Origin of the sequence: Flavobacterium movens (genome assembly GCF_039581425.1) — a bacterium.
In the GTDB taxonomy this organism is placed as follows: domain Bacteria; phylum Bacteroidota; class Bacteroidia; order Flavobacteriales; family Flavobacteriaceae; genus Flavobacterium; species Flavobacterium luteolum.
On sequence record NZ_JBCPXY010000003.1, the window covers coordinates 1 to 230,686 of the forward strand.

Sequence of the window (230,686 nt, forward strand, 5' to 3'; positions counted from 1 at the left end):
AGATTTTAGATTTTAGATTTTAGATTTTAGATTTTAGATTTTAGATTTTAGATTTTAGATTTTAGATTTTAGATTTTAGATTTTCTAAAAGTCGCTTTGCTCCTTTTGGAATTTCAAAAAACTTTTATTTCTTAATCTGATCCAAAATATCATTCATCATTTCAATTTGCACTTTTTGAATTTCGATTAATTCTTGTTGCTGATGCATAATTAAATGATCAATTTTATCGTGAATTAATCTAATCTCTAACTCCGATTTCAGATTGATCATAAAATCTTTTTTAGCACGATTACGGTCTTTTTCTTCCTGACGGTTTTGACTCATCATAATTACTGGTGCTTGCAAAGCGGCAACACACGACAATATTAGATTTAAAAGAATAAACGGATACGGATCAAAACCTTTGTTTAGAAAAATATACACATTCGAGATAATCCAAATCGATATAAATACCACAAACGAAATAATAAATGTCCAGCTTCCTCCAAAATCGGCTACTTTATCTGCCACTTTTTGTCCTAAATTTCGAGTTTCTTCCTCCTCTTCTACAATACTTACAATAGATTTATCTTCTTTCAATGAAGAAATAACATTTTTCTCCATTGCAGAAAGTGCTCCAATTTCGGTAGAAAGGTAATTTGAAATATACTTTTGGCGATATAAATTTAATTCATTTATAGAAATGCAATCTTCGGCACTAAAATCTGGAAACTCTTTTTTTATCAATCCCAAAATAGGGTCATGTATTGCCCTTCCGTAAATTTTTTCATTTTCATCAAAAGAAAGTCCAGAAATTGCACTTGTAAATGTTGGCTTATTTTTCATTTTAGTATATTTTGAAAGCTAATTTACGCAATTAACTTCTTAAGAATTGCATAAATAAGAACAGTTTAGAATTTGCTTTTTATCACAAATCAGACTTTGTAAAGAAAATTTCTTTCGTTAAATCGTGATTTTATTTCCAAAAAACGCCTTACTTTTAACGTTCCAAAATTATTCATTCATTTTTACCATTGTGACAAAAGACAATATCATACAAAACATAAGAGCTTTAAAGAGCCACTCTCACATAAATTACGGCATTAAAACCAAAACGGAAGACTTTACAGAAAAGCTTTTTTACACACTTTTTGATTCGAATGCGGCGCTTGACGAAAGCATTGACGAACTAGAGTTTCGTTTCAAAGAAATTGCGGTTTTGGCGTGTAAAAAGCCTCAAAATTTATGCGAATCTATTTGGGACCGTTTTTTAGAAAAGCTACCAGGAGTTTTAGAAAAGCTAAATCAAGATGCCGAATATATTCTTGAGAACGATCCCGCTTCAAATAGCATTGACGAGGTTTATCTGGGTTATCCAGGATTTTACGCCATTGCAATTTATAGATTAAGCCACGAATTATACCATCTCGATTTATTGCTTTTTTCTCGTTTAATGAGCGAATACGCACATAGAATTACAGGAACAGATATTCACGCAGGAGCCGATATTGCTTCACCTTTTTTTATCGATCATGCAACAGGTATCGTAATTGGTGAGACAACTGTTATTAAAAAACATGTAAAAATTTATCAAGGTGTTACGCTCGGTGCATTAAGCGTAAGCAAGGAAATGAAAAATGCAAAAAGACATCCCACAGTTGAGGCAAATGTCTGCATTTATGCCAATGCAACCATTTTGGGCGGAGAAACAGTAATTGGAAAAAACAGTGTTGTTGGAGGAAATGCATGGATCACCAAATCGATTCCAGAAGATTCTATCGTCTTAAACACCACTACCACTGAAGTTAAAATAAAAGAAAAAAAATAAAATGAATTCACATAAATTATTAAACCTTATTGGCAATACTCCGTTAATGGAAACTGTCAATCTAGTTAAAAATAAAAATGTAAAGCTTTTACTGAAACTAGAAGGAAATAATCCTGGGGGAAGCGTAAAAGACAGAGCTGCATACAATATGATTGCTGCCGCTTTGGAAAGAGGCGACATCAAAAAAGGAGATAAATTAATTGAAGCAACAAGTGGAAATACAGGAATTGCCTTAGCCATGATTGCGCAGTTATTTGGCATTGAAATCGAATTGGTTTTACCAGAAGATTCTACCAAAGAACGTACTCAAACGATGCGTGCTTATGGCGCTACTGTTATTCTTACGCCTGCAAGCGAAGGAATTATTGGTTCTAGAGATTATGCCGATAAAAAAGTGGCTCAAGGCGGTTATTTGATGCTGAATCAGTTTGCTAATGATGATAACTGGAAAGCGCACTACAAAACAACCGGTCCCGAAATATGGAATGATACTGATGGAACGGTAACGCATTTCGTTTCTGCTATGGGAACAACCGGGACAATCATAGGAACGTCTACTTATTTAAAAGAAAAAAATTCAAACGTACAGATTATTGGTGCACAGCCAAGCGATGGTTCTCAGATTCCTGGAATCCGTAAATGGCCACAGGAATACTTACCTAAAATATTTGATGCCTCAAAAGTAGATACTGTTATTGATGTAAGCGAAGAAGAAGCTCGTGCCATGACGAAAAGATTAGCTCTTGAAGAAGGCGTTTTTGCAGGAATGAGCAGCGGAGGTTCTGTTGCTGTTGCCTTAAAAATTGCAGAACAATTAGAATCTGGAGTTGTGGTTGCCGTGATCTGCGATCGAGGTGACCGTTATTTGTCTTCGGATTTATTTGATTGAAAAAGGTTCTAAGGTTCTGAGTTGCTAAGGTTCTAAGTTTTTTAAAGAATTATAAATATAAAATCTTAGCATCTCAGAATCTTATAGACTTAGAAGCTACAAAAAAAAACTTAGCTCCTCAGGACCTTAGCAACTTAGAACCTCAAAAGAAAAAAAATGAACTACAGAAAACTAGGAAAAACAAACTTTAATATCTCTGAAATTTCGCTTGGCACTTGGCAGGTTGGCGGAAAATGGGGATCAGGTTTTGATGATAAAACTGCCGACGAACTATTAAATACCGCTATTGATAATGGCGTAAATTTTATTGATACTGCAGATGTTTACGAAAACGGATTGAGCGAAACTGCTGTTGGAAGAGTCGTTCGTTCTCGCTCTGAACGAATTTTTGTTGCCACAAAATGTGGACGCCAGATAAATCCACATGTTAATGAAGGATATACTCCAAAAGTGCTTCAAAAATTTGTTGAAGACAGCTTAAAAAGAACAGGATTAGAAACGCTTGATCTGATTCAATTACATTGTCCTCCAACAGAAGTGTACTATCATCCGGAAATCTTTGAACTTTTTGACCGATTGAAAGATCAGGGAAAAATCCTTAATCTTGGCGTAAGTGTCGAAAAGGTTGAAGAAGCATTAAAAGCTATTGAATATTCGAATGTAACTACGGTTCAAATTATCTTCAATTTGTTTCGCCAGCGCCCTTCTGAACTGTTTTTCTCAGAAGCTAAAAAGAAAGACATTGGAATCATTGCAAGAGTTCCGTTAGCGAGCGGACTTTTAACAGGTAAATTTGATTCAAAAACTACTTTTGAACCTCAGGATCACCGAAACTTTAATCGTAACGGAGAAGCGTTTGATAAAGGAGAAACTTTTTCTGGAATTGATTATGAATTAGGCTTAAAAGCAGTTGAAGAATTAAAAGCTTTATTTCCTGAATCGAAAAACCTTGCTGCAATTGCACTTCAATGGATTTTAAGTTTTAATGAAGTAAGCTGTATTATTCCAGGTGCGTCAAAAACAGAACACGTTTTATCGAATTTATCGGTTTATGACACTCCAAAATTAACCTCAGAACAGATTACAGCAATGAATAAAATCTACAGCAATCTTATTAAACCTTCTGTTCATCAGCTTTGGTAAATACTAATAATACACTTTTAAGATGCTGAAATTACACCAAATTTCAGCATCTTAAAAACACCAAATTAACCCATAATTTTTTTTCACGTTTTCAACGCAACCTTTTCTTTATCAGCACATCTAATAATAAAACTAATCATAAATCATTAACCATGAAAAAACCAAGTTTTATTTTATTTGTTGTTTCGCTCCTCTGCTTTTCCTGCAGTAATGATGATAGCACGACACAAGAAGAAGATACCGCAAAACTAGAAAGTATCTACAACAACATTATTACCTATTCTAAAATCGAAACCGAATCTTGCTCAAATCCTGCAGAATGGGGTTTTGTAAAAATGTTTGACAGCCCATGTTCTGCAACTGGAGGTTATATTCTATATTCTAAAAAAGCAGATAAGTCTGTTCTAGAGAAAAAAATTGAACAGTATAAAGCACAGAAAGCTTACATTAGTAAAAAATGGGGCTTTTATGCAGATGTATCGCCACCTTGCATAGATAATAAAGTTCCAACAGGAGTAAAATGTGTTGACAATAAACCGCAATTATATTTTGATTTTGTTCTCTATTAAAATATTAAAGGCTGTTAAGAATAGAGATCTTAACAGCCTTATTTTTTCTGGAACTTAGATATCAAATTCAATTCTAAACTCCGCACCTTTATTTTTTCCTTCGCTTGATGCGGTTAATAGGCCTTTGTTTCTTTCAATGATTTTTTTACACAAATACAATCCAATTCCTGTAGAACCTTCATTTGCGGTTCCTAGACGGCTCATTTTGGTAAACTTTTTAAACAACTCTTCAATTTGATTTTTATCAAAGCCCATTCCTTTATCTCTTACCGTCACAATTAATTTTGAATTTTCTGAAAAGATTCTAACTTTAATTTCACTATCGAAATAAGAAAACTTAACCGCATTGCTTATCAGATTTACCAGAACTTGAATTAGAAGCCCTTCATCTATTTTTAATTTTGCTTCATTACATTCTACGGCCAAATTCAGCTTTATGTTTTTATCAAACAAGCGCTGTTCTACTTGTTCATTAATAAACGGAATGATATTAGGAAATAAAACCGTTTTAACTTCTTGATTTACTTTTACCACTTCATCTTGTTCTTTAAGCAATTTGATGAAATTTTCAATATATCTAAATTGAAGATCAGTCGATTCGCAAATTAATTCGGCCAAATTTTTAACCGATTCTGATGGATTTTCACTTATAATCAATTGCGCCAAACCTTGCGGATTCCCTGCAAAATTTCTCAAATCATGCGAAAGCATATAGATTAAATCCTGTTTTTCATTGATAAAATTCTCCGCTTCATTAATAGATTCCTGTATATTACACAAAAGCAGTCCTGCTTCATCTGTATAGTCTGTTGGCAAATCAGATAATTTTCTTGAATCTCTGTACTCATCTAATGCTTTTGATGCTATTACAATGGGCTTTATCAGTCTATTTAAAACTAAAAGTGTAATTGCCGTTGCCAGCAATGTCATAATTAAAGAAAAGATAAGAATTGAAGATGGAGAAATACTATGTTCAAAAAATAAAACAAAAAACAAAATTCCGATTAAGGGAATATGAATGCCTATAAAAGCGACAAATAGGAATTTAAATGCATAACTTTTTTTAAGAAAACTGATTTGAGAGAGTTTATGATACAACTTCATAAAAAGAGGAGGATAAGCGCAGGTTAATAGCTATTTTTATTGGGGTAATTATAAAAACAAAATTAACTTTTATGCTCAATTAAACTAATATTTTGAAGAATTTCTAAATTTTTTCAAAAATTAAATTTGTAAAAGTTTTCAAAGGCTTATTTTTGCGCTATGGGAAGAAAAAATACAGACAAAGTTGTCTTTCATCAAATTCAAGTTCTTGATGCTGGTGCAAAAGGCGTTTCAGTAGCCAAAGCACCTGACGGAAAAGTAATCTTTATTCCGAATGTGGTACCTGGAGATGTTGTGGACGTACAGACATTAAAAAAAAGAAAGGCTTACTACGAAGGTAAAGCTGTAAAATTTCACGAATTATCTGAATATAGAGTAGAACCAATCTGCGAACATTTTGGAGTATGCGGAGGCTGCAAATGGCAAAATATGAAATACAGCCAGCAGCTTGCATTTAAACAAAATGAGGTTAAAAATCACTTACAAAGAATAGGAAAAATTGAACTTCCAGAATTTGAAGATATTTTAGGTTCTGAAAAACAGTTCTTTTATAGAAATAAAATGGAATTTTCTTTTTCTAACAGCCGTTGGCTAACAGAAAAAGAAATTGGAAGCACTGAAGATTTAGGAAACAGAAATGCTTTAGGATTCCATATTCCGAAAATGTGGGATAAAATTCTTGATATCAACAAATGTCATCTACAAGAAGATCCTTCAAATGCCATTCGTAACGAAATCAGAGCTTTTGCAAACGAACATAATTTAGCGTTTTTTAATCCGAGAGAACATTCTGGATTATTAAGAACTGTAATGATTCGTACTGTTTCTACAGGCGAAATCATGGTTTTAATTCAGTTTTTTGAAGATGACAAAGAAAACCGAGAGTTGATTCTTGATCATTTATACGAGAAGTTTCCACAAATTACTTCATTGCAATATGTTGTAAACGGAAAACCAAACGACACTATTTACGATCAAGATGTTGTTCTTTACAAAGGAAGAGATTACATCTTAGAAGAAATGGAAGGTTTAAAATTCAGTATTAACGCAAAATCTTTTTACCAGACCAATTCTGACCAAGCTTACGAATTATATAAAATAACCCGAGATTTTGCTGGTCTTACTGGAAACGAGACGGTTTATGACTTGTATACAGGAACAGGAACAATTGCTCAATTCGTTTCTAAAAAAGCCAAAAAAGTAATCGGAGTAGAAAGTGTTCCTGAAGCAATTCTTGATGCTAAAGCCAATGCAGAACGCAATAATATTACAAATTGCGAGTTTTTTGTTGGTGACATGAAAGTGGTATTCAATGAAGCTTTTATTGCACAGCACGGAAAACCAGATGTTATTATTACAGATCCGCCTCGTGACGGCATGCATAAAGATGTAGTGGAGCAAATTTTAAAAATTGCACCAAAAAGAGTTGTTTATGTAAGCTGTAATTCTGCAACGCAGGCACGTGATTTGGCTTTAATGGATGAAAAATACAAAGTAACACGTGTGAGACCTGTAGATATGTTTCCTCAGACACATCATGTTGAAAATGTTGTACTTTTAGAACTTCGATAAAAATAGATGAAAAAACTAATCTCTCTTTTACTGCTCTTTACTTTTGGCTTATCTAGCTGCGAGAAAGATGATGTCTGTGATCCTAATACACCAACTACACCTAGATTGGTGATTACATTCTATGATATTTCCAATCCTACCAAAACCAGAAATGTGAGTAACTTAAAAGTTATTGGTGAAGGAATGGAACAGGGAATTGTTTTTAATGAAAGTCTTGCCGTTAATGATTCATTACGATATGTAACCAATGGAAGCACTGTTATGCTTCCTTTAAAAGTAAACGACAGTACAACAACCTTCAAGTTTATTTCCAATTCATTTAATCCTGCTTCAATCAATACTGATGTGTTAAAATTTAATTATACATCGCAAAATGTATACGTCTCTAGAGCATGTGGATTTAAAACTATATTTCAGTTAAGAAACGTTCTTCCTATTGTTCAAACTGATCCAGACGGTAGTATTTGGATGACCGACGTTGTATTAGAAAACCCTAACATTGAATCTGAAAATGAAACACACATTAAAGTTTATTTCTAGTCTTTCATTATTGTTTTCAATGTTTTTAGGTTACGCTCAGGATGTTCCTGAGATTTCTAAAAATAAAGATACAATAGTGACTAAAAAGCCTCAAACAGAAAAAACTGTAAAGACGGCAAAACCAGAAGTTCAGGAAACCCAAAAAGACAGCGTTGTAAAAACAGATCGCTACGGGCTTCGTGTAGGTGTCGATTTGTACAAACTTACGCGCGGGCTTTATGACAAAGATTATAAAGGAGTCGAATTTGTTGGAGATTGGCGCTTGACAAAAAAATACTATATAGCTGCAGAACTAGGCTACGAGGACAAAACTACCGAGGATGACCGATTAACCTCTTCGGCTAACGGAACGTACATAAAAGCAGGTTTTGATTATAATTTTTATCAAAACTGGTTGGATATGGAAAACTTGATTACGATTGGAATGCGAGGCGGTTTCAGTACTTTTAGCCAAGAACTGATTAATTACAAAATCTATAATCCGAATCCGTATTGGGGAGAATTACCGCCTATAGCAGAAGGTCAAAAATATAACGGCCTTACAGCAACTTGGATCGAGGTTGCAATGGGGTTAAAAGCACAAGTTTTTAGAAATGTATTTGTTGGTTTTGGCGTACAGCTTAAACTTCTGGCAACCAATAAAGAGCCTAATAATTTTGAAAACCTTTATATTCCAGGTTTCAACAGAACTTATGATGGAAGTTTCGGAATTGGTTTCAACTACACGGTTTCTTACTTTATTCCGATTTACAAGAAAAAAACAATGGCGTCTGAAACTGCAAAAAAAGAAGAACCTAAGAAGAAGAAATAGTTCTTTTTTAAGGTGCTAAGGTTCTGAGATACTAAGATACTAAGGCTAAAAAAAGCGGTAAATCAAGTTGATTTACCGCTTTTTTTTTATGTTGTTAAGAAAACTTAGAACCTTAGTAGCTTAGAACCTCAGCACCTAAAACTAAGTTAACCGAAAATTAATCGCTGCTTGTGTATGTATTAAAGTAGTATCAAAAATTGGAACATTTAAGTCGCCTTCTTTTATGACTAGCGGAATTTCGGTACATCCTAAAATGATTCCTTCTGCTCCGTTTTGAATTAATTCATTTGCAATTTCTAAGTAACGCTTTTTCGTTTCTTCTGTTGCAATTCCTCTTCCTAATTCTTCGAAAATGGTGTAATGAATAAAATCTTTATCTTCTTCACTAATCGGAATTATCGTTTCTATTTCTTTCTCAGCTAGTTTATCTTTAAAGAAATCCAATTCCATTGTAAATTTCGTTCCTAGTAGACCAACTTTTTTCAATTGTTTTTATGAATTTCAATCGCTGTTTCTTCTGCAATATGAATAAGAGGAATATCAATAGCTTCTTGTATCCTATCAGCAATTAAATGCATGGTATTGGCGCATAAAAGAATAGCTTCTGCTCCACCCGATTTTAAAACTTCAGCAGCTTTTAAAAGCATATTAAAAGTCGAATCCCAATCGTTAGCATCGTTATTCTTTTTAATATCGGAATAATTAAAAGAGTAGATTAGACATTCCGAGAAATTCAGTCCGCCCAATTTCTCATTAATTCCTTTATTAATCAAAGTATAATAATCAGATGTAGAAACCCAGCTGATTCCGCCGATAAGTCCAATTTTCCTCATATATTTTCCAAATTATCCGATTTCTTTAATTCCTTTTATAAAAAGCCATTTCATAAAAAGCTTTTCACCGTCTTTGGTTCTTACAGCTTGGAATTTAGGTCCAATAATAGTTCCGATTACAAATGCTGTCATCGGAATCCAGATTCCGGTTAATCCTGTGTAAGCAGCAATCAAATATCTAAATGCAAGAAATAAAATGGCAAAAGCTGCCAGTTGGTATAAAAAAGCGCGTAGTTGTAGTTTTGACATGTTTTTTTTTAGAGTTGCTAAGGTTCTGAGATGCTAAGCTGCTAAGTTTTTCTTCTTGCAGCTTATATTCTTAGAAGCTTACTATTTATTTTAAATTATTATTTTTTTTAAGGTTCAGAGTTACAAAGGCTCAAAGTTGCAAAGTTTTTCGAGTTTGCGGTTTCAAAGCTTTTTCTTTGAACTGATAATCAAATTGTATTTTTAATACTCTTTTTCTAGGTTAAAGTTTCAGTTTTATAGATTGCAAAGTATTTCACTTTGTCCCTCTGAACCTTTGCAACTTTGCACCTATTCAGAAACCTGAAATTTCGTTCTCTTACTTCCTTCGTACATTTCGTATTTTACCAAACGTGCTTCAAGGCTTCCGTTAAAAAGTTTAATTTTTCTTGAAGGTTTTAATCCTACGAATTTTAAAGCTTCTAGGTTTGCTGTAATAAACCAAGCATTTGTTCCTGGATAATTCTTCTTTAAGGTATCTCCAATGCTGGCGTAAAATCTTTCCATATGAATATCTAAACGTTCATCATAAGGCGGATTGAAAACAATATGAAGTTTTCCTTCTGTTTCTTTTTCCGTATCAAAGAAATTCTCTTCGTACACTTTAATATAATCCTCTAAATTGGCATTTCTAATATTGTCTTTGGCTTTGCTTACAGCACTTGGAGCTTTATCAAAACCTTTAATTGTATAATGAAACTCTCTTGTTTTTTTCATTAAACTGTCAACAATTGTATCAAACAAATCATTATCCCAATCTTTCCATTTTTCAAAAGCAAATTCTTTTCTGTTAATGTTTGCCGGAATATTGCAGGCAATCATTGCTGCTTCTGCTAAGAAAGTTCCAGAACCGCACATTGGGTCTAGAAAATGGCTTTGTCCATCCCAGCCAGATAGTAAAAGAATTCCAGCTGCTAAAACCTCATTAATCGGAGCAATATTGGTAGCTGTTCTGTAACCACGCTGATGAAGCGAAGCTCCAGAAGTATCCAAAGCCACAGAAACCTGATCTTTATCGATATGAATATTAATACGTAAATCTGGATATTGCTTATCAATACTCGGCCTTTGACCTGTTCTTTCTCTAAATTGATCTACAATCGCATCTTTACATTTCTGCGAAACAAATTCAGAATGATTGAAATAAGTAGAATGCACCGTTGCATCGATCACAAAAGTCTGATTCGCATTTAAAAGCTTAGACCAGTTTAAACCCGAAATACCTTTGTACAACGCTTGTTCATTATTTGCTCTAAAAGAATAAATTGGTTTTAAGACTTTAAGCGCGGTACGCAAAGACAAATTGGCTTTATACATAAAACCTTTATCTCCTTTAAAACTCACCATTCTCACCCCCTTTTCGACATCTTGAGCGCCAAGTGCACGTAATTCTTTTTCTAATATTTCTTCAAAGCCAAAAAAACATTTGGCAATCATTTTAAAATTTTCTTCCATCTTGTCTTTTAAATTAAAAAAAACTAAAAATTTAAAAGATGCATTCCTGCATCTCTTTGCATAATGCAACAATGTATCGCTGCTAAATAGTAATTTTTCGGCAAAAATACACTAAATTTGCCGGACTTTGAATTAATTGAAATAGAATAAATGTCCGAAAAGCATAACGACTCCATCCCAAATCAAGAAGGCGACGATCAAAACTGGTACTCTTCGTGGTTTGACACGCCTTATTATCACATTCTTTACAAGGATCGTAATTATCGTGAAGCTCAGGTTTTCATGGACAATTTAACGCATTACCTTAATTTGCCTGAGAAAGCAAAAGTATTGGATTTAGCGTGCGGAAAAGGCCGTCATTCTATTTATTTAAATCAATTAGGCTACGATGTTTTAGGAGCCGATCTGTCTGAAAACAGCATTACTGAAGCTAGTAAAAATAGCAACGAAACCCTGCATTTTAAAGTGCACGACATGCGCGAACCTTTTGAAGAAAAGTTCGATGCCATTTTCAACCTTTTTACCAGTTTTGGCTACTTCGAAAGTGATGACGATAATCTAACAACTTTAAAAGCAATCAAAGAAAGCTTATCTGAATACGGTTTTGCGGTTATTGATTTTATGAATGTTGCAAACGTAATTGAAAACCTTGTTCCAGAAGAAGTAAAAACGGTTGACGAAATAGATTTTCACATCAAAAGATATGTAGAGGACGGGCATATTTTCAAAGAAATTGATTTTGAAGACCATGGCAGAAAATATCATTTTACAGAAAAAGTAAAAGCACTAACTTTGAAAGACTTTCAGGATTTAATGGACGAGGCTGGAATTTTCCTGCTGGACATTTTTGGAGATTATAAACTCAAAAAATTCCATAAAACCGAAAGCGAAAGATTAATCATGATTTTTAAATAAATTGGTTAATCGTTTAATTGTTGAACCGTTTAATCGCTAAACAAAAAACAATTAATCGATTAAACGAATCAACGATTAAACAAAAATAAAAATGAACTATTTACTACCCTTAATTTCTGTACTTTTAGGATATAGTGTGGCTTTGTTTATAAAACCAGAAAACAAAACCAATTTAAAACTGCTGCTTGCATTCAGCGGTTCTTTTTTATTGTCTTTAACCGTAATGCATCTGCTTCCAGATGTTTACGAATCCCATAACCACAATATCGGAATCTTCATAATGGTCGGGATTTTATTCCAGATCGTTCTCGAATTTTTCTCAAAAGGTGCCGAACACGGACACGTACACGGGCATGCAAAAATGTCTCAGATTCCGTGGCTATTGTTTATCAGTCTTTGCATTCATGCCTTTTTAGAAGGTTTTCCAGTAAGCCATCATCATGGCTTAGCTGTCGGAATTGCTATTCATCATCTGCCAATTGCTGTTATCTTAACAACATTTTTCATTAATGCAGATTTAAACAAAAAAGCCATTTTTGCCTTCATGCTCACATTTGCCATCATGACGCCACTAGGAACTGTAGCATCTGAATATTTACCTTTTTTAAGTAAATATTACACCGAAATAACAGCAATCGTAATCGGTATTTTATTCCACATTTCGTCGACGATTATTTTCGAAAGTAGCGAAGGGCATAAATTTAATATCGCCAAAGTTTCTATGATCGTTCTCGGAATTTTATTGGCATTCTTTTTATAATGTGTCAATTAGAAAATGTGCCAATTAGAAAATTATTATTATCTAATTGGCACATTTTCTAATTATCTAATTTAATTAGCTCTTTTTCTCTCCTCTTGATTTCCAAAATTGCGTTCTTTAACGTTGATTTTTTTATTTCCAAAATTATAAACCACAGACAAACGAATAAATCGGTTACTATTGTTTTGACTGTAAACTTGCTTTATGCCATTTACCACAGAAGTGAAATCTTTTAAGTAAGAAGTATTAAAAATATCATTTGCCAAAAAAGCAATTTGCATTGTTTTATTAAACAAATCCTGCTTAAAACCAATATCAAAACTTGATGTATAACCTATTTTGTATAAACCGCTTTCATAAGGTGGAGTGTAGCTAAAATCAATTTGAAGTTTAGAATTTTTTCCTAAAACAAAAGTATTATTTGTCGAAAAATCTACTTCTAAGCTATTTGAGGGAGTTGCATTGATCTCTTTAATAAATTCTGTTTTTGCGCCTAAAAAATACAAAGAATTTTCACTTGTCCACCAATCTGTAAAAGTTGCCGAATATGATTCTCCAACTCCATAATTCAAACTTTTGAAATAATTATCTCTTGTTACAATTTGTGTATTTGTTGCCGGATTTGAGGTAAACAAAACGCCGTAGCCGTTTGTAATTGAATTGACAAAAACAGTAGTTCGCAATATTTCTTTATAAGAATATCCAAACTCAAAGTTGTCACTAAACGAAGGCTGCAAAAACGGATTCCCTTCTGAATAACTATTACTGCTTATATAAATTCGAAACGGATTCAATAAATCAAAACGTGGTCTATTGATTCTTTTTCCGTAATTTAAGGTAAAAGTATTGCTGTCGTTTTTCTTATAAGATGCAAAAACCGTTGGAAACAATTTCAAATAATTATTAACCGTTTCCTGATTTAAAGTTTCAGAGAAGCCTTTTGTTTGCGTATTTTCCAGTCTCAAACCAATTTGAAAATTCCATTTTTCATTGATTTTTTTATCTCCGTTAACATAAAACGCCTGATTATTTTCCGTATAATTAAATCGGTTTGATTGTAAAGGATCTAATTCTGGAGTTCCCGAAATCGTATTATAATAAAGTACATCACTTACACTGTTTGCAAAACTCATTTTCGCGCCATAAGATAAATTCAGGACTTTAAACGGATGTTCCATATCTGCCTTAAAACTCCAATTATGAATATCTTGGTTTGAGATATTTTGCCCTGACTGATTCACTGTAACAAAAGTTCCATCTGCTAAATAGTCGTTTGCGATAAACTCACGATCAAATTTTGAATTGTAATTAAAGTAATCCACATCAAAAGACAATTTTCGGTTCAGCGAATCCAGTTTTGTTATCAAATGCGCATTATACGTTAAATTTCTCGATGCTCTGTCTGCGTAACTTTTATTAATTGTATAATTTTTTAATTGATTCTCAGTATCATATCTGTCTATCACAATATCCGATTGAAAATCTGGATTATTTCTATCGTTTATAAATTGAAAACCCGCTGTTGTTTTTTCTGAAAAATCATAATCTAAAGCAAATTTCCCTGATAGATTTTCATTTTTCATTTTTGTCGTCGCGCTCATATTTGAAATTCCTTCTTCAAAATATACTTTTGAAATTTCGTCTATATTCATATATCCTGTTTTTCCGTTGACGCTTGCTGAAAGACGAAACTTATTTTTATTATAAAAGAAATTATCTCTTAAAGTATAAATTCCATATTTATTCTGATCGTAAGAAAATGTTGTCGAATTTTTCCACGCATCACGAACTCCTTTTTTCATGATAATATTTATCAATCCTCCAGTCCCATCGGCTTCATATTTTGCTGGCGGATTGCTTATAATTTCAATATTCTTAATGTCTGCTGCAGAAATCGATTTCAAGAAATTATTCAATTCCTCGCCAGTCAATTCAATCAAACGCCCGTCTATCATCACGCGTGAAGTTCCTTTTCCTAAAATGGTAATTACATCATTTTTTACTACAACCCCAGGCGCTGTATTAATGGCGGTTAAAGCATCGCCACCAGTTGTTGTAACATTGTTTTCGAAGTTATAAACTAAGCGATCTGTTTTCTGTTCGATGGTTTTCTTTTTAGACTGAACCACAACTTCAACTAATTTGGTTTCATTTTCTTTGAGAATAATAATTCCTAAATCGGTATTTTTTTCTAGCGAAATCTCTTTTTCATAGTTAGTAAATCCTAAGAGATCGATTTCTATTTTATAAAAGCCGTTTTTAAGTTTTATTTCAAAAGAACCATCTTCTTTAGTTGTAGTTCCATCGATAATTTTTCCTTCTTTATTTAATATTGAAATTTCTGCCCATTCTAAAGCTTTTGTTTCACTAGCTACTTTTCCTTTTAATGTTGATTGTGCTAAACAAAATAAAGGCAATAGTAAAAAGATTAGGAGATTTAATTTTTTCATGATTTCTAATTTTTAACTTGTTCGATTAATTTGAAGCAAAGTTGCTATAGAAAATTTCCCTGTGCGACCGATAAAAAAAAGTCGAACCATTTTCTCAAATAGAAATTGGTTCGACCTTTTTTTGTAATGCGTTCGACTTTTTACAAAACCTTTATTTTTAGCTATTTCTGTACGCTGTCGGTGTTAAATTTGTATATTTTTTGAACGAAGTATTAAAAGATGATTTTGAATTAAATCCTACTTCGTACAAGATTTCTAAAACCGTTAGATCTTTTTTGGAAGGATTTTTAAGAATTTCCATCGCTTTTTGAATACGATATTCATTCACAAAATCAAAAAAATGCTGATCCATATGTTGATTAATCAAAACAGATAAATCTCGAACCGGAATTTCAATTTGATTAGAAAGTTCCTGAATTGTAAGCGACGGATCAAGAAAAGGTTCTTTTTCTGTCATATAGTGTTTCAATGCCAAAATTTGGTTTGTAATTATTTCGTTTTGGCTGTCTTTTGCACCAGTTCTTTCATTCTTTTTCTTAGGAAGAATATCTCTCGCTAATAACAATTTAGAATCGATGCCTCTAAAAAGTTCAGGATAATTGAGCGCTTTTAAAACGAACCAACAAGTGATCGTCAAAACCAAAAACTGCAATATGGTGTGAGACCAAATCAATAAGAAATCAATAGCAGCATATCGCAATATATTTTTCGCTATCGATAGGTAATACAAAACAAAAAGTGCCATTGCGATTTGAAACAGCCATTTAAAAATAGAAGTTCTCGGATTCGTATAATTTTCCTGAAATATTTCTCTGTACTTTTTCAAAACCAAAAAAACGCCTATGCTATAAAAGACTGTTTGTAAACCTAGGATAAGAAACAAATAAAACATTTCTGGCGATTGGTCACGATGGTCATAAAACAGTCTTTTGTTAGCTTCATTTAATAGATAGAGTCTAAACAAGAAAACCACATTTGTTAGAACAAACGGAATTAAATGCAACAAATGTTTTGAACGCAACCTAAAATCAGCAAAACAAACGGATAAGACATAAAGATAGAAAGCTGGTAGTACTAACGCACAAATAGTCCATCTAAAAAATTCGAAATTAAAATGGTCTCTAATGAAGTTCTCATCGATGAAAATACCGCTATTATCAATGGCAAAAAATATCAAATAGCAAGCAAATAGCCTATTTGCAAGTTTGTTTTTTGTTTGCACAGTGAGTAAAAAGAAGGCCAGCAATAAGGAAACAAAAACTGATATTCCGGCCATACCTGTTAAAAAAGTGACTGTATTCATTACTTTTTTGATTAATTAACAAATATAATGTTTTAGTCCTTAAACATAAACTCATTAGAAGTTAGATCAATTTACAATAGCGTTTCGGTAAGCCGTAGGCGTTAAATTTGTATATTTTTTGAAAGAAGTGTTAAATGAAGATTTCGAATTAAAACCTACTTCGTACAATATTTCTAAAACTGTAAACTGATTTTTTGAAGAGTCTTTCAAAATAGTCATCGCCTTCTGAATGCGGTATTCATTCACAAAATCAAAAAAATGCTGGTCCATATGATGATTAATCAAAATAGATAAATCTCGAACAGGCATATTAATTTGATTTGCCAATTCCTGAATTGTAAGTGATGGGTCTAGAAATGGCTCTTTTTCAACCATATAATTTTTTAATGCTGAAATCTGGGCAGAAACAGCTTCATCCTGATCGTTTGTAATTTCGATGGCTTCATTATTTTCTTTAGGAAGAAAGTCTTTAGTTAACGTCAATCTTGAATTAATTCCTCTAAAAAGTTCTGGGTGATTTAATGCTTTCATAACAAACCAGCATATTACGCTTAAAGCCATAATCACCATTAGAACATTTCCCCACAAAAAAGTATCTCTGGAAGCGGTATAGCGCAATAAATTTTTTGAAGCTGTAATAGAATGCATAACTACAAAAACACAATTCATCTGAAAAAGCCATTTGTAGGTAGACGTACTAGGATTCGTATAATTTTCGAGATAAATTCTTTTGTATTTTCTTAAAATCAAGAATATACTCACAATATAAAACCAATACTGAAATTCGATTAGAATTTGAAAAAAGTAAATTTCAAACATTGTACTGTAATGTTCTAAAATAAACTGCTTTTCAGCACCCGATTTCAAATAAATTCTCGGCATTAAAACAAAATTCATCACTATAAATGGAAGTGTATAGATTAAATGCCTCCATTTTAGTCTAAAATCAGAATAACAAACTGCCAAAACATAGAGATAAATCAAAGGCATTTCTAACAAACACACTGTGCTTCTAAACAAATCTATATTTATATATTCTATAGGAAATGAATAATCCATTAAACCGCTAAAATCAATCGCTGACAAAATAATGAAACAAGCAAAAAGTCGGTTAGCCAATTTATTCTCCGTCTTTACAGTAAGTAAAAAAAGTGCCAATAATAACGAAACAAAGACAGCAATACGGGCAACGCTATCTAAAAATCCTAATTTATCCATTTATCTTTTTATATTAAACAAATATAATATTTTAGTTTATGTAACAATGATGAGAAAGAAGCGTCTTTATTCAAAAAAATAAAAGAAAATGAAGATTATAAAGCTTTGAACTTTGCGAGATTGAGATAAAATATATTAATTTTGGCGCGTCTAAATAACTATAAAATGACATTTACAAAAACCACGGAACAAGCATCAAAATATGAACATTTAGAGAAAATGTCTGTTCATGAATTGTTATCTAATATTAATCAAGAAGACAAAACTGTTCCTTATGCTGTCGAAAAAGCTTTGCCACAGATCGAAGTTTTGATTCCACAAATAGTCGACAAATTAAAGTTGGGTGGTAGATTGTTTTATATTGGAGCAGGAACTTCTGGCCGACTTGGTGTTGTTGACGCTTCTGAATGTCCGCCTACATTTGGAGTACCTTTTGATTTAGTAAATGGTATTATAGCTGGTGGAGATACCGCTATCAGACGTGCTGTCGAAAACGCTGAAGACAGCACAACAAATGCCTGGATCGATCTTCAAAATCATAATATCGATTCAAATGATGTTGTAATTGGAATCGCGGCATCTGGCACAACTCCTTATGTAATTAGTGGTTTAGAAGCTTGTAATGAAAATAATATCGTTACAGGATGTATTACATGTAATGCCGGAAGTCCGTTGGCATTGACGGCTCAATTTCCTATTGAAGTTGTTGTTGGACCAGAATTTATTACCGGAAGTTCAAGAATGAAAGCTGGAACTGCTCAAAAACTGGTTTTAAATATGATTTCGACCGCTGCAATGATTCAGCTAGGAAAAGTGAGAGGCAATAAAATGGTGGATATGCAGCTAAGTAATGTCAAACTGGTTGATCGCGGCGTAAAAATGATTATGGACGAAATTCCAGTATCGTATGATGAAGCATCAGAATTATTAAAAAAATACGGCAGCGTGAGAAATGCAGTCGATAATTATAATAAGTAAAAAGTTTTCTGTGAAATGTTGTTTCAAACTGCAATTTGAAACTTGAAACAAAGAAAACTTGAAACAAAAACAAAATGGCAACAAACAGACAATTACTAGGAAAAGGAATTAAATATTTAACAGGTGCTTTGCCTTTAATGTTTCTTGGTCCATCGTTAATTTATAATGCTTTTCAGAATCAAAGCAACAACTGGCACTATCTTGTTTTAGGAATCGGAATTGTAGCTTGTCTAAGTTCTATGGTTTTGATCTTTTTGGGATTGAAAACCATTATGAAAGGTATATTTAATGACTAAATTAGTCTTCTAAAATAAACCTGACAGATTAGAAAGACTGTTAGATCTCATTAAACTTTTAAGCTAAATAAAACATGGAAAGTCTAATTCACATTCAGAAAACATTTGACAAAGTTGTTTATATTGATAAACGAATAAACAATCGTGAGTTTGAAGATTGTGTGTTTAAAAATTGTGATTTTTCCAACAGTAATTTTAGTTCTAATACTTTTCTTGACTGCGAATTCATTGACTGCAATCTCTCTATGACGAGTTTGGCAGGAACAAGTTTAAAAAATGTCACTTTTAAAAATTGTAAACTTCTAGGAATCGCTTTTAACGAATGTGATGATTTCTTATTTCAGGTATATTTTGAAGATTGCGTTTTGGATTATGCGCTTTTTTCGAATAAAAAAATGCCAAAAACCAAATTTATCAATTCTTCTGTGCGTGAAGTAACTTTTATAGGAACTAATTTAACGAGTTCTATTTTTGATAATTGCAATCTTGATGGCGCTATTTTTAACGAAACACAATTGGCTGGAGTTAATTTTAAAACAGCTTATAATTATAAAATCGATCCTGAATTTAATCCGATGAAAAAAGCACAATTTTCTACAGACGGAATTGTTGGATTATTAGACAAATACGATATCAAGATTTTTTAAAACAACGCCTCGAATTACACGAATTAACACGAATTGAGATTTCGATCAATTTGCGATGCAATTAAAACTTGTACTATTTGTGGCAAAAAAAATAGCTATGAAATTATCTGAATCTTATCTAGAAAGTGTCAAAAAACAATTTTTATACTATAAAATGCTTGGAGAAAAAGCTATAGAGCAGCTTGAGCCTTCGCAACTTTTCGTATCGTTTAATGAAGACACCAACAGCATTGCTACCATCATAAAACACATTTCTGGCAACATGCTTTCGCGCTGGACTGACTTTCTAACTTCTGATGGAGAGAAAGAATGGCGAAATCGTGATGCAGAATTTGAAAACGATTTACAATCTAAAGAAGAAGTTTTGGAAGTCTGGAACAAAGGCTGGACTTGTCTAGAAAATGCTTTAGAAAGCTTAAAACCCGAACAGCTTTCAGATATCATTTACATTAGAAACGAAGGTCATACTGTTATTGAAGCTATCAATCGTCAGTTGGCACATTATCCTTATCATGTCGGACAGATTGTTTTTTACGCCAAACAATTGAAAAACAGCGAATGGAATAGCTTATCGATTCCGAAGAATAAATCGGGAAATTATAATGCTGAAAAGTTTGCCAAAGAAAAAGAAATCAAGAACTTTACTGACGATGAATTAAAAAGATTGAAATGATCGAATATTATGCAAATTTTGGCGGAACATGTTGGTGGATCTTAATTAAATTCTGCAAAACAAATTTAACCGAAGAACAGAGTTCTAAAAACAAAAAACGGAATTTACTTTTTATAGCTTTTATAACTCTTGTAATTTTCTTTTTATTCTTTAATTGAAAAAAGGACTTTTGACAACTAAAGCCCTAGCCCCGATGGTAGCGGCATCCTTTTGTGGTGGGGTTCACCACAAAAGATATAGCGGACAGCGGGATTAGCTCCTAAAAAACAACTTATTTAAAATGAAAAAAATACTATTCTTATTCCCTATTCTGACTTTAGTTTCATGTTATAATGCTGAACATAATTGTAAAGATTTTAAAACTGGAAAATTCAAATTTGAAACAGAAGTCAACGGAGAGAAAAAAACGACCTATTTTGAGCGCAAAGACGATATCGAAATCGAAACTTTTGAAGGAAAAACAGATACTGCAACCATTCGCTGGGTAAGTGACTGCGAATATGTGCTGCAGAAAAAGCATCCAAAAAACATGGCTGAAGAAAAAGCAATCAGCATGAAGATTTTAACAACTTCTAAAGATTCTTATACGTTTGAATTTGGCTTGGTTGGTTCTGAAGAGAAACAGCGAGGTACTGTTTATAAAGTTGATTAAATAATAAAGGCTCCAATTTGGAGCTTTTTTTTTGCCACAAAGACACAAAGACGCTAAGAATTTATTTTTTTGTGCATTTGCGTCTTTGTGGCAAATTAAAATAATGTGTTTCTTTTACATTTCTATTATAAATAGTACATTAGAACTCTAATCTAACCAAATGAAAAATACCATTTCGCAACGTGTTGCCGACTTTTTAAAGAATTATCCGCCGTTTAATTTTTTGCATCAGAGAGATTTAGAAAAGCTATCTGAACAGATTTCTATTATTTATAAAGAAAAAGATTCAGTAATTTTTGCAGAAAATGATAAAACACACGATTCTTTTTATGTAGTTCATAAAGGTGCAATCGCTTTGAAAAAAAGCACTAAAAACACCGTTTTAGACATGTGTGACGAAGGCGATATTTTTGGACTTCGTCCGCTTTTGGCACAAGAAAATTACATTATGGAGGCTGTAGCGCATGAAGAAAGTATTCTTTACGCTATTCCTATTGCAGTTTTTAAACCTTACGCCCTTGAAAACAGAAACATTGGTAATTTTTTGATTGAAAGTTACGCTTCAAATACTCGAAATCCGTATTCAGACATTCATAAAGATAAATTATATGGCGATGATCAGTTAAATGAAAACCTGCATTCGAGCAATCATTCTTTTGATTTAGCGCCCATCAAATATTCAAAAAAAATCGTTACCTGCAGTCCGACAACGACTGTTAAGGAAGTGGCTAAGATTATGAACAAAAAGAAAGTTGGCGCTATTCTAATTGTTGATGAAATGCTTCCGATTGGTATTCTAACCGATAAAGACCTTCGAAATAAAATTGTTGCCGGCGATTTTCCAATTACAACAACCGCCGAAACGATAATGACGAAACCTGTTATTACTTACCCAAAAAAAATGACGGTTACCGAGGCACAAATGGCGATGATGAAAAGTAATATCAGTCATTTATGTTTAACTAAAGATGGAACGGTAAATACTAAAGCGGTAGGAATTTTATCGAAACACGATGTTATGGTGGCGCTCGGAAATAATCCCGCAGTTTTGATAAAAGCCTTAAAACGAACAAAAAAAATCAAGGAAATAAAGCCGATTCGCAACCGAATCATGCAACTGCTTCAAGGTTATCTGGATCAAAATATTCCGATGACTTTGATTACCAAAATCATTACAGAATTGAACGAGGCCTGCACTACTCGAGTTATCGAGATCTGTTTGGAAAAAATGAGCAGTCCTCCTCCTGTAAAATTTGCATGGTTGGCGCTTGGAAGCCAAGGACGCGGTGAGCAAATGCTTCACACCGATCAAGATAATGCAATTGTTTACGAAAATGTAAGTGAAGTTTTTAGGGACGAAACTAGAATATATTTCTTAAAGTTTGCTGGTCTTGTCAATAAAGGCCTTTTTGAAATTGGCTACGATTATTGTCCTGCCGATATGATGGCTTCTAGTCCGAAATGGTGCATGAGTCTAGATGAATGGAAAGCTCAGGTGCATCATTGGATTACAAATCCTGGGAAAAATGAAGTTTTACTTTCCTTTATTTTCTTTGACTACAGCAAAACTTATGGAGACTCTGAAATCGTTAACGAATTATCTGATTCTATTTTTGAAAACGTAAAAGCAAATCCGATTTTTTATATGCATTTGGTGAGCGGTGCTTTACAAAGCCCTTCGCCTACTGGTTTCTTCAGACAATTTTTAGTTGAACAAGATGGCGCAAACAAAGATAATTTTGACATCAAACGAAGGGCCTTAATGCCTTTAACCGATGCGGCGCGTGTTTTAATTTTATCTCATTCTGTAAAAGGAATCAGCAATACGGCAGAACGTTTTGAGAAATTGGCTGAACTGGAGCCAAATAATAGAGAATTATATTTGTCTTGTTCTTATTCGTTTAAAGCTTTACTAAAATTTAGAACCAAACAAGGTCTTTTACACCATGATTCGGGTCAGTTTATCGAATTGGAGTCTTTAACCAAAATGGAAAAAATTAAGCTGAAACGTACTTTTAAAACCATCAAAGAACTTCAGGAACTTATTTCAGTACGTTTTAATATCTCAAATCTGGTATAATAATGAGTTTATTCAATTTTTGGAAGAAAGAAGAAAATAATCTATTTGATGAAAATATTACCATCGAAGAAACTCGTTTTGTTGTTTTAGATACCGAAACTACAGGATTTGATTATGATAATGATCGCATTTTATGTATCGGCGCATTGGTTCTTCAAAACGGAATCATTAATGTTCAGGATAGTTTTGAAGTTTATCTAGAACAAGATCATTATGATAAATCGACCGCTCAGATTCATGGCATTTTAAAAGATTTATTGATTAAACGTCCGACCGAGTTAGAGGCTTTACAGCAATTTTTAGATTTTTTAGGAGATTCTATAATCATTGCACATCACACAATTTTTGATGTTACCATGATTAATAAAGCTTTAGAACGAAATGGCCTTCCTTATTTAACCAATAAAACTCTAGATACTGCTTATTTGTACAAAAAGACTTTAATTCAATCGCATTTATTTGAGCGAAAAGATCATTATACCTTAGATGATTTGGCTGACAAATTTGATATTTCAAAAAAAGATCGCCACACTGCTTTGGGTGATGCTTACATCACGGCGATTGCTTTTCTTAAAATTGTAAAAAAGCTAAAAGAGAAAAAAGCAGTCAATCTAAATCAGCTTTTTAAACCGCTTTAAGATTTTTTTAGGAATCTAAAATTTACATTCTAAACTTTTAATTTACTATTTAGTAATACAAGACTTATAAAAGTTAGCAAAAAGGAAAAATACTCATAACATGTATTTTGTTTTTGAAAGATAGCTTTGCTCTAATCAAAAAAAACACAAAAAAACACTTTATGAAAGCTAACTTCTTAAAATCGATTACCTTGCTTGGAATTGCAGGTATTACTGCAATTGGCTGTCAAAATGATGACAAAGATTCAAAAAACGATGTAAACGCAAGCATCGATTTTACTTCACATTCAAAAGTACCTCCTTTTGTTTATGCTCAGACAGGTTTTGAAAACTTAAAAATCAGCACTTTAATTACAAGCGCTGATGTACTTCCAGATTCTCCATCTTTTGTTTATGGCGCACAGCCTGACGGAGCTGGAATAATGAAAGATCCTAAAGGTGATGGATACATTATGATTACTAACCATGAAATTATTCAATCGGTATCAAGAGTATATTTAGACAAAACTTTCAAGCCTGTAAAAGGAGACTATATCGTTGATGGTGTTGGGGGACTTACTCGTTTGTGTTCTGCTACTTTGGCAACTCCAGAAATCCACGGATTTGGGCCAATCTTTTTAACTGCTGGAGAAAGCGGTCAGGAAAGTATGGTTCACGGAATTAATCCTCTTGGATTATCTACTGATAAAGCTAGAACTGACAGAGTGTTGCCAGCTTTAGGAAAAGCGAGTATGGAAAACGCTGTTCCGCTTCCAAAAGAGGCTTATCCAGGAAAAACAGTTATTTTAATTGGAGAAGATCAATCGTACGCAACTTCTCACGTAAGTGCTGGTCAGTTAATTATGTATGTTAGTACAGTTGGCGATTTATCTAACGGAAAATTATACGCTTTAAAAAGAACTGACGGAAATCAAGTTGAAACAACCATCACTTTAAACAATTCATATCCAGTTGAATTTGTTGAAATTCCGAATGCAAAAAACTTAACTGGTGCGGTAATCAATACCACGGTTAATGATTTAAAAGCAATTCGTTTCTCAAGAGTTGAAGACGTAGACTACAGAAAAGGAAGTGCAAGCAACAATAGAGAAATTTACTTTACTGCAACTGGTCAAGCAACAAATAATGCTCCTGTTGAAGGATATACAATGTGGGGAAGAGTTTATAAAGTAAAATTAGATGCAACAAACCCATTAAAAGGAACTTTAGAATTGGCTGTTGAAGGTGACAGTACTCCTGGAACTGGAATTATCAATCCTGATAACTTATGTGTGACTGAAAACTATGTTTACATTCAAGAAGATGGTGATAGTTATTATGCAGATGCAAAACACGATTCTTACATCTGGCAGTACAATATTGCTACAAAACAGAATAAACCATGGTTAAACATGAACCACAAAAGAACAGATACAGCTTGGAATACACTTTATAACCAAACTGGCGAAATGAGATTTGGAAGTTGGGAATTTGGAGCTATGCAAGACATTTCAGATATTATTGGTGTTCCAGATACTTTCACTGTAAATATTCACCCTCATACTTGGCAAAGTGATGCATTTAAAAATGCTGACGGTTCAGGAACTCAAACTAACAAAGAGGGAGGACAAACTGTAATTATTAGAAACGTACAACGCTAATAATTTCTACCAAAATCTATTAACAACCCTTATTTTCTAATAAGGGTTGTTTCTATTACAACTCCACTATGAAATTAAAATATTTTACTTTTCTATTTATACTGCTTTCTTTTTTCTATTCGTGCAAAGAAAGCGAAGCTTCAAAACCAACGGTCAAACAAGAATTACTTGTAGACCTAAATAAACTTAGTAATGAAATTTCACAATTTCAAAAACTTGTAACCAGCAATTCTTCACAAAAAGAAATTGTAGCACAATTTAAAAAGTCACGTCTAGCATACAAAAAAGTCGAATGGGCAATTGAATATTTTATTCCTGAAACTGGTAGATTTATGAACGGTCCTGCTCTTGACGAAATGGAATTGGAAGAAAACAGATCTTTTGAACCCCATGGTTTTCAAGTTATGGAAGAAATGATTTATCCTGAATACAATCCTGAAAGTAAAGAAGATTTAACGAGAGAATTGAATATTTTTCAATCGAATATTAAACAACTCAAAAGCACTTTTGAAGTTATTACCATTAGTGATGATTACGTTTTAGATGCTATGCAGCAGAATGTTTTTAGAGTTATTGCTTTAGGAATAACTGGTTTTGATAGTCCGATTTTGCAATCTTCAATTCCAGAAGCTGGCCAGAGTTTAATCTCAATTCCAGAAACGCTTGAAAAGATTGATGCTGGCAATAAATCAGTATCTGAATTAAAAGAGTTGACCAAAAGTGCACAAAAATACTGCACTGAAAATAATAATTTCAATGCTTTTAATCGTGCTATTTTTATATCTCAATATCTAAATCCGATTTCGAAAAAACTGAAAACTTTTCAGAAAGAAGAAAACATTAAAAATGTAAAGAAAAGCAGTCCGCTAAAACCAACAATTGAAACTTTATTTGATAAAGACGCTTTTGATGTAAATGCTTTTGTGCTTTCTAAAGAATATAATTTTACGAAAGAAAAAGCTATTCTAGGCGAAAAATTGTTTTATGACAAAAGTCTTTCAAAAAACAATGACCGAAGTTGTGCAACTTGTCATAATCCTGAAAAAGCTTTTACTGATGGTTTAAAAACAAACGTTTCACTTACTGGAATGAATTTACCAAGAAACACTCCTACTCTAACCTATGCTTCTTTGCAGAATGCTCAGTTTTGGGATATGCGTCAATTGGATCTAGAAAAACAAAGTGTCGACGTAATTCAGAATAAAGACGAAATGCATGGCTCGATGGAAAATATTCATGCTAAAATTCAGCTGGATAAGGAATATGTAAAACTATTTAAAAAAGCCTATCCAAAAGTATCAAAGCCAGAAGCGTGGCAAATTCAAAATGCTATTGCAAGTTATGTACGCTCCTTAAATGCCTTTGATTCTAGATTTGATGAATACATGAGAGGAAATAAAAACATTCTGAACAATGAAGAAATCGAAGGAATGAACCTTTTTATGGGAAAAGCAAAATGTGCCACTTGCCATTTTACGCCCTTATTTAACGGAACAGTTCCGCCAAGTTATTCCAAAACGGAACACGAAGTTATTGGAACTCCAAATGAACCCTCAGGAAAAACTTTAAGCCCAGATAAAGGCCGTTACATCTACAACCAAATGCCCCAGTTAATTGGTGCTTTTAAAACGCCAACTGTCAGAAATGCTGCGGTTACGGCTCCGTACATGCATAACGGAGTTTTTAAAACCCTAGAAGAAGTGGTTTCTTTTTACAATAAAGGTGGTGGAATTGGTTTAGGCTACGAAGTAGAAAATCAAACACTTCCTTTTGACAAACTGAATTTGACTATAAAAGAAGAAAAGGCTCTAGTTGCTTTTATGAAAACGCTAACGGATAGGAAATACCAGTAAAACCAAAATAAATCCCCAATTAAGCAAAACGCCGAAAAGTAATTTTTCGGCGTTTTTTGTTTTATTCTTCTATGAAAAGACGATAAGGAAATACATTTGATGACCTATTTTTTAAGTTCTTTATAAAACTTTCAGACAAATAATCCCATTCTGTAGCGGATAGATAGTTTCTTTCTGTTGCATCAATTTTTAGATAAATATCTACTGTTCTGCTAAAACCTGCTTTTACAGAAATTTCTTTTCGTGTTCCTTTTTCTATTCTAATATCTGTTACACAGCTTTTAAAATGATTAAATCCAAATGCTTTTATATCTGCAAATGTTACAATTCTGCCACGAGTCAGTAAAGCATTTCGATAAGCTAAAATACGATCTTTATTATTTTGCTTGTTCATACCGCCAACTGTATTGGTAACCAATACTGCCTCTTTACTTACAAACACTAAATCTTCTTTAGATTCTAAAACAGTCCCTGCTTTGATATCATTTCCTTCTTCTGCACAAGTAGACCAATAATGTATTCCAAATGACTTTCCTATAGATTCATCAATTTTTGGTTTAATCATGAGATAAGGATCATTATTTTTAGAAAAACTACTTTCTCTGGCCTGCTGTTCCACAGAAGCTAAAAGCTGATTTATTTCAAGGAATTCCAGCAGGAAAACTTAAAGAAGAAGAAAAGCAAAAACTAAATACTATTGAAGAAGTTTTAGGGCAAAGGGTAATCGGTCAAGATCATTGCATTGAGACTGTTGCTGGATCTATTTTAGAATCACGTTCGGGGCTTAGCAAAGCAGGCCAGCCAATTGCTTCTTTCTTTTTCTTAGGCCCAACAGGAACAGGAAAAACAGAATTGGCCAAGTCATTAGCTGAATTTCTTTTTCAGGATGAAAACGCTATTATTCGTTTTGATATGTCTGAATTTAAAGAAGAGCATTCGGCAGCTTTATTATACGGCGCTCCTCCTGGCTACGTTGGTTACGAAGAAGGTGGGTTATTAGTAAACAAGATTAGACAAAAACCATATTCTATTGTTTTATTTGACGAAATTGAAAAAGCACATCCTTCAGTTTTTGATGTATTTCTTCAAATCATGGACGAAGGAAAACTGCACGATCGATTAGGCAAAGAAGGAGATTTCTCCAATGCCATAATTCTTTTTACGTCAAATATTGGCGCAGATCATATCGTCAATACATTTAATAATGGTGAGATTCCAACTTCTAGTTCTTTAATGGAAATTATGGCAAATTACTTCAGGCCCGAATTTTTAGGGCGATTGACCGAAATCGTACCCTTTGCTCCAATTAATAAAGAAAATGCACTAAAAATATTTGAGATTCACCTTAAAAAAGAATTCATTGATTTATTAAACAATAGTAAAATCACAGTAGAAATTCCTTTTGAAACCAAACTGTATTTGGCTGAAAACGGTTATAATGCTAAATATGGTGCAAGACCTATCAAAAACATCATTAGGACACATTTAAGAAGGCCTCTAGCTAAAAAGATTATCTCTGGAGAAGTTAAAGACAACGACAATATATCAGTAATTATTGAAAACAACGAAGTGAAATGGATTATAGCAGAATCTGTCGTGATTGAGAATTAATTTAACTCTATAAAAAAAACGCTAAGAAATTAATCTTAGCGTTTCTTTTTTTTATTCTAAAACCAAGCCTATTTGGCCGTCGTCATCTAATTCTGTCTCCACAGAATCATCTTCTGGAATTTCTGGTTTTTCAGGAACTTCTTCGACTGGCTCTTCATAAGGAAGCGGATCTAACAAGTTAACCTGCCTTAATTTATCAGTTGTCAATTGATTCCCAAGAGCTTTGAAACCTTTTACGGCTATAAAGTCTTCTACATCAATATGCAAATCGTCTTTTTGAACACCTTTGACTTTGGCAAAAACCAATTGCGCTACTGGACGATAATCCGTAGAAACGATCTCTAGCTGTGAATTTGGGTGGTCTGTAATAAAACTTTCTTCTTTTCCTTCATTTTCTACAAGGAAACGTTTTAAGAAGTAACGTTCTTTTTCACCATCATAATAAATAGCAGAAATTGGTTTTTTAGGTTTCCATTTTTCTAGGACAATCATATCTTCCTCAAAGTGAGTCGATAATTCTGGAATAATAACTTTTAATTTACCGCTTTGGCTGATTACTAAAATTTTATCGCTTGGCTTGAATTCACCTAACAGTTCACCTCTTGCATCAACATTCAAACGTTTTACAGTATCGTCAAACCAAACTTTTCTTGGCAATAAAGTTGAAATTCCTTTTTCTTTTAATTCGATTTTCTTAATTGGATATTTGGTCACCAAATTTCCTTTTGATCCACGGCCTTTAATGGCCAGTTTAGCAAAATCAATGTCGAATTTCAGTTTTTTAATCGTTCCTACCTGACGAAGCAAAATAGTAACTACCTCAGCTTCTCCATTTGGATTGTGTGAAAAATAAACTACTTGCGAACCATTTGTTCCGTTAGTTAAATCGTAAGCTTTATCGCGCGTTACTCCCGTAACATTAAAACGTTTAATATATGACGGTCCAGATTTCCCATCACGATACATCATATTGTAAATAGTACGTTTATCGTTTTTATCGAAAACTGCGGCGTGTATAATGTCTTTTCCAATAAATGTTTTGGCATCTACTTTGGTAATCATTAATGTTCCGTCTCGTAAAAACACGATAACATCATCAATATCAGAACAGTCTCCTACGTATTCGTCTTTCTTTAAACTTGTTCCTACGAAACCTTCTTCACGGTTTACGTAAAGTTTTGTGTTTCTTAAAACTACCTTTGTAGCTTCTACGTTATCAAAAACACGAAGTTCTGTTTGGCGTTCACGACCTTTTCCGTATTTCTCTTTTAATTTGGTGAAGTAGGCAATTGCAAAATCTGTTAAATGTTCCAGATTATGCTCCACTTCTTTCATTTCATCTTCCAACTTAGCGATTAAATCATCAGCTTTATCAGAGTCGAAACGTGTAATACGAATCATCGGGATTTGAGTCAAACGCTGTAAATCATCATCATTGATTTCTCTAACGAATGATTTCTTGAAAGGCTCAAAACGGTCATACAAATATTTGTAAAGTGATTCTCTGTCTCCATAAAGTTTGAAGTCGATATACATTTCTTCACGTATGAATATTTTCTCCAAAGTAGAAAAATGCCACTTATTTTTTAATTCTTCTAATTGAATTTCTAATTCCTGACGAAGCAAATCGACTGTTCTGTGCGTTGAAATTTTCAACATTTCAGAAACCCCAATAAATAATGGCTTGTTATCTTCAATAACGCATCCTAAAGGCGCTACAGAAGTTTCACAGGCTGTAAAAGCAAATAAAGCATCAATTGTTTTATCTGGTGAAACACCTGGGAAAAGATGAATTAAAATCTCAACATCTGCAGCAGTATTGTCTTCAATTTTCTTGATTTTGATTTTACCTTTTTCATTGGCTTTCAAAATACTGTCAATTAAACTCGATGTATTGGTCGAAAACGGAATCTGTGTAATCACCAATGTATTTTTGTCTAATTGCGAAATTTTAGCACGCACACGCACACGTCCGCCACGCATTCCATCATGATAATTTGACACGTCAGCAATACCAGCAGTCATGAAGTCAGGATAAAGCGTAAACGATTTTCCTTTTAAAATCTTGATCGAAGCATCAATCAATTCATTGAAGTTATGAGGCAATACTTTTGTAGAAAGTCCAACTGCAATACCTTCTGCTCCTTGTGCTAAAAGCAATGGGAATTTTACAGGGAGATTGTTTGGTTCTGCACGACGACCATCATACGAAACACCCCAATCGGTAATTTTTGGAGAATATAAAACCTCCAAAGCAAATTTGGATAAACGTGCCTCAATATAACGCGAAGCAGCTGCTCCGTCACCTGTTAAAATATTTCCCCAGTTTCCCTGGCAGTCAATCAATAAATCTTTCTGACCAATCTGCACCATGGCGTCACCAATACTCGCATCTCCATGTGGGTGATACTGCATGGTGTGACCAACAACATTGGCAACTTTGTTATAACGACCATCGTCCAGCTCTTTTAAAGAGTGCATAATACGACGCTGAACAGGTTTAAATCCATCCTCGATAGCAGGAACTGCTCGTTCCAGAATTACATATGAAGCATAATCCAAAAACCAGTCTTTGTACATGCCCGTTACTTTGGTAATAACGTCCTCGCCTTCTTCTTCCTGATTTTCGTAAAAATGCTGTCCTTCGAAATGCTTCGCATCTACATCGATAATCTCATCGTCATCTCCATTTTGATTGTCATCAATATGGTTTTCATCTTGATTATTCTCGTCGTCGTTTGGAATTATGTTATCGTCTTCTTCGTCTTTCATATATTTTGTTCAGTATAAATACTAAAAAATTCTTCTATAATTCTTTCTTTTAAACCTCCTCTAGCTCATCAATCTCAACCTTCAGGTTTTTGATAATAAAATCTTGTCTATCAGGTGTGTTTTTACCCATATAGAAAGACAATAACTGTTCAATTGAAGTATGCTTGTCCATCATAACTGGATCAAGGCGGATTGTATCTCCAATAAAATTCTTGAACTCATCTGGCGAAATCTCTCCCAAACCTTTAAATCGGGTGATTTCTGGTTTTGGTTTTAATTTTTCGATGGCGTCTTTTCTTTCTTCTTCAGAATAACAATAAATCGTTTCTTTTTTGTTTCGAACCCTGAAAAGTGGTGTTTGTAAAATATACAAATGCCCTTCTTTGATTAATTCTGGGAAAAATTGCAAAAAGAAGGTAATTAAAAGCAAGCGAATGTGCATTCCGTCGACATCGGCATCGGTTGCGATTACGATATTATTGTAACGTAATTTTTCTAATCCGTCTTCGATATCAAGTGCTGCCTGCAGTAAATTGAATTCTTCGTTTTCATACACGATTTTCTTTGTCATTCCGTATGAATTCAAAGGTTTACCACGCAAACTGAAAACGGCTTGTGTATTTACGTCACGCGACTTTGTAATCGATCCAGAAGCCGAATCTCCCTCGGTAATAAAAAGCGTACTTTCTAAGTTTCTCGGATTTTTGGTATCAGGAAGATGCGCTCTGCAATCTCTTAATTTTTTATTGTGAAGATTGGCTTTTTTAGCACGATCTGTCGCCAGTTTTCTAATTCCTGATAATTCTTTACGTTCACGTTCTGCTTGAAGAATTTTACGCAATAAAGCCTCAGCAGTTGCTGGATTTTTATGCAGATAATTATCTAATTTGGTTTTGATAAAATCGTTTACGAAAGTACGAACAGAAACTGCTGGTGTTCCATCATCAGAACCCATATCTGTAGAACCTAATTTTGTTTTGGTTTGAGACTCAAAAACCGGTTCCATTACTTTAATACTAATCGCACTTACAATCGATTTACGAACGTCTGATGCTTCGAAATTCTTATTGTAAAATTCACGAATCGTTTTTACAACCGCCTCACGATAAGCGGCTAAGTGCGTTCCTCCTTGTGTTGTATTCTGACCGTTCACAAAAGAGTGATATTCTTCGCTATACTGCGTTTTACTGTGAGTAAGCGCAACCTCAATATCATGTTCTTTTAAGTGGATAATTGGGTATTCTAAATCTTCTTCGCTGATTGTTTCTTCTAATAAATCACGAAGCCCATTTTCTGAATAGTATTTTTCTCCGTTGAAAATAATAGTCAAACCATTGTTTAAGTAACAATAGTTTTTCACCATTTTAATAACGTATTCTAAACGGAATTTATAGTTTTTGAAAATCGTTTCGTCTGGTGTAAAAGTTACTTTTGTTCCCTTACGTTTTGTCGTTTCAACTATATCTTCTTCTGAAACTAAATTTCCTGCAGAAAACTCTGCGGCTTTTTGTTTGTCTTCACGAACAGATTCTACTCTAAAATAATTGGAAAGCGCATTAACTGCTTTTGTTCCGACACCATTCAAACCAACTGATTTCTGGAAAGCTTTAGAATCGTACTTTCCTCCTGTGTTCATTTTCGAAACTACATCGACCACTTTCCCCAACGGAATTCCACGTCCGTAATCACGAACCGAAACCGTTTTATCTTTTATCGTTACCTCAATAGTTTTTCCAGAGCCCATTACAAACTCATCGATACAGTTATCTAAAACCTCTTTTAAAAGAATATAAATACCATCGTCTGGAGAAGAACCGTCTCCCAGTTTTCCGATATACATTCCTGGACGCATACGGATATGTTCTTTCCAATCAAGCGAACGAATATTATCTTCGGTATATTGATTTTGCTCTAGCATATATGAATTTAGGATTTTTTGCTAATGTACCATTTCTTAGCAAAAAATGAAAGCGTATTCTCTTTTTGTTATGAATAATAACAGTTTGAAATCTATTTAAATTGATTTTAAAACAAAATGGGGCGTAAAATTATAAAAAACTGCTTTTTTGTCAAAAAAAATACTATTTGATTCCGAGCACTTCTTTTGCCAGAGCAATCATTTCGGGCGTTCCTGTGTTTTTGTTTTTCTCGTCAGAAAGTTTTACCACTCCTTGCCAATGCACATTATCAGGTTTTGTGTCGGTTAATTTTATAACCATATTCATAGCAGGAAGTCCAACATCGTTAGTGAAATTTGTTCCGATTCCAAATGACATTTTTATTTTGTCTTGACAGAAATCGACAATCTTTTTTACTTTATCGTAATTGAGTGAATCTGAAAAAACAATAACTTTTGATTTTGGATCGATTCCCATTTTATTATAATGAGCAATTACTTTTTGGGCAAACTCAATTGGATCTCCACTATCATGTCGAACACCATCAAAAAGCTTAGAATATTTTTTATCAAATTGGTTGAAAAATATTTCTGTCGTATAAGTATCCGTTAAAGCGATTCCGAGATCACCGCCGTAAACTTTTGTCCAGTTTTCGAGACTTATAAAATTCGCGACCTGAAAACCATATTGCGCGGCATGAAACATAAACCATTCGTGAGCATGCGTCCCTAAAGGCCTTCTATTGTTAACCATTGCAAAATGCACATTACTGGTTCCAATAAAACTGTTTCCTCCGTACGTTCTTAAAGTTTCATTGACTAAATCATGAACATCGTAAGAATGACGTCTTCTTGTACCAAATTCTAAAATCGAAACTCCTAATTTATTGTAATTATCGATTTTCTCTTTTGTTAGTTCTTTTATGGCTTCATCATTTAAACGAATTAAATGATTTGATTTATAAAAAAGCTCCGAAATAAGCGCCATTAAAGGAACTTCCCATAAAATAGTCCTGTACCAATAACCTTCTACTGTTACTGAAATTTCTGAACCTTCCTGACTAATCTCAACCTCAGACGGATCAAAACTATATCCTTGCAGAAAATCTAAATAAGTAGGATCAAGATAAGGACAATAATGGGCTAAATAACTTTTTTCTTCTTTTGTTAAACGAAGCTCAGATAATGCATCAACAGATTTTCGAAGTAAATCTGCAAATCCTTCTGGGAAGACATGTTTACCTCGATTTATAAATCCGTAACGAACTTTTGCTTTTGGAAAAAGTTTAATTACAGCATGCTGCATTGTAAATTTATAGAAATCATTATCTAAGATTGATTTCAGAAAAGTCGCTTCCATAGTGTTCAAATTCGGATCATTCTGGCTAAGATACGCCAATTTCAGAAAAGATGAAAATTGCTGGTTTCTTAATCGATTATTTTGAAGTTATTTTGAAAGAAACAACACTATTACCATCAACAAAAACAGTAATATAATCTCCAATATTGTTATCAATGCCAATTTGGAATTCTAATCCTCCTCGTTTTTCTTTTGGGTTTTGAACTTTTACTGGCTGATTTCTTTTATTTAAATAAAAAACCTGATTGGATTTCGAAACATTTTTAATTTCTACAGTAATCTTATCACCATTTCTAGCTTCGATTATTCCAGAGTCGGGCGATTTAATTTTATAATCTTTTTCGACTGTTGTATTGTAAATTAACGGGCCATTTAGAAAATCGTCTTTACTTAATCTATTACCTAAAAAAGTTCCAGAATCCGGAAAATGTTTGGCAAAGAAATAATCGGGATCTGTATCAAAATAAGCAGGATTAAAATCGTTGACCATTCTGCCTTTACTGCTGTCATAATAGCCTTGTCCCCAAGTGACATCAATTAAGCGCCATTTTTTATCGATCAAAACGATATTCCATGCATGATTGGATGAAGTGGTTTTTCTACCAATATCTCGCACTGAAATCTTAGAATCGCCACGAATAATTTCACATTTAATTCCCATTAAAGAGGCCAAATGCTGATATAGAGCTGTAAAACCTTCACAAACTGCTTTTTTAGATTTAAAAGCTTTCTGAATTAGATTATCATTCAGTTGTTTTATTTTTCGCTGTTTTTCGGCTTCCGAAGAATAACTGAAACCTTGTGTTCTCGGCGGATTCAAATATGCATTGTAATCGTATCTTATATTGAAAGCAATCCAACTGTAAATAGCACGCGCACGATCATAATCGGAATCAAAATCTTTTTCGATTTTGTCAGCTAATTTCTCTGTGCTATCAAAGCTTTTTGGGTATTTTGCAACTATTTTATCAACTTCGCTAATCTTCTGAGAAAAAGCAAAATGAACAGAAATAATGTTTAATAAAAAGAAAATAAGGGCAATCTTTTTTTGTGGCATTTAAAAATTTGATTTAATAATATCTTTCAGTTCCTGATCCAATTCTGGATTAGAGATTTTATTTTCTTGTAAATCAAAATTCGAGCCAAATGCTGGCAATGAGAAACTTCCTTTAATTTCTGCCCCGTAACGAGGGAAAAGATTCTGCGCAATTCCTAAAACAGATGCGCCTCCTCTGCCTCCTGGAGAAGTTGCCAATAATAACATTGGTTTATGCTGAAAAACGTCTTTTTCGATTCGAGAACTCCAATCGAAAACATTTTTGAAAGCAACAGAATAATTCCCGTTATTTTCTGCCATTGAAATAACCAGAATATCAGCTTCTTTAAGTTTATTCAGGAATGCTTGCGCCACATCATGCTGACCTATTTCTTTTTCAAGATCTACACTAAAAACTGGCATTGCAAAATCGTTAAGATCTAAAACTTCAACTTCGGCATTTTCAAACAAACTTGATGCATAAGTAGCTAAACGTTTATTGATTGAGTGCTTACTGTTACTTCCTCCAAAGGCTATTATTTTCATATTTGTGGTATTTGTTTTATCAACCATATAAGTAATATAAGTTCATTTAAATTTACTTTGCCTTTAATTAAGTGAAAACTTAAATTTTCTTATATTACTTATATGGTTTAATATTAATTTTCTATTTCAAAAATCTCTTTTTGTATTTCTACAGAATAATCATTTGGCGAAATACTTCCACCGAAAGCTTTGGCATAAACTTTTGTAAATTCTGCTCCAAAATATAAAATAATAGCCGAATAATATACCCAAACCAAAATTATAATTACAGAACCCGCTGCGCCATAAACACTTGCAACTGTTGAATTTCCTAAGTACAGTCCAATTGCAAATTTACCTATCATAAATAGAATAGCAGTGCAAGAAGCGCCTATAAAAGCATCTTTCCATTTGATAATACCGTCTGGTAAAGTTCGGAATATAATAGCAAAAAGCAATGTGATACTAGCAAAAACAATCACAAGATTTACAACATAAAAAAGGTATATTGTTGTGTCTGGAAAATAAAGTTTTAAACGGGCATTTAAAACGTCGAGTGTAGCATTGAGCATTAAACTGACCAGCATTAAAAATCCAACAGAAACGATCATCGAAAATGACATTAATCTGTTTTGAATAAATTTTTTCAAGCCTTTATTTGGTTTTGCACGAAGTCCCCAGATGTAATTAATTGAACTCTGAATTTCGGCAAAAACTCCTGATGCTCCAATTAAAAGCATCACAACTCCAAATACGGTTACAAAGACATTACTGTCTGATAATTGAACATTTTTGATTGCCTCCTGAATCTGTACAGCAGCATTATTCCCGACCAATCGATTTATCTGACCATATAATTGACCTGTGACTGCCTCTTCCCCAAAAAAGAAGCCACATATGGTAATTATAATAATCAACAAAGGAGGCAAAGCAAAAATGGTATAATAAGATAACGCCGCGCTTAACTTTATCGCATTGTCATCGTTGAATTCTAAAAATGTTGTTTTTAATAAATACCAAGTTTTTGAAAATATAGTGTGCTTTTTCATTTGCTTATTTTTGATATTCACTCAAATTTAAGCATTAATGAAAATGTTGCACTTCTCAGATTTTAGCCGAATTTTATATTTTTCCCATGTTTATTTAGAGACCTTTTTATATTCTTGATCGTATCCTAAATGTTTAATTTTAAAGATTTTTTTGAATTCGCTTCTTGCTGGTTTCATCAAATACGAAATAGAATCAAGTTTTTTTGCTTTTATTTTAGTTACAGAATCAAGTTTTTTCAAATCTTTCAAATCGTACAGATTTTTAAATTTGAGTGTGTTTTTATCAAGTGAAACAAATCGAACCTTCCAAAATATAGAATCTTTTTTACTCAAAATTAATTGCCCATCAATTCGTTTTGCTTTTTCATAAAGAGAAAACCTAAACAGCGTATCGATACTTTTTTGAATTAATTCGATTGAATCGCCTTTTGGTAGCATATCATAAGTATATCTTGTCTCCTTCACCACTAATTTGCCATCAACAATATCGCATTCAGCCTTTAGTGAATCTAATTTAAGCTTATGAATTTTGAACTTCCAAAAATATTCTTCTAGAATTCTATCTTCTTCAATTCTTATAAAAGTTGAATCATTGTTTACATACAATCCTCTAAATTTACTCGGAAAACGATCTAACTCAGAATTATTGTCAGGCTGTGGTTTTTCAAAATAAAAAGTCGCACATCCTTCTACGCATTCTGCTGGTGCGTCTACTTTTTTACAAGAAATGCTTACAGCTAGTATTGCTACAATTAAAACTATCTTTTTCATAGCAGAATCATTTGTAGTGACAGAAAATCCCTTTATCATAAACCGTCCATAAACTTGCTTTTTGGTTAGCTGCTTTTAAAGCATTATTTGCCCAAGTATTGCAAGTATAAAAAAGACTATAACTTCCTTTAGCTTCATAGAAAGCATCTTTTAGCCCGTAGCTGTGACCTTCAATCCATTGTGGATGAATTGGATTGCTAAAACTATTGGAGATATAATTAACTAAATTTTGATAATTCTCTTTAGAAACTAAAATACGTTTACAATCATCACCTTCTCTTAACTGCTTAAAAAATGTAGCATGTACAGCAGATGAACTGATTCCGAAAGCGGCTTTAAAAGCTGTGCTTGCTTTTAAATCTGACCATTCTGGAGTTTCAAGATAAAAGCCCTTATCACCCCAACCAAAAGCAATATAATTCATTAAAGAATCTTTTGATTGAGTTTGATTAAACTGAATTTCGTTTCGCCAGTCTTTGATTTCATTTTTTATCGGAACCACAATATCGGTATGTACTCCGTTTGAAAGAATGTAAATGGGAACGGCATCTTGCTCTTCTACTTTTGCAATATCTGAATTGACTGTGATTTTTGAAATAATTAAAACAGAAGAAATATACAAAGCAAGAAAACTAAAGATTCCAAAAAGTGTCCAGCCTAGGATTTTGAATGATTTTTTTAGCATTTTGATTGGTTGATTTTAGATTAGTAATTGGTTATTTTTTCAGTAACCAATTTTTGAGCCAAAAATTTTTCAGTTGCTAAAATGGGACGCGGATTTTACAGATTCGCTTTCGCGAAAGCGCAGATTTAAACGGATTTTATTTTCATTTTTATACATAAAAAAACTGCTGAATTCATCCAGCAGTTTAGTCTATTCTCTTTGTTCTTTGTTCTTTGTTCTATTATCTCAAGAAAAAAATTAAACGTTAAAACGGAAATGCATTACATCACCATCTTTTACGATATATTCTTTTCCTTCAACTCTGAATTTTCCAGCTTCTTTTGCTTTTGCTTCAGAACCATATTGAACGTAATCATCGTATGAAATCACCTCTGCACGGATAAATCCTTTTTCAAAGTCGGTATGGATAACTCCAGCTGCTTGCGGAGCAGTTGCTCCGATGTTGATTGTCCAAGCACGAACTTCTTTTACACCTGCTGTAAAGTAAGTTTGCTGTTTCAATAGTTTGTAAGCCGCACGAATTAAAACTGATGCTCCTGGCTCTTCTAATCCCATATCTTCTAAGAAAACTTGACGCTCTTCGTAGCTTTCTAATTCCGTGATATCTGCCTCTGCTCCTACTGAAAGTACAATAACTTCAGCCTCCTCATCTTTTACTAATTCACGAACTTGATCTACATATTTATTTCCGTTTACAGCAGAACTTTCGTCAACATTACAAACATATAAAACTGGTTTTGCTGTAATTAATTGGAAAGCTTCCATCAAAACTTCTTCATCGTTGTTTTGAGGAACAATTGTTCTTGCAGATTTTGCCTGCAAAAGAGCTTCTCTAATTCTGTTTAATAAAGCTTCTTCTGCCTGAGCTTCTTTATTTCCTGTTTTTGCAGCACGTTTTACTTTTTCTAAACGCTTTTCAACAGTTTCTAGATCTTTTAACTGCAACTCAATATCGATAGTTTCTTTATCACGAATTGGATTTACGTTTCCGTCAACGTGTACAATATTATCATTGTCAAAACAACGTAAAACGTGAATAATAGCATTACACTCTCTAATGTTTCCTAAAAACTGGTTTCCAAGACCTTCACCTTTACTTGCTCCTTTTACCAAACCTGCAATATCTACGATATCTACAGTTGCCATTTGAACGCGCTCTGGTTTTACCAATTCTTCCAATTTATTGATTCTTGGATCTGGAACGTTTACAACACCAATATTAGGTTCGATAGTACAAAACGGAAAGTTTGCACTCTGCGCTTTTGCATTAGATAAACAATTAAATAATGTTGATTTTCCAACATTTGGCAATCCTACAATTCCTGCTTTCATCTGTTTGTTTCTATTTATTTTAATCGGCCTTTAAATACTCAGACCTGTTATATGCTTTTTGGGTTATTGTCAAAATGAATCGTTTCGGCAATAAAATTTTGCAAATATAAGATTTAATAACTCTTTAGCGAATTAAATATTTACATTAATGCAATTTGATAAAGAGTTCTTTTTCTGCTTGATCGATTAACGTTATTTCTTAAAAAAGAAAATCCCGAACAAATGAAGTTCGGGATTTTTCTTTCCTATTTATTTAATTACAATTTAAACTCTAATGATGCGATGATTGCTTTTTCTTCATCGGTAGCTGTAAAACCAGATATATCCCAGTAATTCGTTAAGATTTTATTCTTTTTATTGAAAAGTGATTTTTCTTTAAAAACGTCACTTTCATTATAAGTAAAATTCTGCTTATTAAAACCTGTCGTGACAAAACTATTTCTCACTTGTATATTTTTAGTTTTATCTTTTAAAACAACATTATAACCAATTTCTTCATTTGAACTCAGTAAATAATAATCGGTTCCATCCCATCTGTAATTTACTTTGACAAACGATTTTGTGATGTTTTTTTCACCTTCTTTAGTCTTCTCTTCCACTTTATCGAGAGTCGCAGGAGTAACAGAAATAGTATATTCTACAATAATCTTTTTTAATGGGTCATAAATGATTTCGAAATTATCAATCGCTTCTTTGGCCTTATCCAACGGAACAACTGACATTATGTAGTAATTTTTGTTTTTTGAATGTCCTTTGGTTGTAAAATCATATTCCTTTTTGGCTTTTGGATCTAATAATGGTTCTAAGTATTTAAAATTTAAATAATTCTCCATTATATTATTCAGATTATATCCTTTTAAATCAGCACTTACGTCTGTTTCTAATAGTCCGTAGGAGCGATTTTGTTCAACCAATAAAGTAGTTGCATTATTATTTTTATCAAATTGAAAATTTACCAATCCATCATTATAATACGTATACTGATTGTCGAGCATAAAAAATTCTCTAACATATACTTTCTGTCTATGGGAAATACTAATTTTCTTTGTAGAATTGTTAACCAATTTCTGCAGAATTTTTTCTGGAGATTCCTTAGACAAAACCACTTCATCTAATTTATTGTTTTTACTCTTTAAATAAATAACAAATTTTTGATCTCCATTTAAAGAAGTCCATCGCACAGTCAAATCTTCATAATTAGTTTCAGAAACCTGAACATTAGATCCTCCTGTCAGCATAAAAGTAACTTTTCCTTCTTCATTGCTCAATAAAATCTGCTGGGTTTTCATTATTTTAACCGTGGCATTTTGTATTGGCTCCAAGGTTTCTATATCCTTAACAATAATAGAATACTCCTCCTTTTGTGCAAAAACGCTTATGTAGCTGAGCAAAACAATAAATAAAAGTAGCAATTTCTTCATAGGCATTGTTATTTTTTCAACTAAAGTATTATTTTTCTAACAATTAAGCAATAGTCTAAAAATAAAACATTCACTATCAAGAAACTGACTTTCTAAAATACCTGAAATCAGGGTAAAAAAAATCCTGAGTTTTTCGGCTCAGGATTCTATATTATTTCTACAGCAATTTTTACTCGTTATGCAAAAAAGCTTGTCTTTCTAATAAAGTTTCTTCGTCTTCAACGTGATTGTCATCAGGTACACAACAGTCAACAGGACAAACAGCAGCACACTGCGGCTCATCGTGAAAACCTTTACATTCTGTACATTTTCCTGGTACGATATAATAAATTTCATCAGAAATTGGAGTTTGCGCGTCATCAGCGTCAACTTCAGTTCCGTCAGGTAAAACTATTTTTCCAGAAAGACTTGTCCCGTCTTTATATCTCCAATCATCTGCTCCTTCATATATTGCTGTATTTGGGCACTCTGGTTCGCAAGCCCCACAATTGATGCATTCGTCAGTTATAATAATTGCCATCTTTTTAGTCTTAAAGTTTAAAAGTCATAAAGTTTAAAGCCATAAAGTTTGAAAGGATTAAAGTTAAAAGGATAAAAGCCTTTTCAACTTTGGACTTTCGACTTTGGACTTTTTGTCTTTCGACTTAATTATGCTTATTTTTGTGCAAAATTACAATCAAAACAATTCATAAACAAACATTATGACATTAGAAACAAAAAAAAGTGTTTTTGTTGAATTAGGAAAATTTTTAAGTCAGTTTTCTGAAGACGCTTCTGCGCAAAAATCTGACGTTTTATATAATGATATCTTTTTTGATGATTTCAACAACCTGATTCATTTATCGCAATCTCATAATGGATGGTATACTCCTGAACAAGTTTATTTCTCTATACAATCTTGGGCCGAAGCTTTGACAAAAGAAAACATTGACAAATGGCTTTCGGCTTATAAAATTGATAAAAATAATGAAAATCCAAAAACCGTTGCTTTAATTTTAGCTGGAAACATTCCACTGGTTGGTTTTCATGATTTCTTATCGGTTTTAATTACAGGAAACAAAGCTTTAATCAAAACTTCATCAAACGATCAGCATTTATTGCCATTTTTAGCTAAATATTTAATTGCTGTTGATGAAAATTTCAAAGACAAAATCACTTTCGTAGAAGGAAAACTTGAAAACTTTGATGCCGTAATTGCAACCGGAAGCAACAATACTGCTCGTTATTTTGAATATTATTTCAAAGATAAACCTTCAATTATTCGTAAAAATAGAAACTCGGCGGCGATTTTAACCGGAAAAGAAACCAATGAAGAATTGGAAGCACTTGGAGAAGATATTTTCAGATATTTTGGTTTAGGATGCCGAAATGTTTCTAAACTTTTTATTCCGAAAGACTATTCTTTTGAAGCATTTTTTCAGGCAATGTTCAAATATCAAGATGTTATTCATTATGAAAAATACGCTAATAATTATGATTATAATAAAGCTGTATTTTTAATGAGTAATTTCAAATTATTAGACAACGGATTTTTGACTTTAAAAGAAGATTCGAGTTATGCTTCGCCTATTTCGAGTGTTTTTTACGAATATTATGAAAATCTTGAAGAATTAGAAAAACGCCTTCAGGAAGACACAGATCAAATTCAGTGTATTGTTAGCACTAATTTAATTGCAAATAGTACAGCATTTGGCGAAACCCAAAAACCGCAATTGTGGGATTACGCAGACAATGTCGATACTATAACGTTTTTGTTAACAACAAAGTAATAAATTGTTTAATTATTTCGAATATTTTAACGCTTTTTCGGCTCTTATTGCCGAAATTTGCGTCTTTAAAATTTTCGACTATTAACAACAACCATGAAAAAACACAACTACAGCGCAGGACCAAGTATTTTACCTCAGGAAGTTTTTGAGAAGGCATCAAAAGCAATTTTAAATTTTAATGATTCAGGGTTATCTATCCTTGAAATCTCGCACCGAAGCAAAGATTTCGTGGCAGTTATGGAGGAAGCTCGTTCCCTTGCTTTAGAATTATTAGGTCTTCAGGGAAAAGGTTATCAGGCTTTATTTTTACAAGGTGGTGCTAGCACAGCATTCTTAATGGCACCATACAACTTAATGAAAGAAAACGGAAAAGCTGCTTATTTAGATTCTGGAACGTGGGCAACTGCGGCGATCAAAGAAGCTAAACTTTTCGGTGAGACTGTTGTCGTAGCTTCTTCAAAAGAAGACAATTATACTTATGTTCCAAAAGGTTACGAAATTCCAGCTGATGCTGATTATTTCCACTGCACAAGTAACAATACCATCTTTGGAACTCAAATGAAAGAATTTCCAGCAACAAATGTTCCTGTTGTTTGCGATATGAGTTCTGATATTTTTTCACGTGAATTAGACTTTTCTAAATTTGACTTAATCTATGCTGGAGCTCAAAAAAATATGGGACCTGCTGGAACTACTCTAGTAGTCGTTAAAGAAGAAATCTTAGGTAAAAACGGAAAAACTATTCCAAGCATGTTAGATTATGCTAAACACATTAAAGGAGAAAGTATGTACAATACTCCACCTGTATTTGCTGTTTACGTTTCTCTTTTAACATTACAATGGATTAAAGAAAAAGGCGGAATTGCTGCTGTTGAAAAATTAAACAACGCAAAAGCTGAATTACTTTACGCTGAAATCGACAGAAACCCATTATTCAAAGGTGCTGCTGCAGTAGAAGATCGTTCTAACATGAATGTAACTTTCTTATTGAACAATCCTGAACACACTGAAACTTTTGATGCTTTATGGAAAGCGGCAAATATTTCTGGATTGCCAGGACACCGTTCTGTTGGTGGTTACAGAGCTTCTATCTACAACGCTATGCCAATCGAAAGCGTTCAGGTTTTGGTTGATGTAATGAAAGCGTTAGAATCTAAAGTTTAGTTTTCAGTCTCAGTCTCAGTTTACAAAAAAGAAAAATCAAATAGCTTGGTTATCGATTAAATAATTAAACGATTAACCAAATAAACAATAAATACAATGAAAGTATTAGCAAATGATGGAATTTCTAAAAGCGGAATTCTAGCCTTAGAAAAAGGTGGTTTTGAAGTTATCACTACAAAAGTAGCTCAAGAACAAGTAGCTAACTATATAAACGAAAACAACATCGACGTAATTTTAGTTCGTAGTGCAACTAAAGTTCGTAAAGATATTATCGATGCTTGTCCTGGAATCAAAATCATCGGTCGTGGTGGTGTTGGTATGGATAATATCGATGTGGATTATGCTAAAAGCAAAGGAATCCATGTAATTAATACTCCAGCTTCATCTTCAGAATCTGTTGCTGAATTGGTTTTTGGACACTTATTTTCTGGTGTTCGTTTCTTGCATGATTCTAACAGAAATATGCCTCTTGAAGGAGATTCAAACTTTGATGGTTTGAAAAAAGCTTACGCAAACGGAACTGAATTAAGAGGAAAAACTTTAGGTATTGTTGGTATTGGTCGTATCGGACAAGCTACTGCAAAAATGGCTCTTGGTTTAGGAATGAAAGTTATCGCTGCTGATAGTTTTATTCCTGAAGTTGATGTAAAAGTTGAGTTTTTTGACGGACAGTCAATTACAACTAAAATCGTTTCTCAATCTTTAGAGTCTTTATTTAAAGAATCAGATTTCATTACATTACACGTTCCTGCTCAAAACGGATACATCATTGGAGAGAAAGAATTTGAAATCTTGAAAGATGGTGTTGGAATTGTAAACTGTGCCCGTGGTGGTGTTATTGATGAAGTAGCGTTAGTAAAAGCTTTAGATTCAGGAAAAGTTGCTTTTGCTGGTTTAGACGTTTTCGAAAGCGAGCCAAAACCAGAAATGGCAATCTTAATGCACTCTAAAATCTCTTTGACTCCTCATATCGGAGCTGCAACTGGAGAAGCACAAGACAGAATTGGTACAGAATTAGCATCACAGATTATTACTTTATTAAGCTAATTAACTATAATTAAAATACTTAAAGGGATTTATTAACACAGTTTAATAAATCCCTTTCTTTTTTTGTTTAAATTTGAGTTCTAATCTAAATCCTAAATATCATGTTTGAACAATTAACCCAATTAGTACAGCAATATGGAGGTGATGCAGTTGTAAACAATTCTGCTGTTCCAAATGAACATAATGAAGCCGTAATTAACGAAACAAGCAGTTCTATTTTTGAAGGCTTAAAAAAGATTGTTTCTGAAGGAAACACAGATCAAATTGCCGGTTTATTCAATGGAAACTCATCTATTGATAGCAGTAATCCAGTTGTGCAACAGATTCAGCAGCAATTGAGCGGAAATCTAGGAGAAAAATTCGGATTAAGTAGTGCCGATTCAAATGGAGTTGCTTCCAACTTAATTCCGCAGATTTTAGGCTCTTTAGTAAATAAAGCAAAAGACCCAAACGATAACAGTTTTCAAATTTCAGATATTATAAACTCCATTTCAGGAAACAGCGGACAAGCTTCTGGAATAATGGATACCATCTCAAAATACGGAATGCAATTCGGCCTCGACCAAAATAACGACGGAAAAGTTGATGTTGCCGATGTTCTTGTAGTTACCAAAAGTAAAGGAGGAATTGCAGGTTTTATTGGAAAATTGTTTGGAAGTAAATAGTTAAGATACTAAGATTCTAAGCTTCTAAGTTTTTAAAGCTGTTTGCTTCGCAAACAGCTTTTTACTTTTATGCACACAACCAAAAAGAAAGTTTAGAAGCTTAGCACCTTAGAACCTTCAAAAGAATGTTAAACCTTTGTTACTTTGAACCTTTGCCTCTCTGAACCTAAAAAAATATCGTAAATTTAGGCTATGAAAAAATGCATTTCCATATTAATTGTTTTACTTACTATTATTGCTTGTTCTTCTGCTTCTCAGAAGGTTGCAAGTACGGATAATGTCGCCAAAAAAAAAATAAGTGATACTGTCAGAATTGCAAATGATTCTCTTGAATACGAAGTAATAATTATTGACAACGGATTTAGCAATTGGCTTGTTTCCAGAGCCTACCCTCGAAATTACCATTCATTACAATATCTTGAAAACAAAAACATTTTATATGTTACAGAATGGAATAATCGTGTTTTACAGCCACAGCGTTATAACCCAAATTTGTATGAAATGTCAATAGATTATCGTCCAGACATTCATTATGGCTACGAAGTAAATTACTTAATTTACAATTACATGATTTATTTTCAAAATACTTACAAACAAAAGCTTTGGGGTTATGTTCCATCAAGATAATACACTATATTTGTAATCATTACAAATAGCAATGAACAGATTAAAAAAGCGTTGGGGTATCACCTCCAATTTACAAGCCATAATTATATTTATCGTTTTTGCCATCACAGGATCGGCATCTGCTTGGCTGTCTAAACCTTTCTGTGTTTGGCTAGGAATTACTAAAGAAGATTTTGGAGGTTGGTTTACACTTATCCGTCTTATTATTATCTTTCCAATTTATCAGGTTTTGTTGGTTGCCATCGGAACAATTTTTGGACAGTTCAAATTCTTTTGGAACTTCGAAAAGAAAATGCTTAAAAATATGGGCCTTGGTTTTTTATTTAAAGATTAAGCCTTCCTCTTCTTATCTTTTAAATTTCAAAAACCGTTCTGGTTAAGATTTCCCTTCATTCTTATTTTTTTAATTTCTTTATCATCTTCTTCAATTAATTATATTTTATAAGCTTTATTTTGATCAATCCCTATATTTATCAGATATCGAGTATTAAAAAAATTAGCTTAAAAGAAGAGAATACTATTGTTTTTAGCTAGATTTCACAATAATACATCAAGCAGAACAGCATTGTGCAGGATGGTTTTATTTTAAGTAATAATAAACTTTACAATAGTCGAAATTAATTATTCATAACTGATAATCAGTATTTTAATTTCTTCGACATAAATTATTGCTTACTAACCAAACCACAATTTGACATGCTGAAAAATTACTCAAAACTCTCCGTAGTAGCGGCAGTAATCTGCCTAATTACTCCGGTAAACAAAATTTTTGCCCAAAATCCGATTGTAAAAATTGATTTTGATCAGTCAGGAAGACCTAAAGCAGAAGTAAACGACCCTGATTATACTGCTTGGGTAATCGCTTCTGGCAACACTAGTACCTATACTGAAAATGGAGTTACATTTACCATTACTCGCGTTGAAAACAACGGAGATGCTTTGGGAACCAACTGGTATAAAGCGGGAATTCAGGCTCCTTACTATGCCAGATTGGTCTGTGACGGACTTACAGTAAAAGGCACGACCGCAAATCTAGGTGCTCAAATCGAACTTAAAATAAGCGGTTTAGCTACAGGAGAACATACATTATTAGCTTTCTTTAACAACGTTGACAGCCCAACGACAAGTACCTTCAGTCCAATTGATATTTCTGTTAATGGAAATTTGGTAGTTGATAATCTAATTCCGACCGTAAGAGCTACAAAAACTGCCGATGCAGCATCTAGTTATTTAAAATTTCAAGCTACGACAGGAACCGATGTAGTAATTTTAATCGCCGCAGAAACTTCAGGAACAGAAAGTGTGAAAAACTTCATCTTTAATGGTTTTGAATTAAATACACCTAATATTTCGCATCAAGCAACAAATCCGGATCCGAAACAAAACGACGAACATGTAGAATTAACATCTGCTGGGAAATTATTGCAATGGACTGTCGGTTCTGGTGCTGTATCTCATAATATTTATTTTGGAACAGACCAAACAGCTGTTGACAATGCTACAACATCTTCTCCAGAATTCAAAGGAAATCAAGCTCTAGCCAACAATTCTTATCAAGTAAACGGATTATATACAGGCGCAACTTATTATTGGCGTATTGACGAAGTTTTAGCGAACGGAGTTGAAAAGGGAAATATTTGGCGTTTTCGTCCAGCCCAACTCGCTTTCCCTGATGCTGAAGGATATGGCCGTTTTGCACGTGGCGGACGTGGCGGAAAAGTAGTCGCTGTAACTAATCTCAATGACAGCGGTCCAGGAAGTTTTCGCGAAGCTGTTACAAATGATATTGGCCCAAGAACAATTGTTTTTCATACTTCTGGAGTTATTCAATTGCAATCTCGACTTGTTTTAAGCCAGCCTTACGTAACTGTAGCTGGACAAACTGCACCAGGAAAAGGAATCTGTATTCGTTCTGCTCCTTTTGGCGTGACAGGAAATGATGCCGTTGTGCAAAATCTAAGAGTTAGAATTGGCGCTGGGCCTACTTATGACGGAATGGGACTTACGGGAGCTGATAATAGCATCATTGATCATTGCTCTATTAGTTGGACGATTGATGAATCGTTCAGTTCAAGATCTGGGAAAAATATAACTCTTCAAAGAACACTTATTTCTGAAGCTCTAAATGCAGCAAATCACCAAAATTACCCAGCAGGAACAGAACACGGTTATGCTGCCACAATTGGCGGCGATATAGGAAGTTTTCATCATAACCTATTAGCGCATTGTTATGGTAGAAACTGGAGTCTTGGTGGCGGATTAGACGGCAGTGGCGCTTATACAGGACGAATGGATATTACCAATAATGTAGTTTACAACTGGGGAGGAAGAACAACTGACGGAGGAACAAAAGAAGTTAACTTCGTAAACAACTATTACAAACCAGGTGCAGGATCCAAAATATTTGTCGCTTTCAATCAACAAAATGAAGGCATTGGAACAGGAATGCAGCGATGCTATTTTAACGGAAATGTAATGCCTGGGTATTTCGATGAAAGTAATCAGACACTAGGCAGAAAAGCTTCAGGAAACACGGTTCCTTATGACAACTTCGTCAATACACCATTTTTTCCTTCTTATGTAACTACCCAATCTGCAAAAAATGCATATAAAATTGTTCTTTCTGATGTTGGATGCACACAGCCTGAATTTGATGATCATGATCAGCGAATCATCTCAGAAACATTAAACGGAACATATTCTGCAGTTGGAAGCGTAACAGGAAAACCTGGATTCCCTGATAATGAAGCTGATGCTGGAGGTTTTGAAAGTTATCCAACAGAAGTTAGAGATTCAAATTGGGACTCAGATCAGGACGGACTGCCAAATTGGTGGGAAAACATCATTGGAACAAATGCAAACTCTGCAATTGGAGATTTCTCAGACGCTAACGCAGATCCTGATTTAGATGGTTATACTAATCTGGACAAATATTTACAATGGATGTCTTTGCCTCATTACGAATCTCCAAACGGAAACAAAATAGACATCAATATTCAAAAATTATCTAGAGGTTTTACAAATGGAGTTTCTTACGCAATTTCAAATGTAATAAACGGAAACGCAACTCTAAATACTAATGTTGTTGCCTTTACTCCTGCTTCAAACGGATTGTGCTCTTTTGAATTTACTGTAACCGATTCTGAAGGAGGAACTATGAAAAGAAAAGTAAACGTCATTAGCGGACAAAGTTTAACTTTAGGAACAGACGATAGTATTAAAGAAAATAAAAATAATGCTTTTAACGTTTGGCCAATTCCAAGTAAAGGAACTTTCTTTGTACTCATTGAGAGCGAAGAAACAGAAGTTTCAGATTTAAAAATCTATGATGTTTTTGGAAAAGAATTGTTAAAGCAAAAAATTAGAGGAAACACACAAGAGAATATTCAATTACATTCAAAAGGAGTTTTCTTGATTAAAGTCGTAAATCCTCAGACAAAGAAAACACAATATGTGAAGAAAATAATTGTGCAATAGCAACATACAGAAAAGACGGCTTTGAGCCGTCTTTTCTATTTTTTCTGAAAAAAATAAGTATAAATCCATGTCAAAGTGAAAGACGGGATCACATCAGTAAACGGAATAATCTCTTCCAAAAAAGTTAAAACCCCTGCAACCTTACCTACTCTTCCTTTATACATTTTTGCCATAATAATACCAGCAATTGGCGCCCAGATAACATCCGAAAATTCGCCAAGAAGCGGGATCGAGAAAGAAATCATACCAATTCCGTCCAAAACCAATCCAATAAGCAGTTTTGACATTCTATCATCTTCTGCAACTTCTAAATCTTGCATAACACATTCACTTTTAAGTTAATCGAAATTAAAAATAATTCTTCAAAGTAGTTTTACTTATTTATTAAATTTAATTTCCAACATTCCCATATCAATTTATATACCGATTTTAGAAAAGTCACTCCGCTCTTTTTCGAATTTGGATTTTTACATATTGGAATTTGATTTTTAGAATTTGATTTTGACCATAATCTTCGTTTCTTTGTAAAAACAGTTTCACTACATGATACACGCAAAAAACATACATAAATTCTACGACAAACTTGAAGTTTTAAAAGGAGTAGATCTACATATTAAAAAAGGCGAAATTGTTTCTATAGTTGGAGCTTCGGGTGCTGGTAAAACTACTTTATTGCAGATTTTAGGAACTCTTGACAAACCAGACCATAACCCAGATTCATCTCTAACCATCAATGGTAAAAATGTTTTAGAACTGCAAGACATCAAAAACGACAATTCAAATCAGAAAAAAGCCTTCAAAATCATTACTTGGTTAGGAGCCTTTTATTTCATTTTATTGGCAGTATTTGTATTGTTTTTTAGAAGTAAAATAGAAAACAACATTTTCGGTTATGGAACATGGACAATAATACTCATACCTACTCTTTTATTACTTTTTTACTACAATCGTTACTTCAAAAAGAAAAGCAAGCAAGACAAAGTCTTATCTGATTTTAGAAACTTGAATTTAGGTTTCATTTTTCAATTTCATCAGCTATTGCCTGAATTTACAGCTTTAGAAAACGTTTGTATTCCAGCTCACATTGCAGGAAAAAAAACAGCCGAAACGGAAGAAGAAGCAAGAAAACTCCTTTCTTATCTCGGACTTTCACATAGAATCAATCATAAACCTAGCGAACTTTCGGGCGGAGAACAGCAGCGTGTTGCAGTTGCAAGAGCTTTAATCAATAAACCAGATGTCATTTTTGCAGACGAACCTTCGGGAAATCTTGACACACATTCTGCCGAAAACTTGCATCAATTATTTTTTCAGCTTCGAGACGAATTCGGACAAACTTTTGTAATTGTAACCCACAACGAAGAATTGGCTAATATGGCTGATAGAAAATTAGTAATGTCCGACGGACAAATTCTTAATTAATGATTCTAATTGCGATTAGCTGGATTTATATTTTATTTACAACCATTAATTTAGGTTTTGGTTTGGATAAGATACTAAACCTCAATACTAAAAATTTTGTATTTACTTCTATCCTAGGGTTATTTTTAGCGACTATTCTTGCAAGCATTTGGGCTATTTTTGGAAGAATTAATATTGAATTTCATATCGTTTTATTACTTCTGAATGTTTTTTTATTACTAAAATTTTACAATCAGATTATTAATGTTTATAAGTCATTTTTATTAGAATTACAGCAGTTACAAAAAAGCTTACAAATTATTCTAACTGTTATTTCTGTTCTTATTATTTTACAATGTTCTTCAATTCCTTTTGTAATTGATAATGAATCCTATTATATTCAAACTATAAAATGGCTTAACGAATATGGCTTTGTAAAAGGACTTGTAAATCTCCATTTGTTCTATGGGCAGACAAGTGGTTGGCATATTACACAAAGTGTTTTTAGCTTTTCTTTTTTATACAAAAATTTTAATGATTTAAGCGGCTTTTGCTTATTATTAGGAAATGTATTTTCTATTCAAAAACTCAACGAATACAGCAAAAATGACAATAAAAACTATTTACTAGTCGGATTACTGCCTTTATTCAATATTTTCTTTTTTCAATTCATAAGTGCGCCTTCTCCAGATATTCCTGTTTATGTTTTTTCATTTATTCTGTTCTTCTATTTCTTAGAAAATTTCAAAAACACAAATTCTGAAACTTTCAATCTTATTGTAATACTTGTCCTATTTCTGCTTTATATAAAAAATACGACTTTAACTTTTGCTGTAATCCCAATTATTCTTTTAGGTTATCATTTTAGCTCACTTTCAAAAAAACTGCTAAAACCAGCGATGCTCACCATTTTGATTGCCGCTCTCTTTATAATAAAAAATATGATTATCTGCGGGTCGCCAATTTTTCCTTCAAAGATTAATTCTTTTACAGCAGATTACGCAATCCCGAATGTAATACAAGATTTTTATTACGATCAGGTTAAGTATTATGGCTTTTTTGTAAGTGCATCACAATACAATAAAATGACTCTTGCCGAATTATTTTTACATTGGCTTTCTATGCCAAAATTGCACGGGTTATTCAATAAGATAAGTGTTTTTCTAATACTGATTGTACCTTTTTTCATTTCTAAATACCAAAATAAAAAAGCGCTTTGGATTCTTTATTTTGTAATGGTCTTACAATTACTCCTATTAGGGTTGACTTCGCCTCAGTATCGATTCTTCATGAACTTTATACTGTTCTTTTCCCTCTTTTGTTTTACATGTATTTTTTATGGCAAAAATGCAATCAAATATTTTCTCATCGTATCCCTTTTTCCAACTTGCATTGTACTGTTTTTCTCTGTAAATCTTAATGGATTTTCCAGTCATAAATTCATGCTGAAGATCAGCAATTTTTCTATAAAAAACATTGTTTTTCCGTATCAAAACTCAAAAAGCAGCACTACCTTTGAATCTATTCAGTTAGGAAATCTAAAATATAATTCTCCTGTAAAAAATAATTTTTTCTGGGCAAATGGCAATGGTGACCTTCCTTGCGTTGACAAACAGCAACTGGATTATTTTGAAAAATATTATCATATTATTCCGCAAATGCGCACCAATAATTTAAAAGACGGATTTTACGCCAAAGACCTTACTAAAAATGAATAGTACAGAACTTAAAGAATTTCTAGACGAAAAAGTCATCCAATATAATAATCAGGATTTTATAGAAAGTGATCCTGTTCAGATTCCACATCTCTTTACTCAAAAAGAAGATATTGAAATCGCTGGTTTTCTAAGTGCTTCAATTGCTTGGGGAAACCGTAAAATGATTATTAAGAATTCGCATAAAATGATGGAATTAATGGGAAACACACCTTACGATTTCGTTATGTCACATTCCGATGAAGACTTGGCAAGACTAGAAACTTTTGTACACAGAACCTTTAACGGACATGATTTTGCAGGTTTCATAAAAGGTCTAAAACATATCTACGAAAATCACAACGGACTAGAATCTGTTTTTGCTAAAAATCAGGAAAAAGACAGTCTACAGAAAAGCATAAGTGAATTCAAAAAAATATTCTTCGAAACAGATCATTTAGCTCGAACTCAGAAACACATTTCAGATCCGCTAAACAATTCAGCGGCAAAAAGAATTAACATGTATCTGCGATGGATGGTGCGTCAAGATTCAAAAGGAGTCGATTTGGGAATTTGGAAAAGCATTTCACCATCTGTTTTATCCTGTCCTCTTGACGTTCATTCTGGAAATGTTGCCCGCAAACTTGGAATTCTTTCGCGAAAGCAAAATGATGCTAAAGCTTTATTAGAATTAGATACCAAATTAAGAGAAATGGATGCCCAAGATCCTGTAAAATACGATTTTGCTTTGTTTGGACTAGGAGTTTTTGAAGGGTTTTAATATTGAAAATTAACCAGTTAGATTAATAAATTATCAGATGATTTTAAGAATTTGATAAACAAACCATGAATTTAACGTACATTTGCACAAAATTTAAAGCAAATGAGCACTTTCGAAAAATTTAATCTTCCAAAATCATTACAAAAAGCAGTTGACGAATTAGGATTTTTTACGCCTACTCCTATTCAAGAAAAATCTTTTTCTGTAATCATGTCTGGTCGTGATATGATGGGAATTGCACAAACCGGAACTGGTAAAACATTTGCTTATTTACTGCCTCTTTTAAAGCTCTACAAATTTACACATACCAATACGCCGAAAATCGTAATCCTTGTGCCAACCCGAGAATTAGTAGTTCAGGTGGTTGAAGAAGTAGAAAAACTGACTACATATATGTCGGTTAAAACTTTAGGTATTTACGGAGGCGTAAACATCAATACACAAAAGAAAGCCGTTTACGAAGGTGTTGATATTTTAGTTGGAACTCCTGGACGTACTATGGACTTAGCTCTTGATGCTGTAGTTCGTTTTGACGAAACACAAAAATTAGTTATCGATGAGTTTGACGAAATGCTGAATTTAGGTTTCAGACCACAGCTAACTTCGCTTTTTGCAATGATGAAAACAAAACGTCAAAATATTCTGTTCTCGGCAACGATGACAGATGAAGTTGATGATCTTTTAAATGATTATTTTGATTTTCCTGAAGAAGTAACATTAGCACCATCAGGAACCCCTCTTGAGAAAATTACTCAGATTACTTATAATGTTCCGAATTTCAATACGAAAGTAAATCTTTTAAAACACTTACTAGAAACTGACGAAAGTATGAGCCGTATTCTAGTTTTCGTAAACAACAAAAAGATTTCAGATATGCTTTTCAATCGTATTGATGAGCTTTTTGACGGACAATTTGGTGTAATTCACTCTAATAAATCTCAAAATTATCGTTTGAGTACAATGGCTGAATTCCAAGAAGGAAATCTTCGTGGTTTAATTACAACCGACGTTATGGCGAGAGGTTTGGATATTTCTAATATTACACACGTAATCAACTTTGAACTTCCAGAAGAACCAGAGCTTTACATGCACAGAATTGGTCGTACAGGACGTGCAGACGCAACAGGAACAGCAATCAGTTTTGTTACTCCAAGAGAAGAAGAATTCAAAATAGCAACAGAACTTTTAATGGATCAGGAACTTGAAATCGCTGATTTTCCTGAAGAAGTAGAAATCTCAGAAAAGCTTATTGAAGCTGAAAAAGACAAATTGCCAAGAAAGTTTTTAATGAAAAAACCGAAACTAGAAGGTGACGGCGCTTTTCACGAAAAATCTAAAAAGAACCAAAAAGTCAATCTTGGTGGTCCTTCAAAAACAAAAAAGAAAACACATGGTTCTGTTAACAGAAATATGTTGAAGACGAGAAATGAAAAGAAGAAGAAAAAATAACTTTTTTTAGATGCTAAGCTACTAAGTTGCTAAGGTTCTAAGTTTTTATATAAGAATAAAAAAGGGTAAAGATTCTTTTGAATCTTTACCCTTTTTTAGTAAAAGCTTAGAAGCTTAGCATCTCAGAACCTTAGAACCTTTTTTTACTAAATTTTCGTAAACAACAGCCCAACTGGCGAGCACATCTGGATTCTTCTTCCAGTGTCTGTAATTTTTCCTGTTGCTATGTCTCTTTTAAAAATAACTATATCATTAGTATATTGATGTCCTACTAAAAGATAATTTCCTGTTGGATCGATTGCAAAATCACGTGGACCTTTTCCTAAAGTGCTTTGTTGTTCTACCAATTCTAAGGCTCCTGTTTTAAGAATTTTGTAAACTGAAATCGCATTGGCATCTACACGGTCAGAAACATATAAAAAATTTCCGTCAGGCGAAAGTTTAATTGCCGCAGCTCCCGTGCCGCCTTTAAAATCTTTTGGAAGAATACTTGTTTCTGCAACTACTTTTAAACTTCCCGTTTTATCCCAACTTAATGTTGTTAAAGTTCCATCCAATTCTTGAACCAAATACACAAATTTCCCATCTTTACTGAAAGTTAAGTGTCTTGGTCCACTTCCCGGTTTTACATCAACACTTCCTTTTAAAGTTAGAATTTCATTTTTTGCAGTTGGATTGTATTTGTAAATAAACACTTTATCTAAACCTAAATCATTTGATAATACAAACTTTTTGTCTGGCGAAAAAACAACCATATGCACATGCGCTTTTTCCTGACGTGCTGCATTTGGTCCTTTTCCTTCATGCTGAATCAACTGCTGGGCTTCTGAAATACTTCCGTCTGGATTTTTCTTAAAAACAGCAATACTTCCGCCAGAATAATTGGCAGCAATTACATTTTTATCATCATTTATTAAGTGGCAAGGATCTGCCCCTAAAGCATCATTTTTATTCAAAAGATTGATCTTTCCAGCTTGCGAATCATATGAAAAAGCACTTACTGTACTTTGAGTTCCATTTTCGTTTACGGCATAAATAAATTTATTATCTGCTGAAACCGACAAATAACTCGGACTTACAACATTCTCTGAAGAACCCTTCAATTTATAATCACCAGTCGAAGCATCAAAATCGTACACATAAATTCCGTTGCTTTGACAAGTATTCGTATAAGTTCCAACCAACAAATTGAATTTATTTTGAGCTTTAACAGCAGTTAATGATAAAGCTGAAAATAATACTAGATATATTTTTTTCATAGTTTATTTTTATTTTTTTTGAATTAGCTAAAATAAGCAATAATATCTGCTTGAAGAAACTCCTAAGTTACAAAGAAATTACAAAAGTTACATTTTTTGATATTTTTTTAGAACCGCGTAAGTTCATATAAGTTATGTAAGTCTTTATTTGCTATTTCCTTATAATCTCTATATGAACTTATATGGTTTAAATAATTTTAATTTGTATTTTTGACCTGCATCTTCGCGAAAAACAAAACGTAGTGAAGTAAATCGAAGCCAGAATGCATTTTAAACATCCCGAAATTCTATACTTTCTGTTTTTATTGATCGTTCCAATTTTGGTTCACTTATTTCAATTAAGACGATTTAAAACTTCCTATTTCACCAACGTCCGATTTTTAAAAGAGCTTGCTATTCAGACTCGTAAAAGCTCTAAAATTAAAAAACGTCTTTTATTAGCGACACGTTTACTATTGCTTACCTGCGCCATTATTGCATTTGCACAGCCTTTTTTTGAAGCTGCCGACAGTAAGAACGCTTCAAATGAGATGTATATTGTATTGGATAATTCTTTCAGTATGCAGTCAAAAGGCAAAAAGGGAGAATTACTAAAAAGAGCTGTTCAAGAATTACTTGAAAACACTCCAGAAAACACTCAGTTTTCACTTTTAACCAACACCGAAAACTTTTGGAATACCGATATTAAATCATCTAAGAGCGCTTTACAAAACTTAAAATACAGCGCTTCTCCTTTTGATCTTTCAGCAATTACAGCCAAAATTAAAGCACACAAATCGGCTCATAAAAAAGACATTGTAATTATTACAGATGCTGTTGGTTTAAAAGAAGCAGCTGTTAAAACTATAGATTTCGACGAAAAACCATACTTCATCGTTCCTGAAGCAGAACAAAAAAACAATGTTTCAATTGACAGCGTCTACATCAATCAAACTTTAGAAAATTTCTACGAAATTGGCATCAATTTATCAGCTTATGGCGAAGATTTCAAACTTGTCTCAACAGCACTTTACAATCAAAACAAACTGATTGCCAAAACTATTGTCAATTTTGACACGAAGAAAAAGAAAATCAATTTTACCATTCCGAAAGAAGCTTTTCACGGATATGTAGTAATTGAAGACAATGGTCTTATTTACGACAACAAATTATTTTTCAGCATTTCAAAAAACAAAAAAACAAACGTTATCAGTATTGGCGAACCTGAAAAAAGCAATTTCTTATCGAGAATTTATACTTCAGCAGAATTCAATTATAACAACTACTCAATTAGTGCTTTAGATTATAATAGCTTAGAAAAGCAAAATACCATTATTTTAAATGAATTGGCTGATATTCCACAAGCATTACAAACTACTTTAAAAGCTTTTGTTTCTAAAGGAGGAAATCTAGTTGTGATTCCGTCTGAAAAAACTTCTCTTTCAAGTTTAAACGCTTTATTGGGGAATTTCGGAAAAATTCAATTTGGAAATTTAGAGACCAACGCTAAATTAATCACTAAAATTAATTTCGACCATCCGCTGTTTTCAGGCGTTTTCGAAAACAAAATAACGAATTTCCAATATCCTAAAGTAAATAGTTCATTTGCCGTTTCGAGTTCTTATCCAGCCGTTCTTTCGTTTGAAGATCAGACTGCTTTTGTAACTGCTGTTCAGAATCAGGTTTCTGGAATAACGATTTTCACAGCACCAATAAATAGTGCAAACTCTAATTTTCAGCAATCGCCTTTAATTGTTCCGTTATTTTATAAAATCGCTCAAAACAATCAAAAAACTGGTGTAAATGCTTTAATAATTGGAAATAATCAGCCTTATTTTGTTGACGTTCTTTTGACTAAAGATGCTATTTTGGAAGTAAAAGGAACAGATGATTCGTTTATTCCGATTCAGCAGATTTTAAATAATAAAGTCAAATTAACCTTTAATGATTTCCCTGAAACAGCTGGAAATTATAGTGTTTTCGATAAAAAAGAATGGGTTGAAAACATCAGTTTTAATTACAAAAGAACCGAAAGTGATTTGAGCCAGGTAAACACAAATGTAGTTTCTGATTTCAAAACAGCCGATACCATTTCAACTATTTTTAATACACTACAAACAGAACGAACTGACAGCCAAATTTGGAAATGGTTTGTTATCTTTGCACTGTTATTTTTAGCATTAGAAATGGCAATTATAAAATTTGTGAAATAGAATTTGCGCTTCTTTTAAAGGCATTTTACTTTTTACAAAAATCATTTTACGACAAAAAAATATCTACATATGAAACTAATCATCAAAAGCGCCAAAATTATCGACTCAAAAAGTCCGTTTCACAATCAGACCGTTGATCTTTTAATTGCAGATGGTGTAATAGAAAAAATAGGCGTTTCGCTTCCAAATGACGATGCAGAAGTGGTACGATTTGACGATCTTCATGTTTCTCAAGGATGGTTTGACAGCAGTGTTTCTCTTGGAGAACCGGGTTATGAAGACAGAGAAACGATCGTAAACGGACTAAACGTGGCAGCAAAAAGCGGATTTACAGCAATTGCTTTACAGCCGAATTCTTTGCCAATTATTGACAATCAGTCACAAGTAAATTTCGTAAAAAGTAAAGCAAATGGTTTTGCAACAGAAATTTTCCCAATAGGCGCTTTAACAAAAGCCAGTGAAGGAAAAGACATGGCAGAGCTTTTTGATATGAAAAACTCGGGAGCAATCGCTTTTGGAGATTATAACAAAAGTATTGACAATGCTAATATCCTTAAAATCGCTTTACAATATGTACAAGATTTTGACGGATTGGTAATTGCCTACTCTCAAGACCCAAACATTAAAGGAAATGGAGTTGCTAATGAAGGAATTGTTTCTACAAGATTAGGCTTAAAAGGAATTCCAAACCTAGCTGAAGAGCTGCAAATTTCAAGAAACTTATTTTTACTGGAATATACTGGAGGAAAACTTCATATTCCGACAATTTCTACAGCAAAATCGGTTGAATTGATTAGAGAAGCGAAAGCGAAAGGTTTAAACGTAACTTGCAGTGCATCTGTACATCATTTGGTTTTAACTGATGAAAAACTGGACGGATTTGATACTCGTTTTAAAGTTACTCCACCATTAAGAACAGAAGTTGATCGACAAGCTTTGCTTAACGGAATTGCTGACGGAACAATCGACATGATTACTTCAGACCACAACCCAATTGATATTGAATTCAAAAAAATGGAATTTGATACTGCCAAAAACGGAACAATTGGTTTAGAAAGTGCTTTTGGAGCTTTATTGACGGTTTTACCTGTAGAAACGATTGTAGCAAAATTAACTGCTGCGAGAAACGTTTTTGGTTTACAAAACAATATTATCGAAGAAGGTGCAAAAGCAAACTTAACTTTATTTACAACGGAAGGAAAATCAACTTTTACAAAAGAAAACATCCTTTCAAAATCTAAAAATTCTGCTTTCTTAGGAACTGAACTTAAAGGTTCTGTTTATGGAATTTTAAATCAAAATCAATTAGTTACAAAATAATAAAATGAATAATTCAGTCGAAGAAGGAAAACCAATTGCTATTACGAGTTACATTCTTATCATTGGTGTTTTAATCGCCATGAGTATGAATTCTGAAAACAAAAATAGTTTTGCTTCTTTTCATATCCGTCAATCTTTAGGGTTATCTTTAACCTTCATTTCTTTAGGAGCAATTATCAGCAACTTTGATAGTTTTTTCATTACTTTCCCAATGTGGATCTGTATCTCAATTCTTTGGACTTTTGGTATTTTTAATGCTATTCAAGGGCAAATGAGACCAATTCCTTTGGTTGGAAATTTATTTCAAAAATGGTTTAAGAAAATTGGATAAATTTTAAAATTCCAATTTTTAAGTACCAAATTCCAAACTAAAAAACGTCAAAAACTTTGTCAAAGTTAAGAACTGAAAACCGTGACTGAGACTGAGACTAAAAATTTACAATTCACAATTGATAATTTACAATTAAAAAAAATGAATCTATCTTTAGAATATAAAATAAGAGAACCAAAAGTAATTTTAGATAAAAATCCGTTATTGCTTTTATTGCATGGATACGGCAGCAACGAAGCCGATTTATTCTCTTTTGCTTCTGAACTTCCGGATAATTATTACATCATTTCCGCAAGAGCTCCTTACGATTTACAATATGGTGCTTACGCTTGGTATGCAATTAACTTTGATGCTGACCAAAATAAATTTTCAGATAACGAGCAAGCCAAAATTTCGAGAGATACAATTGCAACATTTATAGACGAATTAGTCGCTAACTATCCTATTGATGCTAATAATGTTACCTTAATTGGATTTAGCCAAGGTTCCATTTTGAGTTATGCAACGGCACTTTCTTATCCAGAAAAAATTCAAAGAGTTGTGGCAATGAGTGGTTATTTCAACGAAGAAATCATCAAAGAAGGTTTTGAGAAAAATAACTTTAAGAATCTAAAAATATTTGCTTCACACGGAACTGTAGATCAAGTTATTCCGATTGAATGGGCAAGAAAAACACCTGCCGCTTTAGAAAAATTAAATATTCCGCTTACTTATAAAGAATATCCTGTTGGACATGGAGTTGCTCCTCAGAATTTCTTTGATTTTAAGAATTGGCTGCTTAGTTAGTATTCAGTCGCAGTTCTCAGTCGCAGTTTCCACTAAATCCTTTATAAAATGAGCATTTCAAAACTTAATAATCCTGCATTAATTTTAATTGATATTCAAAAAGGTTTTCATGATGTTGCCTACTGGGGCGGGGATCGAAATAATGTTGATGCAGAACAAAAAGCTGGCAAACTTCTAAAGATCTGGCGAAGCAAAAAACTTCCCATTTTTCACGTAAAGCATTGTTCTTCAAATCCTAATTCCATTTTAAATGAAACAAATCCTGGAAATGAATTTCAGGATATTGTAAAACCTCTTGAAGGAGAAACCATTATTAAAAAGAATGTCAACAGCGCTTTTATCGGAACAAACTTAAAAGAGCTTTTGGATAATGATAAAATTACAAATCTAGTAATTGTTGGCTTGACCACAGATCATTGCGTTTCTACCACCACAAGAATGGCAGGAAATTTTGGCTATACCGTTTATTTGGTTTCTGATGCAACGGCAACATTCAACAAAAAAGGAATAAATGGAGAAAATTTCTCTGCCGAATTAATTCATCAAACAGCTTTAGCAAGCTTAAACGACGAATTTGCTCAAGTTGTTACTTCTGATTTTATTAAAGAAATCATTTAAATATACAAAAAGTGAAATGTAAAATGATTGAACCAATTTACATTTCACTTTTTACATTTTACTTTTATTCTCCTGTATAAAGAACCTTCCCTGCTTTTTTCAGAACATATCCTTTCCACGGAATCAACTGCCAATCGCCATTAACCCAAGAATCACCTTCTGATTTTCTTTCTAGAATAATCGATTCTTTTTGAGTATCTAGAAAAAGTTCTGCTTTATTTCCGTCAAAAATTACATAGGAAACAGTAGAATACGTTTTTCCATCTTCAGCATGATTTAGTCTTGTGCTGTTTTCAAAAACTCTAATACATTCTTTCTTAAGCGTAGACCAAGTATATCCAGCAGAAGCTTTACAACCATGCGAATCGGAATCTCCTCCTACAACAGCCTCTTTTTGTTGCTCTTTCGGAGTTGTACTTGTATTTTCTTGAGAAACTTTTTTTCCGCAAGAAATTGCACTTGCTATAATCAAAAACAAAAACATCTTTTTCATAATCCTAAATTTATTTAAAGTTCAAAAAAAAATAGGATTATAAAATCCTATTTTTGATATAACCAAGTTTGATTTACTTCAAAGGTAATATTATCGTCGTTATCTACAAAGTATTTTAACAAGACTTCTCCCCATAATTCACCATTACTGTAATCTGCAATGATCCATCTGTGGTTTAAAATTTTTACTTTATTGATGATGAATTTCTTTCCATCAATCATATCCTGACCTGTATAAGGATTCCCTTTTGGATTTGAATTGAAATCTAATAACTTTTCGGTTACAACTGGAATTAGTTTTTCATACAAAATCACTTTTCCTCCTGAAGCACTATTATCAAAATAATTTTGTGCATTTTCGTTGTGTTCTAAAGAAAAATAATCAGCCTCTGCCAATTTATTTTTCATAAGACTAATGCTGTCTCTTAATTTCTTAGTTGTTTTATCATATCGCTCCTGTCCAAATTTCACTTCTCCGCTATAAAACGAATACGTGAAAACGTTCATTAAAATGGCAAGAATAAAAAGATAAAGCATTAAGGATTTTTTCATTGTGTGGTATAATTAAATTGTAATTTCTAAATTGTCGTAAGCCAAGAAAACATTTTCAGGAAGCTTCTGCTGGACTTCTTCATGAAAGCCCAAAACATGACTAATATGAGTTAAATAGGCTCTTTCAGGTTTAACCAGATCAATAAAATCAAGCGCTTCTTGAAGATTAAAATGAGTATCGTGAGGTTCAACACGCAAAGCATTCACTACCAGAACTTTTATGCCCTTCAATTTTTCAACTTCGACTTGTTCAATTGTTTTTACATCAGTTAAATAAGCAAAATCTTCTATTCTGTACCCAAAAACCTGTAAATCGCCGTGCATAGCATTTATCGGAATTGCCATTTTATCTCCAACGGCAAAAGGCGCATTATTTTGCACTTCGATTGTTTTTACGCTTGGAGCTCCTGGATATTTATTTACGGTCTCAAAAACATAATCAAAACGGCGTCTTAGATTATCTAAAACACGTTTATGTCCGTAAATCGGAATTTCTCCTTGTCTGAAATTAAATGGCCGAATATCGTCTAAACCAGCAGTGTGGTCAGAATGCTCGTGGGTAAAAAGAATCGCATCGAGTTTTCGGCATCCGCAAGAAAGCATTTGCTGTCTGAAATCGGGACCACAATCAATAACATAAGAATGCTCGTCCCATGTTATCCAAATGGATACACGAAGCCTTTTATCCTTAGCATCAGTGCTTTTACAAACTGGATGATCGATTCCGATAATTGGAATGCCTTGAGAAGTACCTGTACCTAAAAAATAAACCTTCAATTGAACTTAATTTTTTTACAAAAATAGATTATTTCTCTTTCATTAGACTCCTAATTTACTAACTTTGTAACAAATCTATTTAAAACAAAATGGGTACAGAAATAAAACTCAAGGGTGACAAGGTCATCGAACAGATTCCTTCTATAAAAGACAAAGCGTTACGCATTAATTTAAACGAAAATATTTACGGAACATTTGCTGAGATTGGCGCTGGACAAGAGACCGTTAGACACTTTTTCAGATCTGGAGGTTCATCAGGAACTATTGCAAAAGCTATGTCTGCCTATGATAAAGATTTTAGTGATGCTGTTTATGGAGCCGAAAATGACGGAAGATACGTTACCGAAGAGCGTTTAAAAAAAATGCTTACCCATGAAGGACAAATCATCGAAGAGCGTTTAAGCCGAGAAAAACATCCAACAAAACTTTTTTTCAGTTACGCCAACACCGTTGCAACAATAGATTTTGCCAAACAATTTAAAGGTCACGGATGGGTTGGAATTAGATACCAAATTGAACCAGACGAAGCTTATAACGAAATTATCCTTCATATTCGTTTTAAAGAGACTGACGCTAGATTACAACAAGAAACACTGGGAATTTTAGGAGTTAACTTAATTTACGGTGCTTTTTACAAATACAATGATCCTAAACGATTACTTAGATATTTATACGATCACTTAGATAAAGATCAATTAGAGATCGACACCATCAACTTTTCTGGGCCTCGTTTTGCCGATGTAGACAATCGTTTAATGAGTTTACAATTGGTTAAAAACGGAATGACAGATGCCGTAATGTTTAACCCAGAAGGGAAAAACATTTTACCAGCAGCTATCTTATACAAAAAGAACCTTTTAGCTTTGAGAGGAAGTTTCCGTCCTGTTACAAAGGTAAACATGGATATGTATGAGAAATCTTTAGAAATGTTTCTTAAAGAAAATAAGGTTGAAAAGAACAATACGCTTGTAATTTTTGAAATCACTCTTTCGAATTTAAGATCAGATGGAGAAATTGATGAAAGAGATTTTATGGATAGAGCCGAATTGCTTTGTTCTCTTGGTCAAACCGTTATGATTTCGAATTTCCAAGAATATTATAAAGTTGTAGAATACTTCGCAAACTACACCAAAGCTCGTATGGGATTGGCAATGGGGGTAAATAACCTTGTTGATATTTTTGACGAGAAGTACTACCGCCATTTAAGCGGTGGAATTCTAGAAGCTTTCGGAAAATTATTCTATCGCGATATGAAAGTATTCTTATATCCAATGTTAGACGAAGATGGCTCATTAATGAATTCAAACAATTTGAAGGTTCATCCTAGAATGAAAGAGTTATATAAATTCTTTAAATTCAATGGAAAAGTGGTTGACATTGAAGACTACGATCCAAATATCCTAGATGTTTTCTCTAGAGAAATTTTAAAAATGATTAATCAAGGTAAAACGGGCTGGGAACCAATGCTGCCTCCTGGAATTCCAGAAATCATTAAAGAACATCATCTTTTTGGATATCATCCGCAGAAAGAATTAGAACAAAATAAACAATAATAAAAAAGTCCCTCCTTGGGACTTTTTTTGTTTCAGGCTTCAAGCTACTGTTGAAGCGGGTATTTTTTTAACGCAAAGCACGCTAAGTTTTTTTACTTAAGCTTGTGCCAAAAACGCAAAGTTCGCAAAGCTTTATGCAAATTAAGCTTTGCGAACTTTGCCAGTTTAGTAGGTTTGGCTCATAAAAAAACTTAGCGTGCTTTGCGTTAAAACTAAACATTAAGTAAAGCAACTTGAAACCTGAAACAAAGAAAACCTGAAACAAAAATCTCTATTTCAAAATCTGCGAAGCATGTTCTTTTGTTTTTACTTTTTCGATTACTTCTTCTATAATTCCTTTTTCGTCAATTACAAAAGTTGTTCTATGGATTCCGTCGTATTCTCTTCCCATAAATTTCTTTGGTCCCCAAACTCCAAATGCATTAATAACCGATTTGTCTTCGTCTGCAATTAATGGGAAAGGCAATTCATATTTATCTTTAAACTTAATTTGTGCTTTTGCACTGTCAGCACTCACTCCTAAAAGCTCGTAATTATTAGCTTGAAAACGATGAAAATTATCTCTCAAATCACATGCCTCCGCTGTACAGCCTGGAGTGCTCGCTTTTGGATAAAAGAAAACAACCAATTTTTTCCCTGCGTAATCTGTCAGTTTGTGTGTTTTTCCGTCTTGATCTATTCCTGAAAAATTTGGCGCTTGATCTCCTGCTTTTAATGTTGTCATATTTTTATATTTTAGGTTGTTGATTTTAGACTTTAGATTAACAAAGATAACTCATAACTTTTTTCATGCCCCAGATTGCAGTGAAAACCCCGGAATTATGATAGTTTACATTTTTTGTATTTAAAAAGCGACCAAAGGAAGCTCTTTTAAATACTTAAAAATGTTACTGGCATAATGAGGAGTTGAAACGGAAAGCTGGATTAGGCACATCATTAAAATTATACTATTTTTACAACATTAAAAATACGGAAATGAATAAAGAAGCTCGTGTACAATTTGTTATTGATAAATTAAAAGAACTCTACCCTACTATACCTGTTCCGCTTGACCATAAAGATCCTTATACGCTTTTGATTGCGGTTTTGCTATCTGCACAATGTACCGATGTTCGTGTAAACCAAATTACACCTTTATTATTTGCAAAGGCCGATAATCCGTATGATATGGTTAAAATGTCGGTGGAGGAAATTAAGGAAATTATTCGTCCGTGTGGTTTATCTCCAATGAAATCTAAAGGAATTCACGGTCTATCTGAAATTTTAATTGAAAAACATAATGGCGAGGTTCCACAGAGTTTCGAAGCGCTTGAGGCTTTACCAGCGGTTGGCCATAAAACAGCAAGTGTAGTAATGTCGCAAGCTTTTGGCGTTCCAGCTTTTCCTGTTGACACACACATTCACAGATTAATGTACAGATGGAATTTATCTAACGGAAAAAATGTAGCGCAAACCGAAAAAGATGCTAAAAGATTATTTCCAAGAGAATTATGGAACGACTTGCATTTGCAAATTATTTGGTATGGCCGAGAATATTCTCCAGCACGTGGATGGAATCTTGAAAAAGATATTATCACCAAAACTGTCGGAAAGAAATCTCTCATTGAAGAACTTGAAAAAACAGTTTCAAAAAAATAAAGCACAAAGATTAAAAATCTTTGTGCTTTAATGTGCCAATTAGAAAATTAGGCAATGTGTTCGGAATCTATAGAAATTTTCTAATTATCAAATTTTCTCATTATCCAATTTATTTACATTCCCGCTTTTAAAGCATTATATTCTGCTGTCATATCAAGCGATCTATAAACACCAAGCAATGTTTTTGTTGCATCTGAATTCTTAGGCTCTAGTGTAAGCACTTTTTTCAGATACGGAATTGCACTTCTTGTAATATCATCTTTTCTTGCACTAAGCTTATCGTACTTCTGCATCTCAGCTGGAGTAGTTCCTAATGAAGAAATTTCATCGGCTAAATCTTTCTTTATTTGTAGTTTTAAGTAAGCCAGATTAATATAGGCATCTACATAATTTGGATTCAATTCTAAAACATAATTATATACCGCTTCGGCTTTAGAATAATCTTTTCTTTCAAGGTAAGCATAAGCAAGATTATTGTTTACCTCTATTCTTTTAGATGGTACAGATTCTGTTCTTGGTTTTTCATAGAATCCTTGTTGAATTGCTGATTCTCTAGCTTTTGGCGAAACAAAGACATCTTCTTCTTTTGTTTTCTTATTTGTAGCATAGTACAAAACCCCTTTTCCTGAAAAATTAATTTTCTTTAGAAGTTCATAATAAGTAACTGCCGAACCAAAATCTTTTGCATTGATAGATGAAGACGCCGCATTAAACAAGTTCAGGGTATCCTTTTTATCAAACAGATATACTTTATAACTTTTTTCTGCACTCTCTTTAAATTTTCCAGCATTAAAATCGGCCATTGCCCCGTTTACTAGACTGGCTTTCATATCTTTTAAAGCCATATTTGCTTTAACTGTCCATTTAAATTTTCCTGATTCGTTTTCGTATAAAAACACATCTTGGTACGATTGCGACGCTAATGTAAAATTATTAGCTGCATCAATATTTTTTACAGCTAAGTCTTTTAAAACGTTTCCTTTCAAGAAGTAGTAATCTGATTTGTCTTCATCAGATGCATTAAGAATAAGATATTCTGTTTTAGTTAAAACTGCCAAAGCTTCCTGGCTATTTCCTTTATCAAATAAAGATTGTGCTTCTTTAATTTTGTCTTTCTGTGCAAATGCGCCAATACTTATCATCAATAAGCATGACAGCACTTTAATATTGTCTTTCATTTTGCGGTTGAGTTTTGGTGGTTAAATGATTTTCTTATTTTCTTTTAAGAAATAGCAAAACAGATAATTAAACTGGTTTAAAAATTATCCTTACTATTTTCTTGAGTAAACATTTGCTGGTTCAAATATTTTTCTCAAAATCAAATTAGCATCAAAACCTAACGAAATAAAGTAGGGTAGTTTTTTTTCATAAATAGTTTTTTGGGGTTAAATATTTAATTCTTAGTTTATTATTTTAAACAAACAAATTTTTCAATACGAATAACACTTATAAAAAGCACATTAAACGAAATAAAAATTAGTTTTTTAACTAAAATAGAATTAAAAAGTAAATAAACACATTAATTCCCATCATAATGTTAAATTTTAACAAAACAGAAGAAAAATGCTGTAAAATACTTATATTTTTTATTTATGAATATAGACAAACAAAAAACTCACTGTTTGTATAATGAAATATACGAACAGTGAGTTCTTCAACCAAAACGACCATTTGGTTTGTTTTAATAAACATCCGACAGGAGCAGTGGGCTGTTTAGTTAGCTATAATCTCAAAATTTTTATCGTCAATCTTAACTACTGTCAAGGCTTTAGAATAATTCAATAAAAAAGAAACGACTTCTTTTTTAGGTTTAAGATTTTTAGAAGCTTGTGCTTTTTTTGAGTAAATTTTCCCCATACTATTCAAAATGTTTTATACTAGTATAACGGGCTAATTATCAAAATAGTATTAGTTGGTTAAAATAATTTGATGTTTTTCTATTATTTTTCTCAAATTCATTAGCGCGTATCGCATTCTCCCTAATGCAGTATTGATGCTTACGCCAGTTACTTCAGAGATTTCTTTAAAACTCATATCCTGATACATACGCATTACCAGTACTTCTTTTTGATCTTCTGGAAGTTCTTCTATCAGTTTTTTTAAATCAATCTCGACTTGATCTACAATCATTTTGCCTTCTATTGTCAATGCATCGTCTGACATAATAGAGAAAATAGAAAACTCTTCTGTTTCTCTATACATTGGCATTTTCTTTGTTTTTCGAAAATGATCTACGATTAAGTTATGAGAAATACGCATTACCCAAGGCAAGAATTTACCTTCTTCATTATACGAATTGCTTTTCAAAGTTTTAATAACTTTAATAAATGTGTCTTGAAAAATATCATTTGAAATATCTCTATCAGCAATCTTAGAATATATAAAACCATATATCTTAGATTCGTGCCTTTTTATTAATGTTGCCAGTGCAGCTTCGCTACCGTCAACATAATTTTTTACTAATAGAGCGTCTGGAGTATGCAGATCAGCCATAATAACTACTTTTTTAGTTTTGTTTTAAAATTTGGAGTATTTTCTAAAAAGTAGTTTTCTTATATAGGCGTGGCTTTTTTGGGTTATGTTAATATTGTGACCAAATTTAACAAATTTTACTTTTAAAAAGCAAATAAAATCATTAATTATTATTAGTAAAACTTTTATTAATGTACAATAAACATAAATTTTACCTAAAAAGAGCTAAAAATCCGTAAAACAAAAGCTCGTAAAAAAGTTCAAAAACAAAACGTAATTTCCTTACAATTAGCAAGATAAAACTTAATGATTGCACTAAATCTAAATTTAAATTACAATTTTTACCAGAATAAATTGATAATTATTTGACATTTTTCTCAAAAAGACTTTAAACAGCATCTTTTTGTCCACTAAAATCAAATTCTTTGAACTGAAATAGGCCGACCAAAAAGCATTTTAATTATGATAAAATAGTTAAGATTTGGAACTAAATCCTTAACAAAATCCAATTCAAAATTGTTTACTTTTGTAAAAATTGACTTTTTTATGCAAATTGACCTTTCTAAAATAGATCCAAAATCAAATATTATAATTAAAGGAGCACAGGTACATAACTTGAAAAATGTAGATGTTGTTATTCCTAGAAATAAACTGGTTGTTATTACAGGTCTTTCAGGATCAGGAAAATCGAGTTTAGCTTTTGATACTTTATATGCCGAAGGACAAAGACGTTATGTAGAAAGCTTGTCGTCTTATGCTCGTCAGTTTTTAGGCCGTTTAGACAAGCCAAAAGTAGAATACATAAAAGGTATTGCTCCTGCTATTGCGATTGAGCAAAAAGTAAATACAACCAATGCCCGTTCGACAGTTGGGACTTCGACAGAAATTTACGATTACATCAAACTTTTGTTTGCTAGAATCGGACGCACCTACTCTCCTATTTCTGGACAGGAAGTCAAAAAAAATACAGTTACTGATGTTATTTCCGACGTTAAAAGTCTTCCGCTCGATAGCAGATGGCTGTTGCTTGCCCCTATTCATCTTGAAGAAGGAAGACAGCTCGAAGACAAACTAAAAGTACTTTTACAGCAAGGTTTTGCTCGTATTTTGGTCGATAATGAAATGATTCGTTTGGATGAATTTTCGGCTTCGGATTTACATCAATTCGATAATAAAGACATACTGTTAATTATTGACCGTATTGTTGTAAAGGAAGAAGAAGAGTTTTACAATCGTCTGGCAGATGCCGTTCAGACTGCTTTTTTTGAAGGAAAGGGAATCTGTTATTTGCAAGAATTAAATGCAGAGAAGAGATTTTCATATTCGAATAATTTTGAACTTGACGGAATAACTTTTCTAGAGCCAAATGTTCATTTATTCAGTTTTAACAATCCCTACGGAGCTTGTCCTGTTTGTGAAGGCTATGGAAATATAATTGGTATTGATGCCGACCTTGTGATTCCAAACACAGCATTATCTATTTATGAAAGTGCAATTTATCCGTGGCGCGGCGAAAGCATGAGCTGGTATAAAGATGAATTGGTAAAACATGCTTATAAATTTGATTTCCCAATTCACAAACCTTATTTTCAATTAACAGAAGAACAAAAGGATTTGATCTGGACTGGAAATCAATATTTTCAAGGGCTAAATGATTTCTTTAGAGAATTAGAAGAAAAAAATTATAAGATCCAAAATCGTGTCATGCTTTCGCGTTACCGCGGAAAAACGAAATGTCATGTCTGTAAAGGCAAACGTCTGCGCGAAGAAGCATCTTACGTAAAAATCAATGGAAAAACGGTTTCTGATCTTGTCGATTTACCGATTAAACATTTGGTTACTTTCTTTAAAAACATTGAATTAAATCAATACGAACAGCAAATTGCCAAACGTTTAATGGTCGAAATCAATAATCGTTTATCTTTTTTAACCGAAGTGGGATTAGATTATCTTACGCTAAATAGAAATTCTGCAACTCTTTCGGGAGGAGAATCTCAGCGAATTAACCTTGCAACTTCTCTTGGAAGCAGTTTGGTTGGATCGATGTATATTCTCGACGAGCCAAGTATTGGTCTGCACCCAAAAGATTCTGAAAGACTGATCAAAGTACTGCTTTCTCTTCGTGATCTTGGCAACACCGTAATTGTGGTTGAACATGATGAAGATATTATGAAAGCTGCCGATATGATTATTGACATTGGTCCAGAAGCTGGAACTTTTGGAGGAAAATTGGTTGCACAAGGAACTTATGATGAAATTTTAAAATCGGATTCTTTAACAGCAAAATATTTAAATGGTGATTTAGAAATTTCTGTTCCGAAAAAAAGAAGAAAATTCAAAAATCATATTGATATTATTGGCGCACGCGAAAACAACTTAAAAAACATAAATGTTACTTTTCCTTTAGATGTTCTAACGGTTGTTACAGGTGTTTCCGGAAGTGGAAAAAGTACTTTAATAAAGAAAATTTTATTTCCTGCCGTTCAGAAAAAATTGGAAAGTGCTTCTGAAAAAGCAGGACAATTTACCGAGATTTCGGGATCGTTTTCACAAATTAAACATATCGAATATGTAGACCAAAATCCGATTGGAAGAAGTTCTAGATCAAATCCTGTTACCTATATCAAAGCTTATGATGATATTCGTGATTTATATGCGAAAGAAAAACTATCAAAAATAAGAGGTTATCAGGCTAAACATTTCTCTTTTAATGTTGATGGAGGTCGATGCGAAACTTGTAAAGGAGAAGGCTCAATAAATGTTGAAATGGTTTTCATGGCCGATGTTTCGCTGCCTTGCGAAACCTGTGGCGGAAAACGATTTAAAAAAGAAATCTTAGAAGTTACTTTTGACAATCAAAATATCAATGACATTCTAACCATGACCATTGATGATGCGATTGCTTTTTTTGAAAAAAATAAGCAAGCAAAAATTACTCAAAAGTTACAACCATTGCAAGACGTTGGTTTAGGATATGTACAATTAGGACAATCCTCTTCTACTCTTTCTGGCGGAGAGGCACAGCGTATTAAATTGGCTTCTTTTCTGGTAAAAGGCGCTACAAAAGACAAAGCCTTATTTGTTTTTGATGAACCTACTACGGGTCTTCATTTTCATGATATCAAAAAACTTTTAGCTTCATTTGATGCTTTAATCGAAAAAGGACATTCGATCATTGTAATCGAACATAATCTTGATTTAATAAAATGCGCTGATTGGATTCTTGATTTAGGTCCTGAAGGAGGAGAAAATGGAGGTCATTTATTGGCATCTGGGACTCCAGAAGATATTGTAAAAGTAAAAGAATCTATAACGGGAGTTTATCTAAAAGATAAATTGTAATAGTGACCGCTTTCAAATAACAAAGCCATAAATACAAGGATTAATTTGTATTTATGGCTTTATATTTTATTTCTCTTTTTTAATGCTCTTAAGCTACCAGACATCTTTCCTCAAAAGGAAGACCATCTTCGTCAATAGCCACTAAAATCTTTTTCTGTTTTGAAGCCTCAAAAGTAAGATACAGCCATGCAAATGACCATAATCCTAGAGTTAAACAAAAAATCAAAAAATTTAAACTGTGATTAACCACTTTTCCACCTTTAGATAAAACTGCAAAAAGCAGTTCATCATTTCTTTCTTCTAAAGTAAATCCATTATGAACTTTGTTTGATATCATATTAGAAAATACTTGCATGCTTTGTTCATGGCTGAGATGATTGTACTTCATAATTTCTAATCTACAATTAATTCTGGTTACACTTTTATTTGTAATTTCCTGCAAAAGTATTTAATTTCAAAAAATAAAAAAATACCTACATTTAGTCATTTTGTTAGAAAAAAAACTACGTTTTGAGCAAAGTACTGCTAAACATTCATGATAAAGTTAATTTTTATTAAATTAATTACAAAGTATTCAGGTGTTAAAGTTTTAAATTTAATCACTCGTTATCAATTATTTAACCTTTCTTCTTAAAAGTAAAAACAGGAGATTCATAATCTTCTTTTAAATAGTTAGGCGGAATCGTTGTCGTGTTACCATCACGCAAAGCACCATAATGTGGCGACATGATTTCAATACCTGCAGCATTAAAAGAGTCTTGAATATTCTGATGAAGCGACGAATAAATACGAGGCTGCTTTGTGGGTTCTTTTGTATAAACATTAATCTGATACGAAACGTAAAAATCATCAAGACTAGTTTGTAAAACAAACGGTTTTGGTTCCTTTTCTATCATTTCAGTATTAAGAGCCGCTTCTATCAGGGCTGCATGTATATCTTTCCATGGCACATCATATCCAATTGTTACCGTAGTATGAATTAACAATCCGTTTGTGGACTGATTTGTGTTTGCTGAATAATTGGTAGAGGTGCTTGATAAAACAGTAGCATTTGGAATCGTAATGTCTTCAAATTTTGGTGTTCTAATTCGAGTAACTAAGGCGGTTTTTTCGATTACTTCTCCGCTTACTTCTCCTATTTTAATAAAATCCCCTATTTTAAACGGACGCATGTATGTAATAACCAAACCTGCAACCATATTGGCAATAGCATTTGAAGAACCAAGCGAAAACAAAACTCCGACAAATACTGAAACTCCTTTAAAAATAGGCGAATCTGAACCTGGCAAATACGGAAAAATAATCACTAGCATAAAAGCGTACATTAAAAGTCTGATAACGTTGAATGTTGGCAGTGCCCAATCGCTGTAAAAACCGTCAATTTTAATCTTTTCTGATTTTATTTCATCAAAGAAAAACTTAATAACCTTCAGCGAATATTTAAAAATAATGATGATTACAATTATGGTAAACAAGCTAGGAAGAAAGCCAACAAATCCCATAACCGCAGATTTTGCAGGAGTTAAAATCCATTTAAGCAATGTTGTTGTATACTCTTTTGTAGCAGGAAATATACTGAACAAAACAGGAAGCGATAGATATACTATTAAAATAAGCGTAATTATCTTTATAATCCCAAAAATTCGAAGGAACAAAAATAGTTGCTTGTCTGGAGATAGTATATTAATTGAATTGTAACTGACCCCTTTAAAATACCTAGCTCTATTTTTTACAATATATCTTTTTATGAAATTGAAAACTTTCGATATCAAAAATAAGACTAATCCAATTATAAGGGTTAATAATACTGTATAACCGATTCGTTTAGGTAGTTGCGAATAATTTTCATTCTGATAAATTATTGCACTTTTAATTTTAGCCAAATTACGATTGGCAATAGCGCTTACCGTACTATTTTCGGCTTTTGCATCGGCTTCCAAAACAGACATTATCACCAAATCGCTCTGGTACACAATATCCATAGAAACATCAGAAGGAATAATTTTTATAGAGTCTTTTTCGAAGAACGACTCATTATAAAGCCTTTTAATCTTATTGGTAATATATTGCGCTCTTTCTTTTGCAGAAAAAGAACCGACATTATGATATACTAGAAAAAGTGTATCGTTAAAAGGCTTTACAGGATAACCTTTTAATTTCACTGTCACTGCTTCTTTTTCAGAACTTTTCAGATTTTTGGTCTGGGCAATTACTGAAAAAGAAAACAAAACAAAAAAGAAAGCTAATAACCTAAGTACTTTTATCCTCATATTCAATTAGAAATAAATTAGTTATCCTTTCTAACAAATATAAAAACAAAAAAGCTACGATTTTTTAAATTGTTTTCTTTTTTACAGAAAAATCAGATCAAATTTTAAAACCTAACTTTTTGAAAATAGAATCAATAACATTATTGATATCTGACGAAATCTTTAACTTATAGTTTAGATACACATATACAATAGTTACCAATATCGATTTTAAAGCAATACTGATTAATTGGAAAAATGGAAATTCCCAGAAATAAAACACTAAAAACAATGCAAATGTTAGTAGTATTGAATGAATCGTTTGTTTGGTAAAAGGATACAAATCAAGCTTCTTAACTACAAAAAGTAATTTTGCCAAACTGTATAATGTAATAGATAAAAGTGTAGCAAACGCTGACCCCATAATTCCAAAATGAGGAATAAACAACATATTTAAAATTACGGTTAAAACAACCAACATTAATCCTAAATACAATACCATTCGGTAATATTTCGTATTGAAAATAATAGCATTGTTATTTCCTAAGATCAAGTCAAAATATTTAGAAAGTCCAATCATAAATACAACTGAGATACCACCGCTGTAGTCTTTTGGAACTAATTCATACAATTGCCTGATATTCACAAAAATACACAGCATTACAAATCCACCGACAATCTGTAAATTAATCGACGTCTTTTTGTACAGCTGATTTAACTCATCATGCTTGTTTTCATGCATTAATTTAGCCGTAATCGGATACACGATTTGGTGCATGGCACGGCTTGGCACAGAAATTACCAAAGCGATATAAGTAGCTACAGAATAATAAGCAATATTTTCAATCTTCATGTATTGATTCAGCATCAACTTATCTCCATCTAGAAGTAAATTAGCAACGCTTCCTGATAAGATAATATAAAAAGTATACTCCATTACACTTTTTACATTTTCTGGTATTGTAATCTGGAAATTAGGCTTTTTAATGTAAAATGCATAAAACATAGTAACAATGAAAGCCAAAAAATAAATACCTGCAGTTACGTAAACAAACTCAACCAAACTGATCCAGTTGAAATACAATCCAATTAAAGCAAATGTAGAAAGTAGCCTTAAACCGACTTCTTTAATAAAGTTCCCGAAAACAGAATGCATGTGAACCCTCGCCCACGCATAAAAAATCTCAAAGTAAGCCATACAGATTCCGATAAACGGAATAAGAAGCATAAACTCACGAACGACTGGATTCTCTTTGGAAACAAAATCGGTTATATCATCGTAGAAGAAGATTCCGATAAGTCCTAGCGGAATACACATTAAAATTGGAAACAGTGCTGTAAAAGACAAAAACTGCTCTCTTTCTTCTTCTGTTTTATATTGCGAATAAAATTTTACAAGTGTATTTTGCATGCCAATTGCAAACAAAGGCATAATTACGTTTGCTGCAGATGTAATATAATTTGTTAAGGCGTAATATGTTGCCCCAAGAAAAACGGGATAAAGATATAATGTATTAATGGCTCCGATACCAAAACCAATGTATGTAATTATAGTGTTTTTAAAAGACTGATTTAAGACAATACCCATTTCTTGAGTTTAGATTGTATGTGATGTTTAATTGATTATTCTTTAATCAGCTGTGCTAATTGTTTGGTTAGGTTTTTTCTTGAATATTGCTGTAAACCAATGCCATGTGATTGCAGCTTCCCTTCCAAAAACTGATTAAAAAAGTCCAAAATTACACTTTTTAATTTCGCTTTCTCAGAATAATCAAAAAATACTCCGGTATTGGTTTGCGTTACGATGTCTGCAAAATCAGAACCTTGAGGCCCAATCGCAACAATCGGTCGATTTGACACCATGTATTCGAATAATTTTCCTGGAATAATGCTCTTTGTATCTTTGGAATTAATCTCTATTAAAAGTAACACTTGAGATTTTCTTTGATGCGCAACAGCTTCTTTATGAGAAACGTAACCCACTAAATTTAAATAATCATTTAATTGATGTTCTTGAATAGCATCTAAAACTTCTTGGCTTACTGCTCCAATTAACTTGATTTCCAACTGAGATTTAAACTCTGGAACTTCTTGCAGTAATTCAACTAAAACTTCCCACAAAAATGGCGGATTTCTATCGGACAAGAAAGAACCGATATGAGCTAAAGTGAATTTCGTATCTAAAGTTTGTTTTTCTACAGTTTCAATATCATAACCGTTTGTAATTACCGTAATTGGCCTATTGGTAATAGCCTCGAACTCTGCTTTTGTGGTTTTACTGGTTACAATGATTTCATCTGCTGAGTTAAGTACTTTATGTTCTAAATTCTTGTGCTTTTTTTCGGCATAAGAAGATAGACGAAGTGCTTTATGGTATCCGATTGTTGTCCAAGGATCGCGAAAATCGGCAAACCATTTTACTTTTAATTTCTGCTGTAATTCTAAACCAATTAAATGCAAACTGTGCGGAGGTCCAGAAGTCACAATCGTATCGATATTGTTTTCTTGAATGTATTTTTCTAAATAAGAAACAGATGGCTTTACCCAAAAAACGCGGGCATCTGGAATAAAAAGATTTCCTCGAACCCAAAGAAACGTTTTGTCCAGAAAAGTTTGTTTTTTCTTTTGCGGAAAAATTCCAGAACTTATTTTCTTGGTTTTATTCTTCGAAAAAATGGACGCCAATTGGTAAGGCTCCCAAATTTTATTCTTTAAAACAATTACTTTATCTGATATTTCGCTTACCAATCCTTCATCAACGATTGGATAAGTTGGGTTTTCTGGAACATAAACTATGGGCTGAACATCAAATTCTGGCAGATATTTTACAAATTTCAGCCAACGCTGTACACCTGGGCCTCCCGCAGGTGGAAAATAATAGGTAATTATTAAGAGTTTTTTTTGTTCCATATTTAAATTACACAGAGATTCATAAAGTCAGCACTGAGTATCGCAAAGATTTTTTTTTAATTATTTTGAGTATCTCCGTGACTTTTTTGCGAATCTTTGCGGTAGAATTTCTCAAAATAAATCCCTGCACCTAAAAGCAACAACATTCCAATTGAACTAATTAAAGTAATTGTTCCTCCAGTTTTGATAATCTGAGGTTCAAATTTAAATTCAATAGTGTGTTTTCCAGCAGGAATTTCCATTGCTCTTAAAACATAATCAACAGGGAAATGATCTGTTAGTTTTCCATCTATGTAAGCATTCCAACCATTTTTATAATACATTTCAGAGAAAACAGCTAAACCATCTCCATTGTTTTCTGATTTGTATTTGATATAATTTGGCTTATAAGTAACAACTTTAATAGTTCCTGTTGTATCAAAAGCTTTCTTTAATCTCGCGTTTTGGAACTTGCTTTCATGTTCGTGAACATTGAAAACCGCCACTTTTTTAGTATCTAAAGTATTCAACGCTTTCATTACATCGTCTGGTTTGTTTACCAGTTTTACCGACTCTACAAACCAAGCATTTCCGTTTGCATCTGGATTAACTGCAGGAATTTGATTTCCGTCTTTATCCACTTGAATTACATACTTAACATTCAACATATTAAGTATCTCTAGATTATTTTTAGCAATTTGATAATCGTACAATTGCTGCATTCTTCTTGGCCTTACAGCACTATAACCTCCAATAGTTTTATGGAAATAAGAAGATCTTCCTTGCAATTGCCCTTGAAGGTCAAATACACGGTATATTGAAGTATCTTTTAATATCTGTGCATCTGCCTGTGTTTCTTGAAAAGGTGCCGCAATCTGAACTGGACTTACAAAGTCTTTAGCAGAAACATATTTCTTGTCTACAAAAAACAAGTCGAAAATCATTACTAATCCAACTACAATTAAAGTTGTTGTCTGTGAAAGTTTATTTTTCACAAACATCCAAAGAACAGCAAACGTGATTATAATTAAGAATCCAGATCTTAGTAAATCTGCATAATACATCGTCATTCTATCTTCTCTTAAAGCATCAACGAAACCTGGCCCGTAGCTTTCCAAATAAGCATTATCGTTCATTCCTGTAAAATGGAAGAAACTTTTTGCTATTAGAAGAATAACAAGTACTCCTAAACCAAAAACTCCTGTTTGGATTAATGCTTTCTTCTGTAACTTTGGCTCATCTTTAGCTTTAAAAAATGATTGTAATCCCATAACCGCTAAAACAGGGAAACATAATTCTAAAATAACCTGAATTGAAGAAACCGCTCTAAATTTATCATAAAGAGGAACATATTCAATAAAAAAGTCTGTCAATAAAGAAAAATTTTTACCCCAAGAAAGCACTAAAGTAAAAAGTGCTCCGGCAAGGAAAACATATTTGATTTTTCTTTCGTCTATAAATAAAGCTAAAACTGCCAAAAAGAAAACTACTGCTCCAATATAAGCTGGTGCAGAAACAATTGGCTGATCTCCCCAATACGTTGGCATTCCCGAAACAAAATCTTGAGCTTGAGAAGCTGGAACTCCTTGTTCAAGCATAAATGCGTACATACTGCTATCTGTACCCACATTTTCGTGACTTGAACCTCCAAAAATTCTTGGAGCAATTAAATTTAGACTTTCTGCAATACCATAACTATATTCTGTGATATAATCTGTGGTCATAGAAGCAGTGGTCTCATTTTTAGATCCGTCTGGATTAAAGGTCAGCTCACTTTTGTCTCTAATACTATATTTAGCATATTCATTTGTTGCCATTAAATTACCAGCATTGGCTCCTAAGGCAAAAATTCCCGCAACCAATAAAACTCCGCAAGAAATTAAAAGACCTTTAAAATCCTGTTCTTTGATAAAATTGTAAGCATAATAACCTGAAAGAATCAATAAGAAAATCAATAAATAATAGGTCATTTGGAAGTGATTGGCACTAATTTCAAGTGCCACGGCAAACATAGTGAGCAAACCTCCTTTAATGTATTTCTTCTGAAATACGAGTATAAACCCAGCAATTACTAAAGGCATATAAGCAATAGCATGTGCTTTGGCATTATGTCCAACACCTAAAATAATAATCATATAAGTTGAAAAACCAAATGCAATTGAACCTATAAAGGCTTTCAAAGGATCTGTTTTTAAAACCAATAGTAAGCCATAAAAACCAAGAAAATATAAAAATAAATAATCTGCAGGACGCGGAAGAAAACGCAATACATCATCAACTTTACCAATAAAATCGTTCGGATAATTTGCTCCAAGCTGATACGTTGGCATACCTCCAAAAGCAGAATTTGTCCAATAAGGTTCAGCATTTTCTGTAGCTCTAAAGTCATTTTGCTCTTTTGCCATTCCGGTGTATTGAGCAATATCAGACTGGAAGATCTGTTTTCCTTGTAAAACTGGATAAAAATAAATTAACGAAACAAAAATAAAGCCCAAGATAACAAGGGCATGCGGATAGAACTTATTTACTATTTTCAATTTTGGCTAGTTTGGGTTAAAATGAATCCTAAATTTTCAGGACACAAATCTAATCTATTTCTTCGTAATCAACATACTCTCCCACTTTTTTGGTTTCACGCGGGTTTTTAGCATTGGCAGTATTAACAATTATTTCGTCTTTATTAGTATTTGTATTCTGCCAAGTGTTACCTTGATTATATTGATTGTATTGCTGTTGCTGTCTCTGAAAATTTTCACTGGCATTTTCTACTGCTTTTTTAACCAAGACTGGCAAAAAGATTCTAGCCAAAAATTTCATGATATAATAAAAGGCAATTAGCCCAATAATGAATCTTAAACCTGAAAATGATGCTTCTTGCATAACTATAAAATTTTTTCCAAAATTAATAAATCCGTTGTTTAAAAATAAAATATGAATCTTAAATAAATAATAAAATATGTACATTTGAAATGCGTTATTATTTTTTAATCCAAAAAAAATTATATGTTCCAAATTAAAAACTTACTTGCCCCGGTACTTTTTTTTATTCCACAACTGTTTTTTGCGCAATATACTGATGTTATTAATTCCAATCGTCCAGGAGAAACCATGTCAGCTTATGCTGTTGGTAAATCTGTAATTCAAGCTGAATTTGGTATTTATGGCATTAAAGAAAAACACGACTTATTAGATTACGATGCCAGCGGTTTTGGCACAGATCTAACCTTAAGATATGGTGCTTTTCTAGAACAATTAGAATTTATCGTTGATTTACAATATCAATCGGAAAACTTTGACACTCCTTACACTAGCTACAAAAAAAACAATTTTAGACAAACTGTTTTAGGAGCCAAGTACCTTGTTTACGATCCATATAAAAATTATAAACGTGAAGTGAATATCTACAGCTACAGAGCCAACAGAAATTTTCAATGGCGAGAATTAATCCCAGCAGTTTCAGTTTTTGCAGGAGCAAATTTTATTGGAGCAGATAATCCCTACTATTTTTCTCCAAACGGTGAAATTTCTCCAAAAGTTTCGCTTATTACACAAAACCTTCTTGGAGGCGGATCTTGGGTTTTTGTCACCAATATTTTTGCAGATTATATCAGTACTGACTATCCAACTTACGGATATATACTAACTTTGACGCACGGATTCAATGACAGATGGTCTGGTTTTGTTGAAAATCAAGGATATAAAAGCGACTTTTACAGTGACTCGATTCTTCGCGGAGGGGCTGCTTTTCTTCTTTCTTCAAACATGCAGGTTGATGCTTCTATAAGCACAAACTTTAAAAACACACCTTCTATATTATATGGAGGAGTTGGAATATCATGGCGCTATGACGGATGGTATAAAGAAAAAGTAGAAATAAACAAAGCAGCAGACAGAGCTAAAAAGAATCCAGATAATGAGAAAAAAGTTGACTATCAAGAAAAAGAGAGAAAGCGTAAAGCAAAATACGAATAAAATGTAAATAACTGGAGCCTTTTTTATAATTTAGGCCTCTCAATACCATATTAATGATTACAATTAAAGAAGCCAAAAGCAAGAAAGAATTAACCGAATACATTAAATTTCCTTTTTCATTATATAAAGATAATCCGTATTGGGTACCGCCTATTATTTCAGATGAACTGGCATCTTTTGACAAAACGAAAAATCCTGCATTTGATAATGCCGAAGCTTATTTCTATCTAGCTTACAGAGACAATAAAATTGTTGGCCGTATTACTGCCATCATCAATTGGTCTGAGGTTAACAATCAGCATAAAAGAAAAGTTCGTTTTGGCTGGTTTGATGTAATTGATGATATTGAAGTTACCAAAGCGCTTCTTGAAAAAGTGTATGAATTAGGAAGAAAGCATAACTTAGAACACGCTGAAGGTCCAATGGGATTCTCAAACTTAGACAAAGTTGGCGTTTTGACTGAAGGTTATGATCAAGTTGGAACCATGATTACATGGTACAATCATGAGTATTATGTAAGACATTTTGAAGAATTGGGCTTTCAGGTTGAAAAACAGTATATCGAAAGTATTTTCCCTTTTTCAAATGTAAAACCTGAATTTTTTCAGAAGGCCACCGCATTGATTAAGAAGCGTTATGAACTAAAAACGCTAACTTTTACCAAAACAAAAGACATTATGCCGCATGTTGACAAAATGTTTGATTTGTTTAACGAGTCTTATGAAAAACTAGCTTCGTTTGTTGCTATTTCTGACGTTCAGAAAGAATATTTTAAAAAGAAATACATCAGCTTTATTAATCCTGAGTATATTAAGTTCGTAGTTGACAAAAATGACAACTTAATAGCTTTTAGTATTGTAATGCCAAGTTTTACGGAAGCATTGCAAAAAATAAAAGGAAAATTATTTCCATTTGGCTTCTTAGAGCTCCTAAAAGCAAAAAAGCATAGCAAAGATGTTGTATTCTATTTAATTGGAGTTCATCCTGATTATCAAAATAAAGGCGTTACTGCACTTATTTTTGATGAATATTATAAAACTTTCTCGGAGAAAGGAATTAGAAATTGTATCAGAACGCCTGAGCTATTAGAAAATAATGCTATTCATTTGCTTTGGAAAAACTTTGATCCTATTATTCACTGCCAAAGAAAGACTTATTTGAAATATCTTTAATTTTAGTTTTCAGTCGCAATCGCAATTTTCAGTTTTAGAAAATTAACAATAAAAAAAATCCATTCGCCCCCAAACGAATGGATTTTTCACTTCATAAACACATCATTTACTCTACTTTACAATCTACTTTTGTCAAAGTATTTTTTGCATCAAATTTTAGTTTTGATTTATCTTTAAAAGAAACTTTATCATTGGCCGTTACTACATCGCCATATCCTTCAATAAAAGCCCCGTCTTTTTGCAGAAAAGCAACTTCTCGAACAGATGAAACTCCTTCAGAATTAAAGGTGTAATCGGCAATTAATGTATCGCCTTTCATGTTTCCTATCAAAGTTCCTTCGTTTTTATCTTTTCCAACCAAATTATAGCTTAGCTTTCCGTTTACTTCTTGATGAGAATTAACATTAAAACTCATTTCTATAACGCTTCCATTAGATCTCCAAGCATAACATTGATCTCCTGCGGGTTCTACAATTTCAGCTTCTTTTGGCGGACTTGGCGTAATTTGTACTGGCTCTATAGTAGTGGTTTCTTTTTTACAAGACGTAAAAACTACTAGTATTAGAGCTGTTATTGTTATAACTTTTTTCATACTTGTCTTTTTTTATTTTGTTGATTATGAAATAAAGTTACTTTAAATAAAAAAAATCCATTCGCATAACGAATGGATTTTTTTACATAATTCCCATGTTGAGAATTTATTTTTTAAGTCATTACGAAACGTCAACAGTTGTGCGTTCTGCAATTTCTTTATAAGTTCCGTTTGTCAATTTCTCACGAATTGCCTCAAAAGCTGTTAAAGTCTCTTCGATATCTTCTAATGTGTGTGAAGCTGTTGGGATCATTCTCAATAAGATAATTCCTTTTGGAATAACTGGATAAACCACAATAGAAAGGAAAATACCATAATTTTCTCTTAAATCGTTTACCATTACCATTGCCTCAGGAATACTTCCTTCTAAGTAAACTGGTGTAATACAAGTATTTGTATCTCCAATATTAAATCCTTTATCTTTAAGACCGTTTTGCAATGCATTTACGTTTTCCCAAAGTTTATCTTTAATTGCAGAAGATTTACGCAATAATTCTAAACGTTTCAAAGAACCAATTGTCTGAATCATTGGTAATGCTTTAGCAAACATTTGAGAACGCAAGTTGTATTTCAAATAATCGATAACCGTTTTATCAGCCGCTACGAAAGCTCCGATATTAGCCATAGATTTTGCAAAAGTAGAGAAATAAACATCGATTTCATCTTGAACTCCTTGCTCCTCACCTGCTCCAGCACCAGTTTTACCTAATGTACCAAATCCGTGAGCATCATCTACTAAAAGTCTGAAATTGTATTTTTCTTTTAAAGCAACGATTTCTTTTAATTTCCCTTGCTGTCCGCGCATTCCAAAAACACCTTCAGTAATAAATAAAATACCTCCACCTGTTTCTTCTGCCATTTTAGTAGCACGCTGCAAGTTTTTCTCCATACTTTCAAGATCATTGTGTTTGTATGTGAAACGTTTCCCCATGTGTAAACGAACACCATCAATGATACAAGCATGCGAATCAACATCATAAACAATAATGTCATTTTTAGTAACCAAAGCATCAATAATAGACACCATTCCTTGGTAACCAAAATTCAATAAATAAGCAGATTCTTTCATTACGAATTCAGCTAACTCATTTTCTAATTGTTCGTGATACGTAGTGTGTCCAGACATCATACGAGCTCCCATCGGATAAGCTGCACCAAACTGAATTGCTGCATCTGTATCTGCTTGACGAACCTCTGGATGATTGGCTAAACCTAAATAATCATTTAAACTCCAGTTTAAAATATTTTTTCCGTGAAATTGCATTCTAGGACCCAACTCTCCTTCTAACTTTGGGAAAACATAATAGCCTTCTGCTTGAGAAGCCCATTTTCCTAAAGGTCCTTTATTGTCCTGAATTCTTTCGAATAAATCTTTTACCATAATATAATGTAGTAGTTTTTTTTACTTTATCAGCGAGCAAAAATAATCATTATTCTTCTAAAATTCAGACCCTCATTTATTTTTATTAAAAAATATTCGAAACATTATTCTTAACACTGTTAGTTTTTAAAGTAATAATTGCCAAATCTAATTTAATATACTATTCTTTAGGAAGTATGATTTTTATCATAATAAAAGACAAACATGTCTTTTATTTTTGAATAAAATTTTAGTACTTTTAAATTAGAATATAACCAATACAAAATCAGATGATTATGAAAAACAAAAACGAAACCCTAAGCAAACTGCGTGTTCTTTTAGGTTTATTTTGTTTGCTTCTCCTCTTAGGAAGCTGCAAGAAAAACGAAGAGAAAGCTTATGCAGATATTATGACTGAAGGCGAAATGGATGCCGAACTTACTGCACCTCCTCATGTGCCCAAACCTGTTGGAGACAGAACAGCAATGAAGCTAAAACTAAACATGGAAATCAAGGAGCAAGAAGGCACAATGACTGATGGCGTAAAATATACCTATTGGACATTTGGAGGATCTGTCCCAGGAAGTTTTATTAGAACTCGTGTTGGCGATGAAGTCGAATTTCACTTAAAAAACCACCCTGATAACAAATTGCCTCACAATATCGATTTACATGCTGTAACAGGGCCAGGTGGTGGAGCAACTTCTTCTCTTGTAGCGCCAGGACATGAAAAAGTGTTCAGCTTTAAAGTGATAAATCCTGGATTATATGTGTATCACTGTGCGACAGCTCCTGTAGGAATGCACATTGCAAATGGTATGTATGGATTGATTTTGGTTGAACCTGAAGGCGGACTTCCTCCTGTTGATAAAGAATATTATGTAATGCAGGGTGATTTTTACACTCAAGGCGAATATGGCGCAAAAGGTCTTCAGCCGTTTGATATGAATAAAGCGGTAAAAGAAACGCCTGATTATGTAGTATTTAATGGAAAAGTAGGCTCTTTAACCAATGGAAATGAATTAACAGCAAAAGTTGGTGAAACAGTTCGCTTGTTTGTTGGAAATGGCGGACCAAATTTAGTTTCTTCTTTCCACGTTATTGGAGAAATTTTCGATAGTGTACATATTGAAGGTGGAAGTACAATCAATAAAAATGTGCAGACAACCTTGATTCCCGCTGGTGGAGCTGCTATTGTAGATTTTAAAGTCGAAACTCCGGGAACTTTTATTCTGGTTGACCACTCTATTTTTAGAGCATTTAATAAAGGTGCGTTGGGAATGTTGAAAGTAGAAGGTAAAGAAAATAAAAACATTTATTCTGGAACAATCCAAGAAGGTATTTACCTGCCTGAAGGTGGAACTATACAAAAAATGCCAGGCGGATCTGCTGTAAAAACTGCAATTCCAAAACGAACAGTTGCTGAGAAAATTAATATTGGTAAAGAAATTTTCGGAACAACCTGTTTTGCCTGCCATCAATCTGAAGGACAAGGAATTCCGAGCACCTTCCCTCCTTTGGCTAAATCAGATTATTTAAATGCCGATTCTAAACGCGCGATTAAAACAATCCTTCATGGTTTAACTGGAGAAGTAACCGTTAACGGTAAAAAATACAATAACGTAATGCCAGCTCAGAATTTATCTGACGATGAAATCGCAAATGTACTGACCTATATTTATAACAGTTGGGGAAATAACAAAACTGAAGTTACACCAGAAATGGTAAAAGCATTAAGATAAACAGCAAACATTCGGCATGAAAAAATACATTTTCATACTAACTATCTTTTTCTTTGTGTTTAGTGTCATGAAGGCGCAAGAAAAAGGGATGGCTTTCATAAAAGAGGGATCTTATATCCCTCTTTATGGAGCTGTTTCTCAAAAACCTGTTGCGGTAAAATCTTTTTATATTGACATTTATCCTGTAACAAATGGTGAGTTTTTAGAATTTGTCAAAAAGAATCCTTCTTATCAAAAATCAAAAATTAAAGGAATTTTTGCCGATAAAAGCTATCTCTCTTACTGGACAAATGATTTTGATTTTGGAAATGCAAAACCAAAGTCACCTGTAACAAGCGTTTCTTGGTTTGCTGCTAAAAAATACTGCGAATGTCAAGGAAAACGTTTGGCAACAATGGACGAATGGGAATATGTAGCAATGGCAGATACTAAAAAGATTGATGCTAGAACTAAAAAAGAATTTAACGAATATATTTTGTCTTGGTACGAGAAATCGAGAACGTATGAAAATGAAATTGGAAAAACTGTCAAAAATTACTGGGGAGTTTACGACATGCACGGTTTAGTTTGGGAATGGACATCTGATTTCAACAGCATCTTTTTATCAGGAGAATCTAGAAAAGACAAAAGCACTGACAAAAATCTTTTCTGCGGAAGCGGATCAGTTAATGCTTCCGATTTAATGGATTATGCCGCTTTTATGCGTTACGCATTCAGAGGAAGCTTAAAAGCGCAATATTCAACACGAAATCTTGGGTTTAGATGTGCTAGCACAACAAAACCAAAAATCTAATTTAAAATTAGTTTATGATGAAAAAAATAGCAATTGCTTTTCTTCTCCTATTCTCATTTTACAGCTGTAGAGAAGCCGATAAAAAAGAAATTAAAGAAGAAACAAATAAGGAAATCAGTGATTTATCGATTTATAATCTGCCATCAAAATGGACAACGCAAAATGGCAAAGACATTGAATTAAAATCGCTTAGAGGAAATGTTCTTGTAATGGTAATGATTTATACCAGCTGTAAAGCAGCCTGCCCTAGATTAGTGGCCGATATGCGCGATATTGAATCAAAACTGGAGAAAAAGACAAAACAGCATGTCAAATTGATTTTGGTCAGTATAGATCCGAAAACAGATACTCCCGAAAGATTAAAATCGTTTGCAATTGAAAATAAAATGAATCAAGCCCCCTGGATTTTCCTTCGTTCATCTGAAGAAAATACAAGAGAGTTTGCGGCAGTTTTGGCTGTCAATTACAAGCAGATTTCTCCAATAGATTTTTCGCACTCTAATATTATTAGCGTTTTTAATCCAGAAGGAGAATTGGTATTTCAGCAAGAAGGTTTAGGTGTAAATAATGAAAAAACAATTGAAACCATAAATCAAGAAGCAGCAAAAATATAGATATTTAAATAGGTTAATTAGTAAGATACAAGAGTAAGTTTAGAAATAAATTTACTCTTGTTTTTTATTTATATAAGAAGCCAAGTTAAGCTTCGGAGAAGCGAAATATGTATAGAAAAATCTAAATCATCTACATAAAGAGCTCCAGCGGAGCGAAATATTTATCAGGTTAACAAATTATATTTCTAATATGATTCTATAAATATGTCGCTCCGCTGGAGCTCTTTATTTTCGTCAAACATTTTCTATAAATATTTCGCTTCTCCGAAGTTTTACAATATGTTGTCCCTCTGCTATAAATAAATCATTCCTCCGGAATTTATTTGCTGAAATTATTGGAATGAAAATTTACTAGTGATGCCATTATTAAAACCAATCCCAAAACCAAAAGAATACTCAATATCAAAATACTTTGAAAATATCCTGGGACTGCTCCTTCTCCAAAAAAGAAAAACCATCCTTGCAGAAACAATAAAACTTCGGTTGCAATATATCCTAAAATAAAACACTTCACTCCTATTTTCAATATTGAAGAATCAGCAGAAAGCATTTTATTCTGCAATAAAATTCCAAACAAAAATCCCGTTATGATTCCTAAAGTGGTTAAATGAATAAATCCGATTACAAAATTTCTAATTTGATGTGAAACTTCTGCCAGATTAGGAAAAAGAGTTAGCAATTGAATCCCTACTTTCAAAAATAGAGAACATAATGCCAAACCATAAACTATTTTAATCGTTTTATCTAAAGTGCTTTTAAAATGACTAATTTCAAGCTGCAACATTTTATAGAAATAAACAAAAGCGCCTACTTGAATTAAAACTCCTAAAGCATTGACGTAACTAAAAATGTCATTTTCTATAAACCATCTCACAGGAAAAGCGACTGTTAACAGTGTAGAAATAATAATCAAAAAGTAAAACTTCTTAAACTTTACCTCATCAATTTTATTTTGAAATTGTTTTAAAAACAAAGCTAAAATTGCCAATATAAACCAGCCATTAAACTGAAAATGAAGAAAAAACTGAATCGCGATCTGATAGAAAGCGCTTTGTTTACCAAGCGTGCTCACGGCTGGCCCAAGACACCAAACTCCACAAGTCGATAAAACCATAAATAGAATCGAAACCGACAAAAGTCTTTGCGATAGAGATTTATCTCTTAAACAATCTTTCCAAACCAAACGGCAAAAAACATAACTCAGTAAAATATGCATGGTTGAAAATACAATTGAAAACAAAGCATATCCTTGAATTGGAAAAGCAATCATCATTCCGATTACTGAAAATTCTGTCAGCCAAAATAGACGGTTATAAATTGGTTTCTGGCTTTTTTCTTTCGGAATAAAAAAATGAACCACCAAAACATAAACGATCAAATAAACCCAGCCTAACATGGCAACATGCGAATGCGCATGAAGCAGAAAACTATAGTTTAAAAAATCTAAAGGAAACAGATACATAAACCGCATTAATAATCCGAAAACACAGGCAATCAGAAAATTAAAAAAACAGCAAAGTATCCAAGCTTTTTGAGAATTCATTTTAAAAATATTTTTTAAACACATAGAAACATAGATTTTGTAACTGAGTAAAAGGCGTTTCACTTACATTAATACACATAGCTATGTGTGAAAATCTAGATTTTCTAAAATTACCTTTTTAAGTTTTTAAATCTATGTTTCTATGTGTTTAATTTCAATTAAAAATAAGATTTCTTGATATAAAAAACACCGATAACTATCATGTTTAGATATTTTATCGGTGCTTTTCGAACTATTAAAATTAACCTTTATTCTACTTCAACAAAGTCTTTTTCTAAAATCACAGCTTTTGGAAATAAAATATTGTTTTCCAAATGAATGTGCTTGTGTAAATCTGCCTCAAACTCTTTCAGCATGGCAAAAGTCACTTTATAAGTTGTACAAGCATCTGCTGGCGGAGTATAATCATCGGTCAACGCAGCGATTTCTCTAAAACGTTCGCCTTCATTATCGTGTTCGTGCATCATCATCGCAATCGGATTGGAAACGGTTCCGAAAGATGGCTGATGTAAAACTCCGTCTGTATCTTTTGTTTTCACCATTCTTTTTACAAATGGAAATAAAATCAATTCTTCTTTTTTCATGTGCTGAGATAATTCTCCTGCACAGCCAATAAACAACTCATTGATTTTGAACAACTCAGGATGATTTGCTCCATGCACTTTGCATAATTTATCTAAAAACGGTAGTAAAACATTCGTTTTTTCTTCTACATAACGGTGATGTGTTTTCTCAATATAATCTGCCAATAAATCTAATGGCCATGAATTGAAATCAATGCTTCCGCTATTTTCTGATTGTACAACTTGCAGTACATTTTCTAATAAGGCATCTGCATCAATATTTTGTTTTTCGCATACTTCAGTTACTGTTCGGTTTCCTTTACAGCAAAAATCGATTCTATATTTAGAGAATACTGCAGCTGTTCTAAAATCTTCAGCAACAAACGATCCTATTGTTTTGTTTTTTAAATTTTCCATGATAATCAATTTATATTTTGTGTTTTATTTTTTGTTTTTTAATGTCAGTTCAAATACAAACCAAGCCATTGTTATAAACCCGATTCCGAAAATTGAATCTCCAATTGCGCGAAGCCATTTTAAAGTAATCATTGCTGGCTGCTGCATTAATTCTGATGAACGTGCGTACCACATTCCGTGACTGATACTTTCAATTGCCTGCCAAACTCCAATTGGTAATAAACTCAAGATTGCCATTAGAAACAATCCAATATTCAAAGACCAGAAAGTAATTTTAAGCAGTTTCGTATTCCAACTTACGTTTCGGTACAAACTTCTTAATACAAACAATACAAGACCAATTCCTAACATTCCGTACACTCCGAACAATGCGGTATGCCCATGTAAAGGCGTTGTATTTAATCCCTGAACATAATACAAGGCAATTGGCGGATTAATAATGAATCCGAAAATTCCGGCTCCAAGGAAATTCCAAAATGCCACCGAAATCATAAAGTAAATCGGCCATTTGTAATCTGCAATCCATTGTGTTGATTTTGAAATTTTATAGTTTTGATACGCTTCAAAACCTATTAAAGTCAGCGGAACCACTTCCAAAGCGCTAAATGTTGCTCCTAAAGCCATAATTGCTGTTGGCGTTCCTGAGAAATACAAGTGATGGAATGTTCCTAAAATACCTCCAGACATGAAAATAATGGTTGCAAAAAGCACATTTAAAGTCGCCGTTTTAGTTTTTAATAATCCCAAACGAACAAACAAGAATGCAATTACAACTGTTGCAAACACTTCAAAGAAACCTTCAACCCAAAGATGAACTACCCACCATCTCCAATATTCGGCAATAGCTAAATTGGTTTGTCTTCCCCACATTAATCCAGCTCCATAAAACATGGCAATTGCAGTACAAGAAACTAAGAACAAAATGATTAGGTTTTTCTCTTCTGTTTTTTTCTTTAAAACCGGAAGCAACGGACGAATCATTAAAGCCAGCCATAAAAACAGTCCAACTAAAAGGAAAATCTGCCAAAAACGTCCTAAATCAACATATTCGTAGCCTTGGTGTCCAAACCAGAAATTTTGAACTAAATTTAATTTCTGCATTACTCCAAACCATTGTCCAGCCATTGATCCTAAAACAATAATCAACAAGGCAATAAAGAGAAAGTTAATACCAAAACATTGAAATTTAGGATCTTTACCAGAAACTGCCGGAGCAATGTACAATCCAGTTGCCAACCAAGCTGTTGCAATCCAGAAAATTGCCAATTGTGTGTGCCATGTACGTGTTACGGCATAAGGCAGAATTTTATCAATCGGAATTCCATATAGACCATTTCCTTCTACTCCATAATGTGCTGTTATGATTCCGAAAACCATTTGCAGAACCATCAGCAGACTTACAATCCAGAAATATTTGGTTACCAAGCCCATAGATTTGGTTTTGCCTTGTTTGATAAGCGGATCTTCTTTTGGAAGCGGAAATTCTTCTTCTTCACCTGATTTTGCATGATAGAAAACTAAAATTCCAACACTCAAAATCAGTAAAATTATACTTACTCCAGACCAAGCTAAAAGTTCGGTTGTGGCGGTATTTCCAACCAATTCATCTGACGGCCAGTTGTGTGTATACGAAATATCTCCATCAGGACGATTGGTGACTGTTGCCCAAGTTGCCCAGAAGAAAAAGGCATTCATTTTGTGCATTCTCTCTACATCTTTAATCGAGTTTTTCGGAATCGCATATTCTTCTCTCAACTTATCAAATTGAGGATCATTTGTAAAAAGCCCTTTATAATATTCGCTTAAATACTCAATTGCCGCCAAACGATTTTCCGAAATGGTGAGCACTCCTGTCTCAGCATCGTATCGATTGGTTCTTAAATCTTTCTGCAAACGAACCTTAAGAGCCGATTGTTTTTCGGCGTCTAATTCATCATATTTTTGATTAAAATCTTTCTTGGCATATATATCCAAGATAAAAACGGCTTCTCTATGCAACCAATCTGCGGTCCAGTCTGGGGCCACATAAGCGCCGTGTCCCCAGATAGATCCCACTTCCTGGCCACCTATACTTTGCCAGATATTTTGCCCGTCTTTAATTTCGCTTTCGCTAAAAACAATTTTACCAGAATCGGTTACAATTTCTTTTGGGACTGGTGGTGCTTGCTGATAGATTTCGTAACCATAATACCCCAACACTGCAAATGATATACTCATTACCAATGCAAAAACCAGCCATAATTTTTTTTCTCTTTTCATTCTTTTTTTATTCAATAAAAGATATTTTTGTCTTTTATTAGTTTTTAAAAAAACTCCAAAGCCAGTTACAGCATTTGGAGCTTTTGTTTATTTACTCAACAATTAACACACCTTTCATCATGGCGACGTGACCAGGGAAAGAGCAAATAAATGGATATGATCCTTTTTTATCAATTGTAAACTCGATTGTATCTTCTTCTCCACCACCAATTAATTTAGTATGTGCAATGATTGAAGCTTTTTCAGATTCTGGAATATAATCAGTTGCTTTAGCATCATTCGCTTTTAAAGCAAAAGCTGCTTGATCTGTTCCTTCTTGCAAAATCACTAAATTGTGTCCCATTGCTTCTTTCGGGATTTTACCAACGTGTTTCAAAGTCAATTTGATTGGTTTTCCGGCAACAGCTTTCAATTCATTTACATTAAACTGCATTTGGTCATTTCCTTCAATAACTAAAACATTTTCTTCTGTGGCTGCAGCTGCTGGAGCTTGTTCGCCTTCAGTAGACGTTTCGGTTGTTTCTGTCGGTTCAGCTGGAGTAGTTTCTTTTTTACCGCAAGAAGTAACTGCTAAAAATCCCATTAGGATTAATACTGAAATTTTGGTTTTTGTATTCATTTTTAAGATATTTAATAATATTAATTGTTCGCATTTGTCGCTTTAAGAAAGAAATCTCCCGATTTTACATCAGAAGCTAACTGTTCTAAAGTTGTGTTTTTAAGCATTTCTAACAGCAGTCCTCTTATTTTCTTAAATTCGTGATGAACGGGACAAGGATGTTCTTCTGAGCATTCTTTCAATCCGATTCCACAACCGCTGTATATTTTATTTCCGTCAATAGCATCTACAATTTGAATTAATTTTATTGTTTTCGATGCTTCGGGCGAAACTTCAAATCCGCCCCCAACTCCTTTTGTTGAATGAATTATGCCACTTTTGGTTAAAATCTGCATAATCTTGGCTGTAAATGGTTCCGGCGAATCAATTTCTTTCGCAACATCTTTTATTCCAACCCTAATTCCTTTAGAAGATTTGGTTGCAATAAATATTGAAGCTCTTATTCCGTACTCACACGCTTTTGAAAACATACATCCCTAATTAATTCCACACAAAGATATACAGGTTTTAAATAAAAGACAAACTTATCTTTAATTATTTTTCTAAAGATCAAATATTATTTATAATGAAACTAATTAGTGCCAACAATTACACATATTCATCATTCAATTCTTATAAAAACCAATTTTAATTTTAACTTTGAGAGTATTAAATTTTAAATATTTAACAAATGCCTTTAAGCAATTCAAAAGATTTAAAACTGGCAGTCCTTATTGATGCAGACAATGTGCCATATAGCAATGTAAAAGGCATGATGGAAGAAATTGCAAAACTTGGAACGCCAACTACAAAAAGGATTTATGCCGATTGGACAAAGCCAAACGCAAATGGATGGAAAGGCGTTTTACTGGAACATGCTATTACTCCTATTCAACAATATAGTTACACAGTTGGAAAAAATTCATCAGATTCTGCTCTAATTATTGATGCAATGGATTTGCTATACTCTGGTAAATTGGATGGTTTTTGCATTGTTTCCAGCGATAGCGATTTTACAAGGCTTGCTGTGAGACTTCGTGAATCGGGTATGAAAGTAATTGGTATTGGAGAAAAGAAAACACCGAACTCGTTTATTGTGGCCTGCGACCGATTTATTTATATTGAGGTTTTGGATGGAGCTATTCAAAAGAAAAAGCCTAAAACAACCGCTACTGATACCAAAAAGCCAATTGAAAAACCTGCCGAAAAAGCACTTCATAAAATTGACAAACAGACTATTGAGCTGATTGAAGCTACTATCGAAGACATTGAAGATGATGATGGTTGGGCATTTTTGGGTGATGTCGGGAATCTAATCGTAAAGAAAAAACCTGAATTTGACCCTCGAAACTATGGTTTCTCTAAATTGACACCAATGCTTAAATCATTAACTGATATTCTGGAAATCGACGAAAGAGAGTCAGACAAAAAAGGAATCAAGCACGTTTATGTACGCTTAAGATTCAATTAAACTTTTAATATTTATACACTGAAACTAAATGAGAATACCTCTTTTACTTCTGCTTTTTTGTTTTACTTTTTATAAAGCAGATGCACAGAATTACTCGGAAACAATAAAAAAAGCCAATTCTTTATATCAGTCTAAAGACTACAATAAATCTTTAGCATTATACGAAGAAGCTTTTAAAATAAATACGGATGAATATGTAGACATTTACAATGCTGCATGTACCGCTGCTTTGGCAAATATTCCAAGTAAAGCATTTAAATATTTAAACGAAGCAATAGATGGAGGCTGGACAAATGTCGATCATTTAAAAAAAGATACGGATTTAGAAAGTTTACATGATGATAAAAACTGGAACGAATTATTCAACAAAATACAATTAAAAATAGATTTAAAAAATCTAGTTCCTTATAGAATTAAAGACAAATGGGGGTACTCAAATAGTAAAGGAAAATTATATATACCCGCGAAATATGATTCTGTAAACTTTTTCAATGAAGACAATTTTTTCAATAAGTATGTAGCAATCAATATCATTAATAAAAAATATTGCTTAATAAGTAACGATGACAAAGTAATTATCCCTGCTCAATATGAAAAATTAGAATTGATACACAAGGGCTTGTTAATTGCTAAAAACAAAAACAAATATGGTATTATAAACAGCAAAAACAAAATTGTAGTTCCCATGATTTATGACAGCATTGCTGAAAATTATGAATACAGTAAAAATTCTTCTAAAGAATATTATTACTTATCAAAAATTGGGAATGACTACTTTATCATTGATGCTCAGTTTAGTGTCAAAAAAATAAATAAAACAGATTACGATTCGAAAAATCACGAATACGTGATGGGTTATTTTCCGGATGATCTGAAAAAATTGGAAAACGAAAAATGGGATTATATAAAACAGAACAAACGACAAATACTGGAAAACAACAAAACGGAGATAGATTCCTTTTCAACTAAACCTTATGAAATCTGGGGAGCATTTTCTAATTTGGTTAAAATTTATAAAAATGGCAAATCTGGATTCGTTGAAATTGATGAATTGCTGAAATATAAAATAGAAAAATTGATCGTACCTCAATACGATACCATAATTGATATTCGTTTTGATGAGCCGGCTATGATTCCAAGGTTCTTTTTAGCAAAAAATGGCAATAAAATTACTGTTGTTGATTTTAATAATAATGTCCTTTTACCACCAATTTATGAAGATTACAGTAAATTAGGATATCGTAATATTTTCATCAAAGACAAAGGAAAGTATGGTTATTTTGATTTAGAAACAGGAACCGAAATCAAACCGAAATATGATTTTTTAAATTATTCTTATGACGATTTGCTGAAAGTCAAATTAAAAGGAAAATGGGGCTATATAAACACTATTGGTTTTGAATATTTTAAAGATTAGATCTGATTTCTTTTTTATAGACAAACCTCAAAGTTAAAAACTTAATTAACTCTCTGTTTGGAAAAAAACTAAAAAAAATCACATATTACAAAGATACATCATGAGAAAAAAATTTTTTATTTACGGATTCTTATTGTTTCTAATTGTTGCAGCAATTTATTACTATACTGGACGAGGTTATTTACTCGTATTTATTATCCCAATCTTACTAATCGTAGGAGTTTATAATGCATCTCAAGAAAAACATGCTATTTTAAGAAACTTCCCTGTTCTAGGTTATTTCAGATATTTATTTGAAATGATTGCACCTGAGATTCAGCAATATTTTATTGAAAGATCTACAGACGGAAAACCTTTTTCAAGAAACCAGCGTTCGTTAGTTTACCAAAGAGCCAAAAATATTGATTCGAGCACTCCATTTGGAACACAATTAAACTTAAATACAGAAAACTACGAAGGAATAAAGCATTCTATTTTCCCTGCAAAAGTAAACGAAGAATTACCTCGTGTATTAGTTGGAGGAAAAGATTGCAAACAGCCTTATTCTGCTTCTTTATTTAACGTTTCGGCAATGAGTTTTGGTTCGTTGAGCGAACATGCAGTTCGTGCCATTAATATTGGAGCAAAAAAGGGGAATTTCTATCAAAACACAGGAGAAGGTGGACTAACTGAATTTCACCTTGCAGGAGGCGGCGACATTACCTGGCAGATTGGTACAGGATATTTTGGCTGTCGTGATGCAGAAGGAAATTTTAGTCCTGAAAATTTCTCTGAAAAAGCAAATCTTCCAAATGTAAAGATGATCGAGATTAAAATTTCTCAAGGTGCAAAACCAGGTCATGGAGGTGTATTGCCTGCAGCTAAAAACACAGAACAAATTGCTAAAATTAGAGGCGTTGTGCCACATACGATGATTCTTTCTCCTCCAGGCCATCATGCTTTTTCTGATGCCAATGGATTAATTCAATTTATTAAACAATTACGCGAGTTATCTAACGGAAAACCAATCGGATTTAAATTATGTATTGGTAATACTGAGGAGTTTGAAGCAATCTGCCAAGAGATGATCAATGAAGATACATATCCAGATTTCATTACCGTTGATGGTGCAGAAGGTGGAACTGGAGCTGCTCCGCTTGAATTTGCAGATGGTGTAGGAATGCCTTTTGAGCCTGCTTTGATTTTTGTGAATAAAACTTTGGTACGTTTAGGCATTCGTGATAAAATGCGCATTATTGGAAGCGGAAAAATCATTTCTGGTTATTCTATTTTACATGCCATTGCTTTAGGTGCAGATATGTGTAACAGCGCAAGAGGATTTATGTTCTCTTTAGGTTGTATACAAGCCTTACGCTGTCATAATAATGAATGTCCAACAGGAGTAGCAACGCAAAACAAAATGCTGATGAAAGGATTGGTTGTTACAGATAAATCTGAAAGAGTGTATCATTTTCATAAAAACACGCTTCATGCGGCAAACGAACTTTTAGCTGCTGCCGGAAAAACCTCATTTGCAGATGTTGATATCAACATATTTATGCGTGGAGATGAGTTTACTAATTTATCGGAACTCTATTTTCCAGACAATTTGAAAAACGTTACGCAATTCTCATAAACAGAAAAGCCTCTTCAAAATTGAAGAGGCTTTTTCTAAAAATCTATTTTAATTACAATTTTGCTGTTTCTTTACCTGCGCTTGCATTTCCTTCTAAAACGGCTAATTCTTCTTGATCTACTAATTCTTGAGCCAAAATAGCATTATTATAAGCTAAGAAATACACGTCAAACTTTACACCTTCTGCAATAAGAGAAGATGAAATCTGATCGTTTTTAATCATCTCTTTCAATAAATCTGGAAAAGATTCTTTGTAGGCTAATTTATTTGCATCGTTTTCCTCTAAATTTGTTTCAATTCTGATTTCAATTTTATTGTCGTTTAGAAAAGCTTTTGCTGTTGTACTTGTAATACCGCTTCCTTTTATAGAAGATGAATTATTGTAATTACTTACATGTTCCTGAATTTTCTGTTTGGTGTTTTTACAGCTAATTAAAAATAATGCAAAAGCTAGCGCAAATGCGATTTGGGTAATTTTTTTCATAAATTTTTGGTTTAATAGTTATTTTTTAACTCAAACATAATTAATTTATAACATAAAACCAATATACTTTTACAAAAAAAACAACTGTAATTCTTTGAATTCAAACTGATTATACTCGTGAAAAGGAAATATTTGTAAGAATAAAAACGTTTCCTTTACACTTAATTTTTAACTGTAAATACAAAAAAGTCTATTTAAATAAACTTTAAATAGACTTTTAATATGTAAGAATCAAAATGATCCGTTTCCTATAAAAATGTGATTTATTATTTTAAAATATATTTAAGAGATTCCCCTGTAAGCACCTCTTTATCTAAAACAGTATTATCATTTGCCAAAAAGTAAACATCAAATTGTACCCCCTCTTCTATTAATTGTCTTGGAATCTGATCTTTTTCAATCATCGATCTTATCAACTTTACAAATGATATAGAAGAAGCTAATTTATTGCCTTCATTTTGGTCTAAGCCAGTTTCAAATCTCAATTCAATTTTATTATCATTAATGTAACCTCTTGCTGTAGTAAGCGTTACATTTTCGGCTCTAAAACTTGGAGCAATGTTTTTGTTGTACGTAACGACATACTCTTGAAGTTTCTGTTTGGTATTTTTACAGCTTGCAAGCATCAATACCATCATTATTGCAAAGGCAATCTGGCTTATTTTCTTTAGCATAATATTCTATTTTAGTTTTTGAAGTCTTAATAATGCCTCAAGATAGTAATAATCTGCGTAATTTATAGAACAATCTACCTCACTGTTTGCTGGTTTATGTCCTGTTGAATGCAATAAAAATGCCGAATTGACATCATGACTTTGGTAATGATCTGAAAGCGAAACGATCATCTTTTTAGCTTTTGTCAAATATTCAGTTTTTAAATTCTTGTCTTTTGTATACGAACTTAATTCTAAAAGTGCAGACGAAACAATCGCCGCCGCAGAAGCATCTCGAGGTTCGTTAGGAATATTTGGCGCATTAAAATCCCAATACGGAACTAAATCTTCCGTAGTTAATTTATCCAAATAAACACGTGCTAATTTATGGGCAAAATCTAAAAATTTAACGTCTTTTGTTTCCCTGTAAGTCATTGTAAAACCGTAAATTGCCCAAGCCTGACCGCGTGCCCACATACTATCATCACTGTATCCTTGCGCTGTTCTTCCTTTTATCTTTTTTCCAGTTTCGTAATCGTAAATTACAACATGATACGAAGTATTATCTGGTCTAAAATGATTAGCCATTGTCGTTTCGGCGTGTTTTACCGCTATATCGTATAAACTTTTACTTCCACCATTTTTTGAAGCCCAAAACAAAAGCTCCAAATTCATCATATTGTCGATAATCGTATTATGTCCGCCCATTTTATTATGAGGCCAAGATTGGATTGTTCCCACTTTTGGATTGAAAAGTGTTGCCAAAGTATCGGCTGTTTTCAGTATAATTTGCTTGTATTCTGGATTTTTAGTCAATCTGTACCCATTTCCAAAACTATTAAAAATTTGAAAACCTAAATCATGATCCGCAGCTTTACTTACAGATAGAGGCGTTAAAAAACGACTGAATTTATCGGCGTCTTTCTCCCATTTTTTATCTTTTGTAGCTTCATATAAAAACCACAATTCTCCAGGCCAAAATCCGCTTGTCCAGTCTTTATAACCGACAAATTTCCATTCTTTACTTCCGTTTGGCACTGTTCTTGGAGAAGTACCGTCGTTTGGAATTACTTTTAAAGTTTTAGAAGCTTGTTCTGCGCAATAATCTAACTGTTTTTTAATATTAAACGTTTTGTCTTTTTGAGAATAACCTTGATTTCCTAAGAGAAACAAAGCTGCAATCAGGGTAAAAAATTTTGCCTTCATGTGGTTGATAGTTTGTTTAATCGATAAATTTATAAAATAAAGTGAATCCTTTAAGTTTTTGTACTTTTTGTTACCTAAAAGTGGATTATTGGTGTACCATTTTATTTAGACTTTTTCCTGTTATGCTTCTCTTTGTCAAAGTTTAAAACTTTGACAAAGATTCTTTAAAACCCTAAAATTTAAAATCAATTACATTATCATGGCAAAAAACAAAATTCTCCAAATTGTCAAAATATTTAATCACCTCACTTCTCTTTAAGTTAGTTTTCAATGTAGACAAAACAGTTGCATATGACGAGAACTTATAAGCCCTAAAATCTTTTTTAATATCTATAGGATTTTGATGAACATAAATAATGAGATTCCTCAAATATTTTTCAGAATCTATTTTCTTTCTTTTAAAGGGAGATTCAAACAATGGTCCATGCCTATCAAAGACTTTATTATAAGCTTGAGTGTAAGAACTAATAAATTTACTTAGTTGTTTACTTGCAAGACTTTCTACTGAATGCAATCCTTTTTTAAGTGGCCTTTTATTTTTTCTTCGAAGAAATCCAACAATTCTTTTTGAGGTTTAATTCTAATTACAAAATGAAAGTGATTCGGTATCAAACAGTAAGCATAAAGATCACAGACATGACTCAAATACTTAAGGAATTGAGTCATGAAAAATTTGTAATTGTCATTTTCTTGAAAAACTTTATCTCCATTAACTCCTCTATTATAAATATGATAAAAACAGTCTGGTTCTAAATTTTGATTTCTGATATCCACTGATTAATTTCTTTAAAAATTAGAAAATCAAAAATATAAAAAATAAGATTTTTCTTAAATTAATTATAAATAAATCTTTGTCAAAGTTTTGAACTTTGACAAAGAGACGAACAGAAGTCATCATTTTTATCATTAAAAAACTTGATTTGCTTTAAATCAGAATCTTTGTCAAAGTTTAAAACTTTGACAAAGAAAAATTACAACTGATTACATACATTTGCTTTAACCAAAACCCAATCTCAACTTGAACAAAACCAGAATCTACTATTTGATAGCTTTTATAAGCATCATTTTCCTCGGAATCCTTTCCAGAAAAATCTCTTTTATCCCTTTATGGATAGGCGATTTTCTGTATGCTGTAATGATTTATTTTTTAATTCGGATATTTCTTCCGTTCAGAAATGCTTTCGCAATTGCGTTACTTTCTATATTGATTTGTTATGGAATTGAATTTCTACAATTGTATCAAGGCGAATGGATGATAGAACTCAGAAAAACACTTTTTGGAAGATACGTTCTAGGTCAGGGATTTCTTTGGGAAGATATCATGGCTTATACTTTTGGAATTCTTGTGGTTTTTATGACTGAAAAATTTACACTGCATTATCTCAATCAAAAGTCTGTGTAATTTTTTCGATATTTAAACTGTTTGCCATTGCCATGAATATCTGATGATATGTTCCTTTATTATCATACAATTCGTCATGAGTTCCTTTTTCTACACATCTTCCCTTTTCTAAAACTATAATACTAGAAGCATCAATAATCTGGGAAATACTGTGCGATATAATAATCACGGTTCTATCTTTTTTAATGGCATCTAACGATTTTTTAATTTGCTCTGTTGCAATAGCATCCAAACTTGCTGTTGGTTCATCGAGGAAAATGATTGGTGGATTTTTGAGAAATAATCTGGCAATGGCAATTCGCTGCTGCTGACCGCCTGAAAGCAAATGTGCATCAGAATCGTAACCTTTTGGTAGCTGAATTACCTGTTCGTGAATATAGGCTTGTTTTGCCGCTTCTATAACTTCTTCTTTGGAAGCTTCAGGTTTTCCGTATAAAATATTCTCTGCAATTGTGCCTTTAAAAATATGATTTTTTTGAAGTACCAAACCAATATTTTTACGCAGAAAATCTGTATTGTATTCCACTAAATCAACTCCATCCAAAAATATATGGCCCGATGAAGGCAAGTAGAATTTATCCAATAAATTAATAATCGTACTTTTTCCAGCTCCGCTTAATCCAACCAAAGCTGTTGTTTCATTTGGTTTTACAGTGAAATTAATATCGTAAAGTGCCTGAGTTCCGTTTGGATATACAAAATCTACATTTTTTACTTCGATCAATCCAACAACTTTTTCTGGAATAAAATCACCGCTCGTTTCCACTTCTTTTTCTGCTTCTAAAATATCAAAGAATCCTTCAGAATAAATCAAAGCGTCATTTACCTCGTCATAAATTCGGTGTAATTGCCTAATTGGCGACGAAACATTATTAAACAGCATTATATGAAACATAATCGCTCCAATTGTCATTTGATTATTTAAAACAAAATAAGCTGTCAGAATAATGATAATTACCACTCCAATCTGTTCGACAAAGCTTTTAATGCTTTCAAAAATAAAGCTAGTCTTTCTTGTCTGCAACTGATTTTCGGTCATTTCAAACTGAATCTTTTCGTGTCGATCGGCTTCTGTAGACTCACGCACAAAGGATTTAATTACCGTTATGGATTCAATTAAACTGATAATTCCGTTGTTCTTAGTTTCACGATAATTGCGCATTCTTCGTCTAAATCCGCTCAATCTCGTTGCCTGCAATTGACTTATATAAAAGTAAATCGGAATAATACATAAACTCACCAAACCCACATAAACATTGGCATAAAACATAATAACCAAAGCCACAAAAGCGTTGGCAAACAAAGGCAGAATATCAATAAAGAAGTTTTGAACCAATCTGGTCAAACTACTAATTCCAGCGTCAATTCTGGTCTGCAGTTTTCCGCTTTCATTTTCATCAGAAGTATAAAACTCCATTCGGTAACTTAGAATTTTTTCTACTATAGTTTGCGAAATATCCCGTGTAATAAAAATTCGGAGCTTTTCTCCGTAGAATTTCTGTCCAAATTGAACCACAGAATTAACCAATTCTTTAGTTAACAAAACGATACTAATAATTCCGAGTAAATGAAATCCTTTGGATAAAGGTTCGTGCGCAACCATCAAATTGTTTATGGTATCTACAGTATATTTTAAGATTACAGCATTTACCTGCGCTGCAAACGAACCCAAGAAAGTTAGCAGTAAAGTTGCAATTACCATTTTTCTGTAAGGCTTTACAAAAGGTAAGATTTTTTTATAAAGTACTGATAATTGCATTTATTTGAATTTTAGCTAACATATCAAATATAAGAATTCTAAATTTGTGTTGAAAATCATTTAAACACATTATACTTATGAAACTCGTTTTCGCTTCAAACAACAAAAATAAAATCGCCGAAATTCAAAGCATGCTTCCTGAAAGCATAAAAATATTGAGTTTAGAAGATATTAATTGTTTAGAAGATATTCCAGAAACAGCTGACACCATAGAAGGAAATGCTATTTTAAAAGCAGATTATGTAACTCAAAGATATGGTTATGATTGTTTTGCAGATGATACAGGTCTAGAAGTAAATGCATTAAATGGAGAACCTGGAGTTTATTCTGCGCGATATGCAGGCGAACAAAAAAATGCAGACGACAACATGAACAAGCTTTTAAACGCATTAAAAAATGAAGAAAATCGTAGCGCCCAGTTCAAGACCGTTATTACTTTAAATCTAAAAGGAAAACAATATTTGTTTACAGGAATTGCAAAAGGAGATATTACGTTAACCAAAACAGGAACAAATGGTTTTGGTTATGATCCTATTTTTAAACCAGAAAATTTTAACCAGACCTTTGCAGAACTGCCTTTGGAAACTAAAAACACTATAGGTCATCGCGGAAAAGCAGTTAAGCAACTCATTGATTTCCTGAGCACCACAAAATAATTGTTTAAAATACAACATTTTATTAGCTAAATTTTAGATTTTGAGACGTGTTTTTTGGCATATTTCTTCATTTAACATGAAAATTTATTTCAACAAAAATGTAACTTTTTGATAATCAATTCTTAACAAATACATAATTCTTAAAATTGCATTAGTTTATCTGAATAATTAGCAGTAATTTTGCACCCTATTTTAAAACACATATGAATAAATTTGAACAATTAGGATTGAATGAATCGTTACTGAAGGCGATTTTAGATCTAGGATTTGAAAATCCGTCAGAGGTACAGGAAAAGGCGATTCCCCTATTATTGGAAAAAGACACGGATATGGTTGCGTTGGCTCAAACAGGGACAGGGAAAACGGCAGCTTTCGGTTTTCCGCTAATTCAAAAAATTGATGCCGACAACAGAAATACACAAGCATTAGTTTTATCGCCAACACGCGAGTTATGTTTACAGATTACTAACGAACTTAAAAACTACTCAAAATACGAAAAAGGTATTAATGTGGTAGCAGTTTACGGAGGAGCTAGTATAACAGAGCAAGCAAGAGAAATAAAGAGAGGTGCACAAATTATTGTGGCAACTCCAGGAAGAATGCAAGACATGATTAACAGAGGTCTAGTAAACATTAAAAATATAGATTACTGTATTTTGGATGAGGCTGACGAAATGTTAAACATGGGATTCTATGATGACATTGTATCTATTTTATCAGATACTCCAGATGAAAAAAGCACATGGTTGTTCTCTGCAACTATGCCACAAGAGGTTGCTAGAATTGCAAAACAATTCATGAGCGATCCTCTAGAAATTACTGTAGGAACTAAAAATTCAGGTTCATCTACAGTTTCTCACGAATTTTATTTAGTTAATGCTCGTGATCGTTACGAAGCTTTGAAACGTTTAGCCGATGCTAATCCTGATATTTTTTCTGTAGTTTTCTGTCGTACAAAAAGAGACACGCAAGCTATTGCAGAGAAATTAATTGAAGATGGATATAGCGCCGCTGCGTTACACGGAGATTTATCTCAAGCACAACGTGATGGTGTAATGAAATCGTTCCGTGGAAGACAAATTCAGATGCTTGTTGCTACTGACGTTGCTGCACGTGGTATTGACGTTGACAACGTAACTCACGTTGTGAATTACCAATTACCTGACGAAATCGAAACTTACAACCACCGTTCTGGTCGTACTGGTAGAGCTGGAAAATTAGGTACTTCTATTGTAATTGTTACAAAAAGTGAGTTACGTAAGATTTCTTCTATCGAGAGAATCATCAAACAAAAATTCGAAGAAAAAACTATTCCATCTGGAATCGAAATCTGCGAAATTCAGTTATTACACTTAGCAAACAAAATTAAAGATACTGAGGTTGATCACGAAATTGACAACTATTTACCAGCAATCAACAATGTTCTTGAAGATTTATCTAAAGAAGAATTGATTAAGAAAATGGTTTCAGTAGAATTTAACCGTTTCATTACTTATTACAAGAAAAATAGAGATATTTCTGTAGGTGGAGAAAGACGCGAAAGAGGTGATTCTGAGCCAAGAGAATTTAGCAATAACGGAGCAGTTCGTTATTTTGTAAACATCGGATCTAGAGACAACTTCGACTGGATGTCATTAAAAGATTACTTGAAAGAAACATTAGATTTAGGTCGTGATGATATCTTTAAAGTAGATGTTAAAGAAGGATTCTCTTTCTTCAACACAGATCCACAGCATACAGACAAAGTAATGGACGTTTTAAACAACGTACAATTAGAAGGTCGTCGTATCAATGTTGAGATTTCTAAAAATGATGGTGGCGGAAGACGTGACCACAACAACCGTGGCGGAAGACGTGATTCTGGCAGAAGAGAAGGAAACTTCGCCCCAAGACGTGAAGGCGGATTCAGAAGCGATAGAAATTCTTCAAGAGACGGCGGATCACGCGAAGGCGGATCTCGTGACGGAGGTTTTAGAGGTGATAGAAACTCAGCTCCTAGAAGAGAAGGTGGTTTCAGAAGCTCTGCTCCAAGAAGCGAAGGTGGTTCAGATAGAGCTCCAAGACGTTCAGAAAACTTCGGCGATAGCTCAAGACCAAGAAGATCTAGAAGAGATTAATAACTTAATTTCTTAAAATACAAAATCCCAAATTCCAATTTTATACGGAATTTGGGATTTTTTCTTATATCCAATAATCTTATCAATGTCTTTGTTAATTTTCTTATAATTAAATTCCAAGACTGCGAGATATTTAATCCCTATTTACTACTTTTAGAGCTTTAAATCAGGATATGAAATATTTCGCAATTTTCTTTTTTACACTTCTCGCCAACATTGGTTTTGCACAAGATACGCAAGATACACAACCAACAGTTCCACAAAGAGTTTCAGGTTATGTTATTAACGACGACAGCAAACAACCGCTTGCTGGAGTAAACATCATTAACACCAACAAAGTGCGTGGTGCAAAATCTGACGAAAAAGGGTATTTTGAAATTGACGTACAAGTCAACGATACACTTCATTTTTCTATTCTAGGATTTCAATCATTAAGAATCAGAGTTACAAATGACTGGATAAAAAATAAAGTAACCCGAATTCAACTTACTGAAAAAGCAATTGCTTTGGAAGAAGTCGTTATTGCACCTTTCTCTTTGACTGGATATCTTGAAATTGACTCTAAATTAATTCCAACAAAAGAAAACTATCGTTACAGTATTTCTGGACTTACTCAAGGTTACGAAGCGGGAGAATATGCTCCAAATGCTTTTGGAAAAGTCCTCGGTTCGATCTTTAACCCTGCCGACATGCTTTATAATTTCTTTGGAAAAAATGGTAAAGAACTCAAGAAGCTAAAGGAAATGAAAAAAGATGATACTGTGCGAACGCTTTTAGAGTCCAAATACGATCGCGAAACGGTTGCAGTATTACTAGGTATCAGCAAAGACGAAATCCCTGAAATTATGCACCGTTGCAATTATTCAGATTCTTTCATTCAATCCGCAAACGATCTTCAGATTATGGATGCAATCAGTGCTTGTTACGAACAGTATAAAGTTTTGAAACGAAATTAAACTCACAACATAAAAAATCAATCCTCATTTTTAAAATTGAGGATTTTTTTTGTTTTAAATATAACTACTAACTAACAAAACCACAAAAAAAATGTCTACAATACCTTTTCAGACGATTGATTGGAGTCAAATCGATAAAACAGAACACATAGGAGAAACCGGAACTGCTTATTGGCAGACCATACAATTAGGAGGTTTACGTGTTCGAAAAGTTGTTTACAGTAAAAATTATCTTGCTGGTCACTGGTGTCAAAAAGGACACATTGTGCATTGCTTGAAAGGAGATTTCATCAGCGAATTAGATAACGGTGAAAAAATGACATTAACAAAAGGAATGACTTATATTGTTTCTGACGATATGAGTTCTCATCGCTCTATTACAACTAAAGGTGTCGAATTGCTAATAATAGACGGGGACTTTTTAGTTTAGTCTCAGTATACAGTCTCAGTATACAGTTTTACAAAACCGAGTACTGAGACTGTGACTGAAAACTAATATTATTTAACTGGTATATTAGAAAGAATTTCTAATACAAATTTCCAGTATTTCTGTGCAGAAGAAATACTTGCTCTTTCGTCTGGAGAGTGAGCTCCATGAATTGTTGGACCAAAAGAAATCATATCCATATCTGGATAATTTGTTCCTAAAATTCCGCATTCTAAACCTGCGTGGCAAGCTACAACTTTTGGCTGTTCGCCATTTTGCTTTTCGTAAATATCTTTTAAAACTTCTAAAATTTCAGAGTTCACGTTTGGAGTCCAACCTGGATAAGAACCTGAAAGCTCAACTTCACATCCAACTAATTCAAATGCAGAACGTAACGAATTAGCCAAATCAAATTTTGAAGATTCTACAGAAGAACGCGTTAAACATCCAACTAAAATTTCACCGTCTTTAATAACAACGCGAGCAATATTATTTGAAGTTTCTACCAAATCGGCCATATCTGCGCTCATTCTATAAACTCCATTCTGCGCTGCGTAAATCGCTCTGATGATTCCTTCTTGAACACCAAGTTCCATTACTTTTTCCGGTAAATTACCTTTTACGATTTCAATTGATAAGTTTGGTTCAGTTGTTTTATATTCAGCTTTGATATCAGAAATAATCTCCTGCATATCATAAACATAAGCCTCATCAAACATTTGAGAAATAATTACCTTAGCAACACTTTCTCTTGGAATAGCATTTCTAAGACTTCCACCGTTGATTTCTACAATCTGTAAACCAAAGTTTTCAAATGCATCAAACAATAAACGATTCATGATTTTATTGGCATTTCCTAAACCTTTATGAATATCCATTCCTGAATGCCCACCGTTTAAGCCTTTTACTGTAATAGTATAACCAACAGAACCTTCTGGAACTTCTTCTTCATGATATGTTCTTGTAGCCGTTACATCAATTCCACCAGCACATCCAATATCAATTTCATCATCTTCTTCTGTATCCAAATTCAATAAAATCTGACCTTGCAGAATTCCGCCTTTTAGATTTAAAGCTCCAGTCATTCCTGTTTCTTCATCAATTGTAAATAAAGCTTCAATTGCAGGATGCGGAATATCTTTGCTTTCTAGAATTGCCATAATAGTCGCTACTCCTAACCCATTATCAGCTCCAAGTGTTGTGCCGCGCGCGCGAACCCAGTCACCATCCACATACATGTCGATTCCTTGAGTATCAAAATCAAAAACAGTATCTGCATTTTTTTGATGCACCATATCTAAATGTCCTTGCATTACAATTGGCTTGCGGTTTTCCATTCCTGGAGTTGCCGGTTTTCTAATGATTACGTTTCTGATTTCATCTTCGAAAGTTTCTAAACCTAAGCTGTTTCCAAAGTTTTTCATAAACTCAATTACACGCTCTTCTTTCTTCGATGGACGAGGAACAGCATTTAAATCTGCAAATTTGTTCCAAAGTGCTTTTGGTTCCAGATTTCTAATTTCTTGACTCATTATATTATGTTTGATGTTTAACAATTAAGAGCTTCAAAGTTACAAAGTTTATATTTTTTTTCGCCACAAATTTCACGAATTAGCACTAATTATCCACTTTAAAATCAAAATTCACAAATACTATTCTTTTTTAGTTATAAATAATTGTGTTTATATTTACGTATCTAAAATTTACCTTGTGAAATCAAAATACGTTTTACCTTTATTTCTAATTATTCAAATCATTTTTTATAAAATCCTTCCATACTTTCCAGATTTTGTTGAAGGTTTTTACAGTAAAAATTTATTCGTCAGGATTTCACATTTTTCTAGAACAGTTTTAGGTAATATTCCGTTTTCTGTCGGCGACATAATTTATGCTATTTTGATGATTTCTATAATTAGCTGGTTTTGGAAAATAAAGGGAACATGGAAGACTAATTGGAAAGATCATCTTTTAAAAATAATAGGCAAAATTTCTATTTTTTACTTTTTCTTCCATCTGCTTTGGGCTTTCAATTATTATCGCAAACCTCTTTTTGAAAAAATGGAAATCAAAAGAGAATATACCGATGCCGATCTTTTGGCTTTCACTAAAAGATTAATTGCAAAGACGAATGAAGTTCAGTTTCAAATCACAAAAAATAGAAGCTCTAAAATTGTCTTTCCATATTCACAAAAAGAGTCATTTAACATGATTATAAACGGTTATGATAATTTAGCAAAAGAACATCCCTATTTTAAATACAAAACATTAAGCGTAAAAAAATCACTATTTAGCCTTCCTTTAACTTATATGGGATTTGGCGGTTATTTAAATCCATTTACAAACGAAGCGCAAATTAACGACTTATTGCCAATGTACACTTTTCCGCTAACTACATCTCATGAAATGGCACATCAGATTGGTTTTGCAAGTGAAAGTGAATGCAATTTTATTGGTCTTTTGGCTTCTGTCAAAAATGACAATTTATATTATCAATATGCAGGATATAGTTTTGCATTACGCTATTGTCTCGGAATCTGGCAGTTTAAAAACGAGAAAATTTTTGAAATACTAAAAAAACAAGTAAATACTGGAATTTTAAAAAACTACCAAGAAGACCAAGATTTCTGGAAAAAATACGACACATTTATAGACGAAGGTTTTCATTTTCTATGGGATAGTTTTTTAAAAACAAATAACCAAAAAGACGGAATGAAAAGCTATAGTAAGTTCATCGATTTGACGATTAATTATTATAAAACAAGAGAACTATAATTTCTTTTGCCACAGATTAAATGATTAAAAATAATTTCTAATCTCTTTTAATCATTTAGTCTAAAAATAGAAATCATTAAAATCTGTTCAATCTATGGCAAAAAAAATAAACTCAACTGTAACAAAAATGATTTCATAACTACTAATACATTATGAGCGAAAATCTAGAACAGTCATTTGTTGCGCAGCTGCAGGCAAATCAGAATATAATCCACAAGATTTGTAGATTATATACTGCTGGCGAAGATGCTCATAAAGATCTCTTTCAAGAGATTACCATTCAGCTTTGGAAAGCTTATCCAAAATTTAGAGGCGACAGTAAATTTTCGACTTGGACATATCGTGTTGCCTTGAACACAGCGATTACCTTATACCGCAAAACCAAAAGAACTATATCGACCGTAGATTATGAAAATCATCAGCATTTTGTAAAAGATGTTGACTACAATTATGAAGAAGAGGAACAGATAAAACTGATGTACAAGGCAGTTTATCAATTAAATGACATCGAAAAAGCATTAGTTTTTATGTATTTAGAAGACAAAGATTATCAAGAAATAGCTGAAACCTTAGGAATCAGCGAAGTGAATGCGCGTGTGAAAATGAACAGAATTAAAGGGAAACTTAAAAAAATACTAAATCCTTAAAAATTATTATGAAAGAACTGGATTTACTAAAAAAAGACTGGCAAAAGAACTCAGGTTCTTTTCAACAAATTTCTGAAAACGAAATCTACAAGATGATTCACAGAAAGTCATCTTCCATTGTAAAATGGATTTTGATTATCAGTATTTTGGAGATTTCATTTTGGACATTTTCAAACATTTTCATCAATACAGATGATGTACTGCATAAAATGAACCATCCTGAAATTGTAACAGCTTTAGAGTTTTTAACGTATTTCAATTATGTTGTCGTTTTAATTTTTGTCTACATTTTCTATAAAAATTATAAAACCATTTCGACCACAATAGCCACAAAATCTCTAATGAGCGCTATTTTAAGAACTCGTAAAACAGTACAATATTATGTTTGGTACAATTTAGGAATGATTGTAATTACAGCCATTTTGAGCTTCTTTATTGCTTTTGTCTACAATCCAGACATGGAGTTTTTAAGAAACAAACTTGCCATGAACGGAAAAGCAATGTTTGTAACAATCGGGATTCTATTCTTAGTAATCTTAGGTTTCTTCGGATTGTTCTGGTGTTTCTATAGAATTATCTACGGAACTCTTTTAAGAAGATTGTACGCAAATTACAAAGAGTTGAAAAAGATAGATTTCTGAAAAAGTTTCTAAGACGCTGAGATACTAAGATTCTAAGTTTTTCCAACTTAAAACCTTAAACTTGAAACAAAACATAATCAACTTTTAATAATCCCATTGCCTCATTTTATTCAATTCTTCTTGTGCTTTGATTTCTTCGGCAGGAATAACTTTTAAAAATGATGGGTGCTGTTCTATTGCGTATTCTACTTTTTCTACGATTTGTTCGATAGTGTCATTTTCATAATCAATATCAAGAGGTTCTTTGATAATGAACGACTGTAAAATTCCTTTTTTCTTCATTCGAAGCCCTTTTTTATCGAATGATCTGCGGAAACCGTCAATTACAATCGGAATAACAAGCGGTTTGTGTTGTTTAATAATATGTGCAGTTCCTTTACGAACAGGCTTAAATGATTTTGTAGTTCCTTGAGGAAAAGTAATCACCCAACCGTCTTCAAGCGCAATTCTAATATTTTCAGTATCGTTTGGATTTACTTCTCTTTTTTCGGTAACATCAACGCCTTTTGCACGCCAAGTTCGCTCCACTGTAATTGCTCCAACATAAGCCAAAATTCTCGGCAGCAAACCAGCTTGCATTGTTTCTTTTGCAGCAACATAATAAATATTCATTTTTGGCTGCCACAAATAACCTATATTCTTAATCGTATCTTGACGTCCAGATAAACTGGCGTTAAAAACATGAAACATCGCGACAACGTCTGCAAAATAAGTCTGATGATTGGATATAAATAAAACATTAGTGTCTGGAAGTGTTTTAATAATTTCAGATCCTTCAATCTGCAATTCGTTAAAACCTCTATATCTCTTATGAGTCATCGCACCTAGAACTCGGATTAACCATTTCTTGATGAATAAAATATGCCCAAAAGGATTTCGCTTAAACAATCCCATAACTAATTTATCTTATTTTTTTGTTAGGTCGCAAACATACAAAAATTATTCTTTTAGCAACAGTATAAAACAATTTCTCCAATTAAGAGATATCCAAATGAATATCAAATCATTAAATGAACTTTATCAAATTTCTTTTGCAATAACTGCTTGCAAAACATCTCTCAATTCACTCAAAATCATCGCTGTGGCTCCCCAAACAATATGGTTCTGAATATTAAAGGCTGGAACTAAAATATTTGCCCCATAAGAAGTTGATAATCTGGCTTCGATAATAATATCATCATTTAAAAAAACAGACAAAGGCAGTTCTATAATTCCAGCTACCTCTCTTATATCGGGGTAAAAAGAAAGCTCTTCTGTTGCAATACCCAAAAAAGGATGCACTAAAAAGTTACTTGGAGGAATATACATTGGGGAGAAAGGTTTAATGATATCAATTTTTTCCCTTGCAACTCCAACCTCTTCATGTGTTTCTCTAAGTGCAGTCGTTTCAAAATTCAGATCTTCTTTCTCGTACTTTCCACCTGGAAAGGCAATTTGAGCTGAATGAACTCCATCATAAGCATTTCTAACAATCAACACCAAATGTGTTTTTTCCTGTTTTGGATAAAACAGCATCATTACTCCAGCCATTCTGGCGTTCAACGCTTCGATATCAAGATTTTTTAATCCTTCTATACGTTCTTTGGGAGCCATTTTTAAATGTGAGGTTACTGCTGGCAGCTCTACAGGAATTATATTGGGAACATATTTCAAAAAGTCTTGAAAATTCATAATCAAAGCTTATTTTTGTACTTTCAAATAAAACATAAATATACTCCAGAAAACGCAGTACCACAAGTTTTCTATTATTAAAGCCTAAAAAAATGTACAGCAAAGAAGAATCGCAAAGAATAAAAAGAGAATTTTGGGTAGCTTTTGCCGAAAAATATCCTCGTAAATGGGTACTTTATGATACAAAGATCAAAGACTTTTCTTTTAAGTTTTATGTTGACAACAAAAAGGCTCAAGTTTTAATTGACATTGAACAGCGAAGTGATGAAAAACGCATTGCGTATTTCGAAAAACTAGAAGCTTTAAAAAACATTTTAGAGGAAGAATTTATTAAAGATTTAGTCTTTGAGAAAAATCACACTTTAGAAAGCGGTAAAACCATCAGCAGAATTTGGGTTGAAAAACTTGGCGTTGGTTTCAGCAATAAAAACACTTGGGATACTATTTTTGATTTTTTCAACGAAAATATGCACGCTCTCGAAATGTTCTATTTAGAATATGATGAGTTTATTAAGGATGTTGAATCTTTGTAGCTTCTGAGGTTCTGAGATACTAAGGTTCTAAGTTACTAAATCTTATAGTATCAAATAAAATAATAAACCCGACAAGTTTTAAAAAAACTGTCGGGTTTGCTATATAAAAACTTAGCACCTCAGAACCTTAGTATCTTAGAACCTTATTATACTGTAATAATATTATAAACTATAATATGATCATCATAGTTAATATATAACTGTTTCCTGAAGTCTTGCTTTTTTCGAGTTATAATTGACAGTTTGCATTCTCTTCCATCATTATCTTTACACATAAAGGAGTATACAATGTCAGTATCGTTTTCTTCTCTTTCTATATAATCTAAAATACTGTAAAGCTGGATTTCTTGAGAATACACAACAATCCTGTGTTTATTGGTGTCTAAAACCACCGAAAGATTTACCAGATCCAGATTGGACCATTCTCCCCACTTACCTCTTTCATTTTTTTCTAGAACACTAAATCCTGAGGTTTTAAAATGATAAGACTGACTCTGAACCTGTTGCAATCCAAAAGCTAAAAACAGTAACAATATGTAGGGGCGTAGGGAATTCATAAAATATTTCTTGCAGGTAATTAAAACTCAAAAGTACTCTTTTCTTTGGATGCGACTTCAAATTCGGCTACCATTTGTTGAACAATTTGCTCAACTGGTAAGATTTCATGAATTAGACCAGCAACTTGTCCAATTTCCAATTCTCCATCGTCCAAATCTCCTTCAAACATTCCTTTTTTGGCTCTAGCTCTTCCTAAAAGCTGAACCAATTCTTCTTTGGATGGACATTTTTGATACAAATCCTGAACATCCTGATAGAATTTATTTTTTATTAATCGAACAGGCGCCAATTCTTTCAAAGTCAATTGTGTACCTCCTTCTATAGTACTAACTATAGTTTCTTTAAAATTATTGTGCGAAGAAGATTCTATAGATGCTGCAAAACGGCTTCCAACCTGAACACCATCTGCTCCAAGAACCATTGCCGCAAGCATTCCTCTTCCTGTTGCAATTCCTCCCGCTGCAATTAAAGGAATTTTTATTTTTTCTTTCACCATTGGAATCAAAGTCAAAGTAGTGGTTTCTTCACGTCCGTTATGTCCGCCTGCTTCAAAACCTTCTGCCACGACGGCATCAACACCAGCATCTTGCGCTTTTAAAGCAAAAACACTGCTGCTTACTACATGTACAACTGTAATACCTTTTTCTTTCAAAAAAGAAGTCCAAGTTTTAGGATTTCCAGCGGAAGTAAAAACGATTTTAACACCTTCTTCAACCACAATATTCATGATTTCTTCGATATTAGGATATAACATCGGAATATTGACTCCAAAAGGTTTGTCAGTCGCTTTTTTACATTTTTGGATGTGTTCTCTTAAAACTTCTGGATACATCGAACCTGCACCAATAAGCCCTAAACCTCCAGCATTACTTACTGCCGAAGCCAATTTGTAACCACTATTCCAGATCATTCCGCCTTGAATGATTGGATATTTTATATTGAAAAGTTGGGTGATTTTATTCATTAAAATTATTGCTTGATTATCTTTCCTGTTTTATGCAGATTATCAGCATCAAAACTATAGATATACAATCCGCTTTGAAGCGATTGAAGAGAAAGAATTGGATTTGAATTACTGATTTTTTCTTCTATTAATTTTTGCCCCAAGATAGAATAAATGGTTATTGATGCAGTATTGTTTTCGTTTAAAAAAGAAAACGAAACTTCATTTTTAGCTGGATTCGGATAAACTGCAAACGAAGCCTCCGCAATGAAACTGTCAACACTTAATGCTGCCCCAAAATTTGGAATTCCGTATCCATAATTATTATCCGGATTTGTATATCGATCAGCAGAACTCAAAATCATCTGTCTGATTTCTTTGTTTGTTTTTGATGGAAACGCCTGCCATAAAGAAGCTGCCATTCCTGCCATTATCGGACAAGAAAATGACGTTCCGCTTGCTGTCACAATATTTCCATTTGCGTCAGAAACTACCGCCAATGCTCCTTGTGCCATAACATCGGGTTTTATTCTTCCATCGTAACTTGGTCCGATCGAACTAGAACTAGCTCTTACTTTAGAAGCATTAACAGAACCGATTGCCAAAACTGAAAGAGCATCTGCAGGTGAGCCAATATGCTTTTCTACTTGAGTTCCTTCATTTCCCGCTGAAGCTAACACTAAAATTCCTTTACTAAAAGCGATTTCCGCGCCACGAGAAATAAAAGTCGTAATTCCGTTCATATCGCTGTAAGTATGATTGTACCTAATTTCATCTCTATCCAAAAAATAACCCAATGAAGTAGTAATTATATCAACACCTAGAGCATCAGCCTTTTCCGCAGCTTCTACCCACAGCGACTCTTCCAATGGAATCTCTTGAGCTTGAATTTCTGTAATAAAAAGGTAATAAGATGCATTTGGAGCTGTCCCAACTAAAGAATTTGCTTTATAACCGCCCATAGTGGAAAGTACCGAAGTTCCATGAGAATCGCCCGTATAGAAATTGCTATTCCTGGTAGTATAATCGTAACCACCTAGAATTTTATTATTATTCCTAAGATTTTCAAATGGTTGCGCAGTATTAACACCAGGAAAACCGCCGTCCATAACTGCTATAATTTTTCCATCTCCTGTATAATTCTGCTGATGGAGAACTTGTCCGTTTAGCATCTGAATTTGATTCGCAGAATTTCCGTAAGAATAGTCAATTGTAGTTTTTAATTGTTCATTGGTTTGGCTTATCGAAGTTTGGGGAACTTTTTTTCCTGTAGTATTTAAAGTTCTATCTGCAAACTCTACTCTAGAAACAAAAGACAGTGATTTTAAAGCATTAATGTTTGATTTAGTTCCTTGAATATGAAGTGCATTCAACCATTTTGATTGCGCTTTTATAGTAATTCCTGCGCTTGAAGCAATTTGATTTACATAGGAGGTTTCCAAAGGAGCATCAGTAATAGTTAAAGCAATATTCTGGTTCGTTCTTCGATCCAAGGCTCTTTGTGAAAGTTCGCTTAGCGGATTGTCATAAAAAGCTTGTGCATTAGGTTTACCATTAAAATAAACCCACGCATCTTCTTGTGAAAATACTGTAAACGAAAGAAGTAATAAAAGAAAAGTAAAGCTACATCTCATCAATTTATACCTTTAAGGGATTTACTCCCAAATAAAGTATAAAGCTAAGAAATTACTCCCGAACCAACTAATTCATTTTCCAAATACCAAGCAACAAATTGTCCTTCCGTAATAGCAGACTGCGGTTCTTCAAACTCCACATACATTCCGTCTTCAAACTGATATAAAACAGCTTTTTGCAAAGGCTGACGGTAACGAATTCTCGCCATCACTTCCATTTTCTCACCAGCTTTCAGAGTCATGTCTTCTCTAATCCAGTGCACTTCAGATTCTCCAACAAAAAGCGCTTTTTTAAACAAACCTGGATGCTGACTCGACATACCTGTATAAATAGTATTGGTTTCAACATCTGTAGCAATTACAAATAAAGGATCTGTTGTACCACCAACATTTAGACCTTTTCTTTGTCCAACTGTAAAATAATGAGCACCTTGGTGTTTTCCAACCACTTTACCCATTGTTGGAAGATATTCTAATTTTTGAGACTCTAATTTTAGTCTTTCCTCCAAAGAAAGTTCAGTCGATTTCTCAACAGTATAAATCGGATCATTTTTATCAATCTGAACAATTTTACCTTCTTTTGGTTGTAGTTTTTGCTGTAAAAACTCTGGAAGACGAACTTTTCCAATAAAACATAAACCTTGAGAATCTTTCTTTTCAGCTGTAACCAATTCCATTTCGGCAGCAATTTCGCGTACTTCTGGTTTTGTTAAAGCTCCGATAGGAAACAAAGCTTTTGACAATTGCTCTTGAGACAACTGGCATAAAAAGTATGACTGATCTTTGTTCACATCATTTCCAGCAATTAATTGATAAACTGTTTTTCCGTCTACTTCAATTTCGCTTTTTTGACAATAATGTCCTGTTGCCACATAATCTGCACCAAGGCTTAAAGCGATTTTCATAAACACATCAAATTTGATTTCGCGATTACAAAGCACATCAGGATTTGGAGTTCTCCCTTTTTCATATTCGTTAAACATGTAGTCAACGATTTTTTCTTTGTACTCTTCGCTTAAATCAACAGTTTGAAACGGTATGCCCAGTTTTTCAGCAACAAGCAAAGCATCGTTACTGTCTTCCAGCCAAGGACATTCGTTAGAAATAGTAACCGAATCATCGTGCCAGTTCTTCATGAAAAGGCCAATAACTTCGTATCCCTGCTGCTGCAATAAATATGCTGCAACACTAGAATCTACTCCACCTGAAAGTCCAACAACTACTCGTTTCATTTTGAAATGTTTAATTTTTTAAGGTTGCAAAGGTACACCAAATAATAGAAAATTTCACCATGGTTTTCATTAGTTTAAGCAATCCCGCAGTAGATAAAACTTATTACTTTTTTAAGTACATTTAGTCATACATTTTTAAAACATGAAAAAATACATTTACAGCCTGTTTTTCTTTCTTGCCTTAACTTCTTTAAGTGCACAGCGATTTAGCGCGTCCCTGTCAAATTATGAAGCTTACAAGGCATTTAGAGGAAAACCTTTGTCTGATAAATTTTCAAATATTGAATCAGTAAAAGTGATTTATGATATGCGAAAACAGAAAATGTATTATTTCAACAGCAGTGTTATTCTGCTTCATTATGATTTCGTTGTCAATTATTTGGGCTATAGCCAAGATCTTGAAATATTTAATAATGAAAATTACAGCGATACAGAAAAAAACAGAGATTTTCTTCTCGGAAACTTAAACCACATTAAAGGAACGGATAAATGGATTTTTGAACTTGCTGCCTCCGATCATATGCCAGTTCCATTAATTGAACGTTTTTTTGGTATGGTTAAAAATTCAACATTTATTGGCGAAAAACTAAAATTTTATTTGAACAATCCCGATATGATGCAATGGTATCAAGAACAGAAATTCAAAATTCCTTGCGTAAAATCAGATTATATTTTTGGTGAAATCAAATATCAAGAAGTTGTTCGAGGAACTAATATTGGGATTCTAAGAAAATACAAAATCAAGGAATTGGAATCCACAAAGCCTAATTCTGACGAAATCATTATTTTGGATGGAACGCCAGATATTCTCCCAAACGTTCGAGGCATTATTGTAAATGAACTTCAAACACCTTTAAGCCATTTGGTTCTTCTAGGAAAAAACAGAAAGATTCCGATTATGGCTTATACCGATATTGAAAAAGACAACAATATCAAAAAACTGCTATCTAAAAAAGTAGAACTAAAAATCGAAGTCGATACTTTTTTCATCAAAGAAACAACCAAAAAGATTCCAGTAAAAACATCTGGAAAAAAGAAAAAGCTCATTATTGATAATAGCATTACCGAATTAGTGAACTTGGCTGAAATTCCAAAAAAGGGAGTTAATTATATTGGTTCAAAAGCACAAAACATGGCGTATTTAATAGCTATTTCAAAAGAAATTCCATTTAAAGTACCCGAAAATGCGCATGCTATTCCGTTTTACTATTATACAAAACATATTCAGAATCCTGCTATTTCTCCATTAATTGCAGAACTTTTAGCTTTTCCTCAAAAAGATTCTACAATTTGGATCAATAAACAGCTTAAGAAAATTAGAGACGCTATCAAAAAAGAACCTATTGATCCCGAATTAATTTCGAAATTAAACATCGCTTTTAAAAATGCAAAATTTAAAAACTTTAGATTCCGTTCCTCCACAAATGCAGAAGATTTAGATGATTTTAATGGCGCTGGACTATACGATTCTAAAACCGGAATTTTAGGCGATTCCATCAAAACATTTGAAAAAGCAATCAAACAAGTTTGGGCAAGTGTCTGGAACGAGGCTTCGTATAACGAAAGAGAACTTTTTGGAATTGACCAACAGAATATTGCAATGGGCGTTTTAGTGCATCGTTCATTTCCTGACGAATTAGCAAATGGTGTTATTATAACCAAAAATATATTTAGAGAGAACTTTCCAGGAATTACGGTTAATGTTCAAAAAGGAGAAAACTCTGTTGTAAAACCCGAAAAAGGAGAAATCTGCGAACAATTTGTGGCCTATCATTTTAATGACGGAAAAGACGAAACCGATTTTGATATCGATTATACTTCAAATTCAAATCTGAATAATAACGAGCCTTTATTAACCAGAAAAGAAATGAGTAACCTTTATGATGTCAGCAAGAAAATTGAGAGCAAAATGTATCGATATTGGCGCAAAAACCAATTTCATCCGGTAGATATTGAATTTAAAATTGTGGGTGAAAAAAGAGATTTATACATCAAACAAGTTCGTCCTTTCAACGATTAATAGAATACCAATAAGTCAATTTCATTGGCTGTTGTGTTTATTAATACAATTCGAAAATCAAAGTCTTCAATTTTAATTTTTTGCTGAATTGATTTTCGAATTATTTCAGTGTTCAATGAAAAATTTTCATCTAGCGGAATTTTCACATCGACTGAATTTAGATATTTTGACGCTTTCTTATTTACGATAATTGAAGCCGCTATATAAAATCCAATGATAATAATTTGAAAAAAGAGCAACAATTCAATCTTTTCAAACGGATACATAATATCTAAAATAGACAGGGTAATTGTTGCAAAAAGAAAGATGATTGCGTTTACGGTAAAGGATTGTGTTCTAAAACGGAGTATCGAAAAAATCGCAAATAATCCAAACCCGATTCCGACTCCTATTTCGATTTTAGTAAAAAGATAACAAAGAGAAAAAGTACAAAGCCCAACAATAACCATCAACGGATTTATGGTAGCATTATCTTTTCTGTTGGAAAAAAAATACAGAACTAAAATTGAGCAAAACAACAGTAAAAATCGTCCTAAAAGTTCATTTAAATCCATTGGTTAGAATAATTGGTTACTCAAATGTAAACAATTTATTCTTTACCTATTTTATTTTTTAATGAATGAATTCTGAACTTTTTAGACTGCTACTTTTTCGGCGCTGCACCTTTTTCTGCGGCTTTATTTGTGTTTTTAGGATCACTCATATTTACTTCTTTAACCAATTTCCCTTTTTGATAAAACTGCCAGATTCCTGCTTTTTTACCATTTACAAATTTACCTTTAGAAGCAATAGATTTATCTGAATCATAAAAAACAGATTCTCCGTTGTATTCGTTATTCATAAAGTTCGATTCTTCCAAAAGCGTTCCATCCTGACCTATTTTTTTATATGGTCCTTCCTTTAAACCATTTTTATACGTCATCTCTTCTGCAATTTGAGCATTTGGATAATAAATCGTTCTTAAGCCTTCTAATTTTCCATTTTTGTAGTTCTCCACAGTCATTAAAACTTTAGAAGCTTTATGATAGTATTTCCACTCTCCCTCTCTTGCTTTTCCAACTTCTTTTCCTTCGCTTACTTTATTTTTGCTCTGATCATAAAAAATTGTGTATGAACTTCCATCATTTGCGCTAAAATCTCTTGTAGCTATAATGTCTCCCTTTTTTGTATCATCAAAAAATTTAAAAACACCTGTTTCTTTTCCGTGATCAAAAGTTCCTTCGTAGCGAGGGCGTTTAGATTCCGCATAAGTACCTTTCCAAAGTCCGTCTTTTTTTCCAGATGCATCAACTTTATTTATATCGGTTTGGGCATTTGACATTAATGTTGTCAGGAATAATAATCCAAATATGATTTTTTTTGAGATCATAATAAGTTCTAATTTTTAAGCTTAACGAAAATCTTACTTATAAAGTATAATGGTATAAAAAAATCCCGATAAATCGAGATTTTTTTATTGAGAATTATTTCTTTTTATTCTGAGCTTTTGCGGCTTCCTGCTGCTCCATTACTTCTTGAAGACGTTGTTGGAACTTACTTGGCTTCTTAGGCTCTCTTTGTTTATTTTCTTGAATCTGAGCGTGAATTTTATCACTATCTACAATATAATTCTTAATTACGAACATAATTCCGATTGTAATTAAGTTCGAAATGAAGTTGTATAAAGATAATCCTGAACCGTAATTATTGAAGAAAATTAACATCATTAATGGCGAAACATAAATCATGATTTTCATCATTTTTGCCATATCTGGCATACCTTCTTGTTGAGGAGCTGCCATTTGCTGATCTCCTGAAGTCATCTTCATGTAGAAGAAAATTGCAATTGCCGCCAAGATTGGGAACAAACTGATGTGATCTCCATACATCGGAATAGTGAATGGTAATTTTACAACCGAGTCAAAAGAAGATAAATCGTCTGCCCAAAGGAAACTTTTTTGTCTTAATTCAAACGCCGCAGGGAAAAACTGGAACGATGCGTACATAAATGGCAACTGAATCAATGCCGGAATACATCCTGCCATTGGGTTTACACCTGCTTTGTTGTACAACTTCATTGTTTCCTGTTGTTTCTTCATTGGGTCTTTTTTGAATTTTTCTCCCAACTCTGCAATATCAGGTCTTAAAACTTTCATTTTAGCCTGAGACAAGAATGACTTATAGGTAATTGGCGACATGGCCAATTTGATGATAATTGTAAAAATAATGATCGCAATACCTAATGACAATCCAATTGTTGAGCTTAAGAATCCAAATAAAGGAATAAAGATCCATTTGTTGATCCATCCAAAGATTCCCCATCCTAATGGAATAATCTTTTCGAAATTTTTATCGTAAGCTTTTAATGTTTTGTAATCTGCAGGACCCATGTACAAATTCATTTTGTAATCGATCTCTCCATTTGAAAACGCTAAAGGCAAATTAGCTCTAAACTGCTTAGTGAAAACAGTATCGATTTTTTCGTCTTTAACTAAATCGTCAGATTGTAATTTTGAAGTTTCAAAAGGTTTGTCTGTAGATAAAATCGTAGTAAAGAAATGTTGTTTGAATGCAACATAACTCACTTTTGTAGGCGTCTCTTCTTTCCCTTGTCCGTGCGAACTTACGTTGTTGTATTTTGATTCTTCGTATTTAAAATCAATTTGTGCATAACGATTTTCATACGCAATACTTTTCTCATTTCTGTATGTTTTTAAATCCCATTGCAAATCAATTGGTTTTGCAGAATTTAAAACTCTATTTAATCCTTGAGAACGAATATCAAAACCAACTAAGTAATCGTTTGGTTTAAGAATGTATTTATATTCTAAAAATTCATTAGCTCCAGCTTTCAAACGCATAGACAAAACTTGGTCTGCTCCAATTTTTTCTAAAGTTGGTTCAAAATACAAATCTTTAGAGTTTAATGTTCTATTATCTGTAGTAAGAAGCTGTAAATTTAAGTTTGAGTTGTTGTTTTTGATTAACTCAACTAATTGTCCAGAACCTTTTTTTAATCTTTCGAATTCTTTTAAAGTAGCTTCAACAATATAACCACCTTTATTAGCAATCTTTAATCTTAATTTTTCGTTTTCGATTGTAGTAAAAGCTTCTTTTGCAGAAGGAAGTGTTGCAGAATAAGCAAATCCTCCTAAAGTTTTTTGCAATTGCGCCAATTGAACCGTATCACCAGGAGTTACAGCTGCAGCTGGTAATGACGCAGTTTTAGCTTTATCTGCTTTTGCTTGTGCTTCTTGTTTAGCAACTAATTCTTTCTTGGCTTTTTCAGCAGCAATTTCTTTTTCAGAAGGCTGATTTTGATACATAATCCAAATCAAAATTCCGAAGATCAATACAAAACCAATGATCGAATTAAAGTCTAATTTTTTTTCTTCCATTATTAATTTAAAAAGTTATTCGTTGAAGGTTATTAGTAATGAGTCTGACTCAAATGTTACATCTTCTCAGAATATAATTATTATTTTTTATGCGCATTTACCGCAGCAGCCACAAAGTTTACAAAGATCGGGTGCGGATTTGCAACTGTACTTTTGTATTCTGGGTGGTATTGTACACCAATGAAGAACGGGTGATTTTCAAGCTCTACGATTTCGACTAAACCTGTATCAGGGTTAACTCCTGAAGCTTTTAAACCAGCTTTCTGTAATTCATCAGCATATTTATTGTTATACTCGTAACGGTGGCGGTGACGCTCCGAAATAGTTTTTTGTCCGTAAATTTTGTATGCTAAAGTGTCTGGTTTAATATCGCATTTCCAAGCACCTAAACGCATTGTTCCTCCTTTATCGGTTACATTTTTCTGTTCTTCCATCAAACTCACAACTGGATGAGACGTTTTATCGTTCATCTCTGTAGAGTTCGCTTCTGCATAACCTAAAATATTTCTAGAATATTCGATAACAGACATTTGCATTCCTAAACAGATTCCGAAGAAAGGAATGTTGTTTTCACGTACAAAACGAACGGCTTCGATTTTTCCTTCAATACCTCTTTCACCAAAACCTGGAGCAACTAAAACTCCGTCTAGAGAACCTAATTTCTCTTCCACATTATCAGCATTGATATGTTCTGAGTGAATAGAAATTACGTTTACTTTTGTTTCGTTTGCAGCTCCTGCATGAATGAACGCCTCTAAAATAGATTTGTAACAATCCTGCATTTCTACATATTTCCCAACCAAACCAATGTTTACCGTTTGTTTTGGGCTTTTTAATCTTTTTAAGAAAGTATTCCAGTTTTTAAGATCTGGAGATGCTTTTTTAGGCAAATCTAATTTCTTTAAAGCTACCACGTCTAATCCTTCTTCAAGCATTAAGTTTGGAACTTCATATATAGTAGAAGCATCGATTGACTGAATAACCGCTTCTTTCTTCACATTACAGAATAAAGCTAATTTCTGGCGTAATTCCTGAGACAATTCGTGCTCTGTTCTACAAACCAAAATATCTGCTTTAATACCACTCTCCATTAAAGTTTTAACAGAGTGCTGAGTTGGTTTCGTTTTCAACTCTCCTGCCGCTGCCAAATATGGAACTAATGTTAAATGAATTACGATTCCGTTATTTTCACCCAACTCCCAAACCAATTGACGAACAGATTCTATATAAGGTAGAGATTCAATATCACCAACAGTACCACCAATTTCAGTAATTACAATATCATAGTCGCCAGATTTACCTAGCAATTGCATTCTGTCTTTGATTTCGTTTGTGATATGAGGAACAACTTGAACCGTTTTTCCTAAAAATTCTCCTCTTCTTTCTTTTTCAATAACCGAAAGATAAACTCTTCCTGTAGTAACATTATTAGCCTGAGAAGTAGGAACGTTTAAGAAACGCTCATAGTGCCCTAAGTCTAAGTCAGTTTCAGCTCCATCATCTGTCACGTAACATTCTCCGTGCTCATAAGGATTTAAAGTTCCTGGATCAACGTTAATGTATGGATCAAATTTCTGAATAGTTGTACGGTATCCTCTTCCTTGTAACAATTTTGCCAAAGATGCCGCGATAATCCCTTTTCCTAATGAAGAGGTCACACCTCCTGTAACAAAAATATATTTTGTTTGATTCATTCTGTTGTTGTTTGTAAGTAGTTGTGTAAAAAACTTGGCAAAAGTACAAATTTAATTAGACAATTTATCAATTCCAGAATGAGATAATTTTTAAATTTTTAGAGTTCTTTCGAATTAGATAAAGGTTTAAAGTTCTGGCTTTACAAAATGAAAGCTTTTTAGGATTTTGACTAAAAATTCGCAACTAAATATACAGAACCTTAGCAAATTAAAAATATACCAAAGACTTTCTTTTTTGTATTATTAGTTGAGATTATTGATTAAACACCTTTTATTATCAAATACAGTAAAAATTAATTGCAGATTACCATGTAACAAATTTTATCTAGAAGGAACCATAAAGAAATTAAATGTCAAGAACCATTTATCCCACAAATCAACGTTTATACCTCCATTTTTAGCCGAAACGTACACAACCAAATCATCTAAAATTGATAAAATTTCTTTTTTTATAATTTCAGCTTCTTTCTGACTTCCGCTAATTCTAAATATTTTTACATCTAGTTTATTCAATTTGTTAATCTGAAATAAAATAGAAATACTACCCTTATATTTCGACATAATTCCTGACCACTTAAATCTTGTATTTAAAAGACTAATATATTTAGGATTTAAACCGTTGCCAATTACTAATAGATATTCTTTTTTACCGTATAAAAACTTAGGCTTTTCTTCAACTTCATTTAAAGACATTATTAAGCCATTTCTAAAATTAGGACAGGTTTCTTGAATTATTTTTTGCGCTTCTATATCTCGAAGCAAATAAGCTTGATAGAAGTCCTCACAAGCATTTTCATTCTCCCCTAACTTCAATTTTGAAGCAGCGAGATTAAACCATCCATCTTTATTTGATGGGTCTTCTAGTGTAATCTTTGTGTATATTTCTTTTGCCAACAAAAAATCGCTTCCTGAATAAGCTTTTTCTCCATCAATAAATAATTGATTTATATTAACCGTTTGTGAAACACATATTTGAGCAAAACATAGGAACAAAATTTTTAACTTAAATCTCATAATCTAAACAAATAAACAGATTATAAAGAATCATTAAAAACATTACTATTTACAATATACAAAAGGGATATAGAGAAAAGTTTAGGCATAAAAAAAATATTATAATTTAAAAAACACTGACTTGTACACATTTATGAATTCAAGCTGGAATTCTGTGGTATCACTTTGTTTTTGGAAATTATAATATTTTGTATTTCAAACTTATATAAAAAAAATCAAACTACCAAAGATTTTTCTTACTATTTTACAAGATTTGGATATTGCTTCTTAATATTACGGATCAATTCTTCTAACCCATTTAATTTTAATTCATAAATAAGCTGTAATTGCTGGCCTAATTCTCCTTTTGGGAATCCTTTATTATAATACCAAACCACATAATACTCCGGCAAATCAATTAAGTATCTTCCTTCATATTTCCCGAAAGGCATTTTGGTGTGAGCTAATTTTATGAGTTGTTTTTTGTCTTGATCCATGGTTTCTAAGAAGAAAGAAGCAAGAAGAAAGACCAATGCCTTCTTCTTGCTTCAATTAGTTGCAAAGCTATTATTAATTTGCCACAGATTAAAAGGATTCTCATAGATTATTAAACCAAAAATTAAAAAACTTAGAACCTCAGAATCTTAGAACCTTTAAAAAAAAAGAAGCAAGAAAAAAGAACTTATTTTCATCCTCCCTTCCTGCTTCAAAAATATTATTTAAGTTTTATTACTAATTTCTAAAAGACTAAAAAACTTAGAATCTCAGAACCTTAGCAACTTAGCATCTTAATAGTGCCATCTCACGAAAGCTTCCATTGCAGCGTAAGTCGCCAAACCTAACTGGTGGTACAATTCTGCTGTTTCGCGGTTTCTGTCTTCTGCTCTCTGCCAGAACTCTCTTGCGTCTGTTCCTTGGAAAACAACTCCGTCTTTTTGTGACTGGTGTTTGAAGATTCCGTGACGTTTTGCCAAAACTTGGTCTGGACTCATTGGAACTGCCATTTCAACTTCGTCAATTCCCCATTCTTGCCAAGCTCCACGGTATAACCATAACCAGCAGTCGTTCATGAATTCTTTTGGCTTTAAAACTTTAACTGCCTCAAAAATAGCATCCAAACAAACTTTATGCGTTCCGTGTGGATCTGCTAAATCTCCAGCTGCATAAATTTGGTGCGGTTTAATTTTCTCAATTAAATCAACTGTCAACTGAATATCCTCTGGTCCAATTGGTTTTTTCTCGATTGTTCCTGTTTCGTAAAAAGGCAATTCCATAAAGTGAATTTGAGAATCCGGAAGACCAACAAAATGACTTGTAGCTCTCGCCTCTCCTTTTCTGATTAAACCTTTAATATAACGAACTTCTGGAATATCAATTTCGCTGTTCTTTTTGTTCTGCAAGAATGCTTCTGCTTTTTTGTAGATATTATCTGCCTCTTCGCTTTTGATTCCGAATTTCTCATTATAATCAATTACGAATCTTGCAAAACGAAGTGCTTCATCATCAGCAACTGCAATGTTTCCAGAAGTTTGGTAAGCCACGTGCACTTCATGTCCTTGCTCTTGCAAACGCATGAAAGTTCCTCCCATACTGATAATATCGTCATCAGGATGCGGACTAAAAATCAATACGCGTTTTTTAGCCGGCTCTGCTCTTTCAGGACGATTTGTATCGTCTGCATTTGGTTTTCCACCTGGCCAACCCGTGATTGTATTTTGCAATTTATTAAATATCTTAATGTTAATATCGTAAGCTGGACCTGAATCTGCCAACAAATCACTCATACCATTTTCAATATAATCAGCATCTGTAAGCATTAAAATTGGTTTTTTAAGATCTAATGCCAATCCTAAAACTGCTTTACGAGTCAATTTATCTGTCCAAACAATTTTTTCAACCAACCAAGGTTTGTTGATTCTCGTTAATTTTGAAGAAGCTTCTTTGTCTAAAATAAAAACTGCGTTGTTATGCTCTTGCAAGAATGAAGCAGGAACTCGGTTTGTAACTTCATCTTCAACAGATTTTTTTACAATGTTTGCTTTTCCTTCACCCCAAGCTAACAAAATCACTCTTTTAGCTTCCATGATTTTTTTAACTCCAAGTGTAATCGCAGTTCTTGGAGTATTGTTTAAACCAAAGAAATCTTTACTTGCAGCAACTCTTGTAATATGATCTAAAGCTACTAAACGAGTTTTAGAGTTTTGAAGCGAACCAGACTCATTAAATCCAATGTGCCCGTTTCCTCCAATTCCAAGAATCTGAAGATCGATTCCGCCCAAAGCTTCAATTTTAGCTTCATATTCATGGCAGTAATCTGCAATTTGCTCTTTTGTTAAAAGTCCGTCTGGAACGTGAGCGTTTTCAGGTAAAATATCGACATGATCAAACAAAAGTTCTTTCATGAAACGAACATAACTGTTGATTGAATTTGGTTCCATTGGATAATACTCATCCAAGTTAAAACTGATTACGTTTTTGAAACTCAAACCTTCTTCTTTATGAAGACGCACTAATTCAGCATACAAACCTTTTGGAGAAGAACCAGTAGCTAATCCTAAAATACAAGGCTTTCCTTCTTTTTGCTTTTCTTTGATTAAAGACGCAATTTCTTGCGCTACTTCTTTTGAAGCATCCGTTGAGTTTTCAAAAACAACTGTGTTAATGTTTTCGAATCGTTTTTCGAAACCTGTTGCTTTGTCGATTTTACTTTTTAACATGATATATTAATTTTTTATTTTTTGTTCAACTATTCCATTTCCTGTATTTATGCCCTTTTACAGCATAAAACAAAATCATTGCATAAGAAGGCAGCAACATTAAGTAAGCCAATTGATTTCCACTTTTTGAAACATTTTGCATATTTTTTGCAACATTTGCAGAATTGATGCTTTCTGTAATCATTCCGTAAAAAAGTGGAAAAACTGCTCCACCGATAATTCCCATAATCAAAATAGCACTTCCAATCTTTGTATAACCTCCTAAATCCTGCAGAGCCATTGGCCATATTGCTGGCCAGCATAATGCATTTGCGAGTCCCAAAAGCGCCACTAAAAGTATCACCAATGGTATATTTGGAGTTCCAGGCAATGCAATCATTATCTTTGGAGAAATCAAAACAATTGCTGTAACTAGCACTAAACCAAGCAACCCAGACACTTTTAAAGCAGTAACTTGCGAAACATATTTAGGAATCAAAACTATACCAAGAATATAGCCGATCACCATTGCTGACATCGTAAATGAGGTTAATTTGAGATAAAAATTCCCTTCTTCGCCATAAACACCTAATTGTTTTCCGAAAGCTCCAATCGAATCTCCCGCCAAAACTTCGGCAGATAAATACAACATTAGAGTTATTACTCCTAAAACTAACTGCGGGTGCTGAAAAGCATTTTTAATCTGTTTAAAAACACTCAATTCTGACACATTTCCATCTTCGCCCAAATCAATTTCTGGAAGAGGAGAAAATTTCACCATTAAAGCTAAAACAGTAATAATCAACCCCATATAAAGATACGGTGTTTGTAATTGTAAAGCAAGAGAATTTAATGCGCTAGTTTTTGCAGCTTCATCCATCAAGGCAATTTTGTCTGCGGTAAAGTCCTGCATATTTGACAAAACCAAAATAGTAAGCACAATTGGCGCAACAAAGCCTGCCAATTTATTTGCAATTCCTAAAACGCTGATTCTTGCAGCAGCACTTTCTCTTGGACCAATTACAACAACATATGGATTTGAAGCTGTCTGCAAAACTGCCAAACCGGTCCCCATGATAAACAAGGCTATTAAAAACAAGAGAAATGTACGACTTGAAGCCGCTGGATAAAACATAAATGCTCCCGCGGCAATAATCAATAATCCTAAAGAAATTCCGTTTTTATACCCCACTTTTTCAATAATATAAGAAGAAGGAACTGCCATTACGAAGTAGGCAATATAAAATGCGAAAGTCACAAAATAGGCTTGCGAAGAAGTTAATTCGCAAGCTAATTCAAAAAACGGAATTAGCGGTCCGTTAAGCCAGGTTACAAATCCTAGAATAAAAAACAATAAGGTTAAAATTACCATAGGAACAATGGTACTTTTTTTCTCCAGCTGTAATGTACTTTGAATGTTTGTCATAATTTTTGGTTGATTTAGTTATAGATTTATTTAATTCAAAATCTAAATTAGAATCAACTCTCACATTATTGATTGCGTAATTTATGCAAATATCTGCATTTTTTTTGCAAAACAAAAGTACTACATTAAATTTCCTTATTCTCTAATTTAGATATGAAAGTTTTGTTAATTTTTATTATTCCAATTTAAATCAGGATAATATTTTGCCAAATATGTTTTTACATCGGCAATATCTTCTTTAGCAGTCAGGTCAGGAACGTGCTCAGAAAACGGAATTCCGATCGTTGTATTCGGATTTTCCTTAACGGAGTTCAAAAGAACCGTCGGAAGCTCCTTTTCATCACGCTCCGGATGAACAGGACAATTTTTAAGATGTATATATAAGGTCTTGCCGTTAAACTTAAAGGCATTCATACTAACACGTATTTTTCCTTCTGCATCTTTATATTGCTCCAAGTCTTCTTCTGTAGGTTTTTCTAAAATATCCAACAACTGATTATTCTGGTCTAATTTTGCAATTGCAAAACGAGAAATACGCTCCAGCGGAAAATCCATTGCATCACGATCATAACTAATAAAAGCATTCGGACTTTCAGTTTCTCTCAAAGCACGCAATGCTTCAGCAGAATACAAATTATCGCTGTTGCAAACCGAATAAAACTGCGAATTTAGCTCTGGATATTGCTCTACAGCTTGAAACAGAGCATCTGCAGTCCCAAAAGGCTTTACTCTTCCTTCAGGAATATACTGAACAGCAAATGAAATATTGAGTCCGTGAAAATCGTTATCCTTCATTTTACTTCCATAAAACTCTTTAAATAATTCTCCTTGTTCTCCTATTATAATATAAATATTTTTATAGCCTGCTTTTTTTGCATTCCATAAAAGATAATCCAAAAGAGGTCTTCCGCTTGCGCCAACACCTATTAAGCCTTTACTCCTTTCATTAGCCTGAGCAATTTCTTCTGGAGAAAGATTATTGGCAACCGCTTCTTTTTTCATTCGAGAAGAAGCTCCGCCTGCTAAAATCACTAAATTGTCGTGCATTTTATTTAATTTTCAATATTATCAATAATTCGTACTCCGGGGTCAACATTTACTGCGTAAGCTTCTTGTGCTCCAGCATGTAAAATTGCTTTTATAACCACATCTTCATACTTAGGATCAGCAATTACAACAATACTTCCACCACCGCCAGAGCCGACAATTTTTGCTCCGTACGCTCCTGCTTTTAATGCTGCATTAACCATTGCATCAATTCTTGGAACAGTAATTTTCAGTAAATCACGCAAAACCTCATGATGTCCATTCATTAACGCACCAATTTTTTTCAGATCTAAAACCGGTTTTTTAAATTCTTTTAAAGCTTCTTTAGTAAAGTAATAATTCTTTACAGCCGCCTCAAAAAACGGAATCAGACGATCTGGTAGACAATTTCTGTATTTATCCAAATCCTCAATTTCGGAAGCATTTAAATCAAACTGCGGATAATTCTTCTTTACAATATCAATTGCCATTAAAGCATTTCCTTTCAGCTCGCCAAGAAGCCCAATGGTTTCCTTTGGAACACCTGAAACTCCTGTAATCAAACCTTTCAGTCCTGTGCCTATTACATCAAAAGAAAATGGTTTTTTAGTATTTATATAGACAATATTTCCAACGCCAATGCTAAAATGATCCATCATTCCGCCAGGTTCTCCGTGCTCTAACACTTCAGATTCATAACCTAATTTAGAAAGAAATTCAGGCGTAACTTCATGATCTATTCCGAAAGCTTCTATCAGAAAACGAATCCAAGCCATTAACAAGGCTGACGAACTCGAAGTTCCTGAGTTAATCGGAATATCTCCAGTAATTGTAATTGTATAACCAGATATTGGTTTACAGCCATATCTGCGCAAGACACGCAACGAGGATGCAAAATAATCTCTTGGTTCTAATTTTTCGAAAGCCTCGTGTATATTAATAACTCGAATTTCATTAATGTCAATCATATTCAGAACAAATGTGTCGGTCTGATTTTCTTTTGCTATTAATTTAATACTTCTATCTATCGCACAGGCTATAACAGGCAATCCTAAATAATCTTGATGATCTCCAAAAAGACAGGTTCGGCCGGGAGCTAATGAGGTAATTTTTTTCACGTAAACACATTGTGTTAAAATATTGCAATTCAATAAATTACAACATTATTAGGTTATCTTTTTATTTTAGTTTTTCGGTTTTGATGTTACGAAACTATAGATTATATTTTTATAAAACAAGAAAAAATACAAAAATGTGCTCGAACACACTTTTTTAATGTTCTCGAGCACATTTTATAATTCTTACAGAAAATTTACATTTATTAACTCAAAGTTTTTATATTTGCTTATATGGATAAAAAGTACACAATTAAGGATATAGCACAAATGGCTGGAGTTTCTAAAGGAACTGTGGATCGCGTGCTGCATAATAGAGGAAAAGTCTCTCCTGCTGCACTAGAAAAAATCAATGAAGTTTTGAATGTAATTGACTACGAACCCAACTTAATTGCTAGAAATTTAAAAAGCACAAAAGTGTACCGCATTTGCGTTTTGCTTCCAGATCCTGTATTTGACCCATACTGGCTTCCGTGTGTTAACGGAATCCAAGACGCTATAACAGAATTTAAAGCCTATAATGTGGTTATTGAAACACAGTATTTTAATCCTGAAAGCACAAAATCTTTTTTAAAGACTCATGAAGCTATTGTAGCCAAATCTCCAGATGCTGTTTTATTAGCACCGCTTTTCCATAAAGAAACCATAGAAATCATAAAACAATATGAGGAACTGGGAATTATGGTAAACACTTTCAACAACCAAGTTGAATCTTCGTCAATAAAAAGCTTTGTCGGGCAAGATCTATATAAAAGTGGCCGCGTTGCCGCGAGTTTAATGAATTTAATTCTGTCGAAAGGCCAAATCGTAATTATCCATATTGACGAAAGCCTTAAAAATGCCGTTCACATGCAGGAAAAAGAACGAGGTTTTAGAAGTTATTTTGAAGAGAAAGACCTTTCTGATTTCTCTGTAACCACTTTAAAACTGAAATATTCTAATATCGATACTAAGCTTCCAGCATTCATAAATGAAAATCCAGATTTAAGCGGTATTTTCATTACAACTTCAAAAGCTTACCAAATCGCTTCTACGCTTTCAAATATAACAGATGAAAAAATTGCTTTGATCGGTTACGACTTAGTTGATAAAAACGTCAGCTTTCTTAATCAGGGATTGATTCATTTTTTAATTCATCAGAATCAGAAGAGACAAGCTTATTTGGGAGTCAGCACTTTAGTTGAGCATTTTTTATTCCGAAAAGATATTCCGGAAACTATTTTGCTCCCTATTGATATTATCAATGTAGAAAATGCCTCATTTTACGTTAGCTAAGTTTTTTTTAACTTTCAAATTATAACTTTAATTGCCTCCAGCTTTAGCTGGAGGTTGTAGAACATCAGCCAAAAGGGCTTTAGCCAAACTTGCGAAGTTCAGCTAAAGCCCTTTACTATCTTACTTTAACAACTCCAGCTAAAGCTGAAGGCAATTCAAATTAGATTTTCCCTTTAAAAAACCTTTGCGCCTTCGCGCCTTTGTGGCAGGCAAAACTATTCCATCAAAACAAATTTCCCGAAAGAAGAAGCTATATGAAAATTCGGTTCTGCAGTATTAGGATCTACCCACGTTATCCAGGTTGGTTCGTAATTTCCGCCTTTATGCTTGACAAATTTAGCTCTGTAAACCCCAGTTTCAATAATATTATCATGAATTAAATCTAATTCTTTTAAAGATGCAATACTAATTGATCCTGCAACCGTGAAAGAAACTTCGTCTTTTGAAGATGCTAGCTTTATATGGTTTTCAGCCCATTTCCAGTCATAGTCAAAAATTTTGTCTGGACGCGCTTCGAAATCCAACAATCTAGTTGAAGGATCTATTTCTAAACAATAATACGGATTAAGCTTATCATTACTCCTAAAAAACAGCTCTACTCTATCTGAATTACAAATACTATCTACACTATTATCTTTCTGATCCATATAAAGATCCGTGTCAAAAACCCTAAAATTAAAATAGAAATTATCCTTATCCCAGAGTGCACGAAATTCAATTCTCAAAACTGGATCATTATTCCACGGAGAAGTAAAATCGGTTAAACAGTTTGCTTTTTTCCAAAAAAACGAATCTAAAAAACGGGTTGCATTTTCTTGACCTCTATCTATTATTTGTACGTGGTATTCTTTCAAAATTCTTCTTCTTAAAATCTGTTAATTTTTAATTTTCAAAAAATGTCAAAATGACCATTAATTCATTTCGCGTTTTTGTCCTTTTTTTTCGTGACCAATATAGTTCAAAAATCGAATTAAAAAACAAACCGAATTCATAATTAAAACTAAAAAAAACCTTCTTTTCAGCATAAGAAAAGACTGCTTAATTTTTACGTTTTTCGTTTAGCGATTGCGAAATTCATAAGTTTTTAATAAATCCTTATTTATAATTCAAAAAACCACCAATATCACACACACTGTTTTTTCTAAATTATTTTAAAAATATCACAGCAATTTAAGTCAAAAAAAATGATTCACACAATTTTATGTGCTCGAGAACATAAATTTTGTGTGTTCGAGCACATTTTTTGAGTTTTTTCTTGTTTTATAAAAATATAATCTCTAGTTTCGTCAGAGATTAATCTTAAAACTAAGTTAATTATGAAAAATATTCGGTGATTTTCACGCTTCAGGAAAGTAAAAAATTGAGCTAAACAAGCAGTATTTAAACAAAAAAACAAAAGCTCTGATTGATCTAAAAAACAACTCAATCACAACACAATTAAAAAGGCAAAATGAATTTCCAGATCAAAAAAGAAATCTAAAACCTACAAACAAAGAAAAAACAATTAAACATTAACCAAAACCAATTCAAAGTATGAAATTATTAACCCAAAAAAAGCCAAGAGATTTTCGGCTTAACAATTTATCCCGCAAAGAAATCGGAATAACAGTTCTCTCGTTATTAGTTTTTACATTTCAAGCCTCTGCAGCTTCTTCTATAAATATTTCTGATAAAAACAATACGGCATTATTTTTTGAAAAAACTGTAAAAGGTACTGTAACAGATCAAAACGGCATGCCTCTTCCTGGCGCCAATGTTGTAGTCAAAGGAACTACAAAAGGTGTTCAGACAGATGTTGACGGAACTTTTGCCATTACAGTTCCAGATAATGCTACAAAACTTGTGATTACTTTCATTGGTATGGAAGATCAAGAAGTAAGCATTGGAAGCGCTCCTTTAAAAATTGTCATGAAAGAAGCTGGACAAAAACTAGAAGAAGTTGTTATTGGATACGGAAAATCTAAGAAAAAAGACCTTACTGGTTCTGTGAGTTCACTTAGCAAAGACAATTTAAACTTAGGCGGAACGGTTGCAAATGTTGGACAAGCTCTTCAAGGACGTGCTTCGGGAGTACAGGTTCAGCAAAATAGTTATGCACCGGGAACAAATCCGCAGGTTGTAATTAGAGGTGGAAACTCAATCAATACTTCTAATGCTCCGTTATATGTTGTTGATGGATTCATTACTAGTACTGGAGCTTCAATTAGTCCAAACGACATTGAAAATATTCAGATTCTAAAAGATGCCGCTTCTACTGCAATTTACGGTGCTCGTGGAGGAAATGGAGTAATTTTGATCACAACTAAAAAAGGAAAAGCTGGAAAAATGAATGTGGAAGCTGAGATTTCTGATGGTTTTCAAAATATCATAAAAGAGCCATCTTTAATGACTGGACAGCAATATGCAGATTATCAAAATGCTCTTAATGCTGAAAACGGAAGACCTCCACTTTTCCCTTCAAGCTTTCCTGTTGCCAACACAAACTGGTTTGACGCTGCAACTCGTCCTGGAGAAGTGCTTAACAGAACGCTTACTTTTAGCGGAAGCGACCAAAATTCAAAATTCTTTCTTTCAGGAAACTATTTAAAACAAACTGGAGCTATAGTAAATACTGATTTTGAAAGATATACTGTGAGAATGGGTGCAGAAAAGAAATTCAACGATAAGCTGACGATGGGTATGAATGCTTATGGCGCTGTTGCCGAAGGAAATAATAGCGATTTTGGCGATAATATTTTGTCTCCAATGTTCTCTATCCAAACTGCTCCGCCAGCTATTCCAATTTACAATGCAGATGGTTCTTATTATAAATTTCAAGGAAAAGACAATGCATTAGCGCTTTTACTTGAACCGACAGATCATACAATCAACAGATTGGTAAATGGAAACATGTTTTTAGATTATCAAATTATTAAAGGTTTAACATATCACTTTGGTGCAGGTGCAGAATGGCAGGAAAATATTCAAGGAAAATATACTCCAAGTACTTTAGTAGCTGGAGCTGCATTAAAAGGTTCTGGTTCTGAAGAAAATAAAACGTATTTCAGATGGAGTACAGAGCAATACTTAACGTATAAATTTGATATCAAAGAAGTACATGCAATTACTGCAATGATTGGTACTTCTAACCAAAAAGATACGTACGAAAGAATGAGAGCTGCAGGTACAGGTTTTTCTAGTGACTTATTGACTTATTACAATTTACAAGGTGCATCAGTATATTTAAAACCTGAAACAGAAAAAACAGAAACGAAATTGACATCTTATTTTGGAAGGTTAAATTATGCTTTCAATGATAAATACCTAGCAACCTTTACTATTAGAAAAGACGGTTCTTCTCGTTTTGGTCCAAATAACAAATTTGGTATTTTCCCTTCTGGAGCCGTTGCCTGGAAAATATCTAATGAGTCTTTTATGCAAAATGTAAAAGCAGTTTCTGAACTTAAATTAAGAGCAAGTTATGGTATCACAGGTAGTGACGGTATTGGGGATTATGCTTATATGAGTCGATTGTCTTCTTGGGGTGTAACTATTTCTCCAGATCAATTCGTATCAGGAACTGAGCCAGCCAACTTAGCAAATCCAAATCTAAAATGGGAACAAACTGCTCAAACTGATATTGGTTTAGATTTAGGTTTATTTAATGACAAACTTTCTATTACATTCGATTATTACAAAAAAAGAACTAGTGATGCCCTTTTAAATGTTCCTGTTGGAGGATGGTGGGGATTTGATACTCAAAGAATTAATTCTGGAGTAATTGATAACCACGGTGTTGAATTAGGAATAAGCACTACAAACTTTAGAAATGATAAATTTACTTGGACAACTTCTCTAAATCTGGCTTACAATAAACAAGAAATAGTATCTCTAGCAGATAATGTAAAAATCATCAGTACAAATACTTCAAATCCAAGCGGAACGGTTTCTGGTCAAGAATTTACAAGATTGGAACCAGGAAAAGAAATGGGAGTTTTGTTTGGTTACAAATACGCCGGAGTTATCAAAACTGGAGAAACTTATGCTCCTCAACCATTATCTGTTGCTGGAGATCCTAAGTACGTAGACGTTGATGGCGATGGTAAGATTACAGCAAAAGACAGAACTTATCTAGGAAATTCTATCCCGCATTATGTGGCTGGTTTTAATAACGATTTCAGATATAGAAATTTTGATATGAATATCTTTTTCCAAGGCGCTTTTGATTATTCAGTTTACAATATGACTAAAATGGTTGGTGAGTCTTCTACAAGCACTGATGCTCTAAACCGTTGGGTTGCTGGAAAAAACGAAAATACAGATATTCCAAGAGATGGTTATTACAAAAGCACTTACGGAAGTTATGTGAACTCTAAATTTGTTGAAGAAGCGTCTTATTTACGTCTGAAAAATGTTTCTATCGGATATACAATTCCTGAAAGTGCATTAAAAACAGTAAAATTTATTGATAGCATTAGATTGTATGCGATTGGACAAAATCTATTGACAATTACAAACTATTCTGGAAATGACCCTGAGGTTAATGGACATTTTACTCCCGACAATGCAACAAAACAAAATTTAGGTGGAGGAATCGACTTTAACTCATTCCCAGCTTCAAGAACTTTTATACTTGGAATTAAAGTAGCAATTCACTAGTCTAAAATGCTTTATAGTAACATTAAATTGATTCAAATGAAAAAATATACAATCTTATTACTTTTACTTACCGCCGGGACACAATTTTCGTGTAACCAAGATCTTGACCCCACGGTATATAGCAGCTTGACTAATACCAATGGGTATCAGACAAAATCGGATGCTATTGCGGCTATCAATTCCATTTATGGAAGATTAAAAGGACCTTCTGTAGGCGATAACTTTTCTTATTGGGCTACAAGACACTTTGCCCTTACTGATATCGCAACAGATTTAGGACATTGCCAATTTGGAGGAGATCCAGGACAATTATCATTAGGAACTTGGAACTCAGCAAACGGTCTTCTAAAAGAAGATTGGAACGCGATGTATAAATTGATTGCCAATGCTAATAATGCGATTTTTAACATTACACCAATGGGTGGCATTACAGCTGCAGAAAAAGCACAATTTATTGCAGAAGCTAAATTCTTAAGATGTTCTGCTTACATGGATTTGACAGATTCTTGGGGACCAGTAATTTTAATTACAGAAGCCAATCTAGGAAATCCAGGTTATTTAGATCAAACTCCACCATCATCTGTAGAAGAAATCGATGCTTTTATGATTAAAGAATTAACCGAAGCTGCTGATGTGCTTCCAGTTAATTATAAAAACAATGATATTTATGGTACAAACGATGTGGGACGCGCTACAAAAGGTGCTGCTCTTACATTATTGGCAAAATTATACTTGAGAAGCCATGATTGGCAAAAAGTGGTTACCTATACACAAAAAGTAATGGATTTAAACGAATACCATTTATATCCTTCTTACTTAGGTTTGTTTAAAGAAAGTAACAAATGGTGCAGCGAAAACATCTTCTCTTCTTTAAGCGACGCCAACACAAACGGAACTGAATTACTAAATCACTTTGGTCCTGTTGATCACCCTGTTGTTCAAAACAGATGGCAGTATTATACTGTAAACTGGGATTTCTACAACACTTTTGGTGACGAAGATGAAAGAAAACAATGTTTCTTCCCAGAATTTATGGGAACAGACGGTCTTCTTCACAAACAAGCACCTTCATTGGGAGCGCAACCGCCAGCTGGAGAATTCTACATGCAAGACGTTTCTACAAAAAAATACGCAGACGACGAAACGACTACTTATTATGATGGTCATAGTGTAAACATCCTTCGTTATGCTGATGTTTTATTGAGCAGAGCTGAAGCTTTAAATGAAATTAGCGGGCCAACTCAAGAAGCGATTGACCTTATCAATCAAGTAAAAGGAAGATCACATGCAAAACTTTTAGTTTTATCAGATCATACGCAAACTAGTTTAAGAGATGCTATTCTGCAAGAAAGAGGCTGGGAACTTTTCTACGAAGGAAAACGTCGTTCAGATTTAATCAGAATGAACAAATATGATGTTTTAGTAAATGCATATCACCTTAGAGTTGGAGAAGCAGCTTTAATCAAAATGCCACAAAACAAATATTATACTTATCCACAAAGTCAGGTTGACCTTAATCCAAATTTAAGCAACGCAGACAGACAATAAAAAATACCTAATCAAGAATAGACAGTTAAATGTCTGTCTATTCTTGATTTTTTATAACAATAAAAGTACTTTTCTGTTTCACAAAAGAAGCTTTTCAAATGATCAAAAAATTAATATTAAAAGGAAGTTTTATTTTAGTCTTGCAGGCATTAACTAGCTGTTCTAAAAGCCAAATTATCTCCAATATCAATATTGGCACTCATGGCAACAACGAACTGAAAATTCAGATCGATGTTGCGACGAATGACCAAACTCAGGTATATGCAGAATATTGGTCGGACAAAGAAGGAAATCAAAATAAAATGACCTCTCCTATTTCAGATTCTGGTTTAAAACATTCATTAGTACTTTGTAATATAACTCCAGAAACCAATTATAGTTTTCAATTAATAACGGTTGAAGGAGGCAATAAACAAACCAGCAAAGTTTATACTTTCAAATCGAGAAAACTTCCAGAATGGCTACAGAAACAATTCAAAGCCAATTGTCCGAAACCAGAATTGCTTCCTGAAAATTTCAAAAAAGGATTTTTACTTTTAGCGAAAAGAGAAACTCCGGGAACTGCTTATATTGTTGATTACAAGGGAAATCTAAGATGGTACCATACGCTCGAAGGAACTGGATTTAAAGTAACTCATTTTACAAAAGACCAAACGATTCTTTCTATTTTGGGTACAAATGATGAACCAACAAGTTATGGAAGTGAGATTTTAGAAATTAACCTTCAAGGCGATACATTAACTCATATCAAAAAAGGACAAGGCGATTTGAAGCAGGTTCTTCATCATGAAATCATAAAAAAATCGGCTGACGAAATTGTCGCTTTAACTGTTGAGCAAAAAATAATCGATTTGACTTCTATTGGAGGAAAAAAACAAGATACAATTAACGGAGACGGAATTATAATTTTAAATAAAAAAGGAAAACAGCTTTGGAAATGGAGTGTTTTTGATGATTTAGATCCGTTTAAAGATAAGGATTTACTAAAAACCAAAAAGGATTGGACGCATGCCAACAGTTTGAGTTACGATAAAGATGGAAACTTTTTAATTTCTTTCTACAACAACGGCCAAATTTGGAAAATAGATTCTAAAACAGGAAAAGTAATCTGGAAATTAGGGAAAGGTGGCACAATGAAAATGGCTTCAGATACCAATTTCTCTCAAGCGCATGCCGCACATATTGATCAAGAAGGAAGTTTATTGTTTTTTGATAATGGAGTCGACATCAAACAATCTTCTGTTTTTGCACTAAAAGTGGATGAAAAAAATAATGATGTAAAACTTGATTTTCATATCAAATTACCAAAAGATATATACAACGACAGAATGGGAAGTGCTTATATGATCAATAAAGACCTCTTTTTGGTTTGTTGTTCAAAAAGACATATTACCGTTTTAACCAATAAAAAAGGAGTTTTGTTATGGGCTTTAGAATCTGAAATTCCGCCATACAGAACCATCTTTATTCCTGAAGAAAAACTGAAACCTTTTCTTCTAAATTAAAAAATAGTACCCATGAAAAAAACAATTCTTATCGGACTTTTTTCAGCATTATCAATGGCTGTTTTCAATTCCTGCACCAAAACCAATTCTCAAACTTTGGCTTCAAAAACAACCGAAGAAGGAGAAGAAGATGAAGGTTACATCACAATTGATACTTCTCAAATTCCTGATGATCAATTTGGAGAATCGGTTCGTTACGGAAGAGAATTAATGATGAAAACCGCCTATTACATTGGTCCGAATGGAAAAAACGGACAATATTTAGGTAATAAAATGAACTGCACTAACTGTCACCAAGACGCCGGTACAAAACCACATGCATTCAATTTAATGTCTTCACATGACAATTATCCACAATATCGCGGACGCGAAAACAAAGTCCTTACTTTAGCAGAAAGAGTTAATAACTGCATTATGCGTCCGCATTCTGGAAAACCGCTTCCGTTGGACAGCAAAGAAATGGTGGCGTTTTTATCTTACTTTAAATGGATCAGTAAATTTGTTCCAAAAGACGGTAAGTTTAAAGGAGCTAAAAATTTAGAAATCGAATTTCCAGATGTTGCCGCAAGCCCAGAAAGAGGAAAAGTTTTATTTGCTGAAAACTGCGCGAGATGCCACGGAAATAATGGTGAGGGAGTTTACAATGTCGACAAATCGGGCTACACCTACCCTCCACTTTGGGGACAATACGGTTATCAGCCAGGTTCAAGTATGCACCGTGTAATCAAACAGGCGCAATGGTTAAAAAGCAATATGCCTTATGATAAAGTTCAACTAGGAAAACCGTATCTTACAGACAAAGAAGCACTTGATATTGCGGCTTATGTAAATGACGATTCTCAACATTCAAGACCAAACCCAAAAACATTGGATTATCCTGATAAAATGGGCAAACCAATCGATTATGCACACAGTCCGTTTAATGACAATTTCTCTGAAGAACAGCATAAATACGGCCCTTATAAACCTATTATAGCTTATTGGAAAAAACAAGGATGGAAAGCCGTTTACTAAACTCAAATATACTATTTAACCTGATTATACAATACAATGAAACTAAACCTAAACAACACAACGCTTTTAAGCAGAATATTGATAATGTGCTTTATCACGATCAGTATTCCTCTAACTGCACAAATTAAATATTCAGACGGAAATGACAGCTGGAATCCAAATCAATTAGGAAATCACCGCGCTGTAGTTGCTTTTTCTGGTTCCGGAAATGTTGCTAAAACAACCATCGAATGGAGAAGAAGAGACACAAATCCAGAGCTTAAAAAGATTATCGTTCAGGATGCATCTGGGAAAGAAACTCAGAACATAAAAACCGAAAACATCAATAGAGAAAACGGTACTATTTACTTCGAACCTATTTCTGGAAAAGGAACATATTATGTGTATTACATGCCTTATGTAGACGAAGGAACTGCAAACTACCCAAAAGGAATTTATCAGAAACCTGAAAACAAAGCCGATGCAAAATGGCTTTCTAATGTAAAAGCAAACTTAAAAGACAATGCAGCTGTAACAGAAATTCAGAGCGTGAATGCTTTCAATAGTTTTTACCCAATGGAAGTAATTGCGACAGCTGCTGAAACTTCAGCTCTTGTGGCAAAAAACAGCGGAAATTCATTTTTAGTTTTCCCCGAAGACAGAGAACATTCTATCAAATTAAAATCGGATTTGCCACAAAGATGGATTCAGAAAGGCGTTCAAAACAGCTTTTCTGATACGGCAATGAAAGGTGAATATTTAGCTTTTCAATTGGGAGTTTATGCTCTTGAAGATTTAAAAAACATAAAAGTAACTTTTACCAATTTAGTGAGTACAACTGGCGCAACTATAGAAGCTAAAGACATTAGCTGTATCAACACTGACGGAACGAAATATGACGGTAATCCTTTCACCAATACTGTTTCTATTTCAAAAGGAAAAATTCAGGCAATGTGGTGCGGTATCGATGTTCCGCAAACTGCTGCTGCTGGAACTTACAACGGAAAAGCAACTGTAACTGCTGACGGAAAATCAAAAGAAATCAATCTTCAAATTACGGTTTCTAACCAAGTAACGAAAAACGGAGGCATCGACAGTCCTGAAAAAATGACTCGTCTAAAATGGTTAAACTCAACTTTAGCACAAGAAAATACGGTTATTGCTCCTTATACTCCATTAACAGTAAAGAATTCTGAAATTTCTTTATTAGGAAGAAAACTGACTTTAGCTCCAAACGGATTCCCAGCGCAGATTCAGACTTTCTTTACTCCAGAAATGACTTCTGTAACAGCAAAAGCAAATGATGTTTTAAGCTCACCAATCGATTTTCATTTTGTTGATGCGTCAGGAAAAGAAGTGCAATGGAAAAACAGCGGTGTAAAATTCACTAAAAAAGAAGCTGGAACAGTTTCTTGGGAAAGCACTTCCACTTCAAAATCGGTTCAAATGGATGTAAACGCTTCTGTTGAATTTGATGGTTTCGTACATTATATCGTGAAAGTTACAGCTCTTGAAGATGTTGCCTTTAATGACATTAATTTCCAAATGCCAATGCAACCAACATCTGCAAAATACATTATGGGATTAGGTCAAAAAGGAGGCGATCGTCCTGCAACTTTTGACTGGAAATGGGATGTAGCGCATAAAAATCAAGACGGCGCTTGGATTGGTGCTGTAAATTCTGGATTGCAGTTTTCTTTAAGAGACGAAAAATATAGCCGCCCTTTAAATACTAATTTCTATTTACAAAAACCTTTATTACTGCCTACTTCATGGGGTAACGAAAATAAGGGCGGTATTACCATTACGCCAAACCAAAAATCGGTTCTAGTAAATGCGTACAGCGGTGCTAGAACAATGAAAAAAGGCGATGTTTTATACTATAATTTCAATTTATTGATTACACCTTTCCATACAATCAATACCGATTTTCAATGGGATACAAAGTTTTACCACAAATACAGTCCAATCGATTCAATCGCTAAAACTGGCGCAACGGTAATTAATATTCACCACGCAAACGCAATCAATCCGTATATCAATTATCCTTTTATCGAATTTAAAAAAATGAAAACGTATATCGATGAAGCGCATGAAAAAGGATTAAAAGTAAAAATCTACAACACAGTTAGAGAGGTTTCTAACAAGGCTTATGAGACTTTCGCTTTAAGAAGTTTAGGTCACGAAATCTATTCTCCAGGAAAAGGTGGTGGATTCTCTTGGTTGCAAGAGCATGTTGGAGACGATTATATCGCTGCCTGGTTTGTTCCTGAAATTAAAGATGCTGCGATTGTAAACAGCGGTATGAACCGTTGGCATAATTATTATGTTGAAGGAATGAATTGGCTGACTCAAAATGTTGGTATTGATGGAATTTATCTAGATGACGTTGCTTTTGACAGAATCACGATGAAACGTATCAAAAGAGTTTTAACAAAAGATGGTCATCCTGGAATTATCGATTTGCATAGTGCAAACCAATACAACAAAAGTGACGGATTTAATAACAGTGCCAACTTATACATGGAACACTTTCCATACATCAATAAATTATGGTTTGGAGAATATTTTGATTACGAAAAAAATCAGCCTGACTTTTTCTTAACTGAAGTAAGCGGAATTCCGTTTGGATTAATGGGAGAAATGCTCCAAGATGGTGGAAATCCGTGGAGAGGAATGGTTTACGGAATGACAAACAGATTGCCTTGGAGCGATGGTGCTGACCCAAGAAACATCTGGAAAGTTTGGGATTCTTTCGGAATTAAAGGTTCTGAAATGATTGGATATTGGAGCGAAAACTGTCCAGTGAAAACAAACAATGATAAAGTTTTAGCAACAGTTTATAAAAAGAATGGAACGGCTTTAATTTCAATCGCAAGCTGGGCAGATGCTGATGTAAATGTGAAACTAAATATTGATTGGAAAAAGCTAGGAATCGATCCTGCAAAAGCAACGATTACCGCTCCAGAGGTTACCAAATTCCAGCCAGGAAAAACGTTCACAACAAAAGACGAAATAACTGTTCCTAAAGGAAAAGGATGGTTGTTGATTGTTAAGTAATTAAACGCAACATCAATTACCTCGTCTTGCTTGTCATTTCGACGAAGGAGACCCGAGCGATAGCGAATAGGCGAAGCAAATCTCCACAAGAAACTCTACAAAGATTGGTTTTTCGTTGCGGAGCTACTTACGAAGATTTCTCCTTCGTCGAAATGACAAAAATGCCGAAAACTATGTAACTAAAAATTTAATGCCACAGATTAACACAGATTAATTTTTAAACAGATTAAAAAAAATCTTTTAAATCTGTGAATCCCGATAGCTATCGGGAGTGGCAAAAAAAACAACCACAAAAAACCAAGCTCTCCATCATGAAATTTAGACCATTACTATCCTTTTTACTCCTTGGAAGCCTTTTTGTCTCAGCACAAAACAAACCCACTATAAAAGAATACAAAAAAGTATTTACCACATATCCGTTTTCAGATCCTGATCCGATTCCGAAACCTGATACTAAGTTTTATCCGTATTTCCGTTTTGATGGTTTTACCGATAAACCGATTCAGAAAGAATGGAAAGTAATCGAAATTGAAAACGATTATATTAAATTGATGATTCTGCCAGAAATTGGCGGAAAAGTCTGGTCGGCTATAGAAAAATCTACAGGAAAAGACATAGTTTACAACAATCATGTTGTAAAATTTAGAGACATTGCCATGCGCGGCCCTTGGACAAGTGGCGGTGTTGAAGGCAATTACGGAATTATCGGCCACACACCAAACTGCGCTACTCCTGTCGATTATAAAATCCTAAACCGAGAAGACGGAAGCATTAGCTGCGTTATCGGGGTTTTAGATTTATTGACTAGAACTTCTTGGAAATTAGATATCAATCTGCCAAAAGATAAAGCCTATTTTACCACAAATTCGTTTTGGTCAAATACAACCGAATTCGAACAGCCATATTACACTTGGATGAATACTGGTATTAAAGCAACCGAAAATCTGCAGTTTATTTATCCAGGACAAACTTATATTGGTCATAACGGAGATTACCATCCATGGCCAATTGACAAAGAAAACGGCAAAGACTTATCATTCTACAAAAACAACAATTTTGGTGGTTACAAATCGTATCACGTATTCGGGAAATACGATGATTTCTTCGGAGGATATTATCATGACGAAGATTTCGGAATGGGAAGATATGGCAATCACGACGATAAACCGGGCAAAAAAATCTGGATTTGGGGATTATCTCAGCAAGGAATGATTTGGGAAAAATTATTAACCGATACTGATGGACAATATGTAGAAGTGCAAAGCGGTAGATTATTTAATCAGGCGAGCGAAGGCAGTAATCTTACGCCTTTCAAACAACGTTCATTTGCACCATATCAAACGGATACTTGGACCGAATATTGGTTTCCTGTAAAACAGACCAAAGGTTTTGTAAAAGCGAATAATTATGGTTCAGTCAACATTAAAAACGAAAACGGCTGGCTGAAAATCTATTTTTCTCCGCTTCAAAAACTAAATGAAAAAATTGAGGTTTTTGAAAACGACAAAAAAGTGTATTCTAAAGATATTGCTTTAAATACATTGCAAACTTTCAAAGATTCAATTCAGGTAAAAGTTGATTCTAATAAATTGAAATTTGTTTTGGGAGGCAATAAATTGGTATGGAATTCTGCTCCAGAAGACGGAAACATCAATCGTCCTGTAGAAATACCAAAAGATTTCGATCATAATTCGGTTTACGGATTGTATCAGCAAGGAAAAAATTATATCAGTTTTAAAGATTATGTTCTGGCTGAAGATAAATTGAATGCTTGTTTGAAACTAGATCCGAACTACGCTCCTGCCCTTTCTGCATTGGCTTCTTTACAAATCAGAAAATTAGATTACAAAGCTGCTGTAAATTCGGCAAGCAAAGCTTTATCGATAGACACTTATGATCCTGCGGGTAATTATTTTTATGCTTTGGCTAATTTCCATTTAGGAAATAATACCGATGCAAAAGACGGTTTTGACATTGCTGCTGCAAGTGTCGAATTCCGCAGTCCAGCTTATACCGCTTTAAGCAAAATTTATTTGGTCGAAAACGATCTTTCAAAAGCGATTGAATATGCTGAAAAAAGCTTAGTATACAATCAATACAATATAGAAGGTTTACAGGTTTTAGCAGTTTTATATCGTTTACAGAATAATACAGATAAAGCAAATTCAGTTTTAAAAACCATTACAAAATTGGATGCGTTGAATCATTTTGCTGATTTTGAAAAATACCTTTTGAACAATTCAAACGATTCAAAAAATGCTTTTGTTACTGCCATTCAAAACGAAATGCCAGAACAGACTTTTCTTGAATTAGGAATCTGGTATAATAATATTAGCCGTAAAGAAGAAGCTTTAAAAGTATTTTCTATTGCAGAACCAAGTGCTGAAATTATCTATTGGAAAGCCTTTTTAGAAAACAAACCTGTTGATGTAAGCAAAATCAAACCTGGAACCAGTTTTCCTTTTAGAAATGAAACCGCAGAAATTTTAAAATCATTAATTAAAACAAATGATCAATACCAATTAAAATATCATTTAGGTTTAATTGAATGGAATCGTAACAGCATTTCAGAAGCTAAAAGATTGTTTTCAGAATGCGGTGCAAAACCAATCGATCCTGCTTTTTATGGCGCAAAAGCTTCTTTATTCAAAGACGATGCTTCAATAGTATTGGCAAGTCTTCAGCAGGCAATAAAATTGGATCCGCAAGGCTGGAGATACCATAAAATGCTGGCAGAACATTACATCGCTCAAAAACAATTTGATAAAGCGCTTACAACGGCTGAATCTTTCTATAAAAAACATCAAGACAATTATTTGATTGGAATGCTTTACGCTAAAACTTTATTGCTAAATAAAAAATACCGTGAAGCCGATTCGTTCTTGACCAAATTGCAAATCCTTCCGTTTGAAGGTGCAACAGCAGGAAGACAATTGTATCACGAAGCTAAATTGATGCAGGCTTTAGCAGAAATCAAAAACAAGCAGTACAAAAAAGCATTGCAATTTATTGCCGATGCCAAACTATTTCCAGAGAATTTAGGCGTAGGAAAACCGTATGACGAAAATATCGATGAAAGACTAGAAAATTGGCTGGATTATCAATGTTATACCAATTTAGGAAACAAAGAAATGGCTTCTAAATCTTTAGATAAAATCGTCGCTTTCCGTCCTGTAGTAGATAATACAGTTATGAACTTCCTTCCGGCAAACAATCTTGTTTCGGCTTGGGCGATAGAAAAAACGTCTTCTTCACAAGAGGCTGAAAAATGGATTAAAACTCAGGCAGATTTATATCCCACAAATAAAATAGTGCAGTGGACTTTATTGTCTTACACCAAAAAACCTTCGAATATTTTGAGTGAAGATGAAAAAGACGGTGAAGTTAGAATTATCGAAAAATTGTAAAGAACTTTCAAAAACAATAAAAATGAAAAACCATTTTTTAAAATATACTTTTTTGGGTCTTGTCGTTTTGATGAGTCCAAAAATTGAGGCACAAAACAAAGCAGAAAAGGTTGATGAATTATCTATTTACCGCGCTACTCCTTTAAAAACACACGATTTAATTCATACCAAATTGGAAGTTTCATTCGATTACGGAAAACGTTATTTGTACGGAAAAGAATGGATTACTTTAAAACCTCATTTTTACGAAACCGATTCGCTTAAGCTGGATGCAAAAGGAATGGATTTTAAAGAAATTGCTATTATTGACGGTAAAAAAAGTATTCCGTTGCAATACAAATACGATAATGAAGAGCTTTCAATCGCTTTAAATAGAAAATACAAAAGCACAGAAAAGTATACTATTTTTATTAATTACACCGCAAAACCTGCAGAACTGAAAAGCAAAGCGGGCGAATCGATTACCAACTCAAACGGATTGTATTTTATTAATCCTGACGGAAAAGGTGACAAACCAACACAAATTTGGACGCAAGGCGAAACGGAAGCTTCTTCTTGCTGGTTCCCAACAATCGATAAACCAAATCAGAAAACAACTTCTGAAATTGCAATGACTGTTGAGGCAAAATATACGACTCTTTCAAACGGTAAATTAGCCTCGCAAAAAGTAAATAAAGACGGAACAAGAACGGATATCTGGAAAATGGAACAGCCAAATGCGCCTTATTTGTTTATGATGGCCGTTGGTGATTTTAAAATCTATAAAGATTCGTATAATGGCAAAGAAGTCAGCTATTATTTAGAGCCAAAATACGCGCCTTATGCCAAACAGATTTTTTATAAAACGCCAGATATGATGAATTTTTACAGCAAAATGCTTGGTGTAGAATATCCTTGGGCAAAATATGCACAAATTGTGGTGAAAGATTATTTTGGAGGCGCCATGGAAAATACTTCTGCGACAGTTCATGGCGAATATGTTCAAAAAACAGAACGAGAATTATTAGATGATAATCAGGAAAGTACCATTGCTCACGAGCTTTTTCATCAATGGTTTGGAGATTATGTAACCGCTGAGTCTTGGTCGAACTTAACAATGAATGAATCGTTTGCTACTTTTGGTGAAGTACTTTGGCATGGGCACGATGCTGGACAAGATGGTGAAGACAGATCTCGTTATGAAAAATTGCAGAATTATTTACGCTCTCAAAAAAATGGTGACAGCCCTATTTTAGCACGTTTTCATTACAGAAACGCAGACGATATGTTTGACAATATCAGCTATTCTAAAGGTTCGATTATTTTATATGCCATGAAAAACCAAATGGGTGACGAAGCTTTTTTTAAAGGATTAAATCATTATTTAACTACAAATGCTTATAAATCTGGCGAACCGCATCAGTTGCGTTTATCGATGGAAGAAGTGACTGGAAAAGACTGGCTGCCATATTTCGATCAATGGTATTATAATGCTGGAAGTCCGATTCTAGATGTGAGCTACAAATATGCTAATGGGAAAATCATCATTACTATAAATCAATCTCAAGATAGTTCGGTGCAAACCTTTACACTGCCTTTAAAAGTTGATTTTTATGCAAACGGAACTAAAATCAGAAAAGATATTTTAATTGATAAAAGACAACAAAGTTTCAGTTTTGATCTTCCTTCAAAACCTGAATTTATTGATCTAGATCCAGATAAAATCTTAGTTGGAGAAGTGAATGTCGATAAAAAAACGGCTGCTGACTATCTTTATCAATATAAAAATGCGCCATCATATTACAACCGAATCGAAGCTATAAAATTTGCTTCAAAAGACAGAAGTCAGGAGTCACAGCTTATTTTACTAGAAGGTCTAAAAGATCCTCAAGAAGATTTAAGAGTATTGAGTATCAAAGCAATTGATTTAAATGAAAAACAAACCAAAGATCAGGTTTTAAAAACGCTTCTTGATATTGCTAAAAATGACAAAAAAACTATTGCAAGAGCAAATGCTATTGTAAAATTAGCTTCTACAGGAGATGCTTCTTATAAAGCATTGATGGACGAAAGCATTAAAGAACAATCATACAACGTAATTGCTGCAGGATTAACAGGATTAACAAAATATGCACCAGCCGAAGCAGATAAAGCATTGGCTTCATTAGATGACGATACCAAAAAACATGTAACGCCGTTAATGAAAAGATTTAGTAGTCAAAAATAATTATAGGAATTCTTAGAATCTGTTTTGTTTTTGAAAACCTCTCTAATTTGGTTCATTAGAGAGGTTGTTTTTAACTCATAGGAAAATACAAACGAAGTTTAATTTAAACACATAGAAACATAGTTTTTTCTTGCTTCTTTTTAAGACTACAGAAAAAGCTAGCTTTAACACATAGTTCTATGTGCATTAAAATTAGTGAAACGCCTTTTTTAAGTTTACAATGACTATGTTTCTATGTGTTTATAATTACATCGAACTAATTAAAAAAAATGCCCTAAAAGCATTGAACACCAAATTACTCATTTATGAAAACTACTTTTTTTAAATCTACTATAGTTCTAGTTCTTTTGTTCGGATGGACAATTGCATCGGCACAAATGATTAAGACTAAAACCCCAGCACGTGCCAAAGGACAGCAAGATGTATTGCGAATGGCTGCAGATCCAATTCCAACCGTTCGCGTTGCTTTCATCGGACTTGGAATGCGTGGGCCTGGCGCGGTAGAACGTATGACACATATTCCGGGTGTAGAAATTGTAGCGTTGTGCGACATGACTCAAGAAAATACTGCAAAATCAAATGAGATTTTAACGAAAGCTGGTTTTCCAAAAGCACAAGAATTCTATGGTGACGAAAATGCTTGGAGAAAAGTAACAGCCTTGCCAAACGTAGATTTAGTATATGTTGCCACAGACTGGAAACATCATGCTATAATTGGAGTTCAGGCTATGAAAGATGGAAAACATGTTGCAATTGAAGTTCCAGGAGCTTTAACTATGAAAGAAATCTGGGAACTGATCGACACTTCTGAGAAAACAAGAAAACATTGTATGCAATTGGAAAACTGCGTTTATGATTTCTTTGAATTAACAACATTAAACATGGCACAACAAGGTGTTTTTGGAGAAATTCTTCATGCTGAAGGTTCTTACATTCATGGTTTACAGCCTTTCTGGGGAGAATACTGGAACAACTGGAGAATGGATTACAATATCAAACACCGCGGCGATGTTTATGCGACACACGGTATGGGGCCTGCGTGTCAGGCACTAAACATTCATCGCGGTGACAAAATGAATTTCTTGGTTTCTATGGATACAAAAGCCGTGGGAAATCCTGCTTATATCAAAGAAAAATCAGGACAGGAAATTAAAGATTTTAGAAATGGTGATCACACGATGACAATGATTCGTACTGAAAACGGAAAAACAATCCAAATTCAGCACGATGTGACTTCTCCTCGCCCCTACAGCAGAATGTATCAGTTGAGTGGAACAAAAGGTTTTGCCAATAAATATCCATTGGAAGGTTATGCTTTAGATGGAAAAGAATTAAGTGATGATGTAAAACCAAATCACGAAAAACTGAGCGCACATTCTTTTGTTCCAGAAGAAGTGAAAAAAGCATTGATGGAAAAATACAAACACCCAATTGCCAAAGGAATTGAAGAACAAGCCAAAAAAGTAGGCGGTCACGGCGGAATGGATTTTATTATGGATTATCGTTTAATTCACTGCCTTCAAAAAGGGCTTCCGCTTGATATGGACGTTTACGATTTAGCAGAATGGTCCTGCCTTGGCCCATTAACAGAAATTTCATTAGACCATAATTCAGCTCCTGTTGAAATTCCAGATTTTACGCGTGGAGGCTGGAATAAACTTAAAAAATTAGAGTTTTCAGAATAAATATTATTGGTTAGTTAAAGTGGGGTCAAGAGAGCAAAGTAGATGTTGTTCTCTTGTCTGTTTTAGACCGTTCATGAAATTTAGATTGTAAAAAATATGTCGCTCCTCTGGAGCTTTATATTGTAAGCTTCTATTCTATGCTATAAATATTTCGCTTCTCCGAAGCTTGCAAAAAAAAAGAGCTGTCTCTTGAGACAGCTCCTTTATTAAATATTTAAACAAAAAATTAATTCCAGTTGAACGTAATTTTCTTTTCGATTTCACTACTTAAACTTAGAAAAACCGGACAAGTCATTGCAGCACGTTCTAAAATAGTTTTGCTTTTTTCGTCAGCGTTGCTTTTCATTTGAAATACAATTTCGATTGCTCCAATTCTTCTAGGTTCAGCATTCATAATTTTAGTTACTTCTGCTGTAGAACCAACAAAATCAACTTCTAAATCACGAGCTTTGATTCCCATAATTGTCATCATGCAACTTGCTAATGCGTTTGCTACAGTATCTGTGGGAGAAAATGCTTCTCCTTTTCCGTTGTTATCTACTGGTGCGTCAGAAATGATTTCGCTTCCTGATTGCACGTGAATTGAACTTGTTCTTAAATCTCCTAAATAGGTTACTTTTGATGTCATTAATTTGCTACTTTTAAAGTTAAGTCACTATCATAATATAAGATGTAAACGCCTTTATTAGCGTGTCCGCCATCTTCTTTTCTATAATATTGAAATTTATTATCTACTTGCTGAGTCGTCATCAAGTCAGCTGTTTCCTGAAATGTTTTTCCCTGCATCAAACGCATCATCGTGTCAAATGTCACATCGAAACCTCTAGTCGCATAAGTCGTTGGATTAGCTTTGTTTTTCAGACGATACTGTTTTTCATAAATTAAAACTGGCTGTTCGTCGCTCTCACGGGTAACAGATGGATACATCAATTTCAGTTTCACCAAATTATCAAAACTAATTTCATCTGTATCTAATGTGCTGTTTGGTTCCAAAATTACCAATTGTACCTGACATGTTTTCTGAGAATCAAGCAGAGCTTTTATTGTTGCTTTAACCATTGCGGTATTACCTGTTTCCATTACAACATAATTCATTCGATTTGGCAGCAACAAACTTTTTAGATTAGCAACATCTAATCCGCCAGTCTCAGTCAAAGAAGCAAATGCCACCCCTTTTTGATTTTGTTTGATATAATTGATAACCGATTCTTTTTTCTTATCTACTACCGCAACAATATTACCGTTTTTAGAACGCATATAATCAAAAACCGAATTTTTAATTACGTCATTTGAAGGTATAGTTTGGTATAAATTCTCAATCGGATTGGCACTATCTTTTGATAATGGCGAAATTACAGGAACATTATACGAGCGTAACATGTTTGCTGTCGTTTCTGCGTTACTTTGGTAAAATGGCCCAATTACAGCATCTGCATCTTGAAGTTTCGGAGTTAAGCCAACAACATTAGAAGTTGTTTTGGTTTCTTGAGAATCGTAAATAGCAACATCAATTGGCAGTTTTAATGTCTTTGCAGAATCAATCGCCATCAAAGCTCCAGAATAAAAATCTAGAGTCATATTTAAGAACTTATCGTTTTTAATTCTATTAGCCGTTCCAGAAGTATCGCTTTGTACTTTTGCCATATTAAAAGGAAGCAATAAAACTACTTTTTTACGCTCGTTAATCCCTCTTTTTTTGGTCAATTCTACAATTTCTGCATTTTCGTTTTCAGTAGATTTTACTTTATCGACAATCTTAATTCCGCCTCCAGTAGTTTCCATTGGTTTGCTTAATGAAGAATCAGCTGGTTTTTCAGTAGGCACCTGAGCTGCAATAATTGGAGCCGGCGCAATATATCCAGCAGGAACTTTCAAAACCATTCCTTCTTTCACCCCTTCTGAAAGTGGCGGATTTAATGCTACTAATTCATCTTGTGTTAAATGAAAAACCCTTCCTAAACTATAAAAAGTTTCTTTTGGCTTTACCTGATAATCCATGTAAGTAACCGCTTTTTTAGAAGCCTCAGCAGTTTTTTTACTTTCAGCAGGTTTTATTGTTTCTGCTGGAACGCTATCCGTTTTTGGTGCTGTTCCTTTTATAGTTAATCTGTAACCAACTGGCAGGCTTGAAACAATATCCGGATTGCGTTTTTCCAATTCGTCAACAGTCATGTTGTACTGTTTTGCAATTCCAAATTTTGTTTCTTTTGGCTGTACGTCATGGTAAACATATTTTTCAGCACCTTTTTCTTTAGTAGGTTTGGCAGCTGTTTTTGGAGTTGTTCCTTTTGCAGGAATAACCAGTTTCTGTCCAATCTGAACTCCAGTTTTTTCTAAAAACGGATTTGCCGCTTTTAAAGCTTCATCTGAAATTCCGTACTTGTGCTCAATGCTGTAAAATGTTTCTTTAGGCTGCACTTCGTGAATTATTTCTTTTCCTGAAGCTACAGATTTAGTTTCAACAACCTCTTTTTTTGCTTCCCCTGTTTTTGTTGGAATTAAAAGCACAGAGTTTGGCACCAATCCTGTTCTAGCATCTGGATTGAGTTGATAAATATCAAAAGGTGTTACTTTAAATTTCTGTGCAATCTGATTAATCGTCTCACCGCTTGATACTTTATACTTCACCACTTTTTCCTGCGAAAAAGCACTTGAACTAATAAAAAATACAAAGGATAATAATGTTAAATAATATTTCATAATAAGGCTTAAAACAATTTAATTTTTAATTCTAAAATAAGTTTCAATTCTGCTAAAAGCAAAATTCGCGCCGTTTGTTTATTGCAATAAAATTACCTCAAGTCGATTTCTACTTTGGCAATTATGATTTCTTTATATAACTCATCTTCTTCTTTTTTCTTGCATTTATAAAGCACTTCTTCCATGTTTTCATACTTATCGGTATAAACATAGTACGAAAGACTGTTAATATTGAAAAAGAAACTAGCGTTAAAAGCACCAGAATCAATGAGTTTCATAATAAACTTATCGCGGTCAACTGCGTCTGTAAATATACCTAAAACTAAGTAATACCCGTTTGAAACTTCTCTAAGATTATCATAAACTTCTACTTTTACTGTTTTGTCAGTTCTTAAAGGATTGTCTTTCAATTCCTGTTTCATTTCTTCTAATGAAATTATTTTTGAATTTTCAGCGGTATTATTTTTCTTCTGTTTTTTAACCGCTTCGTCTTGATATTTTTTTAATTTCACCAAAGCCAATTTATCATCAAATTTTCTAGCTTCCATGCTATAATAAGTAGCTTTGCTGATGTGTCTTTTTACTTCAATTTTTTTCTGAGTATCCAAAGAATCAATTTTAGCAATCAAAAGCTGATTTTTTTCATCTCCTTTTTGCTGCTCTTCTTTATAGCGTTTAATTTCTTCTAAAGATAAACGCTGTTGCAAAGGCTCTGTATTGGCCTTTTTTTCACTTTCGCGGATTTTCTTCTTATATTCCTGATTTTCCTCAACAGCAATTTTCTCTACTTTGTTCATCAATCCGGCATAAACTTTTCTGTTTTCCGCCAATTCTTTTTTCAGCTGAGAAGATAATTCATTGGTTTTATTGATGCCTTCAGAAGACTGTTTCTCTAATCTTTTCGATTCTTCAACATTCAAAATATCCATTCGCTTCAATTCCTTCAGATCGTCGTTCATTGAACTGACAAGCGAATCTAATTTTGCCATTAAAACATCTTGAACATTTTTATTGGCTTCTAAAACCAGACGCAGTTTTTCAACTGAGTTTTCTTTAGAGCCATTCATATCATTCAGATTCACTTTCAAATCATTAATCTTTATAATTTTCTGATTCATTTCTTTCTGAACAACCAAACGGTCTTTCAAATCTTCAATTTCAACTGTTTTCGCTTTTGTTTTTTCAACCACAACCTGTTTTTCAGCTAAAGCCAACATTAATTCTTCGCTCTCATTTGCTGGTTTTATTGCTTTGGTATTAATAGCCAATTTGTTCCCGACAATTAATCCGTTTACGATTTCGGGATTTTGAGACTCTAATTGATCGATTGAAATGCGGTATTTCTTTGCAATCGAAAACTTGGTTTCTTTTGGTTCAACAACATGAAAAACCGTTTCCTGATTAATAACACGAACCCTTCCGTCTAATGTTTTTCTTTTGTTTGGAATTGAAATCGTCTGTCCAATTTGCAATCCGTTAATTAAAATATCTTTATTTAGGTTTTCTAAATCTTCAACCGAAACATTGTATTGTCTTGCAATACTAAAAAGCGATTCTTTCGCCAAAACCTGATGAGAAGTTTTAGATGAAATAACATTTTCTTGTTTTGAAGAATACTCTAAATTTTGAGGAATAATTAATTCTTGACCAATTTGAAGTCCGCTGGCCAAAATTTCCTGATTGGCATTTTGGATGGCTTCTACCGAAACATGATATTGTTTTGACAAACCAAACAATGTTTCTTTTGGTGCAACAATATGGGTTTGCTGCTTTGAAGTTGTGTTTTCTGAGTGGTGAACTGGAATCTTTAAAACCTGATTGTCTTTGATTCCGTTTTGCGATTCAGGGTTGAGTTTGTAAATCTCGTCTACAGAAACCTTGTATTTTTGGGCAATGAAAAAAGCGGTTTCTCCTTTTTGAATTCTGTGTTCAATTATTGCATCTTGTGCAGTTATTTTGTTAAAAGACAAAACAAACACAAGAGAAATCGTTAAAAGTTCTCTCATAAATAGTAGGTTATAAAAAATTAAGGCCTTACAAATGTAAGACCTTAATTTTAAATTATACTACTATTCCCACTCAATTGTTGCAGGTGGTTTTGAACTAATATCGTAAACTACACGATTCACGCCTTTTACTTTATTGATGATATCATTTGACACTTTCATCAAGAAATCGTAAGGTAAATGAACCCAGTCAGCTGTCATACCGTCAGTTGATTCTACAGCTCTAAGCGCTACTACTTTTTCGTAAGTACGCTCATCACCCATAACACCAACACTGTTTACAGGAAGCAAAATTGCTCCAGCCTGCCAAACTTTATCGTATAATCCCCAAGATTTTAATCCTTCGATAAATACAGAATCTACATCTTGTAAAATTCTAACTTTCTCTGGAGTAATATCTCCTAAAATTCTAATTGATAATCCTGGTCCAGGGAAAGGGTGCCTTCCTAACAATTCAGGATCTATTCCTAATGTAGCTCCAACTCTACGAACTTCGTCTTTAAACAACATTCTAAGTGGTTCTACAATTTTTAATTTCATATAATCTGGCAATCCACCAACATTATGGTGCGATTTAATTGTCGCAGATGGTCCTTTTACCGAAACAGACTCGATAACGTCTGGGTAAATAGTTCCTTGCGCTAACCATTTTACGTCTTCTAATAAGTGTGATTCATCATCAAAAACTTCGATAAAAACACGACCGATTGTTTTACGTTTCGTTTCTGGATCACTAATTCCAGCTAATTCGCCAAGGAAACGATCTCCAGCATCTACACCTTTTACATTCAATCCCATTCCTTTGTATTGATCTAATACATTTTGGAATTCATTTTTACGAAGTAAACCGTTATTTACGAAGATGCAATATAAATTTTGTCCGATTGCTTTGTTTAATAAAACTGCTGCTACAGTAGAATCTACTCCTCCAGATAAACCAAGAACTACTTTATCGTTTCCTAATTTCTCTTTTAATTCTGCTACCATTTCATCAACGAAAGCATTTGGAGTAAAGTTTTGAGGAACTTCAGCAATTTTAACTAAGAAGTTTTCCAGCATTTTCTTTCCATCTGTTGAATGGTAAACCTCTGGATGGTATTGAATTGCATAAGTAGTTTCGCCTTCAATTTTGTAAGCTGCATATTCTACATCATGTGTGCTTGCAAGCTTTACAGCATTTGTTGGAAGCGCTTTGATACTATCGCTATGGCTCATCCAAACTTGGCTATTTTCTGAAACTCCTTCAAAAAAAGTTTCGCCTTCTTTAATGTAAGACAAGTTTGCTCTTCCATATTCTCTTGTGTTTGAAGCAGCAACTTCTCCACCACTAAAGTGTGCTAAATATTGTGCTCCGTAACAAACAGCAAGTAAAGGCATTTTACCTCTAATTTGCGATAAATCAGGATGTGGCGCATCTTCTCCTCTAACAGAGAAAGGGCTTCCTCCTAAAATTACGGCTTTATAACTTGATAAATCACTTGGAATGTGATTGTAAGGAAAAATTTCGCAGAATATATTTAATTCGCGAACTCTACGCGCAATAAGCTGAGTATATTGCGACCCGAAATCTAAAATAAGTACGTTGTGTTGCATGCGCAAAAGTACTTTTTATATTCGAAATTCAAAAATCGGAACGTTGAAAAAATAAATATTTTTTTTCAATGTTCCGATTTTTAGACTGAAAGGTTCTGAGTAGCAAAGGTTCAAAGTTTTTTTTCTTTGCTCCCTTTAAACCTTTGTAACTTTGAACCTCAAAAAAAATCCAAACAATCCAAAAATTCGTATCTAACGAAAAACCGATATTAAATTTAACTATGAAATCAAAAATTATTGCCTTGACAGCTTTCTTGTCCATCTTTTTTAGTTCGTGCGACACTGTTGATGATTTGCTAACTTTTACTATTTCAAACAATGCTTCGATTAAAATTCAAAGCACTTCACCAATTAACTTGCCATCGGAGATTATTACGCCCGAGGTTACAACCAATTCATCTGCGGAATTTGAAAACAACAAAACAAAAGCAAATCTAGTAAAAGATGTAAAGCTAAGATCGCTGAAACTTTCGATTACAGATCCTTCCGATAAAACTTTCACATTTCTAAAATCGGTTCATTTGTATATCTCAACAGCAAATTCAGAAGAAATTGAATTAGCGTATGCAGACAATATTAATGTATCGAGCAATTCAGTTGATTTAATTTGTACAGACAAAAGATTAGATGAATACATTAAAGCAGATAGTTACAAAATAAGAACACAGGTAACTTTAAAAGAAACTTTAACTAAAGATGTTACAGTAAAAGCAGAAATGAAATTTAAGGTGACTGCCGATCCTTTCTAGTCTAAGATGCTAAGACACTAAGGTTCTAAGATTCTGAGATTTTAATCAGATTGTATAAAAAAAGGAGATTCTAAAAATAGAATCTCCTTTTTGTTTGCATTAAAGTTTCTGAAAAAAAACTTAGTATCTTAGAACCTTACTATCTTAGCATCTTAAAAAAATCACTCTTTCGTCACAATAATAGATGCCTTAAATCCTGCAGCTAGATTATCCCAATAATCATTTGTTACCAGATTACCTTTATCATCAAAGACTTGAATTTCGGCTGTATTTCCTCCTAATGTTCCTATATTTAGGGCTTCAAAATCTAATTTATTAAAGCCTGGTGTAAGATTAATTTTTACTTGCTGAAAATTAGAATCCAGTAAAATTCTATCGCGAATTACGTTGTCATTTGAAGAAACTTTTACTAAATCACCGTCAATTGCTCCGAAATCTCGGAACTTAACAATAAAGAATTCCGATTTGGTTCTAAAATCTCCTAAAGAAATATTTTTCTTTACCAATACTCCACGACCTTCTCTTAGTCCGGCATCTTTTAAAGATTTATCTAAATCTTTCTCCATTTTTGCCACATATCGATCGCCTGGATTAGCAAAATCGGTTTCTGTAGACATTGTAAACTTGCTTTTCTCTTCTCCAATCTGAAATTTTGATTTTGGAGTTATACTCGTATTTTCAAAAACATTTGGAGTTTTAATTGCTGGCATATCATTAAAATCTGCCTGCGGATCTTTGACTTGAGGAATCGGAGTCTTTTTAGGCTTGGCAGTAAATTTCCCTCCAGGAATAGTTTTGAATTTAGTACTAGACTCTATTTGGGCTGATACAGACAGTGCAGTAAAAAATAATATGAAAAATAAAATGTGCTTCATTGAAAAAAGTATTATCGAATCGCCTTTTATAATTAATATAAATCAAAAGTCCAGCTTCACAAAAATAGTATAATTTACTAACTTGCTACAACTTTAGGAGTTTTATAACATTAAATTAAGCTAATTTTTGGAATCAAAAAACCTGCCAAAATTTTTTATTTCAAAAAAAAATAAATTTCAAATTTCAAATCTTATAAATTCCAAAAATTCACTTTATAAAAACATTCAGCATTTTGATTATTAACAACTTATTCTTAACTTGAAGACTTTATTTACCATTTATAAATCTCAGAAAAATGGATTATATCGATTATTACAAAGTATTAGATGTTACAAAATCGGCTACTGAAGCAGACATCAAAAAAGCATATCGAAAACTGGCAAGAAAATACCATCCTGATTTGAATCCGAATGATAAAGAAGCCGAGAAGAAATTCAAAGAAATAAACGAAGCCAACGAAGTTTTAAGCAATCCTGAAAATCGAAAAAAATACGATAAATACGGAAAAGACTGGAAACATGCTGACGAATTTGAAAAAGCAGGTTACGATCCTAATCAGCAGCAAAGCAGACAGCAAGGTGGTTATCAATATTCTGAAGGTGATTTCTCTGGTTTTGGAGGTGGAGACTTTTCTGGAAGCGACTTTTCAGATTTTTTCAATTCGATGTATGGAGGCGGAAAATCGAGATCGCAGGCTAAATATAGAGGACAGGATTTTAATGCCGAATTGGAACTGGATCTTAAAGCCGCTTATACCACGCATAAACAAAACTTAACTGTAAACGGAAAAAATATTCGAATTACAATTCCTGCTGGTGTAGAAAATGGACAGATTATTAAAATTCCGAATCATGGCGGTCCAGGTGTTAATGGCGGACCAAATGGCGATTTATACATCACTTTTATAATTTCTAACAATTCAGATTTTAAACGAGAAGGCAACAATCTTTATGCCGAGGCTCCAATTGATTTATACACGGCAATTTTAGGCGGAGAAACTTACATCAATACTTTTGACGGAAAGGTAAAAATTAAAGTGCCACCAGAAACACAGCCTGGAACCAAAGTGAAGTTAAAAGGAAAAGGCTTCCCTGTTTATAAAAAAGAAAATCAGTTTGGTGATTTATACATAACATACACTATAAAACTCCCAACAAAACTGTCGAATAAAGAAAAAGAATTATTTGAAGAATTAGCAAAACTCAGAAGTCATGAAAAATAAAAATTTGATCCAGATAAAACAGTTTTGTATTTACCACGAAATTGAAAATACTTTTATAACCGAACTTAACAACTACGGACTCATTCATATTATTACACAAGAAAATGACGAATTTCTGGAACCAGAACAGCTTCCAACGGTCGAAAAAATGATTCGAATGCATTACGATCTTAAAATAAATCTGGAAGGAATTGATGCAATTGCACATTTATTAAATAAGATTGAAGCCTTACAGCAAAATTTAAATACGGTACAAAACAAGCTTCGACTTTACGAAGAAAAAGAAACCGAATAACGATTAATATCACAAAAAAGCTTGATTTCTGAATTGATTTCAAGCTTTTTTTAATCGCTGTCAAAACCATAATTCTTAAATTGCAGCATCTTTAATCAACCTGAATTTGCTTTTAAAACCATACAGACAAATTCGCAAAAATTATAAAAAATGAAAAGAGAAAACATCTTAACTGGATCTCCGTGGGAAGACAAAATGGGATATTGCCGTGCCGTAAGAATTGGCAATATTGTGGAAGTTTCTGGAACTGTAGCCATTGTTGACGGCGATAAAGTAAAAGCTGATGACGCTTATGCTCAAACGTATAATATTTTGGAACGAGTAGAAAAAGTTTTAGAAGATTTAAATGTAAGCATGAAAGACGTTATTAGAACAAGAATTTTCACAACAGACGTTTCTACTTTCGAAGAAGTAGCTAGAGCACACTCTGCTTTCTTTAAAGATGTAAAACCAACTACAGGATTCTACGGAATCAGTAAATTGGTCGCTCCAGAATATTTGGTGGAAATCGAATTTACAGCTGTAGTATAATATTTTTTTTTGCCACGAATTTCGCTAATTCCACTAATTATTTTTCTTATGCCACAGATTAACTGGATTAAAATGATTGTTTTTTTCCTTTTAATTCGTGAAAATTGGCGAAATTCGTGGCAAACTTTTTAGAATTCATTAATGACTTCATTAAATCCTAAACAATTCCTGCTCTCTCTTCCAAAATGGATTCTTATCTGTGCATTAATAGGTATACTTTCCGGATCGGCTTCAGCATTTTTCTTGGTTTCTTTAGAATGGGTGACACAATTTAGAATTCAGCACGACTGGATTATTTGGCTTTTGCCTTTCGGCGGATTTTTGGTTGGATTGAGTTATTATTATTGGGGAGAATCAGTTGCAAAAGGAAATAATCTTTTACTGGAAGAATATGAAAATCCTAAAAAAGTCATCCCTTTTAAGATGGCTCCATTAGTTCTTTTAGGAACGCTTTTGACTCATTTATTTGGAGGATCTGCAGGACGCGAAGGAACAGCCGTTCAAATGGGAGGCGCAATTGCCGATCAATTCACAAAGTTTTTCAATCTAAATAATTCAGAACGCCGAATTTTAATCATTCTCGGTATCAGTGCCGGATTTGCTTCAGTATTTGGAACACCTCTTGCGGGAGCTATTTTTGCTTTGGAAGTTTTATATTTCAGTAAAATTAATTTTAAAAGCATTCTCCTTTCATTTTTAGTGGCTTATGCAGCTTATTTTACTGTAGAATTCTGGGAAATTAAACATACACATTACAGTATTCCAATTGTTCCAGAACTTAGTTTAAACAACATTTTATACACTATTATTGTTGGAATTTTATCTGGATTTGCTGCTCTATTATTTTCTAGAAGCACACATTTCTGGGGTTCTCTTTTTTCAAAAAATATTAAGTATCCTCCACTTCGTCCTGTAATTGGCGGTGTAGTTTTGGCTATTGCCATTGCTGGTTTCGGATTTACAAAATTCTCTGGTTTGGGAGTTCCCGTTATTGTCGATTCTTTTTCCAACACAAACCAATGGTACGATTTTCTGCTTAAAATTTTATTCACCGGATTCACGTTAGGAGCTGGCTTTAAAGGTGGCGAAGTAACTCCGTTATTTTTTGTCGGAGCTACTTTAGGAAGTGCCTTATCCACTGTAATTCCGATGCCAATTGCGCTTTTAGCAGGAATCGGATTTGTTGCGGTTTTCTCAGGCGCAACCCACACTCCTATTGCCTGTACCGTTATGGGAATGGAATTGTTCGGAATTGCTCCCGGAATCTTCATCGCAATTGCCTGTACAATTGCTTATTTTTCTTCTGGTTCTGTCGGAATTTACAAATCTCAAATTGTAAAAGGTGCGAAATATAAATTGTATCAGAGGTTTCTTTAAACGGAGTTTTCAGTGGCAGTCGCAGTTTACACTCTCAGTTTCAAAATAAAAAAATCCGTCCAAATCCGCGTTTTCACGATAGCGAATCAGTTTCATCCACGCACATTTTTTTTACCCCTAAAATATCTGAAAACTGAAACTGAAAACTGCGACTAAATATTTTCAGCATTACATTAAAAAAATGTAAATTCGCAAACTATGAAAATACAAGATATTCAAGCAATTCAATTATTGCTTGCTACGCCAAAGAAAATTGCAATTATTCCGCACAGAGGACCAGATGGTGACGCCATGGGTTCGACTCTAGCTTTATACCATTTTTTACTCAAAAATAATCATCAGCCAACAGTTATTTCTCCAAATGATTTTCCTGATTTTTTAGCTTGGCTTCCAGGTTCAGAAACAGTTAAAGTTTATGAAAAAGACACTCAAAACTGCATTAAAATATTAGAAGAAGCTGAACTTATTTTTACGCTAGATTTTAATGCTTTTCATCGCACTGGCGAAATGGAGCATACTCTGGCAAAACTTACAGCACCATTTATCATGATCGATCATCATGAAAAACCTCATGATTATGCTGCTTATACGTACTCAGACACTTCTTTCGGATCTACTTGCGAAATGGTTTATAATTTTATTGCCTTTTTAAATAAAAAAGAAGATATAGATAAAACCATAGCAACTTGTATCTATACTGGAATTTTGACTGATTCTGGTTCATTCCGTTTTCCTGGAACTACAGGAAACACGCATAGAATTATTGCCGAATTAATTGATTTAGGAGTTGAGAACACTCAAATTCCGGTTTTACTATACGATAATAGTTCTTTTAGCCGTTTGCAGTTATTAGGCCGTGCACTTCAAAATATGAAAATTTTTGAAGAACATAAAACGTCTTACATGACTCTTACACAAGAAGAACTGGATTCGTTTAACTATGTAAAAGGCGATACTGAAGGAATTGTAAACTACGGATTAAGCATTCGCGGAATTGTTTTTACAGCCATATTTATTGAAAACAAAGAAGAAAAAATAATTAAAATTTCTTTCCGTTCTCAAGGAGGATTTGATGTAAATCAATTTGCAAGAGATCACTTTAACGGAGGCGGACATGTTAATGCAGCTGGAGGAAGATCTGAAGATTCTATGGAAAACACCATTAATAAATTTGAAGATTTAGTAAAAAAACTAAAATTATAGTCCAAATCATGAATTACCTAAAACTTAGCATTTACACTTTGCTTTTTGCTGTTTTAATAAGCAGCTGTAAGCATCATGAAGAAGCCAGAAGACCAATTTCTAGAGCTTCGGGAACATTCATGAAAAAATCGGCAGACCGAAATAAAAAATTAGTGGCCAACGAAGAGGAAGTCATAAAAAAAATAATCAAAAGCAATCCGAAAGTAAAGTATTTTGCCACTCCAAAAGGATATTGGTTTTGCTACGAAGAAAAGAATGCTACAGAAACTCTAGCTCCTAGAAAAGGCGATATTGCCTATTTTAACATGGAAATAAAAGACATAAAAGGCAACGTCATTTATTCAGAATCTGATCTTGGACCTCAAACTTATTATGTAGACAAACAAGACATTATGATGGGGCTGCGCGATGGAATCAAAAGAATGCATAAAAATGAAACTGTTACGTTTTTATTTCCATCACATATGGCTTATGGATATCATGGAGACAATAAAAAAATTGGCACGAACGAATCTTTAATTGTTACCGTTACGCTTAGAAATTTTGTTCCAGATCCAACTGCACAAACAGCAAAACCTGCTGCACAGCCTACTCAAACCGTAACACCAAAACCTGCAGTTGCAAAGCCTGCAGCGCCAGCTAAAAAAGACACATTAACTCAATAAACAATATCTTAAAATGAAAAAGAGTATTTTATTATTACTAATAGCCGTAAGCTCATTTTATTCTTGTAAAGACGATCATAGCAATCTGCCAGATGGTTTATATGCTGACATCGAGACAAACAAAGGTCACATTATTGTAGAACTTGATTACAAAAAAGCCCCAATAACAGTCGCTAACTTCGTGACTTTAGCTGAAGGTAAAAACGAGTTTGTAACACATGAAAACCTTAAAAACAAGCCTTTCTTTGATGGTCTGAAATTCCATAGAGTTATTGAAAGCTTCATGATTCAGAGTGGTGATCCATTAGGAACTGGTTCTGGAGATACTGGTTATAAATTTAAAGATGAATTTTCAGATTTAAAATTTGACAAAGCAGGTGTTTTGGCAATGGCTAATAATGGTCCAGGCACAAACAGCAGCCAATTTTTTATCACACATGTTGAAACTCCTTGGTTAGACGGAAAACATACCATTTTTGGTCATGTTGTAGATGCAAAAGATCAGGAAGTAGTAAACAAAGTGGTACAAGGCGACAATATCGTTTCTATAACTATTATCAGAAATGGTGAAGCCGCTAAGAAATTTGATGCTGTAAAAGTATTCCATGATTATTTTGCTGACATTGCAAAAGAACAAAGCAAATACGCTGGCGTTCAAAAAGCAAAAGTAGATTATTATGCTGCTTTAAAAGCAAAAGCAACTAAAACTACTAGTGGTTTAGAATATGTAATTACAGAAAAAGGAAGCGGTAAAAAACCTGTTGCAGGAAGTCCAATTTACATTCATTACGCTGGTTTCCTTGAAGACGGAACTTTATTTGACGCTAGTATCGAAGAAGTGGCAAAACAATTCGGAAAATACGATCCTGCGAGAGCAGCACAAGGCGGCTACCAACCAATTCAATTTCAAGCTGGCAAAAAAGACGGTTTAATTCCTGGTTTTATTGAAGGAGTTGAGCAATTATCTTACGGAGATAAAGCAGTTCTTTTCATTCCATCTCACTTAGCTTATGGAGCAACTGGTGCTGGAGGTGTGATTCCGCCAAATGCTAATATCATCTTCGAAATCCAGATTTCAGACAAACAGTAATTGAATTAAAGACTTAAAATTTTAAAAGCAATGAAATATAAATTTCTATTTTTATTTTGCTTAGCAATAGTAAATATTCAAGCCCAAACTAAAAAACCTGCAACAAAACCCGCAGCAAAACCTACAAGCAAAGCAGTTGTAGCCACAAATCCTGGTGATGGAATTTTTGCTACAATCTCTACAACAAAAGGAGATATTGTCCTTTCTTTAGAATATGTAAAAGCTCCTGTTACAGTAGCAAACTTTATTACTTTGGTAGAAGGTACAAATCCTAACGTTAAAGCTTCACTTAAAGGAAAACCATTTTATAATGGATTAAAATTTCACCGAGTTATTAATGATTTCATGATTCAAGGTGGTGATCCTGACGGAAATGGTTCTGGAGGCCCAGGATTTTCGTTTAAAGATGAATTTGTAGACGATTTAAAATTCGAAAAAGGTGGAGTTCTAGCAATGGCAAATTCTGGTCCAGCAACAAACGGAAGCCAATTTTTCATTACACATAAAGATACACCTTGGTTAAACGGAAAACACACTATTTTTGGTCATGTTGTTTCTGGGATGGATAATGTAAATAAAATTGTTCAGGATGATTTAATGACAAAAATTGTTATTACACGTAAAGGTGCAGCAGCAAAGAAATTTGATGCATTAAAAGTCTTAAGTGATGATGTAAAAAAAGAAGCAGCGAAAAAAGAAGAAGCAAAAAAAGTAATAACTGCTAAAGCGGCCTATTTTAAAGACTTAAAAGCAAAAGCAACCACTACAACCTCTGGTTTAAAATACGTAGTAACTCAAAAAGGTACTGGCGTTAAAGGTGCTGAAGGTTCTACAATCTATTTTCACTATGCAGGATATTTTGAAGATGGCACTTTATTTGACAGCAGTATGGCTCAAGTAGCAAAAGCATACGGAAAATATGATGCAAATAGAGATGCACAAGGCGGTTACAAAGCTTTTCCTTTTACAGTTGGTAAAAAAGATGGAATGATCCCTGGTTTTATTGAAGCCCTTGATATGATGACAGACGGAGAAAAAGCAACTTTCTTCCTGCCTTCAAATTTAGCTTATGGCGAAAAAGGCGCTGGCGGAGTTATTCCACCAAATGCAACTTTGATTTTTGAAATCGAAACCTATCAAAACCAACCTAAGTAATTAGGAAACAAAGAAGATTAACTCTTTATACATATAAAAAGCCATCAGAATTATTTTTGATGGCTTTTCTATTTTCCGGCATCTCGTTTTTTAAAGAATTCCTAATTTAAGCCTTTAAAAATCAATTCCATTGCAATTAAATCACTATTTTCAACATAGTACAAGAGAATCCTAAACAAAATAACTTACCTTTGCCGGCTTAATTTTTTAAAAAGAGATAATTTATGACGTCGCAAAATAATGTATTAAAAGGTGTTTTTCTTGTTGCTTTGGGAGCAACTACTTACGGGATGCTAGCTACTTTTGTAAAAATAGCTTATTCTGAAGGCTACACAACTGCAGAAGTAACGACCTCACAATTTATTTATGGAATTCTTGGAATTCTTCTAATCAATCTTTTTCAGCGTGTTAAAAATAAAAACAAACCTGCTATAAAAGCATCTCGTAAAAACATTTTAAGTTTAATGCTTGCAGGGACTTCATTAGGAATGACGAGCTTATTTTATTATTTGGCTGTAAAATACATTCCTGTTTCTATCGGAATCGTTTTATTGATGCAAACCGTTTGGATGGGTGTTTTGCTTGAAATGATTTTAGAAAAAAAACTGCCTTCAAAACAAAAAGTCATTGCGGTCTTTATTGTTCTTTTCGGGACTGTTTTAGCCACAAATATTATCAATAGTGATATCCAATTAGACTGGAGAGGTTTAGTTTGGGGAATGCTGGCTGCTGCTTCTTTTACTACAACTATGTTTACTGCTAATAGTGTTGCAACCGAAATTTCGTCTGCGCAAAGAAGCCTTTATATGCTTTTAGGTGGAGCTATAATTGTATTTTCGTTTGCTTTTGCAACGCAGGTTACAGCCTTCAATATGGAAATCTTCTTAAAATGGGGAATTGTATTGGCACTATTCGGAACTATCATTCCACCCCTATTAATGACAGCTGGATTTCCGTTAACTGGAATCGGACTGGGAAGCATTGTGTCTGCTCTTGAACTGCCTGTTTCTGTAATGATGGCTTATGTTTTATTAAACGAGAAAGTAATCTTTTCTCAATGGCTTGGCATCGCATTAATTATTCTGGCCATAATTATTATGAATGTAAATTTCAAGTCAAAAAAATAACTCAAAATACATACTTTCAAAAAAAGAAGTACTGTAATGCAATAATTGTTAATTTTTTTATAAATTCGTGATAAACAATTAGATATCATGATTCTACCTTGGCATTTGTATTTAATGGCTTTCCTTTATATTCTTGCTGGGCTAAATCATTTTAGAAATCCTGGAATGTATATAAAAATCATTCCGCCCGCATTTAAAAACCCCAAATTAATAAATATTTTAAGTGGTGCCGCCGAGATTATTCTGGGCATCTTTTTAGTCCTGCCTTTTTCATCAAATTTTGCCGTGTGGGGAATTATAGTGCTGTTAATTGCTGTTTTCCCTGCCAATTTGTACATGTTTCAAAATAAAAAAGCAGGTTTTGGTTTACCAAGATGGATTTTATTTGTACGTTTGCTCTTACAATTTGTTTTAATTTATTGGGCTTACCAATATACATTCTAAACATTAACCATTAAATTATTTTATTATGAAAAAATTATTTGCAGAGTTTTTTGGAACTTATTGGCTTGTTTTTGGAGGGTGCGGAAGCGCTATTTTTGCTGCCGGAATTCCTGACTTAGGAATTGGATTTGCTGGTGTTGCGCTAGCATTTGGTTTAACTGTGCTTACCATGGCTTATGCTGTTGGCCATATTTCTGGTGGTCACTTTAATCCCGCTGTTTCTTTTGGTTTATGGGCTGGCGGAAGATTTTCTGCCAAAGATCTTATTCCGTATATTATTGCACAATGTATTGGAGCCGCAGCTGCTGCAGGAACTTTATTCACAATAGCTTCTGGAAAAGCTGGTTTTGCAATAGACAATACAAAAGCTGGCGCCTTTGCATCTAATGGTTTTGGAGCTTTCTCTCCTAATGGTTATTCGTTACAGTCTGCTTTTATTGCAGAATTTGTGCTTACATTATTCTTTTTATTGGTGATTCTAGGAGCAACTGATAAATTTGCAAATGGCAGATTTGCTGGAATCGCAATTGGTTTGGCGCTGACTTTAATACACTTAATCAGTATTCCAATTACGAACACTTCTGTAAATCCAGCGAGATCTTTATCTCAGGCAATTTTTGTTGGAGGAGAGCCATTATCTCAGGTTTGGCTGTTTTGGGTCGCCCCTATTCTTGGTGCATTAGCTGCAGGTTTTCTATATAAAACACTGCTTCAAAATCACGCAGAAGCATAGTAGCTGAAAGAAGAAATCGACACATCATAAAAAAATAAAAATATGGAATTTTTATATTTCTTGCTTATAGGTGCCATTTCTGGATGGCTGGCTGGTCAAATCTGGAAAGGTGCCGGCTTTGGTTTAATTGGCAATATCATCGTCGGAATCATAGGCGGATTTATCGGAGGATGGATCGCTGGAAAACTTGGAATTGGAGGCGGTGGTCTTCTATGGCAGATTCTGATTGCTGTAGGAGGTGCATGGGTTTTATTATTTATAATTAGCCTCATCAAAAAATAATACGCAATTATTAGTACATAATTAAATTCGAAAGAGAAAATCTGATATATTTATATTTGATTTTCTCTTTTTGTTTGGATAAAATCGGCAAGAAAATTTTATTTCAACTCAAATATTTATGTATTATGAACGAAATCATTTCTTACTTCAGCACTATTCCATCTTCCCACAGAAGCCTTATTTTGGTTGGAGGCATTACTATTTTCTGGCTTATTGAAAACAGTTTCCCCTTATTTAAAATGCACTATAAAAAATGGCCTCACGCTGGAATAAATTTCTTTTTTACCTTCACCACCATTGTCGTCAACTTTATTCTGGCATTTATTTTAATAAGAACTGCTGCATGGACAATCGAACATAATTTTGGAATTCTGCAATGGCTTCCAAAAGTGTCAATCTGGCTATATACAATAATTGGTTTATTACTTTTGGATTTAATTGGAGCTTATTTAGCTCATCTAGTAGAACACAAAGTAAAAATTCTCTGGCAGTTTCATTTGGTGCATCATACAGACACTTGGATTGATACTACAACAGCCAATAGACATCATCCTGGAGAAAGCGTAGTACGTTTTGTTTTTACCACTTTAGGAGTTTTAATTATTGGAACACCAATGTGGATGGTTTTTCTTTATCAATCATTATCAGTTATCGCATCGCAATTTAATCATGCCAATATTTCGCTTCCTGAAAAGCTGGATATATTCTTAAGCTATTTCATTGTTTCTCCGAATATGCATAAAATACATCACCATTATGTGCTGCCTTACACAGATAGTAATTATGGAAATATTTTTTCTGTGTGGGACAGACTTTTTGGAACATTCTCTTACTTACCCAAAGAGCAGCTGGTATACGGTGTAGACACTCATATGCTTCCAGAAGAAAACAATGAATTGAAGAATCTGCTAAAAATTCCATTTCAAAAATCAAGATCCTTTAAAAACAGCTAAATTCTCTAAAAAAATTGCACTTTACTGAAACAACTTATTATTTTTTTTTTTAATATTGATACAAGAATTGAAAATCAATCTATTAATAATTAACACCCTATTTTGAATTAATTTTCACGAGATGAAAAAGAGTAGCCGCAAAGAATTAACTCCGGAACAAATTGAAAAACTTGTTTCGTTAGCTTTAGAAGAAAGAAATCCATTTGAAATTATAAAGAAAGAATTTGGATTGGCAGAAAAAGAAGTCCTAGACATCATGAAAAAGAAAATGCCTCTTGAAAAATTTGAGATGTGGAAAAAGAAGGCAATTGCAAATAAACCAAAACCAAAACCAGTTAAAATAGATGATTTTGATGAAGATTTGGACGGAAAATATTATATCAAGAATAAATTAGACTAACATAAAACTCCTGTTTTTTCAGGAGTTTTTTTTATCTTTAAATTTAATGTGATTTTTTAGTAACTTTTTAATGCTTTTTGTGACAAATACTTTTAACTAAACATATAGAAATGAAAAAAATACTTTACACCTTAGCTCTAGCGGTCACTTTTTGGAGCTGTAAAACAGGGAGCACTGGAGCCGCAAAAAGCAATATCGTTGAAGTGAATATCAATTTAACCGATGTTAAAGATGATAAAGTTTTGGTAACCGTTACACCGCCCGCCTTTAAAACAGATGAAGTTGTTTACAGTATCCCAAAAACTGTTCCTGGTACTTATTCAACAGATAATTACGGAAAATATTCGGAAGATTTCAAGGCATTTGATGCTAAAGGAAATCCGCTTACAGTAAAAAGATTAGACGATAATTCTTGGTCTATTTCAAATGCAAAAACGTTGAAGAAAATCACTTATTTAGTAAACGATTCTTTCGATACTGAAAAAGGGACTGGATTTGGAAATGATGATGTTTTCTCTCCAGCAGGGACAAACATTGATGCAGGAAAAAATTTCATGGTTAACACGCATGGTTTTGTCGGATATTTTAAAGACAAATTAGACGTTCCGTACAAAGTTACTATCACGCATCCTGAAACACTTTGGGGAGCAACTTCTATGACAGATCAAGATGCAAGCAATACTTCTGATGTGTTTACCACTTCTCGTTATGCTATTTTGGTAGAAAACCCAATTATGTATTCTAAACCTGACTACACTACTTTTAATGTAAACGGAATGGACATCTTAATTGCTGTGTACTCTCCTACTGGAAAATATACTGCTGAAAGCATCACTCCAGAGATGAAAACAATGATGACAGCACAGAAAAACTTTTTAGGAAAAGTAAATTCTACTAAAAAATATACTGTGTTATTATACTTGTCAAGCATGGCAAAAGACGATGCACATGGTTTTGGAGCTTTAGAGCATCCAACTGCTACAACTGTCGTTTTACCAGAATCAATGCCAAAAGAAAAATTAGTAGAATCTATGAAAGATGTAGTTTCTCACGAATTCTTCCACATTGTTACTCCATTAACTATTCACTCAAAAGAAATTCAGTATTTTGATTATAATGCGCCAAAAATGTCTGAGCATTTATGGATGTATGAAGGGGTTACAGAATATTTTGCAAATCTTTTCCAAATCAACCAAGGTTTGATCGACGAAGCTGAATTCTACTCTCGTATTGCCGATAAAATTGAGCAAGCTAAGGGCTTAAATGATACAATGTCATTTACTGTAATGAGTAAAAATGTATTAGAACAGCCTTACAAAGACCAATACTTAAACGTATATCAAAAAGGAGCTTTAATTGGTATGTGCATTGATATTATCATTAGAGAAAAAAGTAATGGAGAAAGAGGAATTCTTGACTTAATGCATAAATTATCTGACGAATATGGTGTTGAAAAACCATTTAATGATGATGAATTATTCGCTAAAATCACTTCTTTAACTTATCCTGAAGTTGGAGAATTTTTAAACAAATATGTTGCTGGAACAACTCCAATTCCTTACGATTTCTATTTAGCTAAAATTGGTGTTACAAAAGCAATAGAGAAAAAAACAGGAAATCCGTTTATAAAAGGACAAACTCCAAATATTACTATTGACAAAGCAACAAAAGAAATTGCTGTTCGTCCTGAATCAGAATCAATTGAATTCTTCAAAAACCTAAATTTAAAAGGTGGAGATAAAATCTTAGCTGTAAACAATAAATCATACAATTTGGATAACATTTATGATTTGATTACTGAAAGTGAAAATTGGAAAGATAATGACCCTATCACTTTGAAAGTAAAACGTGGCGGAAAAGAAGAAACCATTAAAGGAACCGTAAAGTTACCATTTGAAGAATCTGAAACTTTTAAAGCAACTGATGCTTCAAAAGAGAAACTTAAAAATGCATGGTTGAAAGGTTAATCTTTTAGTTATAATCATAAAAAAAAACCGACAAGTGATTGTCGGTTTTTTTATTGTCTTTAAAGAACTTTGTCAAAGTTTAAAACTTGACAAAGTTTTTGATATGTTATTTCTTTACAGGAAATTTCCAGTCAAATTCGTCTTTGCTATTGATAATTGCACCAATTTCAAACTTCACCACCTCATCAAATTCTGTTTGAAGGATAAACCAGTTGTCTTCGTTGAAGTAGTTTTCGAAAGTATCAAAAGTTTCCTGATTGTATTTATTAATTCCTTTTGCTGCAAAATCTTTTTTTACATCAGCAATTTTTCTTCCAATTAATTTGAATCCAAAAACTTCTAGGTCATTACTTGAAGCTACTAAATAACCTAATTTCAAATCTTCTTCCTGATAAAATGTCAATCTGATTTTGTGTGCATTATAAACAAAAATTACGTTGTCGTCTTCGTCTTTATAGTTTTTGTCAGGCTTTCCTAAAGCTGCTGTTACATCATTCTGCTTCATTCCGAAAAGCAACTTATCAATTCCTGATTTTAGATTAATTTTCATATTTCCTTGTCTTTATTTGAAATGCAAATTTCGTGAAGTTTTTTGTTGTTTTGCCACGAATTACACAAATTTTCACGAATTAATTATTCTAAGAGAGCCTAACAGGTTTATATATAGATTTAGATCCTAAAGATCAAAAAACTTAGCGCCTTAAAATCTTAGCTCCTATCTCTTAATAATTCATCTTATTTGGTTTATTGCTCATATAAAACGTAATCTTCCCTCCATTTATAACATCTGAATGCTTTAAAAATGGTTTATCCAATTGTTTTCCGTTCAACAGAACTTTGCTCACAAATACATTTTTATCGGATTGGTTTACGGTTTCAACCTCAAAAGTTTTTCCGTCTTCTAAATTCAAAACAGCATTTTTCAGCAACGGACTTCCCAATGCATATACATCAGAACCTGGAGCAACTGGATAAAATCCTAAACTGCTAAAAATATACCAAGCGCTCATTTGTCCGAAATCGTCATTTCCTCCTAGACCATCAGCACCATTTTTGTACATTTTTTTCAAAATCATTCTTATTTTATCTTGAGCCTTCCACGGAGAATCTGTCCAATTGTATAAGTAGACAACATGGTGTGAAGGCTCGTTTCCGTGAACATAATTTCCAATGATTCCATCTCTTGTTATATCTTCAGTATTTTCAAAATATTTATCTGGAAGATGCATATTGAATAACGAATCTAAACGAACTTTAAACTTCTCATTTCCTCCCATCAATTGAATCATATGAGCTGGATCTTGCGGAACGTACAAGCTATAATTCCAAGAATTCCCTTCAATAAAACCTTGTCCGTGCGTATCTAATGGATCAAATTCTTTCTTGAAAGTCCCATCGTTTAATTTCGGACGCATAAAACCTGTTTTCTCGTCGTAAACATTTTTATAATTTTTCGATCTATTGATAAATTCATTATAAATTTCCGTTTTACCCAATTTCTTTGCAGCTTGCGCGATTGCCCAGTCATCATAAGCATATTCTAAGGTTTTAGAAACCGAAGCACCGCTTTTGTCTTCTGGAACATATCCTTTATTCATATAAAACTCCAATCCATCATAATACGGAACTTTTGCAGTATTTACACAAGCCTGAAGTGCTTTTTCAGCATCAAAACTAATATTGCCTTTTACAATCGCATCTGCTACAACTGAAACAGAATGATATCCAATCATGCACCAATTTTCATTGGCATAATGTGACCAGATTGGAAGCATTTTATGAACACTTTGTTCTGAATGCGCCAGCATGGAACTCACCATATCGGCATTTCTTTTGGGCTGTACAATATTAAATAATGGATGCAATGCTCGGTACGTATCCCAAAGCGAATAACTGGTATAGTTCGTAAAGTTTTCTGCTTTATGAACATTCATATCCAATCCTTTATAACTTCCGTCTAAATCCATGTATTCAGTTGGTCCCAAAAAGGCATGATACATTGCGGTATAAAAATTAACTAGATCTTCTTTTTGAATGGTTTCTATCTGAATTTTATTCAACTCCTTATTCCAGATTTCCTGACTTTGTTTTTTTACTTTTTCAAAATCCCAATCTGGCGTTTCTTTTTTCATGTTTTCAAGTGCTCCAGCAGAACTGACTGGTGACAATGCCATCTTTATTTTGATTTTCTCTCCTTCATTCGTATCAAAATCAAAAAATAATTTTAGGTTTTGTCCTGCCATTTCTGGAAAGTTTTTAGTCTGATCAAATCTTCCCCAAAAACCTCTGTACACACTTTTTTCCTGAGCAGCTTGTCCGTAACTTTTAATTGGTTTACTGAAAGACATTGCAAAATAAACTGTTCTAGTTCTAGCCCAACCATTTGTTTGACGATATCCTGTTATCAAAGTATCGTTTTCTACACGAACAAATGTCCAGACATTCTTTTTGTCATAATTGTAAATTCCTGAAGTCAAATCGAGAATAATATGGGCTTCATTAGATTTTGGAAAAGTGTATTGATGCATTCCAACGCGAGTCGTTGCGGTCAATTCTGCTTTAATTTTATGATCTTCTAGAAAAACGCTGTAATATGCAGGTTCTGCTTTTTCTGTTGCATGCGAAAATGCCGATCTATAACCAGATAATGGTTTAGACGCCACCCCCGGATTTAATTGCAGTTTTCCAGTTGTTGGCATAATCAAGAAATCGCCTAAATCTGAATGTCCAGTTCCGCTAAAATGCGTGTGACTGAAACCTACAATCGTTTTATCTTCATATTGATATCCTGCACAATATTTATAAACTTCACCATTATACTTTCCGTTTAAACTGTAAGCAATTGTATCTGTTTCTGGACTTAATTGCACACTTCCAAAAGGAACTGTCGCTCCTGGATAGGTATGTCCCATTTTTGCCGTTCCAATCATTGGATCTACATACTGGATAAGGTTTTTACTTTGAATTACTTTTTTTTGCGCCATTACATTAACAGCTGAAAGCAATATTAATACAAGAAGAAAATTACCGCGTTTTATTTTGATCATTTTTATAGTTTTTCTTTGAAATCTTTGTTGTCATTTGAATGCAGAAAAGTACAACAAAATCTATTTTTAAAAAACATAAATTTAGCCGAACTCAAAAGGTTTAAATATCTTTGGCATACTAAAAGCCAAGCCAAAACATGAAAAAATATATTTTAATTTTACTTTCTTTCTCTTCATCGTTTATTTTTTCTCAAAAAATTGAAAGCCACAGATTAACGAAAAAGGAAATTTCAGAAAGGGAACTTGAAAACGTAACTGATTTTCCTATTTACAGAGCTTTTGAATTTCAGGATAAAGGTGGTGTTTACGAATTGGTTTTGGGCGAAAATCAAAAAACAACTTCTAAAAAAGATACTTTAAATACCAAAATACAAGCAGTTTGTGTAATTAATGATCACGGCGGATTTTTAGAAAAATGGAGAATTAACGATTTACTCGAAGATAATGCCCCTAAAGAAACTAATATCTGGTTCTGGACAAAATATTGTAGTACAAAAGATATTGATGAAGACGGCTATATTGATCCTATTATTGTCTATGGAACACGAACTGAAGACGGCTATATAAGAAGAGTAAAAGTAATTACCATTTATAAAAACAAAAAATACGTTATTCGCGCAGTTGAATGTGATTTAGACGATTGCAGAAGTTTCAAAAAAGATCAAAATTGGAATATGCTTCCACAGAAAATAAAAACTTATATTGATCAATTGCTGGCAAAAATGAGAAAAGAACAGAGTGTGCTTTTGAAAAACGGATAAGATTTAATTGATAATTGTCAATTATTAATTATCAATTGCTACTCGTTCATTTCATCATAACGTTCTGGAACTTGCGGATCATAAAGCGGACATTTGAATTCTTCCATAATATCAACTAATTTGTTCATGGTTTTTCCTTCAGTTCCGTAGCAGTCAATTTTTATGCTTTGTGGAGTAGTGATTACTTGAAATGCGCCTTTCCCTTTTGAGTTTTTCCAGCTGTTTTCATCTACTCTTTCCCAATCTGAAAAGACTGAATTGATTCTATTTACGATTACTTCAACTTGAAGCTCTGCTAAACCTTCAACTTCTTGTTTTTCAACAAGCGCTTCGTAAACTTCCTGATTGTTCAGGTAAATTTCGTCTAGATATTTCCAGAAAAGTAATTCGTACATAGTTAAATATTTTTAAACCATATAAGTGATATAAGAAAATATAAATTCTTTCCGAGTGAAATAGAAAGCTGTCAAATCAAAATAGGACTTCGACTTCGCTCAGCCTGACAATCTAACTTAAAATGAACTTATATCACTTATATGGTTATTTTTTTAATAGTTGAATGTTCCGTATTCGCTAGTAATTGTAAGCTTTTTAGAATCCGAAGCCTCTACTCTACCTACAATCTGCGCATCAACATTGAATGATTTCGAAATTTCGATAATATCTTGCGCAATACTTTCTGGAACGTAAAGTTCCATTCTGTGACCGCAATTGAAAACCTGATACATTTCTTTCCAGTCTGTTTTTGATTGTTCTTGAATTAATTTGAACAATGGCGGAACCGGAAATAAATTGTCTTTTATAACATGTAAATCTTTTACGAAATGTAAAATTTTAGTTTGTGCTCCTCCACTGCAATGCACCATTCCGTGAATCTCTTTTGGAGTATATTTATCTAAAATTTTCTTGATAATTGGAGCGTAAGTTCTAGTTGGAGAAAGCACTAATTGACCAGCGTTTATTGGGCTGTTTTCAACCTCATCGGTTAAATTTACTTGTCCTGAATAAATTAATTCTTCTGGAACGGCTGCATCGTAACTTTCTGGATATTTTTTAGCCAAATATTTCCCGAAAACATCGTGACGCGCAGAAGTTAATCCGTTGCTTCCCATTCCGCCGTTATAGCTTTTTTCGTAAGTTGCCTGACCAAAAGAAGCTAAACCAACAATTACGTCTCCTGCTTTGATGTTTGCATTATCTACAACATCAGAGCGTTTCATTCTTGCTGTTACAGTAGAATCTACAATAATAGTACGAACTACATCTCCAACATCGGCAGTTTCTCCTCCTGTTGAATGAATCGTAACTCCGAATGATTTTAACTCGTTGATTAATTCTTCTGTTCCATTAATGATTGCAGAAATAACTTCGGCAGGAATTAGATTTTTATTCCTTCCAATTGTAGAAGAAAGCAAAATATTATCTGTTGCACCAACACATAATAAATCGTCAATATTCATGATTAAGGCATCTTGAGCAATTCCTTTCCATACAGAAAGATCTCCAGTTTCTTTCCAGTACATATAAGCCAAAGACGATTTTGTTCCAGCTCCATCGGCGTGCATGATAAGACAGTGTTCTGAATCTTGTGTTAAATAATCTGGAACAATTTTGCAGAATGCCTGCGGAAATAAACCTTTGTCAATATTTTTAATAGCGTTATGTACGTCTTCTTTTGATGCCGAAACACCTCTTTGTGCATATCTTTTGCTAGAATCTGAACTCATGAAAATTAGTTTGTGTTGATGTGCTGCAAAGATAATCCCTTTTTTTAATTCTTTGACTTATTCGATTGTTTGATTCTAAAAAAAATCGGCAGAAGATTATTTCCTGCCGATTTCCCGAAATAAAATTGGTTATGAAGCTCTTGGCTATTTATTTTTATTCCCAATCGGGCATTGATGCTCCTGTAAATAATGTAGTTCTCGAATTTGCAACTCCGATACCGCATTTCACTATATTTTTAACAGAAATACCATCATTTGAAGTATTTAGAAAAATTAACTCTGCTTCATTAGGAGAATATCTAACATCTAAATCGTTTGTTCCTGCTGTTTTTTCTGTTGACAATTGGTAAGAATTTCCAAGAAGAAAACTATATTCAAAAATTTTAGAATCTAGTTGGCGATAATCTTGACTCTCAAATCCAGAAACATCTTTTGTATAAACCAATTTTAAACCAGAAACAGAGAAATTCAAACCACTAACGGCACCAGGTTCTCCCGCTAGTATAGATGTAACAATTACTCCTGAAAGGTTAATAACATAAATCTCTACATTATATCCATTTATATCATTTACTTTTAAGGCTATTTTACTGCCATCTGCACTCCAATCGCATTCTGAAATAAATTTGCCATTTGGAGTCTGAAAAATTTTTGTCAATCCGCTGCCGTCACTTTTGATCCGATATAGCTTATCAAAATTTGGATAAATAAATTCACTCCCCGACGCATTCCATGAATACCCTAAATAATCAGCTTTAAATCCTGCAATAGAGACAGAGTTTGTTACTTTTTTAATATTAGTCCCATCAAAATCCATGGTGTAAATATCATTTTGTGAACCACTTGTCCCGATAAAAGCAATTTTCTGAGCTTGGTTGTTTCGTCTAGGGCGCCAGCTATTTTTATCTGAACTTGTCAATTGATATTGTTTGCCTGCGTCATCTGCAGCGAAAATCACATTGTTACCGCTAATAGTTTTAACAAATAAATTTCTTGTTGCTGGAAAAGCTATTGTAGAGAAAGCGCTTATCGTACTTAAAAGAGGGGTATTCACCCCATCAGTTACGGTAACTTGCCAGTAATATTTGGCTCCATAGATTAAATTTGTTAGCGCTAGTTTTTTCTCTTTTAGATCTGAAAAAACTACAACTTCACTATTTTTATCGTTTCTTAAACTAACGGTATAAGTCATTGCATCATTATCAGGATCTGTAACTGTCCAACTTAGCTCTAAATTTACAGGCTGATTTGTACTATTATCTTCTGGAGCTACTAAAACAGGAACTGTCGGAGGCTTGTTGTTCACGATCGATTTACTTAATTCAAAAACAACTTCCGATGTATTATTTGCGGTAACGCTAACAGCTTCAAATTTTGCTACGAAACCTTCTTTTTGAGCTTGAAACGAATATTCTCCAACTTTTACATTCGTTACAGTAAACTTTCCCTCAGCATCTGTAAATACTGTACTAGTTGTTGGACTTGATAATATTTTTACATTTTCCATCGGCTCAAAAGTCTCGCTGTTAACGACTTTTCCTGTTACGGTTCCAAATTCAGATTCTCCAATTTTTTCTTCACTGCAGGAAACCAAAACCACTAAAAAAATTGCACTTACTATTTTGTATAAATTCTTCATGATTAGCTTGCTTTAAAATTTAAACGTGTGTCTTCTATTTTCGAAATTTCTAACTTGTTACTTTTTCTTTTTACCAAAGTAAAACGTTAGTCCTAACCCGAATTTATAATAGTAATCATCACGAGTTCCTGCTACGATATAATCAAGATTGTCACTGAAATTAATGTTCTGTTCAGCAAACAATTTTATTCCGATTTGGTCTGATGCCATATATTCTAAGCCCGCACCATATTGAATTTTTCCATACGTATTTTCAAATTTCCGATTCATACCATACCCTCCTCCAATATATAAATATGGAGTAAGACGGTCTTTTGGAAGAATGATCCATTCCATATTCAGGTCGTAGGTGATATATCCGACATCTAGTAAATTTTTATTGGCAAGATTTACAACATTGGTGGAAGCACTGACGGTAAAGCTTGGAGTAAGCATCCATTTTAAAGCTCCACGCCCAAAAGGTCTTAATAGCGGATCTTGATAATCTCCATCCATTAAAGTAGTACCCCCTGAAAGTTCAATGCCAAATTTACTTCTTCTATTTTCAAGCACTCGATCATATAAACCAGTTACATCAGCAGTTTTTGTTTCTTCAGCATAAGCTTTCAATAAATTATCGACTTCCCACTTTGGTGCATCAGCTTGCCAAATATTATCTTTTATCCCTTCTAACACCAAAGATTCAACGGCTTTTTCTATAGCTTCTGTAACTGCCATGTGTACCGGTTCGTTAGTGGTGTAACCTGTTTCCACCTCTAAAAGTCTTTTAAAATTGACATATCTGAAAAGGCTCTCATCGATTGCCTGAGACAAGATTGTTTTTGAAATATAAACTGATTTTAAAATTTTTCCGTTTGATGTAGAAATCATTCTCAGATAAATCGTTACACGATCCTGGCGATATTTTACAGATGCTCCAGCGCCAAAATATCTTGCTCCAAATCCACCCGTAATAATATTAGAATCATAAGAAACAATCCCTCCTTCTAACAAAACTCCTGCATATAATAGAGGCGTTATCTGAGGTTCATTAGGATTTGCATTTTTTACATACTCCTGACGGGTTGCCCGAATCAGATTTCGTTCCTGAAGTAAATTTCCAATATTTTCGCGCTCAATAGGCACAAACCATTTAGAATCTTCTAATGCCTTTATCAAAATAGAAGTCGCTCCCTGGGTCACAGCTGTACTAAAACTGCTTCCGTTTTCCTGAGGTTTATACTGTCCCGTCTGGTCTCTAAATTTATAGACCCCAACCACAACTTGCTCCTTAGGTTTTGGCAGATCTTTTAATAATGATGTCGCGGGCGTTCCTTCTCCCAAAACAGCTTTTTGAACTCCAGTGGGTTGATTGTAATAAGCACCGCAGCCAGTAAAAAGAAATCCAAATAAAATAAATAGGTAGAAATGTAATCGCATGTTATTGATTTGGGATGATTACTTGTGTTTGCTCTCCTGTATTAGTATCTAAAATATTAAGCGTGAATCCTTCTGAAGATGGATAAACATCGATTGAATAGCTCCCAAAAGTATAAGAACCTTCCTTGATACCATCTGTACCAAATTGTTGTTTGTAGAGAGAACTTGAGATCTGACTTAACAATTGCGAATTTAAATTGGCTTTAAAACGCTCCAAATCAGTTTGAGGTTTTACTTCGGCTGTTTTGTCTTTTTGTTTATTTTGTGCTTCGGCACTGCTCAAAAGCCATTGATAATTAAAAGTATCGCCTCCAAAAGCCGGGTTAACCGGTTTATAGACTAAGGCCTGAGCATTTATAAACGGAGAAATAAGCAGGAATACTGCGAGGGTAATTATAAATTTCATGACGTTAATAATAAAATTAATACTGAGTGAAATACTTGCGCTCTTTTTCTTTTTCTTTTAAATAAATGAAGGTTGCATTTACAGATTCCTCTGCAACGGCATCTAAAAACTCATCGTCTGGTCTGGCCAGAAACTCGTAAATAACTTCGTTGTCGATACTTACGGTTATGGATGTATTTCTTGCAAAACTATATTCTTCACCTATTGTCACTATTTTGTCAGCGTTGATTCCAATATCATTGTACTTGTAATAATATCTATCGTAAAAATCTTTTCCCATTTTGGTTTTGGTATCATCTGTAATGATTCCTCTTAACACAAATCCGTCAGCAGGCAATACAATTACATCTTTTTTTTTTCTTCACCTAAAACCACACGATCTTTCGCTATTATTTGTTTATCTTCATCATAAAACAATAATAAAACGACTACCTCATCATCTTCTGATAAATTAATTTGAGAAGTAGATAATTTTTGTTTTTCGTTTGGTTGTAAGGTAAAAACACCAACCTGGTCATTATTAGACTTATTATTACTTTTATTATTATTTTTTATAACAGACATCCTGTAGGCAGCACTCCTGATAACATCCGTAAGATTTTCAGCAGTACCTGTGATTTTTACATTGCCTTCTACTTTTTCGATTTCTAATTTAGCTTTTATTTTATCTTGGGGAACCTGACCATAGAGTATGGTGCTAAAAAAGACAAAAACGAAAATAATATGTCCGTATAAAAAACGCATCTTTTTAATTTATTTATTGATAAGAATTATTGAAGCTCCATTGCCTGTCTGGGTAATTCTCATGTTTTTTGACAGCGAATTGGTTCCAATACTTTGAATATTTTGATTATCTCCTTTTTGAATCATTTCCATATTTACATCATAGTTTGTTTTTAATGTAAAATCAGATATTCTGTTATTACTTCCTTCCTGTACGATATTTTGGGTAATTGTTTTAGCACTTTTATCCAAAAGCAATGTATTGTGCTCTCCATTTTGGTCAACAGCAACTTTTGTTTCATTTGATTTTAAAGCTGCATTCACTACGTTGTACGCTCCTATTTGCTGTATTTGAACACCCAATGGTATATTTTTGTTTAATTCATTTTTGTTTTTTTTGTCCATCGTAGAAACTATGCTAAAAGCTTTTTCTTTTGAATTAAAAACAGATGAACTATAGTTCTTAAAATCAGAATCATCTTCTTTTTCCTGAGCATAAAATGCAGTTGAAAAGAGCAAAAAAAGCACGCTATTTAAAAATAAAGTTTTCATCTTTTCTTTATTAATTAAACAAATGAGATAGTCACGGTTTAAAACTATCTCATTTGTTTTTATTTTTAACTATTAGTTAGTTTGTGTAACATTAGCAATTTGCGAATTTCCTTTTTGGAAAATCACACTTTTTTGTGCTGCTCCTGTTTGCAATAAGTTTGCGTAGTTGTTATTTCCACTTTGTAAAGTGTTATCAATATGTTTAGAACCATCTTGAACGGTATAGGATTTGTTATCATTTCCATATTGATAATGGTTTGATTTGTTTTCGTCAGCTCCTACTGCATTTGAAGCGCTAGTCTGAGTTTGCTCAGAAATATTGTTTTTACCTCCTTGAGAAGCATAAGCAGTATTGTAATTACCAGATTGAGTTTGTTTTGCACTATTACTTGCATGAGGAGAGTATGGTACATTTACTCCTGACAAACCTAAAGTTATTTGAGCGGTTGAAAAACCTGTTCCTAAAGCCGGACTCGCAGTACCTGTTGGAAACTCATTACCGGTAGTTCCCTGATCAATAGTAGCGGTATTATTATTACCTGTTTGTGTTTGCCATGCTTTATCATTTCCTCCAAGTGCACTAGGATTAACTAAAGCCTCAACAATTTGATCTTGCCAAATGGTAGCATTATTTGTTTTACCATCTTGAGTTTGATAAGCCTGATTGTCATGATTACTTTGAGAAATTTTTGCAATGTTATCAGTATTGGTTTGAGAAACCACTGCAAGGTTGTTTGTCGCATTTACTGGAGATGGTTCAATACCTTGATGCACAATAGATTTATTGTTATTTCCTACTTGCCCAACTGTAGATTTATTTAAATCCCCATTTTGACCAACTTCTGCATTATTCCCTGGTCCAGCAGAATTAAAAGCGCCTGTACTTTGAGTCACAAGACTCGCGTTATTCTGCGCTACGGCAGCAAACCCTACAAACAGCATCGCTGAGATGCTTAAAATTACTTTTTTCATAATAAATATATTTAATTGGTTATTAATACAAATTATTATGTAGGTACTTGCAGGTTTGTAATTTGGGGGAAACGGAAGGGGGCTTCAGAACATCATTTGAAATAGTTTTTTAATCCTATTTTCTCAACTTCATGACCAAAATTAGAAAACTTTCTGCAAAAGAGGTTCACGTATAAATACCTATTTTACAACATATTAACCTCTTTTCGATGAACTGTAAAACTATCTCGATGAACTGCCAAAATGCTTTAAAATTTTTATAGGAAAAAAGATACTTAATACAATTTCTTTACATTTCAAGGGGTATAACTAGCAAAAAAGTCCTTCTTAAACCATTTTTTTAGTATAATCTCAAAAAAAAGCCTGTCTTATTGAGACAGGCTTTAACAAATTGTTACGTTAGCATTATTTCGTAAACAATAATTCTCTGTATTTGGTCAATGTCCAACTTTCATCATCTACCAATAGTTCTAATTTATCGCAATGATTACGGATATCTTCAAAATAAGGTTTTACATTATTGCAATATGCTTCAGCCATTTTTTGAGCATCTGTCAATTGATTGGCTTTCTTTCTTTCATTGGTCATTGCCAATACTTTAGAATTGATTCCTTCAATATGACCTGAGATTTCTCTAATCAAAACAATCTGCTCTTTAGCCAATGCTTCAAAATCTTTTCCGAAAATTTCTTTTAATCCTTTTACATTGTCAATTAATGTATTCTGATAGCGAATTGCAGTTGGAATTACATGGTTTCTAGCAATATCTCCTAAAACACGACCTTCAATTTGGATTTTTTTAGTGTATTCTTCCAATTCAATTTCGTAACGAGCTTCGGCTTCTACATGATTAAAGATTCCTAATTGTTCAAATAATTCTAAAGCTTGTTTAGAAACCTTAGCTTTAATAGCTTCTGGAGTAGTTTTAAAGTTGCTCAATCCTCTTTTAGCCGCTTCTTTTTCCCAAGCTTCACTATAACCGTCTCCTTCAAAAAGAATCTTTTTAGATTGTTTGATGTACTCTCTTAAGACATTAAAGATCGCATCGTCTTTTTTCATGTCTTTATTTTCAATCAAGTTCTCTACTTCATTTTTAAAGTCAATTAACTGTTTTGCTACAATTGCATTCAAAGTTGTCATTGCATTTGAACAGTTTGAATTTGAACCTACAGCTCTAAACTCAAATTTGTTTCCTGTAAAAGCAAAAGGCGAAGTTCTATTTCTGTCAGTATTATCTAATAATACGTCTGGAATTTTACCCACCACGTTCAATTTCAAATCTGTTTTTTCTTCTGGCGAAAGTTTTCCTGTTGTTACGCTTTCTAATTCAGATAAAACCTTTGTCAATTGCGCTCCAATAAATACAGACATAATTGCTGGTGGTGCTTCGTTTGCCCCTAACCTATGATCGTTACTTGCTGTTGCGATAGAAGCTCTTAATAAAGTCTCGTTATCATTAACCGCTTTGATTGTATTAATAAAGAAAGTCAAAAACTGTAAATTGCTCATTGGCGTTTTGCTCGGACTCAATAAATTAACTCCTGTATCTGTAGCCAACGACCAGTTATTGTGTTTTCCAGAACCGTTTACTCCTTTAAAAGGCTTTTCGTGAAATAATACTTTAAAGTCATGACGCTCTGCTACTCTCTGCATTACATCCATTAATAAAGAGTTGTGATCGACCGCTAAATTAGTTTCCTCAAAAATCGGCGCTAACTCAAACTGATTTGGAGCAACCTCATTATGACGTGTTTTTACCGGAATACCCAATAACATACATTCCTGCTCTAAATCTCTCATATAAGTAAGAGCTCGAGTTGGAATAGATCCGAAATAGTGATCATCTAATTGCTGCCCTTTTGCAGAAGTATGACCTAATAAGGTTCTTCCTGTCATCATTAAGTCAGGACGAGAATTTGCCAAAGCTTTATCAATCAAGAAATATTCCTGCTCCCAGCCTAAAGTTGCTGTTACCTTTTTTACGTTTTTGTCAAAATATTTACAAACTTCTGTCGCTGCTTCATCAATTGCTGATAAAGCTCTTAATAAAGGTATTTTATTATCTAAAGCTTCACCTGTGTAAGCAATAAATACTGTTGGTATACATAAAGTTGTACCATATATAAAAGCTGGAGAAGTCGGATCCCAAGCTGTATAACCTCTTGCCTCAAAAGTATTTCTGATTCCGCCATTCGGGAAACTAGATGCATCCGGTTCTTGCTGCACTAACTGTGCTCCTCCAAATTTTTCTACAGATTCGCTTCCGTCATAAGAGGTTTCAAAAAAAGCATCGTGTTTCTCTGCAGTAGTTCCTGTAAGTGGCTGAAACCAGTGCGTATAATGTGTTACACCTTTAGAAAGAGCCCACTCTTTCATTCCCATGGCAATATAATCTGCTAATTTTCTGTCGATTTTAGTTCCGTGCTGGATGGCATCTCTTACTCCTTTAAATGCATCTGAAGTTAAATATTGCTTCATCGCCTTTTCATTAAACACATTTGCACCAAAAAGATTTGATTTTCGGCCAATTTCTTCAAAATGTACTGGCTTTCTATTAGAAGCTTGTTGTAAAGCTTGAAAACGTAATGTTGACATGGTTATGTATATTTTAAATTCGTACTAATTTTCATTAAAAAATGATCAGCAAATATAAACAATTAAAGTACCTGTTCAGAATATAAATTTTAGATTTTTAGTCAATGATTTTTCAACATAAAATGCTTTTTTCGAAGAATAATGAATTCAAATCACAGAAATATAACAAAACTATACGGTATTATTGATTAAATAAACATTTTTTCATAATTTCTTAACCCATAAATTCAAAAATGAACCGTAATTATTACGAATTTATTTTTTTAAGGTAATTAAAATTGCTTTTTTTAAAATATACCCCTAACAAAATTGCGCTTATCCAAAAAATTATACTTCACAAAACAAAATAGCCCCCTAATTTTTGGGACTAAAAAAATAAATCTATATTTGACCCAACGAAAAAAAACAAAAAAATTAATTTATATTATTATGGCTAAAATTAAGTTAGAGTACATTTGGTTAGATGGATATGAACCAACTCAAAATCTTAGAAGTAAAACTAAAGTTGAAGAACACGAAAACTTCAAAGGAACATTAGAGGAGCTTGGAAACTGGTCATTTGATGGATCATCTACAAGACAAGCCGAAGGAGGTTCTTCTGACTGTTTATTAGTTCCAGTTGCAATCTATCCAGATCCAACTCGTATCAACGGATGGTTAGTAATGTGCGAAGTTATGTATGCTGACGGAACACCACACCCTTCTAACGGTAGAGCTACAATTGATGATGATAATGATGATTTTTGGTTTGGATTCGAACAAGAGTATTTCATCATGGATACTAAAACACAACTTCCACTTGGTTTCCCAGTTGGAGGATACCCTGCTCCACAAGGGATGTACTACTGTTCTGTAGGTGGAAAAAACACTCACGGTAGAAAATTAGTTGAAGAGCACGCTGATTTATGTATCGCTGCTGGAATCAACTTTGAAGGAATCAACCAAGAGGTTGCTTGCGGACAATGGGAATTCCAATTATTCGCTAAAGGAGCTAAAAAAGCTGGAGACGAAATCTGGGTTGCTCGTTACCTATTAGACCGTTTAACTGAGAAATATGGTTACTATATTGAATATCACCCAAAACCTCTAGGAGATACTGACTGGAATGGTTCTGGTATGCACGCTAACTTCTCTAACACAGTTCTTAGAACATGTGGTTCTCAAGAAGTTTACGAGAAAATCTGCGAGGCTTTCCGTCCTGTTACTGCTGAGCACATTGCAGTTTACGGAGCTTACAACGATCAACGTTTAACTGGTAAGCACGAAACTGCTTCTATCCACGATTTCTCTTATGGAGTTTCAGACAGAGGATGTTCTATCAGAATTCCTTTAATGACTGTTCAAAAAGGTTGGAAAGGATGGTTGGAAGACAGAAGACCAGCTTCAAACGGAGACCCTTACAAAATTGCTGCTAGAATTATCAAAACTGTTAACTCAGCAATCTAATTCAAAGCTTACAATATATTCTAAAAAGTGCCATCGTAATTGTTGGCACTTTTTTTTGCATTAAACACGATAGGTTCTTAAAACCTTTCGGATTTAAATTAAAGTTATCTACCAACTTTGTCAAAGTTTAAAACTTTGACAAAGTTCTACTCTTCACTTTAAATAAGAATTTCATCTTTTCTTGCCTAAAACCACCTTTTACATTTCAAATAACCTCATAACTTTATAATACTTAACACTTTACAAATAATAAATATTACTTAATTTTAGGATTAAATTTAATTTTTAAGTTAAACATCAAAACTTATCTTTGTAAATCATTAAAAAAAATCATTATGATAGTCTGGTCACTCTTTTTACTTGCTGTAGTTTTTATTCTTGCTTTAGATTTAGGCGTCTTTAACAAAACACCCCATATTATTAGCACAAAAGAAGCCAGCAAATGGACCTTAGTTTGGGTTACTTTATCTTTCCTCTTTTCGGGAGTAATTTATTGGCTTTACACAACAGACTATATTGACAATCCAGATAATTTGAAACCAGCTGTGGCTTCAATGAAATTTATTACGGGTTATTTGATCGAGCTTTCACTGAGTGTCGATAACATTTTTGTTATCGCTATTATTTTTGCTTCATTCAAAATTCCGCAAAAATACCAGCACCGTGTTTTATTCTGGGGAATTCTTGGAGCTATTGTTTTCCGTGGATTAATGATTTTCTTCGGAGTTATGCTAATTAACAAATTCTCATGGACCACTTATGTGTTTGGAGTTTTCTTAATATTTACAGCCATAAAAATGCTTTTTTCTGGAGAAGAAGAAGATTTTCATCCAAAAGATTCTTTTATCTATAAAGCTTTAGGCAAAGTTATGCCGATTACAGCAGAGACAGATGGTGAAAAATTTTTCATTTCGACCAAAACTGCAAAAAAAGCAGCTACTCCATTATTTGTAGCTTTAATTGTTATCGAAGTGATGGACGTTTTATTTGCTGTAGATAGTGTTCCTGCAATTCTTGCTATTACCAAAGATCCGTTTTTAGTATTTAGTTCGAATATTTTTGCGATTCTTGGACTACGTTCTATGTATTTCTTCTTAGCAAATATGCTGGCAAAATTCAGTTATTTAGAATACAGCTTAGTTGCAATTCTAGCTTTCGTTGGATTAAAAATGCTTTTACACGATTTCTTCCACGTTCCAGAATGGGCTTCTTTAGGATTTATTGCTTTATCACTTTTAGTTGGCATTCTAGTTTCTCTTAAATTCGGACCAGAAAAAGTTTTAAATGATTCATCAAGCGAAGAATAATTAGTTTAAAAACATATATTCATAAAAAAAAAAGGAAATCTTACGATTTCCTTTTTTTTTATTGATTATTGAACTGAATCTAGTTTAACTTCTTAACGTTACTATCATCAATGTTATATTTCTTAATTACTTCATAATAATCAAGTTTATTTACAGATTTCCCAGTAACAATAGGATCAAAACCTGGGACAACTACAATACGAAATATCTGATTGACAACGAAATCAGACGGAATAGGATTAGCACTCAACCCATAACCTTCTGTAAATATTCTAACATTATCCTGAGTAAAATCAAACTTGTAAGTAAAGTAAAGACCTCCATCATTGTAATAATGCGAATCAGGAAGAGGAACCCATATATCACGATTAGTTTTAGGATCAGGCCCATCATATCTATATACCAAAACAACATCGCCTAAGTAAGTTTGCGATTTAAAATTAAAATAAATCTCGGAATTAGCAGTCGCACTAAAATTTACTTTTTCAATTTCAAAAACTTCAGCTGCAGCAGGGCTGCCTGGAGGTCCCGGAGGCCCTTCTGGTCCTTCACAGCTAGAAAATGCAATTAAACCGATAACTGCAAATAAGGTAAGTATCTTTTTCATAATTATTTTTTTTTAAGGATTATACTATATAAAGGTATTCCAAAAATTAAACCAAAAAAAGCAATTTGGCTTATTTTAGAACAAAATAGGCTTTATTTTTTCGCAGTCACCTGATTTTTAGCTAGTATTTTATTAAAAAATAATGCATGATACGGAAGTGAATTTTCCCAATAATCCCAAGTATGTGCTCCTGGACGTTCTGTATAATCGTGGTCCACTTTATTATAGACCAATCTTCTGTGTAATTCTCTATTTGGCTCAATCAAAAAATCGTCTACTCCGCAATCTATTATTAAAGGTAATTTGTTCGACTTGAGTTTATCCGCCATTCTTAAAACAGAATTTTGTTCGTACAATTCGGTGTTTCCGCTTTTATCACCAAAAACAGGCTGCATTAATTTTACAATTTGCGCCGAAGAATCTCTATTAAGCATCGTACTCATATCTACAGCGCCGCTCATACTTCCTGCTGCACAAAATAATTCTGGGTGTCTGGCAGACAAATACAATGCACCATGTCCGCCCATAGAAAGTCCTGTTATTACTCTTCCGTTTTTATTAGCAATAGTTCGATATGTTTTATCTATTTTCTGAATAACTTCTTGTGTAATAAAAGTTTCAAACTGACTTTCTTTATTTACAGGACTATCAATATAAAAACTAAACGTCTCTCCTTCTGGCATAACAATAATCATATTGTATTGATCCGCTAGATTGTGAACCAGTTTTTTGTTTGGCGTATTTTTAAGCCAATCACTAAAATGTCCGTATGCACCATGCAGCAGATACATTACCGGAAACGTCGATTTGCTTTTTGCATAAGAATTTGGTAAAACTACCGCTGCCTTATAGGTTTTACCCATAGCGGTACTCGCAACTTGAAGTGTGTCTACTTTTGCAGCGTATGTCATGGTGGTGAGACAAAGCAAAAATGCAGACAATAGCATTTTAAATTTCTTCATTTTGATATTTTTTTTTCTGATTAGGGTTTGTAAATATAACTTTTTTCAGAATAAAATATATGAAAAATCCGACTTGCTTTGGATGCCACGAATTACACAAATTTCCACTAATTAATTTAAATAATCTCTTGGCAAAATGTAAAATAGTACGTAAAACTGAAAAATAAAAAAACCGATCAGCTTTTGACTGATCGGTTTTTTTATTTCTTTTACAAATTATAAAATTTAATTCGTGCCAATTCGTGTAATTCGTGGCAAAAAAATCAACTAATAATAATCTTATGTTCATGACGGTATTGCGAAGCGCTTTTACCAGTATATTGTTTAAACGATTTACTAAAGTGGCTGAAATTATTGAAACCGCTTTCATAACAAACCTCATTAATACTCATAGGCTGTTCTGCCAAAAGTTTTGAAGCATGCACTAAACGATATTCATTTACAAACTCAGTAAACGTTTTGTTTGAAATCTTCTTGAAATAACGGCAGAAAGATGGCGTAGTCATACTTACCAGACTCGAAACCTCATCTATAGAAATAGATTCCTGAAAATGATCTTTTACAAAATTGAAAACCACATTCATACGATCGTTGTCTTGTGTTTGCAATTCCATCGAAAATCCGTCAGCGTTTAAGATGGTATATTCTTCAGCCGATTCCAATTCGTCTAAAACACTCAAAAGCGTCATTAATCTCTGAAATGGCGGTTCATTTTCCATCATTTCAATTTTCTTTCCGATACGCTTTTTCGTCTCGCCACCAAAAGCGATTCCGCCCTTAGCTTGTTTTAATATATTCTGAACTTTTCTCATTTCAGGAGCTACAAAAAAGTCGCTTCCTAAAAATTCAGGTTTAATATGGATAACGGTTTCCGTTGTATTTCCAGTCTGCTCATTTGTAAAACCGCAATGCGGCAAATTAGCTCCTATTAAAAGTAAACTACCATTGGTATAATAAGAAACATGGCTTCCTATTTGTCTCTTCCCTGCCCCACCGTTTATATAGACCAACTCAATTTCTGGATGATAGTGCCATAAATGAGCTTTACTATTGGTCTTTTCGGCGTGTTTAGCGTAGGTAAAAGAACTTCCGTATGAGTTAGTTATCACTTCAAGAGCTGGGGCAATTGTCTTCATGATAATTTCTTTAAAAAATAATAGCAAATTTAACAAAATCACCTAAAATAATTTAAATTTTAACCTATAACGGTTTCGTAAATGCGAATTTTACATTAAAATAACGTTCTTAACACTGAATAATTTACATCAAAATCGGCTTTTTTTTAGGGTCTTATTTTTTTTCCTGACTTTTTTTCTATTTATCCTATTTAAAACTCGATTTTATACCAATTTATTAAAAATTGTAAGAAAAATAGAAATTTTAAGAAGTATTCAGTTTTTGAAAAACTTTGAATAAAAACAATCAAATTAACAAAAACACAACATTAAAGTCAAATTTTAACATATAACGGTTTCGTAAATGAGAATATAGCATATAAATTGGAAAATATAGATGTTAAAATACCACAACTGCTGCCATAACTTTGCCTCAGAAAAATGAACGAAAAAAATTTAATACTATAGAATATGAAAAAGATTATGAAATTAAGTTTAGTATGTGCAGTACTCCTAACAGGAATGAGTACTTATGCAATTGATGGAAATGAAGCGTTAAATCTTCATGTATTAAAAGGAAATGGCAAGGTAATTGCTTTTGGAATTAATCAATTACAAAAAGCAGTTATTAGTATATCTGATACAAATGGTAATGTAATCTATACTGAGAACGCTTCTGGTAAAGACGGAATCTTAAGAACTTTCAGTTTAGAAGAATTCCCTCAAGGAAAATATATTTTAGAGGTTGCTGACAGCTTCAAAAAAGTAAAATACGATATCACTGTTAACGCTAATAGTTCTGTTTTGTCTTCAAAAGGAACGGTTTCTGTTAACTAAGAAAATATTAAGGTTAAGTGCAATTCTTCACGGCACTTAAAACTTTATACTCTAATACAGTATAAAAAGTGAGGTTAGATAGTTAGTAAGTTAAAAACTTTCAAAAGTTTTAAAAACAGCTCTTTGTGGTTACTGAGCTGTTTTTTTTTTGCTCTTTATTTTTTGTAAGTTATAACACAGAGATTCGCAGAGTTTTTTAATTAAAGATGATACATATAGATACAAAGTTCGCAAAGCTATATTAGGATAAAGCCTTACGAACTTTTTGTTTTATAAAATTTACTCAAAAAAACCTTTGTGAACTTTGCGTAAACCTCTGCTCCCTTTGCGCTACAATACACAATACAATTAAAAACTTAGAAGCTTAGTACCTCAGCACCTTAGTATCTTCAAAATTTCCTACATTTTTTAAACAAATCGTTATCTCAATGTAAATTAAAAATCATCAAAAACGTTGAAAAATAATAGCCTAATTAACGAAAAAGATAAATATAATTCAAATTTTAACCTATAACGGTTTCGTAAATGAGAATATAGCATAGAAATTGGAGAATATAGTATTGCTTTTTTACTTACAACTAAAGTAATTTAGCATCAGAGAATTAGAACTATTAATTTAAAAACTAAATACCATGAAAAAGATTGTTAGATTGAGTTTAGTAGCAGCATTGCTTTTCACAGGAATAAGCACTTATGCAATTGATGGAACAGCAGACTTTAATCTGCATGTTATTAAAGCTAATGGGAAAATGATCACGTTTGGTCTTAACCAAACACAAAAAGCCTACTTAGCTATTTATGACAAAGACGGATCTCTTATTTATTCTGAAACCGCTTCAGGTAAAGATGGAATTCTAAGAACTTTTAGTTTAGAAGAATTTCCAGAAGGAACTTACTTCTTAGAAGTAGAAAACGATGCAAAAAAAGCAAAATACGAAATCACAATAACTGACGATGCTACTATTTTATCTAAAAATGCAGTTTCTTCAGTTTACAAACCAGGTTTTGCTAAAAATACAAGCGTGGCAGCACGCTAAAAAGTTTATGCTTTCATAAAGTATAAAAGTGAGGTTAGATAGTTAGTAAGTTTAAAAACTTTCAAAAGTTTTAAAAACAGCTCTTTGTGGTTATTGAGCTGTTTTTTTTGTTTTATACTTTCTAGAGCATTACACAGAGATTCACAAAATTTTCCGCAGAGATTCGCAAAGTTTATTTTTTAAATCTTTGCGAATTTTTGTGTTTTTCTCTGTGAATCTCTGTGGAACAACTCAATTACTTTTTTGTAAAGAAATCCTTAACTCAACGTAAATTAAAAACCAAGCAAAACATTAAAAAATAATAAGTGAATTAACAAAAATGTTAAAAATAATTCATGTTTTAACCTATAACGGTTTCGTAAATGAGAATATAGCATAGAAATAGGAAAATACAGTTGCACTTTTTCATGTATTACATAAGTAATTTAGCATCAGAGAATTAGAACTATTAATTTAAAAACGAAGTACCATGAAAAAGATTGCAAAATTGAGTTTAGTAGCAGCGTTGCTTTTCACAGGAATAAGCACTTACGCAATTGATGGAAATGGAGATTTTAATCTTCATGTATTAAAAGCTAATGGAAAACTGATCACTTTCGCACTTAACAAAGTACAGAAAGCCAATTTAGCTATTTATGACACAGACGGGACTTTAATCTATTCTGAAACAGCATCTGGAAAAGATGGAATTTTAAGAACTTTTAGTCTAGAAGAATTTCCTGAAGGAACTTATTATTTAGAAGTAGAAGACAGCGTAAAAAGAGCAAAATACGAAATCACAATAGGAGATAATGCATCTTTATCTAGAAATGCAGTTTCTTTTGCTTACAAAGCAGGTTTTGCTAAAAATACAAGTGTTGCTACACGCTAAAATTTTATACTACAAAAAGGTATAAATTAAGGTTAGAAAATTTTAAAAATTACGATTATAAGAAACAGCTCTTGACGGTTACAGAGCTGTTTTTTTTTGTTTAAGAATCAAAAGAGATGATGAAACAGAAAATTTCTGAAAATTATTCTTATTAATTCAACTCTTTGATTTTTAAGTGTTAAAAAATGTTTTCTAAAAACAAATCCGAAAACCCAGTAATTACGTACATAGTTTAAACAAAATACCGAAATAATTACAATTCAGCAACTTATACATCGAAAAGTGCCAATATTTTGCTAAAAATTAAATTTGTATTTGTAGTTTTACGCGTTCCACATTTAGTAATTAACAATTTAAAAAAAACATGACAAAATTTACCAAAGCTGGTTTAGTTGCTGCCTTTTTTTTAGCGACTGTGTTTACCTATGCCATTGATGGAAAAGGTGATTATATTTTAAACATTAAAACAGGAAACGGAAAAGTAGTTAGCTTTACTTTAGACACTGTAGAAAATGCATCTTTCTCTATTTATGACGAGAATCACAATTTACTTTATGCAGGAGACGCTGCAGCAGACAAATTGGAGGTTTCAAAAACTATTAGTTTAGAAAGTTTTCCTGCAGGAACTTATGTTCTTGAATTGAAAGCAAACGACAAAGTGGCGAAACACGAAATTAAAGTCGCTGCTAAAAAAGTTAAGACTATAAAGTTAGACCAATCTGTAAACCAGAGTCCTTCTTTCCGTCGTTAATTTTTTGCCCTAAAAATTAGAAAAGCAGCTCGTACCAGGAGCTGCTTTTTTTTTGTTTTCATATTTTTTATTTACTTAAATCCGAGCCTATTTTTGCTAGCTTCCAAAAAAAATCTTTTTCAGATGAAATGATTATTTTTTGTGTTTCTTTATATACCACAGAATGCATAAAAGCATAAATGTAATCTAAGAAATCTATCAATCTGAAACTTTGCCGATATTCTGGACGCACTTCTTCGCTATTGGCAAAACATACATTTCCTGATTCTTTTTCTTCTAAGAATAACAAGCCTAAACGATTCGCAAACAATTTTACCGCTTCGTTATTTAAAAGAATCCTATCTGAATTTTTTTGCAATACATCATCAAGCATACAAAAGGATTCGGCACTTTGCTGTATTTTTTGAACGTAAAACTCAAGATCATCATTGTCAGAAAATGTAATCTTAGACCTTTCACGTTGCAAGCTTTCTATTTTATCCAGATAATCCTGTATTGTCATCGCAATATTCTTTCTGATATAAAGTTAAATTATATTCTTTTTAAAAAATGAAAAAAAACTATTTCAAGATCTTTTTTTACTTTCAAAAAATACATAAATCAAACAAAATCAATTATTTAAAAAAAACATAATATAATCGACCAAATCAAAAAAACATCGTTTAAAAACACTTTATATTACTGATTTACATATCTTTGCATAATAAAAGCATCATTAAATGCAAAATAATAAACAAAAATTGACGTTTATTGATTTATCAAGCTTTTATCGAGCTGAAAATATTTTCAAAAACAATTAAAAAAATACGATTAAATACCACAACCAAAACTAAACCTATGCAAAAACATTTAGCAATTTTAGTATTGTTAATCGTATTTTCATTTCGTGCCGCGGCGCAAAATGAAACTTATTATAGAACCGAAAAAGTCGGCGAAAAATACGCTTATGTCGACGTTATAAAGACCTACGAAAAGGTCGCTGCAAAGGGCTACAAATCTGTAGACTTGTTTCAAAAATTAGGAAATTCATCGTACTCGAATTGCGAACTGGAGAAAGCAGCCGAATGGTATAGCGAACTCTTCGCTCTAACCACAGATTTAGATCCCGTTTACTATTACCGCTACGCAGAATCTTTACGCTCTATTTCTGAAAACGAAAAAGCAGATGCCTTAATCGAAAAATTAAAGCGTAAACCAAAAACTTCGATAAAAAAGAAAGTATAATAAGAACTTAAATTGATATAAAAAAACCTCTCTGAAATGGGAGGTTTTTCTATTTAAAACAAAATCTTCATTTCGACCAAAGGTAGAAATCCAGAGCAAGGAAAATTTATTTACAATATATTTGAGATATGAATGAAAACACAAAAGATATATCAATAAGGCAAGCTGTCAATTCAGATTTACCGAAACTTGCCGAATTTCTGCAACATTTAGTGCATGCAGAAAGGCCTTTCGATGTAACATTAAAAGAAGGAGAGATTTTTTATTATAGCATAGAGGAATTTATTTCTGACCCCAAATCAGAACTTTTGGTTATAGACTTTAACAATCAAATTATTGGTTGTGGATATGCTCAAATTCGACAAGCTAAACCCTATCAAAAACATGAATTTTTCGGGTATCTTGGTTTTATGTTTGTAGATCCAGAATTTAGAGGAAAAGGTCTTAATAATCTATTAATTGACCGTCTTAAAAAATGGGTATCATCTCAAGGAATAACCGAAGTTAGATTAGAGGTATATCATGATAATAAAGCCGCTGTCAACGCTTATAAAAAGGCAGGATTTGAACCAATACTCACAACCATGCGTTGCGATATAAGCCAAATGGATGATACTATTTAAACACAATATTTGTCATTTCGACCGAAGGGAGAAATCACACACGTAATTCCGCAAAGATTGGTGATTTACTTTGTCGAGCTATTAGTGTGATTTCTCCCTTCGGTCGAAATGACAACTTTTATGAAATTTTGTTATAGAATACTTTACAAATCTTCAATTTATATCTTTACAATTTTCTTATTTATAAGAGAATTGCCGTACTTAATCTGAACATTATAAATTCCCTTAGTCAATCTTGATACATCAATTCTATTATCATGAAAAGTCGATAAATCAGTTACCAATCTTCCATTTATATCAAAAATATTAACCGTTTGGATGCTTTCACTATTAGGCAGATTAATTTGAACAAAATCAGTTGAAGGATTTGGATATAAAGTTAATGATGGTTGTTTATCTATTGATATTACATTCAGATTACTTGCATATTTGCACAATTTGTTATCTTTTGAATAATATAAATAATCATTATAACTAATCGCCTCTGAAACATTGTCTAGTGCAGTAATATTTTCAACTTTTTGCAAATTATAATTGAAAATATAACCACTTCTTTCTTGCTTTTCATTTTCAGGTGATGTGATAAAATATTCATTGTTATTAATATTATAAATTAAAGCAGCAGACTCATAAGCAAAAAAGACAAAAGGCTTTGATCTTGATGGCATTTCCTTTATTTCAGATATCTCGTTATTACTAAGCTTCATAGACAACAATGAAGTACCATTAGCGCTATTTGGTCCACAAAAAATTAAAGAATCGTTTTTATATACAAAACTAGAAGGATAAAAATATTGTGACTTTTGAGCCGAATATATCATAGAAAGATTTTTATTCGCTAGATTAAATTTCCAAATTTCTACATTAAAATAATCTGCAGAAAAAAACATAAGATATAGATTTCCATTAACTTCAATGACATCACTAAAATTTGCTATTTTAAAACTTCCATTCCATACATTTCCTCTATTTATTGTATTTTCAGGAGTTCCATCCGTCTCAAATAAATAATTTCTGCTAACAAAATACAATTTATTAGCGCTTTTATTATATTGAGTAAATGCTGCCGTACCTCCTAATCCTGATCCATTCCCATCCATTTGATCTGATATAGGATATGTCCCTTCTGAAGTTCCATCGCTTCTCCACACTCTAGAATCATTCGAATTAACTACCTGAAAAGTAAAAATAAATGTATTATTCAATTCACCTTCAAAAGTTGGTTTATTCCAAATAGGCAAATTATCTTTTATCAATACTGTTCCGTCTTTTGTACCATCCGTTTTCCAGATCTGCAATACATAATCGCTGGTTTTCATTAAAAAGAAAATTGAATTTCCTACGGTTGTAAGTTTCTCAACTCTACCTTTAAGAAAATCTGTAATTTTTACAGTTTCATTTATTCCATCTGTTCGCCAAATTTCTCCATTTGAAAGATTGTCTCTTGCAATAAAAAACAACTTACCATTTAATATAGCTGAACCTGTATTTAATATTCTTTTTGGATTAAAACCTTCACTTACATTCATAGCGTGAAGAATAGCTGTGTTCTCAGGAGTTCCATCACTTTTCCATATTTCAAAACCTGTATTTTCAGCACTAGCTTCAAAAAATAAATTGCCATTAAATTTTAAAAAACTGTTTGGATTACTAGTTAAATCATAGATTTTCTGTTGAGCACTGGTTTTGATAAAAATACAAAGTATAAAAAATAAAAGTAATTTTGTTTTCATTTAGTTTGTTTAGCAAGTTTTTTATTAAAAGTAAATATATAAGTATAAAATAGATGAACAAAAAAACCTCTCATTTCTGAGAGATTTTTCTATTAAATTATAATCTTTCAATTTCACTTAATCAGCAATTTTATAATCGGTAAACTTATAAGTATTGTCCATTTTTCCCATTAATTCAACAGATTGAAAATTAACTCCTTCTTCTGTAACCTGATAATCGTAAACATCAATTACGCCATCGTAGTTATGTAATTCATAATACTTTCCGTTTTCAACCCACCATTTGCCATTTTCAGTTGTTTGATCGACTTTACCACTTGGATAAATTACAACAAATAATAAAGTACTAGTTCCGTTTTCAAAGCGGCATGAAACCCAATATTTACTTACACCATCCTGCTGCTGTCCTGTTTCAGAGCCTTTCCAGCATCCAAAAAGTTTTGAGTCGTATGTTTTGTTTTCTGTTTTATTAGTTGCTTTTATGTCCTGCTTAACCTTGGTCTGGCAAAAACTCAAGCTTGTAATAAATAGCAATCCTAAAATAAAAATGCTTTTTTTCATTTAAAATTAATTTGTGAGGTTATATATAGTTTTTGGTTTTCAGAATTGATTTGCCTTTCCGAGAAAGCTTTTCATCTCTATTTTTCTGGTTGCTAATATATACAAACAAATTTCTTCTAAATTGAGGAAAGCCGTAAAACGATATTTTTTTGTAAAATAAAAAACCTCCCATTTCTGAGAGGTTTTCTTTTATATAAAATTTATTATTTCTGATTTAGCAATTTTTCTAAATACTCAATTTTATCTTTTTCTGCCTGAAGCAAACGTTCGTAAAGCTTTTTATTTTCTTCTACCGCTTCCATTAATTTATCTAATGGATTAAAAGTACAAGTATTATAATGATTAAAATTATTCCCGGAAACTGCATCATTAAAAGTGTTGAAATAATTTATCATACCATCTTCTGAAAAATTCTTAATTGCTTCCACCGTTACACCAAGCGCTTTTGCTATTTCAGCAAGTCTATCTTCTTCTATAGTTTCGCTGTTTTCAATAGTAGATATTGTTTGCTGACTTATTCCCAAAGCCTGCGCCAAAGCTTCCTGTTTCATATCACGAAGTTCACGAATACGGCTTATTTTTCGCCCTATATGATTTGGTTTTGTTAGTGTGCTCATAATTCAAAGATAATAATTAAGTGTGAAAACTTCCACGAGTAACAAACTTATTTAGTACAGTACGATACCCGCAGAATCAGTTTGGTAAAATACAACATATTCCTTCCTTCGCCGAATCAAACAAAAGTACAATTTTTCTTATAATTATTTTATAAAAGTCAAATTGTAAATCATTTAAAATATACGCCTTATGGAAATAAACGAAACAGAAAAGCTACAAAAACTGCAAAAATTAACCGCCCAGTATTTTACAACGCTACAACCAACCAATGAAGCCAATTCTTATACCGCACAATTTAAAGTGGTCAATTATTTAGAACTCGGTTGTCTTATTACCGATTTACTCAAATTATGCATTCTAGCGCTTGATAATGACACGCATAATTTTTCTAAAAAAGATAAAAGTGCAACTATTAATGTGAGTCTGATTTTGGAAACAATTCTGCATTTGTTTCCCATGGATGAAATGGAGTTTTTGGGGTTTGTGGAAGAGGATTTATATTTCAAACGGTGACAAGTAGTCACAGTTTTATTTGTTTTCAGTTGACTACAAAATCAAGTCAACTGAAAAACACTTTCAATCACTCGTGCGAGTGGGGAAAAGATGAAAATTCTAATACTAAAAAATCTCGCAAAGGCGCTAAGTCGCAAAGTTTTTACACAATCTTGTCATTTCGACGAAGGAGACTCGAGCGATAGCGAACAGGCGAAGCAAATCTTCGCAAGTAACTCGACAAAGATTTGTCACTTGCTTTGTCGAGCTTCGAGTGCGATTTCTCCTTATGTCGAAATGACAAACTTTATGGAATTTTGTTGTTTTATTGGCGCAAGCGTCTCACTCATGCATTACTTTGCGTTCACGAGCGAAACCCTCGCGCTATCGGGGCACTAGTGAACTACTTTTTTAATAGAATTTATTGAGAGGTTTAGATTCTTAAAAGTCTGCATAAAAAAGCCTGAAAGGCTAACAGCTCCAAAATAGGGCAACGCCCTATTAGCTAAAACTCAATGCAACTCGAAGCCCTGAAAGGGCAATAGACATTCTTGTCATCTAATTGCTTACGCCCTTTCAGGGCTTTCTTATTAAATCCTATTACAGACATTGGGCGTTTGCCCAATGCTAAAATGCTGTTAGGCCTTTGGCCTTATTGGAAAATTTCCAATAAAAAAACCTCCCAAAAATCTTGAGAGGTTTTTCCATATCATTAAAAAAAATCCTTACATATTCCTTCTATACTGCCCACCAACTTCAAACAACGCTGAAGTAATCTGACCCAAAGAACAAACCTTTGTAGCTTCCATTAAATGATCGAACAAGTTTTCGTTTTTAATAGCCGCTTGCTGTAACGTATTTAAATGCTCGTTTACTTTTGCTTCATGGAAATTATGCAAATTATCCAACATCGTAATTTGATATTGTTTTTCTTCTTCGGTTGCACGAATAACCTCAGCCGGAATTACCGTTGGCGAACCTTTTGAACTTAGGAAAGTGTTTACACCCACAATTGGGAAATCGCCATTGTGTTTTAAAGTTTCGTAATACAAACTTTCTTCCTGAATTTTAGATCTTTGGTACATCGTTTCCATTGCGCCAAGAACTCCGCCACGTTCCGTGATTCTGTCGAATTCTTGAAGAACTGCAGCTTCAACTAAATCGGTTAATTCTTCGATGATGAACGAACCTTGAATTGGGTTTTCGTTTTTCGCTAAACCTAATTCTTTATTAATAATCAGCTGAATTGCCATTGCACGACGCACAGATTCTTCTGTTGGCGTTGTAATCGCTTCGTCGTAAGCGTTGGTGTGCAATGAATTACAGTTGTCATAAATCGCGTATAAAGCCTGTAAAGTTGTTCTGATATCGTTGAAATCAATTTCCTGTGCGTGTAACGAACGTCCAGAAGTTTGAATATGATATTTCAGCATTTGTGCTCTTTCGTTGGCTCCGTATTTATTTTTCATGGCTTTTGCCCAAATTTTACGTGCCACACGACCAATTACAGAATATTCTGGATCAACTCCATTAGAGAAGAAGAACGATAGGTTTGGTCCAAAATCGTTGATGTTCATGCCGCGGCTCAAATAATATTCCACGTAAGTGAAACCATTTGAAAGTGTGAATGCCAATTGCGTAATTGGGTTTGCTCCTGCTTCAGCAATATGATATCCTGAAATAGAAACCGAATAGAAATTACGAACGTTTTTAGTAATAAAATATTCCTGAACGTCGCCCATTAAACGCAATGCAAATTCAGTTGAGAAAATACAAGTATTTTGCGCCTGATCTTCTTTTAAAATATCGGCTTGAACCGTTCCACGAACTTGTGATAATGTTTTGACTTTTATTTCATTATACACTTCTAAAGGCAAAACCTCATCTCCGGTAACACCTAAAAGCATTAATCCTAAACCGTTGTTTCCGTCTGGCAAATCGCCTTGGTATCTTGGTCTTTCGATTCCTTTTTCTTTGTATAATTTGTTGATTTTAGCTTCAACTTCTTTTTCTAAATCATTTGCCTTGATGTAAATCTCACATTGCTGATCGATTGCGGCATTCATAAAGAAACCTAACAACATTGGCGCAGGCCCGTTAATCGTCATACTTACTGAAGTCAAAGCGTGAACCAAATCAAAACCTGAATATAGTTTTTTAGCATCATCTAAACAGCAGATTGAAACTCCTGCATTCCCAATTTTTCCGTAAATATCCGGGCGTAAATCTGGGTCGTTTCCGTATAAAGTTACGCTGTCAAAAGCGGTTGAAAGACGTTTTGCAGGCATTCCTGCACTTACATAATGAAAACGCTTGTTGGTTCTTTCTGGTCCGCCCTCGCCCGCAAACATTCTTGACGGATCCTCGCCTTCACGTTTAAACGGATATAGTCCCGAAGCAAAAGGAAATTCTCCAGGAACGTTTTCTTGTAAATTCCAACGCAAAATATCGCCCCAACCTTCATATTTAGGCAAAGCAATTTTCGGAATCTGTAAATGCGATAAACTTTCAGAATGCGTTGCAATCTTGATTTCTTTATCACGAACTTTAAACGAGTAAACTGGATTTTTGTATTTTGCTACTTTTTCATCCCAATTCAGGATAATTCCCCAATTGTACGGATCTAAATTCATTTTTACTTTATCAAATTGATTCAGTAAAAGATTTAAAAAGATTCTGTTTTCATCATGTTCTGCAATTCCACTAGATAAAACAGAAGAATCATCAATTCCAGCTTTAGTAATTTGAGGAACTTTTCCAGAAACCGATTCTATAGTTTTGAAAATTCCGTATAATTTCTGTGCTACTTTTTGCTGTGCAATTGCTGTTTCATCATAACTTCTATTATTCTCTGCAATTTCAGATAAATAACGCGTTCTGTGTGGCGGAATTACGAAGATTTTCTCGCTCATTTCTTTGGTGATTGTAAAAGTCGATTTCAAATCTGAAGCCGTTTTTTCAACCACTTTGTCCATAATCGCTTTGTAAAGCGTGTTCATTCCCGGATCGTTAAACTGTGAAGCAATTGTTCCGAAAACTGGCATTTCGTCTGGGCTTTTATCCCAAAGATTATGGTTTCTCTGATATTGTTTTTTTACATCGCGTAAAGCGTCTAAAGCACCGCGTTTATCAAATTTATTTAAAGCTACTAAATCGGCAAAATCAAGCATGTCGATTTTTTCCAATTGTGTTGCCGCTCCAAACTCAGGTGTCATTACATATAAGGATACATCAGAATGATCCATAATTTCGGTATCAGACTGACCAATTCCTGAAGTTTCCAGAATAATCAAATCGTATTTTGCGGCTTTCAAAACTTGAATCGCTTCGGCTACATATTTAGATAAAGCCAAATTCGACTGACGTGTCGCCAGCGAACGCATATATACACGAGGATTATTAATCGCATTCATACGGATTCTGTCTCCTAAAAGCGCTCCTCCTGTTTTTATCTTAGAAGGATCGACAGAAATTAATCCGATTGTTTTTTCTGGAAAATCAATTAAAAATCGGCGAACTAATTCGTCAACCAAAGAAGATTTTCCGGCTCCACCCGTTCCTGTAATTCCTAAAACTGGAATTTTAGAAGTGGTATTGCTTTCATGAATTTTATCGAAAACCGGTTTTGCAATTTCTGGGAAATTCTCAGCCGCAGAAATTAAACGTGCAATTGCCGTTGGCACTTTATTTTCGATATGATCGATTTCTCCGTTTAGTTTATCTCCAATAGGAAAATCAGCACGTTGTACCAAATCGTTAATCATTCCTTGAAGTCCTAAAGAACGTCCGTCGTCTGGAGAATAAATTCTTGTAATACCATATTCATGCAATTCTGAAATTTCGCTAGGAAGAATTACACCGCCTCCACCACCGAAGATTTTAATATGTCCTGCTCCCTTTTCGCGAAGCAAATCATACATATATTTAAAGTATTCGTTGTGTCCGCCTTGGTATGATGTCATTGCAATTGCATTGGCATCTTCCTGAATAGCAGTATTTACCACTTCTTCTACACTTCGGTCATGACCAAGATGAATTACTTCAACCCCTGTTGACTGAATAATACGACGCATAATATTGATGGCAGCATCATGACCATCAAAAAGTGAAGCAGCAGTGACAATTCTTACTTTATTTTTAGGAATATATGGTATTTGTTGTTCCATTTTATGAATATGATAATTTTAAGCGACCAATGTACAAATTATTTTAATATTTGATCAGTCAAATAACATTATGTTAATAAAAAAGAAAATATTTTTTCTTCAATATAAAGGTAACAATTCTTGCTACTAATTGATATAAGTTAAAGAAAGCTTAAAGACATGGCAATTTCGCAACATTTAAATAAAATCAGGAAACATGTTTCGAGCTCTCTAATAGTAATTTAGCAGTGTAGAAAAGCCCCAAATTTTTACCTAAAACTTACGTAGAAAAGTAATAACGTAAAAATTAAAAAAAATGAAAACATTATATTCATTCACCGTCATTTTAAGTTTGAGTTTTTTTGTATTTTCTTTTAACAGTATTGAAAAAAACAATCTTACATATAAAAAAACTTCAAATCATTTAACCGTTTACCACAATCAAAATGATGTAGACGAAATCTCGAACGACTTCTTTAAAAGATATTCGGATTTGAAAAAATATAAATCAGATGTCATGTCTTTGTATAAAAACAGAACTCTTGGATCTATCTGGTTTGATGAAAACGAAATCAACGAATTTGGTTCTGTTTTGTACGAAAAAGCTAAAAAAACAAATGATTTAATTATTCCTTATCAAAAAGAAATAGACCAACTATTTGATGCTTCATCAGATAAAAGCACTCTTTCTAAAACTGATGCAGATATGCTTTTGAGTTCATTATATATAGTGTACACTAAAAAAAGTAATGCCGACAAGAAAAAATTAGCTTATGATAGCATGCTGAAAGATTTCTTAAACTACAGCACATTAGAAGAATCAGAAACAACAGCAGTTGCATCAAATGAAAAAGTAGAATTTGACCAGTATTACAAATTGCAAGATGCTCTAAAAAAATACAAAAGATTAGAAAAATCTAGCAAATACAAACCTATTGTTCCGGCAGAATCACCTTATAAAGAGTTGCGTCCAGATGCAGTTTCTAACACTATTGCGCAAGTTAGAACTCGTTTGTATTTGTTAGGCGATTTAAAAACAGATTCTAAAAGCGATATTTATGATCGTGAATTGATGGACGCCGTAATGAAATACAAAGTTCGTAACGGATTTAAACCTAATTATATTTTGGCAGAAGAACACATTAACGAAATGAATATTCCGCTTGAAGATAAAGTGGCGACTTTAAAACTTAACATGGAAAGATGCCGTGAGATTTCGGCCAAAATTGCTTCCAGCGATGAATATGTTTTGGTTAATGTTCCTTCTTATGAATTGTTTTATGTTAAGAACGGAAAAATAGTTTTGACTTCACCCGTCTTTGTTGGCGCACCTTTAACTAAAACAACCATTTTTAATGGAGAAATTGATCGAATTGTTTTTAGCCCATATTGGACAGTACCTCAAAGTATTATGCAAAATGAGTTGAAATCTAAAATGGCTGAAGATCCTAATTATCTAACAGCGAAAAACATGGAAATGGTAAACGGACAAGTAAGACAAAAACCAGGACCAGATAATTCTTTAGGATTGGTAAAATTTATGTTCCCAAATTCTGATGATATTTACATGCACGATACGCCATCTAAAACTTTATTCGATTTTGAAAAAAGAACTTTCAGTCACGGATGCATCAATGTTAAAATGGCTAAAGAACTTGCTGTTGCCATGCTGAAAGATTATCCAGAATGGAATCAGGCAAAAATTGATAAAGCAATGGCGGGTAAAACAGAAAACAGTTTTAAACTGTCTAAAAAAGTACCAATTTTTATCACTTATTTTACTTCATTGGTAAATGAAAATGGAGAAATTGGCTTCTTTCAAGATGTTTATGAAAAAGACGCCAATTTAAATCGTGAAACGCTTCCCGACACAACAACTGTAATGCAATAATTTGCACCAATAATCCATGGAGAATTTATCAAAGCTGTTTTTGATAAATTCTCTATTTTTATTTCATTACTATATTTAAAATATACCTTAAAATATCATTCTTAAATCTTTTAAAGGCAATAAAACGACTAGAATATTTATTTTTTTGCAACTATAATTCAGTCCCATTTTTGTAAAATGTAAAAAAAATAAACTATTATGAAAACAAATAATACAGAAGGTCTTACTTTGTTTGAAATAAATGTTTTGATTCAGCAAGGAGGAAAATTTATCATGTTTCCTTTTATTATTGCTGAAATGGTAAAAAAAATCAAGGAACCAAATATCTATTTTATACGCCCAAACGAAGGTACGTTGAAATATGCTTTAAGACACTTTTATCTAAATCTTTCTTTAAGCTGCCGAAATTTTCCGTATGCTCCAATTTATGTAGTAAAATCGTTCTTTTATTTAATAAAGGGTGGAAAAGATTATACTGAAACTATATTAAATGACTTAAATTCTAATAAGTCTACATACAAGCCTCAATCTAAATTACTATATAAATAAAGTCTGAAAAACTTTACCCAAAAATCATCTTATAATTCTATAAGATGATTTTTTTTCTTCCACTATAAATTACTTTAAGAATTTGAGGATCAATATCTATCAATAAAAAAAAATTACATTATAAATAAGATTTTTATGCTTATTTTAGCTTTGTCATTCATCTAAAAATTGATTTTATGGAAGATTCTAATGAGTTAGTACAAAAACAAAGCTGGCTAAACCGAAACTGGAAATGGCTTATTCCTAGTGGATGTTTAACTCTTTTACTATTAGTTGGTTTATTTATTGGCGGAATTTTCTATGAAGTTACGTCCGTCCTAAAAGATTCTGATGCTTATAAAGAATCTATGACAGCAGTACAAAACAATAAATTAGTGGTTGAAAAACTCGGGTCTCCAATCGAAACTGACGGAATTGTTTCTGGAGTTGTTACTTCGCACAACGATGTACGAGCTTGTGATGTACAGGTACCATTGAAAGGTCCAAAAGGCAAAGCAACTTTGTTTGTTGTAGGAGAAAAAAGAGGAAAATGGAAATACAGTGAAATGTCTGTTTATATTGAAAAAACAGATGAGAAAATAGATCTTCTGAAAAAGTAAATAATTCTCTTTCTTTTATTATTATAATCATAAAAAGTCCCAAATACACAAATAGTAATCTGTTGTTAATTATCAAACAAAATCTTTCTTCACCCTTAATAAAATTGTGGCGTTATTTTTGAATAAGTAGTATTTTTGAAACTTAAATAAAACCCCCAAATGAAAAAGATTTTACTATTAGCCGTTACATTTTCGCTTACTTCTTGCGCACAGGTACAACAAACTTTAAATCAATTGCCTCAAATCGCATCTCAGATTCCAAATTCGGGAACTGTTGACATTGCTTCTGGATTAAAAGAAGCTTTAAATAAAGGAATCACGCAACAAGTAAGTAAACTAACTGCTGTAGACGGATTTTACAAAAACGAAGCTGTAAAAATTTTAATGCCCGAAGAATTACAAAAAGTAGATGCAACATTGCGTAAAGTAGGTTTAAGCTCTCTTGCAGATGAAGGAATCAAAATGTTGAATCGTGCTGCAGAAGACGCAGTAAAAGAAGCAACTCCGATTTTTGTGACAGCAGTAAAAAACATGACGTTTACAGATGCTAAAAACATTCTTTTAGGAAGTGATAATGCCGCAACCAATTATTTACAAGGAAGTACGACAACTGCATTATACGCCAAATTTAATCCGGTTATCAAAAGCTCTTTCGAAAAAGTAGGTGCCGATGCTGTCTGGACAAAAATTATAAACAAATACAATACTATTCCGCTAGTGAAAAAAGTAAATCCAGATTTAACTGATTATACAACCAATCAAGCTTTGTCTGGTGTTTTTAAAATGATTGCTGTTGAAGAAAAAGTAATCAGAAACGATATTTCTGCAAGAACAACACCTTTATTACAGAAGGTTTTTGCAATGCAGGATGGAAAATAATTCTAAAGTTGCTAAGCTTCTAAGACGCTAAGTGTCTAAGCTAAAAAACTAAATGCCTTAGTGTCTTAGCATCTTTGCAACTAACCAAAAATAAACTGAAATGCAAAAAATTACGATACTCATTCACTGTAAAGATCAAAAAGGAATTATCGCCGCAGTGACTACTTTTATTGCCAAGGTAGAAGGAAACATTACCTACATCGACCAGCATGTGGATGTAGAACAGAATGTGTTTTTTATGCGTTTAGAATGTGAATTTACCAATCAAGGCAGTAACATTGAAAAGATAAAAGAAGAGTTCAGCAAAACAATTGCGACTGACTTTAATATGTCTTGGGATTTGTACAATCAGGAGCAAAAACCTAAAATGGCATTGTTTGTTTCTAAATACGATCACTGCTTATTTGACATTTTAGGACGTTACAGTGCTGATGAATTGGGTGTTGAAATTCCGATGATTATCAGTAATCATAATGATTTGCGTTCGATTGCAGAACGTTTTGATATTCCGTTTCATTATGTTCCTTTTACAAAAGATAACAAAGAAGAAGGCGAAGCAAGACAAATTGAGCTTTTGAAAAGATATCAGGTCAATTTTATCGTTTTAGCGCGTTACATGCAAATTGTAACTCCAAAATTGATTTCGTTATACGAAAATAAAATCATTAATATTCACCATTCGTTTTTACCAGCTTTTCCAGGTGCAAAACCGTATCATTCGGCTTTTAAACGCGGTGTGAAAATTATTGGTGCCACAAGCCATTACGTAACAGAAGAATTAGACGAAGGTCCAATTATTGAACAAGATATCGCAAGAGTTTCTCATATTCACTCTGTGGAAGATTTTATCATGAAAGGACGTGATTTGGAACGCATCGTTTTGGCAAGAGCCATTAAACTGCACGCTGAAAGAAAAACGATGGTTTATAGCAATAAGACGGTGGTTTTTTCTTAATTTTTAAGATGCTAAGGTTCTGAGTTTCTCAGATACTAAGTTTTTTATATAGCAAACCCGACAGATTTTAAAAATCTGTCGGGTTTCTTATTTATCGATCATAAGCTCAAAAGTTGGCAACTTAGAATCTTAGCATCTCAGAAACTTAGAACCTCACCTAGCTTTAATAGCCAATCTAGGATCATCAAAAGCATTTACTTCTGCCATTGTCATTCCAAGAGCGTTTGCTACGCCTTCTCCGTATGCTGGATCGGCTTGATAGCAGTTTCTAATATGACGTACTTGAATAAATTTCTGTGCTCCTCCTACTTGACCCGCTGTATTTTTAAACAAAAGCTGTTTCTTCTCATCGGTCAATAAACGGAACAAAAGTCCAGGTTGAGTGAAATAATCATTATCATCTTCTCTAAAATTGTGTGCGTAAGCATCACCGTAAATTGCCAAAGGCGGTTCTTTTACTTCTGGCTGTTCCTGCCATTCGCCGAAACTGTTTGGTTCGTAGTGTTTTCTTCCGCCATAATTTCCGTCGACACGCATTGCTCCGTCTCTGTGGAAACTGTTATACGGACATCTAGAAGCGTTTACTGGAATCTGGTAATTGTTTACCCCTAAACGATAACGGTGAGCATCTCCGTAAGAAAACAAACGTCCTTGAAGCATTTTATCTGGAGAGAAACCAATTCCTGGAACTACGTGAGCTGGATTAAATGCCGCCTGTTCTACTTCCGCAAAATAATTTTCTGGATTTTTATTCAATTCAAATTCTCCAACTGGAATTAGCGGAAAATCTCCTTTTAACCAAACTTTAGTTAAATCGAATGGATGAAAACGATAGGTTCTCGCCTGCTCTTCTGACATAATCTGAACAAACATTTTCCATTTCGGAAAATTGCCTTCTTCAATTGCATTAAACAAATCCCTTTGATGACTTTCTCTATCTCCTCCGACTAATTTAGCAGCTTCTTCATCAGATAAATTTTCGATTCCCTGTTGCGAAACTAAATGGAATTTCACCCAATGTCTTTCGTTTTTCGCATTAATAAAGCTAAAAGTATGGCTTCCGAAACCGTGCATTTCTCTATACGATCTCGGAATTCCTCGGTCACTCATTACAATTGTAACTTGATGAAGAGCTTCTGGCAACAAAGTCCAAAAATCCCAATTATTATCAGCACTTCTCAAATTGGTTTTTGGATCGCGTTTTACAGCGTGGTTTAAATCTGGAAATTTCATTGGATCACGGAAAAAGAAAACAGGCGTATTATTTCCAACCAAATCCCAATTTCCTTCATTTGTATAAAATTTCATCGCGAAACCGCGTATGTCTCTTTCGGCGTCAGCAGCGCCTCTTTCTCCTGCAACAGTTGAAAAACGCACAAACATTTCTGTCTTTTTTCCAATTTCAGAAAACAAGTCTGCTTTTGAATATTTGGTAATATCATGTGTAACAGTAAAAGTTCCGTAGGCCCCAGATCCTTTGGCATGCATTCTTCTTTCCGGAATCACCTCTCGGTCAAAATGTGCCATCTTTTCTAAGAACCAAAAATCTTGTAATAAAACAGGTCCACGAGGGCCAGCTGTTTGAATGTTTTGATTGTCTGGAACGGGAGTTCCGGTTGCAGTTGTTAATTTTTTGTTTGATTCCATTTTGCTGATTTTTAACGTTTTATCAAATATACGAACTTATTCTTAGCATATTCATAAGTAAAATTGATTGTTATTATATTTTAATAACTAAAGATTATTTTATGATACTGAATGCTCAAAACAGCGATTTGACAAATCTTAACGTATGGTCAACAAAGTAATAACAAAACCTTAACAGCATAAGATTGATATATATCGGACATTTGTAATGTAATAAACTGGTTATTTATTATTTTGGTTTTGGTTAGTTAAATGATGCCGACATCTTCGAGATGCCGGCATTCTTTTTTTATAAAAGTTTAGTTTCAGGTTTCAGGTTTTTCTTGGTTTCAAGTTGCTTTACTTTGAACCTAATTTTACCGCAAAGAGCGCAAAGTTTTTTCATTTATTAAGCTTTGTATAAAGCGCAAAGTCCGCAAAGCTTTGTGCAAAAAAACTTTGCGAACCTTGTGTTCCCGATAGCTATCGGGATTGCGCTCTTTGCGGTTAAAAACTACAATCTTGTGAACATTAACTTATATCCAACAAAGTAATAACAAGATCTTAACAGCAAAAGATTGATATATGTCGGATCTTTGTAGTGTAATAAACTGGTTATTTATTATTTTGGTTTTGGTTAGTTAAATGATGCCGACGTCTTCGAGATGTCGGCATTTTTTTTGGGCTAGAAGTTTTATTTGTTTCAGGTTTCAGGTTTCAAGTTGCTTTACTTTGAACATAATTTTAACGTAAAGAGCGCAAGTTTTTCATTTATTAAGCTTTGTATAAAGCGCAAAGTTCGCAAAGCTTTATCTAAAAAACTTTGCGAACTTTGCGTTCCCGATAGCGATTGGGATTCCGCTCTTTGCGGTTAAACTTGAAACTTGAAACCTGAAACTTGAAACCTGAAACTTGAAACTTGAAACTTGAAACAAAACTAATTCTTCAATCTTTCATGCAGTAATTTGAAATACGAAAACGCTTTTAGCAATCTGCTTCCGTGCCAAGAGAACATTTCGCCATCAACAAAAATGGTTTTGGCGTGATGTGTAAATCTTCCAATTTCAAAAGCATCTTCTTCTTTAAAAGGATAAGGTTCTGATGAAAGAAATACAATATCTGGATCTCCTTCTAAACGCATTTTCTTTAATTCGATTTCGGGATAACGGCCTTTGTCTTCGTAGATATTTTTAAAATGATTGAGTTTCAGCAACTCATTTATATACGTATCATTTCCTGCAACCATGTATGGATTTTTCCATATAAAATAGGCTGCTTTCTTTTCTTTTATATCTTGTACATAATTTTTGAAATCGCTTAATGCAAAAGCCAATTTATCGTTCCATTTCTGCGCTTCGGTTCTGCAATTGAATAATTGTCCGAAATCTGAAATCATCTGGAAATTATCTTCAATAGAAACAATATTTGTAACCCAAACTGGACAAATTGCACTTAACTGTTCTACAATCTCAGGCGTGTTTTCTTCTTTGTTGCAGATAATAATATCTGGCTCTAAAAGCTTTATTTTTTCGAAGTGAATTTTCTTCGTTCCACCAACAGTCTTTTTGGTAGATTTAAAATGAAACGGATGAACGCAAAACTTCGTAATTCCGATAATTTTTTCTTCTAAACCTAAATCATACAATAATTCAGTTTGTGAAGGAACAAGCGAAATAATACGTTTTGGAGCTGTTTCAAAAGAATGAATAGTACCAAGCTGATCAGTTAATTGTTTCATGTTTCTGGTTTATTGGAGTGAAATTTAACGCAAAGTGCGCTAAGTTTTTTCGCAGAGTTCGCGAAGGCTTATAATTTTTAAATAAAAGTTTTTTAAGTTCTCAAAGCTTATACAAAGTAAAGCTTACATTCTTCTTTGAGAACTTAAAAAACTTTTACAAGATTGCGAATAACTTCTTTGTGTACTATGCGAAAAAACTTAGCGCACTTTGCGTTAAAAAATTATGCTCAAAGTAAAGCAACCTGAAACTTTAAACCTGAAACTTTAAACTAATAATCTCTTCCATTTCCTGCTGTACTTTCAAAGCCTCTTCTCTAGCCTTTTCAGCGAAATCGGTTCCTTTTGACGCATAGATAATCGCTCTTGCAGAATTTACCAAAAGACCAACTTTATCATTCATTCCATATTTGCAAACTTCAGACAGACTTCCGCCTTGAGCACCAATTCCAGGCACTAATAAGAAACTGTCTGGAACAATTTTTCTAATTTCAGTAAAATATTTTGCTTTAGTTGCACCAACAACGTACATTAAGTTTTCGCTGTTTTTCCAAGTTTTAGAAGTTTCTAAAACTTGTTTGTACAATTCCTTTCCGTTTGTATTTAAAGTCTGAAAATCGAAAGCACCTTCATTTGAAGTTAAAGCTAACATAATTGTATGCTTGTTTTCGAAAGCTAAAAAAGGTTCTACAGAATCTTTTCCCATATAAGGAGCAACGGTTACACTATCAAAATTCAAGTCTTCAAAAAAAGCTTTGGCATACATGCTCGAAGTATTCCCAATATCGCCACGTTTTGCATCGGCAATCGTAAAAATATCAGGATAATTTTCGTTGATATAATTGATTGTTTTTTGCAAAGACATCCATCCTTTTATTCCGTAAGCTTCAAAAAATGCCGTATTGGGTTTGTAGCCAACAGTCAGATCGTGTGTGACATCAATAATTGCTTTATTAAATTCGAAAATTGGATCTTCTGTTTCTAATAAATGTGCTGGCATTTTAGTTAGATCTGGATCTAATCCAACGCATAAAAATGATTTTTTTTGAAGAATTTGTTCGTGTAGTTGTTGTGTTGTCATATTCTTTTTTGCTTGTGCGGCAAAATTACAAATAATAATTTTTATGAGTTAGTGGTTGATGGTTTATTGTTAATAGTTAATAGTTGATGGTTGATGGTTTGTGGTTGATGGTTTGTGGTTGCTGTTGTCAGGCTGAGCGGAGTCGACGCCCTTTGCACCTTCTTCAGAAGCCTCGGGATCGCTCAGAATGATATTAATCATACTTTATTCTAAATTATCTCATTAACATTGAATTCCTATAACATCAATCAAAAATTGTGTAAGAGAAAAATTAGAATCAAAAGTAAATTTGATATAAACCATTAAAAAGACAATTATGAGCCCAAATATCGGAATTACACCAAAAAACTTAAAAAAGAGCGCTTCTATACTGGCCACGATTTTATCAAATGAAATGACGTTGTATGTAAAAACAAGAAAATTTCACTGGAACATTTCTGGAAACAGTTTTATGGAACTGCACAAATTGTTTGAAGAGCAATACCGCATTCTTGAAGCCCAAATTGATGAAGTTGCAGAACGCATTAATCAGCTGGGAGAAAAAACAATTGGAACAATGAAGGAGTTTATTGACAACTCGACTTTAAAAGAATCTCCAAAAGAATACGCTTCACAAAAAGATATGCTATCTGAGCTTCTAGAAAATCACGAACAGCTGGTAACAGAATTTAGAGATTATATTCCGGTTTTTGAAAACGAAACCAACGATGCAGGCTCAGCCGATTTTGTGACAGGATTACTGCAAGAACATGAAAAAATGGCTTGGATATTAAGAAGATATCAGGCGTAATCTTGAGTTATGAATTGATTGTCATTCTCTATCAAAATGAAAATTATGCAACAGTCGGGAAAATAAATGTAACATAAACCTGATTTAAAATTTGCAATTTTACAATACAATAAAATACAAAAAAAGAGATATCATGAATACTACCGAAATAAAAGGAAACTGGAATGAGCTGAAAGGTAAACTGAAACAAAAGTTTGCAACACTAACAGATGATGATTTGATGTTTGCTGAAGGAAAAGAAGACGAAATGTACGGAAGACTTCAGCAAAAATTGGGAAAAACAAAAGAGGAATTTCATCAAATCCTGTCAGAATTGTAAATCCTTACAACTCAATCAGGGAAATACCGTCTAGTAAAAATATTAGACGGTATTTTTTTGAAAATTTTATTTTAAAATCGTATTTTGACATAATTCTGTGCTAATTAAAAGCAAAAACACCAAATAATTTAAGTATCTTTAACCAAATTTCTATAAAATGAAACTATTTATAAAGTTCGACATTAATACTATTTGCTCTCTTTATTTGAAACAAAATCTGGAACAAAACAATGTAAATTTTACAACTCTAGGATTTGGCGAAATTGAGATTGAAGACAATCTTGATGCCGAAGCGCTAGACAATTTAAAAACTAAATTGGCTCCGTGTGGTTTTGAAGTAGTTGAAAATCAAAAAAGTGTATTAGTCCAAAAAATCAAAGATGCAATTATCGAACTTGTTTTTATGGATGATAGCAATAATTATAAAAGTTCTGTATTTTTGGCTGAAAAGCTAAACCACAGTTACGGATATTTATCTAATGTTTTCTCTGAAGTAACTTATTCTTCTATAGAAAACTTTATTATTTTACAGAAAATCGAAAGAGCAAAACAGCTTATTATCATTAACGAAATGAGTTTGACTGAAATTGCTTTTTTACTTAATTATTCGAGTGTTGCGCATTTGAGTACACAGTTTAAAAACACAACTGGCATTACTCCATCTACTTTTCAGAGAATTATTAAGAAACGAAGAGAAAATTTAAAATAAAAACCCAAATACCACATTAAAATGCAAAAAAACGCATTACACATTTTATTGGCCGATGACGATGAAGATGACCGTCTTTTCTTTAAAGATGCTTTTGAAGAAATAAAGATACAAACGAATGTAAATTTCGTTCATGACGGGATGCAGCTTATGGATCATTTAATGGACACAAACAATAAACTTCCAGATATTTTGTTTCTAGATTTAAACATGCCTAAGAAAACAGGTAAAGAATGTTTGATTGAAATCAAAAAAACGGATCATTTAAAAGATATAATCATTGCGATCTATTCTACTTCTTCTTCAGAAGAGGATATCGAAGACACCTTTATTCAAGGCGCCAATATTTACATCAAAAAGCCAAGCGATTTCAATACGTTAAAAAAAATAATTAATGAAGTCGTGACTGTAAACTGGCATTATCATACTTCTGGTCTAAACCGTGATAATTTCTTGCTGCGACTAAAATAAAAGCATTCCAATAATGAAGTGGATACCAAATTTTAATTCTTCAAACTCTTTGAGAGTTATTTTTGTAATCGCAGTTTTCATTCTGTTATTCCTTTCTTCAATTGCTTACAAACATAACCAGGACTTGAATGAATCGAGCAAACTGGTTATGCATACTTACGAAATCAACATTCAGCTCGAACGCTTAATGTCGGCTATAAAAGATGCAGAAACGGGCCAGCGCGGGTATATTATTACGCGCAATGCCCGTTTTTTAACTCCGTATATTTATTCCCGAGACAAGGTAAATACTTCGTTTATCACTTTAAAAAAACTCACTGCCGATAATCCGAAACAGCAGGATAATCTTCAGAAACTTTTCAAACTCATTACCCAACGTTTTGTTTCTTTTGAAAACTGTCTAAAATACAGCGATCCTAAAACATACGACAAAAGAAAGCTCGACAATCATATGTTTGGCGGCCGTATTTTAATGGAAAACATCCGTTTTAAGGTGGATGAAATGAACGATATTGAGAAAGACTTTCTAAAGAAAAGGCTAAAAATTTACGATTCGGAAATTTCTTTGAGTCCGCTTTTTTCTATTTCCTTATTTCTTGTGGCTTTGAGTTTTATTTTATTGGCATATCGTCAAATTAGCCGTGATTTTGAACGCTTGAAAGTATTCAATAAAAAACTTTTAATTTCGACAGGTTTAATTTCTGAGTCTGAAAATATTGGTAAATTCAGCACTTGGCAATGGGATTTGGATTCTGATAAAATTGACTTTTCAGACAACCAATTCCGATTATTAGGTCTCGAACCGAGATCTTTTGCGCCAAACAAAGCTACACTTATAAAATACGTTCATCCAGACGATAAAGAATCTGTTGCAAAAGCAATTGACGGAATTATAGAAAAAAAACATCTTCCGTTTGTGTATTATAAAATTGTACGTCCAGATTTTGAAGTCCGTTATTTTAAAACAACAGGAAAATTGGTTACGGATCAGCAGGGAAGTAAAATCTTGCTTGGAATTAATTTTGACATTACAGACGAGCATCTTTTGAATATCGAACTTCAGGAACGAAATAAAGAACTGGAGAAAAGCAATAAAGAACTCGCTTCTTTCAACCACGTGGCAAGTCACGATTTGCAAGAACCGCTTAGAAAAATACAGACTTTTATTTCGAGAGTTTCCAGCGCCGATAAAGAAGTCATGTCTGAAAGCGGAAAAAATTACATCACCAAAATAGAAAGTTCGGCAAAAAGAATGCGTGTTTTAATAGACGACCTTCTTTTGTTTTCTAGAACCAATACTACCAAAAAGGAATTCATTAAAATGAACCTTAATGAACTTCTAGACAATGCCGAATCTGAATTGGCAGAAATTATCGAAGAAAAGAAAGCCGTTATTCAGCGAATTGGAAAACTTCCGAAACTTTCTGTGATTCCGTATCAGATCGAACAGCTGTTTATCAATTTAATTGGAAATTCATTAAAATACAGCCAGCCCGATACTGAACCTCAGATTTCTATTTCGAGCGAAAAAGTTAGTTCATCAGAATATCCAGAAATATTAGAACAGTCTATAAAGAAATTTCATAAAATCACTTTTACAGATAACGGAATGGGATTTGACCCTCAGTTTAAAGAAACCATTTTTATTCTTTTTCAGCGTCTTCATTCCAAAACAGATTATCCTGGAACCGGAATCGGATTAGCGATCTGCAAGAAGATTGTAGAGAACCACAAAGGTCATATAATTGCCGATAGCACTTTAGGAAAAGGTTCAGTATTTACGGTGTTTCTGCCCGATTAAACTTCATTTAAAAAACACATAAAAAGCGTTATATAAATCCATTATGGGAATTATATAACGTTTCTTTTTTATGCTGTAAAGTAAAATCTTTCATTCGTTAGCATCTTTGTAATGTAATACTTTAGGAAGTAATAATGAAAGCAATTCCCCCCTTAAAAGCTTCAATTTTTAGAGTTCTTTTTTCATTCCTTTTAATTCTATGCATCACCTCTTGCAGAAAAATTAATCCGATCGAAAATACTTTGAAGAACCAAGCTTTTGCAAAAAATGACAGAGAAGAAACAGAGGTTTTCTTTTTTATATCTACGGCGAATGTGAGTAAGTCTATTATTTCAAAAAGTCAAATTGCACAACAAAAAAGTTCAGATGTAATTGTTCAGGAATTAAGCAAAAGAATAGAAGTTCAAGAGAGTCAATTACTGGAAGCGATAACCAAAATGGCCACATCGAAGCTCATTGTCATTACTGAAATAAATGCCACGCACAAACGAGACCTGTACAACCTCATTGATGCCAACGGTTATGATTTTAACAGCATTTATTTAAATGGCATGACAGATGCGATCTGCAACCAAATTGAGTTACTCGAAGCAATTTCTAGAGAAACAAACGACAAAGAAATTCTCGAACTGGTTCTTCGCTTTTTGCCACAACAATACAGACTCTTGCGAGAGACTGAACGAATAAAAAGACAAAATGTATAAACGCCTATTATCTATCTATTAACTAAATTTTTTACTATGAAATTACAAGCCAATTTTTTATGCGCCTTAACACTTTTTTTATCAGCATCATTTGGAATGCTGCAAGCTCAGGACAATAATGTAAATACCGAATACGGTGTAAAAGGAGGATTCAATATGTCTAACCTTTACGGTAGCGGAGACAATGTAGATGACAACAATGTTCTGTACGGTTTCAACGCAGGGGTTTATGCTACACTTCCTATTTCAGATTTTGTAGCCATTCAGCCAGAACTTTTGTTTACCACAAAAGGGGCAAAATTAGAATACAACAACGCTTTTGCAAGTGGGGATGCAAAATTTAGACTTAATTATATCGAGCTTCCACTTTTAGTGCGAGTTAATGTTACAAAAAACTTTAACATTCACGCCGGTGGTTACGCTTCTTATCTGGTAAGTTCTAAAGTAAGCGGAAACGGTACTGTTGATTTTGACCAAGATATTGACACAGATGATCTAAACAAATTTGACGCTGGTCTTTCTGCAGGTGTTGGAGTTGATTTTAACCCAATTAGCATCGGACTGCGTTACAATTATGGTTTAACGACTGTGGGTAAAGAAAGAACGGTTGCAGGAACGACATACACATTTCCTGATGCAAAAAACAGCAACCTTACATTATACCTTTCTTATAAGTTAAACTAATCTTATAAGTTAAACTAAACGAGAATTGATTATTAACCGCTAAAATAAAAAACCATGTCAAATTTATTATATACAATCGCAGTGATTCTGGTGATACTTTGGGCCTTAGGGTTCTTTGTTTACAGTTTCGGAAGTATTATCCATATTCTGTTGGTAATTGCCATTATTGCCGTATTGCTTCGACTTATTAAAGGACGAGAAGTTTAAAAATCACAATTTATTAAATCAACAAATTATTAAATATTAATCCATTAAATTAATTATTATGAAAACTAGTAGCACAATTTTAGGAATTTTAGGAGCCGCAGCGGCGGGAGCATTCATAGGTGTTTTATTTGCACCAGACAAAGGATCAAACACAAGAAAAAAAATCAAAGATAAATCAAAAGATTATGGTGATAATCTAAAAACAAAATTTGATGGCATTGTAAACACAATTACTTCAAACGGTAAAGAAATTATCGAAGAAGGAAAATCTAAACTTAACCAAGTTAAAGAAGATTACAACACGCTAAAAGACGATGTTAAAACAGTAAAATCAAACTATTAATCGCAAGTATTAATTAGTGAAATTTTCAAACCATAAAACCTTATATCATGGAACCAAATGCAACAACAAACGAGAATTTAAATCTTTATGAGAAAGCAGAGAACTATGCTAAAACAAGTTTAGAATTACTTAAACTAAAAACAGTGTGTTCTGTTGCCGATGGTGTATCATCGTTGGCATCTAAGATAGCGATTGGTATTGTTGTTGCATTTTTTACTTTGTTCCTAAATATTGGAATTAGTTTATGGATTGGTAAAGAACTCGGAGAGTATTATTATGGCTTTTTTATCATGGCGCTATTCTATTTAATCGTCGTAATTATTGTGGTAAAATCACATCATAAACTGATAAAAACACCCATTGGAAATACGATTATCTCCAGTATTCTGAAAGAAACAAAAAACTGATTTAATTATTAATAAACATAAAAGACTATGGAAGCCATTTACAATATTGATCAGTTAAATCAAAGAATTGAGGAATTAGAAGTTCGCCAAGATAAAGAATGGTGCGACATAAAAGACGAAATCGACGAGATTAAAAACAATTTAAAACCTATTAATCTAATTAGAAATACAGTGGAGGAAATTAACGAAACTGTTGGTTTTAAAAGTCATATCGCTCAGTCGGCAATTAGTATCGGAATTGGTTATCTGGCAAAAAGATTTATTGTCGGAAAAGGCGATTCGATGTTCAAAGGAATCTTGGGTTCTGTCGTTCAGCTTATTGTAACCAATCTGGTTTCGAAACCTCATAATGAATCTTCTGAAGATGAAGAAGAATCATCACAATACGAACCGTCTAGAGAGTAATTTGTCTAACTTAATTTAATTATTATGGAAAAGTTTAGCGAAATAGTAATAAAAAATGGTGTATACGTTTACTCGAATCTATATAAATGTTTTGAATATACGAGAGTATTTTTAGGGATATAGCTTTTTTTTTTAAAGTTGCTAAGGTTCTGAGATACTAAGGTTCTAAGTTTTTTTAAGATTCTGCGAATCTTTTTACCTTGACTTGGTATTAAAGAAAAAAACAAAAAACAGCATCACTTTGTGATGCTGTTTTTTGTTATACTAAACTAAAAGACACAAAACCTTAGAACCTTAGTATCTCAGAACCTCAGAACCTTTATCTATAATCTTGATAAATCGGTATTTTGAGACCGGCATAAATATTACAGCCTTTTGTATTGTTTGAGAAGAGACTGGAGAAAAGAGTTCCTGAGCCAATAAAAATTGGGCCTGCTCTAAAACCTGCTCCGATTGTTGTTCCGCTGTATTCCATGTACGTTACAGGAACGTAGAAACTGAATTGTCTCGTTTCGTATCTAGGCGTAAAAGTAACCGAATTGGCAATTGCAGTTCCGTTTATTTTTTTGGCATCTACAAGACTGAAATCACCACTTAGATTCAAATAAAAACGCTGATCGATGTTCCAGTCAAAATTGGTGTGCAAAGCCGTTGGAAGGTTTGCTTTAACTCCTTTCTTAGATGAAATTTTAGTATAATTCGAGTCGAAAAAATCAAAGATATCATCTGCATCGTCAATATCTTGTTGCGTCACTTTTCCCGTAATATTATAAGTGTTTTCGATTATGTTTTTATAATTCACTTTTCCAATATCGGTTACAGAAGCCGCTGCTTTAAACTTATAGCGGTTTCCTTCGCACGTATGGCAGTTGGTGCGGTATTCGTATGTAAAACCTAAATCGACGCCTAGTCCAGCCGAAGCTGCATCAAACTTCGGATCATCGCCGTTTGCATAATCGTAACTTGCGGCAGTTCTAATCGTTCCTGTCGAAAGATATTCGCTCATAGCAGGATTTGCATTGTTTTTATTGAACGCTACACTCAAATCACTTCCGTTAATGTATCCGTTTACTCCCGCCATTAAGTATTTTAAAGTAATACCGCCTTTTACAAAATGATCATCTTGATCTAACAGAACTGTTGCATAACTCGCTCCTATCTCCGCCCAAGAATTGGTAACACTATTCGGATTCCCACCTGTGATTAAAAAACTATTCGAAGCATCCATATCTTTGTTCACCTCATCAATAAGCTGTCCGTTTATGCCAACGAGATTCGAAACGCTTCGCACTCGTGTAAAAAGCGCCACGCTATGTAGGGGCGTGATATTCATCATAAAAGAAGGTCCAAGAATATCGACATTAAAATTCCCTCTGTTGTTCGATTTGAAATTTTTACTTGCATCGGTTGCCAAATCATAATCGCCGTCTAATGCATCTAAAATATTAATTCCGTACAAATCATTTTGTCCCGTTCCGCTTGCCGAGAAAAGCGTCACATCGGCGCGATACTTCGATTCGACAATATTAGACGGATTAAATATAGCACTCTGAATTCCGGCATAATTATCATCTCTGAACCCGAAATACGATTGCGACCGCGCATAAAAAAAGCTTCCAAAGAAGCAGAATAAGAGTAAAGTTTTCTTCATAAATTAATGTTAGTTGGTTGTTTTTAGCACAGCAAATATGAGGGAAAAAAATTAAAAAAAATAGATTTTTTTTAAAGGTGCTAAGCTACTAAGATGCTAAGTTTCTAAGTTTTAGAATCGGTATTATTAATCTTACTTCGTACGATTATTGTTGTAGTATTGGTCTTTATTTTTTCTTAGGTGCTAAGTTGCTGAGATACTAAGGTTCTAAGCTTTTTTCCACAAAAAAAGCCGAACAAATGTTCGGCTTAATATTATTACAAAGTCCTAAAAGAAAACTTAGAACCTCAGCATCTTAGTATCTTAGCATCTCAGAAATTTAGTAAACCTCCGAAGCTTCCTTCAATTTCTCCATATTATTAACTAACTGAAGCTCAGAAACGATTTTCTGAATATCACCATTCATGATATTTCCTAAATCGTAAAGCGTTAAACCAATACGGTGATCGGTTACACGACCTTGCGCATAGTTATACGTACGGATTTTTGCCGAACGGTCTCCAGAACTTACCTGAGAACTACGTTTTTTAGCATCTTCTTCCTGCTTTTTGGCCAATTCCATTTCGTACAAACGAGAACGTAATACCATCAAAGCTTTATCTTTATTCTTATGTTGCGATTTCTCATCCTGACATTGCGCCACCAATCCTGTTGGAATGTGCGTTAAACGTACAGCCGATTTCGTTGTATTTACCGACTGACCTCCAGGTCCAGACGAACAGAAGAAATCTACACGAACGTCGTTCATATCTACCTGAACATCAAACTCCTCAGCTTCTGGTAAAACCATAACCGTTGCAGCCGATGTATGCACACGTCCTTGAGTTTCTGTCTGCGGAACACGCTGTACACGGTGAACACCCGCTTCAAACTTCAAAGTTCCGTATACATCTTCACCAGTAACCTCAAAAATAACCTCTTTGAAACCTCCAGAAGTACCCTCGTTCATATCTACAACAGATGATCTCCATCCCATAGATTCGCAATATTTTGTGTACATTCTAAACAAGTCACCTGCAAAAATACTCGCTTCGTCCCCACCCGTTCCGGCGCGGATCTCCACCATTACGTTTTTCGCGTCTTCAGGATCTTTTGGAATAAGCATAAATTTGATTTCCTCCTCCAATTCTGGCAGACGTTCTTTTGCTTCATCCAATTGCATTTTGGCCATTTCCACCATTTCAGCATCGCTACCGTCGGCAATAATTTCGTTTGCTTCGTCGATGTTTGCCAAAATTATGATGTACTCTTCTCTCTTTTCAACAAGCGCTTTAATACCTTTATATTCTTGGTTAAGCTGCTTATAACGTTTTTGATCAGAAATAACATCCGGCTGAATAATCAAATCCGAAATCTCATCGAAACGCTGCTTTACATATTGAAGTCTATCTAACATTTTCTAATTCCTTTTATTGGACGGCAAAATTACAAAATTTTTATCGAAAATTCTAGTGTTCCTTTTTTGGGGAATTTAAGTTGAATATTTAGTGGAATTATGATGGTTTTTAGGAGCTGTTTCCTGTCCCGATAGCTATCGGGATTACAATCTTTTGTGCCGAACCCCGGCACAAAAGGATTTCCACTTCTATCAGGGCTAGAGATAATCGTTTTCAAAAATATAGTTACGGATTTCCGTAAAATTATTTCAACTTGAAAAGTTATTTTAGCAAACATAATTGCACAAACCAAGATAATATTACACTAAATAGAATAGGTATTTTTACTTGGACATCTATTTAAAATTATAGCGATGTTTGTTTTTGCAATTTATAGAATAGATTAAGACAAAATATATTATCAGAAACATTACAATCATAAAGATTTAAAATATGGCAAATCCAAAAGACATTTTAGTTTTAACTACATCTTCCGCAGAAGGACTAAAAATAAAAAAATATTTAAAACCTGTTTCTGCTCATATAGTAGCGGGAACAAATTTATTTAGCGATTTTCTCGGAGGAATGACAGACGTCTTTGGTGGCCGATCGAATACATATCAAAAGCAATTATCTTCACTTTATAAGGAAGCGATTGAACGCATAAAACATAATACACATGAAATTGGAGGAAATTGTGTTATTGGATTAAATATTGATATGGACGAGATTTCTGGAAAAGGAAAATCAATGTTTATGCTAACAGCTATTGGAACAGCTATAATTATTGAAAAAGATGAGGACTTAAATTTCCTATCTCATACAAAAGAAAAGTTTGAAAATGTCGGAGTAGAAAGAATAAATAACTTACGACAAAGAAGAGAAATTATAGACAAAGCTGAAAAACGCGAACTTACTTATGATGATGAAACTTGGAGTTTCGCAACGTCGAATCAAGTTTATGAAATTTTCCCTTTCATCCTTAAGAGATATTCCAATATAATTGAAAACATTAATTCAACGGAGGATTTATATAATAAATTCAATAAAAACTTTAAAAATTATATTGATGCCTTAGAAGAAAACAAAAAAATAAGTTTGCTCTATGATACAATCGAAAATGAAAGCAACCAAAAAATAGCTTTGTATTTATCAAAAGTAATTAACGAATTAAACTTATATAATTATGAAAAAAATATAGTTTTACTTGAAAATTCAGATTTTAAAAAGCAGAAAATAGGATTAAAAATTGCCACCTATGACAAACCATTTTATGACAAAAAAGATATTGAAAATTTTGATGTAATAAAAACTTTTATAAGTTCTGCTTTTAAAGAAAGAGGAGAATTCACTACTAAAAAACAGCTTTTATCATCAAAAGAAAAAGACGTTTGGAATTGTGAATGTGGAAATAAATCAGTTGAAATTGGGGAATATTGTGGAAACTGTTTTAATGACATTTATGGCTTTGAAAGAAATGAAATGAAACCGGATGAAATTATAAAATATATTGATGAAAAAATTGAATTAATTAACGAATACTTAAAGTAATTTTTTTTTACAAAACTCTTAAATAATCAAATATTATGGGAAGAATTGGTGCAACAGAATTTCTTGTAATTGGAATTCCGTTTATAGTAATTTACTTTTTGCCTTCAATTATTGCATTAAGTCGTAAAAAAAATAATGGCGTTGCAATAATAATGCTGAATTTCTTTTTAGGATGGACGTTCATTGGTTGGATAGCTTCACTAGTTTGGGCTTGCACAACAGATCGGGAAACTCAAACAATTGTTGTAAATAATACTCCTTATCGCAAAGATGAAAATTCAACACATTTACAAAAGAGTAATTTTGATGAAAAATTAAATAGTTTAGAAAAACTAAAAATTTTATTAGACTCTGGAGTTTTATCTCAAGAAGAATTTGAACAACAAAAATCAAAATTATTAGAGTTATAACAACCTGATAACCCCCGATAGCGCGGATTTGCAATCCGTGCCCGTAACAGTAAAACACAATAAAAATCATAAAAACAAAAAGCCACAAAATCATGTGCCTTTTTCATATATTTATAAACGAACAAAGTAGTCTCTGCTGCAACTAGCAGTTAAATAATTAAAATGAACCTAAAAGACCATCCCTTCTTCAAAAAATATAAAATTATCAAAATCATATTATTAGTTCATTTAATATTTTCGCTCGTTATTTTTTTTTCAATGCTAGTGCATGGCATTAAAGACAAGGATATTTTAGGAACTTTTTCAAAAGCTTTTGAAAATCATAAAGCTTTTGAAAATCCTGAAAAATACCTCAAAAAAGAGATTTTTGTAATAGATTCCGTTTTTATTGACATAGAAACATCTTCTAGTCAAGGAAAATCTACTGCTAAAGACATCACAGTAATTAGAGGCAATCTATTACATTCTGCAAAGAAAAAAGAATTAAGATTTACAGGAATGAATCTTAACTTCTTTGATGACACCTACAATGTAAACAAAAATATAAAACCAATTAAAGTGTGGAGAAACACTATTAATGATGAAGTTTTTTTGGGAAACGAAAGAGAGTTTGAAAGGGCGAAAACGAATGCTGTTTTGCACATATACTTTTATTTTTCTATTATTCCGCTTTTTATTATTCTGCTAATTTTAAAAAAGAAAACATAAAAACAGTCACGAGCAAGACGCTTACGCTAGCTTAAAAAGAAACAAAAACTAACCCGCTCGATGAAGTCTTCAACTGAAACGCTACGCAAATGTCTCTGACTTTGCGTTTTTGCTTTTTATATCAATGCTCGCTATTGAAAGCTACACAAATCATCCAACAACTCCATTTCATCTTCTGGCAATAACTGCAAGGCAATTTCTAGCAAAGTCATTACATTGACATTATTGTCTTTTGTAAAACTCGACAAACCGTTTGCATCAGGATTAAGCAAAATAATACTTGCTTTTAGCAAATCTGAAACCATTAGATTTAATTCGTTATAAGAAGATACTTTTAGCGGTATGGTGAACGAGTTGGTTTCTTTTGGCACTGGTTTTAGTTTGGTGAAATACCTTCCTTTATTTATTAATTCTAATAATTCTTCGGCTCTTTCTCTATTTTGCGCTTCCATTTATATATAAGATTTAATTTACAAATTTAAACAAATATATAAAAAATCAGTAACATACAACCCCTTTTTTACATTCACTTAAAAACAATCGATTACTTGTAATTTCATTTCTATGAAAAGAGAAAGAAAAAGTGAAATTCCAGAAGTTGTAAAGGACCTAGGAATCAAGATTAAAGATATAATTGAAGAAAAGAAATTCAAGCGACGAGAGGTTGCTCATGATGCAGAAATGGATGTTGAAAGTCTAAGAAAATATATAAAAGGCTCACAAGAAATGAAAGTAAGCACTTTGTTTAAAATTGCTCAAGCTTTAAAAATTCATCCAAGTGAATTGATTAAGGATTTGTAGACTGCTCCAATATTACAGATTAAAACTTAATCAAATATTCTAGTAGAAAGAATACTTAACCATTAACAAAAAATGAAAAGCATCTTACAAATGATTATTGTTATCGCTGTTATTTTTAATGTAATGGCCTCTTTAATTCTAACAGCCTTAGACATTTATTCTGATAGATATTTTGCAGAATATGAAAACATAAAAAGCTTTAAGAATAAAAAATTATACATGACTGATAATTTTTTATTTATAGAAAGTGGCACTCAAGATACAGGAGCAGATAACGGAATAGGACATTTTGTTGTCGAAGGAAGATTATTGAGTAATAATTCTAAAATAAGACTAATAGCAGGCAAAGAAGAGTATCTTGATTTAAATTTAAATAAACAACCACTTTACAAAAGTAGTTTAACCAATGACTTTTTCTTGAGAGATGCTCCTGCAGAATATTATCGTGATAAATTTATTTCTTTTTATTTAGGAATTTATTTTAAAGCATCTTTTTATCTTATAATAAGTTTTATATTTTATTTCATTTTAAGATATATAAAGATACGCAGATATCGATTATTATAACCCGATGGCAAACAACTAAGCTAATAATATCCTCCGCTAACGCGAGCGTCCCGCTCGTGCATACAATCATTCTGTTTCCTTCTAGTTTTGTCATTTCGAACGAGAAATCTTCGCGAGTAGCTCCGCAATCAAAATCGCTAATCTTTGTAGAGCTACTTGCGAAGATTTCTCCTTACGTCGAAATGACAATACTGTATGGTTACTATGTGGATAAACTAACGAGAAACAAACTGCTAAAAACCAACTCGCATTAAATCAGTATTTTAGCAATAAATTTATATATTTGGTTGTACCAAAAAACAAATTTACTATCTAAAACCACTATTAATGAAAGGACTTATTAAACTCGGCCGTTTATTTTACGGTATTGGCATTTTTGCTTTGGGAGTACATCAGCTTATTATTAAAGATTTTCGATCTGAAATTTTATCACCTTTTCCCGCTTGGGCGCATCAATACCCTGCGTTTTCTATCCTTACCGGAATTGTTTTAATATTGGCAGGAATTATTATTTCGGGAATCGTTACCATTACATTTATCGACACCAGAAAAGTTTGTCTTTATTTAGGTTTTGCTTTTCTTGCCGCTTTTATTGTTTCGCATCTTCCGTTTATTTTCATTTTTAATACCGATAAAACCAACGCCACACAAATCTGGATCAATGCTATCGAAGAATTAACGTATAGCGGCGGAGCGTTTGTATTGGCTGGTTCCTATAGTGCGAACACAAGCGAAAGCAAATTCGACAAATTTCTAGAAAAACTTATTCC

General features: G+C 33.2%; 207 protein-coding genes and 3 pseudogenes (1 of these 210 cut by a window edge). 114 read left to right on the plus strand and 96 right to left on the minus strand.

Translation table 11 applies throughout. The features are described 5' to 3' along the window. Positions 1-124: 124 nt before the first annotated feature. Complete coding sequence (locus AAYQ05_RS06320) at positions 125-826, minus strand: DUF1003 domain-containing protein (protein ID WP_281632030.1); 702 nt, start codon at positions 824-826, stop codon at positions 125-127. Positions 827-1,016: 190 nt separating this feature from the next. Between AAYQ05_RS06320 and AAYQ05_RS06325 the strand changes: the two genes are divergently transcribed. From AAYQ05_RS06325 to AAYQ05_RS06340, 4 genes are all read left to right on the plus strand, one after another. Further along, positions 1,017-1,808 carry a serine O-acetyltransferase gene (locus AAYQ05_RS06325; protein WP_343542633.1) on the plus strand — a complete coding sequence of 264 codons (792 nt, stop codon included), beginning with the start codon at positions 1,017-1,019 and terminating at the stop codon, positions 1,806-1,808. Between the two features lies 1 nt (position 1,809). Then, positions 1,810-2,697 carry a cysteine synthase CysM gene (gene cysM, locus AAYQ05_RS06330; RefSeq protein WP_281632029.1) on the plus strand — a complete coding sequence of 296 codons (888 nt, stop codon included), beginning with the start codon at positions 1,810-1,812 and terminating at the stop codon, positions 2,695-2,697. Between the two features lie 156 nt (positions 2,698-2,853). After that, on the plus strand, positions 2,854-3,840 hold the full coding sequence (locus tag AAYQ05_RS06335; protein ID WP_343541988.1) for an aldo/keto reductase: 987 nt from the start codon (positions 2,854-2,856) through the stop codon (positions 3,838-3,840). Between the two features lie 152 nt (positions 3,841-3,992). After that, positions 3,993-4,409 (plus strand): hypothetical protein, encoded by a 417-nt coding sequence (locus AAYQ05_RS06340; protein WP_343541989.1) that lies wholly within the window; start codon positions 3,993-3,995, stop codon positions 4,407-4,409. Between the two features lie 54 nt (positions 4,410-4,463). On the opposite strand, the gene AAYQ05_RS06345 is transcribed toward AAYQ05_RS06340, so the two are convergent. Further along, positions 4,464-5,513, minus strand: a complete 1,050-nt coding sequence (locus AAYQ05_RS06345) for a sensor histidine kinase (RefSeq protein WP_343541991.1) — start codon at positions 5,511-5,513, stop codon at positions 4,464-4,466. A gap of 159 nt (positions 5,514-5,672) precedes the next feature. Between AAYQ05_RS06345 and rlmD the strand changes: the two genes are divergently transcribed. The 3 genes from rlmD to AAYQ05_RS06360 are packed head-to-tail and all read left to right on the plus strand — an operon-like array spanning position 5,673 to position 8,436. After that, positions 5,673-7,085, plus strand: a complete 1,413-nt coding sequence (rlmD, locus tag AAYQ05_RS06350) for a 23S rRNA (uracil(1939)-C(5))-methyltransferase RlmD (protein WP_177210173.1) — start codon at positions 5,673-5,675, stop codon at positions 7,083-7,085. A gap of 6 nt (positions 7,086-7,091) precedes the next feature. Beyond that, complete coding sequence (locus AAYQ05_RS06355) at positions 7,092-7,625, plus strand: DUF6452 family protein (protein WP_343541996.1); 534 nt, start codon at positions 7,092-7,094, stop codon at positions 7,623-7,625. Next, positions 7,597-8,436, plus strand: coding sequence for a DUF6048 family protein (locus AAYQ05_RS06360; RefSeq protein ID WP_343541997.1), 840 nt, complete (start codon positions 7,597-7,599; stop codon positions 8,434-8,436). The genes AAYQ05_RS06355 and AAYQ05_RS06360 overlap by 29 nt, the downstream gene beginning before the upstream one ends. 141 nt (positions 8,437-8,577) lie before the next feature. On the opposite strand, the gene AAYQ05_RS06365 is transcribed toward AAYQ05_RS06360, so the two are convergent. From AAYQ05_RS06365 to AAYQ05_RS06380, 4 genes are all read right to left on the minus strand, one after another. Further along, positions 8,578-8,922, minus strand: a complete 345-nt coding sequence (locus tag AAYQ05_RS06365; RefSeq protein WP_343541998.1) for an aspartate/glutamate racemase family protein — start codon at positions 8,920-8,922, stop codon at positions 8,578-8,580. Then, the gene (locus AAYQ05_RS06370; protein WP_343541999.1) at positions 8,919-9,269 is read right to left on the minus strand and encodes an aspartate/glutamate racemase family protein; all 351 of its coding nucleotides are present in this window, start codon (positions 9,267-9,269) and stop codon (positions 8,919-8,921) included. The genes AAYQ05_RS06365 and AAYQ05_RS06370 overlap by 4 nt, the downstream gene beginning before the upstream one ends. Before the next feature lie 12 nt (positions 9,270-9,281). After that, positions 9,282-9,518: a hypothetical protein gene (locus AAYQ05_RS06375; RefSeq protein ID WP_177210177.1), complete on the minus strand. Its 237-nt coding sequence runs from the start codon at positions 9,516-9,518 to the stop codon at positions 9,282-9,284. A 288-nt stretch (positions 9,519-9,806) separates the two neighbouring features. After that, positions 9,807-10,970, minus strand: a complete 1,164-nt coding sequence (locus AAYQ05_RS06380) for a THUMP domain-containing class I SAM-dependent RNA methyltransferase (protein WP_343542001.1) — start codon at positions 10,968-10,970, stop codon at positions 9,807-9,809. 150 nt (positions 10,971-11,120) lie between these two features. Between AAYQ05_RS06380 and AAYQ05_RS06385 the strand changes: the two genes are divergently transcribed. Both AAYQ05_RS06385 and AAYQ05_RS06390 read left to right on the plus strand, forming a co-directional pair. Beyond that, positions 11,121-11,885, plus strand: coding sequence for a class I SAM-dependent methyltransferase (locus AAYQ05_RS06385; protein WP_343542003.1), 765 nt, complete (start codon positions 11,121-11,123; stop codon positions 11,883-11,885). Positions 11,886-11,976: 91 nt separating this feature from the next. Continuing rightward, on the plus strand, positions 11,977-12,645 hold the full coding sequence (locus tag AAYQ05_RS06390) for a ZIP family metal transporter (RefSeq protein WP_177210180.1): 669 nt from the start codon (positions 11,977-11,979) through the stop codon (positions 12,643-12,645). Positions 12,646-12,716: 71 nt separating this feature from the next. Here the strand turns inward: AAYQ05_RS06390 and AAYQ05_RS06395 are convergent, their stop codons facing one another. The 3 genes from AAYQ05_RS06395 to AAYQ05_RS06405 form a co-directional block, all read right to left on the minus strand. Further along, a complete protein-coding gene (locus tag AAYQ05_RS06395; protein WP_343542005.1) occupies positions 12,717-15,095 on the minus strand; it encodes a TonB-dependent receptor in 2,379 nt (792 codons plus the stop codon). A gap of 157 nt (positions 15,096-15,252) precedes the next feature. Next, positions 15,253-15,921, minus strand: a complete 669-nt coding sequence (locus tag AAYQ05_RS06400; RefSeq protein ID WP_343542008.1) for a helix-turn-helix domain-containing protein — start codon at positions 15,919-15,921, stop codon at positions 15,253-15,255. Between the two features lie 543 nt (positions 15,922-16,464). Then, positions 16,465-17,616, minus strand: a complete 1,152-nt coding sequence (locus AAYQ05_RS06405; protein WP_343542010.1) for a helix-turn-helix domain-containing protein — start codon at positions 17,614-17,616, stop codon at positions 16,465-16,467. A gap of 165 nt (positions 17,617-17,781) precedes the next feature. On the opposite strand from AAYQ05_RS06405, the gene murQ reads away from it, so the two are divergent. The 9 genes from murQ (at position 17,782) to AAYQ05_RS06450 (ending at position 27,073) form a co-directional block, all read left to right on the plus strand. Beyond that, complete coding sequence (gene murQ / locus AAYQ05_RS06410) at positions 17,782-18,594, plus strand: N-acetylmuramic acid 6-phosphate etherase (protein WP_343542011.1); 813 nt, start codon at positions 17,782-17,784, stop codon at positions 18,592-18,594. A gap of 74 nt (positions 18,595-18,668) precedes the next feature. Continuing rightward, positions 18,669-18,890, plus strand: coding sequence for a DUF6095 family protein (locus tag AAYQ05_RS06415; protein ID WP_177210185.1), 222 nt, complete (start codon positions 18,669-18,671; stop codon positions 18,888-18,890). Positions 18,891-18,964: 74 nt separating this feature from the next. Beyond that, entirely contained in the window at positions 18,965-19,537 is a 573-nt protein-coding gene (locus AAYQ05_RS06420) for a pentapeptide repeat-containing protein (protein WP_343542013.1), read from the plus strand. Between the two features lie 97 nt (positions 19,538-19,634). Next, positions 19,635-20,210 (plus strand): DUF1572 family protein, encoded by a 576-nt coding sequence (locus AAYQ05_RS06425; protein WP_343542015.1) that lies wholly within the window; start codon positions 19,635-19,637, stop codon positions 20,208-20,210. 280 nt (positions 20,211-20,490) lie between these two features. After that, positions 20,491-20,862 (plus strand): DNA topoisomerase IV, encoded by a 372-nt coding sequence (locus tag AAYQ05_RS06430; RefSeq protein ID WP_177210189.1) that lies wholly within the window; start codon positions 20,491-20,493, stop codon positions 20,860-20,862. A 160-nt stretch (positions 20,863-21,022) separates the two neighbouring features. Beyond that, the gene (locus AAYQ05_RS06435) at positions 21,023-22,942 is read left to right on the plus strand and encodes a DUF294 nucleotidyltransferase-like domain-containing protein (RefSeq protein WP_343542019.1); all 1,920 of its coding nucleotides are present in this window, start codon (positions 21,023-21,025) and stop codon (positions 22,940-22,942) included. 2 nt (positions 22,943-22,944) lie between these two features. Then, positions 22,945-23,580: a 3'-5' exonuclease gene (locus AAYQ05_RS06440; RefSeq protein ID WP_343542022.1), complete on the plus strand. Its 636-nt coding sequence runs from the start codon at positions 22,945-22,947 to the stop codon at positions 23,578-23,580. Between the two features lie 161 nt (positions 23,581-23,741). Next, positions 23,742-25,220, plus strand: a complete 1,479-nt coding sequence (locus AAYQ05_RS06445) for a PhoX family protein (RefSeq protein ID WP_343542024.1) — start codon at positions 23,742-23,744, stop codon at positions 25,218-25,220. 68 nt (positions 25,221-25,288) lie between these two features. Then, positions 25,289-27,073 (plus strand): cytochrome-c peroxidase, encoded by a 1,785-nt coding sequence (locus tag AAYQ05_RS06450; protein ID WP_343542025.1) that lies wholly within the window; start codon positions 25,289-25,291, stop codon positions 27,071-27,073. Positions 27,074-27,134: 61 nt separating this feature from the next. On the opposite strand, the gene AAYQ05_RS06455 is transcribed toward AAYQ05_RS06450, so the two are convergent. After that, positions 27,135-27,638 (minus strand): hypothetical protein, encoded by a 504-nt coding sequence (locus AAYQ05_RS06455; protein ID WP_343542026.1) that lies wholly within the window; start codon positions 27,636-27,638, stop codon positions 27,135-27,137. A gap of 83 nt (positions 27,639-27,721) precedes the next feature. Here AAYQ05_RS06455 and AAYQ05_RS06460 point away from each other — a divergent pair. After that, positions 27,722-28,684 (plus strand): annotated as a pseudogene (locus tag AAYQ05_RS06460) (AAA family ATPase); the annotation flags it as partial. Between the two features lie 51 nt (positions 28,685-28,735). Here the strand turns inward: AAYQ05_RS06460 and AAYQ05_RS06465 are convergent. The 11 genes from AAYQ05_RS06465 to AAYQ05_RS06515 form a co-directional block, all read right to left on the minus strand. After that, positions 28,736-31,456 carry a DNA gyrase/topoisomerase IV subunit A gene (locus AAYQ05_RS06465; protein ID WP_343542027.1) on the minus strand — a complete coding sequence of 907 codons (2,721 nt, stop codon included), beginning with the start codon at positions 31,454-31,456 and terminating at the stop codon, positions 28,736-28,738. A gap of 49 nt (positions 31,457-31,505) precedes the next feature. Continuing rightward, positions 31,506-33,374 (minus strand): DNA topoisomerase IV subunit B, encoded by a 1,869-nt coding sequence (locus AAYQ05_RS06470; protein ID WP_343542028.1) that lies wholly within the window; start codon positions 33,372-33,374, stop codon positions 31,506-31,508. Between the two features lie 163 nt (positions 33,375-33,537). Next, positions 33,538-34,713, minus strand: coding sequence for a nicotinate phosphoribosyltransferase (gene pncB, locus AAYQ05_RS06475; protein ID WP_281631981.1), 1,176 nt, complete (start codon positions 34,711-34,713; stop codon positions 33,538-33,540). 76 nt (positions 34,714-34,789) lie between these two features. Next, positions 34,790-35,770: a transglutaminase domain-containing protein gene (locus AAYQ05_RS06480; RefSeq protein ID WP_343542031.1), complete on the minus strand. Its 981-nt coding sequence runs from the start codon at positions 35,768-35,770 to the stop codon at positions 34,790-34,792. Beyond that, complete coding sequence (locus AAYQ05_RS06485; RefSeq protein WP_343542033.1) at positions 35,771-36,295, minus strand: NADPH-dependent FMN reductase; 525 nt, start codon at positions 36,293-36,295, stop codon at positions 35,771-35,773. A gap of 113 nt (positions 36,296-36,408) precedes the next feature. After that, the gene (locus tag AAYQ05_RS06490; protein ID WP_343542036.1) at positions 36,409-37,323 is read right to left on the minus strand and encodes a YihY/virulence factor BrkB family protein; all 915 of its coding nucleotides are present in this window, start codon (positions 37,321-37,323) and stop codon (positions 36,409-36,411) included. Positions 37,324-37,413: 90 nt separating this feature from the next. After that, positions 37,414-38,094 (minus strand): hypothetical protein, encoded by a 681-nt coding sequence (locus tag AAYQ05_RS06495; protein WP_343542039.1) that lies wholly within the window; start codon positions 38,092-38,094, stop codon positions 37,414-37,416. 7 nt (positions 38,095-38,101) lie between these two features. Then, entirely contained in the window at positions 38,102-38,779 is a 678-nt protein-coding gene (locus AAYQ05_RS06500) for a TIGR02117 family protein (RefSeq protein WP_343542041.1), read from the minus strand. Between the two features lie 237 nt (positions 38,780-39,016). Continuing rightward, entirely contained in the window at positions 39,017-40,111 is a 1,095-nt protein-coding gene (ychF, locus tag AAYQ05_RS06505) for a redox-regulated ATPase YchF (protein ID WP_012024533.1), read from the minus strand. 257 nt (positions 40,112-40,368) lie between these two features. Further along, positions 40,369-41,532, minus strand: a complete 1,164-nt coding sequence (locus AAYQ05_RS06510) for a hypothetical protein (RefSeq protein ID WP_343542045.1) — start codon at positions 41,530-41,532, stop codon at positions 40,369-40,371. A gap of 169 nt (positions 41,533-41,701) precedes the next feature. Then, positions 41,702-42,052, minus strand: coding sequence for a 4Fe-4S dicluster domain-containing protein (locus AAYQ05_RS06515; protein ID WP_111366760.1), 351 nt, complete (start codon positions 42,050-42,052; stop codon positions 41,702-41,704). A gap of 181 nt (positions 42,053-42,233) precedes the next feature. Here AAYQ05_RS06515 and AAYQ05_RS06520 point away from each other — a divergent pair, with 181 nt between their 5' ends. The 7 genes from AAYQ05_RS06520 (at position 42,234) to AAYQ05_RS06550 (ending at position 50,281) form a co-directional block, all read left to right on the plus strand. After that, positions 42,234-43,301, plus strand: coding sequence for an acyl-CoA reductase (locus AAYQ05_RS06520; protein ID WP_343542052.1), 1,068 nt, complete (start codon positions 42,234-42,236; stop codon positions 43,299-43,301). Between the two features lie 93 nt (positions 43,302-43,394). Then, complete coding sequence (serC, locus tag AAYQ05_RS06525; RefSeq protein WP_095931736.1) at positions 43,395-44,465, plus strand: 3-phosphoserine/phosphohydroxythreonine transaminase; 1,071 nt, start codon at positions 43,395-43,397, stop codon at positions 44,463-44,465. A gap of 96 nt (positions 44,466-44,561) precedes the next feature. After that, the gene (locus AAYQ05_RS06530; protein WP_281631972.1) at positions 44,562-45,512 is read left to right on the plus strand and encodes a D-2-hydroxyacid dehydrogenase; all 951 of its coding nucleotides are present in this window, start codon (positions 44,562-44,564) and stop codon (positions 45,510-45,512) included. Positions 45,513-45,613: 101 nt separating this feature from the next. Then, positions 45,614-46,177 carry a DUF937 domain-containing protein gene (locus AAYQ05_RS06535; protein ID WP_343542055.1) on the plus strand — a complete coding sequence of 188 codons (564 nt, stop codon included), beginning with the start codon at positions 45,614-45,616 and terminating at the stop codon, positions 46,175-46,177. Positions 46,178-46,369: 192 nt separating this feature from the next. Continuing rightward, positions 46,370-46,804 carry a DUF6146 family protein gene (locus AAYQ05_RS06540; RefSeq protein ID WP_343542056.1) on the plus strand — a complete coding sequence of 145 codons (435 nt, stop codon included), beginning with the start codon at positions 46,370-46,372 and terminating at the stop codon, positions 46,802-46,804. Positions 46,805-46,835: 31 nt separating this feature from the next. Then, the gene (locus tag AAYQ05_RS06545) at positions 46,836-47,138 is read left to right on the plus strand and encodes a DUF6787 family protein (RefSeq protein ID WP_111366773.1); all 303 of its coding nucleotides are present in this window, start codon (positions 46,836-46,838) and stop codon (positions 47,136-47,138) included. A 362-nt stretch (positions 47,139-47,500) separates the two neighbouring features. Then, complete coding sequence (locus tag AAYQ05_RS06550) at positions 47,501-50,281, plus strand: T9SS type A sorting domain-containing protein (RefSeq protein WP_343542057.1); 2,781 nt, start codon at positions 47,501-47,503, stop codon at positions 50,279-50,281. 35 nt (positions 50,282-50,316) lie between these two features. On the opposite strand, the gene AAYQ05_RS06555 is transcribed toward AAYQ05_RS06550, so the two are convergent. Continuing rightward, on the minus strand, positions 50,317-50,601 hold the full coding sequence (locus tag AAYQ05_RS06555; RefSeq protein WP_343542058.1) for a hypothetical protein: 285 nt from the start codon (positions 50,599-50,601) through the stop codon (positions 50,317-50,319). A gap of 223 nt (positions 50,602-50,824) precedes the next feature. Between AAYQ05_RS06555 and AAYQ05_RS06560 the strand changes: the two are divergent. The 5 genes and pseudogenes from AAYQ05_RS06560 to AAYQ05_RS06580 all read left to right on the plus strand — a co-directional run. Next, a pseudogene (locus AAYQ05_RS06560) lies at positions 50,825-51,037 on the plus strand (ATP-binding cassette domain-containing protein); the annotation flags it as partial. Between the two features lie 219 nt (positions 51,038-51,256). After that, positions 51,257-51,703 (plus strand): annotated as a pseudogene (locus AAYQ05_RS06565) (ABC transporter ATP-binding protein); the annotation flags it as partial. Further along, positions 51,703-53,400 (plus strand): LIC_10190 family membrane protein, encoded by a 1,698-nt coding sequence (locus AAYQ05_RS06570; RefSeq protein ID WP_343542060.1) that lies wholly within the window; start codon positions 51,703-51,705, stop codon positions 53,398-53,400. The pseudogene AAYQ05_RS06565 and the gene AAYQ05_RS06570, both read left to right, overlap by 1 nt. After that, a complete protein-coding gene (locus AAYQ05_RS06575) occupies positions 53,393-54,157 on the plus strand; it encodes a TIGR02757 family protein (protein ID WP_343542061.1) in 765 nt (254 codons plus the stop codon). The genes AAYQ05_RS06570 and AAYQ05_RS06575 overlap by 8 nt, the downstream gene beginning before the upstream one ends. 102 nt (positions 54,158-54,259) lie before the next feature. Continuing rightward, entirely contained in the window at positions 54,260-55,606 is a 1,347-nt protein-coding gene (locus AAYQ05_RS06580; protein WP_343542063.1) for a DEAD/DEAH box helicase, read from the plus strand. A 146-nt stretch (positions 55,607-55,752) separates the two neighbouring features. On the opposite strand, the gene AAYQ05_RS06585 is transcribed toward AAYQ05_RS06580, so the two are convergent. Beyond that, positions 55,753-56,865, minus strand: coding sequence for a lactonase family protein (locus AAYQ05_RS06585; RefSeq protein WP_343542066.1), 1,113 nt, complete (start codon positions 56,863-56,865; stop codon positions 55,753-55,755). A gap of 263 nt (positions 56,866-57,128) precedes the next feature. Between AAYQ05_RS06585 and AAYQ05_RS06590 the strand changes: the two genes are divergently transcribed. The 5 genes from AAYQ05_RS06590 (at position 57,129) to AAYQ05_RS06610 (ending at position 62,112) form a co-directional block, all read left to right on the plus strand. After that, positions 57,129-59,057: a BatA domain-containing protein gene (locus tag AAYQ05_RS06590; RefSeq protein WP_343542067.1), complete on the plus strand. Its 1,929-nt coding sequence runs from the start codon at positions 57,129-57,131 to the stop codon at positions 59,055-59,057. 69 nt (positions 59,058-59,126) lie between these two features. Beyond that, the gene (locus tag AAYQ05_RS06595) at positions 59,127-60,377 is read left to right on the plus strand and encodes a dihydroorotase (protein ID WP_343542068.1); all 1,251 of its coding nucleotides are present in this window, start codon (positions 59,127-59,129) and stop codon (positions 60,375-60,377) included. Between the two features lie 4 nt (positions 60,378-60,381). After that, the gene (locus AAYQ05_RS06600; RefSeq protein WP_008462543.1) at positions 60,382-60,708 is read left to right on the plus strand and encodes a membrane protein; all 327 of its coding nucleotides are present in this window, start codon (positions 60,382-60,384) and stop codon (positions 60,706-60,708) included. 141 nt (positions 60,709-60,849) lie between these two features. Then, complete coding sequence (locus AAYQ05_RS06605; RefSeq protein WP_343542070.1) at positions 60,850-61,494, plus strand: alpha/beta hydrolase; 645 nt, start codon at positions 60,850-60,852, stop codon at positions 61,492-61,494. Positions 61,495-61,542: 48 nt separating this feature from the next. Then, positions 61,543-62,112 (plus strand): cysteine hydrolase family protein, encoded by a 570-nt coding sequence (locus AAYQ05_RS06610; protein WP_343542072.1) that lies wholly within the window; start codon positions 61,543-61,545, stop codon positions 62,110-62,112. A 64-nt stretch (positions 62,113-62,176) separates the two neighbouring features. Here the strand turns inward: AAYQ05_RS06610 and AAYQ05_RS06615 are convergent, their stop codons facing one another. Genes AAYQ05_RS06615 through AAYQ05_RS06625 form a run of 3 tightly spaced genes read right to left on the minus strand, consistent with a single transcriptional unit; the run spans position 62,177 to position 63,933 of the window. Further along, positions 62,177-62,605 carry a hypothetical protein gene (locus AAYQ05_RS06615; RefSeq protein ID WP_343542075.1) on the minus strand — a complete coding sequence of 143 codons (429 nt, stop codon included), beginning with the start codon at positions 62,603-62,605 and terminating at the stop codon, positions 62,177-62,179. A gap of 47 nt (positions 62,606-62,652) precedes the next feature. Continuing rightward, entirely contained in the window at positions 62,653-63,156 is a 504-nt protein-coding gene (locus tag AAYQ05_RS06620; protein WP_343542076.1) for a hypothetical protein, read from the minus strand. Positions 63,157-63,168: 12 nt separating this feature from the next. Continuing rightward, on the minus strand, positions 63,169-63,933 hold the full coding sequence (locus AAYQ05_RS06625; protein ID WP_343542078.1) for an MBL fold metallo-hydrolase: 765 nt from the start codon (positions 63,931-63,933) through the stop codon (positions 63,169-63,171). An 89-nt stretch (positions 63,934-64,022) separates the two neighbouring features. On the opposite strand from AAYQ05_RS06625, the gene AAYQ05_RS06630 reads away from it, so the two are divergent. After that, positions 64,023-65,486 (plus strand): TonB-dependent receptor, encoded by a 1,464-nt coding sequence (locus tag AAYQ05_RS06630; protein WP_343542079.1) that lies wholly within the window; start codon positions 64,023-64,025, stop codon positions 65,484-65,486. A gap of 271 nt (positions 65,487-65,757) precedes the next feature. On the opposite strand, the gene bcp is transcribed toward AAYQ05_RS06630, so the two are convergent. Further along, complete coding sequence (gene bcp / locus AAYQ05_RS06635; protein ID WP_343542080.1) at positions 65,758-66,210, minus strand: thioredoxin-dependent thiol peroxidase; 453 nt, start codon at positions 66,208-66,210, stop codon at positions 65,758-65,760. A gap of 251 nt (positions 66,211-66,461) precedes the next feature. Between bcp and AAYQ05_RS06640 the strand changes: the two genes are divergently transcribed. After that, the gene (locus AAYQ05_RS06640) at positions 66,462-67,124 is read left to right on the plus strand and encodes an endonuclease III domain-containing protein (RefSeq protein WP_177210224.1); all 663 of its coding nucleotides are present in this window, start codon (positions 66,462-66,464) and stop codon (positions 67,122-67,124) included. A 113-nt stretch (positions 67,125-67,237) separates the two neighbouring features. On the opposite strand, the gene AAYQ05_RS06645 is transcribed toward AAYQ05_RS06640, so the two are convergent. The 3 genes from AAYQ05_RS06645 to AAYQ05_RS06655 all read right to left on the minus strand — a co-directional run bounded on the left by AAYQ05_RS06645 (position 67,238) and on the right by AAYQ05_RS06655 (position 69,617). Continuing rightward, positions 67,238-68,302, minus strand: a complete 1,065-nt coding sequence (locus AAYQ05_RS06645) for a tetratricopeptide repeat protein (RefSeq protein WP_343542083.1) — start codon at positions 68,300-68,302, stop codon at positions 67,238-67,240. 535 nt (positions 68,303-68,837) lie between these two features. Further along, the gene (locus AAYQ05_RS06650; protein WP_167511684.1) at positions 68,838-68,981 is read right to left on the minus strand and encodes a hypothetical protein; all 144 of its coding nucleotides are present in this window, start codon (positions 68,979-68,981) and stop codon (positions 68,838-68,840) included. A gap of 51 nt (positions 68,982-69,032) precedes the next feature. After that, positions 69,033-69,617: an RNA polymerase sigma factor gene (locus tag AAYQ05_RS06655; RefSeq protein ID WP_281631951.1), complete on the minus strand. Its 585-nt coding sequence runs from the start codon at positions 69,615-69,617 to the stop codon at positions 69,033-69,035. Positions 69,618-70,142: 525 nt separating this feature from the next. On the opposite strand from AAYQ05_RS06655, the gene uvrA reads away from it, so the two are divergent. Beyond that, positions 70,143-72,938, plus strand: a complete 2,796-nt coding sequence (gene uvrA / locus AAYQ05_RS06660) for an excinuclease ABC subunit UvrA (protein WP_343542088.1) — start codon at positions 70,143-70,145, stop codon at positions 72,936-72,938. An 88-nt stretch (positions 72,939-73,026) separates the two neighbouring features. On the opposite strand, the gene AAYQ05_RS06665 is transcribed toward uvrA, so the two are convergent. From AAYQ05_RS06665 to AAYQ05_RS06690, 6 genes are all read right to left on the minus strand, one after another. Continuing rightward, positions 73,027-73,326, minus strand: coding sequence for a DUF8108 domain-containing protein (locus AAYQ05_RS06665; RefSeq protein WP_165352478.1), 300 nt, complete (start codon positions 73,324-73,326; stop codon positions 73,027-73,029). Between the two features lie 229 nt (positions 73,327-73,555). After that, positions 73,556-75,208: a mechanosensitive ion channel family protein gene (locus tag AAYQ05_RS06670; protein WP_343542091.1), complete on the minus strand. Its 1,653-nt coding sequence runs from the start codon at positions 75,206-75,208 to the stop codon at positions 73,556-73,558. A 97-nt stretch (positions 75,209-75,305) separates the two neighbouring features. Next, positions 75,306-76,775, minus strand: a complete 1,470-nt coding sequence (locus AAYQ05_RS06675; RefSeq protein ID WP_343542092.1) for an oligosaccharide flippase family protein — start codon at positions 76,773-76,775, stop codon at positions 75,306-75,308. 35 nt (positions 76,776-76,810) lie between these two features. Continuing rightward, positions 76,811-78,097, minus strand: coding sequence for a glycosyltransferase family 4 protein (locus AAYQ05_RS06680; RefSeq protein WP_343542093.1), 1,287 nt, complete (start codon positions 78,095-78,097; stop codon positions 76,811-76,813). A 56-nt stretch (positions 78,098-78,153) separates the two neighbouring features. Then, positions 78,154-80,613, minus strand: coding sequence for a YfhO family protein (locus AAYQ05_RS06685; RefSeq protein ID WP_343542094.1), 2,460 nt, complete (start codon positions 80,611-80,613; stop codon positions 78,154-78,156). 49 nt (positions 80,614-80,662) lie between these two features. Beyond that, positions 80,663-80,956: a DUF4834 family protein gene (locus tag AAYQ05_RS06690; RefSeq protein WP_343542095.1), complete on the minus strand. Its 294-nt coding sequence runs from the start codon at positions 80,954-80,956 to the stop codon at positions 80,663-80,665. Positions 80,957-81,079: 123 nt separating this feature from the next. Between AAYQ05_RS06690 and AAYQ05_RS06695 the strand changes: the two genes are divergently transcribed. Both AAYQ05_RS06695 and AAYQ05_RS06700 read left to right on the plus strand, forming a co-directional pair. Then, positions 81,080-82,048: a transporter gene (locus AAYQ05_RS06695; protein ID WP_281631945.1), complete on the plus strand. Its 969-nt coding sequence runs from the start codon at positions 81,080-81,082 to the stop codon at positions 82,046-82,048. Between the two features lie 53 nt (positions 82,049-82,101). Further along, on the plus strand, positions 82,102-83,220 hold the full coding sequence (locus AAYQ05_RS06700) for a GTP cyclohydrolase (protein ID WP_281631944.1): 1,119 nt from the start codon (positions 82,102-82,104) through the stop codon (positions 83,218-83,220). A 106-nt stretch (positions 83,221-83,326) separates the two neighbouring features. Here the strand turns inward: AAYQ05_RS06700 and AAYQ05_RS06705 are convergent, their stop codons facing one another. Continuing rightward, positions 83,327-83,812, minus strand: a complete 486-nt coding sequence (locus AAYQ05_RS06705; protein ID WP_343542098.1) for a hypothetical protein — start codon at positions 83,810-83,812, stop codon at positions 83,327-83,329. Between the two features lie 121 nt (positions 83,813-83,933). Further along, a complete protein-coding gene (gene capB, locus AAYQ05_RS06710) occupies positions 83,934-85,193 on the minus strand; it encodes a cysteate-C-fatty acyltransferase (protein WP_343542100.1) in 1,260 nt (419 codons plus the stop codon). Positions 85,194-85,468: 275 nt separating this feature from the next. On the opposite strand from capB, the gene nirK reads away from it, so the two are divergent. The 3 genes from nirK to AAYQ05_RS06725 are packed head-to-tail and all read left to right on the plus strand — an operon-like array spanning position 85,469 to position 88,321. Beyond that, on the plus strand, positions 85,469-86,914 hold the full coding sequence (nirK, locus tag AAYQ05_RS06715) for a copper-containing nitrite reductase (protein ID WP_343542102.1): 1,446 nt from the start codon (positions 85,469-85,471) through the stop codon (positions 86,912-86,914). Between the two features lie 16 nt (positions 86,915-86,930). Then, entirely contained in the window at positions 86,931-87,707 is a 777-nt protein-coding gene (locus tag AAYQ05_RS06720) for a formylglycine-generating enzyme family protein (protein WP_343542106.1), read from the plus strand. A 17-nt stretch (positions 87,708-87,724) separates the two neighbouring features. Continuing rightward, positions 87,725-88,321 (plus strand): SCO family protein, encoded by a 597-nt coding sequence (locus tag AAYQ05_RS06725; protein ID WP_343542634.1) that lies wholly within the window; start codon positions 87,725-87,727, stop codon positions 88,319-88,321. 319 nt (positions 88,322-88,640) lie between these two features. Here AAYQ05_RS06725 and AAYQ05_RS06730 read toward each other — a convergent pair whose 3' ends face one another. The 5 genes from AAYQ05_RS06730 to AAYQ05_RS06750 form a co-directional block, all read right to left on the minus strand. Next, entirely contained in the window at positions 88,641-89,864 is a 1,224-nt protein-coding gene (locus tag AAYQ05_RS06730; RefSeq protein WP_343542108.1) for a hypothetical protein, read from the minus strand. A gap of 248 nt (positions 89,865-90,112) precedes the next feature. Beyond that, complete coding sequence (ric, locus tag AAYQ05_RS06735) at positions 90,113-90,844, minus strand: iron-sulfur cluster repair di-iron protein (protein ID WP_343542110.1); 732 nt, start codon at positions 90,842-90,844, stop codon at positions 90,113-90,115. Between the two features lie 24 nt (positions 90,845-90,868). After that, a complete protein-coding gene (locus AAYQ05_RS06740; RefSeq protein ID WP_343542112.1) occupies positions 90,869-93,103 on the minus strand; it encodes a nitric-oxide reductase large subunit in 2,235 nt (744 codons plus the stop codon). 91 nt (positions 93,104-93,194) lie between these two features. Further along, complete coding sequence (gene azu / locus AAYQ05_RS06745) at positions 93,195-93,722, minus strand: azurin (RefSeq protein ID WP_286969437.1); 528 nt, start codon at positions 93,720-93,722, stop codon at positions 93,195-93,197. A 20-nt stretch (positions 93,723-93,742) separates the two neighbouring features. Beyond that, entirely contained in the window at positions 93,743-94,192 is a 450-nt protein-coding gene (locus AAYQ05_RS06750; protein ID WP_343542115.1) for an RrF2 family transcriptional regulator, read from the minus strand. A gap of 200 nt (positions 94,193-94,392) precedes the next feature. Between AAYQ05_RS06750 and AAYQ05_RS06755 the strand changes: the two genes are divergently transcribed. The 3 genes from AAYQ05_RS06755 to AAYQ05_RS06765 all read left to right on the plus strand — a co-directional run bounded on the left by AAYQ05_RS06755 (position 94,393) and on the right by AAYQ05_RS06765 (position 98,204). Beyond that, positions 94,393-95,172 (plus strand): NYN domain-containing protein, encoded by a 780-nt coding sequence (locus AAYQ05_RS06755; RefSeq protein WP_281631935.1) that lies wholly within the window; start codon positions 94,393-94,395, stop codon positions 95,170-95,172. Positions 95,173-95,200: 28 nt separating this feature from the next. Beyond that, positions 95,201-96,589, plus strand: a complete 1,389-nt coding sequence (locus AAYQ05_RS06760; RefSeq protein WP_343542117.1) for a WG repeat-containing protein — start codon at positions 95,201-95,203, stop codon at positions 96,587-96,589. 100 nt (positions 96,590-96,689) lie between these two features. Continuing rightward, positions 96,690-98,204 (plus strand): FMN-binding glutamate synthase family protein, encoded by a 1,515-nt coding sequence (locus tag AAYQ05_RS06765; RefSeq protein ID WP_177210246.1) that lies wholly within the window; start codon positions 96,690-96,692, stop codon positions 98,202-98,204. A 52-nt stretch (positions 98,205-98,256) separates the two neighbouring features. On the opposite strand, the gene AAYQ05_RS06770 is transcribed toward AAYQ05_RS06765, so the two are convergent. From AAYQ05_RS06770 to AAYQ05_RS06780, 3 genes are all read right to left on the minus strand, one after another. Then, positions 98,257-98,688 carry a hypothetical protein gene (locus AAYQ05_RS06770; RefSeq protein WP_343542119.1) on the minus strand — a complete coding sequence of 144 codons (432 nt, stop codon included), beginning with the start codon at positions 98,686-98,688 and terminating at the stop codon, positions 98,257-98,259. Between the two features lie 266 nt (positions 98,689-98,954). Next, positions 98,955-99,362 carry a hypothetical protein gene (locus AAYQ05_RS06775; protein ID WP_343542120.1) on the minus strand — a complete coding sequence of 136 codons (408 nt, stop codon included), beginning with the start codon at positions 99,360-99,362 and terminating at the stop codon, positions 98,955-98,957. Between the two features lie 6 nt (positions 99,363-99,368). Beyond that, complete coding sequence (locus AAYQ05_RS06780) at positions 99,369-100,547, minus strand: glycoside hydrolase family 88 protein (RefSeq protein WP_343542121.1); 1,179 nt, start codon at positions 100,545-100,547, stop codon at positions 99,369-99,371. A gap of 1,018 nt (positions 100,548-101,565) precedes the next feature. On the opposite strand from AAYQ05_RS06780, the gene AAYQ05_RS06785 reads away from it, so the two are divergent. Continuing rightward, positions 101,566-101,949: a ribosomal maturation YjgA family protein gene (locus AAYQ05_RS06785; RefSeq protein ID WP_343542123.1), complete on the plus strand. Its 384-nt coding sequence runs from the start codon at positions 101,566-101,568 to the stop codon at positions 101,947-101,949. Here AAYQ05_RS06785 and AAYQ05_RS06790 read toward each other — a convergent pair. Next, a complete protein-coding gene (locus tag AAYQ05_RS06790; RefSeq protein WP_343542124.1) occupies positions 101,930-103,708 on the minus strand; it encodes an ABC transporter ATP-binding protein in 1,779 nt (592 codons plus the stop codon). The genes AAYQ05_RS06785 and AAYQ05_RS06790 overlap by 20 nt on opposite strands. A gap of 77 nt (positions 103,709-103,785) precedes the next feature. On the opposite strand from AAYQ05_RS06790, the gene AAYQ05_RS06795 reads away from it, so the two are divergent. The 4 genes from AAYQ05_RS06795 to AAYQ05_RS06810 all read left to right on the plus strand — a co-directional run bounded on the left by AAYQ05_RS06795 (position 103,786) and on the right by AAYQ05_RS06810 (position 107,867). Continuing rightward, on the plus strand, positions 103,786-104,364 hold the full coding sequence (locus AAYQ05_RS06795; protein ID WP_343542125.1) for a non-canonical purine NTP diphosphatase: 579 nt from the start codon (positions 103,786-103,788) through the stop codon (positions 104,362-104,364). Between the two features lie 203 nt (positions 104,365-104,567). After that, the gene (locus AAYQ05_RS06800) at positions 104,568-106,481 is read left to right on the plus strand and encodes a DEAD/DEAH box helicase (protein WP_343542128.1); all 1,914 of its coding nucleotides are present in this window, start codon (positions 104,568-104,570) and stop codon (positions 106,479-106,481) included. A gap of 173 nt (positions 106,482-106,654) precedes the next feature. Beyond that, the gene (locus AAYQ05_RS06805) at positions 106,655-107,437 is read left to right on the plus strand and encodes a carboxypeptidase-like regulatory domain-containing protein (RefSeq protein ID WP_202000727.1); all 783 of its coding nucleotides are present in this window, start codon (positions 106,655-106,657) and stop codon (positions 107,435-107,437) included. A gap of 91 nt (positions 107,438-107,528) precedes the next feature. Beyond that, the gene (locus AAYQ05_RS06810) at positions 107,529-107,867 is read left to right on the plus strand and encodes a DHCW motif cupin fold protein (protein WP_343542131.1); all 339 of its coding nucleotides are present in this window, start codon (positions 107,529-107,531) and stop codon (positions 107,865-107,867) included. A gap of 68 nt (positions 107,868-107,935) precedes the next feature. On the opposite strand, the gene AAYQ05_RS06815 is transcribed toward AAYQ05_RS06810, so the two are convergent. After that, positions 107,936-109,396, minus strand: coding sequence for an aminoacyl-histidine dipeptidase (locus tag AAYQ05_RS06815; RefSeq protein ID WP_343542133.1), 1,461 nt, complete (start codon positions 109,394-109,396; stop codon positions 107,936-107,938). Between the two features lie 178 nt (positions 109,397-109,574). Here AAYQ05_RS06815 and AAYQ05_RS06820 point away from each other — a divergent pair, with 178 nt between their 5' ends. The 3 genes from AAYQ05_RS06820 to AAYQ05_RS06830 all read left to right on the plus strand — a co-directional run bounded on the left by AAYQ05_RS06820 (position 109,575) and on the right by AAYQ05_RS06830 (position 111,924). Next, complete coding sequence (locus AAYQ05_RS06820) at positions 109,575-110,636, plus strand: DUF3810 domain-containing protein (RefSeq protein ID WP_343542135.1); 1,062 nt, start codon at positions 109,575-109,577, stop codon at positions 110,634-110,636. 152 nt (positions 110,637-110,788) lie between these two features. Then, positions 110,789-111,283 (plus strand): RNA polymerase sigma factor, encoded by a 495-nt coding sequence (locus tag AAYQ05_RS06825; protein ID WP_008462500.1) that lies wholly within the window; start codon positions 110,789-110,791, stop codon positions 111,281-111,283. Positions 111,284-111,291: 8 nt separating this feature from the next. Next, a complete protein-coding gene (locus AAYQ05_RS06830; protein ID WP_177210258.1) occupies positions 111,292-111,924 on the plus strand; it encodes a DUF8845 family protein in 633 nt (210 codons plus the stop codon). Positions 111,925-112,008: 84 nt separating this feature from the next. On the opposite strand, the gene AAYQ05_RS06835 is transcribed toward AAYQ05_RS06830, so the two are convergent. Further along, positions 112,009-112,818 (minus strand): lysophospholipid acyltransferase family protein, encoded by an 810-nt coding sequence (locus AAYQ05_RS06835; RefSeq protein ID WP_274255990.1) that lies wholly within the window; start codon positions 112,816-112,818, stop codon positions 112,009-112,011. 126 nt (positions 112,819-112,944) lie between these two features. After that, entirely contained in the window at positions 112,945-113,595 is a 651-nt protein-coding gene (locus tag AAYQ05_RS06840) for an NUDIX hydrolase (RefSeq protein ID WP_343542139.1), read from the minus strand. Between the two features lie 92 nt (positions 113,596-113,687). Between AAYQ05_RS06840 and AAYQ05_RS06845 the strand changes: the two genes are divergently transcribed. Continuing rightward, complete coding sequence (locus AAYQ05_RS06845) at positions 113,688-114,128, plus strand: DUF4268 domain-containing protein (protein ID WP_343542141.1); 441 nt, start codon at positions 113,688-113,690, stop codon at positions 114,126-114,128. Positions 114,129-114,274: 146 nt separating this feature from the next. Here AAYQ05_RS06845 and AAYQ05_RS06850 read toward each other — a convergent pair whose 3' ends face one another. Genes AAYQ05_RS06850 through mnmA form a run of 4 tightly spaced genes read right to left on the minus strand, consistent with a single transcriptional unit; the run spans position 114,275 to position 118,495 of the window. Then, positions 114,275-114,685 (minus strand): hypothetical protein, encoded by a 411-nt coding sequence (locus AAYQ05_RS06850; protein WP_343542143.1) that lies wholly within the window; start codon positions 114,683-114,685, stop codon positions 114,275-114,277. Positions 114,686-114,705: 20 nt separating this feature from the next. Continuing rightward, positions 114,706-115,650, minus strand: a complete 945-nt coding sequence (locus AAYQ05_RS06855) for an NAD(P)H-dependent flavin oxidoreductase (protein ID WP_343542144.1) — start codon at positions 115,648-115,650, stop codon at positions 114,706-114,708. A gap of 5 nt (positions 115,651-115,655) precedes the next feature. Then, positions 115,656-117,263: a S8 family serine peptidase gene (locus tag AAYQ05_RS06860; RefSeq protein ID WP_343542145.1), complete on the minus strand. Its 1,608-nt coding sequence runs from the start codon at positions 117,261-117,263 to the stop codon at positions 115,656-115,658. Between the two features lie 44 nt (positions 117,264-117,307). Then, positions 117,308-118,495 carry a tRNA 2-thiouridine(34) synthase MnmA gene (mnmA, locus tag AAYQ05_RS06865; protein ID WP_445709710.1) on the minus strand — a complete coding sequence of 396 codons (1,188 nt, stop codon included), beginning with the start codon at positions 118,493-118,495 and terminating at the stop codon, positions 117,308-117,310. Between the two features lie 142 nt (positions 118,496-118,637). On the opposite strand from mnmA, the gene AAYQ05_RS06870 reads away from it, so the two are divergent. Next, the gene (locus AAYQ05_RS06870; protein WP_343542146.1) at positions 118,638-120,515 is read left to right on the plus strand and encodes a PEP/pyruvate-binding domain-containing protein; all 1,878 of its coding nucleotides are present in this window, start codon (positions 118,638-118,640) and stop codon (positions 120,513-120,515) included. On the opposite strand, the gene AAYQ05_RS06875 is transcribed toward AAYQ05_RS06870, so the two are convergent. The 10 genes from AAYQ05_RS06875 to AAYQ05_RS06920 all read right to left on the minus strand — a co-directional run bounded on the left by AAYQ05_RS06875 (position 120,512) and on the right by AAYQ05_RS06920 (position 132,845). Further along, complete coding sequence (locus tag AAYQ05_RS06875; RefSeq protein WP_343542148.1) at positions 120,512-121,069, minus strand: DUF4956 domain-containing protein; 558 nt, start codon at positions 121,067-121,069, stop codon at positions 120,512-120,514. The genes AAYQ05_RS06870 and AAYQ05_RS06875 overlap by 4 nt on opposite strands. An 89-nt stretch (positions 121,070-121,158) precedes the next feature. Beyond that, positions 121,159-121,884, minus strand: coding sequence for a toxin-antitoxin system YwqK family antitoxin (locus tag AAYQ05_RS06880; RefSeq protein ID WP_343542150.1), 726 nt, complete (start codon positions 121,882-121,884; stop codon positions 121,159-121,161). A gap of 94 nt (positions 121,885-121,978) precedes the next feature. Beyond that, positions 121,979-123,892, minus strand: a complete 1,914-nt coding sequence (gene yidC, locus AAYQ05_RS06885; RefSeq protein ID WP_177210270.1) for a membrane protein insertase YidC — start codon at positions 123,890-123,892, stop codon at positions 121,979-121,981. Positions 123,893-123,972: 80 nt separating this feature from the next. Continuing rightward, the gene (gene pyrG, locus AAYQ05_RS06890; RefSeq protein WP_177210271.1) at positions 123,973-125,586 is read right to left on the minus strand and encodes a CTP synthase; all 1,614 of its coding nucleotides are present in this window, start codon (positions 125,584-125,586) and stop codon (positions 123,973-123,975) included. Between the two features lie 321 nt (positions 125,587-125,907). Next, complete coding sequence (locus tag AAYQ05_RS06895; RefSeq protein WP_343542152.1) at positions 125,908-126,600, minus strand: tetratricopeptide repeat protein; 693 nt, start codon at positions 126,598-126,600, stop codon at positions 125,908-125,910. Positions 126,601-126,839: 239 nt separating this feature from the next. Continuing rightward, a complete protein-coding gene (locus tag AAYQ05_RS06900; protein ID WP_343542153.1) occupies positions 126,840-127,076 on the minus strand; it encodes a DUF3820 family protein in 237 nt (78 codons plus the stop codon). 291 nt (positions 127,077-127,367) lie between these two features. Further along, a complete protein-coding gene (nagB, locus tag AAYQ05_RS06905; RefSeq protein WP_343542154.1) occupies positions 127,368-129,296 on the minus strand; it encodes a glucosamine-6-phosphate deaminase in 1,929 nt (642 codons plus the stop codon). Positions 129,297-129,321: 25 nt separating this feature from the next. Then, entirely contained in the window at positions 129,322-130,701 is a 1,380-nt protein-coding gene (locus AAYQ05_RS06910; protein ID WP_343542156.1) for a sugar MFS transporter, read from the minus strand. Positions 130,702-130,866: 165 nt separating this feature from the next. Continuing rightward, entirely contained in the window at positions 130,867-131,748 is an 882-nt protein-coding gene (locus tag AAYQ05_RS06915; protein WP_343542157.1) for a sugar phosphate nucleotidyltransferase, read from the minus strand. 5 nt (positions 131,749-131,753) lie between these two features. After that, positions 131,754-132,845, minus strand: coding sequence for a GHMP family kinase ATP-binding protein (locus AAYQ05_RS06920; RefSeq protein WP_343542159.1), 1,092 nt, complete (start codon positions 132,843-132,845; stop codon positions 131,754-131,756). Between the two features lie 231 nt (positions 132,846-133,076). Here AAYQ05_RS06920 and AAYQ05_RS06925 point away from each other — a divergent pair, with 231 nt between their 5' ends. Beyond that, complete coding sequence (locus AAYQ05_RS06925; protein WP_343542161.1) at positions 133,077-134,117, plus strand: LacI family DNA-binding transcriptional regulator; 1,041 nt, start codon at positions 133,077-133,079, stop codon at positions 134,115-134,117. A gap of 215 nt (positions 134,118-134,332) precedes the next feature. On the opposite strand, the gene AAYQ05_RS06930 is transcribed toward AAYQ05_RS06925, so the two are convergent. Beyond that, positions 134,333-134,971: a sugar-binding protein gene (locus AAYQ05_RS06930; protein ID WP_343542162.1), complete on the minus strand. Its 639-nt coding sequence runs from the start codon at positions 134,969-134,971 to the stop codon at positions 134,333-134,335. 679 nt (positions 134,972-135,650) lie between these two features. Here AAYQ05_RS06930 and AAYQ05_RS06935 point away from each other — a divergent pair. The 8 genes from AAYQ05_RS06935 to AAYQ05_RS06970 all read left to right on the plus strand — a co-directional run bounded on the left by AAYQ05_RS06935 (position 135,651) and on the right by AAYQ05_RS06970 (position 153,159). Continuing rightward, complete coding sequence (locus AAYQ05_RS06935) at positions 135,651-138,755, plus strand: SusC/RagA family TonB-linked outer membrane protein (RefSeq protein ID WP_343542163.1); 3,105 nt, start codon at positions 135,651-135,653, stop codon at positions 138,753-138,755. Positions 138,756-138,791: 36 nt separating this feature from the next. Further along, positions 138,792-140,303, plus strand: coding sequence for a RagB/SusD family nutrient uptake outer membrane protein (locus AAYQ05_RS06940; protein WP_343542165.1), 1,512 nt, complete (start codon positions 138,792-138,794; stop codon positions 140,301-140,303). A gap of 98 nt (positions 140,304-140,401) precedes the next feature. Beyond that, complete coding sequence (locus AAYQ05_RS06945; protein WP_343542166.1) at positions 140,402-141,808, plus strand: aryl-sulfate sulfotransferase; 1,407 nt, start codon at positions 140,402-140,404, stop codon at positions 141,806-141,808. A gap of 12 nt (positions 141,809-141,820) precedes the next feature. Continuing rightward, the gene (locus tag AAYQ05_RS06950) at positions 141,821-142,822 is read left to right on the plus strand and encodes a c-type cytochrome (protein ID WP_343542167.1); all 1,002 of its coding nucleotides are present in this window, start codon (positions 141,821-141,823) and stop codon (positions 142,820-142,822) included. Positions 142,823-142,858: 36 nt separating this feature from the next. Further along, positions 142,859-145,861, plus strand: a complete 3,003-nt coding sequence (locus AAYQ05_RS06955; RefSeq protein WP_343542168.1) for a glycoside hydrolase domain-containing protein — start codon at positions 142,859-142,861, stop codon at positions 145,859-145,861. Positions 145,862-146,172: 311 nt separating this feature from the next. Then, positions 146,173-149,268 carry a DUF5107 domain-containing protein gene (locus tag AAYQ05_RS06960; protein ID WP_343542170.1) on the plus strand — a complete coding sequence of 1,032 codons (3,096 nt, stop codon included), beginning with the start codon at positions 146,173-146,175 and terminating at the stop codon, positions 149,266-149,268. 22 nt (positions 149,269-149,290) lie between these two features. Next, positions 149,291-151,474 (plus strand): M1 family metallopeptidase, encoded by a 2,184-nt coding sequence (locus AAYQ05_RS06965; RefSeq protein WP_343542171.1) that lies wholly within the window; start codon positions 149,291-149,293, stop codon positions 151,472-151,474. 305 nt (positions 151,475-151,779) lie between these two features. Beyond that, positions 151,780-153,159 carry a Gfo/Idh/MocA family protein gene (locus tag AAYQ05_RS06970; protein ID WP_343542173.1) on the plus strand — a complete coding sequence of 460 codons (1,380 nt, stop codon included), beginning with the start codon at positions 151,780-151,782 and terminating at the stop codon, positions 153,157-153,159. Between the two features lie 226 nt (positions 153,160-153,385). Here AAYQ05_RS06970 and AAYQ05_RS06975 read toward each other — a convergent pair whose 3' ends face one another. The 4 genes from AAYQ05_RS06975 to guaA form a co-directional block, all read right to left on the minus strand. After that, complete coding sequence (locus AAYQ05_RS06975) at positions 153,386-153,787, minus strand: OsmC family protein (protein ID WP_111378679.1); 402 nt, start codon at positions 153,785-153,787, stop codon at positions 153,386-153,388. Then, positions 153,787-155,859: a PBP1 and LysM peptidoglycan-binding domain-containing protein gene (locus tag AAYQ05_RS06980; protein WP_343542176.1), complete on the minus strand. Its 2,073-nt coding sequence runs from the start codon at positions 155,857-155,859 to the stop codon at positions 153,787-153,789. Before AAYQ05_RS06980 ends, AAYQ05_RS06975 begins: the two co-directional genes overlap by 1 nt. A gap of 92 nt (positions 155,860-155,951) precedes the next feature. Further along, on the minus strand, positions 155,952-157,865 hold the full coding sequence (locus AAYQ05_RS06985; protein WP_343542178.1) for a LysM peptidoglycan-binding domain-containing protein: 1,914 nt from the start codon (positions 157,863-157,865) through the stop codon (positions 155,952-155,954). A gap of 63 nt (positions 157,866-157,928) precedes the next feature. Further along, the gene (gene guaA / locus AAYQ05_RS06990) at positions 157,929-159,458 is read right to left on the minus strand and encodes a glutamine-hydrolyzing GMP synthase (protein WP_163411064.1); all 1,530 of its coding nucleotides are present in this window, start codon (positions 159,456-159,458) and stop codon (positions 157,929-157,931) included. Positions 159,459-159,679: 221 nt separating this feature from the next. Here guaA and AAYQ05_RS06995 point away from each other — a divergent pair, with 221 nt between their 5' ends. Then, positions 159,680-160,207, plus strand: coding sequence for a hypothetical protein (locus AAYQ05_RS06995; protein ID WP_343542181.1), 528 nt, complete (start codon positions 159,680-159,682; stop codon positions 160,205-160,207). A gap of 161 nt (positions 160,208-160,368) precedes the next feature. Here the strand turns inward: AAYQ05_RS06995 and AAYQ05_RS07000 are convergent, their stop codons facing one another. Continuing rightward, positions 160,369-161,082: a hypothetical protein gene (locus AAYQ05_RS07000; RefSeq protein WP_343542184.1), complete on the minus strand. Its 714-nt coding sequence runs from the start codon at positions 161,080-161,082 to the stop codon at positions 160,369-160,371. Positions 161,083-161,378: 296 nt separating this feature from the next. Between AAYQ05_RS07000 and AAYQ05_RS07005 the strand changes: the two genes are divergently transcribed. The 15 genes from AAYQ05_RS07005 to AAYQ05_RS07075 all read left to right on the plus strand — a co-directional run bounded on the left by AAYQ05_RS07005 (position 161,379) and on the right by AAYQ05_RS07075 (position 174,527). Beyond that, positions 161,379-162,305 (plus strand): DnaJ C-terminal domain-containing protein, encoded by a 927-nt coding sequence (locus tag AAYQ05_RS07005; RefSeq protein ID WP_343542187.1) that lies wholly within the window; start codon positions 161,379-161,381, stop codon positions 162,303-162,305. Then, positions 162,295-162,600, plus strand: a complete 306-nt coding sequence (locus AAYQ05_RS07010; RefSeq protein WP_281631892.1) for a chaperone modulator CbpM — start codon at positions 162,295-162,297, stop codon at positions 162,598-162,600. The genes AAYQ05_RS07005 and AAYQ05_RS07010 overlap by 11 nt, the downstream gene beginning before the upstream one ends. 150 nt (positions 162,601-162,750) lie before the next feature. After that, positions 162,751-163,131 (plus strand): RidA family protein, encoded by a 381-nt coding sequence (locus tag AAYQ05_RS07015; protein WP_281631891.1) that lies wholly within the window; start codon positions 162,751-162,753, stop codon positions 163,129-163,131. Positions 163,132-163,272: 141 nt separating this feature from the next. Continuing rightward, a complete protein-coding gene (locus AAYQ05_RS07020) occupies positions 163,273-164,508 on the plus strand; it encodes a voltage-gated chloride channel family protein (RefSeq protein WP_343542188.1) in 1,236 nt (411 codons plus the stop codon). Positions 164,509-164,706: 198 nt separating this feature from the next. Further along, positions 164,707-165,711, plus strand: coding sequence for a DHH family phosphoesterase (locus AAYQ05_RS07025; RefSeq protein ID WP_177210299.1), 1,005 nt, complete (start codon positions 164,707-164,709; stop codon positions 165,709-165,711). 8 nt (positions 165,712-165,719) lie between these two features. After that, positions 165,720-166,376 (plus strand): gliding motility-associated peptidyl-prolyl isomerase GldI, encoded by a 657-nt coding sequence (gene gldI / locus AAYQ05_RS07030; RefSeq protein ID WP_343542189.1) that lies wholly within the window; start codon positions 165,720-165,722, stop codon positions 166,374-166,376. A 13-nt stretch (positions 166,377-166,389) separates the two neighbouring features. Continuing rightward, positions 166,390-167,466 (plus strand): peptidylprolyl isomerase, encoded by a 1,077-nt coding sequence (locus tag AAYQ05_RS07035; RefSeq protein WP_343542191.1) that lies wholly within the window; start codon positions 166,390-166,392, stop codon positions 167,464-167,466. Positions 167,467-167,496: 30 nt separating this feature from the next. Then, on the plus strand, positions 167,497-168,621 hold the full coding sequence (locus AAYQ05_RS07040) for a peptidylprolyl isomerase (protein WP_343542193.1): 1,125 nt from the start codon (positions 167,497-167,499) through the stop codon (positions 168,619-168,621). A 224-nt stretch (positions 168,622-168,845) separates the two neighbouring features. Further along, a complete protein-coding gene (locus AAYQ05_RS07045; protein ID WP_343542194.1) occupies positions 168,846-169,748 on the plus strand; it encodes an EamA family transporter in 903 nt (300 codons plus the stop codon). A gap of 87 nt (positions 169,749-169,835) precedes the next feature. Further along, positions 169,836-170,192 carry a DoxX family protein gene (locus AAYQ05_RS07050; protein ID WP_343542196.1) on the plus strand — a complete coding sequence of 119 codons (357 nt, stop codon included), beginning with the start codon at positions 169,836-169,838 and terminating at the stop codon, positions 170,190-170,192. Positions 170,193-170,217: 25 nt separating this feature from the next. Continuing rightward, positions 170,218-170,925 carry an aquaporin Z gene (gene aqpZ, locus AAYQ05_RS07055; protein WP_343542198.1) on the plus strand — a complete coding sequence of 236 codons (708 nt, stop codon included), beginning with the start codon at positions 170,218-170,220 and terminating at the stop codon, positions 170,923-170,925. Positions 170,926-170,967: 42 nt separating this feature from the next. Beyond that, positions 170,968-171,207 carry a GlsB/YeaQ/YmgE family stress response membrane protein gene (locus AAYQ05_RS07060; RefSeq protein WP_111286841.1) on the plus strand — a complete coding sequence of 80 codons (240 nt, stop codon included), beginning with the start codon at positions 170,968-170,970 and terminating at the stop codon, positions 171,205-171,207. 125 nt (positions 171,208-171,332) lie between these two features. Beyond that, positions 171,333-172,160, plus strand: a complete 828-nt coding sequence (locus tag AAYQ05_RS07065) for a sterol desaturase family protein (protein WP_343542199.1) — start codon at positions 171,333-171,335, stop codon at positions 172,158-172,160. A 121-nt stretch (positions 172,161-172,281) separates the two neighbouring features. Continuing rightward, positions 172,282-172,560 carry a DUF2805 domain-containing protein gene (locus AAYQ05_RS07070; protein ID WP_308068561.1) on the plus strand — a complete coding sequence of 93 codons (279 nt, stop codon included), beginning with the start codon at positions 172,282-172,284 and terminating at the stop codon, positions 172,558-172,560. Between the two features lie 110 nt (positions 172,561-172,670). Beyond that, positions 172,671-174,527: a M61 family metallopeptidase gene (locus AAYQ05_RS07075; protein WP_343542202.1), complete on the plus strand. Its 1,857-nt coding sequence runs from the start codon at positions 172,671-172,673 to the stop codon at positions 174,525-174,527. Positions 174,528-174,633: 106 nt separating this feature from the next. On the opposite strand, the gene AAYQ05_RS07080 is transcribed toward AAYQ05_RS07075, so the two are convergent. Then, positions 174,634-175,077, minus strand: a complete 444-nt coding sequence (locus AAYQ05_RS07080; protein ID WP_343542203.1) for a hypothetical protein — start codon at positions 175,075-175,077, stop codon at positions 174,634-174,636. Positions 175,078-175,249: 172 nt separating this feature from the next. Continuing rightward, on the minus strand, positions 175,250-177,574 hold the full coding sequence (locus AAYQ05_RS07085) for a GH92 family glycosyl hydrolase (protein WP_343542205.1): 2,325 nt from the start codon (positions 177,572-177,574) through the stop codon (positions 175,250-175,252). Positions 177,575-177,711: 137 nt separating this feature from the next. On the opposite strand from AAYQ05_RS07085, the gene AAYQ05_RS07090 reads away from it, so the two are divergent. Beyond that, the gene (locus tag AAYQ05_RS07090) at positions 177,712-178,335 is read left to right on the plus strand and encodes a M949_RS01915 family surface polysaccharide biosynthesis protein (RefSeq protein WP_343542208.1); all 624 of its coding nucleotides are present in this window, start codon (positions 177,712-177,714) and stop codon (positions 178,333-178,335) included. Positions 178,336-178,373: 38 nt separating this feature from the next. Here the strand turns inward: AAYQ05_RS07090 and AAYQ05_RS07095 are convergent, their stop codons facing one another. The 10 genes from AAYQ05_RS07095 to AAYQ05_RS07140 form a co-directional block, all read right to left on the minus strand. Continuing rightward, positions 178,374-178,730: a hypothetical protein gene (locus AAYQ05_RS07095; protein ID WP_343542209.1), complete on the minus strand. Its 357-nt coding sequence runs from the start codon at positions 178,728-178,730 to the stop codon at positions 178,374-178,376. Between the two features lie 153 nt (positions 178,731-178,883). Then, entirely contained in the window at positions 178,884-180,062 is a 1,179-nt protein-coding gene (locus tag AAYQ05_RS07100; protein WP_343542211.1) for an AIR synthase related protein, read from the minus strand. A gap of 154 nt (positions 180,063-180,216) precedes the next feature. Further along, on the minus strand, positions 180,217-181,701 hold the full coding sequence (locus AAYQ05_RS07105; RefSeq protein ID WP_343542213.1) for a carboxypeptidase regulatory-like domain-containing protein: 1,485 nt from the start codon (positions 181,699-181,701) through the stop codon (positions 180,217-180,219). 57 nt (positions 181,702-181,758) lie between these two features. Beyond that, the gene (locus tag AAYQ05_RS07110) at positions 181,759-183,120 is read right to left on the minus strand and encodes a CsgG/HfaB family protein (protein ID WP_343542214.1); all 1,362 of its coding nucleotides are present in this window, start codon (positions 183,118-183,120) and stop codon (positions 181,759-181,761) included. Position 183,121: 1 nt separating this feature from the next. Beyond that, complete coding sequence (locus tag AAYQ05_RS07115) at positions 183,122-183,526, minus strand: curli assembly protein CsgF (protein ID WP_343542216.1); 405 nt, start codon at positions 183,524-183,526, stop codon at positions 183,122-183,124. A gap of 16 nt (positions 183,527-183,542) precedes the next feature. Then, positions 183,543-183,863: a CsgE family curli-type amyloid fiber assembly protein gene (locus AAYQ05_RS07120; protein WP_343542218.1), complete on the minus strand. Its 321-nt coding sequence runs from the start codon at positions 183,861-183,863 to the stop codon at positions 183,543-183,545. Between the two features lie 5 nt (positions 183,864-183,868). After that, on the minus strand, positions 183,869-184,270 hold the full coding sequence (csgH, locus tag AAYQ05_RS07125; RefSeq protein WP_343542219.1) for a curli-like amyloid fiber formation chaperone CsgH: 402 nt from the start codon (positions 184,268-184,270) through the stop codon (positions 183,869-183,871). 9 nt (positions 184,271-184,279) lie between these two features. After that, positions 184,280-184,801 carry a hypothetical protein gene (locus tag AAYQ05_RS07130; protein WP_343542221.1) on the minus strand — a complete coding sequence of 174 codons (522 nt, stop codon included), beginning with the start codon at positions 184,799-184,801 and terminating at the stop codon, positions 184,280-184,282. Between the two features lie 72 nt (positions 184,802-184,873). Then, positions 184,874-185,773, minus strand: a complete 900-nt coding sequence (locus AAYQ05_RS07135; RefSeq protein ID WP_343542222.1) for a hypothetical protein — start codon at positions 185,771-185,773, stop codon at positions 184,874-184,876. Between the two features lie 405 nt (positions 185,774-186,178). Further along, positions 186,179-188,368, minus strand: a complete 2,190-nt coding sequence (locus tag AAYQ05_RS07140; RefSeq protein WP_343542224.1) for a glutamine synthetase III family protein — start codon at positions 188,366-188,368, stop codon at positions 186,179-186,181. 429 nt (positions 188,369-188,797) lie between these two features. Here AAYQ05_RS07140 and AAYQ05_RS07145 point away from each other — a divergent pair, with 429 nt between their 5' ends. Together AAYQ05_RS07145 and AAYQ05_RS07150 are read left to right on the plus strand one after the other, a co-directional pair. After that, a complete protein-coding gene (locus AAYQ05_RS07145) occupies positions 188,798-189,814 on the plus strand; it encodes a glutamine synthetase beta-grasp domain-containing protein (RefSeq protein ID WP_177210321.1) in 1,017 nt (338 codons plus the stop codon). A gap of 335 nt (positions 189,815-190,149) precedes the next feature. After that, the gene (locus tag AAYQ05_RS07150) at positions 190,150-191,121 is read left to right on the plus strand and encodes a TerC family protein (RefSeq protein WP_281631872.1); all 972 of its coding nucleotides are present in this window, start codon (positions 190,150-190,152) and stop codon (positions 191,119-191,121) included. Between the two features lie 79 nt (positions 191,122-191,200). Here the strand turns inward: AAYQ05_RS07150 and AAYQ05_RS07155 are convergent, their stop codons facing one another. The 3 genes from AAYQ05_RS07155 to AAYQ05_RS07165 form a co-directional block, all read right to left on the minus strand. Continuing rightward, positions 191,201-191,728 (minus strand): hypothetical protein, encoded by a 528-nt coding sequence (locus AAYQ05_RS07155; protein WP_343542229.1) that lies wholly within the window; start codon positions 191,726-191,728, stop codon positions 191,201-191,203. Positions 191,729-191,820: 92 nt separating this feature from the next. Further along, positions 191,821-192,690, minus strand: coding sequence for an alpha/beta hydrolase (locus tag AAYQ05_RS07160; RefSeq protein ID WP_343542231.1), 870 nt, complete (start codon positions 192,688-192,690; stop codon positions 191,821-191,823). Between the two features lie 263 nt (positions 192,691-192,953). Next, entirely contained in the window at positions 192,954-193,826 is an 873-nt protein-coding gene (locus AAYQ05_RS07165) for an AraC family transcriptional regulator (protein ID WP_177210325.1), read from the minus strand. Between the two features lie 450 nt (positions 193,827-194,276). Here AAYQ05_RS07165 and AAYQ05_RS07170 point away from each other — a divergent pair, with 450 nt between their 5' ends. The 4 genes from AAYQ05_RS07170 (at position 194,277) to AAYQ05_RS07185 (ending at position 197,301) form a co-directional block, all read left to right on the plus strand. After that, on the plus strand, positions 194,277-194,642 hold the full coding sequence (locus AAYQ05_RS07170; protein ID WP_343542232.1) for a T9SS type A sorting domain-containing protein: 366 nt from the start codon (positions 194,277-194,279) through the stop codon (positions 194,640-194,642). A 632-nt stretch (positions 194,643-195,274) separates the two neighbouring features. Then, the gene (locus tag AAYQ05_RS07175; RefSeq protein WP_281631869.1) at positions 195,275-195,679 is read left to right on the plus strand and encodes a T9SS type A sorting domain-containing protein; all 405 of its coding nucleotides are present in this window, start codon (positions 195,275-195,277) and stop codon (positions 195,677-195,679) included. Positions 195,680-196,148: 469 nt separating this feature from the next. Next, positions 196,149-196,550, plus strand: coding sequence for a T9SS type A sorting domain-containing protein (locus tag AAYQ05_RS07180; protein WP_343542233.1), 402 nt, complete (start codon positions 196,149-196,151; stop codon positions 196,548-196,550). A 364-nt stretch (positions 196,551-196,914) separates the two neighbouring features. Continuing rightward, a complete protein-coding gene (locus AAYQ05_RS07185; protein ID WP_343542235.1) occupies positions 196,915-197,301 on the plus strand; it encodes a secretion protein in 387 nt (128 codons plus the stop codon). 67 nt (positions 197,302-197,368) lie between these two features. Here the strand turns inward: AAYQ05_RS07185 and AAYQ05_RS07190 are convergent, their stop codons facing one another. Next, positions 197,369-197,803: a hypothetical protein gene (locus AAYQ05_RS07190; protein WP_343542237.1), complete on the minus strand. Its 435-nt coding sequence runs from the start codon at positions 197,801-197,803 to the stop codon at positions 197,369-197,371. A gap of 335 nt (positions 197,804-198,138) precedes the next feature. Between AAYQ05_RS07190 and AAYQ05_RS07195 the strand changes: the two genes are divergently transcribed. Together AAYQ05_RS07195 and AAYQ05_RS07200 are read left to right on the plus strand one after the other, a co-directional pair. After that, positions 198,139-198,525, plus strand: a complete 387-nt coding sequence (locus tag AAYQ05_RS07195; protein WP_177210332.1) for a tetratricopeptide repeat protein — start codon at positions 198,139-198,141, stop codon at positions 198,523-198,525. A gap of 128 nt (positions 198,526-198,653) precedes the next feature. Then, positions 198,654-199,148 carry a GNAT family N-acetyltransferase gene (locus AAYQ05_RS07200; protein ID WP_343542239.1) on the plus strand — a complete coding sequence of 165 codons (495 nt, stop codon included), beginning with the start codon at positions 198,654-198,656 and terminating at the stop codon, positions 199,146-199,148. Positions 199,149-199,306: 158 nt separating this feature from the next. On the opposite strand, the gene AAYQ05_RS07205 is transcribed toward AAYQ05_RS07200, so the two are convergent. The 3 genes from AAYQ05_RS07205 to AAYQ05_RS07215 form a co-directional block, all read right to left on the minus strand. Continuing rightward, positions 199,307-200,881, minus strand: coding sequence for a T9SS type A sorting domain-containing protein (locus tag AAYQ05_RS07205; RefSeq protein WP_343542240.1), 1,575 nt, complete (start codon positions 200,879-200,881; stop codon positions 199,307-199,309). 117 nt (positions 200,882-200,998) lie between these two features. Then, positions 200,999-201,442 (minus strand): hypothetical protein, encoded by a 444-nt coding sequence (locus tag AAYQ05_RS07210; protein WP_281631861.1) that lies wholly within the window; start codon positions 201,440-201,442, stop codon positions 200,999-201,001. A gap of 203 nt (positions 201,443-201,645) precedes the next feature. Then, complete coding sequence (locus tag AAYQ05_RS07215; protein WP_343542241.1) at positions 201,646-202,059, minus strand: helix-turn-helix domain-containing protein; 414 nt, start codon at positions 202,057-202,059, stop codon at positions 201,646-201,648. 190 nt (positions 202,060-202,249) lie between these two features. Here AAYQ05_RS07215 and AAYQ05_RS07220 point away from each other — a divergent pair, with 190 nt between their 5' ends. Then, positions 202,250-202,573, plus strand: coding sequence for a hypothetical protein (locus tag AAYQ05_RS07220; protein WP_343542242.1), 324 nt, complete (start codon positions 202,250-202,252; stop codon positions 202,571-202,573). Positions 202,574-203,277: 704 nt separating this feature from the next. Here the strand turns inward: AAYQ05_RS07220 and AAYQ05_RS07225 are convergent. Beyond that, positions 203,278-206,718, minus strand: coding sequence for a methylmalonyl-CoA mutase family protein (locus AAYQ05_RS07225; RefSeq protein ID WP_343542244.1), 3,441 nt, complete (start codon positions 206,716-206,718; stop codon positions 203,278-203,280). 295 nt (positions 206,719-207,013) lie between these two features. On the opposite strand from AAYQ05_RS07225, the gene AAYQ05_RS07230 reads away from it, so the two are divergent. The 5 genes from AAYQ05_RS07230 (at position 207,014) to purU (ending at position 211,570) form a co-directional block, all read left to right on the plus strand. Further along, positions 207,014-208,588 carry a L,D-transpeptidase family protein gene (locus AAYQ05_RS07230; protein WP_343542245.1) on the plus strand — a complete coding sequence of 525 codons (1,575 nt, stop codon included), beginning with the start codon at positions 207,014-207,016 and terminating at the stop codon, positions 208,586-208,588. A 198-nt stretch (positions 208,589-208,786) separates the two neighbouring features. Further along, positions 208,787-209,137, plus strand: coding sequence for a hypothetical protein (locus AAYQ05_RS07235; protein ID WP_343542246.1), 351 nt, complete (start codon positions 208,787-208,789; stop codon positions 209,135-209,137). 176 nt (positions 209,138-209,313) lie between these two features. Continuing rightward, positions 209,314-209,736 carry a cytochrome c oxidase assembly factor Coa1 family protein gene (locus AAYQ05_RS07240; protein WP_343542247.1) on the plus strand — a complete coding sequence of 141 codons (423 nt, stop codon included), beginning with the start codon at positions 209,314-209,316 and terminating at the stop codon, positions 209,734-209,736. Positions 209,737-209,895: 159 nt separating this feature from the next. Further along, on the plus strand, positions 209,896-210,615 hold the full coding sequence (locus tag AAYQ05_RS07245; RefSeq protein WP_343542249.1) for a DUF4197 domain-containing protein: 720 nt from the start codon (positions 209,896-209,898) through the stop codon (positions 210,613-210,615). 100 nt (positions 210,616-210,715) lie between these two features. Continuing rightward, positions 210,716-211,570: a formyltetrahydrofolate deformylase gene (purU, locus tag AAYQ05_RS07250; RefSeq protein ID WP_343542250.1), complete on the plus strand. Its 855-nt coding sequence runs from the start codon at positions 210,716-210,718 to the stop codon at positions 211,568-211,570. Between the two features lie 153 nt (positions 211,571-211,723). On the opposite strand, the gene AAYQ05_RS07255 is transcribed toward purU, so the two are convergent. The 3 genes from AAYQ05_RS07255 to pyrF all read right to left on the minus strand — a co-directional run bounded on the left by AAYQ05_RS07255 (position 211,724) and on the right by pyrF (position 216,012). Continuing rightward, on the minus strand, positions 211,724-213,217 hold the full coding sequence (locus AAYQ05_RS07255; RefSeq protein ID WP_343542251.1) for a catalase: 1,494 nt from the start codon (positions 213,215-213,217) through the stop codon (positions 211,724-211,726). 916 nt (positions 213,218-214,133) lie between these two features. Further along, the gene (locus tag AAYQ05_RS07260; RefSeq protein ID WP_343542252.1) at positions 214,134-214,934 is read right to left on the minus strand and encodes an ABC transporter substrate-binding protein; all 801 of its coding nucleotides are present in this window, start codon (positions 214,932-214,934) and stop codon (positions 214,134-214,136) included. A 250-nt stretch (positions 214,935-215,184) separates the two neighbouring features. Then, positions 215,185-216,012, minus strand: coding sequence for an orotidine-5'-phosphate decarboxylase (gene pyrF / locus AAYQ05_RS07265; protein ID WP_343542253.1), 828 nt, complete (start codon positions 216,010-216,012; stop codon positions 215,185-215,187). A gap of 316 nt (positions 216,013-216,328) precedes the next feature. On the opposite strand from pyrF, the gene AAYQ05_RS07270 reads away from it, so the two are divergent. The 11 genes from AAYQ05_RS07270 (at position 216,329) to AAYQ05_RS07320 (ending at position 222,852) form a co-directional block, all read left to right on the plus strand. Further along, the gene (locus AAYQ05_RS07270; protein WP_177210349.1) at positions 216,329-216,802 is read left to right on the plus strand and encodes a Dps family protein; all 474 of its coding nucleotides are present in this window, start codon (positions 216,329-216,331) and stop codon (positions 216,800-216,802) included. A gap of 133 nt (positions 216,803-216,935) precedes the next feature. After that, complete coding sequence (locus AAYQ05_RS07275) at positions 216,936-217,121, plus strand: CsbD family protein (RefSeq protein ID WP_095929846.1); 186 nt, start codon at positions 216,936-216,938, stop codon at positions 217,119-217,121. Positions 217,122-217,278: 157 nt separating this feature from the next. Beyond that, a complete protein-coding gene (locus AAYQ05_RS07280) occupies positions 217,279-217,830 on the plus strand; it encodes a helix-turn-helix domain-containing protein (protein WP_343542256.1) in 552 nt (183 codons plus the stop codon). Between the two features lie 21 nt (positions 217,831-217,851). Next, positions 217,852-218,301, plus strand: a complete 450-nt coding sequence (locus tag AAYQ05_RS07285) for a response regulator (protein ID WP_177210351.1) — start codon at positions 217,852-217,854, stop codon at positions 218,299-218,301. A 13-nt stretch (positions 218,302-218,314) separates the two neighbouring features. After that, the gene (locus AAYQ05_RS07290) at positions 218,315-220,102 is read left to right on the plus strand and encodes a CHASE3 domain-containing protein (RefSeq protein ID WP_281631850.1); all 1,788 of its coding nucleotides are present in this window, start codon (positions 218,315-218,317) and stop codon (positions 220,100-220,102) included. A 242-nt stretch (positions 220,103-220,344) separates the two neighbouring features. Beyond that, positions 220,345-220,806, plus strand: coding sequence for a DUF4142 domain-containing protein (locus tag AAYQ05_RS07295; protein WP_343542259.1), 462 nt, complete (start codon positions 220,345-220,347; stop codon positions 220,804-220,806). A gap of 36 nt (positions 220,807-220,842) precedes the next feature. After that, entirely contained in the window at positions 220,843-221,490 is a 648-nt protein-coding gene (locus AAYQ05_RS07300; RefSeq protein ID WP_343542261.1) for a porin family protein, read from the plus strand. A 54-nt stretch (positions 221,491-221,544) separates the two neighbouring features. Then, entirely contained in the window at positions 221,545-221,697 is a 153-nt protein-coding gene (locus AAYQ05_RS07305) for a lmo0937 family membrane protein (RefSeq protein ID WP_111365189.1), read from the plus strand. Between the two features lie 58 nt (positions 221,698-221,755). Beyond that, positions 221,756-222,040: a YtxH domain-containing protein gene (locus tag AAYQ05_RS07310; RefSeq protein WP_198856936.1), complete on the plus strand. Its 285-nt coding sequence runs from the start codon at positions 221,756-221,758 to the stop codon at positions 222,038-222,040. Between the two features lie 47 nt (positions 222,041-222,087). After that, on the plus strand, positions 222,088-222,447 hold the full coding sequence (locus tag AAYQ05_RS07315; protein WP_281631846.1) for a hypothetical protein: 360 nt from the start codon (positions 222,088-222,090) through the stop codon (positions 222,445-222,447). A 27-nt stretch (positions 222,448-222,474) separates the two neighbouring features. Further along, positions 222,475-222,852: a hypothetical protein gene (locus AAYQ05_RS07320; RefSeq protein ID WP_343542266.1), complete on the plus strand. Its 378-nt coding sequence runs from the start codon at positions 222,475-222,477 to the stop codon at positions 222,850-222,852. Positions 222,853-223,171: 319 nt separating this feature from the next. Here AAYQ05_RS07320 and AAYQ05_RS07325 read toward each other — a convergent pair whose 3' ends face one another. Both AAYQ05_RS07325 and prfA read right to left on the minus strand, forming a co-directional pair. Further along, on the minus strand, positions 223,172-224,503 hold the full coding sequence (locus tag AAYQ05_RS07325; protein ID WP_343542268.1) for a DUF5723 family protein: 1,332 nt from the start codon (positions 224,501-224,503) through the stop codon (positions 223,172-223,174). Between the two features lie 319 nt (positions 224,504-224,822). Next, complete coding sequence (gene prfA, locus AAYQ05_RS07330; RefSeq protein ID WP_111365195.1) at positions 224,823-225,899, minus strand: peptide chain release factor 1; 1,077 nt, start codon at positions 225,897-225,899, stop codon at positions 224,823-224,825. 433 nt (positions 225,900-226,332) lie between these two features. On the opposite strand from prfA, the gene AAYQ05_RS07335 reads away from it, so the two are divergent. The 3 genes from AAYQ05_RS07335 (at position 226,333) to AAYQ05_RS07345 (ending at position 228,548) form a co-directional block, all read left to right on the plus strand. Continuing rightward, positions 226,333-227,430 carry a heavy metal-binding domain-containing protein gene (locus AAYQ05_RS07335; RefSeq protein ID WP_343542272.1) on the plus strand — a complete coding sequence of 366 codons (1,098 nt, stop codon included), beginning with the start codon at positions 226,333-226,335 and terminating at the stop codon, positions 227,428-227,430. Between the two features lie 35 nt (positions 227,431-227,465). Continuing rightward, positions 227,466-227,840 (plus strand): superinfection immunity protein, encoded by a 375-nt coding sequence (locus AAYQ05_RS07340; RefSeq protein WP_343542273.1) that lies wholly within the window; start codon positions 227,466-227,468, stop codon positions 227,838-227,840. Positions 227,841-228,002: 162 nt separating this feature from the next. Beyond that, the gene (locus tag AAYQ05_RS07345) at positions 228,003-228,548 is read left to right on the plus strand and encodes a hypothetical protein (RefSeq protein WP_343542274.1); all 546 of its coding nucleotides are present in this window, start codon (positions 228,003-228,005) and stop codon (positions 228,546-228,548) included. Between the two features lie 131 nt (positions 228,549-228,679). Here AAYQ05_RS07345 and AAYQ05_RS07350 read toward each other — a convergent pair whose 3' ends face one another. Further along, positions 228,680-229,000 carry a hypothetical protein gene (locus AAYQ05_RS07350; RefSeq protein WP_343542277.1) on the minus strand — a complete coding sequence of 107 codons (321 nt, stop codon included), beginning with the start codon at positions 228,998-229,000 and terminating at the stop codon, positions 228,680-228,682. A gap of 112 nt (positions 229,001-229,112) precedes the next feature. Here AAYQ05_RS07350 and AAYQ05_RS07355 point away from each other — a divergent pair, with 112 nt between their 5' ends. The 3 genes from AAYQ05_RS07355 to AAYQ05_RS07365 all read left to right on the plus strand — a co-directional run. After that, a complete protein-coding gene (locus AAYQ05_RS07355) occupies positions 229,113-229,349 on the plus strand; it encodes a helix-turn-helix domain-containing protein (protein WP_111283324.1) in 237 nt (78 codons plus the stop codon). A gap of 72 nt (positions 229,350-229,421) precedes the next feature. Further along, positions 229,422-229,916: a hypothetical protein gene (locus AAYQ05_RS07360; protein WP_343542279.1), complete on the plus strand. Its 495-nt coding sequence runs from the start codon at positions 229,422-229,424 to the stop codon at positions 229,914-229,916. Positions 229,917-230,243: 327 nt separating this feature from the next. Then, positions 230,244-230,686, plus strand: partial view of a DoxX family membrane protein gene (locus AAYQ05_RS07365; protein ID WP_343542281.1) — the 5' portion only. The gene runs 373 nt beyond the window's last position; only the first 443 of its 816 coding nucleotides appear in the window; the start codon lies at positions 230,244-230,246; its stop codon lies beyond the right edge, outside the window.

Coding starts and splice junctions, on each gene's coding strand:
- AAYQ05_RS06830 (WP_177210258.1), top strand. CDS start 111,292: ATGAAAGAACTGGATTTACTAAAAAAAGACTGGCAAAAGAACTCAGGT.
- AAYQ05_RS06940 (WP_343542165.1), top strand. CDS start 138,792: ATGAAAAAATATACAATCTTATTACTTTTACTTACCGCCGGGACACAA.
- AAYQ05_RS06445 (WP_343542024.1), top strand. CDS start 23,742: ATGAAAGCTAACTTCTTAAAATCGATTACCTTGCTTGGAATTGCAGGT.
- AAYQ05_RS06705 (WP_343542098.1), bottom strand. CDS start 83,812: ATGAAAAAAGTTATAACAATAACAGCTCTAATACTAGTAGTTTTTACG.
- pyrG (WP_177210271.1), bottom strand. CDS start 125,586: ATGAATCAAACAAAATATATTTTTGTTACAGGAGGTGTGACCTCTTCA.
- AAYQ05_RS06845 (WP_343542141.1), top strand. CDS start 113,688: ATGTACAGCAAAGAAGAATCGCAAAGAATAAAAAGAGAATTTTGGGTA.
- AAYQ05_RS06375 (WP_177210177.1), bottom strand. CDS start 9,518: ATGTCAAAACTACAACTACGCGCTTTTTTATACCAACTGGCAGCTTTT.
- AAYQ05_RS06770 (WP_343542119.1), bottom strand. CDS start 98,688: ATGAAAAAAATTACCCAAATCGCATTTGCGCTAGCTTTTGCATTATTT.
- AAYQ05_RS06675 (WP_343542092.1), bottom strand. CDS start 76,775: ATGGGTATTGTCTTAAATCAGTCTTTTAAAAACACTATAATTACATAC.
- AAYQ05_RS07035 (WP_343542191.1), top strand. CDS start 166,390: ATGAAAAAGAGTATTTTATTATTACTAATAGCCGTAAGCTCATTTTAT.
- AAYQ05_RS07245 (WP_343542249.1), top strand. CDS start 209,896: ATGAAAAAGATTTTACTATTAGCCGTTACATTTTCGCTTACTTCTTGC.
- AAYQ05_RS07100 (WP_343542211.1), bottom strand. CDS start 180,062: ATGAGTTCAGATTCTAGCAAAAGATATGCACAAAGAGGTGTTTCGGCA.
- AAYQ05_RS06595 (WP_343542068.1), top strand. CDS start 59,127: ATGAAACTAATCATCAAAAGCGCCAAAATTATCGACTCAAAAAGTCCG.
- AAYQ05_RS06490 (WP_343542036.1), bottom strand. CDS start 37,323: ATGAAAAAGCACACTATATTTTCAAAAACTTGGTATTTATTAAAAACA.
- AAYQ05_RS07050 (WP_343542196.1), top strand. CDS start 169,836: ATGATTCTACCTTGGCATTTGTATTTAATGGCTTTCCTTTATATTCTT.
- AAYQ05_RS07115 (WP_343542216.1), bottom strand. CDS start 183,526: ATGAAATTTATAATTACCCTCGCAGTATTCCTGCTTATTTCTCCGTTT.
- AAYQ05_RS07325 (WP_343542268.1), bottom strand. CDS start 224,503: ATGAAGAAAACTTTACTCTTATTCTGCTTCTTTGGAAGCTTTTTTTAT.
- AAYQ05_RS06670 (WP_343542091.1), bottom strand. CDS start 75,208: ATGAGGATAAAAGTACTTAGGTTATTAGCTTTCTTTTTTGTTTTGTTT.
- AAYQ05_RS06420 (WP_343542013.1), top strand. CDS start 18,965: ATGGAAAGTCTAATTCACATTCAGAAAACATTTGACAAAGTTGTTTAT.
- yidC (WP_177210270.1), bottom strand. CDS start 123,892: ATGGAAGAAAAAAAATTAGACTTTAATTCGATCATTGGTTTTGTATTG.
- AAYQ05_RS07320 (WP_343542266.1), top strand. CDS start 222,475: ATGGAAGCCATTTACAATATTGATCAGTTAAATCAAAGAATTGAGGAA.
- AAYQ05_RS07005 (WP_343542187.1), top strand. CDS start 161,379: ATGGATTATATCGATTATTACAAAGTATTAGATGTTACAAAATCGGCT.
- AAYQ05_RS06340 (WP_343541989.1), top strand. CDS start 3,993: ATGAAAAAACCAAGTTTTATTTTATTTGTTGTTTCGCTCCTCTGCTTT.
- AAYQ05_RS06780 (WP_343542121.1), bottom strand. CDS start 100,547: ATGAAGGCAAAATTTTTTACCCTGATTGCAGCTTTGTTTCTCTTAGGA.
- AAYQ05_RS07025 (WP_177210299.1), top strand. CDS start 164,707: ATGAAAATACAAGATATTCAAGCAATTCAATTATTGCTTGCTACGCCA.
- AAYQ05_RS07290 (WP_281631850.1), top strand. CDS start 218,315: ATGAAGTGGATACCAAATTTTAATTCTTCAAACTCTTTGAGAGTTATT.
- AAYQ05_RS06385 (WP_343542003.1), top strand. CDS start 11,121: ATGTCCGAAAAGCATAACGACTCCATCCCAAATCAAGAAGGCGACGAT.
- AAYQ05_RS06755 (WP_281631935.1), top strand. CDS start 94,393: ATGCCTTTAAGCAATTCAAAAGATTTAAAACTGGCAGTCCTTATTGAT.
- AAYQ05_RS07315 (WP_281631846.1), top strand. CDS start 222,088: ATGGAACCAAATGCAACAACAAACGAGAATTTAAATCTTTATGAGAAA.
- AAYQ05_RS06630 (WP_343542079.1), top strand. CDS start 64,023: ATGGGTACAGAAATAAAACTCAAGGGTGACAAGGTCATCGAACAGATT.
- AAYQ05_RS07360 (WP_343542279.1), top strand. CDS start 229,422: ATGAAAAGCATCTTACAAATGATTATTGTTATCGCTGTTATTTTTAAT.
- AAYQ05_RS06700 (WP_281631944.1), top strand. CDS start 82,102: ATGATTACAATTAAAGAAGCCAAAAGCAAGAAAGAATTAACCGAATAC.
- AAYQ05_RS06620 (WP_343542076.1), bottom strand. CDS start 63,156: ATGAAAAAATCCTTAATGCTTTATCTTTTTATTCTTGCCATTTTAATG.
- guaA (WP_163411064.1), bottom strand. CDS start 159,458: ATGCAACACAACGTACTTATTTTAGATTTCGGGTCGCAATATACTCAG.
- AAYQ05_RS06965 (WP_343542171.1), top strand. CDS start 149,291: ATGAAAAACCATTTTTTAAAATATACTTTTTTGGGTCTTGTCGTTTTG.
- AAYQ05_RS07285 (WP_177210351.1), top strand. CDS start 217,852: ATGCAAAAAAACGCATTACACATTTTATTGGCCGATGACGATGAAGAT.
- purU (WP_343542250.1), top strand. CDS start 210,716: ATGCAAAAAATTACGATACTCATTCACTGTAAAGATCAAAAAGGAATT.
- AAYQ05_RS07130 (WP_343542221.1), bottom strand. CDS start 184,801: ATGAAAACTTTATTTTTAAATAGCGTGCTTTTTTTGCTCTTTTCAACT.
- AAYQ05_RS06345 (WP_343541991.1), bottom strand. CDS start 5,513: ATGAAGTTGTATCATAAACTCTCTCAAATCAGTTTTCTTAAAAAAAGT.
- nagB (WP_343542154.1), bottom strand. CDS start 129,296: ATGTTAAAAAGTAAAATCGACAAAGCAACAGGTTTCGAAAAACGATTC.
- AAYQ05_RS06835 (WP_274255990.1), bottom strand. CDS start 112,818: ATGGGATTGTTTAAGCGAAATCCTTTTGGGCATATTTTATTCATCAAG.
- AAYQ05_RS07260 (WP_343542252.1), bottom strand. CDS start 214,934: ATGAAACAATTAACTGATCAGCTTGGTACTATTCATTCTTTTGAAACA.
- AAYQ05_RS06695 (WP_281631945.1), top strand. CDS start 81,080: ATGTTCCAAATTAAAAACTTACTTGCCCCGGTACTTTTTTTTATTCCA.
- AAYQ05_RS07165 (WP_177210325.1), bottom strand. CDS start 193,826: ATGAAGACAATTGCCCCAGCTCTTGAAGTGATAACTAACTCATACGGA.
- AAYQ05_RS06790 (WP_343542124.1), bottom strand. CDS start 103,708: ATGCAATTATCAGTACTTTATAAAAAAATCTTACCTTTTGTAAAGCCT.
- AAYQ05_RS06545 (WP_111366773.1), top strand. CDS start 46,836: ATGAACAGATTAAAAAAGCGTTGGGGTATCACCTCCAATTTACAAGCC.
- nirK (WP_343542102.1), top strand. CDS start 85,469: ATGAAAAACAAAAACGAAACCCTAAGCAAACTGCGTGTTCTTTTAGGT.
- AAYQ05_RS07045 (WP_343542194.1), top strand. CDS start 168,846: ATGACGTCGCAAAATAATGTATTAAAAGGTGTTTTTCTTGTTGCTTTG.
- AAYQ05_RS06740 (WP_343542112.1), bottom strand. CDS start 93,103: ATGAAAAGAGAAAAAAAATTATGGCTGGTTTTTGCATTGGTAATGAGT.
- AAYQ05_RS06640 (WP_177210224.1), top strand. CDS start 66,462: ATGAATAAAGAAGCTCGTGTACAATTTGTTATTGATAAATTAAAAGAA.
- rlmD (WP_177210173.1), top strand. CDS start 5,673: ATGGGAAGAAAAAATACAGACAAAGTTGTCTTTCATCAAATTCAAGTT.
- AAYQ05_RS06535 (WP_343542055.1), top strand. CDS start 45,614: ATGTTTGAACAATTAACCCAATTAGTACAGCAATATGGAGGTGATGCA.
- AAYQ05_RS06840 (WP_343542139.1), bottom strand. CDS start 113,595: ATGAATTTTCAAGACTTTTTGAAATATGTTCCCAATATAATTCCTGTA.
- AAYQ05_RS07190 (WP_343542237.1), bottom strand. CDS start 197,803: ATGACAATACAGGATTATCTGGATAAAATAGAAAGCTTGCAACGTGAA.
- AAYQ05_RS07240 (WP_343542247.1), top strand. CDS start 209,314: ATGGAAGATTCTAATGAGTTAGTACAAAAACAAAGCTGGCTAAACCGA.
- AAYQ05_RS07095 (WP_343542209.1), bottom strand. CDS start 178,730: ATGTACGAATTACTTTTCTGGAAATATCTAGACGAAATTTACCTGAAC.
- AAYQ05_RS06430 (WP_177210189.1), top strand. CDS start 20,491: ATGAAAAAAATACTATTCTTATTCCCTATTCTGACTTTAGTTTCATGT.
- AAYQ05_RS07155 (WP_343542229.1), bottom strand. CDS start 191,728: ATGAAAAAGATACTTACCTTATTTGCAGTTATCGGTTTAATTGCATTT.
- AAYQ05_RS07145 (WP_177210321.1), top strand. CDS start 188,798: ATGGCTAAAATTAAGTTAGAGTACATTTGGTTAGATGGATATGAACCA.
- AAYQ05_RS07000 (WP_343542184.1), bottom strand. CDS start 161,082: ATGAAGCACATTTTATTTTTCATATTATTTTTTACTGCACTGTCTGTA.
- AAYQ05_RS07205 (WP_343542240.1), bottom strand. CDS start 200,881: ATGAAAACAAAATTACTTTTATTTTTTATACTTTGTATTTTTATCAAA.
- cysM (WP_281632029.1), top strand. CDS start 1,810: ATGAATTCACATAAATTATTAAACCTTATTGGCAATACTCCGTTAATG.
- AAYQ05_RS06765 (WP_177210246.1), top strand. CDS start 96,690: ATGAGAAAAAAATTTTTTATTTACGGATTCTTATTGTTTCTAATTGTT.
- AAYQ05_RS07350 (WP_343542277.1), bottom strand. CDS start 229,000: ATGGAAGCGCAAAATAGAGAAAGAGCCGAAGAATTATTAGAATTAATA.
- AAYQ05_RS07310 (WP_198856936.1), top strand. CDS start 221,756: ATGAAAACTAGTAGCACAATTTTAGGAATTTTAGGAGCCGCAGCGGCG.
- capB (WP_343542100.1), bottom strand. CDS start 85,193: ATGGTAAAAGATTTATTCGAAAGAATTCAGGACAATAAAGGACCTTTA.
- AAYQ05_RS06690 (WP_343542095.1), bottom strand. CDS start 80,956: ATGCAAGAAGCATCATTTTCAGGTTTAAGATTCATTATTGGGCTAATT.
- AAYQ05_RS07135 (WP_343542222.1), bottom strand. CDS start 185,773: ATGAAAAAAGTAATTTTAAGCATCTCAGCGATGCTGTTTGTAGGGTTT.
- ychF (WP_012024533.1), bottom strand. CDS start 40,111: ATGAAAGCAGGAATTGTAGGATTGCCAAATGTTGGAAAATCAACATTA.
- AAYQ05_RS06470 (WP_343542028.1), bottom strand. CDS start 33,374: ATGCTAGAGCAAAATCAATATACCGAAGATAATATTCGTTCGCTTGAT.
- AAYQ05_RS06980 (WP_343542176.1), bottom strand. CDS start 155,859: ATGAAATATTATTTAACATTATTATCCTTTGTATTTTTTATTAGTTCA.
- AAYQ05_RS07015 (WP_281631891.1), top strand. CDS start 162,751: ATGAAAAGAGAAAACATCTTAACTGGATCTCCGTGGGAAGACAAAATG.
- AAYQ05_RS07220 (WP_343542242.1), top strand. CDS start 202,250: ATGGAAATAAACGAAACAGAAAAGCTACAAAAACTGCAAAAATTAACC.
- AAYQ05_RS06655 (WP_281631951.1), bottom strand. CDS start 69,617: ATGGCTGATCTGCATACTCCAGACGCTCTATTAGTAAAAAATTATGTT.
- AAYQ05_RS07345 (WP_343542274.1), top strand. CDS start 228,003: ATGAACCTAAAAGACCATCCCTTCTTCAAAAAATATAAAATTATCAAA.
- AAYQ05_RS06485 (WP_343542033.1), bottom strand. CDS start 36,295: ATGAAAATAATAGCCTTTGGAGGAAGTAACAGTAAGCACTCAATCAAT.
- AAYQ05_RS07180 (WP_343542233.1), top strand. CDS start 196,149: ATGAAAAAGATTGCAAAATTGAGTTTAGTAGCAGCGTTGCTTTTCACA.
- AAYQ05_RS06520 (WP_343542052.1), top strand. CDS start 42,234: ATGACATTAGAAACAAAAAAAAGTGTTTTTGTTGAATTAGGAAAATTT.
- AAYQ05_RS06530 (WP_281631972.1), top strand. CDS start 44,562: ATGAAAGTATTAGCAAATGATGGAATTTCTAAAAGCGGAATTCTAGCC.
- AAYQ05_RS06455 (WP_343542026.1), bottom strand. CDS start 27,638: ATGATTAAACCAAAAATTGATGAATCTATAGGAAAGTCATTTGGAATA.
- AAYQ05_RS07110 (WP_343542214.1), bottom strand. CDS start 183,120: ATGCGATTACATTTCTACCTATTTATTTTATTTGGATTTCTTTTTACT.
- AAYQ05_RS06650 (WP_167511684.1), bottom strand. CDS start 68,981: ATGGGGAAAATTTACTCAAAAAAAGCACAAGCTTCTAAAAATCTTAAA.
- AAYQ05_RS06985 (WP_343542178.1), bottom strand. CDS start 157,865: ATGAGAGAACTTTTAACGATTTCTCTTGTGTTTGTTTTGTCTTTTAAC.
- AAYQ05_RS07060 (WP_111286841.1), top strand. CDS start 170,968: ATGGAATTTTTATATTTCTTGCTTATAGGTGCCATTTCTGGATGGCTG.
- AAYQ05_RS06935 (WP_343542163.1), top strand. CDS start 135,651: ATGAAATTATTAACCCAAAAAAAGCCAAGAGATTTTCGGCTTAACAAT.
- AAYQ05_RS06360 (WP_343541997.1), top strand. CDS start 7,597: ATGAAACACACATTAAAGTTTATTTCTAGTCTTTCATTATTGTTTTCA.
- AAYQ05_RS06615 (WP_343542075.1), bottom strand. CDS start 62,605: ATGAAAAAGATGTTTTTGTTTTTGATTATAGCAAGTGCAATTTCTTGC.
- AAYQ05_RS07230 (WP_343542245.1), top strand. CDS start 207,014: ATGAAAACATTATATTCATTCACCGTCATTTTAAGTTTGAGTTTTTTT.
- AAYQ05_RS06440 (WP_343542022.1), top strand. CDS start 22,945: ATGAGTTTATTCAATTTTTGGAAGAAAGAAGAAAATAATCTATTTGAT.
- AAYQ05_RS06335 (WP_343541988.1), top strand. CDS start 2,854: ATGAACTACAGAAAACTAGGAAAAACAAACTTTAATATCTCTGAAATT.
- AAYQ05_RS07185 (WP_343542235.1), top strand. CDS start 196,915: ATGACAAAATTTACCAAAGCTGGTTTAGTTGCTGCCTTTTTTTTAGCG.
- AAYQ05_RS06570 (WP_343542060.1), top strand. CDS start 51,703: ATGATTCTAATTGCGATTAGCTGGATTTATATTTTATTTACAACCATT.
- AAYQ05_RS07200 (WP_343542239.1), top strand. CDS start 198,654: ATGAATGAAAACACAAAAGATATATCAATAAGGCAAGCTGTCAATTCA.
- AAYQ05_RS06860 (WP_343542145.1), bottom strand. CDS start 117,263: ATGAGATGTAGCTTTACTTTTCTTTTATTACTTCTTTCGTTTACAGTA.
- AAYQ05_RS06585 (WP_343542066.1), bottom strand. CDS start 56,865: ATGAAAAAAATATATCTAGTATTATTTTCAGCTTTATCATTAACTGCT.
- AAYQ05_RS06995 (WP_343542181.1), top strand. CDS start 159,680: ATGAAATCAAAAATTATTGCCTTGACAGCTTTCTTGTCCATCTTTTTT.
- gldI (WP_343542189.1), top strand. CDS start 165,720: ATGAATTACCTAAAACTTAGCATTTACACTTTGCTTTTTGCTGTTTTA.
- AAYQ05_RS06795 (WP_343542125.1), top strand. CDS start 103,786: ATGAAACTCGTTTTCGCTTCAAACAACAAAAATAAAATCGCCGAAATT.
- AAYQ05_RS07215 (WP_343542241.1), bottom strand. CDS start 202,059: ATGAGCACACTAACAAAACCAAATCATATAGGGCGAAAAATAAGCCGT.
- AAYQ05_RS07070 (WP_308068561.1), top strand. CDS start 172,282: ATGAAAAAGAGTAGCCGCAAAGAATTAACTCCGGAACAAATTGAAAAA.
- AAYQ05_RS06415 (WP_177210185.1), top strand. CDS start 18,669: ATGGCAACAAACAGACAATTACTAGGAAAAGGAATTAAATATTTAACA.
- AAYQ05_RS07340 (WP_343542273.1), top strand. CDS start 227,466: ATGGGAAGAATTGGTGCAACAGAATTTCTTGTAATTGGAATTCCGTTT.
- AAYQ05_RS06425 (WP_343542015.1), top strand. CDS start 19,635: ATGAAATTATCTGAATCTTATCTAGAAAGTGTCAAAAAACAATTTTTA.
- AAYQ05_RS06875 (WP_343542148.1), bottom strand. CDS start 121,069: ATGGATTTAAATGAACTTTTAGGACGATTTTTACTGTTGTTTTGCTCA.
- AAYQ05_RS06750 (WP_343542115.1), bottom strand. CDS start 94,192: ATGTTTTCAAAAGCGTGTGAGTACGGAATAAGAGCTTCAATATTTATT.
- AAYQ05_RS06540 (WP_343542056.1), top strand. CDS start 46,370: ATGAAAAAATGCATTTCCATATTAATTGTTTTACTTACTATTATTGCT.
- AAYQ05_RS06855 (WP_343542144.1), bottom strand. CDS start 115,650: ATGAATAAAATCACCCAACTTTTCAATATAAAATATCCAATCATTCAA.
- AAYQ05_RS06730 (WP_343542108.1), bottom strand. CDS start 89,864: ATGAATTCTCAAAAAGCTTGGATACTTTGCTGTTTTTTTAATTTTCTG.
- bcp (WP_343542080.1), bottom strand. CDS start 66,210: ATGACAACATTAAAAGCAGGAGATCAAGCGCCAAATTTTTCAGGAATA.
- AAYQ05_RS06610 (WP_343542072.1), top strand. CDS start 61,543: ATGAGCATTTCAAAACTTAATAATCCTGCATTAATTTTAATTGATATT.
- AAYQ05_RS06970 (WP_343542173.1), top strand. CDS start 151,780: ATGAAAACTACTTTTTTTAAATCTACTATAGTTCTAGTTCTTTTGTTC.
- AAYQ05_RS06510 (WP_343542045.1), bottom strand. CDS start 41,532: ATGAAGAAATTGCTACTTTTATTTATTGTTTTGCTCAGCTACATAAGC.
- AAYQ05_RS06370 (WP_343541999.1), bottom strand. CDS start 9,269: ATGAGGAAAATTGGACTTATCGGCGGAATCAGCTGGGTTTCTACATCT.
- AAYQ05_RS07010 (WP_281631892.1), top strand. CDS start 162,295: ATGAAAAATAAAAATTTGATCCAGATAAAACAGTTTTGTATTTACCAC.
- AAYQ05_RS06665 (WP_165352478.1), bottom strand. CDS start 73,326: ATGAAGTACAATCATCTCAGCCATGAACAAAGCATGCAAGTATTTTCT.
- AAYQ05_RS06720 (WP_343542106.1), top strand. CDS start 86,931: ATGAAAAAATACATTTTCATACTAACTATCTTTTTCTTTGTGTTTAGT.
- AAYQ05_RS06465 (WP_343542027.1), bottom strand. CDS start 31,456: ATGAAAGACGAAGAAGACGATAACATAATTCCAAACGACGACGAGAAT.
- AAYQ05_RS06355 (WP_343541996.1), top strand. CDS start 7,092: ATGAAAAAACTAATCTCTCTTTTACTGCTCTTTACTTTTGGCTTATCT.
- AAYQ05_RS06435 (WP_343542019.1), top strand. CDS start 21,023: ATGAAAAATACCATTTCGCAACGTGTTGCCGACTTTTTAAAGAATTAT.
- AAYQ05_RS07170 (WP_343542232.1), top strand. CDS start 194,277: ATGAAAAAGATTATGAAATTAAGTTTAGTATGTGCAGTACTCCTAACA.
- prfA (WP_111365195.1), bottom strand. CDS start 225,899: ATGTTAGATAGACTTCAATATGTAAAGCAGCGTTTCGATGAGATTTCG.
- AAYQ05_RS06395 (WP_343542005.1), bottom strand. CDS start 15,095: ATGAAAAAATTAAATCTCCTAATCTTTTTACTATTGCCTTTATTTTGT.
- AAYQ05_RS06950 (WP_343542167.1), top strand. CDS start 141,821: ATGAAAAAAACAATTCTTATCGGACTTTTTTCAGCATTATCAATGGCT.
- AAYQ05_RS06760 (WP_343542117.1), top strand. CDS start 95,201: ATGAGAATACCTCTTTTACTTCTGCTTTTTTGTTTTACTTTTTATAAA.
- AAYQ05_RS07160 (WP_343542231.1), bottom strand. CDS start 192,690: ATGAAGAAATTTAAAATGCTATTGTCTGCATTTTTGCTTTGTCTCACC.
- AAYQ05_RS06380 (WP_343542001.1), bottom strand. CDS start 10,970: ATGGAAGAAAATTTTAAAATGATTGCCAAATGTTTTTTTGGCTTTGAA.
- AAYQ05_RS06605 (WP_343542070.1), top strand. CDS start 60,850: ATGAATCTATCTTTAGAATATAAAATAAGAGAACCAAAAGTAATTTTA.
- AAYQ05_RS06880 (WP_343542150.1), bottom strand. CDS start 121,884: ATGATCTCAAAAAAAATCATATTTGGATTATTATTCCTGACAACATTA.
- AAYQ05_RS06910 (WP_343542156.1), bottom strand. CDS start 130,701: ATGACAAACATTCAAAGTACATTACAGCTGGAGAAAAAAAGTACCATT.
- AAYQ05_RS06390 (WP_177210180.1), top strand. CDS start 11,977: ATGAACTATTTACTACCCTTAATTTCTGTACTTTTAGGATATAGTGTG.
- AAYQ05_RS06555 (WP_343542058.1), bottom strand. CDS start 50,601: ATGCAAGATTTAGAAGTTGCAGAAGATGATAGAATGTCAAAACTGCTT.
- AAYQ05_RS06915 (WP_343542157.1), bottom strand. CDS start 131,748: ATGCACGACAATTTAGTGATTTTAGCAGGCGGAGCTTCTTCTCGAATG.
- AAYQ05_RS07085 (WP_343542205.1), bottom strand. CDS start 177,574: ATGATCAAAATAAAACGCGGTAATTTTCTTCTTGTATTAATATTGCTT.
- AAYQ05_RS06550 (WP_343542057.1), top strand. CDS start 47,501: ATGCTGAAAAATTACTCAAAACTCTCCGTAGTAGCGGCAGTAATCTGC.
- AAYQ05_RS07075 (WP_343542202.1), top strand. CDS start 172,671: ATGAAAAAAATACTTTACACCTTAGCTCTAGCGGTCACTTTTTGGAGC.
- AAYQ05_RS06800 (WP_343542128.1), top strand. CDS start 104,568: ATGAATAAATTTGAACAATTAGGATTGAATGAATCGTTACTGAAGGCG.
- AAYQ05_RS06590 (WP_343542067.1), top strand. CDS start 57,129: ATGCATTTTAAACATCCCGAAATTCTATACTTTCTGTTTTTATTGATC.
- AAYQ05_RS06825 (WP_008462500.1), top strand. CDS start 110,789: ATGAGCGAAAATCTAGAACAGTCATTTGTTGCGCAGCTGCAGGCAAAT.
- AAYQ05_RS06975 (WP_111378679.1), bottom strand. CDS start 153,787: ATGACATCAAAAGTAACCTATTTAGGAGATTTAAGAACAAGTTCAATT.
- AAYQ05_RS07255 (WP_343542251.1), bottom strand. CDS start 213,217: ATGGAATCAAACAAAAAATTAACAACTGCAACCGGAACTCCCGTTCCA.
- murQ (WP_343542011.1), top strand. CDS start 17,782: ATGACATTTACAAAAACCACGGAACAAGCATCAAAATATGAACATTTA.
- AAYQ05_RS07020 (WP_343542188.1), top strand. CDS start 163,273: ATGACTTCATTAAATCCTAAACAATTCCTGCTCTCTCTTCCAAAATGG.
- AAYQ05_RS06810 (WP_343542131.1), top strand. CDS start 107,529: ATGTCTACAATACCTTTTCAGACGATTGATTGGAGTCAAATCGATAAA.
- AAYQ05_RS06680 (WP_343542093.1), bottom strand. CDS start 78,097: ATGGAACAAAAAAAACTCTTAATAATTACCTATTATTTTCCACCTGCG.
- AAYQ05_RS06600 (WP_008462543.1), top strand. CDS start 60,382: ATGAATAATTCAGTCGAAGAAGGAAAACCAATTGCTATTACGAGTTAC.
- AAYQ05_RS06945 (WP_343542166.1), top strand. CDS start 140,402: ATGATCAAAAAATTAATATTAAAAGGAAGTTTTATTTTAGTCTTGCAG.
- AAYQ05_RS07305 (WP_111365189.1), top strand. CDS start 221,545: ATGTCAAATTTATTATATACAATCGCAGTGATTCTGGTGATACTTTGG.
- pyrF (WP_343542253.1), bottom strand. CDS start 216,012: ATGACAACACAACAACTACACGAACAAATTCTTCAAAAAAAATCATTT.
- AAYQ05_RS06495 (WP_343542039.1), bottom strand. CDS start 38,094: ATGAAAAAGATAGTTTTAATTGTAGCAATACTAGCTGTAAGCATTTCT.
- AAYQ05_RS07150 (WP_281631872.1), top strand. CDS start 190,150: ATGATAGTCTGGTCACTCTTTTTACTTGCTGTAGTTTTTATTCTTGCT.
- AAYQ05_RS06870 (WP_343542146.1), top strand. CDS start 118,638: ATGAAAAAATACATTTACAGCCTGTTTTTCTTTCTTGCCTTAACTTCT.
- AAYQ05_RS07335 (WP_343542272.1), top strand. CDS start 226,333: ATGGCAAATCCAAAAGACATTTTAGTTTTAACTACATCTTCCGCAGAA.
- AAYQ05_RS07225 (WP_343542244.1), bottom strand. CDS start 206,718: ATGGAACAACAAATACCATATATTCCTAAAAATAAAGTAAGAATTGTC.
- AAYQ05_RS06725 (WP_343542634.1), top strand. CDS start 87,725: ATGAAAAAAATAGCAATTGCTTTTCTTCTCCTATTCTCATTTTACAGC.
- AAYQ05_RS06850 (WP_343542143.1), bottom strand. CDS start 114,685: ATGAATTCCCTACGCCCCTACATATTGTTACTGTTTTTAGCTTTTGGA.
- mnmA (WP_445709710.1), bottom strand. CDS start 118,495: ATGAAACGAGTAGTTGTTGGACTTTCAGGTGGAGTAGATTCTAGTGTT.
- AAYQ05_RS06500 (WP_343542041.1), bottom strand. CDS start 38,779: ATGCTAAAAAAATCATTCAAAATCCTAGGCTGGACACTTTTTGGAATC.
- AAYQ05_RS07040 (WP_343542193.1), top strand. CDS start 167,497: ATGAAATATAAATTTCTATTTTTATTTTGCTTAGCAATAGTAAATATT.
- AAYQ05_RS07355 (WP_111283324.1), top strand. CDS start 229,113: ATGAAAAGAGAAAGAAAAAGTGAAATTCCAGAAGTTGTAAAGGACCTA.
- serC (WP_095931736.1), top strand. CDS start 43,395: ATGAAAAAACACAACTACAGCGCAGGACCAAGTATTTTACCTCAGGAA.
- AAYQ05_RS06955 (WP_343542168.1), top strand. CDS start 142,859: ATGAAACTAAACCTAAACAACACAACGCTTTTAAGCAGAATATTGATA.
- AAYQ05_RS07270 (WP_177210349.1), top strand. CDS start 216,329: ATGAGCCCAAATATCGGAATTACACCAAAAAACTTAAAAAAGAGCGCT.
- AAYQ05_RS07140 (WP_343542224.1), bottom strand. CDS start 188,368: ATGTCAACATTACGTTTTCAAGCTTTACAACAAGCTTCTAATAGAAAG.
- azu (WP_286969437.1), bottom strand. CDS start 93,722: ATGAATACAAAAACCAAAATTTCAGTATTAATCCTAATGGGATTTTTA.
- AAYQ05_RS06450 (WP_343542025.1), top strand. CDS start 25,289: ATGAAATTAAAATATTTTACTTTTCTATTTATACTGCTTTCTTTTTTC.
- AAYQ05_RS06925 (WP_343542161.1), top strand. CDS start 133,077: ATGGATAAAAAGTACACAATTAAGGATATAGCACAAATGGCTGGAGTT.
- aqpZ (WP_343542198.1), top strand. CDS start 170,218: ATGAAAAAATTATTTGCAGAGTTTTTTGGAACTTATTGGCTTGTTTTT.
- AAYQ05_RS06515 (WP_111366760.1), bottom strand. CDS start 42,052: ATGGCAATTATTATAACTGACGAATGCATCAATTGTGGGGCTTGCGAA.
- ric (WP_343542110.1), bottom strand. CDS start 90,844: ATGGAAAATTTAAAAAACAAAACAATAGGATCGTTTGTTGCTGAAGAT.
- AAYQ05_RS06815 (WP_343542133.1), bottom strand. CDS start 109,396: ATGAGTCAAGAAATTAGAAATCTGGAACCAAAAGCACTTTGGAACAAA.
- AAYQ05_RS07175 (WP_281631869.1), top strand. CDS start 195,275: ATGAAAAAGATTGTTAGATTGAGTTTAGTAGCAGCATTGCTTTTCACA.
- AAYQ05_RS06580 (WP_343542063.1), top strand. CDS start 54,260: ATGAGCACTTTCGAAAAATTTAATCTTCCAAAATCATTACAAAAAGCA.
- AAYQ05_RS06320 (WP_281632030.1), bottom strand. CDS start 826: ATGAAAAATAAGCCAACATTTACAAGTGCAATTTCTGGACTTTCTTTT.
- AAYQ05_RS07300 (WP_343542261.1), top strand. CDS start 220,843: ATGAAATTACAAGCCAATTTTTTATGCGCCTTAACACTTTTTTTATCA.
- AAYQ05_RS06960 (WP_343542170.1), top strand. CDS start 146,173: ATGAAATTTAGACCATTACTATCCTTTTTACTCCTTGGAAGCCTTTTT.
- AAYQ05_RS07210 (WP_281631861.1), bottom strand. CDS start 201,442: ATGAAAAAAAGCATTTTTATTTTAGGATTGCTATTTATTACAAGCTTG.
- AAYQ05_RS07235 (WP_343542246.1), top strand. CDS start 208,787: ATGAAAACAAATAATACAGAAGGTCTTACTTTGTTTGAAATAAATGTT.
- uvrA (WP_343542088.1), top strand. CDS start 70,143: ATGCAAATTGACCTTTCTAAAATAGATCCAAAATCAAATATTATAATT.
- csgH (WP_343542219.1), bottom strand. CDS start 184,270: ATGCGTTTTTTATACGGACATATTATTTTCGTTTTTGTCTTTTTTAGC.
- AAYQ05_RS07105 (WP_343542213.1), bottom strand. CDS start 181,701: ATGAAGAATTTATACAAAATAGTAAGTGCAATTTTTTTAGTGGTTTTG.
- AAYQ05_RS07275 (WP_095929846.1), top strand. CDS start 216,936: ATGAATACTACCGAAATAAAAGGAAACTGGAATGAGCTGAAAGGTAAA.
- AAYQ05_RS06575 (WP_343542061.1), top strand. CDS start 53,393: ATGAATAGTACAGAACTTAAAGAATTTCTAGACGAAAAAGTCATCCAA.
- AAYQ05_RS07080 (WP_343542203.1), bottom strand. CDS start 175,077: ATGAAAATTAATCTAAAATCAGGAATTGATAAGTTGCTTTTCGGAATG.
- AAYQ05_RS06775 (WP_343542120.1), bottom strand. CDS start 99,362: ATGCTAAAGAAAATAAGCCAGATTGCCTTTGCAATAATGATGGTATTG.
- AAYQ05_RS06805 (WP_202000727.1), top strand. CDS start 106,655: ATGAAATATTTCGCAATTTTCTTTTTTACACTTCTCGCCAACATTGGT.
- AAYQ05_RS07195 (WP_177210332.1), top strand. CDS start 198,139: ATGCAAAAACATTTAGCAATTTTAGTATTGTTAATCGTATTTTCATTT.
- AAYQ05_RS07280 (WP_343542256.1), top strand. CDS start 217,279: ATGAAACTATTTATAAAGTTCGACATTAATACTATTTGCTCTCTTTAT.
- AAYQ05_RS06645 (WP_343542083.1), bottom strand. CDS start 68,302: ATGAAAGACAATATTAAAGTGCTGTCATGCTTATTGATGATAAGTATT.
- AAYQ05_RS07065 (WP_343542199.1), top strand. CDS start 171,333: ATGAACGAAATCATTTCTTACTTCAGCACTATTCCATCTTCCCACAGA.
- AAYQ05_RS06405 (WP_343542010.1), bottom strand. CDS start 17,616: ATGGATAAATTAGGATTTTTAGATAGCGTTGCCCGTATTGCTGTCTTT.
- AAYQ05_RS06895 (WP_343542152.1), bottom strand. CDS start 126,600: ATGAGATTTAAGTTAAAAATTTTGTTCCTATGTTTTGCTCAAATATGT.
- AAYQ05_RS07090 (WP_343542208.1), top strand. CDS start 177,712: ATGAAAAAATATATTTTAATTTTACTTTCTTTCTCTTCATCGTTTATT.
- pncB (WP_281631981.1), bottom strand. CDS start 34,713: ATGGAAGCGACTTTTCTGAAATCAATCTTAGATAATGATTTCTATAAA.
- AAYQ05_RS06900 (WP_343542153.1), bottom strand. CDS start 127,076: ATGGATCAAGACAAAAAACAACTCATAAAATTAGCTCACACCAAAATG.
- AAYQ05_RS06480 (WP_343542031.1), bottom strand. CDS start 35,770: ATGCCACAAAAAAAGATTGCCCTTATTTTCTTTTTATTAAACATTATT.